The organism is uncultured Tateyamaria sp. (assembly GCF_947497045.1).
GTDB lineage: Bacteria > Pseudomonadota > Alphaproteobacteria > Rhodobacterales > Rhodobacteraceae > Tateyamaria.
The window spans coordinates 223374-449599 of sequence record NZ_CANMEU010000003.1 but is presented as its reverse complement, the minus strand read 5'-3'; the positions used below and the strand labels follow the sequence as shown (position 1 = coordinate 449599).

Below are 226226 nucleotides of genomic sequence, written 5' to 3'. Positions count from 1 at the left end.
ACGGATTCGATGGCCGAGTTCAGCACCCGCTTTAATGATGTGGGCTTTTGGGCGGTGCTGACCGCAGGCATCACCCCCTTCCCCTACAAAGTCATCACCATCATGTCGGGCTGGACAGGCATGCCGCTGGCCACCTTCATCGTGACGTCGATCATCGCGCGCGGTCTGCGGTTTTTCATCGTGGCCGCCCTGCTATGGAAATTTGGCGCACCCATTCGTGATTTCATTGAGCGTCGGTTGGGCTTGATGTTCACCCTGTTCGTCGCGATCCTGATCGCCGGATTTTTCGCAGTAGGCATGATGTGAATCGCAAGACACTGACAATTCTGGCCGCAGTTGGGTCGCTTGGGCTGTTGCTTGGGGCGTTTGCCTTTCAACATCTCGGCGGCCTTGCGCCCTGCAAGATGTGTATCTGGCAACGCTATCCGCATGTGGTCGCGATCCTTCTGGGGGCTGCGGCGCTGTTCGTGCCCCTGCCCACCCTGCTCGCTCTGGGGGCACTGGCGGCCCTGGCGACTGCCGGGATCGGCGGCTATCATGTCGGCGTCGAACAAGGCTGGTGGGAGGGGCCAAGCTCCTGCTCCTCCGGTGCCGTCGGCGGCGTGGATGCGAATGCGCTGTTTGATCAGATCATGGCCGCTCCGTTGATCCGCTGTGATGACATAGCCTGGCAGTTTGCAGGGCTCAGCATGGCGGGTTGGAATATGGTTCTTTCGCTGGTTCTTGCGGGCCTCTGGATCGCCGCCCTGCGCGCCCGCTAGGCCGATTTGCGCGTCGACAGCAGCAGCGACGTCTCGCTTGCCACCACCCCGTCAAGGGCGCGGATGCGGAACAGAACCGCATCAAAACTTTCCAGCGTATCGGTCCCGATTTCGACAATCACATCCCACCGCCCATTGGTGGAATAGACCGCGCGCAGCTCGCTCATCCCCTGAAGCTGGCGGATGATCCGCTCGGTTCCACGCCCCTCAATCCCAATCATCATCAACCCGCGCACCGGGTCGCGCAGCGTGTCCTCGCGCAACACGACGCTGAAACCGAGGATGTCCCCCCGCGCCTTCAACTTGTCGATGCGGCTGCGCACCGTGGTGCGTGACAGCCCAAGGCTGAGCGACAAATCCGACAGGCTTGCGCGCGCATCGTGGCGCAGCGCCGAGATAAGCCGTGCATCCGTTTCGTCCATTTCACCTATCCATTTTGCATGATGACTGGTCGATATGATCAATTTGATCGCTTGTCTACGTCACATTCCGCGCAGATATCCCTCTCAAAGCAACAGGAGCCTCCCATGACCCAAACCGATATCACGTTGATCGGCGTCCCGATGGACAGCGGCAAACGCCGCCGGGGATGCCTGATGGGACCGGATGCCTACCGCACGGCAGGTCTGGACACAGCCTTGCGCGATCTGGGCCATCACGTGACGGATGCAGGCAACGTGAGCCCTGCCCCGTTCGAGGCCAAACCGCACGAACGCCTGCACGCGCTTGAGGAAACGATTGCCTGGACGCAAGCCCTGTCAGAGGCCGCGCGCAACGCCTGCGCCACCGCGCTGCCGATCTTCATGGGCGGAGATCACGCGCTGGCCTTGGGCACCGTGCACGGGGTTGCCGCCCATGCAGCGGATCAGGACCGCCCGCTTTTCGTGCTGTGGCTTGATGCACATACGGACTATCACACGCCCGCGACGACCGGCTCGGGCAATCTGCATGGCACGCCCATGGGGTATCTGACCGGCCGGGATGGGTTTGAAGGCTTTCCCGAGGTTGCACATCCCATTCCGCATGATCGGATCGCCATGATCGGGTTGCGCTCGGTCGATGGGGCCGAACGTGCCGCCCTTGAGGACAGCGACGTCACCTATATCGACATGCGTCATATCGACGAACACGGCATTGCCAAACCGCTGAGCGCGTTTCTGGCACGGGTGGCGGAGGCCAACGGGCTGCTGCATGTCTCACTTGATGTGGATTTCCTCGACCCCTCCATCGCGCCTGCCGTCGGCACCACCGTACCCGGTGGGGCCACCATGCGTGAGGGTCATCTGGTGATGGAGATGATTTGCGACAGCGGCCTTCTGACCTCGCTTGATCTGGTCGAGTTGAACCCGTTTCTGGACGAACGCGGACGCACTGCACAAGTGATGGTGGACCTCACCGCCTCTGCCTTCGGTCGCCGCATTTTCGACCGCCCCACCCGCGCCTACTAAAGGATGATGCCCATGCTTTCCCCTTCCGACAAGGCCCTGGTGCCCTTCGTCTCTGTCGACAACATGATGCAACTGATCCACCACGTGGGCGTGTCTGATATGCTGCGGGGCCTCGCCGATTATATCGCGGACGACTTCAAAAGGTGGGAATTGTTTGACAAGACCCCGCGCGTGGCCAGCCACTCTGCCGAAGGGGTAATCGAGCTGATGCCGACCTCGGATGGCGAGACGTACGGGTTCAAGTACGTGAACGGGCACCCCAAGAACACGTCCGAGGGCCTTCAGACCGTCACCGCCTTTGGGCTGCTGGCAGATGTCGAGACCGGATACCCGGTGTTGCTGACCGAAATGACGATGCTGACGGCGCTGCGCACGGCGGCCACCTCGGCCCTCGTGGCCAGGACGCTGGCCCCCAGAGGGGCCACAACCATGGCGATGATCGGCAACGGAGCGCAATCCGAGTTCCAGAGCCTCGCAATGATGGCGATTGCGGGCATCACCCATGTGCGGCTCTATGACATTGATCCGGCTGCGACGGCGAAATGTGCGGCGAACCTTAATGGCACCGGTCTGCACGTGACCTCCTGCACCAGCGCCGAAGAAGCCATTGAGGGTGCACAGATCCTCACCACCTGCACCGCCGACAAGGCTTATGCCACGATCCTGACCGACAACATGGTCGGCGCGGGCGTGCACATCAACGCCATCGGCGGGGACTGCCCGGGCAAGACCGAAATCGCACCCGCCATTCTGGAACGCGGCGACATCTTTGTGGAGTACCCGCCCCAAACCCGCGTCGAGGGCGATATCCAGCAACTGGCCGAAGACCACCCGGTGACCGAAATCTGGGAAGTGCTAGCAGGTCGACGCACCGGGCGCACGTCGGACAAGCAGATCACCATTTTCGACAGCGTCGGTTTCGCCATCGAGGACTTCTCGGCCTTGCGCTTTGTGCGCGACCGGATCGCGGGGACAGCGTTCTTTCACCCGCTCGACCTGCTGGCCGACCCGGATGATCCGCGGGATTTGTTTGGAATGTTGGGCCGGGCAAAGCTCTGACGGCACTTTACGTTGAGGCATTCTGCGAGGCCAGCATTCAAGCCTTGACGGAGCGCGCCCAAAGATGGCTTTTTCGACCACGAACAGTTGGAAATTGGGGTCGCTTGACACTGTGACGGGGCCCGGATTTCCACATCAAAGAAAAAACCAGTCACAGGGGTACATCCGCAGCCATGCCAACGCTAGACGACAAAAACACCAAATCGGTGATCAAGGACATTCCCAAAAAGGGCTTCACCGCAAAGTTCTGGCAAGATCACCGCTCTGCCTTCTGCTCGGGCAGTGGCGTCGCCAAGATGATGAACAAGCTGAAAGCCTACAATATTCCACCATCGGGTGATCCATCATATGCCAGCATGATGGAGATGAAGGCCATCGTGGAAACGTATGGCAAACTCTACGAGGCGATGGGCAAGGCGGAGTCAAAGTGCACCAAGCTCCAGTCGCATACCAAGCAACTGTGCGCCGCCTACATGAAGGAAATCCGCAAGCTCGAACAGATCGCTCTCTCGCTGCTCAAGAACGCGGACAAGATGGACGCCAAAAAGGAGCAGGCGAAGAAGGAAGAGGCCAAGCAGTTTGAAAAGTTCAACAACGAACGCGACAAAACGCAGGCGCTGGTGCTGAAAGAACTGGAAAAGCTGGACACACAAGCGCGCAAAATGACCAAAGCCTGCGAGAACATTCAAAAGGATGTCAGCCTTGCCACCGTCGACCTCAAGAAACTGACGGCGGCGCTCGACGGGCAGTTGGATGGCTCCGGCAAAGTGGCTCCCGAACTTCTGTCACGGTTTGAAAAAGGTCTCGTCTCGCTTCAGAAAAAGTACAATGTGCCGATCCATGCGCAAAATCTGAAGAACAGTTTGCCGAAGATTTTCAAGGAACTGACAGGCGCGTTCCCGCAATACAGCAAGCTCGGCTACGCAAAGGAAGAGCGTATGTCGACAGCTAGCGCGCTCAAAGCAGCGCAAGAACAGTTGAGAAAAGCGGACCGTACGTTCAAGACCTACGCCGAATTCCATCAGGCGATGGCTGCGATGATGAACGGGGCGAAATAGCACCCGTTATCGCGCTGACCTTTCTGCAAACAAAAAAGGCGCATCATGGATGCGCCTTACTTTGTCGGTGACTGAACGAAGGGTGTGACTGATGGGTCTTGCCGAACCATCGTTGCCACTTATCGCGTTCACCTGCGTGACTGCGATCTAGTCGTCGCGATGCACTTTCTCGCGCCTCTCGTGACGCTCTTGCGCCTCGAGGCTCATGGTCGCGATGGGCCGGGCATCCAGACGCTTGAGCGAAATCGGCTCGCCGGTCACGTTGCAATATCCGAACTCGCCCTCATCGATGCGGCGCAGCGCGCCGTCGATCTTGGACACCAGCTTGCGCTGACGGTCCCGGGTGCGCAGTTCAAGCGCGCGATCCGTCTCTTCAGACGCGCGATCCGCGACGTCTGGAATGTTGCGCGTGCCGTCCTGCAACCCTTCGATGGTATCCTTGCTGCCAGCCAGCAACTCGGATTTCCAGTTCAACAGCTTGCGACGAAAATATTCGACTTGCCGCTCGTTCATAAACGGCTCGTCCTCGGCCGGACGGTAATCATCCGGTAAAAACACTTCCTGTTTCATTTGGTCCCCCTCAATTCGACTGATGCTTGCCATCAACGGTCCCCTAAGGTCTCGGATACACCGCCCCGACCGGTGTTCTGCCGCTGCATTTATCGGAGGGTTTGAGGATTGTCACTACACAATCCCATCTCAGGTTGGCTAAAAGCATATCCATGAACAAAGTTGTGCAACAGGGTGAACCCAAATGAAATTTCAAGGCACCGACGCCTATGTGGCCACCGATGACCTGACCATTGCGGTCAACGCGGCCGTCACTCTGGAACGCCCCCTGTTGGTCAAGGGTGAGCCGGGCACCGGCAAGACCGAACTAGCCAAGCAGGTGTCGCGCAGCCTTGGTTTGCGCCTGATCGAGTGGAACATCAAATCGACCACCCGCGCCCAACAGGGGCTGTATGAATACGACGCAGTGTCCCGGTTGCGTGACAGCCAGTTGGGCGAAGACCGCGTGCATGATGTGTCCAACTACATCAAGAAGGGCAAGCTGTGGGAGGCCTTCGAGGCGGGCGAAAAGGTCGTGCTGCTGATCGACGAGATCGACAAGGCCGATATCGAGTTTCCCAACGATCTGTTGCAGGAACTCGATAAGATGGAGTTCTTTGTCTACGAGACGGGCGCAACCATCAAAGCCCGCCACCGCCCCGTGGTCATTATCACCTCGAACAACGAAAAAGAGCTGCCCGACGCCTTCCTGCGCCGCTGCTTCTTTCACTACATCCGCTTTCCCGACATGGACACGATGAAACAGATCGTGGCCGTCCATCACCCCGGCATCAAAGAGGCGCTGCTGACCACCGCCCTCACCCGGTTTTTCGAGATCCGCGACCAGCAAGGGCTCAAGAAAAAGCCGTCGACCTCCGAAGTACTCGACTGGCTTAAACTGCTGTTGGCCGAGGACCTGAGCGCCGAGGACCTCAAAGCGGATGGCACAAGCGCATTGCCAAAGCTACACGGCGCATTGCTCAAGAACGAACAGGACGTGCACCTGTTTGAGCGGCTGGCCTTTATGGCCCGGGGCCAGCGCTGACGCTATATCTGCCCACCACCGGACCGGTTTGATCGAAAGGCGGGGCTTTTCGGTCACAGCACACCCATGCCCGCCATAGCTGTGGCGGGCTGTGGATAAAATGTCTTTATTTTGCCTGAAATGCTCCATACCCTGACCTTGATGAGAGGTGAAAACACCCGCATCCAAAATGCTAAAAGGCAGGCAGGCAGTATAAATGACCTTATCAGACGCACTTATTGTGCGCCCACTTTCGTTGGCGGACCGTCCGCAATGGAACGACCTGTGGGCGGCCTACCTCGCGTTTTACGAAACCTCGCATTCGCAAGAGGTGTTCGAGACATCCTTTGTCCGCCTGATTGGCGACAACCCGCATGACTTCAACGGGCTCGTGGCCGAGCTGGACGGCAGGCTGGTCGGGCTCGCCCATTTCCTGTTTCACCGCCACGGCTGGCGCGTCGAAAACGTCTGCTATCTGCAAGACCTCTATGCCATTCCCGAAGTGCGCGGTCTGGGGGTCGGACGCCGTCTGATCGAAGCGGTCTATGCCACGGCGGACGCCAACGCCGCGCCTTCGGTCTATTGGATGACGCAAGAGTCCAACACACAGGCCCGCCAGCTTTATGATCGCATCGGCCACCTGACACCCTTCATCAAATACGAACGCGCATCATGAACCGTATGCGCCGCTTTGTCCTGCCGATGGTGCTGTTGCTGAACGCCTGCGTTCCTGTCACGCCGGGGGATACCCCCACCCGCGCCTTGCCCCAGATCAGCGATCTGCCCCCGATGAAAACCTTCGGCGCGCCGCGCCCTGCGGTCCCGATCCGGTCCAACAATGATCTGGCACTGGATTTCATCGAGTTGAGCTTTCAACTTGAATCGGGGCGTGAGTTGCCTGTGTTCACCCGATTTGAAGGGCCGATTTCGGTCCAGGTCACGGGCGCACCACCTGCATCCCTCGGGCCTGACCTGCGCCGCCTGATGCACCGTTTGCGCACCGAGGCGGGCATTGACATTGATGCCGCCACTCCCGGCAGCACCCCCAACATCACCATCGAGGCGGTCAGCCGTGCCCAGATCCGGCGCGCCCTGCCCCATGCCGCCTGTTTCGTGGTGCCCAACATCACGACCATTTCCGAATACAAGCCCAACCGCCGCAGTGCCCGCACCAGCTGGACCAACCTGCGCACCCGCAAGCAACTGGCGATCTTCTTGCCCAATGACGCAAGCCCCCAAGAGGTGCGCGACTGCCTGCACGAGGAACTGGCCCAAGCCATCGGCCCGCTCAACGACCTTTATCGCCTGCCGGACTCCGTGTTCAACGACGACAATGTGCACACTGTCCTGACTGGCTTTGATATGATGATGCTGCGGGCCTATTATGCGCCCGAACTGCGCTCCGGCATGACACGGGGCGAGGTGGCACAGCGCCTTCCAGCCATCTTTGGGCGCATCAATCCGCGCGGCGACCAACTGCCCGCAAAATACGCGACCCGCACCCCCCGCGCCTGGAGCCAGGCCGTGCAAACAGCACTCGGCCCCGGTGCCACCCAACCTGCCCGCCGCGCCGCCGCCGACCGTGCGCTCAAGATCGCGCAGGCCATGGGCTGGAAAGATCACCGCCGCGCCTTTGCGCATTACGCCAACGGTCGCTTGTTGTTGTCCACGGATCCCAAGGCCGCCCAGACCCATTTCCGTGCTGCCGACCAGTATTACGCAGCTACCCAGGGGGCCGATTTGCACCGCGCCTATGTCGCCACCCAACTGGCCGCCTATGCGATCACGCGCGGCGACGGCGACGCAGCAATCGTACTTCTGAGCCCGCATATTGACGAGGCCGCGCTGAATGAGAACGCCGCGCTCCTGTCGACCCTGCTTTTATTGCGTGCCGAAGCGCTTGATCTGCAAGGCCGCTCGGCCGAGGCACGCACGGTCAGGCTGGACAGCCTTGGGTGGGCACGATACGGATTTGGCCCAGACTGGGCGGTCCGGGCCAAACTGCGCGAAATCTCGTCGCTGAACCCGTTGAATGGATAAACTTGCCGCCCCAAGCAGTTGAGAGGCAAGGATAAATGATCGTATTGGCCGCCGCGATCCTCGGGGCGATTATCGGTGGAATGACGGCGCGCAAGCGCGGTGGCAACCGGCTCGACATTGCGCAATATGCAACGGGCTACGCGCTGGCCTTTGTGGTCGTCGGGTTAATTATCACTGTGTCAATCGACCGCATCCTGAGCACCTGAGATGTTCCTGCCCTTCTTCGAGAGTTTGCGCAAAACCGGGGTCCCGGTGTCCTTGCGCGAATTTCTCGCCTTTCTTGAGGGCATGAAGGCGGGGCTGGTGACTTACGATGCCGAGGCGTTCTATTACCTCGCCCGCACCGCCATGGTCAAAGACGAGCGTAACATCGACAAGTTCGACCGCGCCTTTGCCGCCACCTTTGCCGGGCTTGAGCAGATCAGCATCGATCAGGTGCTCGAGGCGGTAGACATCCCGCAGGACTGGCTTGAGAAGCTGGCTGAAAAGCACCTGAGCGCAGAGGAACGCGCCGAAATCGAAGCATTAGGTGGCTTCGACAAGCTCATGGAAACGCTGAAGAAACGGCTTGAAGAGCAAAAGGGCCGCCATCAGGGGGGCAACAAGTGGGTTGGCACCGCGGGTACCTCGCCCTTTGGCGCATATGGCTACAATCCGGAAGGGGTGCGCATCGGGCAGGACAAATCCCGCCACCAGCGCGCCACCAAAGTCTGGGACAAGCGTGAATTCAAGAATCTGGACGACACAGTTGAACTGGGCACCCGCAACATAAAGGTCGCGCTGAAACGCCTGCGTCGGTGGGCGCGTGATGGGGCCGCCGAAGAGCTGGACCTGAACGGCACCATCCGCGCCACCGCCGAACACGGTTACCTCGACGTCCAGACCCGGCCCGAGCGGCGCAATGCGGTCAAGGTGCTGTTGTTCCTTGATATTGGCGGGTCGATGGACCCGCACGTCAAGATCGTCGAAGAGCTGTTTTCCGCCGCCAAGTCCGAATTCAAGCACCTCGAGCACTTCTATTTCCACAACTGCCTTTATGAGGGCGTGTGGCGCGACAACCGACGGCGGTGGGATGCACAGATCCCCACCCACGAAGTTCTGCGCACCTATGGTCCTGATTATAAATGCATTTTCGTGGGTGATGCGAGTATGTCCCCTTACGAGATCACCTATCCGGGCGGCGCAAACGAGCATTGGAATGCCGAGGCCGGACAGGTCTGGCTGGCCCGTGCGCGCGATCAATGGGCCTCACATCTATGGATCAACCCGGTGCCCGAGAAATACTGGGGCTACACCCATTCCATCGGCATGATCCAGGAGATTTTCGGCCCCGACACCATGGTCCCCATGACGCTTGAGGGGTTGAGCCGGGGCATGAAGGCGCTGACCCGCTAAGGCTGTTCAGTTCCAGAATGCGTCTCTAATCTGCGGTACATGTCCACAGCACCTGTCTTTTCAATCGACCCATCGAATTTTCACGCCGACCCCTACCCGACGCTTGCGGCGATGCGCGACACCACGCCGGTCTGTTTCGTGCCCGAACTTGGGGCGACCCTGTTCACCCGGCGCGATGATGTGTTCCGCGAAGAGAAACGCATTGACCTGTTTTCCAGCCACCAACCCGATGGCCTCCTGACCCGCGTGATGGGTCCCAACATGATGCGCAAGGATGGCGAGGCGCATATGTTTGAGCGCCGCGCGCTGTTCCCCGCGCTCAGCCCACGCACGGTGCGCGATGTGCTGGCCCCGAAATTCCACGCCATCGTGCAGGGCCATATCGACCAGCTGAAACCGCGAGGGCGCTGCGATCTGGTGCGCGATTTCGCGATGCCCGTTTCGGCAGATGCGCTGCGGGTGATGACGGGCCTCACGAACATGGCCGCGGCAGAAATGGACGCCACAAGCCAAGCCATGCTGGACGCCGCCGCCAACTACCAGCGCGACGCGGATGTAGACGCGAAAGGCCATGCGCACGCCGCCAAAGTGCTCAACCTGATCAAAGAACGCCTGCCCGCCCTGCGCGCCGCGCCTGACCTGTCAATCATCTCGGTTCTTGATCAGGCCGGGCTGGATGTGGACGCCATTGCGGGCAACATCCGCGTCATCATCGGCGGCGGCCAGAACGAGCCGCGCGATGCAATTGCCGGGGCCGCATGGGCCGTGTTGCACCACCCCGACCAGCATGCACTGATCGCGGACAATACCGCCACATGGGAGGACGTGTTTGCCGAATATGTCCGCCTTGTCGCCCCCATCGGCATGTCACCACGCCGTGTTGCTTATGATGGGCAGGCTTGCGGGGTGGATTTCGAAACAGACGAGCTGATCTTTTTCATGTTCGGCTCGGCCTGTCGGGACGCGGCACACTTCATCGACCCCGACCGCTTTGACATCACACGCGATACCGGCCCGGCGATCCCCTTCGGCGCTGGCCCGCACTTCTGCGCAGGGGCTGCCGCCTCGCGCACCCTGATCGCAGGTCACGCCCTGCCGATGCTGTTTGACCAACTGCCGGGACTGACTTTGGCCGATGATGTCCGCTTTGCCGGGTGGGCCTTTCGTGGTCCTGTGCGGGTCCCCGTTACTTGGGAAGCATAATACCGCTTGCCGCGCCCCCTGCCCGGCCCCATATCTGATCCATGATCAAGGTGCTTCCCATTCTCCTCGCACTGGCCTACGGCCTCGCGATGTATCGATTTTCGGTCTGGCGCACGAGCCGGGAGCTGGACGAGAAATCAACGGAACTTGCCGATCCGATGCTGCGCCAGATGTGTGACCAACTTGCGGGCGCACTGGAGATTGAGCGGATCAAGGTCTACATCTACGAAATCAAGCCCGTGAACGGGCTGGCCGCACCCGATGGGCGCATTTTCATCACCCGCGGGTTTTACAACAAGTTCCGCATCGGTGCCGTGTCCGCCGCAGAGATAGCCAGCGTGATCGCGCATGAGTTGGGGCACGTCGCATTGGGCCACAGCCGCCGCCGTATAATCGACTTTTCCGGGCAAAATGCGCTGCGCACAGCCCTTACGATGATCCTGTCACGTTTCATTCCGGGCCTCGGGGTGTGGATTGCAAACGGCCTGACCACGCTGCTCGCCGCCCGCCTGTCGCGCGGGGATGAATACGAGGCCGACGCCTATGCCGCCGCCCTGCTGACCAAGGCGGGGATTGGTATTGCTCCCCAGATCTCCCTGTTTGAAAAGCTGGAGGCGCTGACCCAATCCAATTCCGGCGCTGCGCCCGCATGGCTGATGAGCCACCCGAGGACAGAACAGCGGATCAAGGCATTGCGGGACCTTGAAGCCAAATGGCAAATCCCGTCCTAACCGAGCCGTTCGATAGCCTTGCCAAAACGGGGCAGACGGGCCTTTTTCATAAGCGCGCGCAGGGTCCAATCCTCGCCTGACAGGCGGCGGGCCTCGGCCAGCACCGCATGTGCCACGGGCGCAACGCGATCGGGGTTCGCCTCGGCGCAGCCTTGCAGGTAGCTGTCGGGATCAACACGCACCAGCCCCTCTTCGGTCAGGATATTGCGCGGGAAATCCTTGGCATTGACCGTCATAATCGCATCGGAGGATCCGGTAATGGCAGAGGCCAACACGTGCACGTCATTGGGATCGGGCAGCCACAGCCGGTTTTCCAACTCGAGCGGGTGACGCACCTCTGCCCCTGGCCACGCGGCATTCAGGATGGCGATTTCACTGCGCGCCTGCGCCTCGCCCTCGGGGCCAAGTTTCGCCGCAGCACGTGCCCATTCCTCAAGAATGCGGGACGACCATTGCGGCGTAAAAAGGCCCGTGCGCGCCACGCCCAACACCACCTCGCGCATGACGGTGGGATAAAGCACATTGGCGTCGATCAGGATTTTCATAGGCGGAAGAACAGCGCCTTGAGGTATCCGGTTTCGGCCAGTTGCGGCAGCAGCGGATGGTCCGGGCCAGCCGCACCGCTGTGGATCAGGGCCGCACTGCGCCCCGAACGGCCAATGCCGCGCACACATGCACTTTGGAATTTCGCAAGGTCTGCCGCGTGCGAACAACTGCACAGCACCAGAATGCCGCCCTCGGATACCAGGGGCGTGGCAAGCCGTGCCACACGCTCATAAGCGCGCAGGCCCGCATCGAGCGCGGGTTTGGCAGGTGCAAAGGCCGGAGGATCGCACACCACGATATCGAATTTTTGCTCCTCTTCGCCAAGGGCTGTCAGTATATCGAACGCATCGCCTTTGCGCGTCCCGAACCGGTCGCTTGCCTCCATCGCCCCGGCCCCATGCGCCGCCAACTCCAGCGCGGGCGCTGACCCATCCACGCACAGCGCAGACGCGGCCCCACCAGCCAGAGCCGCCAACCCAAAGCCGCCCACATGCGAAAACACATCGAGCACGCGGGCATCCTTGGACATCTGCTTGGTCAGCGCGTGGTTGGGCCGCTGGTCAAAGAACAGGCCGGTCTTCTGCCCGCTCGCGATATCAGCCATATAGGTGGCCCCGTTCATCGGCACCGGGATCGGAGCGGTTGGCATCTCGCCCGCCAGCACGACGGTCACGTCATCCAGCCCTTCAAGGCTGCGCGCGCGCCCGCCAGCGTTCTTGATCAGTGTCGTCGCCCCCGTCACCTCTTGCGCGGCCTGCGCCAGCATCTCGATCCGGGTATCGGCCCAGGCAGCATTGGGCTGGATCACCAACAGATCGCCAAAGCGGTCGATCACAACACCGGGCAGCCCATCCGCCTCGGCATGGATCAAACGGTAAAACGGGGCATCATAAAGACGGTCGCGCAAGGACAGCGCGCGGCGCAGGCGGGCCGCAAACCACGCCACATCCACAGTCGCGGTCACATCCATATCAACAACGCGCGCGATGATCTTCGAGGCGGGATTGACGGCCACCAGCGCCATGGGGCTGCGGTTTTCGTCCTCAAGCACCGCCAACGTGCCGGGCGCAAGCGCCTTGGTACGCCGGTCGGTCACCACCTCATTGGCGTAAGCCCAGGGGAAGCCATGGCGGATGCGGCGCGGGTCCATCTTTGGACGCAGGCGAATTACGGGGCGGGTGTCAGAAACAAGTGAGGGCGCTGTCATAGCGCCCTCCTCTAGTGTGTTGTGATGATCTGCGAAAGGTCAGATTTGGTTCAGGGATTGAATGAAACCCAGTTGCGGGTTCTGAAACCCCTCGGCCTGGGTCAGTTCCTGACGGATCACTTCGGCCAGATGGTCGGTGATGCGCACCTTTTGGGTCTGACCGCGGGCCTCGGCCTGGATGGCCTGATCACCACCGAACCCTTCGAGATCGGCACGCACCATGCGTGGCTCGGCCAGAAGCGTGCCGGTTTCGGCGTCGCGCAATGTCAACTTGAAGTTAATGTTGTGCACGCCGCCAAAGCTGTAGCGCGCCTTTTCGGTCAGGGCATGAAAGCGGAGCACTTCAATATCGAGCGCAACACCCCGCGCGCCATCAAGGGCTGCGGTGCCGCGCGTCATCGCCTCATAAAAGATCGCACCGACCTGTGCGTGACGGTCCCCGATGGGGTCATCGCGCCAGACGATATCGCTTTTGGGCAGGTACCGGTTCGCCTCAGAAACGGTGAGGCTGCGGGGCACGCGCACTGTCACGTCCTCAACCCGGACCGCGCCAAGCGGCAGGACCTGTTGCACCTGAGGTGTCGCGCCCAGTCGAGGCGCGTCAAAGGGCGCGTTGCGTGTTGCCACGTTGGTGTTTCCGCAAGCCGAAACAAGGCCACCCAGTGCAAGAAGCAGAACCAGTTTAATACGTGTCATGTCGTGTCTCCGATCCGCACGAGGGACTCCCCGCGCATCTGTTAACTCGCCGTTAACTTCCACGGGAATTCAGGCGGAATTGAGACAATATTGTTTCAAATGCAGGATTGTTTTGGGGCGTTTTGCGCTCAATTGGGCCTGTTGCGCCCCCGCCAGCCACCCCGCCTGCGCGGGTTGGCTGGCCCCGTTTGCCCCTCGCGCAGCACATCGGTCATGGGATGATCCGGGTGGTCGGTGCTGTAGGTTTCCAGCAATCGCGTAATGGCCTCATTGGGGGCCTGCCCCCCCGGCAGGCTCAACGCCCAGTCCAGAAAAATGGTGCGGCACTCGGGCTTGGTGATCCCGTCAATCCGGTAGGATTCAAAGATCAGGCCCTTGGGATCGTCTATGCTACCTTTGTGGATCATGGCTCTGCCTTTGTCTCGGGGTCCCCCACCGCATGTGCGATGATGGCGGCGGATTGGGCATGGGCCCGGGTCAATGCAGCCTCGGCCGCATGTTGGGTTGTGGCCCCGGTGGCACGCATCAACACGCCCAAGCCCCCGGTGCCCACATCTTCGATGCGCACCGGCCCGGTGCTGAGCAGCCGCGCGGCCATCTGAACCTGCCACAACATCGCATAGGTCGTGGCCAGAGATTGCGCGTCTGCGTCACTCAGCAGGCCCGCAGCGACGCAGGCCCGCAATCCGCCCTGCACATCCGTACATGTGTCTGCACTCAGCACTGTGCCCGCCTGCGCCAGCAGTTCGATGTCCAGCATCCGGCCCGGCCCGGTCTTGGCGTCCCACACCCCTTGGGCCGATTTGGCCTGTGCAATGCGCGTGCGCATGTCGCGCAGGTCCGCCATCACAGAAGCCCCGGTGCGGGGCTGGGACAGAATAGTCTGGCGGAAGGCGTCTATATCTGCGGCCAGATCGTCCGGCCCCGCAATCGCCCTTGCGCGCACAAGGGCCAGATGTTCCCACAACCACGCCTCGTTCATCTGATAGTTCTGGAAGGCGGCCCAACTGGTCGCCACCGGCCCCTGATTGCCCGAGGGGCGCAGCCGCATGTCCGCCTCGTAAAGCCGCCCTTGTGCGGTCTGCGCCGTGATCGCGGTGATCATGGCCTGGGTCAGACGTGCGTAATAGGTACGCGCAGGCAGCGGGCGTGGCCCGTCCGAGGCTTCGATCCCATCTGCGTCATAGATAATGATGATGTCCAGATCCGAATGGGTCGTCAGTAACCCCGCCCCCAGACTGCCCATTCCCACAATCACCGCACCGCGTCCCGGCGGCGGGCCATAGCGGCGTGCGAACTGCGCCTGCACCTCGGGCCAAAGCGCGATGAGGGCCGCGCGGGCGAGGTCCGCATATTGCACACCGGCCTCTTCGGCGGTGGTCAACTCGCGCAGGTGATGCACCCCGATGCGAAAGTGCCACTCCTTCGCCCAAGCCCGGATCGCGTCCAGCTTGGCCTCGTAATCCGTTTCGGCCTCCATCCGCGCCGCTGCCTCAAGGTGCAGCGCAAACTGGCCCGGCCATGGCGCAAAGAACGTCCCCCCTATCACCGCATCCAGCACGCCCGCATTGCGTGACAGGTATTGGGCCAGCGCGCGCGAGGTGCCGACAATATCAACCAGTAGATCGACCAGTTGCGGGTTCGCCTCGAACAGCGCAAACAACTGCACCCCCGCAGGCAGCCCCGCCAGAAAGCGATCAAAAGCCGCAAATGCCTCCTCCGGCTTGGCGGCCTGAGACAACCGTTCGACAAGCACGGGTTCGATCCGGTCAAACAGGGCCGCCCCACGCGTGCTGCGCAGCGCCGGGTAGTTGCGCCAGCGGGCCTGCATGGCCGGATCCATCGCCGGCACTGGCGCTGTAGGCTGATCGCCGGGGGCAAAGAAGCCTTCGGTCTCCTGATGCACGGCGGCAAGGCGTGTGTGCAATTCCACCTCAAGATCGGCGCGCTCCATCGCCATCATATCGGCCAGCCGGTCAAACCCCTCGTCCGAGCCGGGCAGATTGTGGGTCTGTGCATCGCGCACCATCTGCACGCGATGTTCCACCGTACGCTCAAAGCGGTAGTGATCGCTGAGTTCGGTGGCGATATGGGGCGGCACCCAGCCCTTTTCGGCCAGTCGCGCCAAGCCCTCGACCGTGCCACGCACCCGCAAGTCCCTGTCCCGCCCTCCGGCAATTAACTGCCGGGTCTGGGTGAAAAACTCGATCTCGCGAATGCCGCCGCGCCCCAGTTTCATGTTGTGATCAGGCAAGGTGATCGGCCCGCCCGTCCCTTTGTGTTCGCGGATGGCAAGGCGCATGTCATGCGCATCCTGCACGGCCGTGAAATCCAGATGACGCCGCCAGATGAACGGGCGCAATTCCTTCAAAAACCGCTCTCCGGCGGCGATATCCCCCGCGCAGGGCCGCGCCTTGATGTAAGCGGCACGCTCCCATGTGCGCCCCAACCCTTCGTAATATCGCTCCGCCATGGCAGTCGACAGAACCACTGGTGTCACGGAAGGGTCCGGGCGCAGGCGCAGATCGGTGCGAAACACATACCCTTCGCCCGTCAGATCGCTCAGGCAGGCGCACATGTCCTGTACGGCCTTCACGCAGGCCTTGCGCACCGTGGCATAGGCGTCGGGCGCGTGGCGCGTTTCATCAAAGAGGCAGACAAGGTCGATATCCGAAGAGTAGTTCAACTCGCCCGCACCCATCTTGCCCATGGCCAGGACGAACAGACCGGCATCCGGATCAGCCAGCCTGCCCCGCTGCACCTGTCGGGCAAGGGCCGCCTTGAGGGCCCTGTCACAGGCCATATCGGCCAGAGTGGTCAGCGCACCCGTGACCTGCTCGAGCGACCACGCGCCCCCCAGATCCGCCAGCGCAGCGAGCAGACCGACCCGACGCTTGGCCTGGCGCAACGCAGGCTTGAGCGCGTCCAGATCACCCTCTGGCGGTTCAAGGGCCGCGTGCAAGGCCGCCTCTACATCATCAAGCGCACCCGGCAGCCACGCCGCCTCACGCGCGATCAGACCGGCAAGGTAGGGGCTGCACCCCGCCGCCCCCCGGATCAGGTCGCGCACCGATCCCGTCATATCCGGCAGGCTCTCCACAGCCTCCGCCCCCCGTTCGGGGTTATGGGGGCGCGGCAAGCGGGTGATGGCATCGGTCAATCGCATCTGCTCACCATCAAAGCGTGCCCACGCGCCGTCAATGGGTCTTGTGGCCCACCGCGTTTCCCGCCACCTTCCCCGCATGAGCAAAAGTCTGAAACGGGTGCGCGCGGCATTGGACGCAGCAGGCATCGACACCACGGTTCTGGAAACCCCGCTTGCACGCACGGCGGCAGATGCGGCCGCGGCCATCGGCTGCGAGATCGACCAGATCGCCAAGTCCATCATCTTTCGCGGTGAAACCAGCGGCACGGCGCTGTTGTTCGTCACCGCCGGGGGTAACAAAGTCGACGCGGACAAAGCGACCGCTTTGGCGGGCGAGCCCTTGGGAAAAGCGGACGCGGCCCTGATCCGGGCCCAAACCGGATTTGCGATCGGAGGCGTATCACCCGTCGGGCATCTGTCGCCGATCCGCGCGTTTTTTGACCCCAAACTGGCGGAATTTGAGGTGATTTGGGCGGCGGCAGGCACCCCGCATCACGTTTTCAGCGCAAAACCCGCCGATTTGATCGCAATTTCGGGCAGCCAACCCGCTGATTTCACAGCTTAAACAAGTTTCATGTGAAAAAGATTTACATTAGCCCTTGCAAGATCGACCCAACATCCCAATTTTGAGTATGTGAAGCACATTCACATTAACCGACATAACAGCCATAGGGGCGAAAGAGGCCCCGCTCACGCGAAAGGTCCGAAAATGACGTCCATGTCTACAAACCCTCCCGCCCAAACACACTCGGGCAGCTGGTTCAGCAAAACCGAAGCCTGGCTTGACCACAAAGGCAAAGGGGCCTGGATCGCGGCCATGGTTCTGGGGTTCATTTTCTTCTGGCCCGTTGGCCTCGCCCTGCTGTTTTACATGATCTGGAGCAAACGCATGTTTTCGAAATCCTGCAGCACCCGGCGCATGGGCAACGCGATGAGCACCATGCGCTCGACCGGCAACTCGGCCTTTGATGCCTATAAGGCAGACACCTTGCGCCGACTCGAGGAAGAGCAGCATAACTTCGAATCCTTTCTCGAACGGTTGCGCGACGCCAAGGACAAATCAGAGTTCGATCAGTTCATGGACGAGCGTGCCAAAGCGGCCAGCGCCGAGGATTGATAGATAACCGCGCGGCCCCGCCGGGGTCGCGCATCCCCGCACGGAGACCCGAACATGCACCTCGCCGACCCCGTCACACAGCCCCAGTTCTACCGCGACGTCGCTGGCAAGCGGCTTTTGGCGTGGGTGGTGGACACGGTGGTGATTGTGATCCTGTCGCTGATTATCGTACCCTTTACCGCCTTCATCGGGCTGTTCTTTTTCTTCGGCCTCGCGGCAATTGTCAGTTTCATCTACCGGGTGATCACGCTGACCACCGGATCCGCCACATGGGGCATGCGGCTGATGGCCATCGAAATCCGCGACGCCGCAGGCGCACGGCTCAATCTAGGTCAGGCCTTTGTGCACACGTTTGGGTACACGCTCAGCTGGGCCGTGGCACCCTTGCAGCTGATCTCGGTCGTGCTGATGGCCACATCAAACCGCGGTCAGGGACTGAGTGATGTGGTGCTGGGCACAGCCGCGATGAACCGCCGTGCCCGCACGTAAGGCGCGGTTTACACACTTGCCTCGCCGCGTGGCGCTGGTATCATCCGCGCGTACCCTGTCAGGAATGATATGCGCCACACGCTCCCCCTTGCGCCTCAGTTTTATGTGACGGCCCCGCAGCCCTGCCCGTATCTGGACGGGCGGATGGAGCGTAAGCTGTTCACGGCCCTGCAAGGGGAGAATGCGGAAAAGCTGAATGACAGTCTCAGCCAGCAGGGGTTTCGCCGCTCGCAGAACGTGCTCTACCGGCCGTCCTGTGCAGAATGTTCGGCCTGCCTGTCGGCACGGATCGATGTGTCTGCCTTTGCGCCCACCAAAAGCCAGCGGCGCACGCTGAACCGCAATGCCGACATCAACCGGCGCGCCACATCGCCATGGGCCACCGAAGATCAATACGCACTCTTTCGGGCCTATCTCGACAGCCGGCACGCAGATGGCGGCATGGCGGATATGGATGTGTTCGAATTCGCTGCCATGATCGAAGAGACCCCCATTCGCAGCCGGGTCGTTGAATATACCCGCAAAGAAACCAGAGAACTGATCGGCGTCAGCCTGACGGATGTGCTGACCGATGGGCTCAGCATGGTTTACAGCTTCTATGCACCCGACATGGCCAAACGCTCGCTTGGCACGCATATGATCCTGGACCATGTGCGCATCGCCCAAGAGGCGAACCTGCCTTATGTCTACCTCGGCTATTGGGTGGCCGGCAGCCAAAAGATGGACTACAAATCAAAATTCTCCGGGCTCGAAGTCTACCTGGGCGGACGCTGGCAAAAAATGGCCGATCCCGACAACTTCCACCCCGACACGCACCCGCTCTCAAACGATCCGATCGCCGAACAGGTGGCCAATATCTCGCTGCCCGACACCCGGCCCACGCGCTGATCCCACCTTCATCTTGCAAGATAAACTCTGGGGGAGTCCGCAAGGACGGGGGCAAAGCCCCTCGCGCGCTTGCGCGCCTAACAAAACCAAGTCGCGTCAGCGCTCTATCAATAAAACAAAACAAAAGGGCGACCCGCAGGGGCCGCCCTTTTTCAATTGGATCATGTTCGGATCAGTTCGGAATCAAGTCCGGAATGATCGTGACAATACCGGGGAACGTCCACAACAGGGCCAGCCCCGCCACCTGGATCAACACGAACGGAATGATCCCACGATAGATGTGGCCGGTCGTGACTTCCTTCGGGGCCACCCCGCGCAGATAGAACAGCGCAAAGCCAAAAGGCGGCGTCAGGAATGAGGTCTGCAAGTTCACCGCAATCATAATCGTCACCCATTTGGGATCAAACGTACCGCCATAAATCACAGGGCCCACGATCGGGATCACGATGTAGATGATCTCGAGGAAATCGAGCACAAAGCCGAGGACAAACAAGACCAGCATCACGATCAGAAAGACGGTGAACTCATTGTCAAAGGACTTGAGGAATTGCTGGATATAATGCTCGCCCCCAAAGGAGATCACCACGAGGTTCAGCAGTTGCGAGCCGATCAGAATGGTAAACACCATCGAGGTCACCTTGGCCGTCTCGCGCACCACCGGGGCCAGCACCCCCGACGTCCACAGGATGTAGCAACTGAACAACAACCCGAACAACGCATAAAGATAGGCCGCATAGGCCACAAAGAAGGCAATCCAGCTTTGGACAGTCACGGTACTCTGGTTGATGCGCAGATCGAAATTCACGCCCACCAGGATACAGATGATGATCGCGAGCGTGGACCAGATGATGACCTTGGGGCTGCGATCCAGATCCGCCAGCTTGCGATAGGCTGCCAGCATGATGGCACCCCCTGCCCCAAGGGCCGCGGCCGGGGTCGGATTGGTGATCCCGCCAAGGATCGAACCCAAAACAGCGACGATCAGGATCAGCGGCGGAAAGACCACGCGGATCAGCTCGTTCCTGGCGCAGCGTTTCACCGCCTCGACCACACCGTACATGATCAGGATGAACGGGATCACCATGACGACCACGTAATACCCGGATGTATTCAGCGGCCCCACAAGGATGATATCAACCAGCAAGGCCAACACGACCCCCACCCCGCCAATGATCAGCGGGCGCGCATCATGGCTGGGTGCGATGCCACGGGCAGTCGTCAGGATCAACGCAAGCAGGATCAACAGGATCGCAGTGCCCGTGCCGATGGGTGCCGCCGCATCGACCTTGTTCTGAATGGCGCTGGCAAGGTCCTTTTCGGACAGACGTGTGGACTGGGTGACGCCTCCGGCAGCCGCAATCTCTTCCTGCTGCGCGACTGCGACGTCCCACGCCGCCTGTCCGTGCAATTCAATCATGGCGGCCTGGCATTCAGGGCCCACATTGGTGCGCAGGCTTGCAGATTGACCGATATCAGAGAAGGACGAGACGGTGGTCGACTGGCTGCCCACAATGTTCAGATTGCCCAGAAGGATCGTGCCCACAATGATCAGCACAGGCGCGCCCAGAAACCAAGTGAACGCCTCGTTGCGGGTGATCGGCTCCGCATTGGTGGTGCCCATTTCGACCGCAGGGGCTTTCTCGGGGTTCAAGAGCGCATAGCCAAAGGCATAAAGCGCATAGAGCAGCGCAAGCAGAATACCGGGCAGCAACGCCGCCTGGAACAAAGTCCCCACCGAAACAACCGCAGGTTCGCCCAGATATGTCAGTGCGTCAGTGCATCCCGCTGTTTGCGCGCGCGCCTCTTGCGCCGCAGAATAGAGATCACCCGCCAATGTGCCCAAGAGAACAATCACGATGGAAGGTGGAATGATCTGCCCCAGGGTGCCAGAGGCTGCGATGACCCCGGTCGCAATCTCGGGTGAATAGTTGTTGCGTAACATGGTTGGCAGGGCCAACAGGCCCATGGTCACAACAGTCGCACCCACGATCCCGGTCGAAGCCGCAAGGAATGCGCCCACAACCACGATGGACACGGCCAGACCGCCGGGCAGCGGGCCGAACACGCGCGCCATGGTGGTCAGCAAATCGTTCGCGATCTTGGAGCGTTCCAGCGTGATGCCCATCAGAACGAACATCAAAACAGCCAGCAGCGTCTCGATCGACTGGCCCGCAAGGACCCGCTCGTTCATGCGGTTCACAACGAAGGATACGTTGCGATCCAGCGCAGTTTCCCAACCCGAGGGAAAGACCGGCTCACCAATGCGCGGCAGGTCCGGGAAACGGAACACAGATATCGTGTCCGGCTTCACCCCGGAGTTCACAAGATCCCTGTAGGCCTGGCTCGATTGATCAATCGCCTGGTGGATCAGCAATCCCGCACTGTCGAGTGCTGCAATGATCCCGAAGGAAATGACCCCGGCCCCCGCAATGGCAAAGGCCACCGGGAACCCCGAAAGGATACCGCCAAACAGGCAGATGAAAACGATGATCAGGCCGATCTCTACGCCATCAAGTCCAAACAACATCGCTTATAGTCCTTGTAAGTATGTGGCGCGCAAGCTGCGGGCGGGCATCAGAACGGGGCGCATCAGTGGGTGCCCTCATAGGCTTCTTCGCCCTCGCCCAAGGTGTCCCGATCAAGGTATTTACCTTCGCTCTCGGGTCCTTCCTTCCACTCGAGATAAGAGCGGTAAAAGAACGAGATTGCCTGGATCAACACGAGCGCCGTGAACGCAATCAGCAGGATCTTGAACAGGAAGTAAGCGGTGAACCCGTTGGGACTGAACCCGATGGTTTCCACGTTCCAACGCAGCGCGCGCGATTTGGCGAGCAACCGGTCCAGCGTGTCCGATGCCGAGGGCTTTGGCACGATCAGGTGACGCCACAGGAAGAACCAGCCATAAAGCCAGATCAAAACGGCAGCCGGGACCATAAAGAAGAGCGCCCCGAACATGTCAATCACCCGCTTGGCCCGGTGGCCCACAGCGGCATAGACCAGATCGACGCGCACATGGCTGCCCTGCACGAATGTGTAGGTCACGCAAAGGCAGACGACCAACGCATTGTAAAGCTTCAACTCTTCAGCAAACCAGGAGATATCGAACTGCATCGGAATGCCGAAGCCGATCGAGATATCAGGCCGGGTAAAGATACGCTGCATGAACACGATGATGATCTGTTGCAGCACCATCAGCAGACCCGCCCATGCAAACAGCCGCCCCGTCCCATTGGCGAAACCTTCGCATACGCGCACGACCCCCCAGAGGAATTCGTTGCGGATCATGCCGATGACCGTGATCACCAGAACAACCGTCGCAATGGCAAAGAAGAACTCAACCGAGCCGCCATAATAGACGAACCGCATGATTGCTTCCTTGTTGGACCAGTCAAGCCAAAGCCCCGGCGAAAGAAGAGCTGCTGGAATATTGTAGAGGGCTTCGAGGAAATTGCCGCTGATGAACTGCAAAACACCGCTGGACTGAAACTGATCCAGACAGCTGATTGAATCCTCGACCGCAGGGTCGGCTCGGAAAAACCCTGTACAGGGTATCGCGTCGCTCATTGGTGTCCCTCTCCCGCATTCGGATGCGTTCCGAACGCTCTGGCTCTTGCAGGTCTGGACCGATTGCACGGTGCCTCAGCAACAGCCTTGATCTGTGTCAAAAGGGCCCCCGGTGTCAGGGGCCCCTTGTTTCTTTCGTATCTTGGGCTTAGCCGCCCAGAACGCGCACGCGCTGTTCGACATAGTAGCCGTCGGACTTGTTGATCCAGCTTGCGGACGTCGCGAGGCTTTCCTCGAAGGAGGCCCGGATTTTCGCGAACAGTTCGTCGCCCATGTTTTCGTCCATGACTTCGGCGGATGCCGTGCCAAACGCATCCCAGACATCGTCCGAGAATTGCAGGGTCTTGACGCCCTGCTGTTGCAGACGGGCAAGGGCCGCACCGTTGTTGGCCAGCGTTTCGGACAACTGCACGTGCGTTGTGGCGCGCGAGGCACCCTGCAGCAGCGCCTTGTGCTGTGGCGTGAGGTCGTTCCAGACGTCGAGGTTGACCGACGAGGCCAGCGCCGAACCCGGCTCGTGGAAACCGGCGGTGTAGTAGACTTTCGCCACTTCCTGGAAACCCGCGCGTTCGTCGGCCATTGGGCCAACCCACTCAAGGCCGTCCAGCGCGCCCGAGGACAGCGCCTGATAAAGCTCGCCGCCGGGGATGTTCTGGATCGATGCACCCAGCTTGCCCAGCACCTGACCGCCAAGGCCCGGCATACGGAATTTCAGACCGTTGAAGTCGTCCGCCGAGTTGATCTCGTTGCGGAACCAGCCACCGGACTGCGAACCGGAGTTACCCGCCAGCAGACCTTTGAGGTTGAAGATTTCGCCAAGCTCGTCGTGCAGTTCCTGACCGCCGCCGTGCTCGTACCAGTTGGTGACTTCCTGTGCGGTGCCGCCGAAGGGCACGGCCGTGAAGTAGGCATAACCGGGGTGCTGACCGATAAAATAGTAATCAGCCGAGTGGTACATGTCGGCTTGACCGGAGGACACCGCGTCAAACACTTCGAATGCGCCGACGAGTTCGCCCGGGGCTTTCTTGTCGATGGTCAGCTGACCGTCCGACATTTCGCTGACATAGGTTTCCAGATACGTGGCCGCGTCATCCAGAACCGCAAAGCCGCGGGGCCAGGATGTGACCATTGTCAGGGTCCGCTTGCCCTGTGCATAGGCCGGTGCGGCCAGAGTGGTTGCGGCGGCTGCGGTGCCACCCATTGCAGATGTCTTCAGAAATGAACGACGATCCATAGAGATACTCCTCCCAATTATAATGCCTGACCCTACCCGGTCGCGGGCGGATCAAGTCGAGTGGCGCTACCCTAGCGAAGGGTTGGCGATAGGGAATACCTAGTACTGCGTAGAAACTTGGCAAAACTGCATTTCCGGTCAATAAATTGATCCAATTCCGGGCCTCTGCTGTCAAATCACCGTCCTGTTAGCGCGACCAATTCCCGCCTGCACCCTATGATTCGCCGCTCTTTCATCGTATCGAATCGCGGGTGAACGCCTCTCTGCCAACCCTGCGCCTCAGCTATGCGCAAAAACTGTCCCTTGTGGCAGCCGTCCCGCTGATCCTTGCGGTGGCCGCCATTGCCGTGCTGGTCGCGGTCCAGTCCCGCGCCCTGGCCGAACGCGAAATCCAGACGCTCGAGGCCCAGTTGATCGAGGCCAAGAAGCGCGAATTGCGCAACTACGTCACTCAGGCCCGCAACGGGTTTTACTTTATCTACGGCTCTGCCGCACCCAACGATCAGGCCGCCAAGGATCAGGTGTCCCAGATCCTGTCGGCGATGATCTACGGGGACGAGGGGTTCTTCTTTGTCTACGACTATGACGGCACTGCCTTGGTAAACCCCCGCCAGACCGACATGATCAATCGCGATCTGACAGGGTTGAAGGACAGCCGCGGCACACCCGTGGTGTCCAGCCTGATCGAAATCGCGCGTCAGGGTGATGGCTATCTCACCCACCTTTGGCCCAAGCCATCAACCGGGCAAGAGGCTGAGATGATCACCTATGTCACCTCGTTCCCGTCATGGCGGTGGGCGGTCGGCACAGGTGTGTTCATCGACGACGTGCTGACCTCTGTGGCCGAGGCACGCGCCGATGTGGAACGCCGCGTGCAGCGCACGTTCTACTACATATCCGCAATCACCCTCGCAGCCCTTCTGTTGGTGTTCGCCTCGGGCATGGCGCTGAATTTCCGCGAACGGCGTCTGGCGGATGCCAAGTTGAAACGCCTCACCCAACGGGTGTTTGACGCGCAGGAAGAAGAACGGGGTCGTGTGGCGCGCGAATTGCATGATGGAATCAGCCAGATCCTCGTGGGCGTGCGCTACGCGCTCGACAGCGCGCGGCGTCGGGTCGATAAGGGCGCGGGCGATGCCGCAACCCCGCTCAATCAGGGGATCGAACATCTGGGCACCGCCATATCCGAGGTTCGCCGGATCAGCCGTGACCTGCGTCCCGGCGCACTCGATGACCTTGGGCTCGGCCCGGCTCTCAAGACGCTGGTCGGGGATTTTGCCAGCCGCACGGGCACCGAGATCGAATTCAACACGGTGGTGTTCCGCAATCGGCTGGACCCGGACGCCAAGATCGCACTGTATCGTATCGCCCAGGAGGCGCTGACCAATATCGAACGCCACGCCGGGGCCACGAAAGTCTCGGTCGACCTGCGTGGCCACAAACGCGGGGCCACCTTGCGGATTTCAGATGATGGTGTGGGCATTGATCGCGCCCAAAGTCGGCGCGCCGCCGGGATCGGCTTGCGCAATATGCAGGAACGGGTCGAACAGCTCGACGGCCAGTTGCGCATTCTGTCCAGCCCGAACGGCGGCCCCGGCACCGTGATCGAGGCCACCGTCCCCCTCACCCACCTGTTGCCCCCCGAAGAAAACATCCCTCCGACACAGGAGCACGCCCGCGCATGAACACCCCCCCAGTCCGCGTCCTGATCGTTGATGATCACCCGATGGTTGCCCAAGGCATCCAGTCTGTCCTCGAAGATCACGACGGCTTGCATGTGGTCGGCACCCTCGGCACGGGCCGCGCGGTGGTCGATCAGCTTGACGCATTGGATCCGGACGTGATCCTGATGGATCTGAACATGCCCGAAATGGGTGGGCTGACAGCAACCGAACTGGTGCTGGAACAGCGGCCCGGCACGCGCGTGCTGATCCTGTCGATGCATGACAGCCCCGAATATATATCCTCCGCACTCAGCCACGGCGCGATGGGCTATCTGCTCAAGGATGTGCCAACGGATGAAATCGCCGAAGCCATCAAGGCGGTGATGCGCGGCGAGCGGTATCTGTGCACCGGGGCCGAAGGAGCCATTGCACCCAAAAGCAGCGATGTGCCCGGCGCGCTGACAGGGCGCGAACAGACGATCCTGCTGCAACTGGCCCAAGGGCTGTCCAACAAGGAAGTCGCAACAGCCCTCGATATTTCGGTGCGCACGGTTGAAACGCACCGCAAGAACATCAAACGCAAGTTGGGGATTTCGTCGACTGCCGGGCTGACGCGCTATGCGTTGGAACATGGGGTTTTGCAGGGCACGGGCCACGCATTGTAAAGCGCACCCAAGCTAACGAAATATTCACGTCCCCTGCGCTAACTGGAGGGCATGAAACATGACCCGATCCTGCACCCTCACCGCGAAGGTGACGATGTGGCGCTGTTTGCGCAGCGTCGCAAGGCGATTGACCTGATCGCAACGTCACGGGCACGGGCCATCCGCTCGGCGCTGTTCGGGGCCTATCTGTTTCGCAAACACCCCACCAGAACCGAGGATGCCGACACCCGCGCCAATTGGCTGCGGATCCTGAACGAACAGGCGGACGCACTGGCCCGCGCAACCGCATTGGTGAACGGGCGCGACCCCAATCGCGACATCCCTGACGAGGTGTGTCAATGGATCGGGACACATGGCAAGAACCGCCCCAGGGACGTGGCCGCCTTCACCAGGATGCGCGATCTGACACGTGACCTGTGCGATGCCGCCGCAAGTGATGACATCAACGCACTGGAACGCGCGCTGACGGTGCATTTTACCGTGGGCCGGGGTGGGTTCTTTGAAATGGTGACGTCGTTCTGCGATGGGATGTGGGCCGATCTTGACAGCCAGCGCCATGCCGAGGTCGACAAGGCAGCCGCCACAGGCACAGCGATCACCAAGACGCTGACCCGTCTCGAACATATCGGCAAACATGTGCGGCTTGTCTCGCTCAATGCCTCGGTTGAGGCCGCGCGCGTCGGGGATGCAGGCCGTGGGCTTGGGGTGATCGCGGTTGAATTCAAAACACTGGCCGAAGAAATCCAGATGCTGGCCACAACGGCGCGCAATGATATCGCCGCAATGACCCACGCAACCCGACAAACCGCGCGCGATGTGGTGAAATCACCAACATAATTGTGTGAAATTACGCTGACCAACACTCGCGCGTAATAATATGTCGCATTTTTTCCCTCCCACGACACATTTTTCAGCCGTTTGACTGTTGACGCTCCTTTTGGGCGCGCATAGTGTCCGCTCACGCAATGAAAGGCCTTACGGCAATGACATCTCTAGTCGTCATTATTGGAAATAGACGCATGGGCCGGTAACGGACATCCAGACCTGACCCCATGCGCCTCCGAAACCCGGAGGTTTTTTTATGCGAAAACGACAAACCGCAACATCGGAGCACGCGGATATGACACGTCAAATGACCGGAGCGAAAATGGTGGTTCAAGCCCTGATTGACCAGGGCGTGGACACAGTATTCGGATATCCCGGGGGCGCTGTCCTACCGATCTATGATGAGGTGTTCCAGCAGAACTCGATCAAGCACATCCTCGTGCGCCATGAACAGGGCGCCGTGCACGCCGCCGAAGGCTATGCGCGCGCCACGGGCAAGCCCGGCGTGTGCCTTGTGACCTCGGGCCCCGGTGCCACGAATGCGGTCACGGGGCTGACCGATGCGTTGATGGACAGCATCCCGATCATCGTGCTGACAGGCCAGGTGCCGACCTTTATGATCGGTTCGGACGCCTTTCAGGAGGCCGACACCGTCGGCATCACCCGCCCCTGCACCAAACACAACTGGCTGGTGAAAGAGACCGACAAACTGTCGGACGTGATCCACGAGGCATTTCACGTGGCCACCTCGGGTCGCCCCGGTCCTGTGCTGATCGACATTCCCAAGGACGTGCAATTTGCCACCGGCAGCTACAACGCGCCCAAACCCTCGACCTCGCACTATCAGCCGCAGGTCAAGGGCGACATGGAGGCAATCACCGAGCTGGTCGCCGCCCTCGAAGTCGCGAAACGCCCTGTGTTCTACACGGGGGGCGGCGTGATCAACTCGGGGCCCGAAGCCAGCCAGTTGTTGCGCGAACTTGTGTCCTCCACCGGATTTCCAATCACCTCGACGCTGATGGGCCTTGGTTGCTATCCGGCATCAGGCAAGCATTGGCTGGGGATGCTCGGCATGCACGGCCTTTACGAGGCGAACATGGCGATGCACGACTGTGACCTGATGATCAACATCGGGGCGCGCTTTGATGACCGGATCACCGGGCGCATCGATGCCTTCAGCCCCAGGTCGAAAAAGGCGCATATCGACATCGACCCCTCCTCGATCAACAAGGTGATCAAGGCGGACATCCCGATTGTGGGCGATGTGGGCCATGTGCTTGAGGATATTCTCAAGGTCTGGAAATCACGCGGGCGCAAGACCAACTCAGCCGCCGTTGCCAAATGGTGGGGTCAGATCGAGGAATGGAAAAAGGTCGATTGCCTGAAGTTCAAGCAAGGCCCCAAGACCATCAAACCGCAGCACGCGCTGGCCCGGCTTGAGGCGCTGACCAAGGATCACGACCGCTATATCTGCACCGAAGTGGGCCAGCACCAGATGTGGGCCGCACAATACCTCAACTTTGAAGATCCCAACCGCTGGATGACATCCGGTGGTCTGGGCACGATGGGCTACGGCTTTCCGGCCTCGATCGGGGTGCAGATGGGCCACCCGGATGCGCTCGTAATCAATGTCGCGGGCGAAGCCAGCTGGCTGATGAACATGCAGGAGCTTGGCACCGCGATGCAGTTCAACCTGCCCGTCAAGCAGTTCATCCTGAACAACGAACGGCTTGGCATGGTGCGCCAGTGGCAGGAATTGCTGCATGGCGAGCGGTATTCGCATTCCTGGTCCGAAAGCCTGCCCGACTTTGTGAAACTGGCCGAGGCGTTCGGGGCCAAGGGCATTATCTGTTCCGACCCCGCCGATCTGGACGATGCGATCATGGAAATGATCAATCACGATGGCCCGGTCCTGTTCGACTGTCTGGTGGAAAAGCACGAAAACTGTTTCCCCATGATCCCGTCGGGCAAGGCCCACAACGAAATGCTGCTTGGCGAGGCGGACACCCAAGGGGTGATCGACGCCAAAGGGTCGGTGCTGGTTTAAAACCGCGCCATAAAGGATTGGAAAGGAACAGATATGTCCGCTCTAAAGCTCAAAAAAGGCTCTACCAGCCATTCCGCCTATAACCTGCGCCCCACCTTTTCGGACGTGATCGAAAAGCACACCCTTGCCGTGCTGGTCGAAAACGAACCCGGTGTGCTGGCCCGCGTGATCGGGCTGTTTGCGGGGCGTGGATACAATATCGAAAGCCTGACTGTGGCCGAGGTGGATCACCAAGGTCACCTCAGCCGCATCACCATCGTGACCACCGGCACACCGCAGGTGATCGAACAGATCAAGGCGCAACTGGGCCGCATCGTGTCCGTTCACGAAGTCCACGACCTGACCGTCGAGGGCCCCTCGGTCGAACGCGAATTGGCGATGTTCAAGGTGGCCGGTCAAGGCGACAAACGGGTCGAGGCGCTGCGGCTTGCGGATATTTTCCGCGCCAATGTGGTTGACAGCACGCTTGAGACGTTCATTTTCGAGATCACCGGCGCACCTGAAAAGATCGACGCCTTTGCGGACCTCATGCGCCCGCTTGGGCTGACAGAGGTCGCCCGGACCGGCGTTGCGGCCCTGCCCCGCGGCGACTAGGCGTCAGCCAAACGGCGCGTCCGCTTGCAGCAGGCGTTGGTGAAACGGCAGCAGATCTTCGATACCGCAATACCCGCCCGCTTTGCCCGCCTGCTTGGCGCGTCCGATATTGGTGCCAAGATGTTCGTAAACCATCCGCACAACCCGGTCGCTGCCCGGCGTTTCACGCACGGTGCGCGCCACATATCCAACCCAGTAGTTGTTTTCGAACGATGTCACCCGGTTCAGGAAATTGAACGAGGCCGTCATCGCCCCTTTGCGCGAAATCAGGGCTGCAACCCCTTCCTCCTGACGCAAGACCAGACCGCGGAACTCGCGCGCGTCGCGGGTCAGCGCCAAGCCTTGGGCAATCATGGCCGCGCGAGCCTCGTATCCACGGATAAAGGTGGCGTTGCCTTGGCGGAACACACGCACCAGCCCGCTTACAAAACGTTCGTGATCCAGAAAACTGCGGCGCGAAAAGCGGTAGAACCCGGACGGAAACAGCCCCTCTTCGACGTCATCAACCCCGGCCCCGACGAAATTCCGCAGGAAATCCCCGGTCAGCGGGCCACTGCGTTTGGTGATTGCATCCACGGGCTCAAGCAGAACGCGCGCATCGACTTCAAAGAACGTGCAAATCCGGGCCAGCACGTCAGGGCGCGGAAAGCTCTCGCCGGACAGGTATCGGTTGAATTGCGTACGATTGATGCCCAACTGCCGCGATAATTCGGAAATTGAGGGATAGGACTGAGCAAGAATCCGCAAATTTGCCCCAAACATGCTGCGCAATTCCGCCGGTGATCGTCGCGCTTCCGCCATTTATAACTCTTCTTCAATCTCATTCTCTGCGCGGAAACCGTTAACTTGATACACATAACAAGGCATTTCCACGAAGGTGACGCTAGTTCGCGTCAGTATTGATGCTGAAATGCATCTAAAGTTTACTCCCATGGACACAAAATGCAAGCGCGCGGTGCTGAGTTAACCATGTCAACACCGGGAAGAAATGCGTCTTATGGGGCTTAGTCAACTTCGGGTAGAACTATGATTGGTGTAATTCTTTGGAGCGACGCAGCCGACCAAAAGGCGGTCATCTGGTGTGAGGATCAGGGCGATCTTGCATTTTTGTCCAGCCCAGACGCGGTTCACTTGCCCGATACATTTTTTGACGTGGGCGATGTTGTCGAATTTGATGTTCAGGCCAGCCGCAACATGCGCCTGGCTCACAACGCGATCCGTTTGCGTCAGGGCACAGGCACCGAGTTGCGCGATGAGTTGCAGGCCATCTCGATGTCTGAAGGCGTTGTTGGTGCCAGCAAGACCGCTGAAATCATCCCCTTTCGCATCGCCCACGCCACACGCGCACTGCCAAATCGCGAGACGGCGCACCAGTTGCGCGGCTGAACTGCCTCCTTACTTGCGATGTCGTGAACGACAAAGTGCTGTCGAAATTCCACATGTCGCCTGTCCACGCGCGCTTATGCTGAACCCGACACAGATCGGAGGACAGCATGCATCACACAGACCTCAGCGCGGTGCGCAAACCCATCAGCTCTGCCAACGGTTTGCCCAATGCCCACTACATTGACCCTGCCGTTTATGCCGAAGAACGCAACGCGCTGTTGTTGTCTGGCTGGTCCGGTCTGGCCTCTCCCGCGGATGTTCCGAGCCCGGGGGATGCGGTTCCGCTGACCTTTATGGAAATACCGTTGCTGTTGATCCGTGATGCGGACGGCACCGTCAGGGTGTTTCAGAACATCTGCCGCCATCGCGGCATGATTCTCGTCGATGCTCCCCGCAAGATCGAAGGCGCGATCCGTTGCCCCTATCACAGCTGGTGTTATTCAACGAAAGGTCAGCTTGTCTCGACCCCGCATGTGGGGGGCCCCGGTCAAAACACCTCTGACGGGATTGACCGTGCATTGCTGGGCCTGATCGAAGTGCGCAGCCATATCTGGCTTGGCGTGGTGTGGATCAACGTCTCGGGGGATGCGCCCCCGTTCGAGGTTGCCAATGCCGACCTGCTGACCCGTTGGGCCGAGTTCGACAAGCCGCTATATCATGGGGGTGCGGACAGCTGCTTTGACCTGCGCGTCAATTGCAACTGGAAGCTGGCAGTCGAGAATTATTGCGAAAGCTACCACCTGCCGTGGATCCATCCCGGGCTGAACAGCTATTCCCGGCTTGAAGATCACTACCACATCGAAGCGGCCGAGCAGTTTTCGGGTCAGGGCACGCTGGTCTATCGCCAATTGACGGGTGCGGATGGGGCCATCTTCTCCGACTTCGAGGGCCTCAGCGACAAGTGGGACACGGCCGCCGAATACATCACCGCCTATCCCAACGTCCTGTTGGGCGTGCACCGCGATCATGCCTTTGCGATCATCCTGCTGCCCGAAGGCCCCGATGTCACAACCGAACGCGTCCATCTGTTTTACGCTGATCCGGTGACCGACGATGCCTTGCGGGCCAAGAACACCGCGCAATGGCGCGAGATATTCGAGGAAGACATCTTTGTGGTTGAGGGCATGCAGCGGGGCCGCCATGCGCCGATGTTTGACGGGGGCCGCTTTTCGCCTGCGATGGACGGGCCGACCCACATGTTCCACGACTGGGTGGCGGCGCGAATGGCGGCACATCGGGCGGTGTGATGTACGATCTGGATGCGGCTTTGCTGGCGGCCCACGCGGCAGGGGACTCGCATGCGCTTGTCACACTCTATCGCGCGGCGGCGGATCAGACGTCGGATCAAGCCGCCCGCGCCTTTTACCTGACCCACGCGCATGTCTTTGCGTTGGAGTTGGGGCACCCGGACACGGCCCACCTGCGTGCTGCCCTGATCAACATGGGCTGCGAAACCCCGCTTTAGCGCGCGCCAGCCGCGATCTGCGCATAGACGTGCCATGACGCGTGGCCCAGCCATGGCAGCACCACCAACACGCCCAACAGCCCCGGCAGCATTGCCAGAAACAACAGCACGACGATCACCGCGGCCCAGCCCAACATGGGGCCGGGATAGCGTTGGACATAGGCGATGCTCGACAGGATCGCCGTCATGTAGTCGACCTCGCGCGCCAGCAGCAGGGGCAGGCCAAGCACGCAGATCCCATAGAACAACAACGCAAACGCACCCCCGACCAGCGTGCCAAGGCCGATCATCATCAGCCCGTCCGCGCTCAGAAACACATCCAGCGACGTCGTCACATTGACCATCGGTTTCAGCCCGAGAAACAGGGCAAAGATCATGTGCCCAAGGAAAAACCAGAACAGCAGTGCCACAACCATCAGCATCGACAGCCACGGCAACTGTCGCCCCTTTTCGACCCAAAGCTGCCGGATCACAGCGCCCGCCCCGGCACCCTGCCCCGCCCCAATACGGCGCGACACCTCATAATTACCAAGCGCACACAGCGGGGCCACCAGCGGAAAGCCGAACACCGCAAGGATCAGCCAGAACGTATGGCCCGCCCAAAGCGTCAACCCAAACAGCAGCCACCCGGCGGCAAGGGCCGTCAGAGCCGTCAGCAGACCAAAGCCCGGAGCTGCGCGGAAATCACGCCACCCCGCACGCAGGGCGTGGGTGATGAAGCCGGGCGGCGGAGCCTGAAAGGGCGGCACGCCCATGGGCAGTGCGGGGTATGGATCGGCGGGCGCGGTCACACATGGTCCTCGCCAAATTCCGGCGGGCGTTGCCCGGGCCAATCAGTTGCGTGATGCCATGCCTCGGCCAGCCGCAAAAGCTGTGCATCATGGCCCCGCCGTCCGACCAATTGCAGCCCCATGGGCAGATCATCCGCACCGCCAAACCCGGCGGGCACACTCACCACAGGCAAGCCGATCAGGCTGGCTGCGATCACCACCTCCATCCAGCGATGATAGGTGTCCATCCCCAGCCCCGCGACCTCGCGCGGCCAGTCGAGCGTGACGTCAAAGGGCCACATCTGCGCCGTGGGCAACGCCAGCACATCGTAGCGGTCAAACAGGTTTGTCGCAGTCTTGAACCAGTCGGACCGGATCATGCTGGCGCGGTGCACATCCATCGCCGACAGGGACAGCCCGCGCTCGACCTCCCAAATGGCCGTATCCTTGAGGTGGTCGCGCTTGACCGGATCGTCGTAAAGCGCGCCTAATCCGCCGGCCACAGCCCAACTGCGCAGGGTGATCCATGCCTCCCACAGGGCGTCGCGATCAAACGGCGCAGCCACGGCATCGACATGAACCCCAAGCGCACCCATCTGCGCGAGCGCGGCCTCGCATGTGCCAAGCACGCCATCCTCCATGGCAAGCGCACCGTCCCAATCCGCAAGCCAGCCAATGCGCAAACCCTGCGCACCACCGTCGATCTGCGGCAGGCTTGGCGGCTGGCCAAGCCCATGGGGTTGGCGCGGATCGGGACCGGCCATCGTATCCAGAAGGGCCGCCAGATCGCGCGGGCAGCGCGCCATCGGCCCGTTGGTGGCAAGCTGATGCAGGAACGTGTCGCCCACGGACTCGGACGGGACGAGACCCCATGTGGGCCGCATCCCGTAGACATTGTTCCAGCCCGCAGGGTTGCGCAGGCTGCCCATCATGTCAGACCCGTCAGCGATGCTCAGCATCGCCGTGGCCAGCGCGACCCCCGCCCCGCCGGAGGACCCGCCTGAACTGCGCGAGGTGTCATAGGGGTTGCGGGTCGCCCCGAAGACCGGGTTGATGCTGTGCGAGCCAAGGCCGAATTCCGGCGTGTTCGTCTTGCCGATCACGATGGCCCCGGCAGCGCGCAGACGGGCGACCACGATATCATCCTGAGTGGGGACCGTCCCTGCGAACAGAGGCGAGCCCATCGAGGTGGGCAGGCCCGCCGCGTTGGCAAGGTCCTTGATCGCAATGGGAATACCGTGGAGCCAGCCGCGCACAGGGCCTGCGTCCGCGCCAGCCGCTTCTTGCAGCAACGCCTCGGGCGGGCGCAGCGACACGATGGCGTTGACGGATGCGTTGACCGCCGCGACCCTGTCCAGCGTGGCCTGCATGACCTCGACCGCAGACACCTCGCCCGCGTCCATGCGTGCCCGCAACGCCAATGCGCCATCGTTGATCATGCCAGCCCCCTCTTACCCGTTCAGGTTCGACCGAAGCGGCGAAAATTTCAAGGCTCTCGCCTAGTCGCCCTGCGCCTCGGCCCGCGACTTGCCCGACACAGCCAGCGCCAAAGTGGCCGCCATCAACCCATCAAGGTCACCGTCCAGCACGCCCTTGGTATCGGAGGTTTCAAAATTGGTCCGCAGGTCTTTGACCATCTGGTAGGGTTGCAGGACATAGGATCGGATCTGATTGCCCCACCCTGCATCACCCTTGTTCTCGTGCATTTCGTTCACGGCCGCGTTGCGACGATCAAGCTCCATCTGGTAGAGGCGCGATTTCAACGCCTTCATCGCGATATCACGGTTCTGGTGCTGGGACTTTTCCGAACTGGTCACGACGATGCCTGTGGGGGCGTGGGTGATGCGCACGGCAGAGTCGGTCGTGTTCACGTGCTGCCCACCTGCCCCGGATGAACGATAGGTGTCGATGCGGATATCGGCGGGGTTCACTTCGATCTCGATATTGTCGTCCACCACCGGGTAGACGCCGACGGAGGTGAATGAGGTGTGACGCTTGGCGGCACTGTCAAAGGGGCTGATGCGCACCAGACGATGCACGCCGCTTTCGGATTTCAGCCAGCCATAGGCGTTGGTGCCGCTGATCTTGTAGGTGGCGGACTTGATCCCCGCCTCTTCGCCCGCGCTTTCAGACTGCAATTCGACCTTGTAGCCCTTCTTTTCGGCCCACCGCACGTACATCCGGGCCAGCATCGAGGCCCAGTCACAGGACTCTGTGCCCCCCGCGCCCGAGTTGATTTCGAGGAACGTGTCGTTGCCGTCGGCCTCCCCATCCAGCAGGGCCTCCAGCTCTTTTTGGGCAGCGGTTGCGGCCAAGGCCTTCAAGGCGGCTTCGGCGTCCGAGACAACCTCGGCGTCCTCTTCCATTTCGCCCAATTCGATCAACTCGATATTGTCGGCCAGGTCCTGTTTGATCTGATCATGGGTGGTCATCGCATCGACCAGCATCTGCCGGTCGCGCATCAGTTTCTGGGCCGCTTCGGGGTCATCCCACAGGTTCGGGTCCTCGACGCGGGCATTGAATTCTTCCAGCCGGTGCGGGGCTGTTTCGACATCGAGCCGCTGCGCCAGCAAGGCCACCGATTTTTCGATGTCGTCCACAAGGTTCTGGATTTCGGCGCGCATGAGTGTTGGTCCCTTTTATCCCGCCACGAGATAGCCCATGGCCCCGGACGCCACAAGCGCCCAGAGGATCAATCACTGCGTCCGCGTCAGTACAATCCGCCCGAACTGAGCGTGCCAAAGGTCGCCTTGGGTCCCACAACCGCCTTCTTGCCCGTGGAGGTGGTGACCTGACGCCCGCCACCGCCCGCCTCTTCGAACAGTGGCAGGTCCGCGCCCATCGCAAAGCCACCATCGAACATGATGCCGAATGTGGGCTCTTCGCCGTCGCGGAAGTATTCGGCTACGACATTGTCGCCAAATGCGGAATCGCTCAGGCGCGCACCGGTGAAACGGTCGATATTGATGAAATAGCCACCCTCAGGCACTTCGAACTCGCCGCCGCCGAATTTCTTGATGGCTTCCTGCATGAAGGTCTGGAAGACCGGGCCGCACATGCCGCCCCCGGATGCGCCGCGCCCCATGGACCGGGGCTGATCATAGCCGATATAGCACCCGGCCACGATGTTGTTTGAAAAGCCGATGAACCACACGTCCTTGGCGTCGTTCGTCGTCCCGGTCTTGCCCGCGATGGGCACCGGCAGGTTCACGGTGCGCGCCGCCGTGCCGCGTTCCACAACGCCCTGCATCATCGATGTCAGCTGATAGGCGGTGATCGGGTCCATGATCTGCTGACGGTTGGATACGATACGCGGACCAAAGCCTGCATCAAGGCTCGCCAATTGCAGGCAATCCTCGCATTTGCGTTCGTCATGCCGATAAACGGTCCGCCCAAAGCGGTCCTGAACCCGGTCCACAAGGGTGGGCTGCACCCGCTCACCACCATTGGCAAACATCGCATAGGCCGACACCATCTGGTAAAGCGTCGTTTCCTCGGACCCCAGAGAATTGGCCAGGAACGGGCTCATCCGCTCATAAACCCCAAAGCGTTCGGCGTAATCCGCAACGACTTCCATCCCCACCTCTTCAGCGAGACGGATGGTCATAAGGTTCCGCGACCGTTCGATCCCGGTGCGCAGTGGCGTGGGGCCATAGAACTTGTTGGACGAGTTGCGGGGCCGCCAGAGCCCTTGGGGCGTGTTGATTTCGATCGGGGCATCCACAACGATTGTCGCGGGCGTGTAACCGCTGTCCAGCGCGGCGGCATAGACAAACGGCTTGAAGGACGAGCCCGGCTGCCGCTTGGCTTGCGTGGCGCGGTTGAACACAGAGTGCTGATAGCTAAAGCCCCCCTGCATCGCGATCACCCGGCCGGTATCAACATCCATCGCCACAAAGCCGCCCTGCACCGCAGGCACCTGACGCAAGGTCCAGCGGATAAATGCGCCGTCCTCATCCGCCGTCATGGCGCGCACGTGGACGATATCGCCCACCTCGAAATTGTCGACAAAGCTGCCCTTGATCCATTTGATATCTTCGCGCGGCACCACGGCGGCGGGTTCGGTATCCGTCCAGCCCTCAATGCCGAGGCGCATTTCCTGATCGCCGATCTCAAGCACAACGGCGGGGCGCCAGATACCGTTCAGATCGACATCACGCGCGACAGGCAGGTTGGCCAGCACGTCGGCCCAGTTCTCAAGCTGATCCGCCTCGATCTTGCGCCCTGTACCGCGCCAGACGCCTTGGCCGCGGTCATAACTCTCAAGCTGCGTGCGCATGGCTTGGGCAGCGATGGGCTGCATTTCGGCATCGATGGTCGCGCGCACCGTGTAGCCGCCAGTGAAAAACTCGCCCTCGCCAAAGTCTTCGCTGAGTTGGCGGCGGATTTCGTCCGTGAAATAGTCACGCGGTGGCAACTCGCTCTTGAAGCTTTCGAAATCGCCATTCTGGACCGAGCGCAGCGGCATCTGCACTTCGGACCCGTAGGCGGCCTCGTCAAGATAGCCGTTCTCCATCATTTCCTTGAGCACGAAGTTGCGCCGCGCCAGCAGACGGTCCTTGCGGCGCACCGGATGGAAGTCGGATGGGGCCTTGGGCAATGACGCAAGGAAGGCCGCCTCGTGTGGCTCCAACTCGCTCAGCGTTTTGTTGAAATAGGTCTGGCTGGCCGCCGCCACCCCATAGGAGTTCTGGCCCAGAAAAATCTCGTTCAGGTACAATTCAAGGATCTTTTCCTTGCTCATCGCCTCTTCGACACGGGCGGCAAGGATGATTTCCTTGATCTTGCGTTCGGCCTGCCGATCGCCCGACAGCAAAAAGTTCTTCATCACTTGCTGCGTGATGGTCGAGGCCCCGCGCACATCCCGGCCCCGGCTACGGACCGCATCATAGGCGGCCGAACCGATGCCGCGCAGATCATAGCCGTCATGGGTGTAGAAATTCTTGTCCTCGGCGCTGATGAACGCCTGTTTGATCAGCGGCGGGATCGTGTCGGCAGGTGCGAACAGGCGGCGTTCCTGCGCGAATTCGTCAATGATCTGCCCCTCGCCGGAATAGATGCGGCTGATCGTGGCGGGCTGGTATTGCGCCAGCGACTCGTGGCTGGGCAGATCGCGCCCATACATCCAGAAGATCGCACCGACCGACAGCGCAACCATCGCGATGCCCATCGTAACCGTAGTGAATATCCCGCCAAAGAAGGAAAGAATGAACCGAAACATGACCGCCCGCACCTGATTGCCAAAGGTTGCTTTGAGGCTCAGGTATACGCCACCTCGCGAGGCGGGTCAAAACACAACTCGGGCGCTATGTCGCTCACGTGATCGTCCTGCCTTTATTGGCGGATCAGCGGTTGCAGCGCCAGATCGTCGTCGCGCCATTGCAGGATGCCCGCTGCCAGCGCCTCGACCATCACCGCGCGCCAGACCGGGTCGCGCAGATTGGCCAAATCGCGTTCATCCGACAAAAAGCCCACCTCGACCAGAACCGACGGTATGTCGGCACTTTTGAGCACGGAAAATCCCGCCTCGCGCCGGGGCCGCTTGTTCATGGGTCCACCGGCTGTCGCCATTGCCTCGATCAGGGCGGCGGCAAACGTGTCGGTGCGCGGCATGGTTTCGGTGCGCGCCAGATCCATCAGGACCGTGGCCACCTCATCGTCCGTGCCGGACAGATCCACGCCTGCCAGAATGTCGGCCCGGTCATGTTGGGCCGCAAGTTGGGCCGAGGCCGCATCGCTGGCCTGATCCGACAGCGTATAGACGGTGGCACCCCGCGCGCGCCCCTGACTGAGCGCATCGGCATGGAGCGACAGGAACGCATCCGCGCCGACCTGATGGGCCAGCGCCACCCGGCCCGGCAGCGACACGAACACGTCTTGATCGCGCGTCATCACCACCTCGATATCGCCCGCACGGCGCAGCACATCGCGCAAGGCCAGCCCGATCCCCAGCATCAGGTCCTTTTCGGTGGTGGTATCACGCACGGCTCCCGGATCAACGCCCCCATGGCCCGGATCGATCACCAGCACAAAGCTGTCCTCGGCCACTTGCGGGGGGGCTGCGGCCTGTATGCCCCAATCGGGATCAATCGCGCGCGCGGTGGCGGCGGCAAAGGCTTCGGCATCCGCCTCTGTCATATCGATCCGCAAGGTCGCCCGTCCTGAACCCGTGTCCACCGGCATCTCGATCTCGTGTGGCACCATCGGAGTGGCAAGATCGGCCACCAGCCGCGACCAGCCCGGCTTGAACGTGCCAAAGCGGACGTTGTCCACCCGCTCGGTCCCGCCCAAAAGCGCATCCGCTTGCAGCCCCCGGAAATCAACCTCACGGAAATCCACGACAAGGCGCGCGGGCTCATCCAGCACAAAGACACGGAACGGCACGCCCTGGCTCAGCGACAGGGTCAGTGTCGTGGCACCAAACCACCCATCCTTGATGCCGCTTTGCGCCGCCTCCACGCGGGCCAGCCCCGACAGGTCCTGTGCCGTGGCCGCACACAACCCCGCCGCCCACATCAATATGCCAAAGAGGATCGCCCGCATCACCCTGCCCTTTTTTCGCGACCCTAGCCCAAGCGGGCGCGCTCGGGAATCCCCCTATCGCCGCGCGGCCATGAATTTGGTCAGACGCTCCAGCCCGTCGGCAATGTCGCGCGTGCTGCGCGCATAGGAAAAGCGCAAGCTGCGGTGCCCGCGCACCGGGTCGAAATCAAGGCCCGGTGTGACGGCCACCCCCGCCTGATCCAGAATTTCGGCGGCAAAGGCGCGCGCATCATCCGTAAAGGCCGACACGTCCGCATAGACATAAAACGCCCCATCGGGCGGTGCGATGTCGGTGAACCCTGCCTGCACAAGCCCGTCAAGCATCAGGGCGCGGTTGGCGCGGTAGACATCCATGTTCGCCTCCAACTCGGGGGTGGCATCCATGGCCGCAAGGGCGGCAACCTGACTGGCATGGGGGGCGCAGATGAACATGTTCTGGGCAATCCGTTCGACCACGCGCACGTGGTCCTCGGGCACGACCATCCAGCCTACCCGCCAGCCGGTCATGGAGAAATATTTGGAAAACGAGTTGATCACATAGACATCGTCGCTGATTTCAAGCGCGCTGACGGCTTTGGCTTCGTATTCGATGCCGTGGTAAATCTCGTCACTGATGAAGCTGGCACCGGTATCCTGCGTCGCCGCGATCAGGTCGGACATTGCGGCGTGATCGAGCATGGTGCCCGTGGGGTTTGCGGGCGAGGCAACCAGCAGCCCGGCCAGATCAAGACCCGCAAAATCGGCACCGACGGGCTGGAACCGGTTTTCGGGCGCGGTTGGCAGATCGACCGGGGTGAATCCCAAACCCTTGAGGATCTGGCGGTAGCTGGGATAGCCCGGCGCGCCGATCCCAACCCGGTCGCCACTGTCAAACAAGGCGTTGAACGCCAGAATAAAGCCACCCGAAGCCCCCGGCGTGATGATCACCCGGTCAGGATTGAGATCAACGTCATACCAGTCCCCATAAAGACGCGCGATCCGGGCGCGCAACTCAGGCAGCCCGAGGGCGACGGTATAGCCCAACGGGCCTGCCTCCATCGCCTGCCCAAGTGCGCGGATCGCCGCCTGCGGTGCACCTGTGCCGGGCTGGCCGACTTCCATGTGGATAATATGGCGTCCCTCCGCCTCGGCGGCGCGTGCGGCCTCCATCACGTCCATCACAATAAAAGGATCGACGTCGCTGCGTCTTGAGGTTCGCATGGGCTCTCCTATGATCGGTTCCATGACCTTTCATACTGCGACGCGCATGGCGTCAATCCTGATGCTGATCTTTGCGCTGGCACTGCCTGCACGGGCGGTGACGTTGTTGCGGGATGCGGACCTCGAATATGCGCTGGCGCAGGTGGCGACGCCTGTGCTCAAGGCGGCGGGCCTGAGTGCGTCGCGCACCAAGATTCTGGTGGTTGATGATGGCTCGCTCAACGCCTTCGTGGTGAGCAACGATGCGATCTATATCCATTCCGGGCTGATCGGGCGGATGACCAGTGCGGCGATGCTGCAAGCGGTGATCGCCCATGAGGCGGCACATATCGCCAACGGGCATATCACGCGGCGGCTGACGAACATCGGAAACGCACGCACCGTAGCCGGCCTTGGGACGGCACTGGCGATCATCGCGGCAGCCGCCGGAGCGGGCGAAGGCGCGACCGTGCTGGCGCTTGGATCACAGAGCGCCGCCCAACGCGCCTTTCTACGCCACACCCGCGCCGAAGAAAGTGCGGCAGATCAATCCGGTGCGCGCTATTTGCGCAGCGCGGGTGTACCCTTGTCGGGGATGCTTGAAGTGTTCCGCCTGTTTCGCGGGCAAGAGGCCCTGTCGCCGGGCCGTCAGGACCCCTATGTGCGCTCGCACCCGCTCAGCCGGGATCGGCTGCGCGCCATCCAGGGGTTTGCCGCCGCCTATGGCGAGGGCAGCGGTGACACCTCCACATCCGACTATTGGTTTGCGCGCGCCAAGGGCAAGTTGACCGCCTATCAGCGCAAGCCAAGCTGGACACTGAACAGATTGGGCGAGACCGGATATCGCGACGTGGCGCTGATACGCGAAGCGGTGGCACGGCACGGAAACTCGCAGACCAAACGCGCCCTGAGCGCCATCGACAAGGCCATTGCCCTGCGCCCGCAGGACCCGTTTCTCTATGATCTCAAAGGGCAGATCCTGATGGAGACCCGTCAGTTTGCCGCCGCCGCGAATACCACGGCCCGCGCCGTGCAATTGCGCCCGCGCGACGGGCTGTTGCAGGCAAGCTACGGGCGGGCCCTGCTGGCCAGCGGCAACACCACAGCGGCCCTTGGCGCGCTGGAACGTGCGCGCGAGATTGATTTTCGCGACGGGTCGATGTTGCGCGACCTGTCCGTCGCCTATGCCAAGACGGGTCAGCGCGGCATGGCGTCGTTGATCACCGCCGAACGCTATGCCCTGCGCGGCGGTCTGGAAGATGCAGGCATCCACGCAAAACGCGCCACCGGACTGCTGCCCGAAGGATCAGGCCCTTGGCAACGGGCGCATGATGTGCTCCTTGCGTCGGACCGCGCTGCCAAAAAGAAACGGAGATAACCCCCATGTTTCGCATATTTGCCCCTGCTGCCCTCATCGCGGCGCTCGCCCTGCCCGCTGCTGCCCTTGATTTGAGCAATATGAGCGATGAGGAACGCGCCAATTTCCGCGAAGAAATCCGCGCCTACCTGCTTGAGAACCCACAGATCATCATGGAGGCGGTCGCTGTTCTGGAAGAGCGGCAACAGGCCGAGCAGGCCCAAGCCGATCTGAACCTTGTGACGGACAATGCCGAGGCACTGTTCAATGACGGCTACAGCTTTGTGGGGGGCAATCCGGACGGCGATATCACGCTGGTCGAGTTCCTCGATTACCGCTGTGGATTTTGCAAACGCGCCCACACCGAGGTGGCCAAGATGCTGGAAACCGACGGAAATATCCGCCTGATCGTCAAGGAATTCCCGATCCTGGGCGAGCAATCCCTGCTGGCCTCGCGTTTTGCCGTGGCGACCAAGCAGGTTGCGGGTGATGCGGCCTATAAGGGGCTGAACGATGCGCTGATGACGATGACGGGCGATGTGACCCTGCGCACACTGCGCCGAATGGCGTCGACCTTTGGTCTGGATGCGGATGCGATCGAGGCGCGGATGGACAGTGACGAGGTGACCGAAGAGATCGCCCGGACCCGCGCGCTGGCCCAACGGTTGCAGATCACCGGCACGCCCACATTCGTGTTGCAGGACGAGCTGTTGCGGGGCTTTCTGCCCTATGACGAGATGATGGCGCTGGTGGATGAAAAGCGCGGCTGAGCGGGCGTGATTTGATTTCGCCGCGCTGACGCTGCGGCGACCGACCGGGGCGCTGCCCCGGACCCCGTCAAAACGGGGGGCCAGCCCCCCGGCCCCCCCGGAGTTTATCTGGCAAGATGAAGGGGGATCGTGGATTATTCCGCTGCGTGGGATTCTGCATTGGCAGCAGCATCGAGTTCTGCGGCCTTCTTTTCCACTTGTTCGACGATGTGATCGACCATGCTGGCATTGTCCTGTTTGTGGCTTTGTTTGCCCGCCAGATAGACCATGCCGTGCCCGGCCCCGCCGCCCGTGAAACCCACATCCGTCATCAGCGCCTCGCCGGGTCCGTTGACCACGCAGCCGATGATGCTGAGGCTCATCGGGGTTTTGATATGGGCCAGCCGTTCTTCGAGTTTTTCGACCGTCTTGATCACGTCAAAGCCTTGCCGCGCGCAGGACGGGCACGAGATGATGTTCACACCCCGGTGCCGCAGCCCGAGGGATTTGAGGATTTCATAACCGACCTTCACCTCTTCGACCGGATCGGCGGAGAGGGACACGCGGATCGTGTCACCGATCCCCATCCAGAGCAGTTGGCCAAGCCCGATGGCCGATTTGATCGTGCCCGAGGTCAGCCCCCCTGCCTCGGTGATCCCGAGGTGGATCGGCGCATCCGTCGCTTCGGCCAATTGCTGATAGGCGGCGGCGGCCATGAAGACGTCCGAGGCTTTGCAGCTGATCTTGAAGTCGTGAAAGTCGTTGTCTTGCAGGATCTTGATGTGATCCAGCCCGGATTCGACCATCGCATCGGGCGTCGGCTCACCGTATTTGTCGAGCAGGTGCTTTTCGAGGCTGCCTGCGTTTACCCCGATCCGGATGGAACAATTGTGATCGCGCGCCGCCCTGATGACCTCGCGCACGCGTTTTTCATCACCAATATTGCCGGGGTTGATCCGCAGGCAGGCCGCACCCGCCTCGGCGGCTTCGATCCCGCGTTTGTAGTGGAAATGGATGTCGGCCACCAAGGGCACCGGGCTTTCGCGCACGATCTCTTTCATCGCGATGGCGGAGTCCTGATCCGGCACCGAAACGCGCACGATATCGGCACCCGCCTCGGCAGCGGCCTGCACTTGCGCGATGGTCGCGCGCGCATCCGTGGTGAGCGTGTTGGTCATGGTCTGCACCGTGATCGGCGCGTCACCCCCGACAGGCACATTGCCCACCATGATCTGACGGCTTTTGCGCCGATAGATATTGCGCCACGGGCGGATGTGGTTCAGCGACATGTCAGCGACCTCTGAAAAGGGGGACAATTGTCAATCAGGATAGACAGTTGGCAGGATAGACAGTTGGGATCGGCCCGGCAATGGGGATGCTGCGCTTATTCGCCCGGTTCGGGGAGCGTTGCGGCCTGCGCCTCGGCATAGCGCACGAGGCCCTGATCAGTGTTCACATCGACCGGCAAATAGGTTTCCTGAAGGCCCGCGATTTCGAGCGGCAGGTTGGACGTGACCGAGCCGGTTTCGCCCACGGGGCCGTAGAACTTGTCGTTCATCGCAAAGTAGATGGCGCCACTTTCGCCAGTGCGCAAGGTCGGTGCCTCTTCGGTCAGGGGGGCCTCCCAGGTGTCGCCGGCCTGCATCGTGGCCTCGTAAATCACCGTGCCGTCCGCAGCGCGCACACGCACCCATGAGGGGCGCACAGCGACCATTGTCAGGGCGGGCGCGCTGTCTTCGACAACTTGCGGGATCGGGCCGCCGACGATGGTGTTCGCCTCGGCCAGCGCCGTCGCGATGCCCTCGGCAATGACGCGGTCGCCGCGAGGGGCGGCAAAGTTGCCCAGATCACGTGGGTCCAGCGTTGCAATCGGCCCGTCGCGGGCGACAAGCACGGGCACATCCAAAGCCTGAGGCCGATAGAGACGGTCAAGCGCGTCGGCGCGGGGTGTCTGGATGCTGGGGCCTGCCGCGATGTCGGTGCTTTCGGGGGTCAACGGGGTCGCCCCACTCAGCGGGTCCAGATCGGACAACACAACGGGGGTCTGATCGACCGGGGCCACCTGCACGCGCTGCACTTCCTGCAACACGGAATAGCCGCCAAAGCCGATGCCACCGATCAACGCCAGCAAGACCAGCGACGAGCCGATGGCACGGGGTTCGATACGCGACCAGATCGCTTCACCCGCGGGGGTGAAGGGGGTCGCGGGCGCGGCAAAGATATCCGCACTGCGGCCGCGGCCAAGCCGTTCCTCGCGGGTCGGTTTCTTGACGACAGAGGCTTCGGCCGACATGCCGTGGGCGACGGAAAATCCGCTTTCAAGGCAGAAGCCCGCAAAGGCGCGGTCAGGATCCATGTTGAGATAGCGCGCATAGGATCGCACGTAACCCGCGATAAAACCGGGGGTGTCAAAGGCGTCGGGATCGCAGGCTTCGATCGCGGCGATGTAGCTTGCCTTGATCCGCAATTCACGTTGAACATCAAGAAGGGATTTGCCGAGCGTCGCGCGCTCGCCACGCATGATGTCACCCAAACGCAACTCAAAGTCATCGAACCCTTTTTGTTCGATCCCTTCGGCTGTACTCGTGCTGACGGATTTACGCCCGATCATGCCCCATGCCCCCGTTCTCACGTGTTCACGAACCAGTCCCACTCGATTCGCTTCAGCGCTGTTGTTGATCAGACGCTAACATATCGCAACGCCAATTGCGAATTTTAGTGAGTTACCCTGCACTCTCGGCGCGATTTAGCGCACAATGAGACCACAAATTGTCCATGGCGTTGACCAGCGCGTCAATTTCGCGCGGACCGTGCACCGGCGACGGGGTAAACCGCAGCCGTTCGGTGCCACGCGGCACCGTAGGGAAGTTGATCGGCTGGACGTAAATGCCGTGATCTTCCAACAACATGTCGCTCAACGTCTTGGTGTGGACCGGATTGCCAACCATGACAGGCACGATGTGGCTGCCATGGTCGATAATGGGCAGGCCCATCCCCTTGAGCCGCAGTTTCAGCACCCTGGCTTGCGCCTGATGATCGGCGCGCAGATTTTCTGCCGTTTTCAGGAACGCAACCGAGGCTGCTGCTCCGGCGGCAACGGCCGGGGGCAGGGATGTGGTAAAGATGAAGCCCGGTGCGTAAGACCTTATGGCATCGCACATTTTGGCACTTGCGGTGATGTAGCCGCCCATCACGCCATAGGCTTTGGCCAATGTGCCGTTGATGATGTCGATGCGGTGCATCAGCCCGTCACGTTCGGCCACACCGGCCCCGCGCGGCCCATACATGCCAACCGCATGCACTTCGTCGATATAGGTCAGCGCACCAAATTCATCAGCCAGATCACAAATCTCGGCGATGGGACCAAAATCCCCATCCATGGAATAGATCGATTCAAATGCGATCAGTTTCGGCGTGTCCGGGTCATCGGCAGCCAGCAATTCGCGCAGGTGATCCACGTCGTTATGCCGGAACACGCGCTTGGCCCCGCCATTTCGGCGCACCCCTTCAATCATCGACGCATGGTTGAGCGCATCCGAATAAATAATGAGGCCAGGAAACAGCTTGGGTAACGTACTTAATGTGGCATCATTGGCGATATAGGCACTGGTGAACAGCAGCGCCGCCTCTTTGGCATGCAAATCCGCCAATTCGGCCTCCAGCCGTTTGTGATAGACCGTGGTGCCCGAAATGTTGCGCGTGCCGCCCGATCCGGCTCCTGTGGCGTCGATGGCCTCGTGCATGGCCTGCAACACAACCGGATTCTGACCCATCCCGAGGTAGTCGTTCCCGCACCACACGGTGATCGGCTTTTGTGTTCCGTCTTCACGGGTCCACATCGCATGGGGGAACTGCCCCTTCTGGCGTTCAATATCGATAAAGGTGCGGTAGCGCCCTTCGTCATGCAGGCATTGCAGGGCTGTGTCCAATTTGGCGGTATAATCCACACGCGGCTCCATCTTGGTCTTTGGCCGGGGCCTTGCAGCACACCTGACGCGATTTCTTAGAACGAATATAGACTGCACTTCGCACCTTCAATGCTAATCAAAAAGGCGTCATGTCGCAGGTCCGGTATTCCTCACCCGTCTGACAGGGCCATATCCGCGTGACATTGATGCAGATCAATCCCGCCTCTGGACACCCCGCGCGCACCGCGTACTCTCCCCCCAAACCACTCATTTGCCCGGAGCCCTCCCCATGACCCTTGACGCCGTCCTCGCCCGCATTGACGCCAATCTGCCCGACGCCACCGCGCGGCTGCTCGATCTGCTGCGCATTCCGTCGATTTCGACCGATCCGGCCTTTGCGCAACATTGTCAGACAGCGGCGGACTGGCTGGTGAAGGATCTGAAAACACTGGGGATTGACGCAGAAAAACGCGACACCCCCGGTCACCCCATGGTCATCGGCCATGTGCCGGGTGATGGCCCGCACCTGTTGTTCTACGGGCATTATGATGTCCAACCGGTTGACCCGCTTGAGCTGTGGGACAACGACCCGTTCGACCCCGAAATTCAGGACACTCCCAAGGGGCGCGTGATCCGGGGGCGCGGGTCGTCGGATGACAAGGGGCAGTTGATGACCTTTGTCGAGGCATGCCGCGCATGGAAGGCTGAACATGGCGCCCTGCCCTGCGCCATCACGTTCTTTTTCGAGGGCGAAGAGGAATCGGGCTCGCCCTCGCTTGTCCCGTTCATGCAGGAAAACGCAGAGGAGCTGAAATCCGACCTTGCCCTGATCTGCGACACCGGCATGTTCGAATCGCGGGTGCCTTCCATCGTGACAATGCTGCGCGGGCTTTTGGGCGAAGAGATCACGATCACCGCCGCCAACAAGGATCTGCATTCCGGCATGTTTGGCGGCGTGGCGATGAACCCGATCCGGGTGTTGACCAAAATCCTCGCCTCCCTGCATGACGATCAGGGGCGCATCACTGTGCCGGGGTTCTATGACGGGGTACCCGAACTGCCCGATGATATCCGCAGCCAGTGGCAGGGCCTCGCCTTTGATCATGCCACCTTCCTTGGCGATGTGGGTCTGTCCGAACCCGCAGGCGAACGGGACCGCACCCCGATCGAGATGATCTGGTCGCGCCCCACTGCGGATGTGAACGGCATCTGGGGCGGCTATACGGGCGACGGGTTCAAGACCGTGCTGCCCTCTCAGGCCCATGCCAAGGTCAGCTTTCGCCTTGTCGGGAATCAGGACCCAAACAAGATCCGCGAGAGTTTCCGCCAGATGGTGCAAGACGCCCTGCCCGCCGATTGCGAGGTCACGTTCAAAGGGCACGGCGCGGGCCACGCCTCGGTCACCGAAACCACGGACCCCGCCTTCGAGGCGGCGCGCGCAGCACTCAGCGCCGAATGGGGTATCCCGGCGGCCTATGTGGGCTGCGGCGGGTCGATCCCGATTGCAGGGCATTTTCAAAACATTCTGGGCACGACACCCATGCTCGTCGGCTTTGGCAAGGATGACGATCAAATCCACTCGCCCAACGAAAAATACGACGTCGAAAGCTTTCACAAGGGCATCCGAAGCTGGGCCCGTATCCTTGACGCGCTCAGCTGAGTGATGCCGGTCTTCACCGCCCCCGGCGACATTCAGATCGCCTATGACACGGCAGGCAGTGGCCCCCCTGTCTTGCTGCTGCACGGCTTTCCGCAAACCCGCGCGATGTGGCACGCCATTGCACCCGTGCTGGCGCAAGAGTTCACCGTCGTGACAGCTGACCTGCGCGGTTATGGGGCCAGCACGAAACCCGCGCAGATGCGCGACATGAGCTTTCGCGCCATGGCCAGCGATCAACGCGCGCTGATGGCGCATCTGGGGCATAACAGCTTTCACCTGGTCGGCCACGACCGGGGCGCGCGCACGGCCCACCGACTGGCGCTGGATGCGCCCGAGGCGGTGCGCTCGCTCACCCTGATGGACATTGTACCCACACACCTGCTGCTTGACGATCTGAGCCAACAGGTCGCGCGGGCCTATTACCACTGGTTCTTTCTGGCCCAGCCCAGCCCCTTTCCCGAAACCCTGATCGGGCATGACCCGGACGCCTATTTCCAAAGCTGCCTTGCCGGTTGGGGCGGTGATATCGGCCAGTTCGATGCGCAAGCGCGAGAGGCCTACCGCACAGCATGGCGCGACCCGGACTGCATCCGGGCGATGTGCCATGATTACCGCGCAGCTATCGATGTGGATTTCGCGCTTGATGCCAATGACTTGGGGCGCACTGTTGATGTGCCGTCACTGGTGCTGTTCGGCGCGGATGGGATCATGGGCCGTGCCTATGACGTGGGCGCAACCTGGGCGGACCGGCTGTCGGACATGCAAAGCCATGGGCTTCCGGGTGGCCATTTCTTTCCCGACACACATCCGCGCGAAACAACTCACACGCTGCTCACGTTTCTAAAGCAACAAGCCTGAGGCCTGCCCCTAGATCACCCCGGAAAACCGCTCGGGCAATTCATATTGGGTGCCATAATCGGGCCGGTCGAAATGGTAGTACCCCGTCGTGCCGCGCGGTTTGAAACTGCGGCGCATGCGGCGGCGCAGCGGGCTCATGTCAAAACCATCCACCATGCGCAAATCGGCAAACGCCTCGAACACAGCGCGGTCCTCGCCCCGGGTTTCGGCAAACCAGTGGCGGCCGATGGCGGCCTCCTTGACGGTGGCCTGCACCTCTTGGGTCACCTTGTTGCGGTGGTCCATCACACCGACATAGGCCCCGAAATCACAGAACTTGAGGTGCATGAGATAGAGGTCATCGGGCGCAAAAATCTTGTCAAACTGGGTGAAATGGCCACCACGGGCGACCTTGACGGGGGCCGAAATGATGCAGGGCTTGGAATAGTGCGGCGCGGGGCGCACATGGCGGCGCGGGCCAAGGATGTGGTCCTCGATCGGGTCAGGCTCAAGATCGATCCGGTGGATGACCTCAAAACCCAGAGGGGTCAGCACCCGCCCCTCCGGCGCATCCTCCAGATACTCCAGCAGCGTGCCTCCCGCTTCGGGGTCACGGATCACCAGCTCGTCCACATCGCCCACAATCACATGGCGATAATAACGGCGCAAACCGCCCATGATGTTGTTGAGCAGGCCCCACCGTTTGACATCGAAATTCTTGTGCGGATCACCGGGAATGCCGATGATGTTGCACCCCTCGGCCAGAGCGGCCACCTCGGCCCCGCGGCCATGATTGACGATATAGCAATTCTCGCGCCCGAACATCTCGCCGTAATGGCGCAGCCACGCCTTCAGAAAAAACGCGTCATCGCGCACCATGGTGACGGCGGCCACTGTCTGCATAACGAAAAAACCTGTTTCTTGTCCTCTGGCGCAAAGGTTACCCTCTCCCGACTGCAAAGAGAATCGAAAAGGGCAGAATATGTCACTTGATCAACCGGGTGCCGCGATGAGCCAGAGAGGCTGGCTCATGCATCGACATACCGAGACCGAGTGCGACATGTTCCAGGTGCTGGGCGAACGGGGCTGTGGCACCAATGTGGTGCGCAAAACCATCACGAAATCCGTCAGGCTACACCGCACCGAAGCACTTGGCTGGAAGCATGGGTTTCCGGCCATGGTGGCGATTCCACGCTCCATGATCGTCGTCTGCGCCTTCAGAAACGCGTTCGATTGGGCCGCCTCCCTTTATAAACGTCCATGGCATGCCGATGACGCCATGCAATCCCTGTCCTTCTCCGAATTCCTGCGCGCACCGTGGGACGGGGTTGTTGATCGCACAACAGATTTCGAGATGATCCACCCGGAATTGCAAGTCGACGCACATATGCTGCAATTTGACCGCCACCCGATCCACGGCACCCGGTTTTCGAACATATTCGAGATGAGAACGCTCAAGGCCCGCAGCCTTTTGGGGATGTTGCAGCGCGAATCCAATGTTGTGCTGGTCCGGTTCGAGGCGTTTCGCGACCAGCCCGAGGCGTTTGTGAATGATCTGGGCACAGTCTTTGATCTGGCACCCACCGAACGCGGCTATCGCCCCATCACCCGCAATATGGGCAATCGGTTTCGGCCCACAGTCAAAGGTCGTGAAAAGCCACCCGAGGTCTGGTCGGATGAGGACAGAGCCTGGGCAATGTCGCAGCTGGATCCAGACCTTGAGGCGGCTCTTGGATACCACTACGCCGATTGAGGGGCTGTGGATCGTTTGAAATCTGAGGGAAAATGGCGCGGTTGACGGGGCTCGAACCCGCGACCCCCGGCGTGACAGGCCGGTACTCTAACCAACTGAGCTACAACCGCGCATCTGTTGTCAGTTTCACGCCATGACGGGCGGTCCAGATCAAAGCCCTGACAGGCTTGACAGCAGTGGCGCGGTTGACGGGGCTCGAACCCGCGACCCCCGGCGTGACAGGCCGGTACTCTAACCAACTGAGCTACAACCGCCCGCTGCGTTTTGCGGTCATATGTGCCACGCCCTGCCCCGTCAAGCGGGGTTTTGAGGTTATTGCGCCAAATTGTGCAATCGACAAAGCAGCCACACCCGCGCCGTAGCAAGACGACAGCGCGAAGACGCTTCAGTTGGCCGGTGCCGGGATAAATTCATCCTCGTCGCCGGGCGGCAATCGGAAGCGGCCATGGGCCCAATCGCCTGCGCGCCACGCCTCTTTGGCCGCCTCGATCCGTTCCTTGGAAGAGGCCACGAAATTCCACCAGATATGGCGGGACCCTTCCAGTGTTGCGCCGCCCAGCATCATCAGGCGCGCGCCCTGTGCGCCCGCCTTCAGGCTGAGCGTATCACCGGGGCGGAACACCATCATCTTGCCCGCCCCGAACACCTCGCCGCCCACCGAAACTTCGCCCTGTACGACATAGACCCCCCGATCCTCGTGGTTGTCGGGCAGCGGAATGCTGGCCCCCGCCTCAAGGATCGCATCGGCATAGAACATCTCGGACGCTGTCTTGACCGGTGCCCGCTCGCCCCACGCATCCCCGAGGATCAGGCGGACCTCTTTGCCCTCGCCTTGCAGAAACGGCAGCGTGTCCTTGGGCGCATGTTCGAAATCGGCCGGGTCGTCCTCGGCATCCTTGGGCAAGGCGACCCATGTCTGGATGCCGAACAGATCATGCGGGCGGTCCCGAATTTCACCATCTGTACGTTCGGAATGGGTGATGCCGTGGCCCGCCACCATCCAGTTGACCGCCCCCGGCTCGATCCACTGATCGGTGCCCAGACTGTCGCGGTGATGGATTTTGCCCTTGTAAAGATACGTCACCGTCGCCAGCCCGATATGGGGGTGCGGGCGCACATCGATACCCTTGCTCGTCACGAATTCCGCCGGCCCCATCTGGTCAAAAAAGATAAACGGTCCGACCATCTGGCGCTTGGGCGCAGGCAAGGCGCGGCGCACCTCGAACCCGCCCAGATCGCGGGCACGGGGCACGATCACCGTCTCAATCGCATTCACTGCGTCGCCTTTGGGGCAATCAGGATCAAGGGTAGGATTCCAGCTCATTTCGGGCACTCCATCTGTGGGAAGGTGCCGAAAGCATACCGCACGCGCGAGAGCACACAATCCGCGAATAATGGTGGGGGCGGGTGCAACGGTGCACAGGTTATGGGATGAGGATCGTCAGAGAATAGTGATCGGCCTGAGCGTTAGGGCGGCATTGGTCACGTTCGAGATAGGGAGGTCGTGCCGGGGGCTCTCATGTCCAAAATGATTGATGCTGCAAGACGCACGAAGGTCTGCTCTTGCTTGCAGTCTTTCGATCAATCGTTGAGGAACAGGGCCGAGTCGCAAATTAGAAATTACTATACTCGTCCATCAATGCTTGCAGTTCTTCCAGGTTATCTGGGCTTTGCTGATAGCTGTATTTTGTCGGCACGATTGCCCACTGCATTTTCTCATCAGTCATTAATTCAACGAATGGCTCGAAAGATGCGGCACCGTTCAAAATTGATGTACGTAGATTAATGCGTTGATCTGAACCTCTAATCTGAGAATAGATGAAGTTCCCGCATGACTTGCAGAAGTAGTGATCCCTGCCGCTAGCGCCAAGGCCACCTTTGAAAAGCTCGCCGGTGCAAGAAAAACTGTCATTTGGAAACATGGTTGTGAGTGAAAACGCACTGGCCGTAAACTTTTGACAATCAAGGCAATGGCAAGCCAAGGTCAGAAGTGGCGAGGCGGTAATACGAACCTGCACGGATCCGCAAAGACAGGAGCCTTCAAATGGCGGTTTGGGAAGTGCCACTAACAATCACCTGTGGTTCTAACGCTTTTTGATGTTAGCAGACATTCATTGCGAGATTCCAGACGGCAGCTTCGCCCGCGAACCGGACGTCCGTCTATCGGGCCATCACCACCCCCGAACAAGCCAATACTGCCGCGAGGTGTTGGGTCGTGAGAGGCTCGAACTCCCGACCCAGAGTGACCGCAAAGCGGGCACGCGGCGGTCGGGCGCACACTGGAACGCAACACCAGAGCTTAACGAAACGGTGGCAGGTGGTGGGTCGTGAGAGGCTCGAACTCCCGACCCAGAGTGACCGCAAAGCGGGCGCGCGGCGGTCGGGCGCGCACTGGAACGCAACACCAGAGCTTAACGAAACGGTGGCAGGATGGTGGGTCGTGAGAGGCTCGAACTCCCGACATCTTCGGTGTAAACGAAGCGCTCTACCAACTGAGCTAACGACCCGATGCTGCACCCTCTAGCGCAACCCGCCCCGCAACTGCAAGCGATCAACCGTGCTTTTTTCGACGAAGGTCAGACTTTGGTGGCGCGGGCCGCATGCAGGGTCCGCGCTCAGGTATCTGCCAGCTTGTTCTGAACACCGCCGGACAGGTGATAGACGACCCCCTGTCCGCCCGGCAGATCGGCAAATGCGCCAGCATCCAAGCCCAATGCGTGACAGCGCAGCATGCGCGACGTAATGCCGTGCGTGACGATCACGCTTGGGCCGGTGCATTGCGCCAGAAACGCACCGGTGCGGGCGTAAAGTGCCTCAAGCCCCTCGCCGCCGGGCGCATGGTCGTACCATCCCAGATCGCTGCCACCTTCAAACAGGTGGGGCATCTGCGCGGCAATCTCAGTGCGCAGACAGCCTGTCCATGCTCCCATGGTGATCTCCGAAAGGCGCGGATCCGTGATGATCTCCGCAGCGCGCGCGCCATAGGCAATCCGCGCGGTCGAGACGGCACGCCCCTGCGGGCTTGCATAAAGCATCCACCCCTCGATCCCAAAGCGCGCCAGGATATTGGCCTGCGCACCGGCTTGCGCGCGACCTTGCGCGGTCAGCGGGCTGTCACGCGTGCCTTGCATACGCCCCGCACGGTTCCATTCGGTTTCGCCGTGGCGCAGGATCAACAGGTCAGGATGGGTCATGGCATGCAGGGCTAATCACATAGACGGGCGGCCACAAGGGCCAACACATCATCACAAATGGCGCGCACCGCAGGCGCATGGCGGGTGCGCGGGTGGGTCAGACACCACAAGGGGCGCGTGCGCGCAGCAAAGCCCGGGTCGGGGTCCGTCGCAAGGCACGCCGGGATCCACCCCCGACCCAGCCCCGCCCCAACAGCCGCAGTGACCGCCCCTTGATCGGACACGCGCAAACCAGTCGGGCCGTCCACTTCTGAGGTCCAGCGCGCTTGTGGCAGGTGGGCCATCTCGGGCACATAACCGATCCAATCCGGCCCCTCGCCCGCCACCACAAAGCGCACGTCGCCCAATTTGCGTACAACCACATCGCCCTGCACCTCCGGGCGGGCAAGCCGCAGGGCAATATCCGCCTCTCCATGCAGCAGGTTGAGGCTGTCATGCGCCCCGATCAGGGACAGCGTGATGTCGGGCAGTTGCGCGTGAATGCGCTGCCAGCTTGGCACCACTGCGGCCTCGACCACCCACGGCACGGCTGTCAGACGGACGGCACCGCGCGGCGCGGTGCGTCCTGACACCGCTGCACGCGCCATCATTGCGTGATCGGCCATGATGTCGACATGAGCGCAAAGCACGGCCCCCTCGGGCGTCACACCCGCCTCTGGCCCGCGCCACAGGATCTGGCCCATCTGGCGCTCAAGCCGCCGCACCGCGCGGGCGATGGTCGTTTCGTGCATCCCGAGCGCTTGGGCCGCACCCGCAAAGCTGCCCGCCTGCGCAACAGCCTGAAACACCCGCAATCCGTCCCAATCCATATCCTGCATTTTTGCAAGTCCCCCTTGCGTATCGGGCCATAGGACCTCGTGATACGCAAGGTTAGAATGCGCCCATAGTCAAGATCGGAGCGCACATGCCATACCTCATCCTGTTCGAAGACGCTGACGGCTACGACAACGTCCGCGCTGAAAAGATGCCCGAACACCTGGCTTTCTTGCAGCAGAACACCGCCGTGATCGAGGCTGCGGGGCCATTGTTTGAAGATGATCAAGGGGCTGGCGGGGCCTGGATCGTGACGACCGATACAGCCGCCGCTGCCGAGGCCCTGGTGCATGCAGACCCGTTTTGGCCGACAGGCTTGCGCAAATCGGTGCGTATCCTGCGTTGGAAGCAGGTTTTTGCGGATGGTGCGGTCGCAGGATAATGACGGACGCGGCCTCGAAAGTTTGTCGACGGATCGGAGCGACAACTCCTGGCCATTGGATCGGTGAGGACGTGCTTATAGAAAGGTCAACGCCATGATATTCAAAGGAGAATGGTGGGTGATAAGGGATTTGAACCCCTGACATCTTCGATGTGAACGAAGCGCTCTACCACTGAGCTAATCACCCTGAAGTCCGCGCGTTTTAACGGCCCACGCAAAGGCATGCAAGAGCGCGCGGATGAAATTCTACTCCGCGGCGGCGGGGGTCGTATCGGCCCCTTCGATATCCTTGGGATCCGGGTTTGCCGTTTCGGATGGCAGGTCCTTGGGCTGGCGAATCTTTGCGTGCATCACCTTGCCTTCGGGCAGCTTCTTCTCGCGGTTGATCTTGATCTTGCCCATCGGCTCAAGGTTCAACTCACGCCCGCTTTGCAGGGCCGATCCAAGGACAGCCAATGCCGCCTCAATGATGGGTTTGACGTCTTTTTTCTTCATCCCGGTCTTGGACACAACGGCATCAACCAACTCGGGCTTGCGCATCTTGGGACCGGACACCACCGGGACGGCGGCCGCCACGACCACAGGGGGGCTTGCAGGCGTGGCCTTGGCCACAGCACTTTTCGCCGCCGTTGTCATCGAAGACGATTTGGCGGGTTTCGTCGTACTGGTCTTGGTCGATTTGGCTGTGGTCTTGCGCGTCGTGCCCATGGGTGCCTCATTTCGGTGTTATTATTGTTGCTCAGGTCCGCTCATAGCGCCAAATCGTTTGGAATTCCATAAAAACAGAACAAAATAGACGATTTGATTGAGATTGGTTCGTTTCAGGCAACAATCGCGCGTGATACGAACGGGATACATTCCACGCGGAAAAGCGACACCGAAGCGTGGCACGGATTACAGCAGGTCTAAACAAAAAAAGGGCGCGCAAGCAAAGCCTTACGCGCCCTTCCTCATGTTTCATCTAAACGTCAATGCGCGGTTGCAATCGGTGGGTCATTGCGCGCCGCCGCCGCAGCCGCAGCGGCGGCCTCTTCGGCGGCTTCATCCCATTCGATGGCCTCGGGCGTAGCCGTCAGTGCGCGCTGCAAAACTTCACGCACATGGGTTACCGGCACAATCTCGAGACCCTCTTTGACGTTGTCGGGGATCTCGGCCAGATCTTTCTCGTTCTCTTCGGGGATGAGAACGGTCTTGATCCCGCCGCGCAAGGCTGCCAGCAATTTCTCCTTGAGACCGCCGATGGGCATCGCATTGCCGCGCAGTGACACCTCGCCCGTCATGGCAATATCACGGCGCACAGGAATGCCGGTCAGCACCGACACGATAGAGGTCACCATCGCCAGACCCGCGCTTGGCCCGTCTTTGGGTGTCGCGCCGTCGGGCACGTGGACGTGAATGTCGGTCCGGTCAAATTGAGGCGGCTTAACCCCAATCTCGGGACTGATCGAGCGCACATAGCTGGAGGCCGCATCGATGGACTCCTTCATCACATCACCCAGTTTGCCGGTCGTCTTCATCCGACCCTTACCGGGCAGCTTCAGCGCTTCGATATGGAGCAGATCACCCCCCACCGAAGTCCACGCCAAGCCGGTCACAACACCAACCTGATCCGCCTGTTCGGCAAGGCCATAGCGATGTTTGCGCACACCAAGAAAATCATCAAGGTTTTCGGAGGTTACAACAACTTCCTCAGCCTCTTTCTTGATGATCTTGGTCAGCGACTTGCGCGCCACCTTGGCGATCTCACGTTCAAGATTCCGCACGCCAGCCTCGCGGGTGTAGTAGCGAATGATATCGGACAAGGCGTCATCCGTCAGCTCGAACTCGGACTTTTTCAGACCGTGGTTCTTCACCTGCTTGGCGATTAGGTGCTGCTTGGCAATCTCGGATTTTTCATCCTCGGTATAGCCAGCCAGCGGGATGATCTCCATCCGGTCGAGCAGAGGCCCGGGCATATTGTAGCTGTTGGATGTGGTCAGGAACATCACGTTGGAAAGATCATATTCGACCTCCAAGTAGTGATCGACAAAAGTGCCGTTCTGTTCCGGGTCCAACACTTCGAGCATGGCCGAGGCCGGATCACCGCGGAAATCCTGCCCCATCTTGTCGATTTCATCGAGCAGGATCAGCGGGTTGGTGGTTTTGGCCTTTTTCAACGCCTGAATGATCTTGCCGGGCATCGAGCCGATGTAAGTCCGACGGTGACCGCGAATTTCGGATTCGTCGCGCACCCCACCAAGCGAGATGCGGATAAATTCGCGCCCCGTCGCCTTGGCCACAGATTTGCCAAGCGAGGTCTTACCCACACCGGGAGGGCCGACCAGACACATGATCGGGCCCTTCATCTTTTTGGAACGCTGCTGCACCGCGAGGTATTCGACAATGCGTTCCTTAACCTTTTCAAGACCATAGTGGTCGTTGTCGAGGATACGTTCGGCGCGGCCCAGATCCTTTTTGACGCGCGATTTCACGCCCCACGGGATCGACAGCATCCAGTCGAGATAGTTGCGCACCACTGTCGCCTCTGCCGACATAGGCGACATGTTCTTGAGCTTCTTCAGCTCGGCCTCGGCCTTTTCGCGCGCCTCTTTGCTGAGCTTGGTTTCGGCGATTTTCGCTTCGAGTTCGGCAACTTCGTTCTTGCCGTCTTCGCCATCGCCCAACTCGTGCTGGATCGCTTTCATCTGTTCGTTGAGGTAATACTCGCGCTGCGTCCGCTCCATCTGGGATTTGACGCGGGTCTTGATCTTTTTCTCGACCTGCAACACGGACAACTCGCCCTGCATCAGGCCATAGACCTTCTCCAGCCGCTCACTCACCGCAAGCGTTTCAAGCAGGTCCTGCTTTTGCTCCACTTCTATGCCCAGATGCCCGGCCACAAGATCGGCCAGCTTGGCAGGTTCGGTCGTTTCACCGACAGCGGCCAGCGCCTCTTCGGGTATGTTCTTTTTCACCTTGGAGTAGCGTTCAAACTCTTCGGCAACCGAGCGCAACAGCGCCTCGGTTGTGGCCATATCACCGGGCATCTCGGTCAGATACTCGGCACGGGCCTCAAAAAAGTTATCGTTTTCAAGATATTCAGTGATGCGCACACGCGCCTGCCCTTCGACCAGCACCTTGACGGTGCCATCGGGCAATTTCAGCAGTTGCAGCACATTGGCCAGCACACCGGCCTTGTAGATCCCGTCGGATTCCGGGTCGTCGATAGACGGGTCCACCTGGCTCGACAGCAGGATTTGCTTGTCGTCAGCCATCACCTCTTCGAGCGCGCGAACAGATTTGTCGCGCCCCACAAACAGCGGCACGATCATGTGGGGAAACACCACGATATCGCGCAATGGCAGCACGGGGTAAGAGGCGTTCAGGGGCTCTTGCATGCGTTGGTTCCTTATCTGGGCAAGACAGCGGGGTCCCGATTGCGGCAACCGCGTGCTGTCTCCTTCATATGGCAGGACTGTTTGATGTGTGTGCGCAGCCCTGTGGTTTCAAGCCCCATCCTGACCTGCGCGCGGCATGGGCGCAATGGGACGAACGCAACTGTTCCCATTTTTTTGACACATTCTGTCGTTGTCCGGGCTGCGCAACACACAATATGTCGGTTATGCTCGGATACGGGGCGACCTCGCACATTCACGGCCCAAAGATCAGGCGGGATGCGTCAGATCAGCATCCGCAAGGGCCGCGCATTCTCATACCAGAGTCAGGACCGCCAACAGCGAAACCATCAACCAAGACACTGAAATAACCGCAAGCTGCATGACGATCCCTCCCCAGGGTGTGTGAATGCCCTGACCCTAACGCGAAAAGGATAAACAAACGATGGAGGTATTCCTGACCTCTGCTCACAAAGGTTCGATGTCACCCTGCGCGCGGCCCGCGTGGAAATCGGCTTGCCATGCCTCGAAGGCACCGGCCGCGATTGCTTCGCGCATCCCAGCCATAAGATCCTGATAGTAATGCAGATTGTGCCAGGTCAGCAGCATGGACGAGATGATTTCCTGGCTGCGGAACACGTGATGCAGATAGGCGCGCGAATAGCCGCGACAGGCCGGGCAGCCGCAGTTTTCATCCAAGGGGCGCGGATCGTCCATGTGCCGCGCGTTTTTGATATTCAGCACACCGTGGCGGGTAAACACCTGCCCCGTGCGCCCCGACCGCGACGGCAACACGCAGTCCATCATATCGATCCCGCGCGCGACGGCACCCACGATATCGTCGGGCTTGCCCACCCCCATGAGGTAGCGGGGCTTGTCGGCGGGCAGTTGTGCGGGCGCATAGTCAAGGCAGCCAAACATCGCCTCCTGCCCCTCGCCCACAGCCAGTCCACCGACCGCATAACCCTCAAACCCAATCTCAACCAAGGCTTCGGCGCTTCGGCCGCGCAGGTCTTCCTCAAGCCCGCCCTGCTGGATGCCGAACAGGGCATGACCGGGACGATCCCCGAAGGCCGCGCGCGACCGGGCCGCCCATCGCATCGACAACTCCATGCTTTGCGCGATCCGGTCCCGATCCGCAGGCAGCGCGGGGCATTCATCAAAACACATCACGATATCCGAGCCGAGCAGGCGCTGGATTTCCATCGAGCGTTCGGGGGTGAGGTTGTGTTTGGACCCATCAATGTGGGATTTGAACGTCACCCCCTCTTCGGTGAGCTTGCGCAGACCGGCAAGGCTCATCACCTGAAAACCGCCACTGTCGGTCAGGATCGGGCGATCCCAGTTCATAAATTTGTGCAGCCCGCCCAAGGCATCAATCCGTTCCGCCGTGGGGCGCAGCATCAGGTGATAGGTATTGCCCAGCAAAATATCGGCACCCGTTTCGCGCACCGATCCGGGCAGCATCGCCTTGACCGTAGCCGCAGTGCCCACGGGCATGAAGGCAGGCGTGCGAATGTCGCCCCGCGGGGTCGAAATGGTGCCGGTGCGGGCGCGCCCATCGGTGGCGGCCAGTTCAAAGGAAAATGTGCTCATGGGCCGCCTCATGCCCATTGAGACGGCAAAAGCCAAGCCCCCACACGCGCCAAAGCCACGTTCGCGTTGAAGCTGTAGGGCGGCCTTGCTACACCTGACGTCTCATCCCAGCCGAAAGGGCACCACACATGGATATTTTGAATTTTGGCTGGGAAGAATGGATTGAACTGCCCGACCTCGGGTTGCCCGCGCTCAAGGCCAAGATCGACACCGGGGCACGCACCTCGGCGCTGCATGCCCACGATATCGAAGTGTTCGGCCCCTCCAAAGCGCCCAAGGTGCGCTTCAACGTGTTTCCGGTGGCGGGCAAGGATCACGTGTCGATCACCTGTTCGGCCCCGATCCTTGATCGCCGCGAGGTGACCTCGTCCAATGGTGAAGCGGAATTGCGCTATGTGATCGAAACCAAATTATCCGTCGCCGGGCAAAGCTGGCCGATCGAAGTCACGCTGACGGACCGGTCCTCGATGACCAGCCGGATGTTGCTGGGGCGACAAGCCTTGCAGGATCATATCACCATCACCGCCTCCGAAAAGCGGCTTCAGCCCGAGTTGAACTACGACGTCTATCACTCGGCCACCATGCGCAAGGTCGCGCCCTCGCGCTCCTTGCGTATTGCCGTGCTCAGCCGCGAGGACAATTATTCCACCCGCCGCTTGGTCGAAGTGGGCGAGGCACGCGGTCACACGGTCGAGGTGATCGATACCACGCGCTGCTATATGGCGATCAACGCGATGGCCCCCGAAGTGCACTATGACGGCAAGCGCCTGCCCCGCTATGACGCGGTGATCCCGCGCATCGGGGCCTCGGTCACGGCCTATGGCACGGCTGTGATCCGCCAGTTCGAAACCACGGGCACCTATTGCGTGAACGGATCGGCAGGGATCACGGCAAGCCGCGACAAGCTGCACGCCCATCAGATCCTCGCAGGCAAGAAGATCGGCATGCCCACGACCGCCTTTGCAGCCTCACCACGCGATACGGCCAACATCCTGGGGCTGGTCGGGTCCGCCCCTGTGATCGTGAAACTGCTGGAATCGACCCAAGGCAAAGGGGTCGTGCTGGCCGAAACGAAAAAGGCCGCCGAGTCGGTGATTGACGCCTTTCGAGGCTTGCGCGCCAACTTTCTGGTGCAGGACTTCGTCAAGGAGGCCGCGGGCGAGGACATCCGCTGCCTCGTGGTTGACGGCAAGGTGGTTGGCTCCATGAAACGGACCGGGGCAGAGGGCGATTTCCGCTCGAACCTGCACCGGGGCGGGTCGGCCACATCCGTGCGTATCAGCAAGGAAGAGCGCGACACCGCGGTGCGGGCGGCGCGGGCCTTTGGTCTGGGAAAATCCGGTGTCGACCTGCTGCGATCAGAAACCGGGCCAAAGGTGCTTGAGGTCAACTCAAGCCCCGGTTTCGAGGGGATCGAAAAGGCCACAGGCAAGGATATTGTCGGCAAGATCTACGACATGATCGAACTGCGGGTAAAACCACAACCTGCACGGCGGCGCAAATGAGGTCCGCTACGTGAACAACACACCCAAATCGCAAAACATGAAAGCCACCTGAATTGGGTTGCGCCGTGACGATCAGCCCGCATTCTGGGGCTGATACAGGCACAGCGGAGCACATGATGGGCCAAACAGAACTTATGTACGACATCCCCTCTTATCTGGTCTCCGGCGGCCTGTTCCTGCTGATGATCACGGCCATGTGGCTGGGCATCGTGACCGGCAAGCGCCTGCAACGCAACGAAAACGAGGAAAGCAAAAGCCAGGCCAATGCGGTGCAGGGCTCTCTCCTCGGTCTTTTGGCACTGCTGCTCGGTTTTACCTTTTCGCTCTCGCTCGGGCGCTATGACGAACGGGCCAGCCAAGTGGTGAACGAAGCCAACGCCATCGGCACCGCGTGGCTGCGCACGGACCTTGTGGCCGAACCGGCCCAAAGCGAGGTGAAGGACCTGTTTCGCCTTTACGCCCAGTTGCGCCTGACCGCCTCGACCGTGCCCTCAATCGAGGCCGGCACCCGTGACCGGCTGATCGCGCAGGCCGAAGGCATGTTCGACCAGATTTGGGAGATTGCGGCCCAAGAGGCGCAGCGGAACCCCTCGCCCGTGACCATGGGCTTTGCCGCCAGCCTCAACGACATGATCGACGCGCTGGCCACGCGGGATGCGGCCATCGACCGGCATGTGCCCGAACTGGTGCTGTTCCTGCTGTTTGGGACATTCATCCTGCTTGGGGCCGTGATCGGGTTCGCCTCGGCGATCTCGAATGTGCGCCCGGGCGTACCCGTCTATGCAATGATGACGCTGATCGTGATCCTTGTGTTCCTGATCATCGATCTGGACAGGCCACGGCGCGGGCTCATCGAAGTGGACCAGACCAAGCTGATCACAACCGTGCAGCAGATTCGCGAGTGATGCAGGCCACGCCCTTTACCGCCTGCGCCACTATCCCTATATAAACGCTCAGGAACGAAAGCGGGGATGACATGAACCAGCCCAATGAACAGCTTCAGGGGACGCCACTGATTGCGCCCTCATCAACGGACCACCCCCTGCACGAGGCGGTGGTCGAAGCCTGCCGTTCGGTCTATGACCCTGAAATCCCTGTGAATATCTTTGAACTCGGGTTGATCTACACCATCGACATCAATGCCGAGAACGAAGTGAACATCATCATGTCGCTGACCGCGCCAGGGTGCCCGGTCGCGGGTGAGATGCCGGGTTGGGTTGCCGATGCGGTCGAACCGATCCCCGGTGTCAAACAGGTGGATGTGGCTCTGACGTGGGAACCGCCCTGGGGGATGGAGATGATGTCGGACGAGGCACGGCTTGAACTGGGCTTTATGTAACACGCCCTGACGCGGGCAACACAGACGCGAAAAAGGGTCGCCGGTTATCCCGGCGGCCCTTTTTCGTGTCTCACAGGCGGCGCAAAACCCACATCAGAATCCGCCGACGCCGCGCCCGGCGCTTGCGGTTTTGCATGTCCTCTTTCATTTTTGCAAACTCGCTCTGCTCCTGCTGGTACAAACTGTTCATTTCCATTGATCTATAGGGGTGACGCATGGCACATCCTTTCTGTTACACCCTCAAGATGGCAGCCCATGGTCGGCATTGTCAGACCTCAGAAACCCAACTAGGCTTGCATTTATGCAAATCACCGATTGGACAGATTTCGGCCTCTTCACGGCCGTCGCCCGTGCGGGCACCCTTGCGGGCGCGGCGCGCGAAACCGGGCTCAGCCAGGCGACCCTGTCGCGGCGCATGACCGCGCTGGAACAGCGCACCGGGCGGCGCCTCTTTGTGCACGGGGCCAGCGGCTATACCCCCACCGCCGAAGGGCGCGCGCTGCTGGAACGGGCCAAGCGGATGGAAGCCGCCGCCCGCGACATCGCCCATTGGTCCGCCGCCCAGTCCGGCCCGCCCCGCGTGCGGGTGTCGGCGGGCACATGGACGTCAGAATTCCTCGCCCGTATCCTGACCGCCTATTGGACACCGGATTCGGCCTGGACCCCGGAATTCGTCAGTTGCAACCTCGACATGGATATCGAACGGCGCGAGGTCGATATCGGCGTGCGCAACCGCCGCCCCAACCACCCCTGGCTTGCCGGGCGGCGCACCGGCACGGTGCAGCACGCCGTCTATGCCACGTCGCCCGATATCACGGGGTGGATCGGGCCAAGCGATGACACCGCCAACCTGCCGTCCGAGGCGTGGACAGTGGCCAATCACGGCGATCAGATGGTCGCCGTATCCAATGATCCGCAAATCCGCATGGCGCTGGCCCGCGGCAGTATCGGGCGCGTCGTGCTGCCGACCTTTGCAGGCGACGCCGTGCCCAACCTTGTGCGCGTCAGCGACATCATCGACGCGCTCACCTGCGAGGAATGGCTGGTCTGTCATCAGGACACGCGGCACGACCCCGCCATCCGCGCGGCCCTCGACGCCATTGCAATGGGGTTGCGCATGCACACACCCTTGCACGACGCCCGCCAAAGCCCTACCTTAACAGTCGGATAATCGAGGTTCTCACCCATGTTTTCGATCCCCGGCAAACAAGCCGTCAGCATCACCCCCCGTGCCGCCGCTCAAATCGCCAAATTGATGGAGAAGGAAGGCCATTCCGGCCTGCGCATCGGCGTCAAGAAAGGGGGCTGTGCAGGCATGGAATACACCATGGAATATGTCGATCAGGCCGACCCCAACGACGAAGCAGTTGAACAGGATGGGGCCCGCGTGCTGATCGCGCCCATGGCGCAGATGTTCCTGTTCGGCACTGAAATCGACTACGAAACCGCGCTGCTCGAGTCCGGGTTTAAGTTCAACAACCCCAATGTGGCAGATGCCTGCGGTTGTGGTGAATCGATCAATTTCAAAGACTTGGACACCCTGGCCGCCGAACAAAGCGCCTCCTGACATGGCCGTCTCGGACGAAGAGATCGCTCACGCACTTGATCTTTTTGCCGACCTGGGATTGCTGAGTACCCGAAAGATGTTTGGGGGCTTGGGGATTTATCATGCGGGCAGCATCTTTGCGGTTCTGATGTCCGACGGGCGGTTGCTGCTCAAAGGTCAGGGCGAGATGCAGGGCCGTTTCGATAAGATGGGCCTCACCCGCTGGACCTACCAGCGAGAAGGCAAAGCCCCGGCGTCCATGCCCTACTGGGAATTGCCCGACAGCGCCCTTGATGATGCGGACGAGGCGGTCGCGTTGGCCCGCGCCGCAATCGCCCATCTCTAAGCTCATGTAACAGGTGAGTTAACCACAATACTCTTATGATTTTCCTTGCAAATGTACATAAGTCTCGCGGAATCGTGCGCTAAGATGGTCGCCCGCCTTGATCACCGTGCCACTGCCGGACGGGGCCACATTCGTGTCATAGGTCGGATTGAAAAACAGCGGGACTGAAATCCGCTCCTGCGTGCCACCAACCACCCGGTGCGGCGTCGCCTTGACCACCCCATCGGTCCAGAACTCGATCATCTCGCCAAAGTTGATGATGAACTCGCCGGGCGGTGCACTGAGCGGGATCCACCCCCCACCACGCTTGCGCACCTCAAGTCCGGGTGAGCCATCCGTGGCCAATAATGTGAGACATCCATAATCCGTGTGGGTTGCAATCCCGAAATCCTTGGCCCCGGCCCAATCCGGGCGGGCCGGGTAATAGTTTCCCCGCAACAGCGCCATAGGGGCCTTGAACGCCTCATCAAAATAGGTGACATCCGCCCCAATGGCCTGTGCCAACCCGCGCAACACAGTCATCGCAACTTTCAGCGCATCACTGTAATAGGCTGAAATCACGGCGTAAAACGTGGGATCATCCGGCCAGATATTAGGGGCATAAAACATGTCCCCCGCCAGCGGATGACCCTCAGGCAACGCAAATCCGACATCAAAGAACTGCTTGTAGTCAGGGTTTGCATCCGGGTCAACCTGTTCTGATCCGGCAGCCCCCCACCCCCGGTTCGATCCGGTGCGGGCCATATCCACCGCTCGTTTCTCGGCCTCGGGCAGATGAAAAAACGCAGCATAGGTCGCAATGGCCTCAGAAACCCGCGCGGGCGTCAGCGCGGTGTTATAGACGATGGCAAAACCCACGCCCGTCGCCGCCAGGCGCAGCGCCTCAAGCGCGTCCGGCGCTCCCGCCGCAAGTGCGGCTGCATCAATCCGTGGGATCATGTCACCCTCCCTCACCCGTTCGTGCAGCCCTAGCGCAGCGTCGCGCCCAATGCTAGGACCAAGGCGACCCTAACGAGAAGGCGACAGGCACATGCGGCGCAAACTGGCAGCAGGCAATTGGAAAATGAACGGCGATGCAGCGCTTTTGGCCGAGCTTGGCACATTGGCCGGAAATCAAACCACCCAAGGCCCGCAAATCATCATCTGCCCGCCCACGCCCTTGCTGAGCCGCGCCCATGACATCGCCAAAGGCAGCCCCGTCGAAATCGGCGGCCAGGACTGCCACGCGGCCACCTCAGGCGCGCATACGGGCGATGTGGCAGCGACAATGATCGCTGACACGGGGGCCACTTCTGTCATCGTGGGCCACTCCGAACGGCGCGGGGATCACGGCGAAACCAACGCAGACATACGGGCCAAAGCAAAAGCCGCATGGGCCGCCAATCTCAGCGCCATCATCTGCATCGGCGAATCCGAGGCGGAGCGGACAGGCCCCGACACACTCGACATCATCGCTGCACAGCTGGACGCGTCGGTGCCAGACGAGGCAACGGGAGAAAACACGGTCATCGCCTATGAACCCATCTGGGCCATCGGAACGGGCCGCGTGCCCACGCTCGATCAGATCATCGAAACCCACGATATGATCCGCACCAAGCTGACGAACCGCTTCGGCGATGCAGGCAACACCTTCCGCATCCTCTATGGCGGGTCGGTCAAACCCAGCAACGCGGCGGACATCTTCACCGCCGAAAACGTGGATGGCGCACTGGTCGGCGGCGCATCCCTCAAAGCCGCAGACTTCCAACCCATCATCGACGCACTCGCCGCGTCCTGATCCACCTTCATCTTGCCAAATAAACTCCGGGGGGAGGCCGCAAGGCCGGGGGGCAGAGCCCCCTTAAATCAATTGCCCCCGCCTCCGGCTGGAGGGGCAGAGCCCCCCAGGCCCGCACGGCGCAGGCGAAACCTGTGACCATCCCTAACGCACGATAATCTCCGGCCCCATCATCAGCGTCGGCAGCCAGATCGAAATCGCCGGGATATACGTGACCATAATCAGGAACACGAACAGCACAGCCAGAAACGGCAACGCGGCCTTCACGACACGCATCATCGGCATGCCCGCCACACCAGAGGTCACAAACAGGTTCAGACCAACAGGCGGCGTAATCATCCCGATCTCCATGTTCACGACCATGATGATCCCCAGATGGATCGGGTCGATCCCCAACTCAATCGCGATGGGAAAAACCAGGGGGGCGACGATGACCAACAGACCCGACGGTTCCATGAACTGACCGCCAATCAGCAGGATGACGTTCACAATAATCAGGAACACAACCGGGCCAAACCCGGCATCCAGCATCGCACCCGCAATCTGTTGTGGGATCTGCTCATCCGTCAAAACATGCTTGAGGATCAACGCGTTGGCGATGATGAACATCAGCGTGATGGTCAGCTTGCCTGCCTCAAAGAACGCGTTCTTGGTGTCGCGGTGCACAAAGGCCAGCGGCATGCGGATCAGGTCGGACCCTATTGCGACGGGGTTCAGATCAAGACCGCGTGCGACACGTTCGATCACAGCCAGGACAGCCGCCACGCCAAATCCGACCAACACCGAAAGGGTCAAATCCATCGCCCCGCCCGAGGCGAGCCAGATGACAATGCCGATGCCCAAACCGCCCATCAGCGTGATGCCGGTGAAGTTGCCCGCGCGTGGTGGCACTGTGGCAAACGGTCCCATATCGCGGTAGATGTAGCTGGCAATCAGGAACGAATAGACAGCCGCCACAGCCGCCGCCTCGGTCGGGGTAAAGATACCCCCGTAAATGCCGCCCAGAATGATGACAATCAGGAACAGACCACCCGACGCAGCCGCAGCCGAGGCACCAACCTCACCCCAGCCCAACCATTCGCCTTTGGGCAGGTTCTTGATCTTGGCCATCGCATAGATGGTGATCATCAGCATGGATCCAGCCATGAGGCCCGGAATCACGCCGGCCAGGAACATCCGGCCCACCGACACATCCGTGGCCGAGGCATAGACCACCATCACGATGGAGGGCGGGATCAGGATGCCGAGGGTGCCGGCGTTGGCAATCACGCCCGCGGCGAAATCCTTGGTATAGCCGACCTGAGTCATGCCCGCGATCACGATCGACCCGATGGCAACCACCGTCGCGGGGCTTGACCCGGACAGGGCGGCGAACATCATGCAGGCAAACACCCCCGCAATCGCGAGGCCACCGGGAAAGTGGCCCACCACAGCGATGGAAAACCGGATGATCCGCTGCGCCACACCGCCCGTGGACATGAAGGTCGACGCGAGTATGAAGAACGGTATCGCAAGCAATGTATAATGCCCCGCCATCGCCTGAAACAGCGTCTGCGCGATGGAAGCCAGCGACGTATCACTCAGCACCAGCAAAAACAGGATCGAGGACATGCCCAAGGACACCGCAATGGGCACACCGATCAACATCAAGCCGACGACAAGGCCAAAAAGAACTGCAACTTCCATGTCTTAATTGCCTTCGTTCATGTGTTTTACGGCTTCGATATCATCTTCGGCCTCATGACTGACGATCAGGCTTTGTGCGGTACCACTGGCCAACCGGACCGTGGCCTGAACAAAGCGGAACAACAGCAGGGCCATGCCAAAGGGCAGGATCGCATAGGGAATGAAGCGCGGAATTTTTTCGTAGGCTTCGCCCTCGTTCATAATCGGCTCAATCCAGCGGAGCCATTCGGGAAACGGAATGTCGATCACCTCGTACCAGCCACGGAAAGACGAGCGTTTCATCTCTTCAAACCCGGTCGGAAACCACTTGCCCGTGGTTTGTGGCAGGTTGGCGAAATTGGCCCAATAGTCCCACGCGCCCTTCAGCAACAGGAACGCATAGGCCAGGCACACGGTCGCCGCCGCCAGTGCAATGATACGGCGCACAGGGGGCGAAAACAGGTTGATCACAGCGTCCACCCCAAGATGCGCCGTAACCTTGACCGCATAGGACACCCCAAACAGCACAAGCCACGCGAACAGGAAGGTGACCGCCTCAAGCCCCCAGATCAGGCCTGTATTGTAGCCATATCGCAGGACGACATTTGCAAAGGTTATCAACGTCATGCCAGCCAGAAGCAGCGCGATCATCGTCTCTTCGATCTCGTTGACGATACGGCCGAGCGGGCTCATCGGCGGGGCGGAATGTGCCATATGGCGCCTTTCTGATGGTCGAAAGAGGCTGGACAGGCACAACAACGTCACATGCCGTGTCCAGAAATAGATGCGCGCACGGAATGGCGCGCGCATCACTTTCGTGGCGTAAAGCCTAGAGACCTGCGTTGATCGACTGGGCCGCGTCAATGTTTTCCTGGCCGACATCATCCTTGAACTGATCCCAGACCGGCTTCATCACCGTCACCCACTCTTCACGCTGCTCGGGCGTCAATTCGCGCACCACACCACCGGCGTTGATGATGGCTGCTTTCGCCTCTTCGTTCACGCGGGTGGATTCCGCATTACGGGTCGTGGTCACTTCCTCGACGATGGTGGCCAGTTGCGTCCGGGTGTCGTCCGGCAGTGAATCCCAGAAATCCGTTGATGTCACGACAAGATAATCGATGATCCCGTGGTTGGTTTCGGTCACACCGTCCTGCACCTCAAAGAATTTCTGACCCCAGATGTTGGACCATGTGTTTTCCTGACCGTCCACAACACCGGTTTGCAGCGCGCCGTACACTTCGGAAAACGCCATGGGCTGAGGCGAGCCACCGATGGCCGCCATTTGCGCCTTCAGCACGTCCGAGTTCTGCACCCGGAATTTCAGCCCGCTGGCATCCGCAGGCGAGTTCAGCGCGACATTGGCCGACATCTGTTTCATCCCGTTATGCCAGAATGCGAGGCCCAACAGGCCACGGCGCGTCATCGATTCCTTCATCGCCTGACCCGTTTCCGAGGTTTGGAAGGCATCGACCGCTTCGACATTCTTGAACATGAACGGCAGATCGAAGATCCGGAACTGTTTGGTGAACTGCTCGAATTTCGACAGGCTTGGCGCGGCCATCTGCACGTCACCTTGCAGCAGCGCTTCAAGCACCTGATCATCGTTATATAGCGAGGATTGCGGGAACACTTCCATGCAGGCCTTGCCGTTCATCTCGTCATTGACGCGCGTTTGCAGCAACGAGGCGGCGATGCCTTTGGGGTGTTTGTCCGTGTTGGTGACATGGCTGAATTTGATGACGATTTCGCCGCTGTCACAGGCGGCGGCAACAGCGCCCGCGCTGACAGTCAGGGCAAGGGCGGCAGCAGTCAGGAATTTCATGTGGGTCTCCTCCCAGAGAGTGGTCATTTTTGGTTCTGTCCCCGTGGGGACGCACTGGTATATAAAACCAGAATGCGCGGGCCGGGGTGTATCAACTTTGCCAGTCTATCGGGTAAATTCACTATATCATTATATTTCCGATAATTACGGAATTTTCCTAATGTAATTCGATGGCCGCCCGACAGGTCCCTGTGCGATAAACCGGACAACCATCCACGAAAGTGAGCGGATTTCCACACAGTGTTAGCGTCGATAATCCTCAGCCCGAATCCCGTAGCGTTTCAGCTTGTCATAGAACGTCTTGCGCGGCAGCTTGAGCGCTTCTGCCGCCGCACTTGCATGCCCATTCTGTCGTCCCAACGCCGCAATCAGCAGCGCCCGTTCCACCCGCGCCAATTGTTCGGCAAGGCCCTGATCCGCAACCTTGCCAATCTCTTCGGGCATCCCCAGCACAAAGCGCATCGCCGCACTCATCAAGGATCGCGCGTTGCCCGGCCAGTCCTGCGCCATCAAGGCCGCCATGTGATCCGGCCCAATCTCGGGCGCAGATAATCCAGCCTGTTCAGCAGCTTGGGCGACATAGTGACGAAACAGAACCGGAATATCCTCGGGCCGTTCTGACAGCGAGGGAATGCGCACAGGCATCACCTCGATCCGGTAATACAGGTCCGCATTAAGCAACCCGGCCTCCACCGCCGCACCCAGATCGCTGGTGCTGCCCGCGATCAAGCGGGCGCGCGCACCGCCCTCAAGAGCTTCAAGCAGAGCAAGTTGACTGGCGGCAGGCAACCGCGTGATTTCGTCCAGGAACAGGCTGCCCTCCGCTGCGACGTCCAGCGCCTTGGCCAGCACACGGGGTGCGAGATCGGCGGCAGCCCGTTTCACGAACGGTGCCTTGGAGCGTAAAGAGGACAGGTGGATCACCTCGGCCACCTTGGAAATCCCGGTTCCCGGCGCACCGGTCACCAACACCTCGGTCTCCAAGGGCGCAACAAGGCGGACGCGTGCGCGCAGCCCGTTGGCCTGCACGGACTCCCCAAACAACATGCGTGCTGCCGGGTCCCCGCTTTCGACCAGCGTCCGCAGACGGCGGTTTTCCAGAACCAGGGCCCGCGCCTTGAGAGCACGTTCAAGAACGGACAGTAAATCACTGGGCGCACATGGTTTTTCCAAAAAACCAAACGCGCCCTCGCGCATCGCCTGGACGGCCATCGGGATATCGCCTTCGCCCGTCAACAAGATCACCGGCAGGTCCGCATCCACCTTGCGCGTGTGGGCCAAAAGGTAAAACCCATCCCGCCCCGGCATCCGGATGTCGGACACGATGACCCCGTCAAAATCGCGGGTGATATGATCCTTGGCGACCACGAAAGACCCCGCGGTCAGGGGGCTCAGGTCCGCCAATTCCAGCGTCTGGGCCAAAGCATCCCGCACGGCCGCATCGTCATCCACCACCAGCACCTGCACCGTCATTCCGCAGCCTCGGCGCGGGCGACCCAAGGCCGCAGTTCCACCGTGAATTCAGCGCCTTGCGAGCCGTTATTGCCGGAAATGGTGCCCCCAAAACTCTGCACGATCCCATAGGAAATCGACAGTCCCAGCCCCATCCCTTCGGATGCACCCACCTCTTTGGTGGAATAGAACGGATCAAACACCCGGTCGAGCACCGCAATGCCGGGGCCTGTGTCACTGATCCGCACCTGTGGCCCTTGCACGGCAATCCGCAACACACGCATCTCGCGCCCGACCATCGCGTCCATCGCATTCGAGATCAGATTGACAAAGACCTGCCCGAGCCGGACCTCACCGCCCGACACCCAGATGGGCGTCGGTGGTGGATCATAGTCCAGCGTCACATCCAGCTGCCGCATCCGTGGTTTGGTCAATTCCACCGCACTTTCAATCACTTGGGCCAGATCAACCCGCACCGCAGGTTCGCTTTCCTGTCGCGCAAACGCCCGCAGGTTCTTGATGATCCGCCCCATCCGCCGCGCCATATCCGAAATACGGGTCAGGTTGTCGCTGGCCCGTGCGGGCTTGTCCCGCTCAAGGAAGGCCACAGCGTTGTCCGCATAGGTCTGGATCGCCATCAGCGGCTGGTTCAACTCATGGCTCAGCCCCGCGCTCATCTGCCCAAGCGCGCTGAGTTTACCCGCCTGCGCCAGATCAGCTTGCGCGCGGGCAAGGGCGGCTTGTGCCTCCTCCCGCTCGATCGCTTCGCGACGCAATTGGGCGTTGCTGTCGGACAAGGCGGCGGTGCGACTGGCCACGCGGGCCTCAAGCTGGGCGTTGGCCTCGGCCAGAGTACGCCGCCGTTCGGTTGCCAGAAACAACAGCGCGCCGAACGCGAGGCACAAGCCCGCCACCGCCGCCGCCTGCAAGGTCGCAAGCCGGCGCGCAGGGGTCACATCCACCAGCGCCTCGCCCGTCATCCCTATGACCGGCAGCGGGCGCACCAGATGCAGCGCATTTCGCGGCAGATACGGCCCCCACCCCATCTCCCACACCTCGTGCCGCCCGATCCGGTAACTGTCAAAGGGCAAGGCGCTGCCATCTGCCGGGGCCAGGCCCGGCCCGTCGGCAGGGCGTTGCCAGAATACGATCTCCGAACGGTTGGTGATGAACACCCGATCCGCCGCATCCGTGAAAAAGACCGCCGGGTTCGACCCGACCCAGTCCCACTCGATCCCGGCAAGGTCAGCCGTCACCACCACCGCCCCCCTGACCTGCGAGCGGGCATCAAAGACCGGTGCCGCATAGGCAAAGACGCGCGCACCCGACGCACTTTGCCCATTGCCCCACCCAAGTGCCCCCTGGGTGGCGCGGCGCACCAAGGGGGCGATATCCACGCCCGTCGGCTCAAGCCGCGCGCTGGCCAGAACGTGCCCCGCGGCGTCGGTCAGCCGAATATCCTCAGCCGCGGTTTTGTCTGCGATTTCAAGGAACAGCGCCTCGGCGGCACGCACGTCTTCACCCGCCAGCACCGCCCCGATTTGCGGATGATCCGCCACCAACACCGCCAGTTCGCGGTAGCGTTGCAACTGCCCCGTGAGTCGATCACTCGCCAGTGCAAGGTCGGACGCCCCCTGGCGCGACAGCTGATCAAGCGCCTGAAAATAGCCGTATCGCCACACCCCTGCCGCCGCCGCCGCGACCAGTGCCACAAACCCGACAATCACCGCGATCCGTCTGCCAAAGCCAACCTTCATGGCGCGCACTCTATCCCCGCGGATCAGGGCTTGCCAAGGCGCACCCGACCTGAGACATCATGGCTCATGTTGATCCAGTCGCCCCACGATCCCGCCTTCATCCAGAACCCTTATCCGGTCTACGACACAGCCCGTGCGGCAAGTCCCGTGCAGGTCTGGCAGGACTATGGAATGTTGGCCGCCTTTGATCACGCCACGGTCCACGCGCTGCTGCGCGACCGCCGTTTGGGCCGCGCCGTACCGGGGCGCACCGAGGCACCGGCCCATCTGGCCGCCTTTGATGCGGTTGAACGCCATTCCCTGCTTGAGCTTGAGGCCCCCGCCCACACCCGCCTGCGCCGTCTGGTCCTGCATGCGTTTACATCGCGCCGGATCGCAGGGCTGGCCCCGGACATCACCGATATCTGCGCCGATCTGCTGGCGGGTCTGCCGGACGGGCCGTTCGATCTGATCCCCGCCTATTGCCAGCACGTGCCCGTGCGCGTCATCGCCCGCCTTCTGGGCGTGCCCGAGGCGATGGCCCCGGACCTGCTGCGCTGGTCTTCGGCGATGGTGGCGATGTATCAGGCCGGGCGCACGCGCGCGATTGAGGATGCGGCCAACACCGCAGCGGACGAATTCGCCACCTTCCTGCGCGCCTATATCGACGAGCGGCGCAATGACCCGCGCAACGACCTGATCACCCAACTGATCACCGCCGAAGAGGATGGTGCCCGCCTCAGCCCCGATGAAATGATCGGCACCTGCGTGTTGCTGCTGAATGCGGGGCACGAGGCGACGGTACATTCCCTTGGCAATGCGGTGAAATGCCTGATCGAAACCGGCACCACCGGCGCGCTGACCCCCGACCGGATCGACGGCACCGTGGAGGAACTGCTGCGGTTCGACCCGCCGCTGCACATGTTCACCCGCTATGCCTATGAGCGCATCGAGGTGGGCGGGCACGTGCTGGAGCCGGGCGATGAGATCGCGCTGATGCTTGGGGCGGCGGGGCGTGATCCTGAAGTGTTTCCAGACCCCCACCGCTTTGACCCGGCCCGTCCCAAGCCTGCGCATCTCGCCTTTGGCGGGGGCGTGCATTTCTGCGTCGGCGCACCACTGGCCCGGCTTGAAATGCAAATCGCCCTGCCCGCCCTGTTCGCCCATGCGCCTAAGCTGCGGATCACCGACGCCCCACAATTTGCGGATGCCTACCATTTCCACAAGCTGGATCAACTGATGGTGCAGGCCTGAACGGTCAGGCCTCGAGCGGCAGCATGGTGGTCGACTTGATCTCTTCCATCGACAACAGCGCGGTCACGTTGTGCACTCTGACTTCTGAAATCAGCGCCTGATAGAAGGCGTCATACGCACGCGCGTTCCTGACCCGCACCTTGAGAATATAGTCGATATCGCCTGCCAGCCTGTGCGCCTCCTGCACCTCGGCGCGGTCGCGCAACGCCTTGAGGAACCGCGCCTGCCAGTCGGCCTCGTGCTCCGAGGTACGGATCAGAACAAAAAAGCACGCCTCGAACCCAAGCGCCTCTGCATCCAGAAACACGGTTTGCTGGCCGATCACGCCGCCCTCTTTCAGCTTGCGGATTCGGTTCCACACCGGGGTCTTCGAGGACCCCACAGCCTTGGCAATATCGTCCAGCGACTGGCTGGCGTCGCGCTGCAGCTCGGCCAGAATTTTGCGATCCACCTCATCAATGCGAACAGACATTCCGATCCCCTTCCAAAACCGTGACAGGCGTTCTGCACCTGCATCATTGCAGAACATATGTCCTTATCTAGCCGCGATACTGGCAACGGACCAGAACAATATCCTATATTGAGGGCAAGAAATCAGCCACCCGAGGGCCACGCCATGAACCATTTTCCCATCTTCCTGAACACCTCCGGACGCCGGATCGTTCTGTCGGGCGGCGGCGATGCGGCCATGGCCAAGCTGCGCCTGCTGATGAAGACCACGGCCAATCTCACCGTTTTTGCGCCCCACGCGGCCCCCGAAATCAAGGCATGGGCGCGTGACGCCAAGTTGACCCTGATCCCGCGCGCGATGGAACCGGGCGATGCGATGTGCGCCGCCCTCTTTTATGCCGCCGATGAGGATGCGGACGAGGATAAGCGCACCGCCGCCATCGCCCATGCCGACGGCGCATTGGTCAACATCGTGGACAACCTCATCGACAGCCAGTTCATCACACCCGCCATCGTCGACCGTGACCCCGTCACCATCGCCATCGGCACCGAAGGGGCAGCCCCCGTGCTCGCCCGCGCCATCAAGGCCGACCTTGAGGAACGCCTGCCCACGGGGCTAGGCACCCTTGCGGCAATCGGCAAAGCTTTCCGCAAAGCCGCCGACGCCCTGCCCTTTGGCCGCGCACGCCGCGATTTCTGGCGTGACTACTATTTCAACGCCGGCCCCAAGGCGTTTGCAAACGGGGTCGAAGCGGTCCAGCCCGCGCTTGACGATCTGCTCGCTGACCATCTGTTGAAAGACACGCGCAAGGGCCATGTCGCCTTTGTCGGCGCAGGTCCGGGCGATCCCGAACTGCTGACGCTCAAGGCGCGCAAGGCGCTCGATGAGGCTGACGTGGTGATCTATGACCGCCTGATTTCCCCCGAAATCCTCGAACTCGCCCGCCGCGAAGCGACCATGATCGACGTGGGCAAAGAGGCGTTCGGCCCCTCCACCCCGCAGGAAACAATCAACGATCTGATCGTGGCGCACGGGACCAAAGGCGCGCAGGTCGTGCGGTTGAAATCCGGCGATGCCACCGTCTTTGGCCGTCTGGACGAGGAAATCGACGCGGTGACCAAAGCAAGTCTTGACTGGCACATCGTGCCCGGGATCACCTCGGCCTCTGCCGCCGTCGCCTCCATCGGGCAATCGCTGACCAAGCGGGGGCGCAACACCTCCGTCCGCTTCCTGACGGGGCACGATATGAAGGGCTTTGCCGATCACGACTGGCGCGCACTGGCCAATCCCGGTGAAGTAGCCGCCATCTATATGGGCAAGAAATCCGCCCGTTTCATCCAGGGCCGCCTGCTGATGCACGGCATCGCGCCCGACACGCCTGTGACAGTCATCGAAAACGCCTCGCGCGCAGATCAGCGCGTGCTGTCCACCACCGTGGCCGAGATGGAGCCGACGATTGCGCAGGCCCGGATGGACGGCCCCGCCCTCACCTTTATCGGCCTTGCCCCACGTGCCGCGCAGGCCGCCATCCCCCATGTTCCAACCATGCCGCTGACCGCGCAGGAGGCCCGCTGATGCCCAAGATCTTCACTCCCAAAGTCGTGACCGCCAATCACCTGCTTGCAGGCGACGTGATCTATCAGACGGCGACCGGCTGGACCCGCAAACTGGCCGAGGCCGAAGTCTTGCAAGACGAGGCCGATGCAGACCTGCGCCTGATCGAGGCCAGCCAGCAGGTCGATACGGTCGTGGGTGCTTACCTTGCCGACGTGGCGCTGTCGGACGGCGTGCCCATCCCCGCCCATTTCCGCGAAACCTTTCGCGCGACCGGCCCTTCCAACTATGCCCACGGCAAACAAGTGGAGTTGTCCTGATGTACAGCTATTCCGAATTCGACAGCGCCTTTCTGGCCGAACGCAACGCCCAGTTCCGCGCGCAAGTGGAACGCCGCATCTCCGGTGCGCTGACCGAGGATGAATTCAAGCCGCTGCGTCTGATGAACGGGCTTTATCTGCAACTGCACGCCTATATGCTGCGCGTCGCGATCCCCTATGGCACGCTGAATTCCGCCAAGATGCGCAAACTGGCCGAGATCGGGGATCGGTGGGACAAGGGGTATGGCCACTTCACGACCCGTCAGAATATCCAGTACAACTGGCCCGCGCTCAAGGACGTGCCGGACATGCTGGATGCTCTGGCAGAGGTGGGGATGCACGCCATCCAGACCTCCGGCAACACAATCCGCAACGTGACGGCGGACCATTTTGCGGGCGCTGCCGCGGACGAGATCGCAGACCCACGCCCCGTCGCCGAATTACTGCGCCAATGGTCCACCGATCACCCCGAATTCCAGTTCATGCCGCGCAAGTTCAAGATCGCAATCACCGGTTCGCCCAATGACCGGGCAGTAACGAAAGCACACGATATCGGGCTGCGGATGGTCGAACGCGACGGCGCACGCGGGTTCGAAGTTATCGTCGGTGGCGGCCTTGGCCGCACACCCATGATCGGCAAGGTTATCAATGACTTCCTGCCCGAAGCTGATCTGCTGCCCTATCTCGAAGCCATCGTCTCGGTCTGGAACCAGATCGGGCGGCGCGACAACAAGTACAAGGCGCGCATCAAGATCACCGTGCACGAACATGGCATCGACGAAATCCGCCGCCTGGTCGAGGATCGTTTCGTGCAGACGCGCGCGACCTTCTCGGGCGTGGACCAGCAGATGCTGCGCGAGATCGAAGGACATTTTGCACCCCCGACATTCAAGACCGCGTCCGAGGCGACCTTCAAGGATGCCTATCACAGCGATCCCCTATTCCGGTCCTGGGCCGACACGAACCTGACTGCGCACAAGGCGGACGGGTACAAGATCGTGTCCATCTCATTGAAAAAACACGGCGAAACCCCCGGCGACGCCACGGGCGACCAGATGCGGCTGATGGCGGATCTGGCCGAACAATACGGCCATGACGAATTGCGCATCAGCCACGAACAGAACGTGATCCTGCCCCATGTGCATGTCTCGGACCTGCCCGCGCTTCACGCTGCGTTGAAAAACGCCGAACTCGCCACCGCCAATATCGGGCTGATCAGCGACATCATCGCCTGCCCCGGCATGGACTATTGCGCGCTGGCCACAGCCCGCTCGATCCCGATCGCACAAGACATCGCCACCCGCTTTGACGATCTCAAGCGCGAACACGATATCGGGCAACTCAAGATCAAGATTTCGGGCTGCATCAACGCCTGCGGGCACCATCATGTGGGGCATATCGGCATCCTCGGCCTTGATCGCGCAGGCGTCGAAAACTACCAGATCACGCTTGGCGGGGATCACACCGAAACGGCGGCCGTGGGTGACCGGGTCGGGCCCGGCTTTTCGGCGGATGACATCGTGCCCGCAGTCGAGCGGATCGTGGATACATATCTCGACCTGCGCACCAGCCAGGACGAGGCGTTCCTTGACACCTACAAACGCACCGGCATGGCCCCTTTCAAGACCGCGCTCTACCCCGAAACGAAGGTGGCCGCGGAATAGATCCCATGCTTCATCTTGCCCGAAAAACTCTCCCCGAAGGGCCGGCCAGCCCCGATGCGGACGTGATGGTCAGTGCGCTGAATGCGCAACTGAGCCATCACGGCGCAACGGATGTGCTGCGCGCAGCGTTTCAGGCGGTACCGGATATTGCGCTGGTGTCCAGTTTCGGGGCGGAATCTGTGGTCCTGCTGCACCTCACGGCCATGATCAAACGGGACGTGCCGGTGATCTTCATCGACACAGAGATGTTGTTTGCCGAAACGCTGACTTATCAGATGGACGTGGCCGAGCGGCTGCGGCTGAGCAACCTGCGCATCATTCGGGCCGATAACATCACCCCCGAGGACCCGGATGGCACCCTGCATCAGCGCGACACGGATGCGTGCTGTGCCTTGCGCAAGACACGCCCCCTGCAAAAGGCGTTGAAAGCCCACACAGGCTGGATCACCGGGCGCAAGCGGTATCAATCCGACCGCCGCGCGGCCCTCGAATTTTTCGAAGTCGAAGCGGGCAGCAACCGGATCAAGGTCAATCCGCTGGCGCGGTGGGCACCCGAGGATGTGGCCGACTACATGGCCGAAAACCGCCTGCCCCGGCATCCGCTGGTGGCCCAAGGCTACCCTTCCATCGGCTGTGCGCCCTGCACATCCCCCGTCGCGGACGGGGAAGCGGCGCGCGCAGGCCGGTGGCGCGATCAGAACAAGGACGAATGCGGCATCCATTTTGTGAACGGCAGGATGGTGCGAACAGGAGAGCAAACATGACCATTCTCGTGACCGACCAGGGCTTTGGCCCCGACACATGGGATCGCGGCTATACCCCGCTCGGCGAGGCAGCCAATGACGCGGTGGCGCTTGATGTGCCATCGGATGCCGATCCTGACACCATACCGCTGAGCGCGGATATCATCCGCGTGGATTTCCCCAGCTTTGCGGACGGGCGCGGTTTTACCATCGCACGCACGCTGCGCCTGCGCGGCTATCAGGGCCGTTTGCGCGCCCAAGGTCACGTGATCGCCGATCAATATGCCATGGCGCGCCGGTCCGGCTTTGACGAGGTCGAGATCAGTCAGGCGCTGGCCGCCCGCCAGCCCGAGGATCAGTGGCAGGCCCGCGCTGACTGGCAGGCCCATGACTATCAGGCCCGTCTGCGCGGCACGTCAAACCACTGACCCCATCCCGGTAGACCAGGACCAAAATCAAGGCGGCGCGCGGCGTTTCGCCCTCTGGCCGCTTCAAATAACCCTTTCTAAAACAAGAGGTGCAGGTGTAATCCTGCGTTGACATATCCATGACCGAGCAAAGCCCCGTGAACCAGACCACCGCCGTCAAGGCCACCCCCGCCCTGCCCGATGCCCAGACCGTGACGTCCGTGCAGCATTGGACCGATCGCCTGTTTTCGTTCCGCGTGACCCGGCCTGCGTCCTTGCGCTTCCGGTCAGGCGAGTTCGTGATGATCGGCCTGATGGGTGAACCGCACCCTGAAACCGGCAAGCAGAAACCGCTGCTGCGCGCCTATTCCATCGCCTCGCCCGCATGGGATGACGAGTTGGAGTTCTATTCGATCAAGGTGCAGGACGGCCCGCTGACATCACGGCTGCAACACATCCAGCCGGGTGATCAGATCATCCTGCGCCCCAAGCCTGTCGGTACCCTGGTGCATGACGCGCTGCTGCCCGGCAAACGGTTGTGGTTCTTTGCGACAGGCACAGGCTTTGCGCCTTTCGCCTCGCTGCTGCGCGAACCTGAAACCTACGAGAAGTTCGACGAGGTCATTGTCACCCACACCTGCCGTGACGTGGCCGAGCTCGAATACGGACGCAAGCTGATCGCCGATTTGCAGGCCGACGAGATGATGCAGGAATTGATCGGGGCCGAGAACCTCGCCAAGATCCGCTATTATCCGACCACCACCCGCGAAGAGAGCCCCAAGATGGGCCGCATCACTACGCTGCTTGAGGATGGTGCGGTGTTCAGGGACCTCGGGATTGAGGGCATCAACGTAGACACGGATCGCGCCATGATCTGCGGATCCCTGGGGCTGAACACAGACCTCAAGCGCATCCTTGAAGGGTTCGGGCTGGAAGAAGGCGCGAACTCCGACCCCAAACACTTTGTTGTGGAAAAGGCGTTTGTGGGCTGACACACGGCCCTGACGGCAAGACATGAAAAAACCGCGCCCCGAGTGATCAGGGCGCGGTTTCTTGTTTCAGTCGGCCCGAAGGGAGCCGGATCAGAGACCCATAGCCGTCTTCAGTTGATCCAACAGACCTTTGAGCACTTCGGGATTGTCACGTGCCTTGTCGATCCCGGCCTTGAGAGTCGTTTTCTGCACAACGCTCAATTGCTCCGAGTTGTCGATCATGGCGGCGACTTTATCAAAGTCGAAACCATCCACGCTCAGCAGATCCGCAATACCGCTTGTCTCTGCGGCCGTTTCGGTGCCCTCGGTCGCTGTGTCCGTTGCGGTGTCCACAGCCTCTTCGGTCACTGTTTCAGTCGTCGCTTCTGTCGCTTCGGTCGCTGTGTCAGCGGCCGCCTCGGCTGCGTCAGCCGTGGCATCCGCTGCCTCAGTTGCCGTCTCGGTTGTAGCCTCGGCCGCCTCGGTTGCTGTGTCAGCCGCAGTATCGGTCGCTTGTGCAACTGTATCTGTTGCAGCCTCTGTGGCCTCGGCAGCGGTCTCGCCCGCCGCATCTGCGGTCGCTTCGGCAGCGTCGGTTGTTGCATCAACAGCCTCGGCAGCTGTGTCGGCAGCAGCGTCACCTGCATCCGCAACGGCATCAGCCGTCTCTTCTGCGGTGCCGGTCACGGCATCCGCCACATCGCTTGCCGCATCGGACGCGGCATCAACAGCATCCTCACCGGTTTCGACCAGCGATTGCGCCGTGTCTGTCGCGGCATCCACCGCCTCGCCCACGGTGTCGCTGACGGCATCCGCTGCTGCATCCGCCGCATCCGTCACCGTATCCACAGCAGCGTCCGCAGCCTCGCTCACATCACCCGCCACATCTTGGGTCACATCAACCGCAGCATCCGCCGCTTCGTCCACATTCTCCAAAGCTTCGGGGGCATTCACCGCCTCTGCCGCCTCGTTCACCACCTCGGTCGGGGTTTGGCCGGAATAAAGCAGATATGCCCCACCCGCGATCACCGCCGCTATCACAATCCAAATCAGATTTTTCATCACCCAGTCCTCTTATTGTCCTACGCCAAACGCGCGTCACGCGGACGTGCTGACATTGCGGTGTCAAATGCGCGTCACAAAGGAAAGGTTCAAGGGGGAAAATCGCCAATTTGGGCGCAGTCCAGCCGATTCTTAGGGTTGAAGGTGCCCCGCCCAACGGCTACGTTTTGGCCTGACTTTTCGGAAATGATCAAAGGACGACCACCATCGCTCGCAGACCCCACAACGCGCCGCCCCAACGAGACACCGGCCCGCGCGTCAACGACAAGATCCGCGCCACCGAAATCCGCCTGATTGGCGCTGATGGAGAAAACGTAGGAGTTGTAAGCCCAGATCGCGCCATGGACCTCGCCGAAGAGGCCGGTCTTGATCTGGTAGAAATTTCGCCCAATGCCAGCCCCCCGGTCTGCAAGATCATGGATTTTGGCAAGTTCAAGTACGAGACCCAAAAGCGCGAGGCCGAAGCCCGCAAAAAGCAAAAGATCATTGAGATCAAAGAGGTCAAGTTCCGCCCCAACACCGACACCAACGACTATGACGTCAAGATGCGCAACGTGTTCAAGTTCCTTGAAAACGGCGACAAGGTGAAGGTGACATTGCGGTTCCGGGGCCGCGAGATGGCCCACCAGAACCTCGGCCGTGAATTGCTCGAACGGGTTGCCGAAGACACCAAGGACCATGGCCGCATCGAAAACTTCCCGAAGATGGAAGGCCGCCAGATGGTCATGCTGATCGGCCCCATGCCCGCCAAGGGCTAGGCGCGACCTGATAACATGTCAGAGACCAGGGGCGTCGCATCATGCGGCGCCCTTTTTCATCCCCCACGCACGCACCGCAGGAGCCCACATGCCCGATTTCGCCCATTATCCCAGCCTGTCCGGCACGCCCGTTCTCGTCACCGGCGGGGCCTCTGGTATCGGTCGGCTCACCGTCGAAGCCTTTGCCGCCCAGGGTGCACGCGTAGCCTTTCTGGACCGGGATGCGGACGCCTCGGCCGCCGTCAGCGCCGCCACAGGTGCCCGGCACGCCCTGTGCGACTTGCGCGACATTGATGCAACCCGTACCGCCATTGCGACGCTGGCCGATCAGGTCGCCCCTTTCCTCGTGCTGGTCAACAACGCCGCCCGCGATGATCGCCACGCCTGGCAGGATGTGACGCCCGACTATTGGGACGAACGGATGCAGACAAACTTGCGCCACATGTTCTTTGCCATTCAGGCCGTCGCACCGGGCATGATTGCGGCAGAGCGCGGCTCAATCATCAACCTCGGCTCGAACTCATGGTGGGAGGCGGGCGGCGGATTTCCGGCCTACACCACCGCCAAGGCCGCCGTGCACGGGCTGACCCGCACCATGGCCCGCGATCTGGGCGATCACCGCATTCGGGTCAACACCGTGGTGCCCGGCTGGATTATGACCGACAGACAAAAGGAACTCTGGGCCACGCCCGAAGGGCTTGAGGCGCACCGCGCGCGCCAATGCCTGCCGGACCTGATCGACCCGGTCTATGTGGCGCGGATGGTGCTGTTTCTGGCCTCGGATGATGCGGCCATGTGCACGGCCAACAATTTCATGGTCGAAGCCGGGTCGATCTAGATCCTGGCTGCAATCGCCACGATCTCGATCAGGGTTGTGCCGCCGTCACCGATATCAGCGCCCATGCACGCCCGTTGCGGCCAGTTGTCCGGCGCGCCGATCCAGTCTGTCCACACCGCATCCATCTCGGATTTTTGCCTCATGTCCTGCAAATAGATCGTCACCTGCAACAGCCCGGACTTTGCGCTGCCCGCCTCCGCCAGACGGGCCTCCAGAAAATTCAAGGCATTGGCAGTCTGCGCTGTGATCCCCGGGGCGGCGTCCGGGTCATAGGCCACAGCATAGACCAGCCCACCATGGGCCACAGTCAGGCTGCGCCCGCGCACAGGGGCTGGCCACCGTTGGATCGCATGATCTGCGGGCATAAGCATCCTTTCGAATGGAAAAAGGCCCGAGGCAATGCCCGGGCCCTGATCATGGTGGGACGGGGACCTGCGATCAGGCCGCAGCCGTCACCGCCCTTTTCGTGATCACATTGCACAAATGGGCGCGATAGGCACCGGTGCCATGCAGATCACTGATCATGTCATCGCCGCTCAGGCTCAAGCCATCCAGCGCCTCGGGTGCGAAATTGGCGGTCAGAGCGGCCTCGGCCTCGGCCCACCGAAACACACCGTCATTGGATGCACCCGTAATCGCCACACGCACCCCGTCGCTATATTTGGCGACAAAGACACCCACCAAGGCAAAGCGCGAGGCAGGCTGGACAAACTTCTGATAGTTGGCTTTTTCAGGCACGGGGAAGCGGACCTCGGTCACGATTTCGCCGTCCTCCAGCGCGGTGGTGAACATGCCCTGAAAATAGTCATCCGCCGCAATCTCGCGACTGTTGGTGACAATGGTGGCCCCGGACGCCAGTGCAGCCGCCGGATAGCAGGCAGAGGGATCATTATTGGCCAGCGATCCGCCAATAGTGCCACGATTGCGCACCGCAGGATCGCCAATATGGGCCGCCGTTTCAGCCAGGGCCGGATAATCGCCAGCTTCGGCCGCCACAGTGGCGTGGTTTGTGGCCCCACCAATGCAGATCGACCCATCATCCCCCTTGCACACACCCTGCATCTCGGCGATGCCCTTGAGGCTGACCAAAGTGGTCGGGCTGGCAAGGCGCTGTTTCAGGGTCGGGATCAGGGTCTGCCCACCACCAAGTGCCTGCGCATCCTCTGGCGCCAATGCGGCCACCGCATCCGCCACGGTTTCGGGCTTCTCGAATTCGAAGTTGTACATCTCTCAGTCCTTCCTCATGGCGCGATGATCCATCTTCATCTTGCCAAATAAACTCCGGGGTCTGGGGCAGCGCCCCAGTCCCGCACTCTCAATCCTATTGCATTGCGGCCCAGACACGATCCGGGGACAGGGGCATGTCGATATGGGTGACATCCTTGCCAGCCGATTGCAGCGCATCGACCACCGCATTCACGACCGATGGAGGCGAGCCGATCGCGCCCGCTTCGCCGCACCCCTTGACCCCAAGCGGGTTGTGGGTACACGGCGTCTGACAGGAATGATCGACGTCAAACATCGGCAGATCATCAGCCCGTGGCATCGCGTAATCCATGTAGGACGCGCTCAGCAGCTGCCCATTCTCATCATAGGAACAGTTTTCAAGCAGCGCCTGCCCGATCCCCTGCGCCAGCCCCCCATGAACCTGCCCGGTCACAATCATCGGGTTCACGATATTGCCAAAGTCATCGGCCGCAGCAAAGCGTTCGATGGTGACCTTGCCCGTTTCGGGATCTACTTCAACTTCACAGGCATAAGCCCCTGAAGGATAAGTGAAATTGGACGGATCGTAAAACGCCGTTTCTTCCAGACCCGGCTCGATATCCTCAAGCGGATAGTTGTGCGGCACATATGCGGCCAGGGTCACATCCCCCCAGGCCACGGATTTGTCCGTGCCCGCAACCGAGAAGGCACCATCCTTCAACTCGATATCCCCCTCAGAGGCTTCAAGCAGGTGGCTGGCGATCTTCTTGGCCTTGTTGATGATCTTTTCGGTGGCGCGCACCATGGCCGAGCCCCCCACCGCGAGCGAGCGCGACCCGTAGGTGCCCATGCCCATCGGCACTTTGGAGGTGTCGCCATGCACGATCTCGACCATGTTTTCGTCGATGCCGATCATCTCGGCGACCACCTGGGCAAAGGAGGTCTCGTGCCCCTGCCCGTGGCTGTGGCTGCCGGTCATCACAACCAGCCCGCCCGTAGCATTCACACGCACGGTGGCACTTTCATACAAGCCCGCACGCGCACCCAACTGGCCCACGAGGTTCGAGGGCGCGATCCCGCAGGCCTCAATATAGCAGTTCACACCCAGACCTCGCAGCTTGCCGTTCTTCTCGCTTTCAGCACGGCGCGCGGCAAAGCCATCGCGGTCGATCATCGACTCCAACTTGTCCATGGTCGCATGATAGTCGCCGGTGTCATATTCGACGGCCACAGGGGTCGCATAGGGGAACTCGGTGATAAAGTTCTGACGGCGCAGCGCGACCGGGTCGACACCCAATTCACGCGCCGCCTTGTCCACGACCCGCTCAAGCTGGAACGTCGCCTCGGGACGACCGGCACCCCGATAGGCATCCACAGGCACCGTATTGGTGAACACGGCCTTGACGTTCACATAGATTAGCGGGGTCTTGTAGTTCCCAGCCATCAGCGTGCCATGCAGCCACGTGGGTACCGAAGGCGCAAAAGTCGACAGATATGCACCCATATTGGCATAGGTTTCCGTGCGCAGCGCGGTGAAGTTGTTGTCGCCGTCCAGCGCCAGTTCGATCTTGGTCACGTGGTCGCGGCCATGGGCGTCCGACACGAACGCTTCGGAACGCGACGAGGTCCATTTGACAGGCCGATTGCAGGCCTTGGCGGCAAATGTGCAAAACGCCTCTTCCTGATAGTGGAAGATCTTGGTCCCAAAACCACCACCCACATCCGGGGCGACGACGCGCAGCTTGTGCTCGGGAATGCCAAGGACGAAGGCCCCCATCAACAGACGGATCACATGCGGGTTCTGCGACGTGGTATAAAGCGTGTGCTCATCCGTGCCGCGGGCATATTCACCCACCGCCACGCGCGGCTCCATCGGGTTGGCGACGAGACGATTGTTGACCAGCTCAAGGGTGGTGACATGGGCCGCCGCCTCAAAGGCCGCATCCGTCGCCGCCTTGTTTTCCTCGACAAACCCCCAGTCATAGCAAAGGTTGTTGTTCAGATCGTCATGGACCTTGGCGGCACCGTCCTTCAGCGCCTCTTTCATATCGACAACGGCGGGCAGTTCGGAAATATCCAGTTCGATCGCCTCGGCCGCATCACGGGCCTGTTCCAGCGTCTCGGCGACCACGGCGGCGATGGGTTCACCCACATGGCGCACCTTGCCATGGGCCAGCACCGGGTGACGGGGTTCCTGCATGACTTCACCGTGCTTGTCGGTCACCTGCCAGCCGCAGGGAATCGAGCCGACAGCCTCAAAATCCGCGCCGGTAAAGATCTGGACCACACCGGGCATGCCGGCAGCCGCTGACGTATCCACGCTGTTGATCGTCCCGTGCGCCATGTCCGAGCGCAGAAAGAACACATACGCCTGTCCGTGAATGTTGATGTCATCCGTGTAGTTGCCGACCCCTGTCAGAAACCGCACATCCTCGCGCCGCTTGCTGCTGGCACCAATTCCACCATCTTTTGGCATGATATTCCTCCCTGAATGTCACACGGGCGATGCCCGCCTTTACCTCGTCCCCTGCTTCATCTTGCCAGATAAACTCCGGGGGTCCCGGGGGCTGGCCCCCGGCGGTCTACGTCATAGAATTCACTCAGCCGCGATGGCCCCGACGTCCTGACCGGACGCGGCCATGATCGCCTTGACGATGTTATGGTAGCCCGTACAGCGGCAGATATTGCCTTCCAGATAGGCACGCACCTCGGCTTCGGACGGCTTGGGGTTGCCTTTCAACAAGGCCGCCGTGCTCATTACCATGCCCGGCGTGCAAAACCCGCATTGTAACCCGTGATGGTCCTGAAACGCCTGCTGGATCACGTTCAGCGACCCATCCGGATTGGCCTGTCCTTCAATGGTTGCCACATCCGCACCATCCGCCTCGGCGGCCAGCATGGTGCAGGATTTCACCGCCACCCCGTCCACATGCACGACGCAGGCCCCGCATTGCGACGTGTCACATCCCACATGGGTGCCGGTCAATTTCAGCTGGTCGCGCAGGAATGACGACAACAGCGTGCGCCCTTCCACGTCGCCAGACGCAGCCTTTCCGTTCACGGTCATGTTGACCTGTGTCATAGCATCCTCCCCTTTTTCTCTATTCGGTTTGGATGAGAGTTAAGCATGGTGTCTTGCAGTTGAGAACCTAAAACTTTGCAAGCCTTCCCAATTCGCAGGATTGTGCGGGCGCTCAGGCAGCGCGCGGGCGCTGCGCGCATTGCGGAAGGGACTTCAAGAACTGCGCGGGCGGGGCCGGGTCGGAATTTCCTTGAGCAAACCGCCAACCCCCATGGCCGAAATGTCGTCCTGCCCAAGCGCGATACCGCAAATCAGCCGTTCCAGCACCCAATCCGCCCCGTTGAGCGCAGGCGAGCGGGCACAGCCCGGCAGGCCGATGACGGGGCGCGACTTGATCTGTCCAAAAAACAGCAGGTTGCCCGGATCGACCGGCAGTCCAAAGGCGGTCACCTGCCCGCCCGCCATGCGCAGGGCCTCGGGGGCCACATCGCGCGTGTCTGACGTGGCCGAGGCGGTCAGCACAAAGACCACCTGCCCCGGTGCCTGCGCAATCGCGCGCGCCAGGGCGTCGGTCTCGTGGGGCACCACATGCCGATCACTCAACGTCAGTCCAAGGCGATCCAGACGGCCCGTCAGCGCATCACGTCCCTTGGTGTTTGGGGGGTCGGCCCCGACCTGTGTTTCGATCAACGTGGCCGTCTGAAATTGCGAAGGAGCCACGGAAATCGCACCGGGCGCGGCACCGCACGCGGCAATCAGAGCCGCCTCGGGCACCGCATAGGAGATGATCTTGATCGTGGCAACCATCGTGCCCGCCTCGACCCGGTGCCATGGCGGGACGGTCGCGATGGTGATCATCGGATCAACGGCATTGACGCGGTCCACAGCCTCGACCTCCAGACGGACAACCCCCGGCACAGTGGCATAAAGGTTCACGCGCCCCGCGCCTGCCGCACTGATGCGCAACCCCACGCCCTCAGGTGTTGGCGCAAAGGCGGCACCCAGACGCGCGGCGGCGGCGTTTTCCTCGACATCACCCGATTGCACCTGCGCCACGACAATCTGATCGTGCCCGGCCTCGGCCAAGGTGCGCAGGTGATCCGGGGTCAGCGTCGTTCCCTTCGGAATGCGCCCGCCCGGCACCGGCATGGAATGGGCCAGGATCGCGCCCGCTGCCGCAGCCGTCTGCACGGGGCCAAAAATCATTTGGTCATCCGCAGCGTTTCAACCATCTGGGCCAGGATCGACACTGCGATCTCGGACGGGCTGGCGGCCCCGATGTTCAAGCCCACAGGCCCCTTGATGCGCGCGATCTGACCGGGCGCGAACCCGGCCTCCTCCAGCCGCTCGACCCGCTTGGCATGGGTGCGCCGCGACCCAAGTGCGCCGATATAGAACGCGCCCGAATTCAGCGCGAGATGCAGCGCCGGATCGTCAAGCTTGGGGTCGTGGGTCAGCAGGACAAGGGCGGTGCGGGTATCAAGGCCAACCTCAGCCAGCGCCTCGTCCGGCCAGTCATTGATGACCCTTTCGCCCGGAAAGCGGGTGGCAGAACCAAAGGCCTCGCGCGGGTCGATCACCACCGGATCATAGCCCGCCACCCGCGCCATCGCCACAAGGGCCTGGGCGATATGGACCGCCCCGACCACGGCCAGACGCAAGGGCGGGTTGTGAATGGCCACAAAGGTGCGCCCGTCCTCGTCCACCCCCGTGCGGTCCGCGGCAAAGCGGCTGTCATGTCCTGACGTGTCAAGGCGGCGTGCCCACGTATCAAGGTCGACCACATAGGCGACCGGGGTGCGCGCGGCGCGGTGCGCCACCAGATCCTGCAACATCTGCTTGGGCATCGCCGCCCCGACAGGTTCAACCAGCACCTTGATGGTACCACCACAGGCCAGACCCACCGCAAAGGCATCCCCGTCACTGACCCCGTATTCCAGCACGCGGGGCGCGCCATCCTCCAGCGCCTCCATCGCCTCGACAACCACAGCCCCCTCAACGCAGCCGCCCGAGACGGACCCCATCATATCCCCGGTTGCAGACACCACCATCTGCGCCCCTGCACGACGCGGGGCACTGCCCCATGTTTCGATCACGGTGGCGATGGCGGCCCCCTGCCCTGCGTTCACCCATGCGAGGGCCTGTTCCGGTGCGGTTTCAACGGATGTCATAGTGCGTCATGTCCTGTGAGGCGCTGCGCGCGCGCAGCGCGGATCTGGTCAGGTAGAATCGTAGTCCGCCGCCCCCGCCGGACACAAGCCCATCCTGCGCACAGGCCTGTTGCACGCGCAAATGCTTGCGCCTTTGCCCCTGCCGCCCTAAATCTGCACCAAGCAGTTCCCGGAGAGACACCCCATGCCGATGCAAGCCCAAGAGATCGAAGAGCTGATCCGCGAGAGTTTTCCGCAAGCCAAGATCACGATCACCGATCTGGCGGGGGACGGGAATCACTATTCCGCCGAGGTGGTGGATGCGTCCTTTGCCAGTATGAACCGGGTACAACAGCACCGGGCCGTGACCAAGGCGCTCAAGGGCAAGATGGATGGCAGCCATGGCGAATTGCACGCACTCGCGCTGACGACCAAGGCCCCGTGACCACGTGGGTCGATCTCTTGATGCGTCCCTTTCGGCGCATGCCGCGCCAATCCCTGGCGGCGCGCCGTCCGGGACGGGCCGAGATGGACCAAATTCGCGACGTTCCCCTTGGGATGGAAGCAATGGATATGGACCTGATCGACCGGGTCACCCGCCAGAACGACGCGCTTGAGCGGGTGAACATGGTACGCAGCCGCGACGGTGAAATGGTGGGCCGCAGCAGCACATATGTGGCCCCGATGCCCGAAGATGAAACCTATGCCGCGCGCTATCACCGCGCCTACAACAAGAAAGAAGACTGACATGAGCGACACCAACGCCCGCATCACAGACACCATCAACGCCAACGACGTGGTGCTGTTTATGAAAGGCACCAAAACCATGCCCCAATGCGGCTTTTCCAGCCGGGTGGCGGGCGTGCTGAATTACATGGGCATCGACTTTGCCGATGTGAACGTGCTGGCGGATGAAGAGATCCGCTCGGGCATCAAGGAATTTTCCGACTGGCCCACCATTCCGCAACTCTATGTCAAAGGCGAGTTTGTGGGTGGCTGCGATATCATCACCGAAATGACCCTGTCGGGCGAGTTGGACACGTTGTTCGAGGAAAATGGCGTGACCTATGACAAGGACGCCGCCAACAAGATCCGCGAAGCAAACGGCTGATCCGGGCGGGCGCACGACACGTGCGCCTTACCTTGAAACAGCGAAAGGCGGGCCCTTTCCGGGGTCCGCCTTTCCTTTGGATCAGCCTGTGGGTCGTGTCAGGCGGATGCTGTCTTCTCTTCGACCTCTGCGGCCAGTGCCTCGGCGCGTGCGGCCAGTTCGGCCAGCGTTTCCGTGACAGAGGTCGGGATCACCGGCACCTCGATCCGCTCGGGCTCTGGTGCGCCCATGGTGCGCAGCCCCTCCAACTCGGCCTCGCGTTCGGCCAGCGTCGCCTCAACCTCGGAAATCCGATCCTCGACGCTTGCGGTCTTGTCGGCCAGCATGAGACCCGCCATCAGCAACATCCGCGCTTCGGGCATCCGCCCTGCCTGATCGGCCAGCACCTGCGCCTCATCATCCAGCATCTTGGCGGCAGAGTGCAGGTAGTTTTCCTCACCCTCCTGACAGGCCACCGCAAATTGGCGGCCCCCGATGGAAATGGTCACTTCGGGCATCAGGCGTCCTCCTCTTTGGCGTCCAGCAAGGGCGCAAGCGCCCCGATGATGCTTGAGGCTTCGGCCACATCTGCGGCGCGCGCCGCGCGCAGAGCTTCCAGTTCGGCCATCATCGCCTTGTTGATCAGATGCGGCTCACCCACGCCTTCCTCATTGGCCAGACGCAGGGCCGCGTTGGATTGGCGCAACTGATCGTTGGCCTTGCGCAGCCGCTGCAATTCCAGATCCAGCGTCGCGACACGCTCTTGCGCGGCAGCCGTTGCATTTGCGGCCTCTTGCGCGGCGCTGTCCTGCTTTTCGGACAGTTTGCGCACCCGCTCATTCAGTTGCGCATTGGCCAGCCGTTCATCTTCCAAAGCAGCCTCAAGCGCGCCCGTGTCCCCCGAACCCGCGCCGCCAAGCGCGCCCATCTGGGTCGCGATCCGGTCTATTGCGGCCGTTAGCCGTTGTTGCAGTGCATCAATCTCGCTCATCTCGACGCCCGTCCCCTCGTCTCTTACCCCGTGCCTTTGGCACAATTCGTCAAATTCTCGTCCAAGTCTTTTCGGCGCGCACCTGTGCGAATCGCTGCGTGATGCGGTTGAACGATAGTCTAGCCAATGCATTTGCGAAATGCGCCCCCTTTGCGATCAGGGACTTGCAAGGCGGCGTTGAAGTGCGCATTGCGCACCCGCCCCACCCAGGCCCCACATGGCCCCAGGCGCGACATCGCCTTGATCTTTGGGCCTTGGCTGATATGCAGCCTCAACTCTTCTTGCCCAAAGGATCTGACCCCGTGGACCTGACCGCCCTTCGCACCGCCCATCCTGACCACTGGTCCAAAGCGACCGCCATTCGCGCCCTCACACTGGACGCCGTGGCCGCTGCCAATTCCGGCCACTCGGGCATGCCCATGGGCATGGCGGATGTCGCCACGGTCCTGTTCGAAAAGCACCTGAAATTTGACGCCTCCGCGCCCAACTGGCCCGACCGCGATCGCTTCATCCTGTCGGCGGGCCATGGGTCGATGCTGCTTTATTCCCTGCTGCACCTGACCGGGTACGAGGACATGACCATCCAGCAGCTGCGCGATTTTCGCCAGTGGGGAGCCATCACCGCAGGCCATCCCGAATACGGCCACGCAAGCGGCATCGAGACCACCACAGGCCCGCTTGGTCAGGGCATCGCCAATTCGGTCGGCTTCGCCATGGCCGAAGAAATCCTGCGCGCCCGCTTTGGCAAGAAGGTCGTGGATCACCACACCTATGTCATCGCCGGTGACGGCTGCCTGATGGAGGGCGTGAGCCAGGAGGCCATCACCCTTGCGGGGCGCCACAAGCTGTCCAAACTCATCGTGTTCTGGGACAACAACAACATCACCATCGACGGCCCTGTCACCCTGTCGGACACCACCGACCAGCCCCAACGCTTCAAATCCGCCGGGTGGGCCGTGATCGAGGTTGACGGGCACGACCCGGACGCCATTGATGCGGCCATCACCAAGGCCAAGGGCCAGAACAAACCCACGATGATCGCCTGCAAGACCCATATCGCACTTGGGCACGCCGCGCAGGACACGTCCAAAGGCCATGGTGCGCTGACAGATGCCGACCAGATGGCCGCTGCCAAGTCCGCCTATGGCTGGACGACCGGCCCTTTCGATGTGCCCGCAGACGTAAAATCCGCATGGGAAGAGATCGGCAAGCGCGGTGCGAGCGTCCGCGCGGAATGGGAAGACCGCTTTGCCGGGATTTCGGCCAACAAGCAGGCGCTGTTCAACCGCACCCTTGCCCGCGAAGTGCCCAAGAAACTGTCGGCCACGATCAAGGCGTTCAAAAAGCAGATGTCCGAAGCAGCGCCCAAACTCGCCACCCGCGCCGCGTCCGAGAAAACGCTGGAAGTCATCAATCCGGTCATGCCCGAAACCGTGGGCGGCTCAGCCGACCTCACAGGGTCGAACAACACCAAGACCGGCGACATGGGCGTGTTCGACATTGATAACCGCTCGGGGCGCTACATCTACTGGGGCATCCGCGAACATGGCATGGCGTCGGCGATGAACGGCATGGCGCTGCACGGCGGCATCCGTCCCTATGGCGGCACGTTCATGTGCTTCACCGACTATGCACGCCCCGCGATGCGGCTGGCCGCGTTGATGAAGATCCCCACGGTGTTCGTGATGACGCATGATTCCATCGGTCTTGGCGAAGACGGGCCGACCCACCAGCCCGTCGAACACCTCGCCATCAGCCGCGCCACGCCCAACACGCATGTGTTCCGCCCTGCGGACGCAGTCGAAACGGCCGAGGCGTGGGAACTGGCACTATCGGCAACCGAAACCCCATCGGTCCTGTCACTGACCCGCCAAGGGTTGCCCACAGTGCGCACAGAACACAAGCTCAAGAACATGAGCGCGCAAGGGGCCTATGTGCTGGCCGAGGCCGAGGCCAAGCGTCAAGTGATCCTGATCGCAACCGGCTCTGAGGTGTCTATCGCACTGGCGGCCCGCGCCACGCTGGAAGAGGCCGGGATCGGCACCCGCGTCGTATCAATGCCGTGCATGGAGCTGTTCGCCGAGCAGGACGAAGCCTACCGCCGCCGCATCCTGCCTGCGGGCGCGGTGCGCATCGGGATCGAGGCCGCCGTGCGCCAGGGCTGGGACCGCTGGCTGGTGGGCGAGCGGGGCAAGTGGAACAAGGCGGATTTCGTCGGGATGGACGGTTTCGGGGCATCAGCGCCTGCGAACGTGCTGTTCGAAAAGTTCGGGATCACGGCCGAGGCTGTGGTCGAGAAGGCCAAGGCACTGCTGTAGCAGGGTTTTTGGTTTTTTGGATATGGGGGCTCCGGCGGATATGTCGGGGCCTTTTTTCATGTGTGAGGGCCTGCTTTGAGGCCGAATTGCCTGCTGATGCTGTGCGGTACACAAATGGCGGTTGTGCGGAAACGTCTTTTGTTTCGGGAGGGTAAACAATTTCAGGCTCTGGAAATGACATTTTCCGCATGCAGGCATGATCTGGCGCGCGGGGTATATCGCGGCGGGGACCACCGCCAAAAACTGTGATCCCTCAGATGGCGACAATGAATATCATCGGCGATATCAAGAAGACCTGAAACAGGAGAGATATCATGTCTGACGCAAAAGTAGCTTTGATCACCGCGGGCGGGTCCGGCATGGGCGCGGACAGTGCACGGGCCTTGGCCGCGGACGGCTTCAAGGTCGGCATCCTGTCGTCTTCCGGCAAAGGCGAAGCCTTGGCAAGGGAATTGGGCGGCGTCGGTATCACGGGAACGAACAAGTCCGGGGACGATCTGCAAAAACTGGTCGATGCAGCCATGGGCCATTGGGGCCGCGTTGACGTGCTGGTCAATTCCGCAGGCCACGGCCCACGCGCGCCCGTGCTGGAACTGACGGACGAGGACTGGCACGAAGGCATGGAGGTTTACTTCCTCAACGCCGTGCGTCCGTCCCGCCTTGTGACCCCGATCATGCAAAAACAAGGCGGTGGGGCGATCATCAACATCTCGACCTTCGCCGCGTTCGAGCCCAACCCGGTCTTTCCGACCTCTGGTGTGATGCGTGCGGGCCTTGCCGCCTTTACCAAGCTTTTCGCCGATAAATACGCCGCTGAAAACATTCGTATGAACAATGTATTGCCCGGTTTCATCGACAGCCTGCCCGAAAAGGAAGAGTTCCGTGCGATGGTCCCCATGGGGCGCTATGGGAACTCTTTGAACGAGATCGCCAGCGTGGTCGCATTCCTGGCCTCAGACGGTGGCGCCTACATCACAGGTCAGAATATTCGTGTGGATGGTGGCATCACGCGGTCCGTCTAGGGGCCACGGCCATTCGACACATGTAAACCAATCGGGATGACACCATGACCGCCTCACTTTTCTCACCGCTGCGCATCAATGGCGTGACGTTCAAGAACCGCATCGGGATGTCGCCGATGTGTCAATACAGCTCGACCGATGGCATCGCGGCTGACTGGCACATGGTGCATCTGGGGGCGCGGGCCGCAGGTGGCGTTGGGCTCATCATGGCCGAATGTACCGCCGTATCCTCCAAGGGGCGTATTTCGCAAGGCTGTGCCGGGCTTTGGAATGATGCGCAGGTCGAGGCGCTGAAACCCATCGTCGCGTTCCAGCGTCAGTTTGGCGCTGTAACCGGAACGCAGATTTCGCATTCGGGACGCAAGGGCAGTGCTGCGACGGCGCTGGAGGGTGGCAGCCATCTTGACATGGATGATCCCGACGGCTGGCAAAATGTCGGACCTACATCCGACGCCTTTGATCCCGATGGCGCGCGTCTGTGGAAAGCACCCGAGGCGTTGACCGTTGCCGAAATCCTCGACATCCAGGATCAGTTTGTCCACTCTGCCAAGCTGGCACTGGAGGTCGGATATGACCTTCTGGAAGTGCACTGCGCACACGGGTATTTGCTCCATTCCTTCCTGACGCCTTTGGTCAATACCCGAGACGACGAATATGGCGGTGATCTGCGTGGGCGCGCGCGGTTCCTGCTGGAAACAGTTGAAAAGGTCCGCGCAGTTTGGCCAACACAGAAAGTGCTGTCGGTGCGGCTGTCGGTGCACGATTTCGCCCAAGGCGGATTGGCGCTGGAGGACACGGCACAGGTCGGTTTGTGGCTAAGGGATCGTGGTGTGGATATTCTTGATTGTTCGGGGGGTGGCGCAGTCCCGGAGGCACGCGGCGCAATTGGCAACAGAACCGCTGAGCAGCCGGACATGGCAGGCATCATCCGGGACGCCACAGGCCTTGCGGTCATGGCGGTGGGCGGCATCACCGATGCAGCGCAAGCAGACGCATTGATCAGGTCCTCCAAAGCCGACATCGTCCTGTTGGGGCGCGAAATGATGCGCGATCCGCATTGGACGTTTCGGGCTGCAACAGAATTGGGCGTCGACACACGCCACGTTCTGGCCGAGCAATACGGGTTCTTTGTCGGCGCTTCTTGAATGGAAATGCCGCACCGTTGACGCGACCGTCACAACAAACGCGGCGCATTCGCACGTTGCGCCACCATGCGCTGGTTCAAAAAACGGGCCCGTAGGCCCCTTACCCAAACCGCTTGCGCATCGCCTCGTTCACCAGCGGTGTCACGAATTTGCTCACGTCACCGCCAAGGCGCGCGATTTCCTTGACCAGCTTTGACGCAATCGCCTGATGTTCGGCCTCGGCCATCAGGAACACCGTCTCGATACTATCATTCAGCTGCCGGTTCATGCCAACCATTTGAAATTCATATTCAAAATCCGCCACAGCGCGGAGGCCGCGAAAGATGATCTGCGCACCAACATCGCTGGCGCAATCAATCAGCAGGTTCTCGAACGGGTGAGCGATGATCTCGGTACCGGTCTGTTCGCTCAGCTTGGCGCATTCGGCCTCGATCATCGCGACCCGGTCCTCCAGCGAAAACAGCGGGCCTTTGTCGCGGTTGATGGCAACGCCGATAACAAGGCGGTCCACCATCGGACTGGCGCGGCGGATAATGTCGATATGGCCCAATGTGATCGGGTCGAATGTGCCAGGATACAGGCCGATGCGCATGGGACGCCTCCGTCAGTCTTGATCAGCGCACTGCACCATTAACGCTGGCGGAACGCAAGTCGGCTCAGTGGCCCATGATCATACCCTGAAGGGCGTCTTTTTCCATCGCCAACTCGGTCAGCCGCGCTTTGACCACATCGCCTAGGGTGATGAGGCCGACAAGCTGGCCTTCCTCGACCACCGGCATGTGGCGGAACCGACCTTCGGTCATTTGCTGCAATACGTCATCGGCGCTGTCATTGCGCTGGCAGGTGATCAGTTTCGACGTCATAAACTTTTCAACCGGATCGTTCAGGATCGCCCCGCCCCGCTTGGCCAGCACCCGCACGACGTCCCGCTCCGACAGGATGCCTTGGGCGTTGTGCCCGTCCGAGGACACAACGACCGTCCCGATCTTGCGCTCGGCCAGGATTTGCACCGCCTCAGAGACCTTGGTGGCGGGTTTGACGGTGACAACTGCATCGTCGGATTTCGACTTGAGAATCTGGTGGACGAGCATGTGAGGGTCCTTCAACTTGGCGTGATCATTGCCAGCGTCGTGTCCCGACCCGGTCTGTGTCAAGCCTGTCGTGGCCACGGTGCGGTCTGTTGCCGATCCGGGCCTGCCTCACCCGGCACAGCCCTGATATGGAAAAGCAACTTTAGAAATCACGCGCAACCATCTGTAATAAAATCATTTAGACACGCTCGATTGCTGCCTTTTCCAACCGCGCCACCTCTGTGCGCAACCCATGTGTCAGCAGCGTCGCAAAACGGCTCAATCGCCCCTGCCCCTGATCCGCGGCGTGCCGGATCAGGAAAAAGCTGCGTGTGATCGAAAATGCATCCAGCAGAATGCGCCGCACATCCGGAGCCGCATCAAGCGCAAAATCATGCACGACCCCGACCCCGCCACCCTGGCGCAGCAGGTTCAACTGCACCGAGACCGAATTGGAGGTCAGCGCCACACGCGGCAGGCCCGCATCCGCAAGATAGTCCAGCTCGCGGTCAAAGATCATGTCGGGGATGTAGCCGATGATCCGGTGGTCTTGCAGATCACGCAAGGTTCGGATCGGCGGCGCGCTGTCAAGATACTGCGCACCTGCCGCAAAGTGCAGCTTGTAATCCGTGATCCGCTGCACGGTCAGCCGCCCCGCCGTGGGCGCGCTGACTGCAATGGCAAGGTCCGCCTCGCGGCGCGAGAGGTTGAACACACGTGGCAGGGCCACAATCTGAATGTCCAGATCCGGGTGGCGCGCGCTGAGATCAGCACACACCTGCGGCAACAGAAAATTCGCGCAGCCATCCGGGGCACCGATACGGATTTGGCCGCTCAACGCCGCAGAGCGCGCATTCCCCGCTGCCCCGTCATGTCCCGCCACATCATCCGTCGCCGCCCGCACCGCCACCTCGGCGGCCTGGGCACGGATCATCAACCGCTCTCCCATATCGGTGAGCGCATAGCCCTGCGGTGATTTCACGAACAAGACCGTGTTCAAATCCCGCTCAAGCCGGGCCACGCGTCGCCCAAGCGTCGCGGCGTCCAAGCGCACGGCCTTGCTGGCCCCCGACAGGGTTTCGGCACGGGCCACCGCCAGAAACAGGCGCAGATCGTCCCACCGGGTTTGCAAAGTCAGCCCCTTCCGTTTGCAAAGTCAGATTTCGGTTTGCAAAGGTGACCGGATCACTTTGCAAACCTTTTCGCTTTCTCCATTCTGCAAAAATGCAAAACGGTTTTGCTCAGTTGCCTCTTTTACCCCGCATTTTGCAAGACTATCATAAACTTCAACACGGATCGCACAGATATCCGTCCTTACAGCCCACACGCGCATCCGCGCACCGCAGGAGACATCATGCAGGAACTCACTCACTATATCGGCGGCGCGCACGTCAAAGGCACATCAGGTCGGTTCGCAGACGTAATGAACCCGGCCACAGGCGAGGTGCAGGCCAAGGTCCCACTCGCGTCCGTTGACGAAGTGGCGCACGCGGTTGAGGTTGCGGCCAAGGCACAGGTCGCCTGGGCCGCCGTCAATCCACAACGCCGGGCGCGGGTGATGATGAAGTTCGTCGATCTGCTCAACCGCGACATGGACAAGCTGTCCGAGGCGCTCAGCCGTGAACATGGCAAGACACTGCCCGATGCGGCAGGTGACGTGCAGCGCGGGCTTGAGGTTGTGGAATACTGCATCGGCGCGCCCCACCTGCTGAAAGGCGAATATACTGACAGCGCCGGCCCCGGTATCGACATGTATTCGATGCGTCAGGCGCTTGGCGTCACGGCTGGCATCACGCCATTCAACTTCCCGGCCATGATCCCGATGTGGATGTTTGCGCCCGCAATTGCCTGCGGCAACGCCTTTATCCTGAAACCGTCCGAGCGCGACCCGTCCGTGCCGCTGATGCTGGCCGAACTGATGGAAGAGGCCGGGCTGCCAAAGGGCATCCTGCAAGTCGTGAACGGCGACAAGGAGGCGGTGGATGCGATCCTGCATCACGACGTGATCCAGTCGATCGGTTTTGTCGGCTCGACCCCGATTGCGGAATATATCTATGCCACGGGCTGCGCGAACGGCAAACGCGTGCAGTGCTTTGGCGGGGCCAAGAACCACATGATCATCATGCCCGACGCGGACATGGATCAGGCCGCCGACGCCCTTGTGGGCGCAGGTTACGGTGCCGCGGGCGAGCGGTGCATGGCGATTTCGGTGGCCGTGCCCGTGGGCGACGAGACTGCGGACCGCTTGATCGAAAAACTGGTGCCGCGCATCGAAAAACTGAAGGTCGGCCCCTACACCTCTGGCAATGACGTGGATTACGGTCCCGTCGTGACAGCCGCCGCCAAGGCCAACATCGAACGGCTTGTGCAATCGGGCGTCGATCAAGGGGCCAAACTGGTGGTTGATGGGCGCGATTTCAGCCTGCAAGGCTATGAAGATGGGTATTTCGTCGGCCCACACCTGTTTGATAACGTGACCAAGGACATGGATGTATACACGCAAGAGATCTTTGGCCCCGTCCTGTCGACCGTGCGCGCCCAAAGCTACGAAGAGGCGCTTGGCCTGGCGATGGACCACGAATATGGCAATGGCACCGCGATCTTTACCCGTGACGGAGATGCGGCGCGTGACTTTGCCAACCGGATCAACATCGGTATGGTGGGCATCAACGTGCCAATCCCGGTGCCGTTGGCCTACCACACCTTCGGGGGCTGGAAGAAATCCGTATTTGGGGACTTGAACCAGCACGGCCCCGACGCTTTCAAGTTCTACACCCGCACCAAAACCGTCACCGCGCGCTGGCCTTCGGGCATCAAAGAAGGTGGCGAATTTTCGATCCCTGTCATGGAGTAATATGCCCGTATCCTTCCGCATATTGCCGGAACGCGGCCTTGTCGTGGTCCGGTATGCAGGCTTTGCAACCATCGATGAAACGGTGGCGGCGTCGCACGCCTATGTGGGGGATCGTCATTATGCGGCCGGGCAAAAGCAGCTGGTCGACATGACGCATATCACCGGCTTTGAAAAGGACTATGTGCGGTTCATGGAATTGCAGGCGACCAAGGCCGAACGGCTGGCCGGGGCGGGTGTGCAATCGCTGGTCGTCTATGTCGCCCCCACCCCGGTCAGCAAAGAGATCAGCGCGATGTTCATGCGATCCTGGGCAGATGTGGACGCTGTTGTGCCGCTTGTGCAGGACAGCGAGGCAAACGCGCTCGCCCTGCTTGGTCAATCCGAAAGCACCATCGCATCCCTTTTTACCTGCGCCAGTGGCTCTGCCTTGCAATAGTCTGGCAAAGATCGAAACCTAACATGCGTTCAATTGGAAATGTCACCAACCCGGAGGCGTCATGGACTTTGCCCTGACAGAGGAACAGACCGCGATTTTCGATATGGCCCATGCCTTCGGGCAAGAGCAGATCGCGCCCTTTGCCCGCGAATGGGAGGCCGCAGGCACCATCCCCAAGACACTCTGGCCCGAGGTCGGCGCGTTGGGCTTCGCCGGGCTTTATGTGCCCGAGGCGTCAGGTGGCGCGGGTTTGGGTCGTCTGGATGCGACACTGGTCTTCGAGGCGCTCAGCATGGCCTGCCCGTCGGTCGCCGCCTTTCTGTCGATCCACAACATGTGTGCCAAGATGATCGACAGCTTTGGCAGCGACGAGATGAAGGCGCGGGTGATGCCGGATGTGCTGACGATGCAAACCGTGCTCAGTTACTGTCTGACCGAACCCGGCAGCGGGTCCGACGCCAGTGCCTTGCGCACCAAGGCCGAGCGCACGAACGAGGGCTACACCCTCAACGGCACCAAGGCGTTCATTTCGGGCGGGGGATATTCGGACGCTTACGTGTGCATGGTGCGCACGGGCGAGGATGGGCCCAAGGGCGTGTCCACAGTGCTGGTCGAGGACGGCACTGAGGGTCTGAGTTTTGGCGCGCTTGAGGACAAGATGGGCTGGCGCAGCCAACCGACTGCCCAAGTCCAGTTCGACAATTGCAACATTTCCGGTGCCAATCTGGTCGGCGAAGAAGGTCAGGGTTTCAAATATGCGATGATGGGCCTGGATGGGGGGCGTTTGAACATCGCCGCATGTTCCTTGGGGGCGGCGCAGACGGCCTTGAACAGCACATTGCTGTATATGGGCGAGCGCAAGGCCTTTGGTCAGCCCATCAACCAGTTTCAGGGGCTGCAATTCCGCCTCGCCGATATGGAGATCGAGTTGCAGGCCGCGCGCACCTTTTTGCGGCAGGCGGCGTGGAAGCTGGATCAGGGGGCGCCGGACGCGACCAAGTTCTGCGCGATGGCCAAGAAGTTTGTCACCGAGGCCGGATCGCGCGTCGTCGATCAATGCCTGCAACTCCATGGCGGCTACGGCTATCTGGCGGATTACGGCATCGAAAAACTGGTGCGCGATCTGCGCGTCCACCAGATCCTTGAAGGCACAAACGAGATCATGCGCGTCATCGTCGCCCGCGACATGTTGAAAAACCGATGAACGATATTTCGATCCGCATCGCGGGCCGCACGGGCCGCATCACCCTGCAACGCCCGCAGGCCCTGAACGCAATGACCTACGAGATGTGTCTCGCCATCGAGGCGGCGTTGGACACATGGCGCGCCGACCCCGCAGTGGACCTCATTGTGATCGACGCCGAAGGCGAGCGCGCCTTTTGCTCGGGCGGCGACATCGCCGAACTCTATGCCACGGGCACCCAAGGTGATTATGCCTACGGTCAAAAATTCTGGGCGGATGAATACCGGCTGAACCACAAGATTTTCCAATACCCCAAACCCGTCGTCAGCTTCCTGCAAGGCTTTACCATGGGCGGCGGGGTCGGCATCGGCTGTCACGGCTCGCACCGCGTGGTGGGCGACAGCAGCCAGATCGCGATGCCCGAATGCGGCATCGGGCTGATCCCGGATGTGGGGGGCAGCCTGATGCTGGCCCTCGCCCCGGATCGGCTTGGTGAGTACCTAGGCACGACAGCCGCGCGGATGAACGGGTCAGATGCGATTTTCGCCGGGTTTGCCGACCTTTACGTACCCGAAGCCGACTGGCCGGACCTGATCTCGGGGCTTGAGAAAACCGGGGACGTCTCCGCCCTCGAAGCGGCGGCGATTGCCCCTGCCCCCGGCCCGATCCAAGGTCAAATGGCTGACATCGACCGGCACTTTCATGGACGCACCCTGGGGGATGTTCTGACAACCCTGCGACAGGACGACAGTGAGTTCGCCCGCGCCACACTCACGGCGATGGGGCGCAACAGCCCGTTATCAATGGCCTGCACGATCGAAGCCCTGCACCGTCTGCGCGGCCCTTCGCTGTCGATGGAAAAGGCGCTGGACCTCGAATACCGCTTTACCGCGCGCGCGATGGAACACGGCGATTTCCTCGAAGGGATCCGGGCGGCCATCATCGACAAGGACCGCGCACCAAAGTGGCAGTTCGCGGACATGGTCGTACCCACCAGTGCAGTCAGCAAGATGTTGATGCCACTCAAGGAAATGGCCCTGCAACTCGGAGGAACGGGAATGAAGATCGGCTTTATCGGACTGGGCAATATGGGTGCGCCGATGGCCGCCAATCTTGCCAAGGCGGGGCACAGTGTCACCGGGTTTGACGTGGCGGGCACCACCGCGAAAGGCGTGGCGCAGGCCCCCGATATTGCTGGCGCGGCGCGCGGTATGGACGTGGTGATCACAATGCTGCCAAATGGCGCGATCCTGCGCGATGTGGCCGACGCGATCATCCCCCAGATGCGCGCAGGTGCAACCCTGATCGACTGTTCGACCGTCGATGTGGAAAGCGCGCGCGCCGTGGCTGAACAGGCCCATGCCGCGGGGCTGCTGGCCGTCGATGCGCCCGTCTCTGGCGGGATCGGGGGTGCTGCGGGCGGGACGCTCACCTTCATGGCCGGGGGCAGCGCGAATGGGTTTGCCGCCGCCGAACCCCTATTCGAAATCATGGGCCAGAAGGCTGTGCATTGCGGCGACGCCGGGGCAGGTCAGGCCGCGAAAATCTGCAACAACATGATCCTTGGTGCGACCATGATCGCCACCTGCGAAGCCTTTGCATTGGCTGACAAATTGGGTTTGGACCGGCAAAAGATGTTTGACGTCGCCAGCACCTCATCGGGCTATAGCTGGTCGATGAATGCCTACTGTCCCGCCCCCGGCGTTGGCCCAACCAGCCCCGCCGACAACGACTATCTACCCGGCTTTGCGGCAGAGCTGATGCTGAAAGATCTGGGCCTCAGCCAGCAAGCCGCCGAGGCGGTTGATGCCGACACGCCCATGGGTGCACGCGCGCTGGAACTCTACCGCGCCTTTGTCGAGGACGAAGACGGTCGGGGGCGCGATTTCAGCGCCATGCTGCCCCGGTTCGAGACGCGCGGACGGGGCTGAAACGCCCCTATTCCGCCGCGACCTTCTTGGGGGCCAGCATCGCCTTGAGGTAATGGCCTGTGTGGCTTTCGGCGACGTCCGCCACCGTTTCAGGCGTTCCGGTGGCGACCACTTTGCCGCCCCCATCCCCACCTTCGGGGCCAATGTCGATAATCCAGTCAGCAGTTTTTACCACGTCCAGATTGTGTTCGATCACGATCACCGAATTGCCCTGATCGACCAGCTCATGCAGCACTTCCAACAGCTTGCGCACATCCTCGAAGTGCAGGCCAGTGGTCGGTTCGTCCAGAATATAGAGCGTTCGGCCCGTGGAGCGTTTCGACAGTTCCTTGGACAGTTTCACCCGCTGCGCCTCGCCCCCTGACAGGGTCGTGGCCTGTTGACCGACCTTGATATAGCCCAGACCCACCCGCATCAGCGCATCCATCTTTTCGCGGATCGACGGCACGGCGGTAAAGAAGGTTTGTGCATCCTCGACCGTCATATCAAGTACATCGGCGATGGATTTGCCCTTGAACTTGATCTCAAGCGTTTCGCGATTGTAGCGCGCCCCTTTGCAGGTCTCGCATTCGACATAAACGTCGGGCAGAAAGTGCATTTCGATCTTGATTACACCGTCGCCCTGGCAGGCCTCACAGCGCCCGCCCTTGACGTTGAACGAGAACCGACCGGGCTTGTAGCCGCGCGCCTTGGCCTCGGGCAGCCCTGAAAACCAGTCGCGGATCGGGGTGAACGCGCCTGTGTAGGTCGCCGGGTTCGAGCGGGGTGTGCGTCCGATGGGCCGTTGGTCGATGTCGATCACCTTGTCGAGATGTTCAAGCCCCTTGATCGTCTCGCAGGGCGCAGGCGTCTGGCGCGCCCCGTTGAGGCGCATCGAGGCCGTTTTGAACAGCGTTTCGATCGTGAGCGTGGATTTACCCCCGCCCGACACACCGGTGACACAGACGAACTTGCCAAGCGGGAAATCGACGGTCACGTTTTGCAGGTTGTTGCCGGTGGCCTTCACCACTTTCAAGGTCTTCTTCTTGCCCTTGCGCCGCGTCGACGGCACGGCGATCTCGCGCACCCCTGTCAAATACTGACCCGTAATCGACTCCGCATTGGCAGCGATGGTATCAGGTGTACCATGCGCCACCACTTGCCCACCATGCACCCCTGCACCGGGGCCAATATCGAACACATAGTCGGCCTCGCGGATCGCTTCCTCATCATGTTCAACGACAATCACGGTGTTGCCCTGGTCGCGCAGGTTCTTGAGCGTCCCGAGCAGCCGGTCGTTGTCGCGCTGGTGCAGGCCAATCGACGGCTCATCAAGGACATAAAGCACACCCGTCAGACCCGATCCGATCTGGCTGGCAAGCCGAATACGCTGGCTCTCGCCGCCACTTAACGTACCACTTGAACGTGAGAGTGTAAGATATTCCAAACCCACGTTATTCAGGAACCCCAAACGCTCGCGGATCTCCTTCAAGATCGCGCGCGCGATTTCGTTTTTCTGCTGCGTCAGATGCTCGGGCACGGTGTTGCACCACTCAAACGCCTCACGGATCGACATCTCGACCACCTGGCCTGCGTGCAGCAGTTGATCAGGCGTATCAGAGGGGCCAATTTTCACGGCCAAGGCTTCGGGACGCAGGCGATAACCTTCACAGACCCCGCAGGGACGGTTGTTCTGATAGCGTTCGAACTCCTCGCGAATCCAGTTGCTGTCCGTTTCGCGGTAACGGCGCTCCATATTGGGAATGACGCCTTCGAACACACGGGTGACTTGGTAAACGCGCCCGCCTTCGTCATAGCGAAACGGCAATTCCTCGTCACCCGACCCATAGAGAAACACCTGTTTCACATGCGCGGGCAGGTCTTTCCACTTGGTCTGGGCGTCAAATTCGTAATGTTTTGCAATGGCTTCTATGGTTTGCAGGAAGTACGGCGACTTGCCCTTGCGCCACGGGGCCAGCGCGCCGTCATAGACCTTGAGGTTCTGATCGGGCACCACGAGCCGTTCATCAAAGAACAACTCGTGCCCCAGACCATCACAGGCCGGACAGGCCCCAAAGGGTGCGTTGAAGGAAAACAGCCGCGGCTCGATCTCGGGGATGGTGAAGCCACTGACGGGGCAGGCGAATTTCTCCGAGAAGGTGCTGCGTTCGGGGTCGCCCTCGGCGGGTGCGGTCTCAAGAACCGCGATACCGTCCGCCAGATCAAGGGCCGTGCGCAAGCTGTCCGCCAGCCGCGTTTCCAACCCCTCGCGCACTACGATCCGGTCCACCACAACATCGATGTCATGGCGGAATTTCTTGTCGAGCGTGGGTGGTTCGTCCAACTCGTAGAATTGCCCATCGACCTTGACGCGTTGGAAGCCTTGCTTGCGCAACTCAATGAATTCCTTGCGGTATTCACCCTTGCGGTCGCGGATGATCGGGGCAAGCAGGTAGCCGCGCGTGCTCTCTTCAAGGGCCATGATCCGGTCCACCATGTCCTGCACTTGCTGGGCCTCAATGGGCTTGCCAGTCTCGGGTGAATAGGGCGTGCCGACGCGCGCGAACAGCAGGCGCATGTAGTCATAGATCTCGGTCACGGTGCCGACGGTCGAACGGGGGTTCTTCGACGTTGTCTTTTGTTCGATGGAAATGGCAGGTGACAGGCCCGTGATGTGATCCACATCCGGTTTCTGCATCATGTCGAGGAACTGACGCGCATAGGCCGACAGCGATTCCACATAGCGGCGCTGCCCCTCGGCATAGATCGTGTCAAAGGCGAGGCTGGACTTGCCCGACCCCGAAAGCCCGGTGATTACAACCAGTTGGTCGCGCGGAATGTCCACGTCGATGGATTTGAGGTTATGCTCGCGCGCACCGCGCACTTCGATGTTCTTTTGCTCGGCCATGTCAGCCCCCCGGAATTAACCTGTCATACATAGTCCGGCAGGACGCGCCCGCCAATGGAAAAACGAGAACAAGATGTGAACATGCGTTCTGTTGCCACAACCTGTCAGGGTGCACGCCGCCGTGCCATCCACGCGTGCATTGCCAAGCCGCCGCCAAGCACCGCGATACAGGTCCAGATCAGCCCCGGAAAGCCCGCAACTCCCAGCACAACCAGCAATACCGGCGTTCCAAGCGTGTTGCCCAGATTGCCCGTCTGGGCCACGGCACCATAGGCCTGCGATTGATGTGCGGCGCTGCTGTTGAGTTGTGGGACGGCGGCGAAACTTGCCCCTTGCACCAGCCCCAATGCGCCCGCCAGGGCAAGGCAGGCCGCTGGCAGCCCCGGTGCGACCCACAGCCACAAAAGCGATGCGATACAGAGAGCAAATCCGATCTGCACAAGCGCCACCGCGCTGATCACCCGCATCGCCAGCACACCAAGCGTCATCGACACCGCAATCGACGTCAGCGGCATCGCCCCCATCACCCAGGCCCGCCATTCGGGTGCGATATAGGGCGGCAGCACGGTCAGGATCGCAAGGAAGCAGAAGGTGTAGAACAGCCAGCCCGCCCCCGGTGCCGCAATGCGCGGAGAGCGGTAGATGGTGAAGTGGTCCTGGATGATCCCCGACAGTGACAACGCGCCTTCGGGCGGTACCTCTATCGGGCGCAGGATCAGCGTCAGCAGCACGGCAAACCCAGCCATCCAGAGCGCATGGGCCAGAAACAACGCCTCGATCCCGTAGGCATCGGCCAGAGGCAGTCCGAAGGCGACCAGCAGTGTGAAGGCGACCCCGAAAAACGTGCTCCAGAGGGTCAGGGTCAGGCCGCGATCCTTGGGGGCACTCAACTGCGCAATCAGCGTGGGGGCGGCGACGACAATGGCCAGATGCGACATCCCCTCGATCACGCGGCTTGCCAGCATCCATGGCAGGCTGGGCAAAGTCGCCTGAAACAGCGACACCGTCGCCCCGACCCAAAGCGCCCACAGCATCGCACGCCGATAGCGGATACGCGCCACAACCAATCCGGCCACAACGCCAAGCAGGATGCCCACAAAGCCGACCAGCGAGACGATAAAGCCCAACGCCGCGCCCGCATCCGGGTAGGCCGTGTCAAGCCGGTCAAAGATCACGCTGATCTTGGCATATTGGCCCGCCGCGCCCAGGCCCGCGCCCCAAAGGGCGAGAACGACAGGAAAGGAGGTGCGTGCGGTCATCCCCCTGCGCTACCCCCGAACGGCCCCCACCGCAACCCGCCCGCGCAATTGCCTTATTGCCGTCCACCTGAGGTCACAAAGCCCCGTCATACATACCCCAGCCATCACGTGTGAAAGGCATGGGCCATGGAATTCCTGAACGACATCGCAAACGTGTTCAACGGCAACATGCTGATCAACGTGATCCTGGTGCCCTTCCTGATGTGCGCCATCGTGTATGCCGTCTACAAAAAGCGCGACGCCTTCGGCCGCGACGCGGTCCAGAACACCGCCGCCACACTGCTGGTGGGGTGCATGAATTTCGGTGTCGCCTGGCTGTTTTACAAAGATATCAATGCCTTTGCCCAAAGTGCTTATGACGCGCTGCGCATCCCCACCCTGCCCGAGACGCTGTGGACCAGCGCGCCTTTGTGGCTGGTCTGCATCATCGGGATCGTGGCCAAGGATTTCGTCGATTACTGGAACCATCGGTTGATGCACACCCGGTGGGCCTGGCCCACTCATGCCGCGCACCATTCGGATACCCATGTGAACGCCTTTACGGCCTACCGGATCCATTTCTTCGAGGCGGTGCTGATGTCGCTCAGCTATATCCTGCTGCTGACCTGGATGCAGATCCCCCATGCGATTCCGGTCGTGGTGATGCTGAGTTCGATCCACAACATGTATGTGCACATGGACCTCGACTATGATCACGGGCGGCTGAAATACCTGATCGCCTCGCCCGTGTTTCACCGCTGGCACCACGCCGATGTGCCCGAGGCCCATGGCAAGAACATCGCCAACGTGATGCCGCTGTGGGATGTGCTGTTCGGGACCTATTATTATCCCGGCATCTGCCGCGAAAAGATGGGCGCGCTCGAATCCGGGATCGAGGATAAGAACCCGCTGCTGATCTACATATATCCGATCCAGGAATGGACCCGGTTGGTGCGCGCAAAATTCGGCGGCGCACCGCGCGAGGTCGAACCGGCGCAAAGCGCGCCCCTTCAGAACTGAAAAAGACACGCGCGGTGTCGCACATGCCTTTGTCTTTCGCGGTATCGCGACCCTACATATGAATGACGCGGTCGTAGGCGTCGAGCACCGACTCGTGCATCATTTCCGACAGGGTCGGATGCGGGAAGACGGTGTGCATCAGGTCTTCTTCCGTGGTCTCAAGGGCCTGACCGACAACATATCCCTGGATCAGTTCAGTGACTTCGGCCCCGATCATGTGCGCGCCCAGCAATTCGCCGGTCTTGGCATCAAAGATGGTTTTGATCAGCCCCTCAGGCTCGCCCAAGGCGATGGCCTTGCCGTTGCCGATAAAGGGAAACTTGCCGACCTTGATGTCGTGGCCCGCTTCCTTTGCCTTGGCTTCGGTCAGCCCGACACTGGCGACCTGTGGATGGCAGTAGGTGCAGCCCGCAATCGAGTTCGGCTTGATCGGGTGAACGTCGTTCTTGCCCGCGATCAACTCGGCCACCATCGTACCCTCGTGGCTGGCCTTGTGGGCAAGCCATGGCGCCCCCGCGATGTCGCCAATGGCATAAAGGCCATCGACCCCGGTGCGGCAATATTCGTCCGTGACCACATGGGTGCGGTCGATTTTCACGCCCAACGCCTCAAGACCAAGGTTTTCGACATTGCCCACGATACCCACGGCGGAAATCACCGTATCGAACTCATGCTTTTCGACCTTGCCGCCCACTTCGATATGGGCCGTGACCCTGCCCTTGGCGCGGTCAAGCTGCTTGACCATCGCCTTTTGCATGATCTTCATGCCCTGCTTTTCAAAGGACTTCTTGGCGAAGGCCGAAATCTCGGCATCTTCGACGGGCAGCACCCGGTCCATGACCTCGACCACGGTCGTATCGGCACCCAGAGTGTTGTAAAAGCTCGCAAATTCGATGCCGATGGCACCTGAACCAATGACCAGCAGCTTTTTGGGCATCCGTTTGGGGGTCAGCGCTGCCCGGTAGGTCCAGACCAGGTCGCCGTCCGCCTCAAGCCCCGGCAATTCGCGGGCGCGGGCACCGGTGGCGAGGATGATGGCCTTGGCCGCAAGCTCCTCGATGCCCTTGTCGGTTTTGACGGAGACCTTGCCCTTGGACGGGATCGTGCCCTCGCCCATGATCACGGTTACCTTGTTTTTCTTGAGAAGATGGCCGACGCCACCTGACAGTTGTCCCGCCACGTTGCGTGAGCGTTTGACGACAGCGTCCAGATCATAGTCGATGCCGTCAGCCTTGAGGCCAAATTCCTTGGCACGGTGCATCAGATGAAACACTTCGGACGAGCGCAGCATTGCCTTGGTCGGGATACAGCCCCAGTTGAGACAGATGCCGCCGAGGTTCTCGCGTTCGACGACGCAGGTGCTAAGGCCCAGTTGGGCCGCACGGATCGCAGCCACATAGCCCCCGGGACCAGAGCCAACCACCACTACGTCAAAAGATCTCGCTGCCATTTCAATGTCCTCGCCATCCGCTGCATCAGAATTAGTTTACCGTTAAACTAATTCCGCCATGATCTCAACGCGAGCTTGGCGCGACAAATCGCCTGACGCAAGGGCAGTCTGCGTCTGATCAGCAGTTTTGGGCGCAGGCAGGTTGGCCTCAGGCGGCTTTGTCGGCCTGAAGGCTGCGCAGGACAGCACCGTAGCCGCCATTGTCCAGATGCGCCTGCTCGGCCCCTGTGGTCTTGCGGCCAAGGGCGGCATTGCGGTGCGGAAAGCGGCCAAACTGGCGGATCACCTCGCGGTGAGCGCGCGCATGCAACAAGAACGTCTCGTCCTCCATCCGCTCACAGATCAGGCGCACGGCCCGGTCCTGATCACAGAGGTTTTCGGAATGTTCGAGGGGCATGTAAAAGAACTGGCGTGCCGGAGGGTCAATGCGCAGGTCCCATCCTTTGGCGATGGCCGATTTGGCTGCCGCCAGCGCGGCCCGATCCATCGCAAACGCACGCGGATCATCCCGGAACATGTTGCGCGAAAACTGATCGGTCAGAATGATGTAGGCAAGTGCGCCATTAGGATAGGTCAGCCAAAGGGCGAATTTGCCCTCGGATGCGGCCCGCCATGTCGATTCGAACCTGCTGCACAGTTCGGCATCAAAGGCATCATCGCTTTGGTACCACTGGTTCGGATCACATTCATCCAACCAGAATTTCAAGATGTCGTCCGGACCCACCATGGTTTTTCTCCTGTTCCCATGCCCCGTTACGCAATCGTTACATCTGTTTTACAGGTCCACCCAATCACGAAATACAACATCCACGACATATTACGCGACCCGACTGTCATCGCCGGGCTCTTCGTAAGTGTCGATGACGTGTTCCTGCGCGATTTCCATGGCGACAGGCGTGGTCGAGGTTTGTGACATCGCCACGTAGGTGCCCTGTTCATCTACGGGCACCGAAGGTCGCTGCGTCATGCGATAGACGCTGTAGGCGACCAGTATGACAAACAGAATCCCGGTAAACAGATAAAAGCCGGAGGGGCCGATATTCTCCATCAGCGCCCCCACGACCAGCGGGCCGAACACCGCACCAAGCCCGTTGACAAAGATCAGCCCCCCCGAGGCGGCCGCCATGTCTTCGTGTTCGAGATAGTCGTTGGTGTGCGCGATCAGCAGCGAATAGAGCGGGTTCGAGACGCCCCCCACCACAAAGGCCGACAGGAGCAGGAAGGCGAAGTTGCCCCCCAGCACCATGCCCATGAACGAACCCAGCAACCCAACGATGGACGCCATCACGATCACGCGCCGCCTGTCAGCCCGGTCCGACAACCAGCCGATCGGGTATTGCAGCACCACCGCCCCGATAAAGAAGGTCGCCACAAAGGTCGAAATCTGCGCCACACTCAGCCCCACCTGCGCCCCGTAAACCGCCGACATCCCGAACTGCGCCGAAAAGACGCCGCCAAGGATCAGCATCCCGAAGACCCCCAATGGCGAGAATTTGGCAAGGTCCCGCAGGCTCATCGGTTTGGTGGTATCAAAGGCGGGTGTGGGGCTGATCGACAACAGGATCGGGGTGACCGCGATGCTCACCAGCACCGAAGGGATCACAAACAGCACAAAGCCCGACGGGTCCGCCGTCAACAGCAGTGCCTGACTCGCCACGATCCCAAGCGTCTGCACGATCATGTAGAGTGACAGCGCCTGCCCCCGGTTCGAATTGTCCGCCGCATCGTTCAGCCAGCTTTCCGCCGTGACATAGACTGCCGAAAAACAGAACCCGATGATCACCCGCCCGATGGCCCACAGCCATGGGTCCGCAAAGGTCGGATACAGAATCATCACCGCCGAAATCAGTGACGCAAGGGCCGCAAACACCCGCACATGCCCCACCCGTCGGATCATCCGGGGTGCCATGCGGCTGCCCCCCAGAAACCCCGCGAAATAGGCCGACATCACAATCGACATCTCGAAGGTCGAAAACCCTTCGATTTCGCCCCTGACCCCAAGCAGCGTGCCTTGCATCCCGTTGCCCACCATCAACAGGAACATGCCCAATAGAAGCGCCCATGCGCTTGTCAAAACCTGGATCATGGCTGTGGCCTCCTGTCCGCGAGGGTGTGGGTCAGCCGTGTCACGAGCGCCAACGGGCTGTCTAGCGAAGGATACGACGCACTTATGTCGATTTTGACCCATTTGCGGGCGGCAGCAGCAATGAGGCATCCCCATATGAAAAGAAGCGATATTTTTGCGCGATGGCGTGGGCATAGATTTCGCTTACGCGGTCCTGTCCCATAAGGGCGGACACCAGCATCATCAGCGTGGATTTGGGCAGGTGAAAATTGGTCATCAGCCCATCGCTGACCTGCATCTCGAAACCGGGATATATGAAAATATCCGTCTCGCCTTCCCAAGCGGCAATCCCGCCGTCTCGGGCCATCGTCTCGATCAGGCGCAGGGCGGTGGTGCCCACCGGAATGACCCGCCCGCCGCGCTGTTGGGTCTGCGCAATGTCATTTGCGGCATGCGCGCTGACCTGTCCCCATTCGGCGTGCATCTTATGGGTCGTCACATCCTCGACCTTCACCGGCAGAAAGGTCCCCGCACCTACATGCAGGGTCACGTGGGTCATCTCCACGCCGCGTGCCCTCAGGGCTTCCAGCAGCGCCTCATCGAAATGCAGCGAGGCGGTGGGGGCGGCGACGGCCCCGCTGTTGCGCGCCCAGACCGTTTGATAGTCGGTCTTGTCCTGCTCATCGGCGGCCCGTTTGGCCGCGATATAGGGCGGCAGCGGCATCGCGCCCGCCTGCGCCAAGGCCACGTCAAAATCCTCACCCGTCAGGTTGAAGCGCAACAGCCCCTGCCCCTCACGGGTTCCTGTCAGCGTGGCGGACAGATCGGGTGAGAACGCCACCTCTTCACCCGGTTTTACCTTCTTGAGCGGTTTGACAAGCGCGGACCACGTGCCATCCGATTGTGGCTCAAGCAGGGTGACTTCGATCCGGGCCGTTGTGTCGCCTTGGGCGCTGGTGCGCGCGCGCGTTCCGAACAGGCGGGCCGGGATGACGCGGGTGTCATTCAGCACCAGCAGATCACCGGGGCGCAGCCAGTCCACCAGATCGGTCACGACCGCATCATGGGTGTCGCTCCCATCCGCCACAAGCAAACGTGCCGAGGATCGCGGCACCGCCGGGCGGGTCGCGATCAACTCTTCGGGCAGGTGGAAATCAAAGTCGCTCAGACGCATGGCGGGTCCCCTACCCCGCGCCCTAGCGCTGATCAAGCCGTTCCTGACGCTCGCGCAGGCGGCGCTGCGCCCGTGTTTCCCCTTGCTGCGGGGGCGCGAAGGCTTCGGGCCGGGTGGGGCTGCCCGCCCCGCCGTCGACCTCGGGCAGTTCAGGGGCCGGTGCGCGGAAAATCTCGCGGAACATCCCCGGTGTCAGCGCCGAAAGCGGGTTCACCTGCACCTGCGGACTGGCGGCAGGGCCGCGCAGGCGATAGTTGAACCCGATCAGCCCCTCGCCCTTGCGGGTAAAGATGCTGCCAAGCCCGTTGAGGATGAAGATGGGCGAGATCACCCCCTGCATATCGAGGATGGACCGGGTCACATCGTAGGTTCCGTCCATCGACAGCCCCAAGGACGGGCCGACCGCACTGGCCTGGGTCAGCGCCATGGTGGAGGGGGTCAGGCGGAACGCGGCCTCGACCTCCTGAAAGTGGATGCCGTTGCCGCCCAACTGTTCCAGCAGGCCCACAATGCTGACAGCGTTAAGCAGGGCTGCAATGGCGGGCGCGTCCTGTATCCGGGTTTCAGTGATCCGCAGGCTGCCGTCAAAGCTTGCCGCGCCGACAGGCAGCAAGGTCAGCGACAGGTCCCCACCCCGCGCCTGTTTGAGGATCCCGGCAGAGCGCGCCACCCCACCCGCATCCTGTCCGGTGATGCGGATCGCGCTGCGCCCGTTCTGCGGCAACACCTGCCCCCGGATCGCGGTGCCTCCGTTGACTTGGGCGTTGAATGATCCATCAAGCCCCCGCGCCATGTTGAATTCACCACTCATGCCCGTCAGCGCAATGGTGTCGGTAATGGTCAGCCGGTCCAGCGCCAGCGACAGCGGCCCGCCCCCTTGCTGCCCGCCCGTGCCGGACCCTGCCCCGCCAAAGTCGGCGCGGCGCAGATCGAGCGTGCCACCGCGCACCGCGACCGCCGGGGCCGCATTGCGCCCGCGCCCGACCAGATCGACAGGCGCGCGCAGCCAGTCCCCGACGCGCACATCCGTAAAGCGCGCCAATTCCAACCCGCCACCCGGTGTCAGCGTGATCGACCCCGTTGCCCGCAGGCCCGGTGCATCCAGCGTCAGTTGATCCACGCGCGGTGTCGCACCAAGCGCGCCGCTCAACGTCAGCGACCCGGCAGTGCCCGCCGATTTGCTCCACCCCAGAGGGGGCGATGACAGGCGCAGCCCGCGCAGGTTTGTGGCGAGTGTGAACCGGGGCACAGCCCCGCCAAGGGGCAGATCAACGGTGATATTGCCGACCCCCTGCCCACGCACAAGGCCGGCAGGCAGCCCGATCCGAAAGGCATCGATGGTGCGCTCGGACAGCTCGATCGTGCCCTCGACCCGGCTGGGCTGGGGCGTCTGCGCCAGCGGCTGCGTCCATGTCGCATCGTAAGGCACCCCATCAAGCGTACCCTTGCCCGCCACCGTCACACCCGTATTCGAGGCAACAACACGCAGCGTGTCCGAGGCCAGCGTGCGCCCCTCGATCAGCGTCGTGCTGACCACGTTGCGCGCGGTGCCCGTGGCATCAAATTCGAGGTCCGACGTCTTGATCCCCCGTCGCAGCGGCAGCGCCAGCGTGCCCGCCAGCTGCAACCGCCCGTCCGCAAGGCCGGGGGACAAGTCGGCCTTGTTCATAATGCTGAGCGGCGGTTGGTCCAGCAAGGACAGCGCGGCGGTCACGGTGCCTGCCGCCTCGACCCGCACAACCGCCGGTGCACCCTCGCGCGCTGTGACGTCGGGAATGATAAAGGACGACCCACCCACCTCGACAATGCCGCCCTGAGGCGCGCGCACCTGCCCCGCATCCACCGACACCACAAACCGGTTGCCAAGCAGGCTGGCCGTGCCCCGCGCCCCCGTCACGGGCGGCAGGGTTTTGACATAGCGCACATGCGCCTCGTCATAGTCAAAGCTGGCATAGGCCGTGGTCGGGGCCGAGGGCGTATCACGCAGCACCAGGTCCAGATTGCTCAGACGACCCCCCTTGAGGTTTTCGACCAGCCACTTGCGCGTTGGCGGGATCACCCGTTCGGGCCACAGCGCGAGCAGCCGCTCGGGCGACAGACCATCCATCTGCGCATCCAGCCCATAGCTCCACCCCTCTCCCCCTGCCGTCAGGGTGCCACGCGCCAGCAACATCTGCCCCTGATCCTGAAACAGCGCCTGCCCCACATCCAGACGGAACGGGTCCAGAGCGAGGCGAAAGTCCATCTCGGCGGCCTCAAAGCTGACCGGCTCGGCATATATGTCATCGGGGTTGGCCGACAGGACACTGGCCTGAAACTGGCCCACCAGATCGTCCAGTTGCCCGTCCGCCCCGATCCCCAGAACGGTCTGCCCGTCAAGGCGGGCCGTGATCCACGCGCTTTCAACGGACAGCTCGTCAAAGGCCAGCACGCCCTCGACAGGGTCATAGTTGAAATAGGTGCGCGCCGACTGGAAGGGCACGGGCCGGGCCGCATCGTTGGGCTGCACCACCCCTTCGCCGATGGTCAGCGACGCATTCAGCGGTGCAAGGCCGCCCTGCGCATTGACCCCGCCCCGCATCGCCCCCGAAATCGGGGCGCGCAACACATCAAGCCACGCAAAGGCAGGCGCAAGGGTCGCGATATCGCCCGATGCGATATCGGCAACGGCAATGCCAAACTTGGCCTCGGTCGCGCCGACCTCGCTTTCGTAATTCGCCGCAAGGGTGGCCACCCCCTGCCCCCCGCTGAGCAAGGCCAGATCAGAGGTGATGCGCACCGTGTCATCATCGCGCAGCAGGCGCATCCGGCCCCCGTCGATGGTCCAGGCCCGCCCCGATTGCAGATCCTCGACCCGCAGGGTGAGCGCGCGGATATCCGCCTCGGTCAGCGCGCCAAGCCCGTCACGGGTCAGCAACTCGTCAATGCCCCCGATAAGTTGGGCAAGGGTCGCCGCCTCGCGTGTCGGAGCCGACAGATCAAGCCCCCCCGACAGGCGCACAGACCCATCCGCCTGACGCTGCAGGTTCACGAAAATGCCGCTGATGCTGATGCGCGCGGGGCGGATCTGGCCGCGCAGCAGATCAGTGAGCGACAGGCCCGCGGTCAACTCGCCAAAGGCGACGATCTCGGCCCCTGTTTCGGTGACAAGCTGCACATTGCTCATCCGCACCTGCGGCATCATCCCGTCAACAACAACCAGATCCAGCGCATCAAAACGCAATTGCCCTTCGTTGATCGCCTCGTCCGCGCGCAGTTCGATCTGGTCGTGCAGCCATGCGGGGGCCGACACGGGCCGCCCCATCAGCACATAGATCAGCGCCCCCAGCACAACCGCCGTCATCAGCGACATCACCAGACTGCCTAAGCCAAGACGCCGCCACAGGCGTTTGCGCCGCACGGGTGGCGGCGGATTTATGGGATCGGCACTGCTCATGTCTTTATTCTTGCTGCCTCTGCCCTATCATGCCAGTCACAACTTTCCGATATGTGACGAAAAGGCCAAATGATGCTGGACATTGCGACCCCTGCCCCCGATTTCACGCTGCCTGATGGCAATGGTGCCGATGTGACCCTGTCCGCGCTCAAGGGCGGGCCTGTGGTGCTGTATTTTTATCCCCGCGACGACACGCCCGGCTGCACCAAGGAATCGATTGCGTTTTCCGAACATCTGGGCGCGTTCGAGGCCGCAGGTGCCAAGGTCTTTGGCATCTCCAAGGACAGTGTGGCAAGTCATGCGAAATTTGCGACCAAACGCGATCTTTCGGTTCCCTTGCTGTCGGATGAAAACGGCACGGTCTGCGAGGACTATGGCGTGTGGAAGGAAAAGAACATGTACGGCAAGAAGTACATGGGGATTGAACGCACAACCTATCTGATCGACGCCAATGGCGATGTGGCAATGGTCTGGCCCAAGGTCAAGGTGCCCGACCACGCCGAGGCGGTCCTGGCGGCGGTGCAAGCCCTGTGATGATGCCGCTCGCGCAGATGGCCGAGGCTGTGCTGCGCACGGCCGGGGGGCGTGAAAAGACCGCCCTGTCGCGCGAATATGCGGCCCGTTGGCAGGCTGCGCGCGCCGCTGGCGAGGTGCCCGAGGTCGGCAGCGCTGACCCACCGCTGCACCCGGCCCGCCCCGCAGCACCGGAGTTGCTCAGCCCGCGCGACGTGCCCCGCCGCCGCCCCGGCAGCCCGGAGGGACGCATCGCGCTGCTGCACGCAGTGGCCCATATCGAGTTGAACGCGGTCGATCTGCACTGGGACATCATCGCGCGGTTCACGGATGTGCCCATGCCCATCGGGTTCTATGACGACTGGGTGAAGGCCGCCGACGAGGAATCCAAGCATTTCGGGTTGATGTGCGACTGCCTTGAGGCCCTGGACAGTTTCTATGGGGCCCTGCCCGCCCACGCGGGCATGTGGCGCGCCGCCGAAGACACCAAGGACGACTTCATGGGGCGGCTTGCGGTCGTACCCATGGTGCTTGAGGCCCGCGGACTGGACGTCACACCGGGCATGATCGAGGTGTTCAAAAAGGCAAAACTGGATCAGGCCGTCTCGGCTCTTGAGACGATCTATGGCGAGGAAGTGGCCCATGTGGCCTATGGATCCAAGTGGTTTCACTTCCTGTGCGGGCGGCACGAGATGGACCCGAAAACCGCCTTTCACGGGCTGGTCCAGCACTATTTTCACAGTCCGCTCAAACCCCCGTTCAACGAAGAAAAACGGGCTGACGCAGGGTTACCCCCTGATTTCTATTGGCCTTTGGCCATAGCAGACTGAGCCGTATGGATCCTATGCGCGGTTTTCCGCCACTTTGACGTAAATCCGCACCGCTTGGCAGCCCAATATTCAATCAGGCTTGCCGCGACCGCACGACGCCCTTATGCACAGGCCCCAAGGCACCGTGTTGGGGGATGCGAGCGCCGCGATTGAGATGGGACAAGGGACGGGACGCAGTGCGAACACGCCTCGGGATTAAGTGGCATGGTTTGCTGGAACACTATTTTCCAGAACGCCGTGTGTTTTTGAAGTCTGATACAGACACGCGATTCATCCGCTTGCGCTCTGGCACGCAGCTTGTCGCCTTTGCCGGCAGTTCGTTTTTGGTGGCCTGGGCCATCGTGGCCACCGCCATCCTTTTGATGGACAGCATCGGGGCCGGAAACTTTCGCGAACAAGCCAAGCGTGATCAAAAGACCTATCAGGCCCGTCTGAACGATCTATCCTCGCAGCGCGATGCCCGCGCCGAAGAGGCCCTGGCCGCCCAGGAACGCTTTAACGCCGCCCTCACCCAGATTTCGGTGATGCAGTCCGAACTGCTCGAATCAGAGACGCGCCGCCGTGAGGTAGAAACCGGGATCGACGTGATCCAGTCCACCCTGCGCGACACGATGCAGGCCCGCGAGGCGGCCCGCACCGAATTGGCGGCCTTGCAGGAAAACCTTGAAGCCGGGACCGGTGGCACGGCGCTGGCATCGGCTGGCGGCGGGGCTCCGATGGATTTCGTGGCCGAGGCCTTGGCCAAAACCGCCGCCGAACGTGATAAGGTGGTGCAGGACGCGCAGGACGCGCTGCTGGCCGCCGACGAGATGGCGACCGAAATCGCGCTGATGCGCGAACAGAACGACCAGATTTTCCGCCAGCTCGAAGAAGCCATGAGCGTCTCGGTCTCGCCTCTGGACAAGATGTTCCGGGCCGCTGGCATGCCCACGGATCGCATCATCGAACAGGTGCGCCAGGGCTATTCCGGTCAGGGCGGCCCCTTGACCCCGATTTCATTCTCGACCCGTGGCGAGGAACCAAGCCCGGATGAGCTGCGCGCCAATCGGCTGCTGAACCAGATGGACCAGTTGAACCTGTATCGGATCGCAGCCCAGAAGGCCCCCTTTGCGGCCCCCGTCAAAAATGCGTTCCGTTTCACCTCGTCCTTCGGGTTCCGCCGTGATCCTAAGACGGGTGGGCGGCGGATGCACAATGGAGTGGATTTCGCCGCCTCCCTTGGCACGCCGCTTTATGCGACGGCGGATGGGGTTGTCACCCATGCGGGCTGGCAGTCCGGCTATGGCCGTCTGGTCAAGATCCAGCACGAGTTTGGTATCGAAACCCGCTATGCCCACCTGTCGCAACTCCGCGTGAAAGTTGGCCAAAGGGTCTCGCGCGGGGATCGGATTGGTGATATGGGAGCCTCCGGACGGGTCACTGGCGTCCATCTTCACTATGAAGTGCGTGTTGGCGGCAAAGCCGTAAATCCCATGATCTATATCAAGGCAGCGAACGATGTTTTCTAAGAGCAAAATCAACGAACCGGGCCCCAATGCGGATGCAGCCAAGCCTGCGACCCCCGCAGCCCCCGCCCCGTCTTCGGCCCCCAAGTCGAGTGAATTCAAGGCCAGCGCCCCCAAGGCCAAGCCGCCCGCCTCGATCCTGTCGGCAGACCTGCACGTGACGGGCAACATGAAGACCACCGGCGACATTCAGGTCGAAGGCACTGTGGAAGGCGACATTCGCGCCCACCTGCTGACCATCGGCGAAAGCGCCACCATCAAGGGCGAAGTGGTTGCCGATGATGTGGTCATCAATGGCCGTATCGTGGGCCGTGTGCGCGGCCTCAAGGTGCGCTTGACGTCGACCGCACGGGTCGAGGGCGACATCATCCACAAGACCATCGCGATCGAAAGCGGGGCCCATTTCGAAGGCTCCGTGCAGCGTCAGGACGATCCGCTCAACTCAGGTGCGAAACAACCGGCCCCGCAAGCCGCAGCCCCCAAGTCGGACTGATCTGCGTAACCCGGAACCCGGATTTGAAGGGGTGTCGCACATCGGTGTGACGCCCTTTTTTCTATGTCCGTCACGGCTCTGTGCGGCACAAAAAAGCCCGCAGCGATTGCGCGCCGCGGGCTTTTCAACTCAAGTGTCGCACTTAGTCCGTGACGGACACGTTTGACATCACATCCGGCGCACCCGTGATCGCACCCGAACGCGGATGGCCGCGTTTGATCGCGTCCACCACGTCCATGCCCGACGTCACCTCACCCACAACGGTGTAGTCCCCGTTGAGGAATGGACCCGGTGCAAACATGATGAAGAACTGGCTGTTGGCTGAATCAGGATCGCTGCTGCGCGCCATGCCGACGACACCGCGGTCAAAATTCACCTCCGAAAACTCGGCTGCCAGGTTCCCAAGGTCCGAGCCGCCCGTGCCCGCACGTCGCGCGTCATAGCCGTCGATCTGGCCGAACTGCACGTCGCCCGTCTGGGCCATGAACCCATCAATCACCCGGTGAAAGACGACGCCATCATAAGCCCCGTTTTCGGCCAGCGTCGTGATCCGCTCGACATGGCCGGGGGCCACGTCTTCAAACAGGTTGACCGAGATCACGCCATTGGCCTCGCCCGACACCGTGATGTCGATGCCCGAGGCATAGGCCGGGGCTGCGGCCAGAACTGCCAAAGCACAAAGCGTGTTACGCAGCATCGGCAGCCACCTTGACGCTGATCATGCGGTCGGGTTCGGCAGGTGGCTCGCCGCGCGTGATCGCATCCACATGTTCCATGCCGGACGTCACTTGCCCGTAAACGGTGTATTGCCCGTTCAGGAAGTCATTGTCGGAAAAGTTGATGAAAAACTGGCTGTTGGCGCTGTTGGGATTGGCCGACCGGGCCGCCCCGATGGACCCACGCGAATGCGGGATCTTCGAGAACTCGGCAGGGACATCCGGCTTGTCCGACCCGCCCGTGCCCGCCATGCGGATGTTGAACCCGTCTTCCATGTCGCCGTGCTGGACGTCACCGGTCTGGGCCATGAACCCGTCGATGACCCGGTGAAAGGCAACGTTGTCATATTCGCCTGCGCGCACCAGCTCTTTCATCCGCTCGACATGTTTGGGGGCCACATCCGGCATCAGCTCAATCGTGACGGTGCCACCCTTGAGTTCCATCAGGATCGTGTTTTCGGGGTCTTTGATCTCGGCCATATGCGCCTCTTTCGGTTTCATGTTGCTCGACTACCTATGCCGACCAGCGCCATGGGACAAGTCGTGCATTGACCGAAGCCCCATTTGAGGTGATGCAAGGGGTACATCACGCATAAACATAAAGGAGCACGGGCGATGGGCTGGAAAACGCTGGACGACATGGATCTGGGCGGCAAACGGGTTCTGACGCGGGTCGATATCAACGTGCCCATGGAGAACGGCCAGATCACGGATGCCACCCGAATTGAACGGATCGTGCCCACCGTGACCGACATCCGTGCCAAGGGCGGCAGCCCTGTCCTGCTGGCGCATTTTGGCCGCCCCAAGGGACAGTTTGTGCCCGAGATGTCACTGGAGCCACTGGTCCCCGCCCTTGAGGCCGCGTTTGGCTGCCCGGTGACCTTCGTGCAGCGCCCGTCACGGGACTGGATCGACACACAGGCCGGCGATGCGGTCATCCTGGTCGAAAACACCCGCTTTACCTCGATGGAAGAGGCAAACGATCCGCAGATGGCGCAATTCCTCGCGACACTCGGCGATACGTTCTGCAATGACGCCTTTTCCGCCGCACACCGGGCCCATGCCTCTACCACAGGGGTGGCGCACCTGCTGCCCTCTTGCGCGGGGCGTTTGATGGCGGCGGAGTTGCAGGCCCTTGAGGCGGCCCTATCCAACCCCAAACGCCCTGTGGGCGCGGTTGTGGGCGGGGCAAAGGTCTCGACCAAGTTGGATTTGCTTCAGAACCTTGTCAAAAAGATCGACGTACTGGTGATCGGTGGTGGCATGGCCAACACGTTTCTGGCCGCGCAGGGCGCGCAGATGGGGGCGTCCCTGCAAGAGGCGGACCTGCACGACACGGCGCGTGCGATCATGGACGCGGCAAAGGACGCGGGCTGCACCGTGATCCTGCCGAGCGACGGACGTGTGGCCCGGGAGTTCAAGGCCGGTGCCGTACATGAGGTGATCGCGCTGAATAGCGATACGGTGCTGGAGAGTGATCAGATGGTGCTGGATGCGGGCGACGCCTCCACCGCCGCCATCGCAGAGGCATTCGCGGACCTCAAAACTCTGATCTGGAACGGGCCCCTCGGTGCATTCGAGATCGCGCCCTTTGATACAGCCACCGTTGCGGCGGCCAAAGCGGCAGCGGCCCTCACCACATCGGGCAACCTGATCACAGTCGCGGGGGGCGGTGACACGGTTGCGGCCCTCAACCAGGCGGGGGTCCCGGATGAGTTCACCTATATCTCGACCGCAGGCGGCGCGTTTCTGGAATGGATGGAAGGCAAGGAACTGCCCGGTGTCGCGGCCCTGATGTCATAGCTGCCCCGCACGGCTTGGTATCGCCCAAGACACCCCCATATAGAGCCTCAGGCACCACAAGGGAGCACAGGACATGGCATGGACACTGATCACAGGCGCATCCGAAGGGCTGGGTGTCGAATTTGCGCGCATAGCAGCCAAGGACGGGCGCAACCTGATCCTTGCCGCACGCTCCAGGGACAAGCTTGACAAGGTCGCGGCTGATGCCCGCACCAACGGGGTCGAGGTCGTGGTGATCCCTGCCGATCTGTCGGACATGGCCGAGGTGGACCGGCTTTGGGCCGAGGCGACGGACGGGCGCGAGGTTGATGTACTCGTGAACAATGCGGGGCTTGGCTATAACGGGCCCTTCGATGCCGGTCAGGGCTGGGAGCGTGAGTTAAGCTCGATCAACGTCAATATGCTGGCCCTCACCCGGCTGATGAAACTTGCGATCCCGCATATGCAGGGCCTGCCCAAGGGGCGCGTGCTGAATGTGGCCTCGGTCGCCGGGTTCACGCCGGGGCCGAACATGGCCGTCTATCATGCCACCAAAGCTTATGTGCTGTCGCTCTCCGAAGCGGTCGCCGAAGAGTTGCGCGGCACCAACGTGACCGTCACCGCGCTCTGCCCCGGCGCGACGGCCACGAACTTTTTTGAGGAGGCGGATATGTCCGGGGTACGGCTGCTGAAGCTCGCCAAGCCCATGAAAGCCTCCGAAGTTGCGGAACTGGGATGGCTCGAGGCGCGCATCGGCAAGCGGATCGTGGTGCCCGGTGCCATGAACAAGCTGTTCGCGTTTTTGCCCCGCGTCTCGCCGCGCGGGCTGACCACGCGACTTGCCGCACAAATCATGGGAAAACATTAGGGCCTTGTAACAAAAGGGATTCACACGGCGAATCACCTGTGCCATAGTGTCCTTAGTCGCCCGTCAGAGGCGGCACGACAGGCAGACCAGCATGACCCGCACCGCACGTCCCGCATTGGGCACCTTCATATTTTTCGCCGTGGCCTTCGCCTTGGGCACCTATTTCACCTTTGCCGCCGTGCAGGGCGATTATGGGTTGTTCCGCCGGGCCGAGATCGACGCCGAGGCGCGCGCGCTGTCGGATCAGTTGATGCGGGTGCAGGCCGATGTGGCGCGGATGGAGAACCTGACCAAACGGCTGTCGGACGATTACCTTGATCTTGATCTGCTCGATGAACAGGCCCGCAGCATCCTTGGCATGTTGCGCAGCGACGAGATCGTGATCCGCTAACCCCCCGTTTTCAGTCGGAAACCTGCCCAAGTTGCCCTTGCGGCAGATTGACACTCGCGTGGCGGAACCGAATCCTGTAAAGAATAGTTTAACGCTAAACTATCCCGCTTTCGAGGAGGACGCCCCCTATGGCCGCACGCAAAGCCGCAAAAAAACCGAACGTGTCAGCGGAGGAGTTGAAGACCTATTATCGCGACATGCTTTTGATCCGCCGTTTTGAGGAAAAAGCGGGTCAGCTTTACGGGATGGGGCTTATCGGCGGTTTTTGTCACCTCTACATCGGACAAGAGGCGGTGGTTGTCGGCCTTGAGGCGGCCGCCAAGGAAGGCGACAAGCGCATCACGTCCTACCGCGATCACGGGCATATGCTGGCCTGCGGGATGGACCCCAAGGGCGTCATGGCCGAGCTGACAGGCCGCGAGGGCGGCTATTCCAAGGGCAAGGGCGGCTCGATGCACATGTTCTCCAAAGAGAAGCATTTTTATGGCGGCCACGGCATTGTTGCCGCTCAGGTGCCGCTTGGTGCGGGTCTCGCCTTTTCGGACATGTACAAGGGCAATGACAACGTCACCTTTACCTATTTCGGGGACGGCGCGGCGAACCAGGGCCAGGTCTATGAGGCCTACAACATGGCCGAGCTGTGGATGCTGCCCTGCATTTTCGTGATCGAAAACAACCAGTACGCCATGGGCACGTCGACCAAGCGTTCGACCAAATCGCCCAGCTATTGGGAACGCGGAGCCGCCTATGGCATTCCGGGCGAGGAAGTGGACGGCATGGACGTGCTGGCCGTCAAGGCGGCCGGTCAAAAGGCGGTCGAGCACTGCCGCGCGGGCAAGGGCCCCTATATTCTTGAGATCAAGACGTACCGCTATCGCGGCCACTCCATGTCTGACCCGGCCAAGTACCGCACCCGCGAAGAGGTCCAGAAGATGCGAGATGAGCGCGACCCGATCGAGGCCGTGCGCTCGATGCTGCTGACCGGCAAGCACGCCTCCGAAGAGGACCTCAAGGCCATCGACAAGGAGATCAAGGACATCGTGAACGCGAGCGCCGAGTTCGCCAAGGAAAGCCCCGAGCCCGCGCTTGATGAGCTTTGGACCGACATCTATGCCGACATGGCACCGCAGACCGCGTAAGGGGAGAGACGACAATGGCAACTGAAATTCTTATGCCCGCCCTGTCCCCCACCATGGAGGAAGGCACGCTGGCCAAATGGCTCGTCAAGGAAGGCGACACCGTCGCATCCGGCGACATCATGGCCGAAATCGAAACCGACAAGGCGACGATGGAGTTCGAAGCCGTCGATGAAGGGATCATCGGCAAGATCCTGATCGCGGAAGGCACCGAAGGGGTCGCAGTGAACACACCCATTGCGGTGCTGATCGAAGACGGCGAAAGCGCGGATGATATCGAAGCCTCCAGCGCCCCTGCCCCCGCCACACTGAATGACGCCGAGGGCAAGGCCGCAGCGCCCGACACCGCATCCACTCCCGACACGCGGCCCACGCAGCCCCAGGTCGACACCAGCCCCGACTGGCCCGAAGGCACTGCAATGAAACAGCAGACCGTGCGCGAGGCCCTGCGCGACGGCATGGCCGAAGAAATGCGCACCGACGACACCGTGTTCCTGATGGGCGAAGAGGTGGCCGAGTATCAGGGTGCCTACAAGATTTCCCAAGGGATGCTGGACGAATTTGGCCCCAAGCGCGTGATCGACACGCCCATCACCGAACACGGCTTTGCCGGGATCGGGGTCGGTGCGGCCTTTGGCGGTCTGCGTCCCATTGTCGAGTTTATGACCTTCAACTTCGCCATGCAGGCGATTGACCATATCATCAACTCTGCGGCCAAGACGCTGTATATGTCGGGTGGTCAGATGGGTGCGCCCATGGTGTTCCGTGGCCCCAACGGTGCCGCTGCCCGCGTCGGCGCGCAGCACAGTCAGGATTACGCCGCGTGGTACATGCAGATCCCCGGCCTCAAGGTTGCGATGCCCTATGCGGCCTCCGACTATAAGGGGTTGATGAAGACGGCCATTCGCGACCCCAACCCGGTCATCTTTCTCGAAAACGAGATCCTCTATGGGCGCACCTTCGATGTGCCTGATCTGGATGACTACACGGTGCCGTTCGGCAAGGCGCGCATCTGGCGCGAGGGCGATGATGTGACCATCGTTTCCTTCGGGATCGGGATGCAATACGCCCTCGAGGCGGCCGATAAACTGGCCGAGGACGGGATCAACGCCGAGGTCATCGACCTGCGCACCCTGCGCCCGATGGACACCGGCGCAATCCTGAAATCCGTGATGAAAACCAACCGCTGCGTGACGGTAGAAGAAGGCTGGCCGCAAGGCTCCGTCGGCAACTACATCAGTTCGGTCATCATGCAGGAAGCGTTCGACTATCTGGATGCCCCTGTTATCAACTGCACGGGCAAGGATGTGCCCATGCCCTACGCCGCCAACCTTGAAAAGCACGCGCTGCTGACCACCCAAGAGGTCATCGACGCTGTCAAACAAGTCACCTACCGCTGAGGAGCCGCTGACATGCCGACAGAAATTCTCATGCCCGCGCTGTCTCCGACAATGGAGGAAGGCACGCTTGCGAAATGGCTGGTGAAAGAGGGGGATACGGTTGCGTCCGGTGACCTCTTGGCCGAGATCGAAACCGACAAGGCCACGATGGAGTTCGAGGCCGTCGACGAAGGGGTTGTGGGCAAGATCCTCGTGGCCGAAGGATCCGAAGGGGTCAAGGTGAACACGCCCATCGCTGTGCTGCTCGAAGATGGTGAAAGCGCCGATGACATCGGCGCGCCCTCTGCTCCGGCAGCCGTGCCCGAGCCAAAGGCCGAAGCGGCACCCGCAGCCGACGCCCCGGCATCAGTCCCCGCCCCTTCCGCGCCTAAGGCGAGCGATGGCAGACGGGTGTTTGCATCGCCCTTGGCCCGCCGGATCGCGTCACAAAAAGGTCTGGACCTCAGCGCAATCAAAGGCTCCGGCCCGCATGGCCGCATCATCAAGGCGGATGTTGAAAACGCCCAAAGCGCACCGGCAGAGAAGTCCACATCTGCGCCCGCGGCGGCGGTCGCTGCGGCTGGTCCCTCCCCGGACACCATCGCCAAGATGTACGAGGGGCGCGACTACGAAGAGGTCAAGCTTGACGGGATGCGCAAGACCATCGCCGCCCGCCTCACGGAGGCCAAGCAGACTGTCCCGCATTTCTATCTGCGCCGCGACATCAAGCTTGATGCACTGCTGGAATTCCGGGGCACCCTGAACGCCCAGTTGGCGGATCGCGGCGTGAAGCTGTCGGTCAATGACTTCATCATCAAGGCCTGCGCACTGGCGCTTCAGACTGTGCCGGATGCAAATGCAGTCTGGGCCGGGGACAAGGTGCTCAAGCTTACCCCATCGGACGTGGCCGTGGCCGTCGCCATCGAAGGGGGCCTGTTCACGCCCGTGCTTCAGGACGCGCACCACAAGTCCCTGTCGGCCCTGTCCGCCGAGATGAAAGACCTCGCCAGCCGTGCCCGCGACCGCAAACTCGCGCCGCACGAATATCAGGGCGGCAGCTTCGCCATCTCGAACCTTGGCATGTTCGGGATCGACAACTTTGACGCCGTGATCAACCCACCCCATGGCGCGATCCTCGCAGTGGGTGCCGGTGTGAAGAAACCCATCGTGGGCAAGGACGGGGAATTGACGGCAGCAACGGTCATGTCCGTCACGCTGTCGGTCGATCACCGCGTGATCGACGGGGCACTTGGGGCGCAATTGCTGAATGCAATTGTCGAAAACCTCGAAAATCCGTTGGCCATGCTGGCCTGAACCGTGCATCAAAACGCAAGAAAGGCCGGAGCTGATGCTCCGGCCTTTCTCGTTTTTCACTTCATTTGTCGTCGGGCTTATTGATCCTTGCCCAACATGTGATTCATGGACACCGAGGGCTGATCACAACCAGCCTCACCCACGATACGCGCCGGAATACCGGCCACGGTTTTGCAGGGCGGCACCTCTTCGAGCACCACGGAACCAGCCGCGATCCGACTGCAATCGCCGATCCGGATATTGCCGAGGATCTTGGCCCCCGCACCGATCAACACACCGTCCCCGATCTTGGGGTGGCGATCTTCTTCTTCCTTGCCGGTCCCGCCAAGCGTCACCGAATGCAGCATCGACACGTTATTGCCGACCACAGCTGTCTCACCGATGACGATGGAATGGGCGTGATCGATCATGATACCTTTGCCGATCTTGGCGGCCGGGTGAATGTCGACGCCAAAAATCTCGGACACACGCATCTGGAAGAAATAGGCCAGATCGTGATGGCCCTCGCTCCACAGAAAATGGCCCACGCGATAAGCCTGCATGGCCTGATACCCTTTGAAGTACAGGATCGGTTGCACAAGTCGGTGGCAGGCGGGGTCACGTTCATAAACCGCCACCAGATCCGCACGGGCCGCCGCAACCAAGGCAGGTGATTTCTGATATGCCTCTTCGACGATTTCACGCACCACAACCATCGACATCTCATTGGATGCCAACTTGGCCGCAATCCGGTAGGAAAGCGCCTTTTCAACGGATTTGTGGTGCAGGATACAGGCATGAACAAAACCGCCGATCAACGGCTCGTCCGACACCGCCTGACGCGCCTCCTCGGTGATTTGATCCCATATCGGGTCAATCGCTGCGATATTCGTTCTCAGATCAGCCATAACATGTCCTCTCGGGGCGGTTCTTACCCTAAATAAGGCCCATTCGCCAAACGCAAACCTGTGATCGGCATGATCGCGGTTCGCGATGGGTTCTCAACAAGTAATACCGAGACCCCAAAGAGGTGTTCATGCGACCAGATCAATTGACTGAAATGGACCTGGACCATATCGCGCCGAATTCTGCGCCACAACGATTTGATAGGCCCCGCTCAGACCATCCGACAATTGCATGGCCGCAGTATAGGTCCAGTCAGACGTGTTGACGATCTCTTCCCGAAGCGCCTGCGCGCCTTGCATGACGCGCACGGTGTAGGCTTCCCCCTCCTCGGCCAAAGGCACATCCGGCAACTCCCAATCATCGCCATCAAGCCGGGTGCGGCGTATCCACTGCACCGCAAGATCAGGACCATCCGCAAGCGCGCGCAGATGCGCCGGGCGATAGGGGCGCAACCCGTTTCCATCAAACGCGTGTACACTCTCCTCGTAGGACGGATCATCATAGGGCCTGCGGGCCGGGCCGATGCGGAAGGTCTGAGACACCCGACGCAAGTTCCGCTTGAGACTGATCTGCGACGGCAAACCATTCATCACAACCACCCATGACCCCGTCGGCCAAACATCAGCTGTCGTCGCATCCGACCCCAGTTGACCGCGCAAACGATGGCTCAGCAGGTATTGACCCGGCGCGATCAGCTCAGCGTCGCGAAACTGCATCAGCTCCCAGTTGTTCGGTGATCCATCCCCAACCGCAATCAGGTTTGCACCATTCAGCAACGCGGCATCCGACACCGAAGACAGAGTGCCATTCAGCAACGTAACCTCAAGCGCATTACCACGATCAATCACGCCCGGCTTTGCAGCGACGAGCGGCGTTTGCGTAAAGCCAACAGTTGCACGGGCAGCAACAACCGAATTCAGGGCAAACCCAGAATCCGTTGGGGATTGATAGATTGCAACGCTTCCCGGCCACGGAGTCCCGGTCACCGCGACATGGGGGGCGTGTTCAATTTCATCCCCTGTCATCAACGGCAAATCGAGAAACACAGACGTCAGCGGCACCGGCGGGATGAATTCCTTTACAGCTGCCAATTCGTCCGACAGATCAGATGGCTGATAAACCTCGCGCTCGATGCGGACCGCTTCGATCAATTGCATCGCACCCTGTTCGACCCGGTCCACACGGTACTTGCCCGGCCCTTCGGCCTGATCGGCAGCGACCTCGATGATATCCCCCACGCCTACACCAATCAATGAAGGCGGCAACGCAAGTCGCACCGACTCGCGTGAGATGCGGGATTCGGCCAGCCATCTTTCGGTGATCTGCCGACCCTCCGCGCGCGTCAGGGCCATTGGCAATTCGCTCGTTGACACGGAATGGGTCGCATCATCCGGCAACACAGCCTCCTCCGACAGAATGTCAAAGTTCCCGTCCGTTTGCACAAACCGCAACCGCACGCGGCCCGCCAATTCGGCGTTGGACTCGCGCGACTGCTCAAGCCGGCCCTCAAGATCGGAATGGATCGCCAATTGCTCCGGGGCCAAGGCGACCTCGTCTTCACCCGTCCGCGAAATGAACTTCAGCACACCATCCCGCTCAACCGCGTCAAAGGCATTTTGCAGCATCAAAGGCTGCAAGGCACTGCGCGCATCCGATACGTCGTCGATCACGTATCCACGCACATAACCGTAAAGGCGGGTGGTGTCATAATCGGACAGCCCCGCCCGATCACAGATCTCGCCAACGACAGAGGCCAGGCTGCGCGACGATGTGCGCCCATTGATCCAGTGACCCCGCGTATAGTTGCTCCCATCCGACCATTGGTCCAAAGCGTTGGGAAAGAACGGATAAGGCCGCGTATCCCACGCCCAAACGAACGCGCGTGACATGTTGACCATCGGCGCGTCATAGATTTCCGAGATCGGATTGTTGGCCACATCCCCCCAATAGCTGTGCATGGCGCGCAGATACTGCTTTTGGATCAGATCGTCGCGCGCACCGCTCGAATATTTGGGCAAGCTGCTCTCGGACGATTTCTGATCCAGAAACTTATTGGGCTGGTTCGTGCCCTTATCAATCGCGGCGCATCCCATTTCGGTGAACCAGACCGGCTTGGACCCAGGGACCCAATCGGTTGGTACATCCGCCCGCACACCGCCAACACGATTGTGGTGCGCGTTGGACCACCAATTGCGAATATCCTTAAAGCGCCAGATCCACGGCTCATCGTACGCATCATCTGCGATCGGTGTGCGGATTTGCGCGGCACTGGCCTCCTCTGAATGATAGAACCAGTCATACCCTTCACCACCCGCCACATTCGCGCGCAGATAGTCGAGGTTGTAGATATTATCCCACTCCGCATCCACATGCTCGACGCCATCACGCCAATCCGACAGCGGCATGTAATTGTCGATCCCGACGAAATCGATGTTCTCATCCGCCCAAAGGGGATCAAGATGGAAATACCGATCTCCGGTCCCGTCCTGCGGTTGAAAGCCGAAATATTCAGTCCAGTCAGCGGCATAGCTGATCTTGGTGTCAGGCCCCAACAACGCACGGGCCTGGGCTGCAAGCTGGCGCAGTCTTTCAACAGCCACGAACATATTGCCAGCACCCCGGATCTGGGTCAGGCCGCGCATTTCGGAACCGATACAGAATGAATCCACACCGCCCGCAGCCCTACACAAGGCCGCGTAGTGCAGGATAAAGCGCGACAGCGACCACTCATTGGCGGGTCCGGTGTACTGAACACTCGATCCGACGCTGAAATCCGATGCGGTCACGGTGCCAAAAAAGGCATCCACCTCGGCGTCGGCAATCGCCGTGCCATCGGGCGAACCGGCAACTCCAGGGGCTTTGGACAGCGTGATCCGGCCACGCCATGGCAGATGCGGCTGACCCGTGGCATCGCTGTAGGGGTCGGGCAGTGTATTACCTTCCATCTGGTCCATCAGAATGAAGGGGTAGAACATCACCGCCTGACCGGCGGCGCGCATGCCACGGATGGCTTCGATCACCGCACCATCTGCAGGCGTACCCCCATAGACCGGGCGACCCTCCAACAGCGCAATCCGCTCCGCAGCGGAGCGGTTGATACCGCCAGCGCGCCACGAAAACTTCTCGCCCTCAATATCCTTGCGCTCGACCTTGGGTTTGACGGTGCAGGACCCGCACCGCAAGTCGCTGCCAAACCAGGACACGATCAGGGATGCGGCCTCACAATTGGGCAACTCGTCCCGCAACGCATCCAAAGACACCGAAAAATCTGACCGACCCGCAGGCGTGTTCACATTAGCGCGACAGCACGCACAGCGCGGGTGATCTCTTCGTCGGCACCATCTTGGTCAACCTGTTCAGGCCGGATCACCTCAAAGGAAAATTGAGGAACCCGGTTGCCGTAAGCCTGAAGGGCAAGGTTCTCGATGACGACATAAGCCGTACCACGATACGCAGGGACCAGACCCTGCCCTTCGGTCGCTTCGATCAGCGGGTCGGGCAATTGATCAGCCGTGCCGGTGTAGACGCGCATGTTAAGATCATAGGGCGAGATTTCTTCACCATCTGCCCAGACGCGACCAATGCGGGTGATCTCACCTTCACACACAGCAAGGGCCAAACTGACCGAATAGTGATATTCGCGGGTGATCGGCGTCGCTGGTGTGCTCGGTGCAGGTGTACCACCCCCGCCGCCCCCTTTACCGCCACCGCCAGTATCACCACCACCTCCACCACCGCCGCCCCCGGTGACGGTCACAGTCTCAAGAAAATCCGATGCCCAAATGACATGCCCGCCCATGCGCATACGCCCATAAAGCTGGGCAATCGCTGCCCCCTCACCCGAATTGGTCAAGCGCAGCCGGTCGACCTTGCCGGTTTCGACAATCTGCGCACCCTGACCGCTGACGCGCTGGTCAGTCCCACTCTGACGTTGATCGATGACGCGGCCCAGTGTGGCACCGACCGCACGACCAATGGCAACCGAAGATAAACCAAGGACAGAGCCGCCAACAGAACCGCCAATCGCGGCCCCCGCGGCCGAAAGAACAACAGTAGCCATCAGCAGATCTCCTCAAATGGAAACTCAAAGCGGGCCACGATCCGGCGGGCCCAAGGCACACTCATCGGGCTTTCCACAACGCCGTGGCCGCTATAGGCATGAATGAACCGGGCATCCGACCCCGTGGCGGACTGAATGCCGAGATGTTTGGCAACCGCATCCGCACGCATGCGAAACAACACCACATCGCCCACAGCCGGAACATCCAAGGGCTTGGCGCGCAAATGACGCAAGGCGGCCGCCCAAAGGCGCTCTTCCCCCTGCGGCTCGGACCAGTCCATCGAATAGGCGGGCGGGCGTTCAGGCTCCGCACCAAAGACACCGCGCCACACGCCGCGCACCAGGCCCAGACAATCACACCCCGCCCCCTTGGCAGCCATCTGGTGGACATAGGGCGTTCCAACCCATGTGCGGGCCTCCGCAATGATCCGATCAGCACACACCGTCATCGCAGGCTCCCCCCACTGTTGGTCCCGCCGCTTGTGGGATAGGCCATGACCCAGTCATCACTTGGCAAATCGGGAAAGCCTTGAAAGTTCAGCAGGTTGTTGAACTTCAAACGACAGGTATCAAACCGCTTGTCGCACCCGGCCGTGAGGCGCATGGCAGACCCATCCGCGATCAGACCACGAATGGGCTCCCACAGCTCGACCTGACGTACACCATCGACAAACGTGTCGCGCTTGATCATGCCCCACAGGCCGGCAGCAGCACCATCCAGCACATCAAGACGGCCGCGCGTGAACCAGTTGGGTTCAAACCCATTCAGGGCATCCCACTCGAACACGCGCCCATCCCGCACGCGATCAACAGGGCCTTCAAATCGGTATCCCGGCGCAGACACATCAAAACCGCAGGCGCGATCGCCCAGAACAGCCGTACAGGGCTTTTGATAGATACGGCCCAAGGGGCGGTTCAACGCCTCGGTCAGACCACGTAATTCCGCATGAAACGCACCGCCAGAGCGGCGGATCTCGCCGATGGTGCCGCGAAACTGCAACCAGCGCACATCAGGATCAACCCAGTTGACCAACCACGCACGTACCTCCGCACTGTCAAAACGGCCCGCCTCGATGTCGTCCTCGCGGATCGCAGCATCCGAGAGCGCACCCAGGGCCTCGGTGTTGTCAACACTCAGGCCGGTGCTCTGGGCCAGAGCCGAGGCCGTCAGCCCGGTGTCGGCACGGAAGGTGATCCCGTCAAATTCCAGATTGCCATCATGGTCAGTGAACCCATAATCCGTGCCATCGACACGGGTGATCGCCCATGCACGGCACAAGGTCGTCAATCCAAGGGCTGCATGGTCTAGAAACTCTTTGCTTTGCCCGGCCATCAGACACGCACCTCAACCACAGGCACATTGGGCACGCTCCCCGCCTGAAAACTGGCAACGGAGGTCTGGATCTGATCCGTGTCAAAGCGGACAGGCACGTCAAACTCGAACCCGGCGGTCACGTCCACGTCCCGTTCGGGGGCATGCGCGAAGGTGATCAGGCCCGCATCGATATCCAGCGTATAATCCACACCTTCCTGCATTTCATCCGCTGCCACACCCACGCGCACGGTGCCAAGCACAGGCTTGGTGATCGGGCGGGCATAGCTGTGGGGACCGGACTGATAGGTCTTGATCAGCGAGAACGACAATGTCTCCCCATCCCCCACCGCGATGACCTGATCATCAAAGACCGGGGCGGCACTGGACACGCCGGATTTGTAATCCGACCAGTCTTTCCAGCGAAACCCGTACATCTGGCCGCGCCGGGCCTCGAAAAAGGCGATCAGCGTCTCAATGTCGTCAAGCGAGCGCATGCCAAGCCCCGCATCATAGCGGCGACGCGAATGTGCCCAGGGGGTGTTGCGCTCCTCAAAGCCATTGGCGAGCGTGACCACTTCGGTGCGCCGCTCAGGGCCGCCAACGGACCCAAAGCTCAGCGATGCCGGAAATCGAACCTCGTGAAATTGCATGTTGTTAGCTCCCCTAACGTCTTAACGATTGCGATTGGCACGCCCGAGGGCGCGATTCATTTGTGCTGCAATCTGGTTTTGCGAACGGGCAAAACCCTGCACGTCCGGCGTTGTGATGTTCATAACAACCGTGGGGGAAGCGGTGCCGCCGCCACCGCGCACGCCCAGCTTGCCATCCGGGCCACGGGCCAATGGCATGATCGCCTCCGGCCCCGCCTCGCCCATCACGCCCATGCCACCGCGCATCCCGAACGGGGTGGCCGAGCTGACGATGCCACCCGCCGCAAAGGGCATCACGCGGCCCTGACTGAACGGGGCACCATCCGCAAAGGGCAAAAGGCCACCCACAAGGCTGTTCACGCCCGAAGACAGCAAACCACCGACGTGATTAGTGACCGGCTTGATCGAGGCATTGTAGGTCGCATTGATCATCGAATTGCCAACGGTCTCGAGCGCGCTCGACAGGCTCAACCCATCAAACACCAAACCATCAAAAGCCTTGCGCAGCCCGCGCGACATGCCCTTTTCCAGGGTCGCCACGTCCTTGCCCGTCGCGGCCAGACTCTCCCGCATCCGGCGCAATTCGCTGTCAAAGCCGGTCACCATGGTCGAGGTCGCATCGAGGGTCTGGCGCAAGCCGTCTGTCTGGTCCTCCAGCTCCTCGATCTCGTCTCTGTAATCACTCATTTCAGACCCCCTTCCGGTGTCGTGTCGGTGCTGTCAGGCCAGGCGGCCATCAGCGCGTCCAAGCCATCGCTCAGCAGCGGCGCAGAGGCCGCAGGATCGCCCAGCATCACCTGCAATTCGGCAGGGGTCAGCGCCCAGAACGCATCCGGTGTGAGGCGCAAACCCTGCATTCCGGCCCGCATCAAAGCGGGCCAGTCGAGGCCGGCCCTCACGGCTCAGGCACCACAAAGGTGCGGGCGATCAATTCCGCCGCCGCGCGGGCCGCAGTCATCGGCCCACCTTCGATCTCAGCATGATCAAGGGCTTGGGCTGCGTCCTTAAACCCCGCTCCGGTCAATCCGGCCTTGAGCAGGGCAAGCACATCAGCGCTCGAAAAGCGGCTCTGCTCAAAGCGTTCCACCAGCGCAATCATGGACGGCTCAGCCAGTGCCACCTCAAGACCCGCAAGGGCCCCAAGGGTCAGGCGCATCACGCACCGCTCACCATTGACCACCAGCACAACCTCTCCCCTCCAAGGATTGACCATGCTCAGATCGCAGTGAACGCAAGCGCGCCCGCCGAAGCCATGGTGACCTCATAGGTGGCCTCGCCATTATGGCTGCCGCTATATTCAAGGGCGGACACCTGAAACGGGCCTTCCACGATGCCGAAATCAGGGATGATGACCTGAAAATTCGGGGTCTCCCCATCGAAAAAGATCTGGCGGGCCCGCTCATCCGTGCCTTCATCCTTGAACACACCCGAGCCCGAGATATTGGCCGACCGCACACCCGCACCCGACAGCAACTCGCGCCACCCGCCCTGGCTCTCAAGGCTGGTCACATCCACCGTCTCGGCGTTAAAGCTGACGCGCGTGGCCCGCAGACCCGCAATCGTCTCAAACTGTCCATCCGAGGTCATGTCGACCTTGATCAACAGGTCTTTCCCGTTCTGAGCACCCATAGGTATTCTCCGTTCAATAGTAAGGATTTAGGTTTCTTCGGTCCGCGCCCGGAACGTCAGATCGATCCGGCGACGCGCGCCATTATCGATCTTGAGGGCGCGGGCACGATCAAAGCGCAACGACACGAGGCGGCCCCGTGTCAGGGGCAGATCCACCTCGTGCAACGCATCACAAACGGCTCCTGCGGCAACCTTGGCCGCGTAGAAACCGGGCACGTCGGTGACAACGGACACGATGAAACGATTGGTCGCCCCGCGCCCGGTCTTATCGTCCTGCTCAAAGACCGTCTCGGGGCCAAGGCTGACATAGATCGACGGCAACATCCCACTGGGCAGCGCGTCATAGACGGCAGTACCAACCGAGGCGACAACCGCCGGATCAGCGCTCAGCGCGGCAAAAACAGCCGACTGAAGGGCAGCAGACATGGCATAGCTCATACAACCACCTGCTCATCCGCCGTACACACCAGATAGCGGCCCTCAGGGTCGCGCTCGGCCACGGAACGGATGTGAAACAGCCGGTTGCCATCACGAAACCGCTGGTTCGGCACCGGACGTTCAGGATGACCCACGGGCGCAGCCCGCACGATGATCGAAAACGGCACACGCGACACCGCAGCACCACCGCGAAACGTTTCGCGGCCAGTCCGGGCCGCCAGATCGGCCCACACCACGCCAAGCGCGGTCCAGACCTCGGCAAATCCCCCGGCCCCGTCCGGGGCATGGGCAGGAGCCTCAAGGGTCAGGCGCCAGTTCAGGCGCGGCACGCTCACCGCGCACCTCCCAGGCGAAACACCTTGTAACGCTCGATCAGGCTGGTCACACCAAAGGGCATGCAGCCCTCGCTCAGCGTGGTCTCGTGGCGGAATTCGTAATAGTGGGCGGCCAGCAACATGACCGCCTGCACCAGATCAACAGGCGCACCACTCAACACCGGGGCAAACCCCGCGCGAAAAGTGACATCCACGTGGCCGGCCACCGGAATCTGGGGCAAGGCCGCACCCACCGCACGCACGCGCGAACGATGGGCGTCGCGTTCAAGCCAGAACACCGCGCCATCGACGGGGGTTTCAACGCCAGCACGATCCACAAGGCTCAAGCCCGTCACGACCTGCACCGGTGCTACCGGCAAAGCTTGCGCGTCACCCGACTGCCAGTCATTCACCGACAGCTTGAAATCGCGCTCAATCAGCACCTTGTTCGTGCGCGCCTCGATTGCGGCCACCGCCGCCCGCAGAAAGCCCGTCAAAACAGCGTCTTGCACACTGTCATTGCCAAACCCGCTGCCCAGACGCAGATGCGCCTTGAATTCCTCAACCGGCAGCGCCGCATCGGGCACCGTGGTTTCTTCGATCAACATCATGGAACATCTCCACACGACTTATGGCCCCTCACCCCTTGGTCCGGGCGCGCGCCAGTCCGCATTGCTCGGACGGAGGGGAGCAGCTAGACAACACGGCGCACTTCCAGCACGCACCCGGCACCGGGGAGCAACCGCAAGGCCCCTCCCCGATGATCCGCTTCAGGCCATTAGACCGTGGCGAATTTCAGCAACTTGATGGCAGCAAAGTCGCTCACATCGCCGCCCACACGTTTGGTGGCATAGAACAGGACATGGGGCTTGGCGCTGAAGGGATCGCGCAGCACGCGCAGATCGGGGCGCTCGGCCACAGTGTAACCAGCGGCAAAGTCACCAAAGGCGATGGCATCCGCACCTGTTGTGGCATCCGGCATATCCTCGGTAATGAGGACAGGGTAGCCCATCAGAACCGCAGGCTGACCCGCCGCCAGACCGTCCGTCCACAGGAAACGACCGTCATTGTCCTTCAGCTTGCGCACCAAACCAGCCGTCTTTGAGTTCATCACAAAGGTCGCGTTGGCGCGATATTCAGCCCCAAGCGCGTAAACCACATCGATGATCGCTTCGGCCGTCACATCGCCATCGGTGCCCGTGGGCACATAACCAAGGTTGCCCCAGGTCCAGATGTCATTGTCGACGGACGTGTGGGCCAAAAAGCCCTTGGGCTTGTCGATACCGTCACCCGCCACAAAGGACGCAGCCTCAGCACGCGAGAACTTGTCGGCGATGCGACCGGCAAGCCAGCCTTCGATGTCAAATGCGGCATCATCCAGCAACCGCTGCGATGCCTTGGGCAGCGCCGACAACTCGTGCAGTGGAATGGTGATGCGGTCGATCTGGGGGGTATCTGTCTCGGTCAGGTTGGCAGTCTCCGTGGCCCAGCCCGTCCCGATATCACCATGATCGACCAGCACGTCATAAGACGTCGCCTCGACATTCACCACAGACGCGATCGAGCGGATGGAGGCAGTCGCATTCAGCGCCGACTTCACCGTGTCCGAGGTCTGCGGATCGACAAGATAGCCACCATCCGAATTGACAGCCGTGGACAGCGACTTGCCCTCCAACTCAAGGCCACGCAGGCCATCATCATCGCCCGCACGCAGATAGGCATTGAACGCCTTCTGATGAGGCGCGCCCAGGTCGACGGCACCAGCCAAAGGGGTACGCACCGCAGTCATATTTTCCCGATCCAGCATGGTCAGTCGCTCTTCCGTTTGTTGAAGTTTGGTTTGAATGTCGGCTTTGAAGCCTTTGATTTCCGTTACGAAACCTGTCATGGCCTCCGCAACATCCTGGACGGGGGACAAACCTTCCCCGGCCCGAGCCTTGATCTCGGTCTTGCTCATCAGCATGTCCTTGATTTGTGGTCGTTAACGGCCCCGCGCCTCAGCGCTGCGCCAGACTTTCGCGGGCAAGCCACAGGGCCTCCGCCATATCGCGCAGCATGGCATCGTGATCCAGGACCAGTTCATCGGTCTTGGCTGCCACGCGCGCACTGGGCAGCATTGGAAAGGTCACAAGCGACACCTCCCAAAGCTCCAGTTCGGTCAAGAGCCGCTGGCCCTTGGTGTTCTTTGCCGATTTGACGGTGCGATAGCCGATGGACAGCCCGTCTATGGCACCCGCCGCGATCAACTCGAGCGCCTCACGGCCCTTGGCGACCTCAGGCAACAAACGGCCCTTGACCCAAAGACCGCGGGTATCCTCGCGGACCTCGTCCCACACGCCAATGGGCAAGGTCGGGTCATGCTGCCACAGCATCTTGACGCGGCGACCCTCCGCCTTGATCGCACCAAGCGAGGCGGCATAAGCCCCCGCACTGACAATATCGCCACCCTGATCGCAGGCACCAAACAGACTGGCATAGCCCTCAATCACGTGATCGTCCTGCACTTTGATCCCCTCACCAAAGCGCGCGAATTTTGTTTCAAGACCGGTCTCTGCCTGCATCTCTATTCTCCTCGGAATTAGTGTGGAATGGCCGCCATGATGGATTGAAGCCCCGTGCTCAGAACGGCCGCAACCACCCCGTAAACGGTGAGCCAAAGACGCCTCTCCAGCCGCTCCATCAGCTCTTCAATGCGGTCCAGACGCTTGCATAGATTATCCAGATGCACCGCGCTCAACCGCTCATGCGCCTCAAGGCGCAACCCGGGTGCACAGGCAAATCGCTCGAATGTGGTCTCATCCATCCACACCCTCCTCCGCCAGCGCGGGCAAGCCCAGCATCCGGCGCTTTTCTGCAGCACTCAGAAAATCCGCACTCGATACGCGGGCCCATTGGGCGTCGCGCTCGGCGGACAAGGCCGACACCTGATCAAGATCGGGGGTCAGGATGACATCCTCGCCCGTATGAGCCCCCAACCACTCCGCAAGTGTTGCGGCGACACGGGTCGCCAAGGGCAACACGGTCAATCGGTAAAATGCGCGGTTGGCCTCCTGATAATTGGCGTAAGTCGCATCACCTTGTATGCCCAGCAGCATGGGCGGCACCCCAAAGGCCAGGGCAATCTCGCGCGCGGCGGCTTCCTTGGTCTTCTGAAACTCCATGTCCGACGGGGAAAAGCCCATCGGCTTCCAATCCAGCCCACCTTCCAGCAACATCGGTCGACCCGCATTGCGCGCACCCGAATGGTTGGTCTCGATTTCCGACACCAACCGATCATATTGGTCCGTCGACAGCTGCGACTGCCCCTCCTGACCGCGATAGACAATGGCACCTGACGGGCGCGCCGCATTGTCCAGCAACGACTTCGACCAACGCGAGGCGGCAGTATGGACATCCAGCGCCATCGCTGCGGCCTGCATCGGGGAAAACCCGTAATGATCATCCTGCGGGTGAAAGGACTTGATATGACAAATCGGACTCAAGGGGCCCGAGGCGTCAAAGCGGTGGGTCTTGCCCCCCACCGAATAGTCATAGGCAACCGGCCAGCCATCCGACCCCGGCACCACCGACATCCGGTCCGAGCGCAACACATGCAGTTCCAGCGGTGCACCACTCTCGCCCGCAACAGCCTCCACATAGGCATTGCCCGACAGCAAAAGCTGGGCAAACAGCGCCTCCAGCAACTCCGCACGGCCCTGCCCCGGATTGGGGCGCTTGATGAGGGCCAGCAAGGGATGGGCTTCAAACCGCTGCTCCGCATCCTGCAACACCAAAGGCAACGCAGCAGCAGCTTCGGCAATCAGCTTGACCGAGCGAAAGCCCACCGGATTGCCGGAAAAGCCCGACCGGGTCAGCGACACCGCATCGCGCGGGCTCCAGGCGACACGGCCCCCCGTCTGCCACGCCACAACCTTGCCCGTGGCACTTGCCTTCTGCTCTGGTACATCCGCCACAGCGCGGTTCCGAAAGAAATCAAACACCATGTTTCAGGTCTCCTTCACGTGTTCCGATCCGGGCACTCGCCCGCCGTTCAACTCAATTTCAGGCAACAAAAAAGGGCGCGCGCTGTCCCCAACGCCGCCCTCGCTTCATCTTGCCAAATAAACTCCCCCCGGAGGGTCGCTCACAACCCGCGCACCCCCGGACGACGGTATTCCCGCGCCGGCTCGATCATCAACTCATGCAGCGCCCAGACCAACGCATCCACCCGGTCCGGCGAGCCTGTGCCGACAAAACCACGCCTGGTCATCGCCACCATCTGATCCTCAAGGGCGGACAGGTCCGGGGCATGGGTGACACGGCCCTGCTCATATAATGCGGCCACAGGCTCGGCGCGGGCGATCTTGCCGCGCGTGGCATGGACCGCGCGATACGGGACCAACGGATCGATCTGGCGGACCACCTCACCCACCATCTGCCCGCCCTGATTGACCTCAGCCACCAGCCGGTCGGCCTGCCAGCGGTCCACCGCCGCCACCGCCGCGCGGGCCCATTCCGACGGGCGAGCCCCCTGCACGGATACATCGGCGATCACGTGGGCGGTCCAGTCCTGCGGCGGACCCTGCATATGGGCGCCCACCACAACAATACCGCACTCATCTGCCGAGGACCCGCTGGTCACCGCCGGGTCAAGGCCCACAACAATCCGATCAAAACCAGTCACCTCCTTGCGATGGCAGGCTTCCAGCATCTCGGTGGTCCAGAGCGCACCTTCCGCATCGCTCAACAACACGCCATCCAGCTCCTGACGGCCCAACCGCGTACCGTGATAGCGTGCGCGGACCTCCTCCAGAAAGGACGCCGCCAGATTGGCCGCATTGGCCTCGGTGGCGGCATGGGTCGTGACGGTCGACGGCATCTCCAGTAAATCCTTCAGCACACCCACATTGCGCGGCGTGGTGGTCACACAAACCCGCGGATCCTGCCCCAAACGCAATGCAAACTGCAACATATCCCAGGTCGCGCGTGCCTTTTTCCACTTGGCCAGCTCATCAACCCAGGCCGCATCAAATTGCGGCCCCCGCAGACCCTCGGGGTCAAAGGCGGTGTGCACCGTGGCAACAGCCCCGTTGGGCCACTCAAGACGCTTGCGACCCGCAACCCATACAGGGCGACGGTCAGGGGGCGAGCAGGCCAGAATACCGCTTTCGCCAAAAATCATCACTTCGCGGACCTGATCGATGGTCTCGCCGACCAACGCCACGCGGCGGGCCTTGCCGGGGTCAAACGGGGCCGCACCCTCGACCATCGAACGGACCCACTCGGCCCCGGCGCGGGTCTTGCCCGCACCCCGCCCGCCCATGATGACCCATGTGCGCCAATCGCCTTCAGGGGGCAATTGATGTTCCATCGCCCAGAACTCGAACAGAAAAGGGAGGGCGCCCAGGGCGCCCTCGTCCAACTCATTCAGAAACTGCTCCCGCACCGCAACAGGGGCGGATGCGAGCAAGCGCGCAGCGTATGTCAGCGCGGGCTTTGTCGAGATCAAGGGCATAGCCCCCTTGTGCGATCCGGCTTTGCTTTTGTCGGATATCAGCAAGCGATACCTCCAGCTTCTGGCAATTGATCATGACAGAATTCATGTCCGATATCTTGGACTTGATCTCTGCGACTTTGACGTCCTCCCCCTGTGCGACCCTTTCTCTGAGGGCTTCGAATTCGTGCCGCAAACCGCGTACCGAATCCTGCACCGAAGAGAACAACTCCTCGATACGAGCTTCTTCAAGCTCCGGGGTGATTAGTGTCATGTGTGCATAACCTCTCATGCGTTGGAGTGTGTCCCCGCACGAGCAAAATGAAAAAGCGACCCCGGATTGCTCCGACGGTCGCTGACCCACTTTTCCTAGCTTGTCACAAGTTATACGTGCAACCGTTCGCTGAGTCAAGCATCTTGATAGATCGCACCACCTGCTAAGCGTACGGTATACTTAACAAAATCCTACTTTTCTGGTTAAATAACGGTTAACGCGCAGGCTAAACCCATGATGTCACTGCACAACCCTAACGTGCGTGCGCGCCGCTGACCGTAGGGTGGGCAATCCTGCCCACCTCACGCCTCACCCATCATCGCTCTGGTTTGCACGCTCCGCCTCGATCTCACGCCAGCGCGCCACATTGCGGTTGTGCTCGTCCAGCGTCTCGGCAAACGCATGACCGCCCGTGCCATCCGCGACAAAGAACACATAGGTCGTATCCGCAGGCTGCCCCGCCGCCATCAGGCTGGCACGGCCCGGGTTTGCAATCGGGGTCGGCGGCAACCCTTCGATGACATAGGTGTTCCAAGGCGTCGCCTCACGCAGTTCGGACCGGCGCAAACCACGGCCCAACACGCCCTGCCCCTTGGTCACACCATAAATGACCGTCGGATCGGTTTGCAGGCGCATCCCCCGGTTCAAACGATTGATAAAGACGCTGGCCACCGTCTCGCGTTCTTCGGCAACCCCGGTTTCCTTCTCGATAATCGAGGCGAGGGTCAACAAATCCTCAGGGGTCTCCAGCGGCAGATCAGGATCGCGCGAGGTCCAGGCTTCGGACACAATCGCCTCCTGACGCTCCGCCATCTGCGCGAGTAACTCAGCGCGCACATCACCGGGGCGCACCTCATAGCTGTCAGGGGCCAACGCACCCTCGGGCGGGATCTCTGCGACGTCACCCTCCAGCACCTCCATGTTGCGCAAGGCGTCAACGACCTGCCAGCTCGTCACCCCCTCAGCCAACGCCACACGATAGCGGGTGTCCTGCTCGGCGCGCTTTTCGGTGTAAAGCTCCGGGGTCTCTTCGACGCCGGGCTGGAAAGCGACCCGCTCTACAAACCGATTGTCGGCGGGATCCAACTCGCGGACCTGCGCGCTCAGCCGGTTCACACCGATGCGGTACACGATTTCGGTGCCACAGGTGCTTGCGCCCCCACGGGTAACGACATCAACGATCTGCTCCATCGAGGCACCCGGCTCCACCAGATAGCTGCCCGCCTTCAACTGATCGGTCTTGCCCTGATAATCCGCGCCCACCCGAAAGATCGACGCGCTGCTCACAGCGCCTTGGCTCTCAAGGTTGCGGCTCACCCGGCGAAAGCTCGTGCCGCGCTCGACCTGCAAACAGATCGCGTCCGCCAGCGGCCCCGGCCCCTCATACTGTCCACGGCCCCACAAAATGACGCCCCCCGCCAGAAACAGGCCAACAATCAGAAACGTCAGAGCATTAGAGGCAACACCGCGCCACATCAGCCGACCTTCCCAAAGATCACACTGGCATTGGTGCCGCCAAAGCCGAAACTGTTGGACAAGGCCACATCAACCTTCCGCTCCCGTTTGGCATTGGGGGCCAGATCAACAGGCGTCTCCACGGCGGGATTGTCCAGGTTGATGGTCGGCGGACAGACCTGATCGCGGATCGCGAGGATCGAGAAGATCGCCTCAATCGCGCCCGCAGCCCCCAGCAGATGCCCGGTCGCGGATTTGGTCGAGGACATGGTGACACTGCCCGCATGTGCACCCAGCATCCGCTCCACCGCACCCAGCTCGATCGTGTCGGCCATGGTCGAAGTGCCATGCGCGTTGATATAGTCGATGTCCTTGGGCTCAAGCCCGGCATTGCGCAACGCCGCACGCATGGAGCGCTCACCGCCCTCACCGTCCTCGGACGGTGCCGTGATGTGATAGGCGTCACCCGACAGACCATACCCTAGCACCTCGGCATAGATCTTGGCACCACGCGCGACCGCATGTTCGTATTCTTCCAGCACGACGATGCCCGCGCCCTCACCCATAACGAACCCATCCCGGTCCGCATCATAAGGGCGGCTCGCGGCCTTGGGATCATCCGCACGTTTGGTCGACAGCGCCTTGCAGGCGTTAAAGCCCGCGATGCCGATCTTGCAGATCGCAGCCTCCGCGCCGCCGGCCACCATCACATCTGCATCGCCCAGCATAATCAGACGAGCCGCATCGCCAATCGCGTGGGCCCCGGTCGAGCAGGCCGTCACAACCGAATGGTTCGGACCCTTGAACTGATATTTGATGCTGACCTGACCCGAGATCAGGTTGATCAGCGCACCCGGCACAAAGAACGGGCTGACGCGACGCGGGCCCTTCTCTTCCATCATCACGGCCGTGTTGGCGATGGAGTTCAATCCCCCGATGCCCGAGCCGATCAGAACGCCCGTGCGCTCGCGATCTTCCTTGCCTTCAGGCATCCAACCGGAATCCTCAACCGCCTGCTGTGCTGCGGCCAGGCCGAACATGATAAAGGTATCGACCTTGCGCTGTTCCTTGGGGGCCATGTAGGTGTCGGCATTGAAGGTCCCATCCGAGCCGTCACCCAAAGGCACTTCGCAGGCATAGGTGGTGGCAAGGCCTTCGGTGTCAAAGCCCGTGATCGGACCAGCCCCCGACTGACCATCAAGGATGCGCGACCAGCTCTCTTCGACCCCATCAGCCAACGGCGTCACAAGACCCAATCCCGTCACAACGACTCTACGCATCATTCCTGCCCCTTCACATTCTCGTTGGCGGGTCATACCGCGCCCGCCACCCGCTGTTCAAGCCCCGCGGTAGGATAGGCGGGGTTGGGCATAGAAGGGTGAGGAGGAGTGTGGCCGAGATAACCGCATAGCAGCGATGGTTGCGTTTGAGCCCACTCTGGGAATTCGATTTTCTCGCTGCGTACGCAAGCAGTGGACAAATCTCTACACCGTCCTCACTTGGCGTTCTGTCAGGTGTTGAAAAACCAGTCATTCATATGACATCTGGCATGCCTTTACAGTTCAATTCACCGAGAGCTATGGCGAAAATAAAACCAGCCGCTTCTTTGTCTTTTATCAGTGATTGTCCCAATTTCGTCAAATTTCGCCGATATACAATTCACCAATTGGCGTAAACTCACACGAGGTTTAACATGTTCGATTGGCTCGAAGACCCCAGATACTATTCTGTTACACTTTGGGGCGCGACATTTTTTTTGGGCCTTGTACCTTTTGTGACAGGAGCCGTCTTGCCAATCGCCCTCTGGCCTGTCTGTTTTTTGGCTGTGAAGATTGTTCTGTCCATTTGGAGTGGTGACATCCTTGATGTACCACAACTGGGGCGCCTTACCCTACCAACAGATAAAAATAGTTCTACCAGAGGAAACCAACGTCCTAGGGGACGAAAAGTGATTTGGGTTCGGCTTCGGCTCGCCGCCTTCGCCGCTTTTGGCGCAAGCGCCTTTGCACCTGTTGTGCCACTGCTGTTGGGAATTGACCTTGGTACAATTGGCTTGATGCGTTTCATCGCGCTTTGGTTCATTATCTTTCTGCCTCTTTCCATTTTCAGTAAATGGTGGTTGCTGACTTGTCTGACACCAGTGCGCATAATGCTCGCACTGCTCCAAGATGCCTATGTCGTTTGGACCGGGCTTACCAAGACAGACAACGCTCGCGACGAAGCGTTGCAACGCCTCTACGACGTTAAAAACCGTCTTTATGTTTCCGTTGCAGGCTATGCTAGCCCGTACGATTTCAACAGCAACCCTAAGTCGCTTGCGAAGGACATTCCCGATTTTGACGAATAGTGGTGCCTGCAAGAGGTTGAATTGTCGGCGCGTCGACCATTCCAGCGCCGTGCCGTGCCGTGAATGTGCGCGTAATATTTCAATTGAAAAAGTTAATTGGAATGGCCGCATCGGCAACGTGAGTTACAGCATTTGCGGAAGACATGCCGCGAGCGCAAAGCGATGCCGCGTCAGCGAAGCGCCAGAAACCAACGACAGCAAAGTCCCGCCAAGCAAACCACCACGGGGTGGAGTGCCGCGCTGCGCCGCCGCAAGTCCGGTCAAAGCCCTGACCGCTGAAACCATCCCGCATATCTGTAGCTGTGCAATCAACCGCGGCCCAAGCCCGAAGATGCCCTCACAGGACCCTGTGCTTGACAACCGGGAGCAATCCTTGATGGCCGGGCGCAGCTCACAGTCTGTCTTGCAGGCTTGCCCCCAGCAAGTTTCGGCCAAAGTCCCGGCCTTTCATGGGCTGTCCTTCGCTGACCCAACCGTTTCGGGTTTCATTGGCACCCCCCCTTTTGCTTAGATCAAGCGACCCTGACCCTTTTAAGGCAGCCTGCATATGATCACTCTCGCATTTTCAGACGAGGTCTCCACCTCCCGTCGCGAGGTATTTGAACGCGCAGCCACGCGATGGGACGGGTTGATAAACACGGGTTTCGATCCCATCCGCTTTGAGGGATCGGTCCTTACAGGCGTGCGGATCGATGTCTCAATCACCGAGATTGATGGCGCGGACGGCGTTCTCGGGCAGGCGGGACCGACGGTCTTGCGGCCCGGACCAGAACTTCCCCTGATCGGGATCATGGAGTTCGACAGTGCGGATGTGGTCAGCCTCGAAAGCCGGGGCAGTTTCGCGGACGTGATCCTCCATGAAATGGCACATGTGCTTGGGTTCGGCACGCTTTGGACCCGCAAGAACCTGATCACCGGCACAGGTACGATGGACCCGCGTTTCATTGGGTCCGCCGCATCGAGGGAATTCGCCGCACTCGACCCGGATGGAGGCCGGGCCGTTCCTTTGGCCAACACAGGCGGCGCGGGCACGCGGGAAGGCCATTGGCGCGAACTGATCTTCGGTAATGAGTTGTTGACGGGCTTTCTGTCAGGGGCTGACCGCCCCTTGAGCCGCTTGTCCGTCGCCTCGTTCGAGGACATCGGTTATGAGGTCGACTACAGCGGCGCGGATGCTTTCAGCCTGCCAAGCTTCCGCGAGCTTGCCTTGACGGGCATTACCGAAGCAGTGCGCAACTGCGACTTGTGCCGGATGGGACGAACCGAACCAATTGTCTTGCAGGAGTAGCGCGATGTGTCAGGTTCTTCTTCATCATGGACCTGTATGCGTGTCACACGCTGCGCAAACGGGACTTTGCCAGATCGAATTCGATTTGGATTCCTTTTGAGCTGACGCATTCTGTCGCCTCTTCAATGGCACCGCTCAACACAAAACGGACATCGCCACGGATGGGAAACGCGTCAAATCCGCGTGAAAACCCTGCATCTTTCTGAAACCGGGTATGGTGGAACCTCAGGCAAACATCACCCAATATCAAAGCATGGGCGGGCAGGCGATCATTGCCAATGGAACACATCAAGAAACCAAGAGATGCCAAGAAGCAGAGCAGTTCCATGACGTTCTCAATTGGAGCGGAGGTGTGGCCGATATCATCCGAGATCGGCTTCCACTCACCTGTGCGTTTGTCCACAGCAGCAAAGGCCGCCAACCGCACGGCTCCCCATCAAGGCAGCGACGCCCCTACCCCTGTGGCGGCGACTTTCTCAGCATCAACCGTACGGCACCGTCGCCGTGCGCGGCATCCCGCATCGTGACATATCCCAACCGGTCCGCAATCCGCAGCGACGCATCGTGGGCAGGGTCGATCATGCACACCAGCGGGCCGGTCACCACGCGGTCGAACCAGTCATGGGCAGCCTGCACCGCCTCAAGGCCGAGGCCAATGCCCTGGGCTTCGGGGGCCAGCACCCAGCCCGCTTCGGGGACGGCATCGAAATCCTCGCCCATGCCGCGCGCGCCATAGAAAAAGCCCGCTTGCCCGACAAGGGATTTCGACCGGTGCTGTTCGATCCCCCATTGCCCGAACCCGGTGACCTGCCAGTGCCCGGCGATGGCGATGAACGCCTTCCAGGAGGCATCGCGGCTGCGCGGCGTGCCGCCAATATGGCGCGCGACCTCGGGCATCGCCCAGATCTCGGCAAAGCGGTCAAATTCACCGGGGCGCATCGCACGCAAGGTGGTGCGCGCCGTGTTGATTGTCGGCACATGTCTGCTCATGGTGGTGTCCTGCCCGATCACCTGATTTTTTTACGAACTTGCACATCCAAGGGCGCGAAAGGCAAGCACCCGCGCGCGACGCAACAAAAAACGGCGCCCTTCCGCAAGGAAGAGCGCCGTCTGATCAGGCACAGGCCTGAAAAAATTACGATGCTTTGGAAATAAAGCCCACAGCGTCGCCGAATGTCTGAATGGTCTCGGCGGCGTCATCGGGGATTTCGATGCCGAACTCTTCCTCGAAAGCCATGACCAACTCGACTGTATCAAGGCTGTCAGCGCCCAGATCGTCGATGAACGAGGCATTCTCGGTCACTTTGTCCTCTTCAACACCAAGGTGTTCCACAACGATCTTCTTCACGCGGTCCGCGATGTCGCTCATATGACTGTCCTCATTCTACCGGGGCAATAGTGTGCGCCCCCAAGTGGTGTCCCCAGACGTGGCGGGGCTCTGGTCTTTGCCCCTTGGGGCGGTGATGCGTCTGCACCCCGTAAGGTCCAAACGCTGAAATCTGCGCCCCCTTTAGCATATCCCAAAAAGATGGCAAGGGTTGTGGCGCGCGCGCCTATAACATGGCCATGCCGCCATTCACGTGCAAGGTGGTGCCCGTCACATAAGCCGCCTCGGGGCTGGACAGATACAACACGGCGGATGCAATTTCATGCGCTTCACCCATCCGACCGGCGGGAATTTGCCCCATGATTCCAGTCTTTTGCTCGTCCGTCAGCTTGTCTGTCATGGCGGTTGCGATGAAACCCGGCGCCACTGCATTCACCGTGATCCCACGGCTTGCCACCTCGTAGGCCAGGCTTTTTGACATGCCCACCATCCCCGCTTTGGAGGCTGCATAATTCGCCTGACCGGGATTGCCGGTGGCCCCCACAACGGAAGAGATGTTGATGATCCGCCCCCACCGTGCCTTCATCATGCCCCGCATCACGTTCTTGCACAGTTTGAAGGTCGAGGTGAGGTTCACATTCAGCACCGACTGCCATTCCTCATCCGACATCCGCATGAACAGGTTGTCGCGGGTGATGCCCGCATTGTTGACCAGAATATCGACCGAACCCATGGCCGCCGTCGCCTCTTTGATCAGCCCATCGACAGCCTCGAAATCGCTGAGGTTGCAGGGCAGCACATGCGCACGCTCCCCCAGATCATCCGCCAATGCCTGCAACGGATCCACTCGCGTCCCGCTGAGGCCAACGGTCGCCCCTGCACCATGCAAGGTGCGCGCGATATCGGCCCCAATGCCACCCGAAGCACCCGTCACCAGCGCTGTTTTTCCTGTGAGATCAAACATATCCGTCCCTTACCTTAAGTCTCATTTGTCATATCAATATAGACATCCACCACGTTCAGGGCCGCTATGCGCGCCACCTGTCGATATATCTCGCGCGCCCACGTGCCCCGCGTGCGGCCCAGATTGGCAATCTCGGCGTTCAGGTCCTGATAGACTTGCGCAAGCCCGTCAAAGCCACCCCGGTGACGCTGCATCAGGGCCTCCGCTGTCGGGGCCTCGAACATCTCGAATCCCGGCAACGGCGCATCAAGCGGCACACCGACGCGCACCTCCATCAGATCCCCTTCAATCCGGTAAAGCGCCGTTTGCGGCCCCACATAGAAGAATCCCGCCTGCCCGATGGCTGCATCCAGCCGACCAAACAGGTCGGGGATCAGCCGCAGCCGATCCGCAAAGGGCACCGTTTCAACCACCCCGCCAAGCGTGACCGCATCCAGCGAGACCAGTTCAGCCATCAAGCACAGCCTTGACCTCGTCCGGGGTGCCCACCGCACGGCTTGCGATGCTGCGATCGATGCGGCGGATCATGCCGGACAGGGCTTTGCCCGCGCCGATCTCCCACATTTCGGTTACACCTTGCCCCCCCATCCACGCCACGCTTTCGCGCCAGCGCACTGATCCTGTCACCTGTCGCACCAGCATTTCGCGCAACTGATCCGGGTCGCTCACCGCTTCGGCCTGCACATTCGTGACCACAGGCACGGCGGGTGCGTTGAAGGTTACCGTGCTGAGGGCCTCCGCCATCACCGCAGCCGCAGGCTCCATCAGCGCACAATGGAACGGGGCGGAGACAGGCAGCAACACCGCCCGCTTGGCCCCCTTGGCCTTGGCCAACTCAATGGCACGCTCCACCGCCGCCTTGTGACCCGACACAACCACCTGGCCGGGGTCATTGTCATTGGCGGCCTGACAGACCTCGCCCCCGGCGGCCTCTGCCGCAACCTGCGCCACCGCATCAAAGTCCAACCCCAAAAGGGCCGCCATCGCGCCCACGCCCACAGGCACCGCCTCTTGCATGGCGCGGCCACGGGTGCGCAACAGACGCGCCGTGTCGGCAATGCTGAGCGCACCTGCTGCACAGAGTGCTGAATATTCGCCCAAGGAATGCCCGGCCACGAACGCGGCCCGCTCAATGCCGACGCCCTCAGCCTCAAGCGCGCGCATCGCTGCCATCGAGGTCGCCATCAATGCAGGCTGCGCATTCCGGGTCAGCGTCAGCGTGTCGGCATCACCCTCCCAGATCAACGCGCTCAGGCTTTCGCCAAGGGCGTCGTCCACCTCGTCAAACACGGCCTGCGCCGCCGGATAGGCCTGCGCCAGATCGCGCCCCATCCCGATGGTCTGCGCGCCCTGCCCCGGAAATACGAATGCTACACTCATCTTGCTGCCCTGTTCGTTTCTTGCTGTCCTTTCGGGTGTAGTCGCGCAGATGCGCCCCGACAAGACCCCGACACCGGCGGCAAGGACAGGCCTGCACGGCACATGTGCAGGAATTGGCGGTTGTGTTGGCCCCGCATCGCATAACATTATCGCATAAAATCAAGGGGCCGCGTGTTACCCCATCAGTCCAACAGTGCCGGAGTAGACCCATGCCCCTCACCAACACCCCATCGCACTTTGGCAGCGTGGCCAAGACCTTGCACTGGCTGACAGCCCTGCTGATCCTGACGCTGATGCCGCTCGGGCTTTACGCCAACGAACTGGCGGACGAGTTGCGCACCGCGAGCGCACCGTCGGATGCGCTGGTGGCACGCACCGCCTGGCTGTTCTCGTTGCACAAGACGCTTGGGGTCACTGTCTTTTTCGTGGCGCTGATACGCATCCTCTGGGCAATCAGCCAACCAAAGCCGGGTCTGTTGCACCCCGACCGCCCCGTCGAATCCTTTGCCGCCGAAACCGTGCACTGGCTGCTTTACGGCTCGCTCGTGCTGGTGCCGCTGTCCGGGTGGGTCCACCACGCTGCCGCCTCCGGCTTTGCACCGATCTGGTGGCCCTTTGGGCAGACCCTGCCGCTGGTGCCCAAATCCGAAGCCGTGGCGGCGACCTTTGCGGGCGCGCATTGGGTGCTGACCAAGGTGCTGGGGCTGGCACTGCTGCTGCATATTGCAGGGGCGCTCAAACATCACTTGGTGGACAAGGACGCGACGCTGCGGCGGATGTGGTTCGGCAAGACCGAGGTGCCGCCCGTCTCTGCCCATCACGGGCACGCCCGCGCCATCATCGCAGCGCTGGCCCTTTGGATCGTGGCACTGACGGCTGGCAGCGCGCTTGGGGTCTACGCACCTCACGGCGAAACAACCGATGCGGCTGCACTCGAGGATGTGCAATCGGACTGGGCGGTCGAGTCGGGCACATTGGCCATCACGGTGACACAACTGGGCAGCGAGGTCGCAGGCCAGTTCGCGGACTGGACGGCAGCCATCAGCTTTGACGAAACCGTGGACACCGGGGTTGCAGGCACCGCAGATGTGACCGTGTCCATCGGGTCGCTGACGCTCGGGTCGGTTACCGGACAGGCGATGGGTGCCGACTATTTCAACGCCGCCGACTTCCCAACGGCGCAGTTCGTGGCCGATATCGTCAACACGGCGGGCGGGTATGAAGCCCAGGGCACGCTTACACTCAAAGGGCAATCCGTGCCGGTCACCCTGCCCTTCACGCTGGATGTGGCTGATAACACCGCAACGATACAAGGCAGGCTGACGCTGGACAGGCGCAGCTTCGGGATCGGGAACAACACGGCGGATGAAAGCTCGCTCAAGTTCGACGTCGGGGTGAACGTCGAGCTGACAGCCACCCGCGCACCATAGCGCAAGGGGCCGACCTTGCTCTGTTGAGGAATGATCGCCGTCTGTGGTCAAATATCAGAGCCGTCTGAAAAGGCGGTTCTGAATAAAATCGTGTCGCGCGGCTGCGCGTCCGTTCAACACCAGCCCAAAGAAAAGGCCGCGCAAGGGACTGCGCGGCCTGTCGTCATCGGGTGATCCGGGGCTTATTCCGCCTTTTCAGCCTCGATCGAAATCTGCACCTGCACTTCATCGCTCACCGCCGGGGCAAAGGCACCCAGGCCAAAATCCGAGCGCAACAGGGTTGTTGTGGCGTTAAAGCCAGCCCATTCCTTGTTGGACAGCGGGTTCGTGCCTGCCTGGTTCAATGTGGCATCCAGCACAACGGATTTGGTGACATCATTCATGGTCAGATCGCCGGTGATGTTGGCGGTGCCGTCGCCGGTTACTTCAATGCCAGTCGACGTGAAGGTGATCAGATCACCGTCTTCGGCTGCAAAGAAATCACCGGACATGAAATGCCCATCGCGCTGCTCCCAACCGGTGAACATGGATTTTGTGGGCATCGACACGGTGACGGTCGAGCTGTCAGGGTTTTCCTGATCAAACATGATCTCGCCTTCAAATCCCGAAAACATCCCCCAAGTCGTGGAGAACCCGAGGTGGTTGTAGGAAAACAGGATCTGGCTGTGGCTGGAATCCAGCGTATAGCGCTCTGCCGCGGCTGCGAACGAGGCGGTGGTCGACAAGGCTGCGGCAAGAAGAAGGGTTCTCATGTGTACATGCTCCACGTTGGTTGACGTGGGGCATGACATGGCAGTGCAGCCCGCAATTACAACTGCGCAGCGATCAACACAACGTGCGCGTCGCTGAACATGGGCGCAGTATTGCTCAGTATCAGGTGAACCGCAGCGGGCCTGATACGTTCCACTGACCCCGAAACGGGATTACAGTTTGCCTTCGTCGCGCAGCGCGTCAATCAGACCTTTGCGCAAGGCGGGGTCGCTCAGCGCGACTTCGGCCACCAAGGCTCCGTCATGCGCCCACAGGCGCACCATCGCGCCGCACCATTCAGCCGGGCCCAGATCGCGGATCCGGGTGCGCGACACCAATGTGCGGGCCCGCCCGCTGCCGCGCACAAGGCGCACTTCGCGGCGCACCGTGTCGATTTCGACCTCGACACCGACAACCGCACGGGCCGATTGCAAACAGATCAGCCCGGCAAATCCGATGGCCAGGGACAGCGCAAACTTGAACAAGGCAAGGTCTGCGTCCCAGATCGCGCCCGGTTCGATCCACAACCCGAATGCGGCCAGAACCAAGGCCACGCCCACAAGGCGCTGTGCGCCGCGGATCAACATGCGCTGCCCGTCCACTGTGCGGGCGGGGTCTGCGGGGGCGATGTCGGGGAGTGTGTCGGTAAAGGCGGTCATGGCGTACATCCTGAGATCAAACTGTTGAAATGATTAAAGCCGCCCAAATCAGGCCAAAATGCGGCCCCCGTATGGAAACCCGGTGCCCGGCAAATTTGCTCGGCACTACACTGCCCACCCATCGGTCATTTGCCCTTGTCATGCACGCGCGCCCTGCCTATACGACCCCATCCCTGCAAACCCGTTTTTGCCGCGCAGTCTCTCGTGACCGTCCAGCAGGGATTTACGGACCGGTCTATGAAATGCGCCTTGATAGAAGTGGAGCACGACCATGCCTCTTTATGAGCATGTGATGATTGCCCGTCAGGACCTGTCCAACACACAGGCCGAAGGGCTTATCGAACATTTTGGCGGCGTCCTGTCGGACAATGGTGGCACCCTCGTGGAAAACGAGTACTGGGGCGTCAAGACCATGGCCTACAAGATCAACAAGAACCGCAAGGGCCACTACGCCTTTCTGCGCACCGATGCCCCTGCGGCGGCCGTGCAGGAAATGGAGCGACTGATGCGCCTGCATGATGACGTCATGCGCGTTCTGACGATCAAGGTCGACGAACACGCCACGGGCCCCTCGGTCCAGATGCAAAAGCGCGATGAGCGCGAAGGCCGCGGCGAACGCCGCGAGCGTCGCTGAGCGAAAGGGAGCTAAACCATGGCTGCAAAACCATTTTTCCGCCGTCGCAAGGTCTGCCCCTTCTCGGGCGACAACGCACCTGCGATCGATTACAAAGACACGCGCCTGCTGCAACGCTACATCTCTGAGCGTGGCAAGATCGTGCCAAGCCGCATCACCGCCGTTTCGGCCAAGAAGCAACGCGAACTGGCCCGTGCCATCAAGCGCGCCCGCTTCCTCGCCCTGCTGCCTTACGCCGTGAAATAAGGAGACCTGATCATGCAAGTTATCCTTCTCGAACGTGTGGCCAAGCTGGGCCAGATGGGCGACGTCGTGGACGTCAAGTCCGGCTATGCCCGCAACTATCTGCTGCCCCAGAAGAAAGCACTGACCGCCTCCAAGGCCAACATTGCCGATTTTGAAACGCAGAAAGTGCAGCTCGAAGCGCGCAACATGGAAACCCGCAAAGAGGCCGAGGCCCTTGGTGACAAGCTGAACGGTCAGCAGTTCATCGTGATTCGCCAGGCCTCCGATGGCGGCAACCTCTATGGCTCCGTCACCACCCGTGATGCCGCCGAAGTTGCCACTGCCGAAGGGTTCTCGGTGGACCGCAAGCAGGTTGTCATCCCCGTTCCGATCAAGGAGCTGGGCCTGCACGACGTCCATGTCGTTCTGCATCCCGAAGTCGAGGCCGTCATTCAGCTGAACGTCGCGCGTTCGACCGAAGAGGCCGAGCTGCAAGCGTCGGGCAAATCAATTCAGGAACTGGCCGCCGAAGAGGAAGCCGCTGCCGAGTTCGAAATTCAGGAACTGTTCGACGATATCGGTGCCGCCGCGTCCGATGACGAAGAACTGGCCGAGTCCGCAGGCATCGCCACCGATGAGGCCCCTGCCGAAGGTGACGACGAGACGCCCGCAACCTGAACCACGCCCGTGGTGTGATAGAATAGACCGCGTCCCCTTTTATCGAGGGGGCGCGGTTTTTTCATGCGGCGCAGAGGGGGCCAGCCCCCATCGCCGCTGCACGCCCCCCCCCGCGGTATTTTTGGTCAAAAGAAACCACGATGTTGTTTGACCATTGCGCGGCCCCGCGTCACTCTGCCCGGATGAGATTTGCGATTTTCCCGATAGTGATGCTGGCCTTGGGTGCCTGTGCGCCAGACGATCTGGGTACGGTGCAGATGGCCCCGCGCGCCTTGCCCCAAAGTCAGGCCGAGGTTGCCTTTGTCAGCCGTCTGTTCAACGATATCCAGCCCCGCTCCATCGCTGAAGACCGCGAATATTGCGGGTTGATCGGCCTGGACCCCGCTGGGGCGCTAGTCGCAACCGAGCCGCGCCGGGGTCGCGTGTCATCCTGTTTGCCCCCCGATCCGCGCTTTGTCGGATTTACGGTGGTGGCTTCCTATCACACTCATGGTTCCTACAGTCCTGAATTCCTGACCGAGGTGCCCTCCTTTGACGATATGCGCACCGATATCGAGGATGACACCGATGGCTATATCGCAACCCCGGGGGGGCGGTTGTGGTATGTGGATGCGCGTGCCCGCGTGGCCCGCCAAGTCTGCGGGGTGAGTTGTCTGATACCCGATCCCAACTATCGCGAGGACCCGGACTTTCCGGTGCGCCAGACCTATACGCTGAACCAGTTGCGCGCGTACTGACCCCCTACCCTGAAACGAAAAAGCCGCGCCCCTTTTGAAAGAGGCGCGGCTTTGTCCTGTATCGGATCGTTTGGATCAGTCGTCGACTTCCAGTGCTTCCACGGCCTTTTGCAGATCGTCCTTGGACACTTCCTTGTCCGTGACGGACGCGTTTTCGACGATGTGGTCCACGACCTTGTCTTCGAACAGGGGCGCGCGCATCTGTTGCTGCATCTGCTGGTTCTGCTGCACGAATTCAAAGAACTGGCGTTCCTGACCGGGATACTGACGCGCTTGCTGCATGATTGCCTGGCTCATTTCGGCGTCGGTCACCTCCACCTCGGCCTTTTGACCCAGCTCGGCCAGCAACAGGCCAAGACGCACGCGACGCTCTGCAAGTTCCTTATGCTCGGCTGTCGGCTCCATCTCACCGTGGTCATGCCCGGTGTCTTCGGGGTTTTCCTCGTGGTAAAGCTGGTGCGCGATCTGCTTGGCTTCGGCCTCGACAAGGCTTGGGGGCAGATCAAAGCTGACGGCTGTGTCCAACTGGTCGAGCAAGGCACGCTTCATTACCGCACGGGCAGCACCCGCGTACTCGCCCTCAAGCTGCTCGGCGATGCGGGTCTTGAGGCCCGCCAGATCGTCGGCCCCGTATTTGGTCGCCAGTTCGTCATTGATCTCGGCGGGCACCGGCTCTTTGACTTCCTTGATCGAACAGTCGAACACGGCCTCTTTGCCGGCCAGATGTTCGGCCTGATAGTCCTCGGGGAACGAGACGGTGACCGCCTTGTCCTCATCCGCTTTCACGCCGACAAGCTGTTCTTCGAAACCGGGGATAAACTGACCCGAACCCAACACCAGTGCGTGCCCTTCGGCAGAGCCACCTTCGAACACTTCGCCATCGACCTTGCCGACGAAGTCGAACACGACCTGATCGCCGTCCTTGGCCTTGGAGCCTTTCTTGCGCGCTTTGAAGTCCTGCGCGTTTTCGGCAAGCGAGGTCAGTGTTTCGTCCACAGCCGCATCGTCGGCCTTGACCACGAGACGTTCGAGCTTGAGCTTGCCCAGATCGACCTCGGGGATTTCGGGCAGCGCCTCATAGGACATGTCGACCTGAACGTCGTCGCCTTCTTTCCAGTCTTCGTTCGTCATCTTGACTTCGGGCTGCATCGCGGGGCGATCCCCGGAGGCCTCAAAGTGCTCGGACATGGCACCATCAATGCTTTCCTGCATCGCTTCGCCCATCAGCCGTTGGCCAAACTGCTTTTTCAGCAGCGCCATCGGCACTTTGCCTTTGCGAAAACCCTTCATTTCGACGTCGGGCTGGGCCTCTGTCAGCTTTTCGTTGACCTTGGCGTCCAGTTCGGCAGCTGTCACCGTGATGGCGTAGCCGCGTTTCAGACCGTCGTTCAGCGTCTCGGTGACCTGCATGTGTGCTCCCATAGCGTAAGGACCCCCGTGTGGGGGCTGATCGGAATTTCGCGCCCTTCTATGCATGGGTTTGCGCGGGCGCAAGGGCATAGGCGGTCGGGGCCGCAAATGAGCCTGTCTTGAGCGGTTTGAAGGCGGTGATCGACCCTTCGAGGGTCCGTGTTAAGCTGAAATTAAGGCTGGTGTTGCAACGGTGCTTGGGCCATTGAATTATCAACCACAGAGGGAAGACCCAGCAGTGACCAGACTTTTGTTCGCCGTCCTCATCGCGTTTCACGCCATTTTTACCCCGTTGAAGGCGCAGACCCTCAGTGTGGTCGCGGATGAGTGGCCGCCCTTTTCCGGCGAGGCGTTGCCAAATGGCGGCCTGTCATTGGATGTGATTTCGGCTGTGTTGCGCCGTGCAGGATATGATGTTGATACACAGGTTGTCCCCTGGGCCCGCGTGATCGATGGCGCGCGGACCGGCGAGTTCGACATTGTGGGCAGTCTGTTTGAGGATGCCGAGTTACAGACCTTCCTCGGCTACAGCGAGCCGTTCTTTTCCACCGATGTGCGGCTGGTGCAGCGCAAGGGGGGCGATCACAGCTTTACCTCTGTGGATGCGTTGCGCCCCTTTTCGATCGCTGTGGGGGATGGGTTTGTCTATGAGGCCGATTTTGACCGGGCCGATTATCTGAACAAGGTGGTGGTGACAACGGCGCTGCAAGGTGTGCAGATGGTCGCCCATGGCCGGGTGGATCTGACGCTGGACAGTGTGGATGTGATCCGCCACGCCATCACGCAAGATGACCCCACCCTTGCGGATCGTATCGAGTTCGCGCCCGGTGTGCTGGTGTCGCAGACCCTGCATATGGGTGTCCGCAAGGATCTTGAGGGCAGTGCCCAGATCGTTGCCGATTTCAACCGCGTGTTGGGTGAGATGCGCGACGACGGCAGTCTGGACGCGCTTCTCGCTGTACATGCGAACAGTCTGACACCCGAATGATCAGACGCTATTTCAGGGATCAACTGGGATTTCGGCTGGTCCTTGCATCGCTGCTGATCGGTTCTTTGTTGTCGATCTTTTCCACGGGAATCCAGTTGGTCGCCAGCTATGAAAGCCAGAAAACCGATACCACCGGGGTGTTGGATCAGATCAAAAGCACGATGTCCGAGACGCTGGAACTGGCGCTTTGGACCTTTGATTTCGATCAGGTCGACATCATTCTGGATGGTATCGCGTCGAACGCGGCTGTGACCCATCTGGAGCTCAGCAGTGTCACCGGCCATCGCTGGACACGTGGCACGGCCAGTGAAACGCCGCTGCAACGGATTTACGATCTGAACCACACCTCGAACAATGGCGTGGTCCAGCCTTTGGGCACTTTGCGTGCCGAGTTGTCATTGGAGGCGGTCATTGACCGGGTGTGGGCGCAATTCTGGGTGACGCTGCTGACCAATCTGGTCAAGGCCTATGTCGCCGCCATTGCCCTGCTTTACATCGTGCACCGCATGATCAGTCGCCACATGCACACCATTGCCGAACATGTGGACAGCTCCAGCGTCGCCATCCCATCGACCGAATTGCACCTTGATCGCGCCGCCCGCGCCAAGACCGATGACCTGGACCGTATCGTCCGCGCCGTCACCGCCTATGAAGGTCGGGTGCGCAACACCATGACCACCCTCCAGGCCGAGATCGCCGAGCGGGTCAAAAGCGAACAGGACGCCCGCGAGGCGTTGTCTGTCCGCTCGACCTTTATCGGGACGATGAGCCATGAGGTGCGCACGCCGCTCAATTCGATCCTCGGTTTCCTGCACCTGATCGAAACCGGCAAAGAGGTGCCCGACCGGCAACGCCACTATGCCAATGTCGCCAGCCGCGCCGCACGCCAGTTGCACAATCAGTTGTCCAATGTGCTGGACATGTCGCGGCTGGATTCCAACGCGGTCACCATCTCGACCCGCCCTACCAATATTCGCCGTCTGGCCGCACAATGGCAGGAAACCACCGCCGCCGCCGTGCACTTCCACCAAAAGAAGATCAACGTCACCCTTGATCTCGATCCGCACCTTGATACCGAGTACGAGCTGGACGGCGCCCGGTTGACCCAGATCATCACCAACCTCACCGACAATGCGGCCAAGTTCACAACCACGGGCGAAATCCGCATCGGTGTGGGCCACGCCCCCAAACAGCCCGACAATGGAATCGGAACGTGCCTTGAAGTGTCCATTGCCGACACCGGCCCCGGCATCTCGCAAAAAGATGCGGCACGCGTCTTTGACCGGTTTTCTCAGATTGACGAGGGCATGAGCCGCAGTCATGGCGGCACGGGCCTTGGATTGGCGATCAGTCTTGAGATGGCACAGCTGATGGGCGCCCAGCTCAGACTGGCTTCTGACGAAAGAGATGGTTTCGCCTGCAAATTTTTGCTAACCCTTCATTGCAACGTGAGGTTGGATTCTGATCATGCCACATCGTAAGAAAGTACTTTTGGTCGAAGATGATGAATTTACCCGCTTTATGATGAAGGAAATCATTGCCACATTGGGGGTCGAGGTCGAAATTGCGAAGAACGGAAGCGAAGGGTGCAGCGCACTTTATGGTGATCCGACGGCATTCGGGTTGGTGCTGATGGATCTGCACATGCCCGAGATGTCCGGCATTGACGCCGCCCGCCACATTCGCGGCGGCCAGGACGCCCCGCCCCGCGACGTGCCGATCATCGCGGTGACGGCCGATGTGAACTATCACGATGATGCGCGCATGGAACAATTGGGCATGAACGGCTTTGCCAGCAAACCCGTCTCGCCCGGTCACCTGCTGACCCTGATAGATCGCTACTGCACCGCCGCCTAGCCTTGCGCCTGCGCCACGCCCCTCATCCTTAACAGTGCGAGACCTGCATGACGTCAGATACGTTGGATACCAGCCCCGATGACGCATCCGCCGCCGCCCCCCGGCCCGCCCGCCCCCGGGTTGTCGGTATCGCGGCCTCTGCCGGTGGGCTAGAGGCGGTGTCGCTGTTGGCTCAGAACCTGCCTCAGAACGCCGGTGCGATCTATGTGATCGCCCAGCACATGTCCCCGACCCACAAGAGCGTGTTGTCGACCCTGATCGCCCGCGAGACCCGCCTGCCCGTTCACGAGCTGGAGGCTGAAACCAAGCCGGAACTGGACGCGATCTATGTCACGCCGCCCAACACGGATGTGATTTACGAAAACGGGGTGCTGCGCCTGCGCCAGCCCTCGGGGCACGCGGCCTCGCCCAAACCCTCGGCGGATCGCCTGTTCAAAAGTCTTGCCGAGGAATGTGGCGAAGCATGTATGGGCATTGTGCTGTCGGGCACGGGATCGGATGGCAGCTACGGCGTGCAGGCCGTACGCGAGGCCGGTGGCATCACCATCGCGCAGGAACCCTCCACCGCGAAATATGACGGTATGCCGATTTCGGCGATTGAAACCGGCTGCATTGACCTGACCCTGTCCCCCGAACAAATCGGCACGCATCTGGAAAAGATCCTCGCCCGGCCCCGCAATTTCGACGGGCTGCGCACGTTGCAGGATCACCCCAACCCGTTGGGCGAGTTGTTCGGCATCCTGCTGGCCCGCACCCATGTGGATTTTGCGGACTACAAGGAAAATACGCTCAACCGCCGGATCGCGCGGCGCATGACCGCACTCGATATCGACGACTATGATGACTATGTCGATTTTTGCCGGTCCAATGTCAGCGAAGTGGATGCGCTGCACCGCTATCTTCTGATCTCTGTCACCCGTTTTTTCCGCGACCCCGATCAGTTTGAAAAGCTTGAGCGCGAGTTGAAACGCAGCATGCAAAAGCGCAGTTCCGGCCCCATCCGGGTGTGGGTTGTGGGCTGTGCGACCGGCGAAGAAGCGTTTTCGATTGCCATCACCATCGCCGAGATCCTTGGCGGCATTGGCGAGCTGTCCAAGAACAACGTGCAGGTATTCGCCACTGATATTGACCAGAATGCCATCGAAGTCGCCCGGCGGGGCATCTATCCCGTGGCCGCCGCGCAGGACATTCCCCCGAGCCTGCTCAACCAGTATTTCACCGTCACCGACACCGAGATCAAGGTCCGCCCGGAATTGCGCGCCGCGACCTTGTTTTCGCACCACAACGTCTTTCAGGATCCGCCCTTCATCAACGTGGATCTGGTCAGCATCCGCAATCTGCTGATCTACTTCAACCTCGCCTTGCAGGAACGCGTTCTCAGCCGGTTGCACTATGCCATGGCTGCGGGGGCGTTGCTGTTCGTGGGAACGTCCGAAACCGTGGGTGAAATGGGCGTGTTTTTTGAGGGGCGTCAGGGCGCGGACAAGATCTTTGCCAAGCGCCGCGGCGTGTCTGGCGAATTGGCCAACCAGACCGGTGCGCGCAGCTATCAACGCCATACCGTTGCTGGCAGCGCCGCCAGCGCCAAACCGAGTGCTGCCGAAACGAATGAAGCCCCGGAAATGCCGCTGGCCCGCGTGGTGGCACCCAACGGCATGATTTGCACCCGCAACGGCAACATCATCGAGGTCCTTGGTGATCTCAGCCCGTTCATGGAAATTCGTGCGGGCGCGTCCTCGGCCTTGAACATCAAGATGCTCATTGACCCCTTGCGCGGTGAAATCGGCAGCCTGATTGCTGTCGCCTTGCGCAGCAAAACCCGCCGCGATGGGCGTTGGCACACCGTGTCCCTGTCGGTGGGCAACCGTGCACAGCTTCAGGTGTTTCCCTTTTCTGCCCACAAGGGCGGCGAGATGCAGTGCCTCATCGCCATCAACACCAAGTTCGAAAAGGAAAACGATGCGCCACCGGGTGATATCTCGGACAAGGAACAACGCGCCTATATCGAGCGGATGGAAATGGAAATCCGCGCCACCCAGGAGGCCCTGCAGCAAACCATCGAAGAGTTGCAGACCGCCAATGAGGAAATGCAGGCCGCCAACGAGGAATTGCAATCCACCAACGAAGAGTTTCAGGCCACCAACGAAGAGCTTGAGACCTCCAATGAGGAACTCCAGTCCAGCAATGAAGAGCTGATGACCGTCAATGAGGAATTGCAGATCAGTTCGGCCGAACGTCAGGCCCTTGCCTCTGAACTTGAGGCGACAATGACCTCGGCCCCCTATTCTGTTGCCCTGGCCGATCAGGCCCTGATGGTGCGTCGCCTGTCGCACGAGGCCATGAACCTGTTTGGCCTGAGTGAGGTGCCCCCCACCGGCGTTCACCTCAGCCAGTGCAGCCTGCCCGACGGCTTCCCCGCCCTTGCGCCGATGGCCAACACTGTGCTGCGTGTCCAGGAAACCCGTCGCACCCCGATCCTGTCGCGCGGCAAATATTTTACCATGATCATGTCACCTGTGCATGATCTGCACCGCAAATTGATCGGTTTGTCGATCACCATCACCCAATATGACAGCGAACCCCTGTCGCGTGTTGTCCAGATGATGAGCGATATCAGCCATGTAGCGCACTGGTCCTATAATCTTGAAACAAAAGAGCTTTTCTGGTCACCCGAGATGTTTGCCATCCATGGCCGTCCCGATTCCGGGCAAATGCCAAGCTGGGCGGATGCCCTCAAGCTGATCCACCCCGAAGATCGCACCCAAGCCGAACACAAGCTGGACAGCCTCAGCGAAAATGGCGGCAGCATCCAATATGAGCACCGCGTGTTCGGTCCCGCTGGCCATCTCGTGCCCGTCAGTGGCAAGACGACCCTCATCCGCAACGCCGACGGTGAGCCTGTGCAGATGATCGGTGTGATGTGGAACACTGCGGACGAAATTGATCGTGACGTTCGCCTTGCTGGTGTCGAGGCCATGCAGGAGGATCTTGGGATCGGATTTTTCTGGTTTGATGTTGAAAACAACGCCCCGCGCTGGAACAAGACCTTGTTTGATCTGTTGGGCTTTGATGACATCACCCATACCCCCTCTGTCGAAAGCCTGCTGAGCGTGGTGCGCCCCGATATCCGCGAGCAGGTCGCAAAGCGGTTTCAAGCCGCGCTTGAGCAGGGGGAAGCGTTTTCGACCAGCTTTCATGTGATGCACAAGGACGGGACCGCGATCAACTGCGAATGCGTCGGGCGTGCCCGGATCAAGGGTGAAGGCAAAGTGACCCATGTCTTTGGCAGCCTGCGCCGTATCGATCAGAGCGCAAAGCCCGCACAGGTTGCCCAAGCCGTTCACTGACGTACCTTTAACCACTGGTTTACCGTAAGCGCGCTATACGACGCTATGTCTTATTACGCACCAATGTCCTCAATATGACTCTGACTGACAGGGCCCTCCCCACAGCGATCGTTGCCGGCCTCAACCGCGATGTGGCGCAGGCCCTTGCGCTGCTGCCCGACCATACGCCTGTGGATGCCAATGTGCTGGGTGCCGCTTTCGTCTGCTCCCCCTTTGCATCCGTGATCCTGGATGCGGAGGGTCGCGTTCTGGTCTGCAATCGCCGGGCGGAGCGGTCGTTCTGCCCTCCGGACATCAGCGATACGGATCAGATGCGCGGCATGGCTTTTGCCAGGATGGCCCGTGGGGAACCTGACACGATCATGGCGACGTTGCGTGCTGGCGTCATTCAGGGCAAAGCCACGTTTTTCATGCGCGCCATCGGTAAGCGGCAGCCCAGCACAGGCACCGCATTCTATGTCTCGCTGCTGCGGGGATCGGACGGGCGCTCGCCCCTTTATCTGCTCACTCAAAACCAGCTTGAGGCCACCGCCGAGGCGTTGAGCACGATGAACCTCAAACGTATCGCCGCGCGCGACGAGCTGGCTCGGGTGCAGACCGAATATTACGACATGCACCAAAAGATGATCGCGATGGAGGCGTTTGCCAACACCGCCTCCCATGATCTGCGCACCCCACTGAATACGATGTCGGGCCTGTTGCACATGATGACCACCAAGTTCAGCGATGAGTTGCCTGAAAAGGTCATGCAATATGTCGACTTCATGGTGAAAGCCGTGGCGCAGATGGACGAGATGACCTCCGATTTTCTGGAACATGCCCGCAGCGCCTCGGCAAATCTTGAGACGGAACGGGTTGCATTGTGGCCATTTCTGCAAGATCTGGTGGCTGATCTGGAACCCTATATCGGTGCCGTCGATGGCGAGGTCACGATTGATGGCGAGGATATCAGCATTGATGCTTCGCCCGACCTGCTGCGCATGCTTGTGATGAATGTGCTCACAAATGCGTTGAAATACCGCCACCCGGACCGTGCGCCGGTGTTGTCGATCCGTCTGGCCGGCACGGGTGAGCGCGACATTCTGTCGATCCGCGACAATGGGCGCGGCTTTGATCCAGGCGAGGCGCGGTCAATCTTTCTGCCGTTTCGCCGTCTTGACCCTACTGTGGACGGCAGTGGCATCGGCCTTGCCACCTGCATGGAAGTCTGTCGCCGCCATGGCTGGACCATGACAGCGCATTCAGATGGAAAAAATGGCGCGGTTTTCAGCGTGTCCGTTCCGCACGCAGAAGAAGAGCCGACATCACCCGACACCACTTTATGATGCAAAGTTTACACATTGGACCGCCCCTTTAAGACTTTTTTCAGTCCCTTGACATAGACAGTCAGCATATTTGTGTGCGGGGATATAATGACTGTTGTTTTGTTGCTTGAAGACGATCCTGGCCTCCAGTTTGCCTTCAAGGAAGCGCTTGAGGATGCGGGCTACGACGTTCACACAGCCTCCAACAACGAAGACGCGATGTCGCAGCTGCGCCGCTGCACACCTGACATCCTGCTTTTGGATCTCATGATCGACGGCGCGATGTCGACGGACGTTGCCAATTACGCAGGTTACGCCGCGCCCGATGCCGAGGTTATTTTTATGACCGGCAGCGGGCTGTTTCCAAAAGGGGAGTTGTTCGGTATTTCCCAAAATGCACGGCTTGTGTTGCGCAAGCCTGTGGATCTGCACGAACTCACGACGATGGTTGCGCATGTCGTGACCGGCGATGATGAGGACGCGGCATATGTGGCCCGCGCTTGACGGTCTCAAGCCGGATGCCTTGCGCCCCGACGATATTGCCAAAGCGTTCATGTACGTGATCCACCAGCCCGACCATGTGATGATCCCGCATCTGCCAATCTATCCCAAGCCGAAAAAGCCGCATTACGACCCGCATCACTGATGCAGCGCAAAAGGCCCGCCGGTGATGGCGGGCCTTTCTTTGTCATGTGGGTCGAACCGGGCCTTAGCGGCTGAGTGCGCCCACCCCGGAGAAGCGGAACGCTTCCTGTTCCAGGGCGTCGATTTCCTCGGCGCTCATCTCGTCATGGGCCACGGTGATGCGCCCAAGGAAGACCAGTGGCAACTCGTCCGCGCGCCCCTCAAGATCGGCCCTGATCGCTTCGGCGGTGGCCGCGCCGACGTCGTCGCCCATACGCATCGGTGTGGCATCAAGCTCCCCGCGCCGGATCGCGTCCAGCTCAAGGCCGGTGCCGCCCCACCCGGTCGAAAACACCTCTTTTTCCTTGCCGACGGCCACCTGTGCCTCGACCGATCCCATCGCCATTGCGGTGTTGGCGTTGTGGATGATCGTGGCCTCAGGATAGGCTTGCAGGATCAGCGATGTCCCCTCGAACCCGCCTTCGCGCTGGTACTCACCGTAGTGTTCATAGACGGTCGTCCAGTTGCCCTTTTCCTCCACACAGGCTTTGAAATCGCCCGAGCGTTGGTTGTCGGTGATGCCCGGAATACCGCGGTTCATCGCCATGGTGATGTCATTGCCCAGACGGCCAAGCATGTAGTCGCACATGGTCAGCGCGCCCGCAGCCGATGAAAAGTCGAACCACGCATCAGGCTGGTTTTCGAGGTCTTTCAGCGGGGTGTGAAAGGCCCAGACATAGGTGCTGAAATCGTCATTGGCCGCCATCTTGTCGATGTTGTCAGCCTGAATGGCCAATTCGGACGGCCCGAAGATCACGTAGTCATAAAGGTCCGCATCCTGCACAACCTGATTGGCATAGGTCGATTGCAAGGAATGTTCGATCTGGCGCGAGGCGAACTCGGTTGTCTCGTAAGCAATGCCCAACTGTTCCAGACGCTTGGTCAGCGCCAGATAATTGCGCGCCCAGAAGTCGGACGTATCGGCTGAGGGGTAGATCAGGGCGATCTGGATCGGATCGTCAAGCGTGCCGGAAAAGGCGACCGCATCCGCCCCGACCACCGCCTGAAGCGCCTCCAGTTTGCCTTCGGCGTTCACTTCGCCTGGCACCCAGTAATCGCGATCCGCGATGCCCGGCAATTCCGTCAGGGGCAGGGTCGCATGCCCGTCCGCAAATGCCGATCCCGCCAGCGCGGTTGCCACGAGGGCTGTGGTTGCTAAAAGTCTCATCTTGGTTCCTCCCTTTGCAATGAGAGCGGGGCCATCGGTCGGTGTCGGGGCTGCACCCCCGACCCGACCATCCCCGCACGTGACCGGCTATCCGCTTGGATTTACGTCACCGGCAAAGATCCCTCCGATGGCCAAGAGGCCAATCAGGAGACCGATCAGCAGCGCCGAAAAGCGCAGCATCTTCTGACCGTCCGGGGTTTGCAGGCCCGCCAGAAGCCCCCCTGCCCCGTCCCGGTCTTTCTTTTGCATCCAGGTGTAAAGCGCGACCGAACTGACAATCACGACGCCCGATGCAACCGATTGCCAAAAGAACTCGATCCGCAGAGTTACCAGCGCGTTGATCATCATCGACAACAGTAACACCCCCGCAAACGATCCCAGCATTGAAGCCCGCCCGCCGAACAGCGACGTGCCCCCCACGACCACGGCGGCGATCACATGCAGGTTGAAATAGGGGGCCGAGGTCGCCTGAATCGCGTTCAGTTTGCCCGTCAACAGGATCCCCCCGATCGCCGCGCAGGCCCCGCACAACACATAGGCATAGACCTTGTGCCGTTTCACCCCGATGCCCGTCAGGTCCGCCGCCTCCGGGTTGGAGCCGATGGCGATGGTGTAGCGCCCGAAATACGTGCGCCTCAGCAACACATAGCCCGCGATCATCGTGGCAATCCCGATCAGGACGGGGACCGGCACAAAGCCGGGGATTTGGCCACGCCCGATCTCGGTGAGGAAATCGGGAAAACGCGCCAGCACCAGCCCCTTGGCGATCACCAGCGCAAAGCCGCGATAGACGAGGTCCATCGCCAGCGTTCCGATCAGGTCGGGCACGTTCAGTCGCGTGATGATCAGCCCGTTGATCAGCCCCATAAGCGCCCCCAGCATGACCGCGATAGGCACCGCGATATAGACCGAAAACCCGTATTGCTTGATCAGAAAGGCCATCAGGATCGCAGACAGCGCCGCAATCGACCCGATGGACAGATCAATTCCCCTTTGGGTGATCACAAAGGTCATCGCCATGGCCATGGGCATGTAAAGCGCTGCATCGAGCAGGATCAGGTTCAGGTTGGTCAGCCGGAAATAGCGGGCCGGTTCGACGACCCCCATGAACAGCAGGATCGCAAGGATCATCACCATCGGGCCGATGATCGCAATGTAAGGTTCGATCCGCTCGTTGAACGGTTTTGCCGGGGCGGTGCTCATGCTGCTTCCTCCGCACCGACGATCATGCCCAGCACCTCTTGGGTGCTGCTGTGGGCCGTCTTGACCACGCCCACGCATTGGCCGCGCCGTTGCACATGCACCCGGTCGGACACTTCGAACACATCATCCAGAGAATGACTGATCAGGATCACGGCAAGGCCCTGCGCCTTGACCGTCTGGATCAGCTTGAGGGTTCGGGCCGTTTCCTGCGGGCCGAGGGCGGCGGTGGGTTCATCCATCACCAGCACCCGCAACCCCTCGCTATAGACGGCGCGCGCGATGGCAACCGCCTGCCGTTGTCCGCCCGACAGGCTTTCGGTGGGCGCATCGAGTGATTTCAGCTTCACCCCAAGACGTTCCATCAACACCCGCTCGGTTTCGGACCGCATCCTTTTGTTGTCGAGCATGGGGATGCCCAAAACAGATTTGGTCAGTTCATTGCCCAAAAACATATTGGCCGGCGGGTCAAGGTGGTCGGCCAGCGCCAGCGTCTGATACACCGCATCAATCCCGGCCTCGATGGCCTCGGCATGGCTGGCGAATGCGATCTCTTGTCCATCAAGGAACATCCGCCCCTCGGTTGGCTGATAGACGCCCGTAAGCACCTTGATCAGCGTCGATTTGCCTGCGCCGTTGTCGCCGACGATGGCCAGCACTTCGCCCGCATAGGCGGTCAGATCGACATTTTGCAGGGCGGTTACGCCCCCAAAGCGTTTGGTGATGCCTGTCATCTGGACAAGCGGTGTCTGTGCCATGACGTTATCCTCCGCAAAAATCGGATATGTGACGCAAAGGGCCGCGCCGGGTCGGTATTTCGATAGGCGCGAGGCCCCGATCCGCTCGACCGGGACCCCGCAGGGAGGAGGCTTACTTGCCCCAGATCGTCGCGTAGGCGTCGCGATATGGAATGTCGGGATCAAAGGCGTTGCTGTCGCCCAGCTTGGCCAACCCTTCGGGTGTGACCAGTGCGGGTGACGTGACATAGCCCGAGCAGGCCTCGCCCTGAATGGCGCGGTTCAGTTCGTCCACCAACTGCCAGCCTTGCAGGTTCAGCGGCTCGGCCACGGTGATGGCCTGATACCCGCTGGAGCGGATGCGTTGAAAGGCCGCCTCGGACCCGTCACCCGCAGACCCTGCTTGAGGTCCGGCCTCGGGGGCCAGCCCGGCAGCGGCCAGCGATGGCCCCATGAAATCAAAGTACAGATCGTTGATCGCCAGCGCGTGAGTCCAGCTGTCACCATACTTTTGCAACAGCGATGTGGTCAGCGGCCCCATGCGCGTGGAGGTGTCCGCAATCGGCGTGTCCACATATTCAAGGACGGTGCCGCCCGCCGCCTCGACCGTTTCTTTCAGCCGGTCGGCCTTGTCTATGGCGATCTGGTAGGTGCTGTCGGTAAAGATCACGACGCCAATATCGGTGCCCCCGTCCTCAATCGCCCATTGTGCGGCCACTTCGGACACGGTCATCGCATCGGTCGAGACATTGGCAAAGATGCCCCCCGGCGCGTCGCAGCCGATGACAGGCCCCGAATGCCAGGCAACCATTGGCACGTCGGCGGCCACCACGCCTTCAAGCGCGGCTTGCTGTTCGACCGCGTCAAAGCCGTTGATGATGATCCCGTCCGCCTTGAGCGCGAGGGCTTGACCAATTGCCGCCGTGCGCCCCTGGATCGAACCTGCGCCATCCAGAACGCGCACCTCCCAGCCGATCTTTGCAGCGGCTTCCTCGACACCTGTGGTGACCCCCAGAATGCCGCCGTTTTTGAGATCCCCCGCGACCACAACGATGGATTTGTCATCCGCTGCCGTCGGGCCACTTGTGGGGCCGTCCCAGTCAGCGGCCAGCACAGGCACTGCGACCATCATGGTCGTGGCCATCAATCCGGCCATGAATGTACGTTTTTGCATGGTATCCTCCCTTTGCAATTGATGCGTCAGCGCTTGTCTGCACCTTTTTTGCGCTGCGCGTAGCCTGCGATGCCGATGGCAACCAGCAGGGTAACTCCGTTGAAAAGCGGCTCGACCCAGAAGGAGCCGCCAAATTGTTGAATGCCCGAAATGCCCACCGCCAGAATAACGACACCGACGACGGTGCCCCACACATTCACCCGGCCGGGTTTGATCGTGGTGGAGCCCAGAAAGGCCCCGACAAGTGCGGGCAGCAGAAACTCAAGCCCCACTGATGCCTGCCCGATCCGCAACTTTGCGGCCAGCAGCACACCGGCCAGCGCCGTCATTGAACCCGAGGCGACAAAGGCCCCGATCACGTATTTGCGGGTGGGAATGCCGTTGAGTTGCGCGGCGCGCTGGTTGGCCCCAATCGCATAGAGATACCGGCCCACGGGCGTGTATTCGAGCACGATCCACATCACCACCGTGATCACCAGCAGGTAGTAGGCCGTGATCGGCAACCCAAAGACAAAGGTGGTGTTGAGCGCATAAAACCCGTCCGGCAGCAGCCCGACCATCTGCCGCCCACCCGTGTGCCACAGCGCCAGCGCATAAAGCACAGTGCCCGTGCCAAGTGTCGCGATAAAGCTGTCGATCTTGGCGACCTCAACCAGCAACCCGTTCAGGAACCCCGTCACCGCCCCCAACAGCAGCACAATCGCCACCGCTATGGGCCATGGCAGCCCCAGCATCGTCTGCAAACTGATTGCCAGAATGTGCCACAACACGATCCCGTAACCCACGGTCAGGTCGATCCGCCCGGCGGCCATCGGGATCATCGCCCCAAGCGACAGCAGCGCAATGATCGCCTTGTCCGAAATGATCGAGCGCAGGTTCAGCATGGTGGGGAACGTGTTGGGCAACAGCACCGAAAACAGCCCGATCAGAAAGACCGTCAGGATCACCAGCCCATAGACCGGCAGGAACCGCAGGATGCGTTTGCCTGTGCTCAGCCCTTTCAGTTCGGCCTTTGTCGGTTCCAACGCGCCGGATTCAAGCGATTGCATCGACAGCCCCCCTTTGTGTTTTGATATTCCCGGCCGAGGCGGACTGAATGAGGTTTTCCGTGGTCAGCCGGGTGCCGCTGAGTTCATCCACGATGGCCCCTTGGCTAAAGACGATGGCGCGGTGGCAAATGGTGGCGATCTCTTCGAAATCAGTGGACATAATCAGGATTGCCACGCCATTGCCAAGGGCGCGGTTCAGCAGCGCATAGATTTCGGATTTGGCCCCCACATCGACGCCCGCGGTCGGGTCCTCGCAAATCAGAAGCTTGCGCTTGGTCGCAAGCCAGCGGCCAATGACCACCTTTTGCTGATTGCCCCCCGACAGCGCCTCGATGGCCAGCGTGGGGTCATTGGGCGACAGGCCAAGCGCGACACCAATCACCGCCGCCTGCTCTGCTTCGGTCCGGGGCGACAGCAGGTTAAGCAGCCTGCGCCCGATCCCTTCGGGATTGAGAAATGTGTTTTCGCGGATCGACAGGCTCATCGCGACGGATTCTTCGGTGCGGTCCTTGGCCACAAGACCAACACCGGCATGCAGTGCCTTTTGGGGTGACGACAGATCGGGCTGCACCCCATCAAGGCTGACCGCGCCTTCGTAGGGCATCAAGCCGAATAGCGCGCGTGAGATGGCTTCGTGCCCTGCCCCGCGCAAGCCGACAAGGCCCAGCACTTCGTTACGTTGCAGGTCGAAATCCAGCTTTTGCATGCCCGCGACATCAAAGTCGCGTAACGACAGGACGGGTGCGCCAATCGCCTCGCTGGCCTTGACCGTTTCGCGGGTTTTGCGCCCGACGATTTTCTGCACCAGTTCTTCGGGCGTGGTGTGGGCAATGCTGCGCATCCCAACCATCGCGCCGTCCCGCAGAACGGCGACGCGGTCGGCGATCTGGAAAATCTCATCCAGCCTATGACTGACATAGATCATGCCCACACCGCGTTCACGCAAGGGGCGCAGAGCTGCAAACAACCGCTCCACCTCGTCGGCGGGCAGCGAGGCCGTCGGCTCGTCCAGCACCAGAAATTCGCTGTCCACCGCCAGCGCACGGGCAATCGCGACCAAGGATTTTTCGGTGCGCGTCAAATCCTCGACGCGGGTGGTGGGGTCGAAATCGCAATCCACTTTTTCGAGTGCAAGGGCGGCGAAGCGTTCGACATCCTGCCAGCGGATCAACCCGTTCTTGCGGGAAAAGCCCAGGGCAAGGCTGATGTTTTCAGCCACCGTCATCCACTCAATCAGGCCAAGATCCTGGTGAATGAACGCCACCTTCTGACGTTCGCCGAACCCCGCCGGGCTGTGCTGATAGGGCACCCCGTCAATCAGCACACGGCCCGCATCCGGCGTATGGATGCCGCCCAGCACCTTGATCAGTGTGGACTTGCCCGCACCGTTCTCGCCCAAAAGCGCCACGATCTCACCCCGGCCCACCGTCAAGGACACATCTTTCAGCGCGTAAGTGCCGCCGAAATGCTTGTCGATGCTGTCAAAGAACAAACCTGCTTGCAGGTCCGGCATAACGTTTCCTCCAGGGCCGTGGCACCCAACCTCCCCGTTGAGTTACCCGTAACGTTACGATAGCATCGGGCCAGAGCGCCCAGAGTGTCAAGGCTTAAGTTACCCGTAACGTAAAATGACAAAATATATGGAAAAACAAAGTAAAAACAATAAAGTAAGCCTATCCGAGGTGGCGCGCGCAGCGGGTGTGTCAAAGATGACGGCCAGCCGGGTTTTGCGCGGCGAAGGGGGCTATTCGGAAAATACCCGGGTCAAGGTGATGGCGCAGGTCGATGCCCTTGGATATCTGCCGAATCGACTGGCCACGGTTTTTGCAGGCGACCAAAGCTCGACATTTATCGGGGTGTCCATTCCAGACCTCGGAAACGAGGTCTTTGCGCAGGTGCTTGAGGGCATTGATCGCAAGTTGGGCACATTCGGATACCAGTCCGTCTTGGGCCTCACCCAGCACACCCAGGAAGAGGAAGAGAACTGGATCAGGACCGTGTTGTCCTGGCAGCCTGCCGGTCTCATTCTGACGGGGCGCTATCATTCTCCGCGCGCCACCGAAATGTTGCGCAATGCGGGCATTCCAGTGGTCGAAATCTGGGATCTGAACTCCTCCCCTCTGGATATGAGCGTCGGCATCAACCACTTCGACAGCGGCTTTGACATGGGTCGATATCTGACCGCGCTTGGCTATCGTGACATCGGCTATGTGGGCACCTCCCACGACACGGCAAATGCCGCGACCGCGCGCCTGAACGGCTTTTGTAAGGCGGTTGAGGGGGCTGGCGGCGCGGTCGTCAAACAGCTGTGCCTGCACGATACGGCGACGTATTATCCCGGCTTTTACGGGACCGAGCAGCTCTTGGCTGCGGCGCGCAATATCGAGTGCATCTTTTATCAGAATGACGCGATGGCCTTTGGCGGACTGCAATATTGCGCGGCCAAGGGGCTGAACATCCCCGACGATATCGGCATCGCGGGTTGGGGCGATCTGCCCATCGCCTCGGTGATGAACCGCAGGCTCACATCCTGCCACGTGCCCCATCTGAGGCTGGGTCAGAAGGCAGCAGAACTGATGATGGGGCGATTGACGGACGAGCCTGTGCCAAGCTGCACCGATATCGGCTTTCGCCTGATCCCGGGGTCGACCGTGCGCAATAGTGGCGTTTGAGGGGAGACCGTCCGACATCAGCATCGCTGGTCGGGTCGTGTTTGTTCGGTGAGGGTCGGGTTTGAGCCCAGACCTACCGGAGAAGTTTGCGCTTGATCTCAAGTATGCTTGAGGTTGTAGAAGTGCGCCATGATTCAAAATGGTGGTGACAAACATGACAATTCCAAAGCTGCGCGTTGCACGGCCCACAGACGATTTGTCCGCGCTGAAGTCATTTTATGTCGATGGATTGGGATTGAAAATTCTTTATGAGTTCTCAGACCATGATGGCTTTGACGGCATGATGGTCGGTGACCCCAGATCACTCTATCATTTTGAATTTACAAAAAATTCGGAACATATTGCAGGTCGAGCGCCAACCAAGGACAATTTGATTGTCCTATACTTGCCAGACCAACGCGAGTGGAACGATGCTGTTGAGCGAATGCAAGACGCAGGATTCTCAGCAGTCGAAGCCTTTAACCCATATTGGGATCGTTTGGGGCGCACTTTTGAAGACCCTGATGGATACCGACTCGTCTTGCAGAATGCAGCTTGGGGTTAAAACTAAATATCTTTGAACGGCAGCAAGGTTCCACACACCGACCTTGCCGGCTGCCTCTAACTCGTCTCCCCCACCACCAACTCGGATCCCACATCAACCCGCATCGCGGTATCAACCTCTCCGTCGAAGATCCCTTGCAGCAGGGTCACGACCTGACGCCCGATATCTTCGGCTTGTACGTTCACCGTCGTGATCCGCGGGTGCGAGACCTTGGCGACCTCGAAATGGCCAAAACCGGTGATCGCCAGATCACCCGGCACGCGCAGCCCCATCCGCTGCACCGCGCTCAGGCAACCAAAGGCGACCGGGTCGGATACGCACACCAGAGCGTCATAGCGCGCAACATCCCGCCCCACGGCCTCGATCGCCGCCGCGCCGTGGCGCATGGACACTGGTGCCGGGCCTGCATCAATCATCGCCACCTCGGGCAAGCCACGCGCGCGCGCCGCTGCAACGACCCCGGCCCGACGCGCCGCGCCGCGCATGTCCGCCCCTTCGGAGGCACCCACAAAAGCCAGCTTGCGCCGCCCGGTCCGCGCCAGATGATCGACGATCGGGGCCATGGCATCGCCGTTGGAAAAGCCGACCACGTGGCCGAGCGGATCAGCGGGCAAATCCCACATCTCGATCACCGGAAGGCCCCGGCCCTGTATCAGCGACCGCGTGGCGTCGGTGTGATGCCCGCCTGTCAGGATCAGCGCCTCGGGATTACGGGTCAGCAATTGGCGCACCAGTTCTTCTTCGCGCGCGACCCGGTAATTGGTGCTGCCAAGCAGCAGTTGCAGCGACATCTCCCCCAACCCGTTCGTCAATGCGCGAAAGGTTTCGGCAAAATTCGCATTGTTGATCGAGGGCAAAGTGACGGCCACGAATCCGCTTTTCTGGGTACGAAAGGCCTGCGCCGTGCTGTCATAGACATAGCCAAGCTCATCCGCGATCTGCCGCACCCGCGCGCGCGTCTTGGCACTCACCGTGCGGTCCTCGCGCAAGGCGCGACTGACGGTCATGGGGGACATGCCCACCGCCTCGGCCACATCCCGCATGGTGACGCGCGTGCTCATGCCCTAGCCGACAAATTCATTCAGTTGGGTGACGTGGTGGTGGATACGCCCGTCAAAATGCGCGGCCACGATCTCGGCTGTGACGTCGCGGGACTGGGCGCGAAACGGACTGCTGAGCGCGCCTGTCATCGCCGACTCATCCGGATAGGTGATCGCAAGGATCAGCGGAAATTCCGGGGCCCCTTCGTCGCGGTCATCGCTGAACATCACGCGCACATCCGAGTTACCGGGAAACTGCCGCCACAAGGGCACAAGCCGATCCAGCACGGCCGCGCGAAAGGCGTCGGTCTGGCCCGGTTTCACCGATCCTTCGAACAGGGCAAATCGTGTAATCATGGGGTAATCTCCTCTTTGGCACCGTTGAAAAATTCCATGACGGCAGCCTGATCTTCGCCGCCCAGACCCGCGGCCGTCAGCATGCGGTGGATTTCGGCACACAGCGCCGTCATGGGCATGGATGTGCCGGTCTGGCGGGCCAGATCGTTCACCGCGTTCAGATCCTTGACCATGTTGTCGATCCGCCCGGTGCGCCGGTAATCCTTGGTGGCAAAGCGCGGTAGGTATTCCTGCAACAACGCGGAATCCGCCCGCCCACCTTTCAGAGCCTGCGGGATCTTTGCGGCATCGACCCCGGCATCCAGCGCCAGTTGCGTCGCCTCTGCCACGGCCAGAAAGCCCAGCCCACACAGCACCTGATTGATCAGCTTGGTGGTCTGCCCCGCCCCGGACGGACCCATATGGGTGTAGTTGGAGGCCACATGTTTCAGCGCCACATGCGCGCGCTCCACATCCGCCGCCTCGCCGCCTGCCATCAGGGTCAACTCCCCGATCAGCGCCTTGGGCGCACCGCCCGACAGGGGGCTGTCGACCCATGCAAGGCCCCGCTCGGCGGCCATCTTGGCAAACTTGCGGGTCGCATCCGGTTCAATCGACGACATGTCGATGATCACGGTTCCCGGACGGGCCCCATCTGCAATCCCGTCCTTGCCAAACGCGGCAAGGCCCACGATACGCGACGCATTGAGACTGGTGATCACGAAATCCACCTCCCTCGCCGCCTCTGCCGCTGAGGTCGCCGCAACAGCCCCCCTGTCCACCAGTGCAGCCACGCGGTTCGCGTCCAGGTCAAAGACATGCAACCTATTTCCGGTATCCAGCAATCGGGTCCCGATGGCACCGCCCATGGCACCCGCGCCGATCAGGGCAATCTTTTCACTCATATCATCGTCTCCCGGACATATCCCTCGGATTGGGCCAGCACCTGATCAAAAGGGCGGGTGATATCGATCTGTCCGCCCCATTCATCGCGGTGCAACCGCTCAAGTGTGGCAAACTGGCTTTCAAGCAGCGACGCTGGCATGAAATGCCCGGGCCGATGGGCCACGCGCTGCTCCAGCACATGGCGCGGCGCATCAAGGTGCAGGAAATGCACCGGCTCGCGCACCTCATTCCGGATCCAGTCGCGATAGATCTTTTTCAAGGCTGAACAGCCCACCGCAATCGCCCCCTCGTGACGTGCCAGTGCCCGGCCCACATCCGCCAGCCAGGGCGCACGGTCATCGTCGTCCAAAGGGATGCCACGCGCCATCTTGGCGATATTACGTTTGGGGTGCAGGTCATCGCCGTCCATGAAGTCCAGGTTGCACGCCGCCTGAAGGGCCGTGCCCACAGACGACTTACCACACCCCGATACCCCCATGAGCACATAGCAGCGCATCACAGCGACGCCGTGATGCCGCCATCCACATACAGCGTGTGGCCATTCACGAAACTTGAGGCCGGCGAGGACAGGAATATCGCAGCCCCCACCAATTCATCTACCTGCCCCCACCGCCCGGCGGGCGTGCGTTTTTCCAGCCACGCGGAAAATTCGGGATCCGCCACGAGGGCCGCGTTCAGGGGCGTATCAAAATAGCCCGGCGCGATTGCATTGCATTGAAGCCCATGTTTGGCCCAGTCCGTCGCCATGCCCTTGGTCAGATTGCCAACCGCCCCCTTGGTCGCCGTGTAGGGCGCGATACCGGGCCGGGCCAGCGCGGTCTGGACCGAGGCGATGTTGATGATCTTGCCAGCCTTGCGCCCGATCATATGGCGCGCCACGGCCTGCCCGACATGAAACACGCTGGCGATATTGGTTTGCAACAGCCGCTCAAAGGCATCAGCCGGAAAGTTCTCCAACTCGGTCCGGTGCTGCATCCCTGCATTGTTGATCAGGATATCGATGGCACCGCTTTGCGCCTCGAACCCGTCAACGGCCGTGCGCACCGCGTCGTGGTCGGTTGCATCAAAGGCCAGTTCGTGCACGCGCGCCCCCTTGGCCTTGAGCGCCGTTGCCGCCGCCCCCAGCTTGGCGGCGTCCCGTCCGTTCAGCACGATCTCCGCCCCGGCCTCTGCAAGTCCTGCTGCGAGGGCAAACCCGATGCCCTGAGACGAACCGGTGATCAGGGCACGATGGCCCTCAAGTGAGAAAAGACTGGACATGGAGGTCTCCGAAATTGTCGATGCGGGATTGACGGGTCGCAATTGATACCGGTAACATGATACCGATACCATTCTGTGTCAACCGCCGAATGGCATGCCGACACGGGCGCAATGCAAGGTGGTCCCTGGCTGGCTTGATATGCGCCCTTGCGACCCGATATGCATGCAGGCAACGCCCTGCCCCACCCGTTCACCGAGAGGTCCATTATGAAAGTCATTGTCGCCCACGCGGCCAAGGATTTGCGCATCGAAGAGCGCGACATGCCGACCCCCGGCCCCGGTCAGGTTCTGATCAAGATGGCCGCTGGCGGGATTTGCGGGTCGGATCTGCACTATTACAACCACGGCGGTTTCGGTACGATCCGCCTGCGCGAACCGATGATCCTGGGCCATGAGGTGTCGGGCCATGTCGCCCGTCTGGGCGCGGGGGTGGACGATCTGTCCGTTGGTGATCTGGTGGCGGTCTCGCCCTCGCGCCCTTGCGCGTCATGCATCTATTGCGCCGAGGGGCGTCAAAATCACTGCCTGAACATGCGCTTTTATGGCTCTGCTATGCCGTTCCCCCACATTCAGGGTGCGTTTCGCGAATATGTCGTGGCCGATACGACCCAATGCGCACCCGCCGGTGATCTGAGCGCAGGCGAGGCCGCCATGGCCGAACCGTTGGCCGTTGTTCTGCATGCCGCGCGACAAGCCGGTGATCTGATGGGCAAGCGTGTGTTGGTCACCGGCTGCGGGCCGATTGGCCTCCTGGCCGTTCTTGTGGCGCGCGCCGCAGGTGCGGTCGAGGTTGCGGCCACCGACATCTCCGACTTTACGCTGTCAAAGGCGCGCGAGATCGGCGCGGATCACACCGTCAATGTGATGCAGTCCTCCGACGGGCTAGAGCGGTTTCACGCCCAAAAAGGCCATTTTGATACGTTGTTTGAATGTTCGGGCGTGGCCTCGGCGCTGGCATCGGCTGTGCCTGCCCTGCGCCCGGGTGCGACGGTGGTGCAGCTTGGCCTTGGTGGCGACATGACCCTACCGATGCAGGCCATGACCGCCAAGGAGCTGCAATTGAAAGGCTCGTTCCGGTTTCACGCCGAGTTTTTTACTGCCGTCGAGATGATGCGTGCCCGCCGTCTGGATGTGCGCCCGTTGATCACCCATGCGGTGGGGATCGAGGACGCTGTGCGCGCCTTTGAATGTGCTGGCGATCGGACGCAGGCGATTAAGGTGAATATCACGTTCTGATGGTTTTGCATCGGGCTTGGGGTGTCAGGGACCGGCGAAGGTGCGCGGCGCAGTGATGTCACGCAGGTGGTGCGGGTGAGAAGCGCCAAACCCAACCTCAAGTCGCACCCCGCGCGGCAGGACATAATGTGGAACACCGCGCATCTTTGACTCGATGCAACGGGTTTCCTGAATTCTGCAAAGGGATCGCGCCACGCCGTATCGGGCCAATCGTCAAACGATTCCGTGCCAAACCGGATCGTGATGCCAAGCGCATGATGGTCGGGTGTGTGTGACAAAGCCGCCTTGTGCACGTGTGGCTTTCATTGGCGCAGAAAACCCTCACTGCCGCAGTGTATGATTTTCCATATTGCAGCAGGCTTCACCAAATCGGTCATTCCAAGCAAGCAACTTCGACGCGACCCGAGGCACCCGACCTTGCACCAGATCTGATGCTCCAGACGCGGACAAAAGTACCGCCTGCGCACCCACTGAGCGTATAGACTGTTGCCCGAGCCCCACTTCTGGTTGATGCAGAGATATCGGATCAGTCCTCTTCAAGACTCTCTGGTAGTACTTTCGACAAAACGCCAATTAAAAAGGCCGTGCTGATCCCGAATGTCAGCAGACCGGTGATCGCACAGAAGGTTGCGACGATGCGCGCACCTTCTCCCAGGACGATGTCTCCGTAGCCGAGCGTGGTGTAGGTGACGGTCGCGAAGTAGAAGCTGGTTGGCAAATCCGGCAGGTCCGAGATCCGAAGGAAGACCGCTGCCCAAGTCCATATTTGCACCGTGTGCGCAGCGACAAGCACACCGATTGCCAGCATCAGGAACAAGATGATCCGGCTGAGTCGGCGTCCACCCTTCGGAAAAAGGCTCGCAAAAACTCTGAAGACCGGCAGACTCAAGGCGATGGCCAGGACATGGATGACCGCGCTGGAGGCCAATAGGCCCGAGCCCAGTAGGATTTGCTGAAGGCTGCTCAATGTTCAACTTCCGAGTATTCAAACGTTTTCGGAATGCTACAGTGAACCAGGTCACTTTGGGGAGCGGAATTTATGAATTGGTATTGCATCACTGCGCTGGCAGCAGGTGTCAGCGTGATTTCGGCCACATGGAGTGGCGCGCAAGACCAACCCATTCGTCCTGCAAAAGTGGCTGAGGTCACTGCAACTGATGCAACGATTTCAAGGCGCTACCCGGCCTCGGTGCTCCCCTCGCGCGAGATCGAACTATCGTTCAAAGTGTCCGGGCAGGTGATTGATCTGCCGGTGCGCGCCGCCAGCGATATAGCGGCAGGGGATATCATCGCGCAGATCGACAAACGCGATGATGAAAACCAGCTTTCGGTTTTGCAAAGCCAGCGTGATCAGGCCGTCGCACAGCTGGACGCCCTGAAAGCCGGTGCGCGCGCAGAAGAGATCGTGGCCCTTGAGGCGGCTGTTGAATCTGCCCAAGCACAGGTCGACCAAACCCGCGAGGCTTTGGACCGCGCCGAAGAACTTTTGAACCGCGGCGTGTCAACCCGTGCGCAAGTTGAAGCCGCACAGGCCGAGTCTCGGGTGGCAGAAGCCAATTTGCGCGCTCAGCAAGAGCAGCTGCGCATTGGTCAGGTGGGCGGACGCCCCGAGGACATTGCAGCCTCGCAAGCCGCCATTCGCGGTATCGATGCGCAGATCAAGGTGGCGCGGGATGCCCTGTCGGACACCACGCTGATTGCGCCCTTTGACGGGATTGTCGCGCGCCGGGATATCGAGAACTTTTCGAACGTGCAGGCGGGGCAAAGCATCGTTCTGTTGCAGGGGCTGGATGTCGTGCATCTGGCCTTTGATATTCCAGGCCCGGATGTGATCGAGCTGACCCGCAACGGGCCCGATCAGATTTCGAATACCGTCTTTTTCGACGCGCTTCCCGGTCAGGAGTTTCAGGCCGAAGTCGTTGAGTTTTCGGTTCAGGCCGACAGTGCCAGTCAAACCTATCGCGGGCGTGTGGCGGTTGACGTCCCCGAAGGGGCGGTCATCTTGCCCGGTATGGTGGCCAACGTGGTCGCATCAACCGAAGGTTCTGGCGTCAGGGTCGTTGCCCCGCTCTCGGCCATTGCGGCCACACCAAACGGCGATCCCTTTGTCTGGCTGGTCGATGGTCAGGGGGTAGTGTCGCAGCAAGCCGTGGTCTTGGGAGACGCCAACGGAGCGCATGTCATCATCTCGGACGGCGTGTCGGAAGGCGACATGGTCGTTGCGGCGGGTGTCAGCGAGATACTTGATGGCATGACCATCCGCCCAATCCGTCAAGTCGGGAACTGAGCCGATGGATCTCGCCCGCTTTGCGCTGGAAAAGCGCCTGATCTCTTATGTTGCGACTTTGCTTATCCTCTACGCCGGGTATTTCGCCTACACTGTTCTGCCCCGCTTTGAAGACCCGGAATTCGTCATCCGCCAAGCACAGGTCTTTACGCCATATCCGGGCGCATCGGCCGAAGAAGTGGCCGAAGAAGTCACCGAAGTCGTTGAAAACGCATTGCAACAGCTTCAAGGCGTGGACGAAGTGCGCTCTGTCTCCTCTCCGGGGCTCAGCACCGTCACGGTCGAGTTCACCATCGCTTCGACGCCGGACTATCCCGAGTTGAACCAGAAGTTCTCGCAAATGCGCTCCAAGATTCTGGATGCGCAGTCCGAACTGCCGCCCAATGCACTGGCCAGTCAGGTCTATGACGATTTCGGCGATGTCTATGCGCAATATTACGCCATTGTCGGCGAAGGGTTCGCGATTTCAGAGCTTTATGAATACGCCAAGGACCTTCAGCGCGAGCTGGTCACCGTCGATGGCGTGTCCAAAGTGGTTCTGAACGGGGTTCAGGAAGAGGTCATCTACGTCGAATACTCTCCCGCCCGGCTGACCGAACTGGGCCTTGCGCCGTCCCAAATCCAGCAGCTTTTGGAAGGACAGAACCTCGTCACCCCTGCGGGGTCCATTCAGGCAGGATCATCGCGGCTTCTGGTGCGCCCCGAAAGCGCGATTGGCTCGACCGAGGCCATAGAGGCGCTTTTGATCACCGATCCGCAGACGGGGACGTCCTTTCGGTTGGGCGATATCGCTGAGGTTCATCGAGGCCTGAAAGAACCGGCGTCGTCATTGCTGTATCGAAACGGTCAGCAAGCGATCGGGATTGGTGTGTCGAATATGCTGGGCGGCAATGTGGTGAACATGGCCCAGGCGGTGAACGAACGGATTGCCGAGCTTGAAAGTGATCGGCCCATCGGCATCCACGTCCTGCCAATGTCGGATCAAGGCAAAACCGTCAAAGCGTCCGTTGACAATTTCGTCGTCAATGTGGCTGTGGCCCTTGCGATTGTTGTCGGCACATTGCTGATTTTCATGGGGCTGCGTTCTGGCGTGCTGATGGGGGGCATTTTGCTGGTCACCGTCGCGGGCACGCTTTTTGGGATGTATCTTTACGGCCTCGATATGCAGCGTATTTCGCTTGGCGCGCTGATCATTGCGCTTGGCATGCTGGTCGATAATGCCATCGTGGTGGTCGAAGGTACGCTTGTGCGGGTGCAGCGGGGCGAGGATGCCTCAGAGGCATCGCGCGCCGTTGTGAAGCAGACGATGTGGCCCCTTCTGGGCGGCACGGTTGTGGGCATTCTGGCCTTTTCCCCAATCGGATTTTCCCCGGACAATACCGGCGAATATGCAGGCAGCCTGTTCTGGACCATTGCAATCGCGCTTCTGTTCTCATGGCTCGTCGCGATCTGGTTGACGCCATATTATTGCACCTTGCTGCTCAAGGCGGGTCGTGCGGACGCCGAGGAACAGGAAAACACGATCCTTGGTGGCTATCGTCGCCTGCTCGCCCTTGCGATCCGGGTGCGCTGGATCACGGTTGGACTTGTCGTGGCCCTTTTCGCCTCGGCTGTTGTGATGTTCAGCGCGGTGCCTGCCGGGTTTTTCCCGTCCTCCACGCGGGCACAATTCGTGATTGACTACTTCCTGCCGCAGGGCACGGATATCTCACGCACCGAAAGCGATATCCTCGAGATTGCCGCATTCGCGCGTGGCCTTGATGGGGTCACGGGCACCAACACCGCCGTCGGAGGCGGACACTTGCGCTTTATGCTGATCTACGAATCCGAGAACAGCAACGCGGCCTACGGCCAGATCCTCGTGGATGTCGAGGACTTCGCGGTCATCGACGATTTGCGCATGACGTTGCAGGCCCGCATTGACGAAACATACCCCGAATCCAACGCCAAGGTCTGGAAGTTCGTCCTTGGCCCCGGCGGCGGCTCCAAGGTTGAAGCGCGGTTCTTTGGTTCTGATCCGGCGGTGCTGCGAGAGCTCTCCGCGAAAGCCAAGGCAATCATGTCAGAGGCCGGAGCCGTCGCCGTCAAAGACGGTTGGCGCGAGCAGATTCCGGTGGTGCGCCCGGTGATCAACATCGACAATGCACGCAGGGTCGGACTGACGCAGGGCGAGATTTCCAATGCGATCTACAGCCACCTGACCGGCACGGCCCTGGGCGTCTACCGGGAAGGTGACGAGTTGCGCGACGTGGTCATGCGCCCCGTCGAGGCGGCGCGCAACGACATTGCCGAAATGCGCAACATTCAGGTCTTCAGCGCGGCCATCGGGGGATACATCCCCGTCAGCCAGGTTGTTGATCGGTTCGACATCGTGTTCGAGGCCGGAAACCTGCGGCGCATCGACCGGCAATTGACCATAACCGCGCAATCAGACAACGCGCCCGGCGTTCTGTCAGGGGACCTCTTTGAGGCGGTGAAAGGGCCGATTGAGACCATCCCGTTGCCGCCCGGCTACAGCCTCGAATGGAAAGGCGAATTCGGCAACAGCGCCGAGGCCAATGCCGGTCTCGCCGCCACCATGCCCATCGGCTTTGGGGCCATGTTCCTCGTCGTTCTGTTCCTGTTCAACGCATGGCGTCAGACCATCATCATCTGGCTGGTCGTCCCCCTGGCGCTGATCGGTGTGATCTATGGGCTTGCCGGGACGCAGACGCCGCTGGAATTCATGGCCATTCTAGGGGTCCTGTCGCTCACGGGCATGTTGATCAAGAATGCAATCGTCCTGATCGACGAGACGGACAGTCAGATAGAGGACGGCAAAGCACGGATGGCTGCCGTGGTCGATGCGGCTGTCAGCCGGGTGCGCCCCGTCTCTCTTGGCGTGTTGACCACTGTACTTGGCGTTGTACCGCTGCTTTGGGATCCGTTCTTCAAATCCCTTGCTGTCGTCATCATCTGCGGCCTCAGCTTTGCGACAATCCTGACGCTGATCATCGTGCCGACGCTCTACTCGATCTTCTTTAACGTGAAGCAAGGCGAGACTGATACGTCTGCCTGATCTCAGTTGAGGTGCTGTTTGCAGGCAATCCATGACGGGGGTCGTCGTTCCTGCGCTCATCTCGGTGACGTTTGGTTTTGTGGTCTTCTTTGTGGGTGCATTTCTGACACGCAAAGTATCTTTCTTAGGCGGCGACAACACCCCAAGCCAGTGTCCGGCGGCCACGTGGTCGCCTTTCTGATTTGGGTGTTATCTGCGTTGACCGCTGCACAGATCGCCTTTCATCTGGAGATGCGCGACTGCCTTTTTGTGGCATTCTTCGCGACCCTCGGCTTGAACGCCCAAACCGCAGCCCTGTTTCACGGAGGCACTGCTTCCGGTGCGGACATTGGGCCTCACCCCGACACCAGCACAGCGCCGACGCGGCAGGTGTACAAGCCGCATGAAACACCGGTGTCGTCGACCCACTCGCCGCCCATCTTTTGCAGATGATGCAGCAGCGTCGCTGACGGTCGGTTATGCGGCCGTAGACCAGCTGGTACCTATGCTGACGGAGGTGATAGATCGCGCCGCAGCGCAAGGACTGCGCGTGATAGAAGCGAAAACTTGAAGCAATGCCCGGTATGCGGACATAGCCCTCTTTCGCTGCGGATGCGCCAATGGCTGCTTTCTTGAAGAAGAGTTCAAAGTTTCAATATCAGCTCAAACTGACCCATCGTCCGTTCGGCCTTCATGGCCTCTAGAAAAGCTGCCAAACTGGCGTCACTGCTGTCCACATTCAGCATCCTTAGGACATCGCTTGATGTCACATCTGCTGCGGCCTTGAGAAGTGCGGTTGCTATGCCTTGGCGGCGATACCCATGCCGGACAGCAATCTGCGCGATCTGTTTCACTTCTGGAATGACTACGATGTAGCCAAAAAGCGTCTGTTTTTCCTGTATCGCAAAGCAACGAGTGTTCGCACCGATACCTTGAAGAGAGGCGTCGCTGTTCTGCCATGACAAATTCCAATCCCGCGGGCCTGCCGCCAATGGCGCCATCTTACTCCAGTGTGTTTCTTCGATTGGCATAGTCTGTGACTTTGCGGGCAATCCGTTGGTTTTGAGGTTGTAGCAAGACAACTCACGTGATTGCCGCATTCCGATCTTGTGATACAAGGAGGCGGCGGTTGCATTCTCCGTCAGAACTTCAGTTTGAAATTTTCGTACACCCACCCGTTTCAAACCATCAATACAATCTTCAGAGAGCAACTTTGCTAGACCTTGCGACCTGAACTCGGGGACGGTGCCACTCGAAATGAGGTAGGCCGCAGCACCCCGTACCGAGACAAGCCAAATTGCAGCGATCGTTCCATCCTTTTGGGCAACCCGCGATGCACTGCGATCAAGCCCGCGTTGCTGCATCATGAAATCGAACCCAGTTTGCCGTAGTTATCCATTGGGACATGGGCCGCATAGGCTGCGAGATCCGTTAAAGCCTGCTTCTGATCAACTGGGTTACTGCGAGAGAGGTTTACGATGATTGTCATAGACAGCTTTCTTCATCTCTTGTGCGTGTGAATTGAACCATCGCCACCAGTCCGATCACAGCTAAAGGTAGACCAGATGTGAATACGGCTGTCGCGGCCTGTTCTAAAGCACCGTCTTCAAGCCCTGAGATATTTGCAACGAGACCCATCATTGCTGCTCCAAAGGCATAGCCTATGCGTTGCGTGGTAGGGATTGCGCCCGATGCCAACGCGCTTTCTCTGTTTGAAAGGCCCCGCGTTGCGTGTCGCGGGATGAACGACCAAGCAAGGCCAAAGCCAATCCCCTGCAAAATCGCGGAAACCCCGATCAACCAGATTGGCCCTGATGCGATTGACGATATGAGACCGACGATGCTGATTGTCACTGCGCAAAGGCCAAAGACGATCAAGCGCCTGTCATGGCACTGTGGCATCCCGGAAATCAGCGCTGCCGTGCCCGCCCATGCGACAGCCTCCATGGCAACCAGGTAACCTGCCTGCAACGGTGTGAACCCATGTAATGACACCAAGAAAAAGGGAGCATACGCGCCGATCGCAATGGTGGCTGCGGCGAAACTGGCAACCATTACCATCATGGCGGATGGCGCGTCTCGCAACAGTGGATCAAATTTCGGCATAAGCCGGTGCTGACCCAGCCTGCCATCTATCCAAAGAAACGCCGTAAGAAATGACAGCCCAATGCCTATGAAGCACACCACTTTTAGCGCGCTCGGCTCATGCCCTGCAAATGCGACTGCGAGAATACCTGCCAGAACCAACAGCAGTCTGCCGAGCGGTAGGACGGTCTGTGTTTCTTGCGTATCGGTTTTTCCGGGGGCGAGCTTGAAAAGGACAAGGCCAAGCAACGTTGAAGCGAGGGTGAGCGTCCAAAATGCCGCCTGCCATGTTGCGTATTCGACAAATAGGCCACCAAACAGAGGCCCCAGAAATGCAGAACAGGCCCAGATCGCGGATATTAGCCCCATGGCGCGTGCCTGAAGCCTCGGCGTAAAAAGAAGCGTGACCGCAACGAATGACATGGCCATCATCCCACCGCCGCCAAGACCCTGCAACAGGCGTCCAATCAGCATCATTGGCATTGACGCAGCTAAAGCATTCACAGCGCAACCGGCAGAGAAGGTGAAAGCTGCAATGGAGAGTGGTATCCGGCAGCCATGACGTATAACGAGCGCGCCGCTCAACACTCCGATGAGAATTGTTCCAATCTCATACAGCATCACGATCCATGAAATATAGGATACGCCGCCAATCTCGGCCACGATCACAGGCAGCATGGTCGCAACAAGCAACCCATCGGCAGCATGGAGAAACACAGCGACGCAAATGGCAAACAAGGGTGGCGCATTGTCCGCTGTCAGCAGCTCGCTCCAACGGACTGTTTCACTCGCATGAGGTTCGGAGTTGTTTAGCGTCGTCAATTGTTTACTCCGTCAGATGGCTCAAGAATGCCATCCATAATCGGCAACCGCTAGACGCAAGATACTTATGCCTGTATGTATATCTGCATAGGCGTTGCTTTTGGAATGCGTAGATGAATTGGGACGATTTAAGGATTTTTGACGCTGCGGTCTCTATGCGTGGCATTGCGGCAGCGGCTCGAACCTTGGGTTTGAGCCAGCCGCAAGTCAGCCGAAGGCTTCGCAATTTTGAAGATCAGATGGGAGCAAGGCTCTTTGATCGGACACCCAACGGATTGATGTTGACACCCGCGGGTGAACAGCTCGCACCAATTGCAAGGAACATGAGGAATGTTGCCGGAAGTCTTGAGCGGGCGAGGCCGGAAATCGCGAAGGCAGCACGGCGCCCGATCCGCATTGCTTTGGACGAAGTGAGGGAGCGCTACATTCTTGAAAACATCGATTGGCTGCGAAGCCAACTGCCTGATGCCGAGTTCGAGTTCTTTTCATCTCATGATCACCTCGATCATGATGGTCGCGAGACCGATATTCAGATCAGGGGATGTCTTCCTGAGTCTGACACTCTGGTTGCGCGAAAGATGCGAGACCTTACTTTCTGGGTCTATGCGTCTGAAGACTTTTTGGAGGGGCGAAAGTCCCACCCATTTGATGATCCAAACTGGGTTACATTCAGCAGGGAACGGTGCTGGTTTCCAGTTCTTGCGCAGTGGTACAAGCAGCATGTCGGAGACGCGTCGGTTTTAAAGGTAAACACCCAGAACGGAATGCTGTATGCCCTCGAACAAGGGCTCGGCTATGGTGTGCTGCCGGACTTCATGGGAGACGCGGCTAAGCGGCTCCGGCGACAAGCGGATTTGGATCCGGTTGATATTTCCACCGAGTACATCATCGTTCATCGGGATTTGCTACGAGACCGGCGGATCAGAATGGCCGTTGAAAAACTAACACAGCTCTTCAAATCGCGCTTAGCGTAGGATTCCGCAGGCTCCCGCAATGGACCTTACTTAGGGCTCAAATCGGACGTGCGACATTGCTGCAAGCCTGAAACTTGCTCAGATAGCGGCTCCGCGAGATGGCGCTGACTTTGATTGTGTCTCGTCGAACGGCCACTTTGCGTAAATTTGCCAATTTCTTTTGGTTTAGATTATCAATCAAGCTTTCAGCTGACCGACATGAAGGACAAAATGAATATGGCGCTTGGTGACTTTAACCCGCTCACACATAGCCCGGAAGCCCGTCAGGCTCTATTTGACGAGGTCCTTTTTGCACACAAACAAAACGGTACGTTAAAACAGCATGACTGGTGGGCTATCGCTGAGAATGCGTTGCATTTCAGGCCTGTCCATAACGAAAACACAGTTCAATACATCATAGATGCAGATCTGGACACACGTCACGTTTCAATCCTGTGCGCGCCTAACTCTCATTTCGATCCTTATGAAATCATGCAGATTCTTCGGGCGGCACCGGTCGACGGGTCTACCATCCTCGCCGCATATATTTACGCCGTAAGCAACATACTGGAACAACATTACTCCACGGCTTGCAGACTCCAGAACTTTCATCCGTTCGTCAAAGATAACAACGCTGGTTGGGGATCATATATCGATGGAGACGGGACCAATGCGTATATGTCGCTGCTGGCCAAACTCTGGCGAGAAACAGGACAAGAGTTTGTTTTTGATGCGGGACGAAAACAGGTTCTATACGCCGCGCTCGAGGCCGATCTGGAAGAAAATAACATGAAGCCAGATTGGTTTATTCCTGCGACTGCCTTTTTGCCATTTGCAGGCAGAGAGCCAAAAACAAACCTAATTGTACGAGACTTGGAGGTCTATGAGCTTCCCGAAAGCGCACTTGAATTGTGGGTGCAGGCACCCAGGACATCGGGATTTTTGAGCGGTTTAGCCAAGAGGTTCAGCCGCCACTAGTATTTCGATCCGGACACTCATGCACATCGCAGCATTCGGTACTCTGGGCTCTCCCGCGGCCTTCGCCGCGAGATCCATGAACGACCGTTCCGGGATGGAGCGCCTTTCGCGGCGCAACGCACGAACTGGCAAGACGCGGGACGAAGTTGTCATTGCCTTTAATTGGCTGAATGTCCGCTCAGGATCACCCGTTCTGTAACATGTCGTATGTAACGAGAAGCCTACCATTATTGATTTTGGTTGGCGCATGACGTTCGGCTGCCGCCAGCACAATGTGCAAAATGTCGGAAATGGCTTTGCTGTATTGGTCATCAGTCGAGAAATTGCCTCTGTGGTGATCGTCAACTGCGTCAAGGTCGATCACGCAAACAAACTCCTCGCCAGCGTAACGCATTTTGATGGCTGCGCTGTTTTCAAAACGATTGATCCGCACGTTCCCTACGTACTCTAGCTTTCGTTCGCGGAAGCGGACTCCTACACCCTTGGTGCCTTCTTCAGGCAAAAATTCGATGCCAGCTGCGAACATACTGTCAGCGATGGATCGCATGTTGTTCTGCATTGGTCTCCTAGTATTGGTCTCAAAGTCAGCAACTGTGGCACGTGACACTGCAGCGTTCGTTGCAAGCTGATCTTGGCTCCAATTCAACATGCTACGTCCCGCTCGGCACTGGTCAGACGTGATCTGCATCTCGCCTCTCTTCTAGTAAGTCAAAATGCTATATGTCACTTATTTTGAATGACGTCAAGCATTTTGAATGACATTTCGACCGAGTGTGGTAATTGACTTGCATACATTCGTCCAACGCGCAGCATCCGTCGCTTTGGGCTCTTATGTCACAGGGCGTTGAAGGCCTGCGAGGAAGTCATTGACCGCATTCACGGTCTCGGTCTCGGTCTCGGTCTCTAAAGGCTCAAGCGCCAGAACTCCGAAATTGTCCATAGCCTGTTCCGGCGTGCGACAACCGGGCAGCGGGATTGTTCGATCGGACTGGGCGAGGCACCACCCTAGGGCGCCTTGGGCGACTGTTCTTCCGTCATCAGTCAGCAGCGCCCTGACCTTCTCGACTGCCTCGACCAAGTCTTTTGTCGGTGCACCATCTTTGTCGAAATACCGCATCCAGTCCAAACCGCTGCTGCGCATATCACCTGCCTGGATGCTCAGACTTTTCCCGTGATATTTACCCGACAGCAGACCCATCGCCAGTGGCTGCCGATTGAATGACCACAGGCCGCGTTCCTCAATTGCGCGCAACAGATGATCCGCTGTCGAGAAGAGGTTGAGGTCATGCTGAACCGCTTCGAAGCCTTCGAGATCGGCAAAGGCCATCGCACCTTGCAGATCATCGTTGCTCCAGCCGAATGCCGCGATCTTTCCAGCCGCATACGCCTCTGACAGCGCCTCAAACACCTCTTCAGAGCGATCAACGGGATATCGATTGACGTGAAACTTCACCAGATCAAGATAGTCGGTGCGGAGACGATGCAGTGAGGCATCGATCGCATCCAAAATGTCCCTCTTGCGGTCGGTTGGTCCCATGATGTCGCCGCTCTCTGGATCGCAAAGTGTCCCTGCTTTGGTGCAGATCACGACATCATCGCTGTCGAGGCTGCTCTCACGGATCGCGCGCGCAATGACGTCTTCGGCGTGACCAGCACCGTAGCTGACAGATGTGTCGATGATCCGAACGCCCATATCAAAGGCCGTGTGCAGCGTCCGGACAGATGTATTGTCATCCACCTCACCCCAACCGATTGGCTTGCCGCCTGAATATTGCATACCCCCCATGACCCAGGTTCCAATGCCGATCCGGGGCACCTGTTTGTCGTTCCAGAGGGTTATTTCTTCAGTCGCTACCGACACTTGATCGTGCTTCTTCATCATGCTGCCACTGCCTGCTTTGCGAACTCTGAAATGTGTTTGAGAGCACTCTGAAAATCAACCTCGTTGATGTCGAGGTGCGTGACCCATCGCTGCTGTGCGAGCGAGCCAGAGATGGCAATTCCGCGATCTTGCAGGAAGGCTGCGAACGTATCCTGGATACCAGGATCGACTTTGCAGAAAACCATATTCGTTTGCGGAGTATCTGGTCTAACTCCCGGCACTGAAACCAGTGCAGTGGCGAGGCGTTTTGCTCGGTCGTGATCCTCTGATAGTCGGGCCACATGATTGTTGAGCGCATGAAGCCCGGCTGCAGCCAGAACACCGGCCTGTCGCATCCCACCGCCAAGCATTTGGCGATGCCGCCGTCCCCTTTCGATCAGTTCTGTGGACCCGACGAGAAGGGAGCCGACCGGCGCACCGAGACCTTTTGACAGACAGAAACTCACAGAATCGAAATACTGCGCAATCTCGGCCACTTCTACGCCAAGCGCACATGCGGCGTTGAAAACGCGTGCGCCGTCCAGGTGCATCGCCAGTCCCCGTTCTCTGGCCAGAGTCGAAACCTTTGCAATGTAGTCCAGCGAAAGCACCTGACCGTTGAAGGTATTTTCGTGCGCGATCATGCGCACGGGCGCGAATAGGATCGATGCCGGAAAGAGCGCGCCCTCTATGTCAGCGACGGCAAGGGTCCCGTCAGATTGGTTGCGCACCACCTGAGGTTGGACGGAAGCCAGGACGGCAGCACCTCCGAGTTCTCTCAGAAAGCTGTGCGACTGGTCTCCAACGATATACGCGTCACCTTGCCCGCATTGGCTCATCACCGCGATAAGGTTGGATTGTGTACCGGATGGCGTGAGAAGCGCCGCTTCCTTGCCGAAAAGCTCGGCCGTAGTTTCTTCCAGGGCATGAACTGTTGGGTCGTCGCGATAGTAGTCATCGCCCACTTCGGCCGCCGCCATCGCAGCACGCATGTCGGTGGTGGGGCGTGTAACGGTATCGCTGCGGAAGTCTATTTTGATATCGGTTGAGCTTTGCATGGGATCGTTCTCGCTTCGTTTAGTTGGAAAGACCCTGCCTCAAGCTTGTAGAAATAGGTGATTGAAGTTTGCGCAATTTTGCAATTGAATTGCATTATCAGGCAATTTCGGAATTATCATGGATCGCATCGACCAGAAAATCCTAGCGCTTCTTCAGGAGGATGCTTCCATCGCAAACAACGATCTGGCTGATCTCGTCGGGCTCGCGCCATCGAGTTGTCTGCGACGCGTGCGCCGCCTTAAGGCGGACGGGATCATAACCAGGACAATTGCGCTCACTGATCCAAAAAAGATGGGGCGCGCCCTCAAAGCAATCGTTACGGTCAGGCTCGCTGATCATGGAAAGACGGCTCGTCGAGACTGGCTTGCGCAATTGGATAGGGAGAAGGCGGTTTCGCAGGTTTATTCCGTATCTGGGGAGACCGACGTGGTCGTCATGCTCAACCTGACGGATATGGAAGAATTTCAGCAGCTCGGCGAGCGTATGTTCTCAGACAACCAGAATGTCATTCAGTTCACCACAATGTTTGTCTTGGAACAGCACAAGTTTAACATGGCGCTTGAGCCTTAGGCCGAAACCAGACATTGGTGCAGTCGCAGCGAATTGGCGCTTTGTTGGCAACACGCTCCGGTGTTCGGACTGACCCTGTTGATTGATGTGATCTTTCCGCTGCTGGTTTGGTTCTATGCTTTCTCGACCTACAAGACGTTTGTTCCGCCCAAACCAAAGCGCCATCGTCAGCAAACTGACGCGGATGCCGTGGCGGGCACGCAGGCCATTGATGTGCACCAGGTACAACGCGATGCGCGGCATAAGCCACAAAACACAGGCCCTGGCGACGTAGATCGCGCCTAGCGGCAAATACGGGCGCGGGGCGTAACCCCCGCCCTCGCCCAACCCAAGCGTCGTGTATCACGGCGGATAAATATCCCATCACAGTCGAACCTATTAGCTTGGAGACGCCCATGTCCCTTGATGCATCCACTTTGCCCATCAATCCTTTTTTGCTGATCACAACTGCCGCTTATGCAGGCGCGTCCGCCCTGATCACTGGACCGGAAATTATCCACCGCGAGTTAGCGAATTCTGGCTGGCAGCAGACGTGTCAGTCTGAGTTGATTGCCAGATCGCGCCAAGGCGTGCCGCACGTTCCAGATGTCGGTGGTCTGGTCTGCGGTCTGTTCCCCGATCTCGGCGATTTGTGCGAGATGATCCCAGATCCAAACGCGATGATGCGCTCAAATGCAGATCAAGCATCGCAGATGGCATCGGACAGTGTCTCGGCCTGCGCCTGCGCTCAGGATGTGCTTGTGCAAGACAAGCGCATCAGTGTCGCAATCTACGCCGCGAGTGGCCGTTTGGTCGCCACGCCAGCCCTGCGCAACAGAGAAACCGGGCTTGTTCGCGCACTGCACTCGCCAGCTTGCAAACGGGAGGGTTGAGACATGGTCTTTGGAAAACTTGAGCTTAGTGAAGGCGCGATAACCACCCATAATGACAGCTATGTCCTCCACGGCATCAGCGCCATCTCAACCCGCCGTCCTTTTTTGTCATCTGGCCTTGCGATGGCGGGGCTGATCGCACTGTTTGTGCCTGGCACCTTCGACATTCTCCATACTGACGAGCTTTTGCTGCTTATGACATCGGCAGGCCTTTCCCTCGCGCTTGAGGTGGGTGAGATAATCAAAATGCTCGAGCCCACGACACAGCTCATCGCGCTCGCCAAAGCCATGTTCCGCCACGCGTGGGACCAGCGTATCGCCCAGGCACAAGACGCGCTGCGCAGCGGTCAGCGCCAAATCAAAGACATCGACAAGCAAATCGAGGCTGTTTTGGACCGAATTCTGAGCTCCTCCAATGCCACGGTGATTCAAACCTATGAGGCGAAGATCGCTGAACTCGAGAAATTCAAGGCGATTGCTGCCCAACAATTGGAAAATCAAGACATCCCAGCGGGAAGTTACGAGGAAAAACTAGAACCCGTCCTCACATTCCTCGCAAACCCTTGGAAACTCTGGGAAACAGGTCACATCAACCTGCGCCGCATGGTGCTCAAACCGGCCTTCGCAGGCCGCATCACATATGACCGAAATGAGGGGGCTAGAACGCCCCAAATAGCCTTGCCGTTCAAAGCGTTAGCAGGGTTCGACAAGGGGAGAGTCTGTTTTGGTGCGGGTGAAGGGACTCGAACCCCCACGCCAAAGGCGCCAGAACCTAAATCTGGTGCGTCTACCAATTCCGCCACACCCGCAACATCGCGACCCTTAGCAAAGCAGATGCGGGGATGCGAGAGGTATTCGCCCAAGCCCGGCGCAGAAATTGCGCGACAGCAGGCCCGACATCGGCTATAGTTTGCGCAACCTAGAGGCAGGTTACAGAAAAGAGACGCCATGAAACCGAAAACGGTCGGGCGCGAATTGAGTGGGCAGACGCCCCCATTGCGCACAGAGATTGCACATGTCGGACTTGTGTCCGGCACCATTGTTTTGACATCAGACGGCGAGATACCGGTGGAATATCTGTCCCCCGGTGATCGCATCATCACCCGGAATGCGGGCTTCGTGACCCTGCAAGCGGTCGAGATGGAGCGCGTGACAGGTGAGGCGGTCAAGATTGCCGCCGGATCGCTTGGCGACACCAAGCCCACCCATCACGTCATGTTGCCCGCCGCCCAGATGGTGCTGGTGCGCGACTGGCGTGCTCAGGCCTTGCGCGGCGCATCACAGGCGGTGATGCCTGCGGGCTGTCTGATCGATGATGAGTTCATCACTTCGCTTGGCATGCGCGAGATGACGCTGTTGCGCCTGGGTTTTGATGCACCTTACGTGATCTATGCCGATGGGCTCGAATTGTCGGTGCCTGCGATGGTGCAGACCGCATCGGTGGCCGCCTAGGCCCCCAGTTCGCGCAGCACTTGCGGCAGGATTTCGGGCAGGTCTTCGGCGATCAGGCCGGGACCAAAGGCGCGCGCGCATTCCACATGCAGCCATGCGGCCACTTCGACCATACTGAAAATGTCGGATGACAGGGCGGAGGCCGCGAGACCCGCGATCAGCCCGGCCAGCACATCCCCTGCCCCCGCAGTGGCCAGCCACGGCACCGCACGGTCGTAGTCTGCGCTGTGCAGCGCGGCACCCCCATCCGGTGCGGCGATCACCGTATCGCTGCCTTTGAGCAATACAATGCACCCCGCCCGCGCGGCAGCGGTGCGGACAGCCTCCGCCTTTGACATGGCCCCGCGTTCGGACATCGCGAGATCGGGGAACAGCCGCGCGAATTCGCCCTCATGCGGGGTCAGCACGGTGCGCGGATGCAGCGCGGCAAACAGCGTGTCGGTGTGACCCTCGAAACTGGTCAGCGCATCGGCGTCCAACACCACCGCCGGGTCGCGCCAGTCGCGCTCGGTTTTGCGCCGCGCCAGCACCTCGAGGACCCGCGCGCGCGTGGCGGCCCCGACGCCCATGCCCGGGCCGAGGCAGAATGCACTGACCCGATCATCGGCGACAGTATCGAGCGCGTCATCCGCGCCAAGACCGCGCAACATGATCGCGTTGAGGTGCATCGTGTTTTCAAAAACGGCAGCCTTTGGACACACCACCGTCACCAGCCCCGCCCCCACACGCAGCGCGGCGCGGGCCGCCATGCGCGCCGCCCCGCCCTTGCCGACCCCACCAGCAAAGACGACCACATGGCCGAAATCGTATTTGTGTTCTCCAGTGCCAGCACGACGTCTGCCCATCTGATTGGCGGGCCAGTGTTGGGTCGGCAAATCGTTCGGACCTTGCACCCCCAAAAACCGAGGTTCGACCAATCGGACGCGCTCGGGTTTGGGCGGCAGACCGATAACCTGTTGCTCCATCGCATTGCCCCGCAATCCGATATCGACCACGGTCAGTCTTTTACAAACACTCGGCCCCAAGCCCAGATAATGCCCCAGCTTGGGCGTGTGGAATGTCACGGTCAGATCGGACGACCAGACATCACTGACCGCCTGCCACTCCCCCGTGTCCGCATCCAGCCCCGAGGGGCAGTCGATCGCGACCCGGCGCACGGCATACGACTTTTTCCAGCCGCCGTGACAGGCTTTGGCAAGACATTCGGACAGATCATCCGGCACCGGGCGGTTCAGGCCGATGCCGAACACAGCATCGACCAGCAGATCGGGTCGGGCCTGCGCCATGAGGGCCTCAAGGGTCAACGCGGTGACGTCCCCGACCGCGCACCACCGGTCGTAATTGGTGCGCGCATCAGGGGGCAACGTGTCTGCATCACCGTATAGAAAAACGTCAACCGACCACCCGGCCTCCGCCAGCAAACGCGCCACCACGAACCCGTCGCCGCCGTTGTTGCCGGGGCCGCACAGCATAATTGCGCGGTGCGTGCCCTCCCCCAGTTCCGACCATTCCTCAAACACAGCCGCGACCACGCCTGCGCCTGCACGCTCCATCAATTCAGCGCCCGTGATGCTGCCCGACGCGATGGCCTCGGCCTCGAGCGCGCGCATCTGGGCGGCGGTCAGCAGTTCGGTCATCAGGCAATCTCCACGCGATTCACTTTTGCTGTATTTTTAGGCGACGCGCACATTCCATAGGCATCGTTAAAAAATCCAGTCGCCATCCCCCGAAACTCCACCCGGCCCCATGGACGGCCCAAACAACAGATGATCCACCCATCAAACAAGATTAGGCGTAGGGAGGCCACACCCCATGAAAAAGATCGAAGCCATCATCAAGCCCTTCAAGCTGGATGAAGTCAAAGAGGCCCTGCAAGAGGTCGGCGTGCAAGGGTTGTCCGTGATCGAAGTCAAAGGGTTCGGGCGCCAGAAAGGTCACACCGAACTCTATCGCGGTGCCGAATATGTCGTCGACTTCCTGCCCAAGGTCAAAGTCGAAGTCGTGCTGGACGATGATCAGGTCGACGCGGCCATTGCAGCCATCGTCGATGCTGCCAAGACCGAGAAAATCGGCGACGGCAAGATCTTTGTCACACCAATCGAACAAACCATTCGCATCCGTACCGGTGAGACCGGCTCGGACGCGCTCTAATTATCTATACCACAAGACAGGAAGGATTTTCCGAACATGGCAAACCCAGTTCTCGACATGATCAAGAATGAAGACGCTGAATATGTCGACATCCGCTTCACCGACCCGCGCGGCAAGCTGCAACACGTGACCGTCATGGCCGATCAGGTCGATGAGGATTTCCTTGAGGAAGGGTTCATGTTCGACGGCTCCTCCATCGAAGGGTGGAAGTCCATCGAAGCCTCAGACATGAAGCTGATGCCCGATCAGGACAGCGCCTATATCGACCCGTTCTATGCGGAAAAGACGATCTGCGTGCATTGTTCCGTGGTCGAGCCCGACACTGGCGAAGCCTATGACCGCGACCCGCGCGGCACGGCGCAAAAGGCCGAGGCGTTCCTCAAATCCTCCGGTATCGGCGATGTCGCCTATATGGGTCCCGAGGCCGAGTTCTTCCTGTTTGACGATGTGCGGTATTCCGTTGGCATCAACAAGGTCGCCTACGAGGTCGATGCAACCGATGCGTCCTGGAACACCGACACCGAATACGAGATGGGCAACATGGGCCACCGTCCCGGCGTGAAGGGCGGTTATTTCCCGGTCAACCCCACGGATGAGTCCCACGATCTGCGCTCTGAAATGCTGTCGACCATGAAACGTCTCGGCATGAAAGTGGACAAGCACCACCACGAGGTGGCCTCCTGTCAGCACGAGTTGGGTCTGATTTTTGACAGCCTGACAACGCAAGCCGACGAGTTGCAGAAATACAAATACGTGATCCACAACGTGGCCCACGCCTATGGCAAGTCCGCCACTTTCATGCCCAAGCCCATCGCGGGTGACAACGGCACTGGCATGCACGTTAACATGTCAATCTGGAAAGACGGCAAGCCCTTGTTTGCAGGCGATAAATACGCGGATCTATCGCAAGAGGCACTGTATTACATTGGCGGCATCCTGAAGCATGCCAAGGCGCTCAACGCTTTCACCAACCCCGGCACCAACAGCTACAAGCGCCTGATCCCCGGTTTCGAGGCCCCTGTGCTGCGCGCTTATTCCGCCCGTAACCGGTCGGGCTGCGTGCGGATCCCATGGACCGAGTCGCCCAAAGCCAAGCGCGTCGAGGCCCGTTTCCCCGACCCAAGCGCAAACCCCTACCTGTGCTTTGCGGCCCTGTTGATGGCTGGCCTTGACGGCATCATCAACAAGATCGATCCCGGCGAAGCCATGGACAAGAACCTCTATGATCTGCCCGCCGAAGAGCTGGCTGGCATCCCGACCGTCTGTGGCTCCTTGCGCGAAGCGATCGAAGAGTTGCAGGCCGATATGGACTTCCTGCTCGCGGGCGACGTGTTCACCAAGGACCAGATCCAGGGCTATATCGACCTCAAGATGGAAGAGATCGAACGCTACGAGCACACGCCGCACCCGGTTGAGTTTGCGATGTATTACAGCTGCTAACCGCACGGTTCAGTATCTGACACGGGAAAGGGCACCTCCTCCGGGGTGCCTTTTTTCTATGGTGCCTCCCCTTGATCCTCCCGTTTCGCGAGAATTTCACACACACGCCCCATTGCAGCCCAGATCAGATGTGATCCCGGTCCCAAGGCCGCAGCACTGCGCACGGAAAGGGCTCACATGTCTGACGAACAAAACAGCTTTCAGGATCGCATCGCCCGTATCGAGGCGCAAAAGCAGACCAAAGGCGGTGCCCCCGGCCCCGACCTGACCGCCCCACCCATGGGTGATCTGACATCGCTGCGCCGCAATGCCTCTGGCCTGTCGGTCGGGGACCTGACGGAGGGTCTGTTTGACATTCCAACGATCCGCTATGGGCTGCCCATTCTGATTGCGGCGGTCGGTTTTGGGCTGCTGACCCAACTGGCACCTGCGGGCCTTGGCAAGATGATTGCCGTGGATATGGAGGCCGTGGAAGGCGAGCAAGATCTGCGCCGCAACCCATTCAACGGCGCCGCCATCGCCCATCAAAACATGACCAAATTTGGCGCTTTTTCCGCGCCATCCGCCGAGGGCGCTGTCAGCCACCCCATTGCGGTGCGCCCCTAAGCGGCCAAACATCCATCTTTTCTAACGCTGCGCGGCGCGCTAGCCTGCCCTTCAGACACGACAGTGATACGAGGGACAACCATGCCATACGCGCGTTTGATATCCACTCTGGCCAGCGCCGGGTGCGCCATTGCGCTGGCCGGCACCGCAGCACTTGCCCAATGCGGCAACACCGCGGCCGGGTTCGAGGCATGGAAATCAGGCTTTGCGCGCGAGGCGCAGCAGGCGGGCGTCAAGGCGCGCGGGCTTGAGGCGCTAGCCGGGGCGCAATACGCCACCCGCACCATCGCCGCCGACCGCAACCAGAAGTCCTTTCGCTATACCCTGTCGAAGTTCATGGCTGTGCGCGGGGCCGACACGATTGTGGCCCAGGGGCGCAAACGCAAGGCGCGCAGCCCCGACTTCTATGCGGCACTTGAACGGCAATATGGCGTGCCCGCAGGCGTGATCATCGCGATCCACGGGATGGAAACCGCGTTCGGCGGGTTCATGGGCGACAGCAGCGTGGTCTCGGCCATCGTGACGCTGACCTATGACTGCCGCCGCTCCGATTTCTTTGCGCCCCACGCCATCGGGGCACTGAAACTGGTGGATCAGGGGGCCATCACCCCCGCCACCAAAGGGGCCAAACACGGTGAGTTGGGCCACACGCAGTTCCTGCCGGGCAACGCGCTGCAATACGGGGTCGATGCCAATGGCGACGGTCGGGTCGACTTTTACAACCAGACGGATGCCTTGGCCTCGACGGCCAATTTCCTGCGCCAGAAGGGTTGGCAGCCGGGGCAAGGCTATCAGGAAGGCCAGCCCAATTTCGCGGTGATCAAACAATGGAACGCGGCGACCGTTTACCAGCAATCCATAGCGATCATGGGCGCGCGCATCGACGGTTAAACGCCAGTTCCAAGGCATTGCAAACGAACCATAGACGGGGCAGCCCGTAAGGCGGGCGTGTCGCCCGCCCTGCCCTCAGTGCAGTGCAGGCACATCTGCGCGCGCAAGGACATAGGTGTGGATGATGAACACCACCGCACCCGTCTCCGGCAGGCGAAGAACTGTCTGACGCTCGGTGCGATAGAACGGCCCGTCGTGCAATCCCGCCCCCACCCGGCGCGGCTCGGCGGCCGAGCGTGGCTGGAACAACTCGGCGTCATCATACCATAGCTGATTGAAGCGCCACAGCGGGCGGCCTACCTGCACTCCGTCAAACAACCGCTGCACCCGCGCCGCCACATCAGCGGTATAATCGGGCACCGGCACGTGGATGTCCGTCAGGGGCCGTCCCGCTTTTTCGCTCAGCCGCCACGAGGCCGGGAAACACAGCACGGCCCCGGTCAGGACATGCTCAGCTTCGCGCTTTTGCATGATGACAAAATCGCACTGCACAAGCCGACCCAACAGCGCCAAAGGGTTGGTATGCCCCGCCAAGGCCACCTTGCGCCCGTCCGGGCAAACGATCTGATCGGCATGCACCCTGAACCCCAATCCGGGCAGCATATCCAACACCATCGCTTGCAATTCGTCCGCCGCAGGCTGCGCGCCCGGCTCAAGGTACAATACGTCCGCCGATGGCTGATCCAGCAGCGCCATCCGTCGGCGCATCTGCCCCGCATAGGCATCATCAACCCGCAGCCACGCGCCGCGTTCAGGCTGCACACCGGGCAAGGCCCGCGCGGCGCGCATATCGTCGGGCAAATGGCGCTGCAAAACAGGTGTGCTCATACCGAACATGTGGCATGGGCCGATGCCGGTTTCCAGCACTTCTCACCTTGGCCTCTGCATGAAAAACGACACCACAAAGAGTCGCAAAATGACAACTCCACCCCGCAAAACAAGACCACGCTGACGGCAACGGAGGCTTACCCATGAACCAGCATTACCGCGAAACCCGCAAGATCGACCCCAATCGCGGCGCGACCCTGGGCGATGGCAGCCCCAACGATGCCGACCGGATCGAAATCGGCCCACCTCAACTGGCCTTTGACGAATGGGCCGCCGCGGGCTTCGACCTGCCCAATCTGGACGCGATGCGCGCCTATCGGCTCAACCGGCTGACGCGGCACATTGTGGATCGCGACTATGGCGGGTTGCTGATGTTTGACCCGCTCAACATCCGCTACGCCACCGACAGCACCAACATGCAGCTTTGGAACACCCATAATCCATTCCGCGCCGTCCTGGTCTGCCCGGATGGGTATATGGTGATCTGGGATTACAAGAATGCCCCCTTCCTCAGCAGGTTCAACCCGCTGGTGCGCGAGCAGCGCTCGGGGGTGTCGATGTTCTATTTCTCGGCCGGGGACAAGATCGACCCGGTCGCGGATGTGTTCTCGAACGAGGTGCGCGAATTGGTCGCCGAACACGGGGGCGGCAATATGCGGCTCGCCGTGGACAAGATCATGCTGCACGGCGCGCGCGCCCTTGAGGCACAGGGGTTTGAGTTGAAAGATGGCGAGGAAGTCACCGAACACGCCCGCTCCATCAAGGGCCCCGATGAAATCCGTGCGATGCGCTGCGCCAATCATGCCTGCGAAACGGCCGTCAAGGCGATGGAGGATTTCGCCCGTGCCAATGTGGGCGATGGCAAGACCTGCGAGGATGACGTCTGGGCCATTCTGCATGCCGAGAACATCCGTCGCGGCGGAGAATGGATCGAAACCCGCCTGCTCGCCTCGGGCCCACGCACCAACCCGTGGTTTCAGGAATGCGGCGGGCGCGTGTGCCAGCAAAACGAGATCATCAGCTTTGACACCGACCTGATCGGATCCTACGGCATCTGCATCGACATCTCGCGCAGCTGGTGGATTGGCGATCAGAAGCCACGCCCCGACATGGTCTATGCGATGCGCCACGCGGTCGAGCACATCCAGACCAACATGGCGATGATCAAGCCCGGTGTGATGATCCCCGAATTGACCGCCAACACCCACGTGCTCGACGACAAGTATCAGGCCCAGAAATACGGCTGTCTGATGCACGGCGTGGGCCTGTGCGATGAATGGCCCCTTGTGGCCTATCCCGACAAGGCGGTGCCGGGCGCATTCGACTACCCGCTTGAGCCGGGCATGGTCCTGTGTGTCGAAGCGGCGGTGGGCGAGGTTGGTGGCGATTTCACGATCAAGCTTGAGGATCAGGTGCTGGTCACCGAAGACGGGTTCGAGAACCTGACGACCTACCCCTTTGATTCCACGCTGATGGGGAACTGAGGGCCGCCGCCTCAGGCAGCCCCGCAGGTTGGGCCAACTGCCCTTCATATCCGCGCACACAGCGCCGGGCGCGCGCAAAGGGTGCGGGCGCGTTCGGGTCCGAAAGTTCTGGATAAAGCGCAACCAGACGCGCCCGCGCAATCGGGTCGAGGCTGGCCCGCGCGACCTTGCCCGGAAAATAGCTTTCGCAGGCCATCCCGTTGGCCCAAATCACGGCATGCCGTGACAGCATGATGTGATGGTATTCAACCGCCATGGCTGTGGTGTCGCGGGTGATATTCGTACCGTCCACACTGTCTTGTGCGGTGATAAACACCTGCGCCGTGTCAAAGAGCAGCCGAAACCGGGACGAGACATGCAGCAGACAATGGCGCGGTGACACTTGGGTCCGTGCATAGGGTTTGTCCGGCCCAAAACTGTGTGGCGCGATGGTGATGGGCCTGTCCACCTGGCCCGGGAACAGCACTGCGCGATGCGACGTAAAGATGATCGGCTGCGCCCCCTCATCCATCGTAATGACCCGGTCTCCCGGTTGCAGGGTTTCAACCGGAACATCGCCGCCCGGCGTTCGGATCAGGGTTCCGCGCACAAAGCACACCAACTGCCCATAAGGCGTCCCGCCCCCATCGTTGGCGAACGAAATGTTGTAGGTCGCGCCGGGCACAAGGGGCGCAGTGGACACCACAAGCGTCAGGTCGCCCTGATTCTCTCCCGGCCCTGCGGCCACGAACAGCAGATCGATGGGCGGACCACCCCCCACCGGAACGGCCGTCAATGTGAACTCGATCTCAAGCACCGCACCGGCCCCCACCGTGACCGGATCACCCGCGGCATTCGTGGTGTCGATATCGTCGCGCAAGGTCTGGTTCAGCGGCGTGCCACCCGGATCGTCCTGAAACCCGTCATCAAATTCGGGATCATCGTCATCCACATTGATGTCGATGGTCTGCGCCCCGAACGCCAGCGTCGCCTGCGCATTGCCGGGCAGCGAAAACGGACCGTTCTGGCCCGGGTTCAATTGATTGTTGTCATTTACGAACGTGAAGTCCGAAAACAGAAACCCCGTGATTGAGCCACCGTTCGGCATGGGACGCGCACTCCTGAGATGTGAGGCCCGCCAAATCGGGCCAGACCGGATTATGACACAACTTTCCGATTCCCGCATCAGTTGCATTGCGCGTGTTCAGGAAACAGAGTGTTTCGGCTGATCTCCGGCACGCCTGGCATCGTCCAGATCCCGTGCCCCATAGGGACGGTTCTTTGGGCGATCTGCCACTCACAGGTTGTGGGCTTTACAAGCCCCTCGGCTTATTAAGGCGCAACCAGACAATCCTATGTGGAGGATCAGTGCATCCACATCCTGTCCGTCTTGTCCCCGGCTGCACCCCTGACGGACGCCTGCGCGCCAACACATCCACGTGCACCATATTACACCCCCTTCCCTTAGCGTGCCCGCACCCCCATTCTTGTTCCCAGCAAAGGACCATATCTATGCCCACCGATCGCATCACATTCCAGGGCCATGCCGGCCAGCTTGACGCCCGCCTCGACCTGCCCGAAGGGCCGCATCTGGCCACCGCCGTCTTTGCCCATTGTTTTACCTGCGGCAAGGACATCCCCGCCGCCCGTCGCGTCGCCGCGCGCCTGACAACGATGGGGATTGCGGTGCTGCGCTTTGACTTTACAGGGTTGGGTCACAGTGACGGCGAATTTGCCAACACTTCGTTCACCTCCAACGTGCAAGACCTTGAAAAAGCGGTTGAATACCTGAATGAGCGCAACATGCCGCCCACATTGCTGATCGGGCATTCGCTTGGCGGGGCTGCCGTGCTCAAGGCGGCAGCCAAGCTGGATCAGATCAAGGCGGTGGCAACCCTTGGTGCCCCTTTTGACCCTGAACATGTCACCCACAACTTTTCCGATGCCCTGCCCCGGATCATGTCCGAGGGCGTGGCCGAGGTATCCTTGGGCGGGCGTCCCTTCAAGATCGGCAAGGACTTTATCGAGGATGTGGCCCAAGGGGCCCTCACACCTGCGATTTCAACACTGAATGCGGCGCTGATGGTCCTGCACGCCCCCCGGGACAGCGTGGTCAGCATCGACAATGCCAGCGAAATCTTTCTGGCCGCCAAGCATCCCAAAAGCTTTGTGACGCTGGATGATGCCGATCACCTGATCACCAAGCTAGAACATGCCGAATATGCCGCGGACATCATCGCCACATGGGCCAAGAAGTATCTCGCGCTCAAACCGCCTGCCCCGCCAATCGGCGCGCCCGAAGGCATCGTGCGGTCATCCGAGGCGGACCCCAAGGGCTTTTTGCAGGACATCACCCACGGCACCCGCCATCACATTCTGGCAGATGAGCCACGCGCATATGGCGGCACCAATCAGGGCCTATCCCCCTACGGCCTGTTGTCGGCCGGGCTGGCCGCCTGCACCTCGATGACAATCCGCATGTATGCCCGGCGCAAGGAATGGCCATTGGATCATGTGAGCGTCGATGTCAGCCACAACAAGGTCCACGCACAGGACGCAGGCACCACATCAGGGGACAAGATCGACGAGTGGAAGCGCCGCATTGCCCTTAGCGGCCCCCTTGATGACACGCAGCGCGCCCGCCTGCTTGAGATTGCGGACAGATGCCCTGTACACCGCACGTTGGAACGCAGCTCAAAGGTGATCACCGAACTTGTGTCCCGTGATGAGGCACTGGCGGAGGCCTGAGCCGTCCCTGAACACGAAAAAAGGCGCGAAACCCTTGCGGATCCGCGCCTTTCTTGTCTGGTCTCTCGGAACGGATCAGCCGCGTGCGCGACCCACCAGTTTCCAGGCTGCGGGCAGGATCAGCGCCGCCAGCGCCAGTTTGATCGCATCCCCGGCCAAGAACGGCGTCAGTCCCCAAGCCAGGATCGGCTTGTCCCAGCCATAAACCTGACCCAGCCACGCAAGTCCGGGAAGGTAAATCAGCACGTTGCCGATCAACATTGCCAGCGCCATCCACACGACCGAGCGATCCCAGCCCCGCTGCGCCAGTGCGCCGAGTGCGAGCGTTGCCAGCACATAGCCCACCAGATAGCCGCCCGTGCCGCCCATCATGTAGATCAGCCCAAAGGCTTCGGCAGAGGAACTTGCGAAGACGTCAAACCCAAACGCGCCGATGATCATGTAGCCAAGGATCGTGACCAGCCCGAGCCGCGCACCATAAGCCGCACCGATGGTCAGCACCGCAAAGGTGCCCATGGTGATCGGCACTGGCCCTACGGCCACTTTGATCTTTGCTGCAACTGCCAAAAGAGCGATGCCCGCCACCACCAGCACCGCTTGCTTGATGCGCAGGGCTACGCCCTCATTTGCACCAAGAACGTCGCTCAGCACCTTGTTATTCCACGTCGTTTCCATAAGGCCTCACCTGTTGAGATTGCACGATTTGGGCAAGTTGTGCCAACTCGCCCCTGTTTCTGCAAGTGCAAAGGCAGGCATGGACACAGGTTAGCGCTGACAGGTGAACCGGTTAGCCATCACATAGGCTTTGCGCGGGCCCTTGACGGTCCATGTCGCGGTGAAGGCCCGAGTCTCGGGTCCGCCCCACCCGGCGAAGTCATAGTCGACCACATAGGTATCGGGATCGCAGAAATGAGCGGCACGTCCGCCCCGGGCAGGCACGCTGTGAAAGTACCGCCCGTCATCAAAATAGACAGACAGATCCGCCCCCCAATGATAACGCCGCTCGGCTGTCATCGGTGCGGCAGCGGGCAAGTACAACACACCCGTTTCGTGATAGGCCAACCCGCCGTCCGCAGCCCGCCACTCCGCCGTCCCTTCAAACGTGGCAGACGCGCCCGCGCCTTGGGTGATCTTGCGCGACAGGGTCCAGATCCCTTCAAAATCGGCCAGCACCCGTTCAATCGACATAGGTCGCTTCGGTGATGTCATCGCGCTCACCGACAAAGCGCAGAACGTCGCCTTGGCGGTCCATCGCATAACACGCCCATAGGTCCGAGGGCGGCCATTGGCTGCAATATTGATCATCCTCGATCCGCCAGTTGCCCCAACTGTCGCGCCCGTTGGTCACATAGAGCGTCTTGCCCGACGCCCGGAAATCCTGGCGCGCGTTCTTGTACTCCAAGGTGCGCCCGGTGAGGGCGGTGCGAATCTCTTCTCCGCTCAGCACTGTCCAGTCAGCCGCTGCCGGAAAAGGCAGGGCAATCAGCGCGATCAGGGCAAAGCGTCTCATATCAGGGCCTTCATCTTGTTGTTGCTCGGGCCACAGTCTAAGAGCGCGAGGCAAGTTCTGACAGTCACAAAAAGGTGCCCGCCCCATGATCCCACGCTATTCCCGCCCCGATATGGTCGCCATCTGGGAACCCGCCACCAAGTTCCGCATCTGGTTCGAGATCGAAGCCCATGCCTGTGACGCGATGGCTGATCTGGGGGTGATCCCGCGCGAGAATGCGCAAGCCGTGTGGAAGGCCAAGGACGTGGAATTCGACGTGGCCCGCATTGACGAGATCGAGGCGGTGACCAAGCATGACGTGATCGCCTTTCTCACCCATCTGGCCGAACATGTGGGCAGCGACGAAGCGCGTTTCGTGCATCAGGGCATGACGTCGTCAGATGTGCTCGACACTTGCTTCAACGTGCAACTGACCCGCGCCGCCGATCTGCTGATTGCAGATATCGAGGCCCTGCTTGGTGCCCTCAAACGCCGGGCTATCGAACATAAAGACACGGTGCGCATCGGACGCAGCCATGGCATCCACGCCGAGCCGACGACGATGGGCCTGACATTCGCCCGCTTCTATGCGGAGATGGACCGCAACCTGTCGCGCATGCGTGATGCGCGCGCCGAGGTTGCGACCGGCGCGATCAGCGGAGCGGTCGGCACCTTCGCCAATATTGACCCGGCGGTCGAGGAACATGTGTGCGACAAGCTCGGCCTCGTCCCTGAACCGATCAGCACGCAAGTCATCCCCCGCGACCGGCACGCAGCGTTCTTTGCGACCCTTGGTGTCGTCGCCAGCAGCATCGAAAATATTGCCACGGAAATTCGCCACATGCAGCGCACCGAGGTGCTGGAAGGGGCAGAGTTTTTTTCGATGGGTCAAAAGGGCTCCTCCGCAATGCCCCACAAGAAAAACCCCGTGCTGACCGAAAACCTGACGGGGCTGGCCCGCATGGTGCGTTCGGCTGTGATCCCGGCGATGGAGAATGTCGCCCTGTGGCACGAGCGTGACATCAGCCATTCCTCGGTTGAGCGGATGATCGGACCGGATGCCACGATCACCCTCGATTTCGCGCTGGCCCGCCTGGCCGGTGTTATCGACAAGATGCTGATCTTTCCCGACAACATGATGGACAACATGAACAAGTTCCCGGGGCTGGTGATGAGCCAACGGGTGCTTCTGGCCCTCACCCAAGCCGGGGTGAGCCGCGAGGATGCCTATAGCTACGTGCAGCGCAACGCACTCAAGGTCTGGGAACATCGCACTGATTTCAAAGAGGAATTGCTGGCGGATCCGGACGTTCTGGCGGCGCTGAGCGCAGAAGAGATCGAGGCGAAATTCGACCTTGGATATCACACCAAACATGTCGACACGATCTTTGCGCGGGTCTTTGGCAAGGACTGAAACGGCCTCGGGCGGATGACGCATCCGCCTTACGGCGCCGCCCGGCCTTTTGTGCAGTAAGGCGCATCCTGATGCGCCCGGGTTCAAAATCGGTTTGATGCAAGGCCCAAATGTCCTACCCTTACGTCATCCAAAGACACAAAGGAGACGACAGATGACGACCAAGACCCTCGCCGTGGCGCTGGCCCTCACCCTCGCCCCCACGCTCAGCCTTGCAATGGGCTGCAACCATGGCAAAGAACAACAGGCGATGTCCTGCGCGGCTGGCACCACTTATGACGCAGACACAAACACCTGCGTGACCACCACCGGTTAAGCTCTGTCCGCGCGGTGTCATCGAAGTGCTGCGCGGCCTCGAAATTTAAATCTGAATAAAGCGGCACGGTGCCGGGTTACCTCGGTGTCACATGCAAACGTAAACGACAACCGGAGACTTTAACCATGCTGCGCACCTTGACCCTGACCGCCGCCATTGCCCTACCTCTTGCCCTGCCCGGCACGGGCTTTGCTGCGGGTGGCGATGACAACGCCAAGCCGAAAAAGACCGAAACCACCCAGAATTGTTTTCAGGCCCGCCAGTGGGACCCCGAAGTCAAGAAATTCGTGCGCTTTTCGCAACCGGTGAATGGGGTTTGGGATGCTAACCTCAAGAAATGTGTACGCCCAGACAAAACATCGCATCTGGACAGCGACACGCTTTACAAGGCAATCCGCGAGCTGGCCTATGCAGGCCGCTACGACGAGGCGATCACCGTTCTGGATCAGATGCCCGATCAACTGGACGACAAGGTGCTGACCTATCGCGGCTTTACCGCCCGCAAACTGGGTGATCTGGCGCTGGCGGATATTTATTACGAGCAGGCCATTGCGACGAACCCCGACAACATCCTCGCCCGTTCCTATATGGGACAGGGCAAGGTTGCGGCAGGCGACAAGGTCGCCGCGTTGACCCAGTTGCGTGAAATTCAGGCTCGGGGCGGTGCAGGCACATGGGCAGAAACCTCGCTGCGCACGTCCATCGAAACCGGCACCACCTACAACTACTGATGCAGAAAACGATTATGGGTTGAGGGTTTCTCAACCATTGCCTGCCAAAGCTGCATGAAACAGTTTCGAGGCAGGACATGACCGACCTGGTACCAATGTCCGCCGCCCCTGCGCCGATGCAGATGGGCGGCGGCGCTTCTTTGACGGGTGTGCCCCTTAGTCGGCGGGCCAAGGCCGCCATCGTCGTGCGCCTGCTGCTCAACGAGGGGGCCGATATCCCGCTTGAGGATCTGCCCGAAGAATTGCAGGCCCACCTCACCAAGGCGATGGGCAACATGCGCGTGGTGGATCGCGATACGCTTAACGCGGTGGTGGGCGAATTTGCCCACGAGGTCGAGCGGATCGGCCTCAGATTCCCCGGTGGCATTGCTGGTGCGCTCAGCGCGCTTGACGGCAAGATCAGCGCCCAGACCGCCGCCCGCCTGCGCAAGGAGGCCGGCGTGCGCGAGGGCGGCGATCCGTGGAAACGGATCAAGGATGCGGGGCCGGACCTGCTCTTGCCGGTCCTTGAACATGAAAGTATCGAAATCGCAGCCGTCATGCTGTCCAAACTGGACGTGTCCAAAGCGGCTCAATTGCTTGGCAAACTGCCCGGCCCCCGGGCACGCCAGATCACCTATGCGGTGTCCATGACTGGTGCTGTGACCCCGGACGCGGTGGAACGGATCGGCATATCGCTGGCAAGCCAGCTTGCCACCCGACCTGTAAGCGCGTTCGAGGATGGCCCGGTCGAGCGTGTGGGCGCAATCCTCAATTCAAGCACCACCCTGACCCGCGACGACATGCTGGCGGGACTGGACGAATCCGACGAAGGGTTTGCCAAGGCCGTGCGCAAGGCGATCTTTACCTTCGCCAACATCCCGGCGCGTATCGCGCCCCGCGACGTGCCCCGCATCCTGCGCGATGTGGATCCCGACATGCTGCGCACCGCCCTTGCGGGTGCGCCGGCCATGGGTATGGAAGAAAGCGTGGAGTTCATCCTTGGCAACATGTCCGGGCGCCTTGCCGATCAGCTGCGCGAGGAATTGAGCGAACTTGCCCCCCCCAAAACGGCCGAAACGGACGAGGCCATGGCCGCAGTGATCGCCAGGATCCGCGAAATGGAAGCCTCGGGCGATCTGATGCTGCTCAGCAAGGAGCCCGAAGAGGACGCTGACACCTAGATCAGCCGCATTCGCCTCGACATGGGCATCCGCCCCGCCTAAGCCCGCAACCATGTCGGATGCCAATACCAGCCCTGCCCGCGCGATCCTTTTGATGTTGGGCGCGATATTCTGTTTTGGGTTGATGGATGTGGCGGTCAAGGCCGCAAGCCCGTCGACGGGCGTGATGACCGCCCTTTGGGCCCGTTATGGCGGGCAGTTTCTGATCGTGCTGATCATTGTGGCCCCCCGCCTCAGACAGGTTGCGACAACCGCCCACCCAAAGCTGCAAATCGCACGGTCGGTTCTGTTGATCCTCGCCACCCTCTTTTTCTTTCTGGCCCTTGGCCGGATCGGATTGGCACAAGCCACAGCCGTCATGGCCCTGAACCCTGTGCTGATCACCCTCGGAGGGGCACTTTTTCTGAACGAGGCGTTGGGGGTGCGCCGGATCGGAGCCATCGTCACAGCCTTGATCGGGGCATTGATCATCATCCGTCCAGGGGCGGATGTGTTTCAATCAGCCGCTTTGCTGCCACTTGTGGCGGCGACATGTTTTGCCGGGCATGCGCTTGTCACCCGCCAGCTTGGCCAGGCCGAGGGTGTGTGGACATCAATGTTTTACACGGGGCTGATCGGGGCAGCCGTCCTTAGTACGATTGCGCCCTTCAGTCTCGTGCCACTTGCCCCCACGGCTATCGTGCTGCTGATCGCGATTGGCGTTCTTGGCACGATAGGCCAGCTGCTGCTGGTGCGTGCACTGTCGCTGGCCGAGGCGGGGTTGCTCGCACCTTTCAACTATAGTGGCCTGATCTTTGCGATCATCTGGGGGCTGGTGCTGTTTGGCGAGCGCCCGGACGGTGCCACACTGTTCGGCGCGCTTGTGATCGCGGGTGCAGGGATTTATGTCTGGCACCGAGAGACGCAAACGCGATAACGCGCCCCGTAACCACAGGCCTGCCCCGTACCCATGCGCCACGATCCCGAAGACCTGCCCGCCATGACGCGAGCCACCTATTTTATGACCAATGTGGTGGCGCGGGCTTGTATCGGGGCCGCATTGGCGCTGCCCTACCGCGCGCGTGTGCCGTTCATGGGCTTTATCATGAGCCGGTTCATTGGCCCCACGGCGGGGTTCATGCGCCGCGCGCAGGATCATGTCGCCTTTGTGCTGCCCCATCTGGCTCACGCCGAACATGAGCGTATCGCACGCGCTTGCCTCGACAATGCCGGGCGCACCCTGATCGAAAACTATTCAACCAAGGCGATGTTGAGCCGCCAAAAAGACGCACAGATCGAAGGTCCGGGCCTTGCGGCGATGGAAGAGGCCGCCAAAAGCGGCCAGCCCGTCATTCTGGTCACTGGCCATTTCGGGAATTACGAGGCGTTGCGCGCAGCCCTTGTGGGGCGGGGCCACGATGTGGGAGGGCTTTATCGCGACATGTCCAACCCCTATTTCAACGCCCATTATGTGCGCACCATGCAGGCTTTCGGGGGACCGGTCTTTGCTCAGGGGCGCAAGGGCACAGCCGGCTTCGTCCGCCATCTCAAGGGAGGTGGGCAATTGGTGCTGCTGTTTGATCAACACGTCTACAAAGCGCCCGTGTTCGACTTTTTGGGCCATCCTGCCCGCACGGCGACGTCGGCGGCGGATCTGGCCTTGCGCTATGGCGCGCTGCTGATCCCGTTTTATGCGATACGCCAACCGAACGGGATTTCATTTGAGTGCGTGATGGAGGCCCCGATTCCGGCCTCCGATGTTGAGACCATGACCCAGGCCATGAATGACAGCATCAGCGCCCGCATCCGCGCCCATCCTGAACAGTGGTTGTGGGTGGCGCGGCGCTGGCGTGCCGATTAGGGCCTAGCGCAGTTGGGCCGCTGCCAGAATGGCACCATGACGCCCCTTCTGGATCATCACCACGACAGGCATATCCGCATCCGCCGTTGCGTTCATCGACAGGTCCGTCACTCCATCCCACTCTGTCAGGATTTTCCAGCCTTCGGTCACGTTCGCATAGGAGATCGTGTGGCCCGCATTTTCGCCACGCGTGATATTGGCGGACCGCTCGGCTTGATAGTGAACCATGTGCACAAGGAACGGCCCATCGCCACCCTCAGCCGTGGCTGAAATCGACACTTGCGTCCCATCGCGCGCCACGTCCAGCGCCACCGGAGAGGCGTTGGACGCATGCTGCGCAATTGCTTCGGACAATTGCAGCGGACGCGCGCCCACGATGTCCGTCGTCCCGTTGATGATCATTTGCGGCGTGTAGATGGACCGCCGCCCGCCCTCGACCGCATAGCCCCGCTGTCGGTTGGCATAAGACGGGTCCGCAAATTCGTCCTTCCAGCCGATATAGTCCCAATAGTCCACATGCAGCGCCAAAGCGATCACATCGTCCCGCTTGGCCAACTCATGCAACAACCGATCCGCTGGCGGGCAAGAAGAACACCCTTGCGACGTGAACAACTCAACCACAACAGGCGATTGTGCGGCGACAGGGGCCGTCAAAGAGGCGAATGCGGCAAAAGCCAAGGGAATCAGATGCTTCATGTGTGCTCGATCGGTTCTGAGAGTGGGAGTTTTACAAAATCGTGCTATCTTGACCGCAGACATATGTAAAAGAGTGTCAGAGTGCCAATCAAGGTTTGTTGAGATATTGTGTCAACGCTTTCACGCCGCGTGCGCGCAACCTAGTGTTGCCTCCATGAGATGCCCTTTGTATGCAACGGCATACATATTGTTGCATACCTGGTGTTAATACCCTCGACGCTGTTGATCCGTCAGCATCGTTAAGGCATGACATAATCAGAACCGCTGCGCGCCGCCGCCTACCGAAAGGATATTTCCATGCCCATCACAGTTGGCCACGACACTGCCAAGACCCGCAAAACGCTGAGCGTTGGCGACCAGTCCATTGCGTATTATTCGATCCCCGCCGCCACCGAGGCCGGCTTGGGCGATTTTTCCAAACTGCCCGCCGCGTTGAAAGTGGTGTTGGAAAACATGCTGCGCTTTGAGGACGACAAGACCGTCACCGTCGATGACATCAAAGCCTTTGCCGAATGGGGTGCCAAGGGCGGCAAGAACCCCCGCGAGATTGCCTATCGCCCTGCCCGCGTGCTGATGCAGGATTTCACCGGCGTACCTGCGGTTGTCGATCTGGCGGCGATGCGCGACGGCCTTGTGGCCCTTGGTGGCGATCCTGAAAAGATCAACCCGCTCAACCCTGTCGATCTGGTTATCGACCACTCCGTGATGATTGATGAGTTCGGCAACCCCCGCGCCTTCCAGATGAACGTGGACCGCGAATACGAGCGCAACATGGAGCGCTATACCTTCCTCAAATGGGGTCAGAGCGCCTTTAACAACTTCCGCGTCGTGCCCCCCGGCACAGGCATCTGCCACCAGGTGAACCTTGAATATCTGGCCCAGACGGTCTGGACCGATGCGGATCAGAACGGCGAACAGGTTGCCTATCCCGACACTCTCGTGGGCACCGACAGCCACACCACCATGGTCAACGGCGCTGCCGTTCTGGGCTGGGGTGTCGGCGGGATCGAGGCGGAGGCTGCGATGCTTGGCCAGCCGATCTCGATGCTGATCCCCGAGGTGGTCGGTTTTGAGCTGACGGGCTCGATGATGGAGGGCACCACGGGCACTGACCTTGTTCTGAAAGTTGTCGAGATGCTGCGTGAAAAGGGCGTGGTCAGCAAATTTGTCGAGTTCTACGGCGAAGGTCTGAACCGTCTGCCGTTGGCCGACCGCGCCACGATTGCGAACATGGCCCCTGAATATGGGGCCACCTGTGGCTTCTTCCCCATCGACAACGAAACCCTGCGCTATCTGCGCAACACGGGCCGGGACGAGAACCGCATCGCGCTGGTCGAAGCCTATGCCAAGGAAAACGGGTTCTGGCGCGGCGACGATTACGCCCCGATCTATACCGACACCCTGCATCTGGACATGGGCACCATCGTGCCTGCGATCTCTGGCCCCAAGCGCCCTCAGGACTATGTCGCACTGACAGACGGCCAATCCGCCTTCCGCAAAGAGATGGAAGAGACCTTCAAGCGCCCCATGGGCAAAGAAGTCGCAGTCGAGGGCGAAGAGTATGCGATGGAATCCGGCAAGGTGGTGATCGCCTCGATCACATCCTGCACGAACACATCCAATCCTTACGTGATGATCGGCGCGGGCCTCGTGGCCCGCAAGGCGCGTGCCCTGGGTCTGAACCGCAAGCCGTGGGTGAAGACGTCGCTCGCACCCGGCAGTCAGGTTGTCAGCGCCTATCTTGAGGCGGCCAATCTGCAAGATGATCTGGACTCCATTGGCTTCAACCTCGTTGGCTATGGCTGCACCACCTGCATCGGCAACTCCGGCCCCCTCCAGCCCGAAATCAGCAAAGCCATCGCGGATGGCGATCTGGTGGCCACATCGGTCCTATCGGGCAACCGCAACTTTGAAGGGCGGATTTCGCCGGACGTGCGCGCCAACTACCTCGCCTCGCCCCCCCTTGTGGTGGCCTACGCGCTGGCGGGCACGCTTGATATCAACCTTGCCGAGGACGCAATCGGCACCGACAAGGATGGCAAAGACGTCTACCTCAAGGATATCTGGCCCTCCTCGCAAGAGGTCGCCGAACTGGTAGAAGCCACCGTGACCCGCGAGGCGTTCCTGACCAAATACGCCGACGTCTTCAAAGGCGACGAAAAATGGCAGGGCGTCGAAACCACGGACGAGAAGACCTACGATTGGCCGCCCACGTCCACTTACGTCCAGAACCCACCCTACTTTCAGGGCATGTCACCCGAACCGGGCGTGATCACGAATATCGAAAACGCCAAGGTGCTGGCGATTTTGGGGGACATGATCACGACCGACCACATCTCACCCGCCGGATCATTCAAGGAAAGCACGCCTGCGGGCCGCTATCTGACCGAACGGCAGGTCCAACCGCGCGAGTTCAACTCCTATGGATCACGCCGGGGCAACCACGAGATTATGATGCGCGGCACCTTCGCCAACATCCGCATCAAAAACGAGATGCTGGACGGGGTCGAGGGCGGCTATACCAGGGGGCCCGATGGCGCGCAGATCTCGATCTTTGATGCGGCCATGGCCCATCAAGAGGCCGGCACGCCGCTGGTGATCTTCGGGGGCGAGCAATACGGTGCCGGATCGTCGCGGGACTGGGCGGCCAAGGGCACGGCCCTTCTGGGTGTCAAGGCTGTCATCGCCGAAAGCTTTGAGCGTATCCACCGCTCGAACCTTGTGGGCATGGGCGTGATCCCGTTTGAATTCACCAATGGTGACACCCGCAAGAAACTGGGCCTGACCGGGCAAGAGCAGGTGTCAATTTCCGGTCTGGACACCATCCAGCCCCTGCAAGAGGTTCCCTGCACGATCACAATGGCAGACGGGTCGGTGAAAGAGATCATGCTCAGGTGCCGGATCGATACCGGGATCGAGATTGAATATATCGAACATGGCGGCGTGCTGCATTACGTGCTGCGCAACCTCGCCTCGGCCGCCTGACCGCTACGCACAAGAAGACAAAAAAGGCCCCGCCGTCACCGCGCGGGGCCTTTTTTCGTTTCATTGTTCTGCAAACACTCGAACATGACCGATGCATCATGCCTCGGATTTGCATATTTTTGGAACAATGAAGCGCAAGACCAGTCAGAATGAAATGCGCCGTCAGGCGCTCAATTTGAGAGCGCTTCGGTCAAGGCGGGCATAAACCGGTTTTCGAAATCCGACCCGACCAGCGGGCCGACATAGCGAAACAGCACCGTGCCGTCGCCATCCAGAATGAATGTCTCGGGTGGCGCGGTCACACCCCAGTCGATGGCCGAGCGCCCTTGCGGATCGAACGCCACTGCCACAAACGGATTGCCGTCCTCTTGCAGATATCCGGTGGCGGGGCCTTCGGTGTCGCGGAAATTGACGCCCACGATGGGCAGCCCCTCGGCCGCCATTTCCAGCAGTTTGGGGTGCTCGGCCCGGCATGGCGGACACCATGAGGCCCAGAAGTTCACCAGCGTCACTTCACCGCGCGCCAGATCGCCGGGGGCGACGGGTGGGAAATCCCCCAGGGCCGCTTCGGTCAGGGCCGGTGCGGGGCCACCCAGACGGGTCGAGGGCAACTCGTTTGGGTTGTCGCGAAACATGCCGATGCCTGCGAAGACGACAAAACCCGCAAATATTCCGATCGGGGCCAGCATGAGCGGTGACAGTCTAGCCATCGCGCCGGGTCCGTTCCTCGACCGCGCGCATATCGGCCCGCACCCGCGCGCCGCGCCACAGGCTTAACCCCACGATGGCGACCAGCAACACGATGGACACCGCGTAAGCCGACAGGACCGCGTCAGCGTATTTTCCGAGATCAGGCAAGTTTCCCCTCCCGTGCGATGAGCGCGCGCGTGCGGCGCACCCGAATTTCGGTGCCCGTGCGGTAAAGCACAAGCGCAAAGAACAACAACACGAACCCCGCGATGCACAGCAGAAGCGGTTGATAAAACACGTCCGCGACATTCTCTTCCTTGTCCAGAGACAGGGACGCGCCCTGATGCAGCCCCTGGTTCCAGAAGTTGACCGCATAGCGGCTGAGCACCGCAAAGACAGTGCCCACAAGGCACAGGATCGAGGTCAGATCCGCAGCCGTATCCGGGTCCTCAATCGCTTCCCAGAGGGCGATGTAGCCGAGGTAGAACAGGAACAGGATCAGGAACGAGGTCAGCCGCGGATCCCATGCCCACCATGTGCCCCACATCGGCTGTCCCCAGATGGCTCCGGTAAACAGTGCAATCAACGTCATCACCACACCCACCGGGGCTGCGGCGCGTGCGGCCAGCGCCGAGACGTGATGCCGCCGCACGATCCAGATCAGTGAGGCGACCAGCATCATAAACCACGCGTTGATCGCCATCAGTGCGGACGGCACATGCAGGTATATGATCTTGACGGTCGAGCCCTGGCGGAAGTCATCCGGGGTAAAGAAAAACCCCCAGACCAGCCCGACAACAAGGCAAACCGCCGACAGCCCCCAGAGCCACGGCAAGACCCGCTCGCTCAGGCGCAGAAACTTAACCGGATTGGCGTATTCCCAGAGTGACATAGCGTCTCTTTATCCCGTGCCCACAGGCATCTCAATCAACATCGGCGTTATCGCAGATTGACCCGCAACACAGCCCCTGCGGCAAACGGCATCAAAGCCAGAACCACCCCCGTAATTCCCGCCAGCATCAGCAGCGGCGTTGTCGGGTCCAGCCCTTCGGCCCCCCGCCGCGCCGCTTCGGCCCCAAAGATCAGGATGGGCACGTAAAGAGGCAAGACCAGCAGCGACAGCAACAGCCCGCCCCGCTTGATCCCAACGGTCAGCGCCGCACCGAACGCCCCGATCATCGACAGCGCAGGCGTTCCGAGCAGCAGGCTCAGCACCAGCACGCCGTAACCCGGCGACGCAAGGTTGAGCAACACGCCAAATACCGGTGCCGCCACAACCAACGGCAAGCCCGTGGTGATCCAATGTGCAACGGCCTTGATCGCCAGCACCCCTTCAAGGGGCAGGGGCGAGGTCGCCAGCAAATCCAGCGCCCCATCTTCCCAATCCACAGCCAGCAGGCGATCCAATGACAACAGGCATGCCAGCAACGCGCCCAGCCACAACACACCCGGTGCAATGCGGCCCAGCAATTCCGCGGCCGGCCCCACGCTGAAGGGCACCAGGACGATCACGATCAGAAAAAACGCCAACCCAAGGCCAAAGCCGCCACCCGCCCGCAGCGCAAGCCGCAAATCTCGGAGCAAAAGCGCCCTCACAAGAACGCCTCATCCGACGAGCGCACCGCATCCACGCGCGCCCGAAACGGCGCAACATCCAGCACCCCGGCGTCAAGGCCAAGATCAATGTGCGTGGCGATCAACGCGGCCCCACCCGCCGCCAGATGCGCGCGCACCGCATCCGCAAACAGCGCCACGGATGCCGCATCCAACGATACGGTCGGTTCATCCAGAACCCAAACAGGGCGGTCCGTGACCACCAGCCGCGCCAATCCAAGCCGCCGCTTTTGCCCGGCTGACAATTGGCCCGCGCGCCGGTCTTGCAGATCGTGCAGATCAAAGGCGGTCATGGCCTGATCTATCCCCGACTGGCCGAACACAGCCGCCCAAAAGGCGAGGTTTTCAGCCACTGTGAGCGCGGATTTCAACCCATCGGCATGGGCGGCATAGGCGATACGATCCTCGGCCCCCGCGATCTGCCCCGCCATCGGCTCCTGCAAGCCCGCGATGCAGCGCAACAGGGTCGTCTTGCCCGCCCCATTCGGGCCGCGCAGCACAAGCACCTCGCCAGCGGCCAGCGCAAATGACACCCCCGCCAAGACCGGCACTCCGCCGCGGCCCACCGCCAGATCAGTGACTGTCAACTCCATGTGACACCCCTAACCCATTGTGCACAGGCGCAAAAGCCTTGGCTTCGTTGTTGCGGTAGAATGAGGTACCAGACCCACAGATGAGACCCCACGGGCATTGACGCGCTCAGGTCGGCAGCATCGCAAGCGCGATGCGGCGTCCTTCGCTCAGCAACACGTTGTAGGTGCGCGCCGCAGAGGGGGAGGACATGACCTCGACCCCCATCCCGGCCTCATCAAGCGTGTTGCGCAAGGCCGCTGGCAAATGGGCAATATCTGCACCTGTGCCCAAAAACAAAACATCGATGTGGCCCGCCAACGCGACAAGCGTGTCCGTGTCCTCATACCCGGCCCACGCATAGGTGCCCAATGGCCCGGTGATCACCGGGCCTTCGATCACCTCGCCCCCGATGCGGAAAAAGCCGGGGCCGTATCCTTCGACGGGCTTGGCATCCGTATAGGTGATTTCATTCAGGCGCATCGCTTCACTCCCACACAGGCAGGCCCAGCACAGCCGAGGCCGCAATCACGATATAGGCCACAGCACGAAAAAGTCGCTCGGCCTGAGGGTCAAACAGCCGTGCACCCAGCATATTCGCCCCCATGTAAAGCGGCACGCAAAGCAGGCCCACCGTGATCGCCAGCGGATCAAGCAGGCCAAAGGCCAGAAACACCGCGATCATCATCAGGTCAATGCCCAGAAGATACAGCAGGAAATTGGCCCGGATCACGGCAATCGGCAGCGCGCTTGCCATATAAAGCATGATAACAGGCGGCCCCGGCACACCCGCGATACCGCCCAATAGCCCACCAAGCCCCCCCACACCCGAAATCATCGACCGGCTGAGTGTGCCGCCGTAACGCCAGCCCGACATCACGAGCACCAGCAACACCAGAACGATTACCGACACCGACCAGCCAAACACCGCAGGGTCCAGCATCGACAAGGCCCACAAACCCAGAGGCAACCCAATCGCGGCCCCCGCCAGCAGGCGCGCAGCCTCTGCCGGTACGCCTTCGCGCCACGCCGCGCGCAGGTTCGGCAGCGGTCCCCAGAATTCAACCACCGTCAGAAAGGCAAGTGCAGCAAACGGATCCAGCACCGAACTCGCGGCAGGCATGATGATCATGGCCGAGCCAAAGCCCGTGAACCCACGCACCAGCCCTGCCGCTGTGATCGCACAAACCAGCCACCACAGCCCCGGCAGTGCAAGGGCGGTGGTGACCAGATCAGGCATCTATGTTCGCGTATTGGTTGCCCACGGTCGGGTCCTGCTTGTCCCAGTTGCGCTTGACCCCCAGCCACAAAAGGATGGTCGAGGCCACAAAGACCGAGGAATACGTCCCCACGATCACACCCCAGATCATCGCAAACACAAAGCCTCGGATCACATCCCCGCCCAGCACATAAAGCGAAATCAGCGCCAGCAGCGTGGTCACAGATGTCATCACCGTCCTGCTGAGTGTTTCGTTGATCGAGATGTTCAAGACCTCGCTCAGGGGTCGTTTCTTGTATTTGCGCAGGTTTTCCCGCACCCGGTCGAAGACGACCACGGTATCGTTCAGCGAATAGCCCACGATTGTGAGAAGGGCCGCGATAATGGCGAGGTCAAACTTGATCTGAAGTTCCGAAAACACGCCGATGGTCAGGATCACATCGTGGACGAGGGCCGCTACAGCCCCAAGCGCGAACTGCCATTCAAACCGCAGCCAGATATAGACCAGCACCGCCCCGATGGCCAAGACGACCGCAATGGCCGCCGTCTGGATCAACTCGCCCGAGACTTTGGGACCAACAGATTCGACGGACACGAACTTGATATCCGGCACCGCTTCGGCCAATGCAGCCTGGACCGCGCGGATGGTGTCGGGCGTCACCGCCTCTTGGCCTTCCTGCGCCTGAATGCGGATCATGGCGACGTTCTGGTCCGCCTCAAATGTCGGATCAAACACCTCGGTTATGGAAACATCGCCCAGGTCCAGCACAGCCATTGCATCGCGGTAGATGGCAGTATCGACAGGCTGCGTGCTTTCGGTCCGCACCGTGGTGCCGCCCCGGAAATCAATCCCGAAATTCAGCCCCTGAATGGCAAAGGATGCAAACCCCACAACCATCATCAGCGCCGAAATCCCAAGCCACAGCTTCCAGCGTGAAAAGAAATCGAACGAGGTATCTTGGCGGACAAGTTTCAGTCGCATCATTACACCTCAATCGTTTTGGGTCGGCGGCGTTCAAACCAGATCACGATCAGCAATCGGGTGACAAAGATCGCGGTGAAGACCGATGTGAGGATGCCAAGGCCAAGCGTGATCGCAAAGCCCCGCACTGGCCCCGAGCCCATAGCGAACAGGATCACCGCGGTGATGAACGTGGTGATGTTGGCATCCAGAATGGCCGACAGCGCCTTTTCATAGCCCAGTTCGATGGCGCGGGCCGGGCCCCGGGCGGACTTCAGTTCCTCGCGGATCCGTTCGAAAATCAGCACGTTGGCGTCCACCGCCATACCGACCGTCAGCACGATGCCCGCAATGCCCGGCAAGGTCAGCGTCGCTCCGATCAGCGACAGCAGCCCAAAGATTAGCCCGATATTCACGATCAGCGCGATATTGGCGAACAGCCCGAACAAACCGTAACTCAGGAACATGAACACAAGCACGGCGGCAAAGGCGACGGCCGTGGCCACCTTGCCCGCATCAATGCTGTCCTGTCCCAGTTCGGGGCCGATGGTGCGTTCCTCAAGAAACTCCAGTTCGGCAGGCAGGGCCCCTGCCCGCAGCAAGACAGAAAGGTTCGTGCTTTCCTCGACATTGAAGTTGCCGGTGATGATGCCGGATCCGCCCGGAATATGGCTTTGGATCACGGGGGCGCTCACGACTTCATCGTCCAGAACAATTGCAAAGGGCGAACCGATATTGTCTGCCGTATAATCCCCAAAGCGGCGCGCGCCCGACGTGTTGAAGCGGAAGCTGACCGCGGGGTTGCCGTTCTGATCAAAGCTCGGTTGGGCGTCGACAAGGTCTTCACCCGTCACAACAGGCGCGCTTTCAATGACATAAAACAGGCCCGGTTCATCCAGCGATGGCACCAGCTTGTTGCCCACGCCCGGGGGCTGTGCGCCGTCCGAGGTGCGGCTGACCACGGGGTTAAACGTCAGCTGAGCCGTGGTGCCAATGATCTCTTTCAACTCGGCGGCAGAGCCAATGCCCGGCACCTGAATGAGGATACGCTGCGCGCCCTGACGCTGAATGGTCGGCTCGCGGGTGCCGACCTCGTCGATCCGGCGGCGCACGATTTCCAGCGATTGCTGCACGGTGCGTTCGTCACTGGCGAGGCGTTCGGCATCGGACAGCGTGACGACGATGGTGTCGGTCCCTTCGGCACGCACGTCGATATCATTGGCCCCCACCCCGGTCAGGGTTTGAACGGGTGCAGCCAGCGTGCGCACCAGTTGCAGCGCACGTTGCAGGCCTGCGGGTTCCGAGATGCGGACGCGCAGTTCATCCTCGGCACTGGGTTGCAAACGGATGGTGCCCACCGTCGCCCGCTCGGGGCGCAGCACATCGCGTACGGCAGGCCATGTGGCTTCCATACGGCTGGCATAGACCTGTTCGACCTTCACCTCGGCCAGCAAATGCGCACCACCGCGCAGATCAAGGCCCAGGTTCACAAGGCTTGACGGCATCCATTCGGGCCATTGTGCACGCAGGGCCTTTTGCTCGGGCGTGTCCTCGCCCAACTCGATCGCCTGCACGGCGTCATTGTGGCCCTCAACGCGGGTATAAAACCCGTTTGGCAGCGCCAAAATCAGACCAAGGGCACAGACCGCCCAGATCAGAACCCGTTTCCACCCCGGAATTTGCAGCATTATTTGGCCGGTTCAGTCTTGTTGAGGACTTGCGCGATGGTGGACTGCACAACGCGCACTTTGACGCCTTCGGCCAGTTCCACCTCAATCTCATTGTCGTCCTTGACCTTGGAGACCTTGCCGATCAGCCCGCCTTGGGTCACCACCTGATCGCCCCGGCGCAACGCACTGACCATGGCCGCATGTTCCTTGACCTTTTTTTGCTGCGGACGAATGAGCAGAAAATACATGATCGCAAAGATCAGAATCAGCGGGATAAACTGGCCAAAAGCTTCCATCGACGTGTCCTTGTATCAGGGGGCGTCCCGGCCCCGCGCAGAGTTTGGCAGAACCTATGGGCGGGGACGGTTGGGTGCAAGGTGGAAAGGGTGAAATTGGGTGTGGGAGTGGACGTCGCGCTTTGGAAGAGCGCCAGTGCCGGGGGTGAGGTGAGAGGGCGTGGGATGGGTGTTATTTGGATCGGGTCGGGTTTGCGGGACTTTGCTGCGGTTTGATCTACGAAGGCAGTTGTCAGCTAACTTCAAATCTTATCGTTCTTGAGCGCAGCAGGTTTTCCGACCATCCACTTAACGATGATTGCGATGACCGCTCCAGTTGCGATGAAGAGTAGTGTGTTCTGAGCCAATATCTGCCAGCCATATGGCATTAGAATTCCATCGATTGATCTGACATAGCCATCGCCACCAATACGTGAGTTAAAGTTGGGGTTGTTCGATTGCCGCCAACCGGAATAGCGACCTATCGCGATACTCAGTGTTGCCAAAACCGCAGCTATTGCAGCTCCCCAACAAGCTGCTGAAATCCAACTGATTTCCTTTTGCATGACCCGTTTGAGGATTGGCGCTCCTACTACCCAGCAACACAACAAGGCAAACGGAACACCCAGAATTGCTCCACCAATAATGCCGCCGGGATTTGCGCTGAGTACAGAGGGCACCCCAACCACCGCTATATAACCCAGCAAAGCGGACAAATTAACAGCTTTGATCCATTGCTTGCGGGAATACACAGTCCAGTCACTCATGGTCCGACCCTATCGAAATCAGCGGAGATTTCTAGACCGGTTTCCCGCAAGCCGACGTTCGCTGCATCGTGTCAGCTTGGTAGGTAAGGGCTCAAAGCCGACATCGACCGTCCTCGTACTTCCCTCACCAACAGCTCAACACTACCAACCCCTCTTCCCCCCCGCTCAAAGGTCGGGCATACCCGCCCCACCTGAATCCATGATCAACAAGGACCAGATCCATGCACGACATTCGCGCCATCCGCGCCAATCCCGCCGCCTTTGACGCCGCTCTTGCGCGCCGAGGGGACGCGGGTGTGTCGTCTGAGGTGCTGGCCCTGGACGAAGCCCGTCGGGCCAAGATTAAAGCCGCCGAAACTGCGCAGGCCGAACAGAACAAGGCCTCCAAGGAAGTGGGCGCCGCCAAAGGGCGCGGCGATGAGGGCGAATTTGAACGCCTGCGCGCGTTGGTGGCCAACAAAAAGGCCGAAATCGCAGCGATGCAGGACGAGGCCAAGGCGCTTGATGCGCAATTGACGGATGCGCTGGCCCGCATTGCCAACCTGCCCGCCGAGGATGTGCCGGACGGGGCGGATGAGGACGACAATGTCGAAGTCGCCAAATGGGGTACGCCTCGAACCCGTAATTTCGCGCCGAAAGAGCATTACGAGATCGCCGCCGTCGCCTCTCATATGGATTTCGAGACCGCCGCCAAGACCTCTGGCAGCCGCTTTGTCATGCTCAAAGGGGCCGTGGCCCGCATTCACCGCGCCCTCGCGCAGTTTATGATCGACACCCATGTGGATCAGAACGGATTGCTTGAGGTGAACAGCCCCGTTCTGGTGCGTGATGAGGCGATGTATGGCACCGACAAGCTGCCCAAATTCGGCGAGGACAGCTATCAGACACGTGAGGGGATGTGGCTGGTGCCAACCTCTGAAGTACCACTGACCTATTCGGTGGCGGGCGACGTACTGGACGCGGCCCAATTGCCGATCCGGCTGACGGCGCACACCCTGTGCTTTCGCTCCGAAGCGGGCAGCGCGGGGCGGGACACGTCCGGCATGTTGCGCCAGCACCAGTTCGAGAAGGTTGAAATGGTGTCGGTGACGCATCCCGATGAAAGCGACGCGGAACAGAAACGAATGCTGCGCTGCGCCGAAAGACTGCTTGAAGC

At 60.7% G+C, this 226226-nt stretch carries 229 protein-coding genes, 5 tRNA genes and 2 pseudogenes (2 of these 236 cut by a window edge); 108 read left to right on the top strand and 128 right to left on the bottom strand.

Annotated elements, in window-relative coordinates:
• Both Q0859_RS09015 and Q0859_RS09010 read left to right on the top strand, forming a co-directional pair.
• Positions 1-306: the 3' portion of a YqaA family protein gene (locus Q0859_RS09015; RefSeq protein ID WP_299149972.1), read on the top strand. 273 nt of this gene lie to the left of the window's left edge; 306 of the gene's 579 nt are visible here — the last part of the coding sequence; its start codon lies beyond the left edge, outside the window; its stop codon occupies positions 304-306.
• Complete coding sequence (locus Q0859_RS09010) at positions 303-761, top strand: disulfide bond formation protein B (RefSeq protein ID WP_299149970.1); 459 nt, start codon at positions 303-305, stop codon at positions 759-761. The genes Q0859_RS09015 and Q0859_RS09010 overlap by 4 nt, the downstream gene beginning before the upstream one ends.
• Here Q0859_RS09010 and Q0859_RS09005 read toward each other — a convergent pair.
• The gene (locus Q0859_RS09005; RefSeq protein WP_299149968.1) at positions 758-1183 is read right to left on the bottom strand and encodes an Lrp/AsnC family transcriptional regulator; all 426 of its coding nucleotides are present in this window, start codon (positions 1181-1183) and stop codon (positions 758-760) included. The two genes, Q0859_RS09010 and Q0859_RS09005, sit on opposite strands and share 4 nt — an antisense overlap.
• A gap of 105 nt (positions 1184-1288) precedes the next feature.
• On the opposite strand from Q0859_RS09005, the gene rocF reads away from it, so the two are divergent.
• The 3 genes from rocF to Q0859_RS08990 all read left to right on the top strand — a co-directional run bounded on the left by rocF (position 1289) and on the right by Q0859_RS08990 (position 4326).
• Complete coding sequence (gene rocF / locus Q0859_RS09000) at positions 1289-2209, top strand: arginase (protein WP_299149966.1); 921 nt, start codon at positions 1289-1291, stop codon at positions 2207-2209.
• A 12-nt stretch (positions 2210-2221) separates the two neighbouring features.
• Entirely contained in the window at positions 2222-3268 is a 1047-nt protein-coding gene (locus Q0859_RS08995) for an ornithine cyclodeaminase (protein WP_299149963.1), read from the top strand.
• A 206-nt stretch (positions 3269-3474) separates the two neighbouring features.
• Positions 3475-4326 (top strand): hypothetical protein, encoded by an 852-nt coding sequence (locus Q0859_RS08990; protein ID WP_299149961.1) that lies wholly within the window; start codon positions 3475-3477, stop codon positions 4324-4326.
• A gap of 147 nt (positions 4327-4473) precedes the next feature.
• Here the strand turns inward: Q0859_RS08990 and dksA are convergent, their stop codons facing one another.
• Positions 4474-4896 (bottom strand): RNA polymerase-binding protein DksA, encoded by a 423-nt coding sequence (gene dksA, locus Q0859_RS08985; RefSeq protein WP_299149960.1) that lies wholly within the window; start codon positions 4894-4896, stop codon positions 4474-4476.
• 184 nt (positions 4897-5080) lie between these two features.
• Here dksA and Q0859_RS08980 point away from each other — a divergent pair, with 184 nt between their 5' ends.
• The 7 genes from Q0859_RS08980 (at position 5081) to Q0859_RS08950 (ending at position 11268) form a co-directional block, all read left to right on the top strand.
• Positions 5081-5920: a MoxR family ATPase gene (locus tag Q0859_RS08980; RefSeq protein WP_299149958.1), complete on the top strand. Its 840-nt coding sequence runs from the start codon at positions 5081-5083 to the stop codon at positions 5918-5920.
• A gap of 196 nt (positions 5921-6116) precedes the next feature.
• Complete coding sequence (locus Q0859_RS08975; RefSeq protein ID WP_299149955.1) at positions 6117-6575, top strand: GNAT family N-acetyltransferase; 459 nt, start codon at positions 6117-6119, stop codon at positions 6573-6575.
• A gap of 5 nt (positions 6576-6580) precedes the next feature.
• Positions 6581-7939, top strand: a complete 1359-nt coding sequence (locus Q0859_RS08970; RefSeq protein ID WP_299150210.1) for a DUF2927 domain-containing protein — start codon at positions 6581-6583, stop codon at positions 7937-7939.
• 35 nt (positions 7940-7974) lie between these two features.
• Positions 7975-8145 (top strand): apolipoprotein acyltransferase, encoded by a 171-nt coding sequence (locus tag Q0859_RS08965; RefSeq protein ID WP_299149953.1) that lies wholly within the window; start codon positions 7975-7977, stop codon positions 8143-8145.
• A gap of 1 nt (position 8146) precedes the next feature.
• The gene (locus tag Q0859_RS08960) at positions 8147-9334 is read left to right on the top strand and encodes a VWA domain-containing protein (RefSeq protein ID WP_299149951.1); all 1188 of its coding nucleotides are present in this window, start codon (positions 8147-8149) and stop codon (positions 9332-9334) included.
• A gap of 39 nt (positions 9335-9373) precedes the next feature.
• Positions 9374-10537, top strand: a complete 1164-nt coding sequence (locus Q0859_RS08955; protein WP_299149949.1) for a cytochrome P450 — start codon at positions 9374-9376, stop codon at positions 10535-10537.
• A 41-nt stretch (positions 10538-10578) separates the two neighbouring features.
• Positions 10579-11268: a M48 family metalloprotease gene (locus tag Q0859_RS08950; protein WP_299149947.1), complete on the top strand. Its 690-nt coding sequence runs from the start codon at positions 10579-10581 to the stop codon at positions 11266-11268.
• On the opposite strand, the gene Q0859_RS08945 is transcribed toward Q0859_RS08950, so the two are convergent.
• The 5 genes from Q0859_RS08945 to Q0859_RS08925 all read right to left on the bottom strand — a co-directional run bounded on the left by Q0859_RS08945 (position 11265) and on the right by Q0859_RS08925 (position 16883).
• Positions 11265-11813 carry an RSP_2648 family PIN domain-containing protein gene (locus Q0859_RS08945; RefSeq protein ID WP_299149945.1) on the bottom strand — a complete coding sequence of 183 codons (549 nt, stop codon included), beginning with the start codon at positions 11811-11813 and terminating at the stop codon, positions 11265-11267. The two genes, Q0859_RS08950 and Q0859_RS08945, sit on opposite strands and share 4 nt — an antisense overlap.
• The gene (locus Q0859_RS08940) at positions 11810-13021 is read right to left on the bottom strand and encodes an RSP_2647 family RNA methyltransferase (RefSeq protein ID WP_299149943.1); all 1212 of its coding nucleotides are present in this window, start codon (positions 13019-13021) and stop codon (positions 11810-11812) included. Before Q0859_RS08940 ends, Q0859_RS08945 begins: the two co-directional genes overlap by 4 nt.
• Before the next feature lie 39 nt (positions 13022-13060).
• Positions 13061-13717 (bottom strand): DUF6778 family protein, encoded by a 657-nt coding sequence (locus Q0859_RS08935; RefSeq protein WP_299149941.1) that lies wholly within the window; start codon positions 13715-13717, stop codon positions 13061-13063.
• Between the two features lie 128 nt (positions 13718-13845).
• Positions 13846-14124: a hypothetical protein gene (locus tag Q0859_RS08930; RefSeq protein WP_299149940.1), complete on the bottom strand. Its 279-nt coding sequence runs from the start codon at positions 14122-14124 to the stop codon at positions 13846-13848.
• Complete coding sequence (locus tag Q0859_RS08925) at positions 14121-16883, bottom strand: glutamine-synthetase adenylyltransferase (RefSeq protein WP_299149938.1); 2763 nt, start codon at positions 16881-16883, stop codon at positions 14121-14123. The genes Q0859_RS08930 and Q0859_RS08925 overlap by 4 nt, the downstream gene beginning before the upstream one ends.
• A gap of 76 nt (positions 16884-16959) precedes the next feature.
• On the opposite strand from Q0859_RS08925, the gene Q0859_RS08920 reads away from it, so the two are divergent.
• From Q0859_RS08920 to Q0859_RS08905, 4 genes are all read left to right on the top strand, one after another.
• A complete protein-coding gene (locus tag Q0859_RS08920) occupies positions 16960-17427 on the top strand; it encodes a YbaK/EbsC family protein (RefSeq protein WP_299149937.1) in 468 nt (155 codons plus the stop codon).
• A gap of 144 nt (positions 17428-17571) precedes the next feature.
• Positions 17572-17979 (top strand): DUF2852 domain-containing protein, encoded by a 408-nt coding sequence (locus tag Q0859_RS08915; RefSeq protein ID WP_299149934.1) that lies wholly within the window; start codon positions 17572-17574, stop codon positions 17977-17979.
• Positions 17980-18033: 54 nt separating this feature from the next.
• Positions 18034-18468, top strand: a complete 435-nt coding sequence (locus Q0859_RS08910) for an RDD family protein (RefSeq protein ID WP_299149931.1) — start codon at positions 18034-18036, stop codon at positions 18466-18468.
• A 69-nt stretch (positions 18469-18537) separates the two neighbouring features.
• Positions 18538-19356 (top strand): arginyltransferase, encoded by an 819-nt coding sequence (locus Q0859_RS08905; protein ID WP_299149929.1) that lies wholly within the window; start codon positions 18538-18540, stop codon positions 19354-19356.
• A 172-nt stretch (positions 19357-19528) separates the two neighbouring features.
• Here Q0859_RS08905 and Q0859_RS08900 read toward each other — a convergent pair whose 3' ends face one another.
• The 3 genes from Q0859_RS08900 to Q0859_RS08890 form a co-directional block, all read right to left on the bottom strand.
• A complete protein-coding gene (locus Q0859_RS08900) occupies positions 19529-21883 on the bottom strand; it encodes a TRAP transporter large permease subunit (protein ID WP_299149926.1) in 2355 nt (784 codons plus the stop codon).
• A 62-nt stretch (positions 21884-21945) separates the two neighbouring features.
• Positions 21946-22920: a TRAP transporter small permease subunit gene (locus Q0859_RS08895; RefSeq protein ID WP_299149924.1), complete on the bottom strand. Its 975-nt coding sequence runs from the start codon at positions 22918-22920 to the stop codon at positions 21946-21948.
• 148 nt (positions 22921-23068) lie between these two features.
• Positions 23069-24154 carry a TRAP transporter substrate-binding protein gene (locus Q0859_RS08890; protein WP_299149922.1) on the bottom strand — a complete coding sequence of 362 codons (1086 nt, stop codon included), beginning with the start codon at positions 24152-24154 and terminating at the stop codon, positions 23069-23071.
• 251 nt (positions 24155-24405) lie between these two features.
• Here Q0859_RS08890 and Q0859_RS08885 point away from each other — a divergent pair, with 251 nt between their 5' ends.
• From Q0859_RS08885 to ilvN, 5 genes are all read left to right on the top strand, one after another.
• Positions 24406-25839 carry a cache domain-containing protein gene (locus Q0859_RS08885; RefSeq protein ID WP_299149919.1) on the top strand — a complete coding sequence of 478 codons (1434 nt, stop codon included), beginning with the start codon at positions 24406-24408 and terminating at the stop codon, positions 25837-25839.
• Positions 25836-26483 carry a response regulator transcription factor gene (locus Q0859_RS08880; protein ID WP_299149916.1) on the top strand — a complete coding sequence of 216 codons (648 nt, stop codon included), beginning with the start codon at positions 25836-25838 and terminating at the stop codon, positions 26481-26483. The genes Q0859_RS08885 and Q0859_RS08880 overlap by 4 nt, the downstream gene beginning before the upstream one ends.
• A 51-nt stretch (positions 26484-26534) precedes the next feature.
• The gene (locus Q0859_RS08875) at positions 26535-27320 is read left to right on the top strand and encodes a methyl-accepting chemotaxis protein (protein WP_299149914.1); all 786 of its coding nucleotides are present in this window, start codon (positions 26535-26537) and stop codon (positions 27318-27320) included.
• Positions 27321-27603: 283 nt separating this feature from the next.
• Positions 27604-29355: an acetolactate synthase 3 large subunit gene (locus Q0859_RS08870; RefSeq protein ID WP_299149910.1), complete on the top strand. Its 1752-nt coding sequence runs from the start codon at positions 27604-27606 to the stop codon at positions 29353-29355.
• 33 nt (positions 29356-29388) lie between these two features.
• Positions 29389-29949, top strand: a complete 561-nt coding sequence (gene ilvN, locus Q0859_RS08865) for an acetolactate synthase small subunit (RefSeq protein ID WP_299149907.1) — start codon at positions 29389-29391, stop codon at positions 29947-29949.
• 3 nt (positions 29950-29952) lie between these two features.
• Here the strand turns inward: ilvN and Q0859_RS08860 are convergent, their stop codons facing one another.
• The gene (locus Q0859_RS08860) at positions 29953-30750 is read right to left on the bottom strand and encodes a helix-turn-helix transcriptional regulator (RefSeq protein WP_299149906.1); all 798 of its coding nucleotides are present in this window, start codon (positions 30748-30750) and stop codon (positions 29953-29955) included.
• Positions 30751-31080: 330 nt separating this feature from the next.
• Between Q0859_RS08860 and Q0859_RS08855 the strand changes: the two genes are divergently transcribed.
• The 3 genes from Q0859_RS08855 (at position 31081) to Q0859_RS08845 (ending at position 32800) form a co-directional block, all read left to right on the top strand.
• Positions 31081-31335: a hypothetical protein gene (locus Q0859_RS08855; protein ID WP_299149904.1), complete on the top strand. Its 255-nt coding sequence runs from the start codon at positions 31081-31083 to the stop codon at positions 31333-31335.
• A 107-nt stretch (positions 31336-31442) separates the two neighbouring features.
• A complete protein-coding gene (locus Q0859_RS08850) occupies positions 31443-32582 on the top strand; it encodes an aromatic ring-hydroxylating dioxygenase subunit alpha (RefSeq protein WP_299149902.1) in 1140 nt (379 codons plus the stop codon).
• Positions 32582-32800 (top strand): hypothetical protein, encoded by a 219-nt coding sequence (locus Q0859_RS08845; protein ID WP_299149900.1) that lies wholly within the window; start codon positions 32582-32584, stop codon positions 32798-32800. The genes Q0859_RS08850 and Q0859_RS08845 overlap by 1 nt, the downstream gene beginning before the upstream one ends.
• On the opposite strand, the gene Q0859_RS08840 is transcribed toward Q0859_RS08845, so the two are convergent.
• The 6 genes from Q0859_RS08840 to Q0859_RS08815 all read right to left on the bottom strand — a co-directional run bounded on the left by Q0859_RS08840 (position 32797) and on the right by Q0859_RS08815 (position 41313).
• A complete protein-coding gene (locus Q0859_RS08840; protein WP_299149897.1) occupies positions 32797-33591 on the bottom strand; it encodes a DUF2189 domain-containing protein in 795 nt (264 codons plus the stop codon). The two genes, Q0859_RS08845 and Q0859_RS08840, sit on opposite strands and share 4 nt — an antisense overlap.
• Positions 33588-35009, bottom strand: coding sequence for an amidase (locus Q0859_RS08835; RefSeq protein ID WP_299149895.1), 1422 nt, complete (start codon positions 35007-35009; stop codon positions 33588-33590). The genes Q0859_RS08840 and Q0859_RS08835 overlap by 4 nt, the downstream gene beginning before the upstream one ends.
• Before the next feature lie 60 nt (positions 35010-35069).
• Complete coding sequence (gene prfB / locus Q0859_RS08830; RefSeq protein ID WP_299149893.1) at positions 35070-36194, bottom strand: peptide chain release factor 2; 1125 nt, start codon at positions 36192-36194, stop codon at positions 35070-35072.
• An 86-nt stretch (positions 36195-36280) separates the two neighbouring features.
• Positions 36281-38791: a PBP1A family penicillin-binding protein gene (locus Q0859_RS08825; RefSeq protein ID WP_299149891.1), complete on the bottom strand. Its 2511-nt coding sequence runs from the start codon at positions 38789-38791 to the stop codon at positions 36281-36283.
• 113 nt (positions 38792-38904) lie between these two features.
• Complete coding sequence (locus tag Q0859_RS08820; protein WP_299149890.1) at positions 38905-40113, bottom strand: N-acetylmuramoyl-L-alanine amidase; 1209 nt, start codon at positions 40111-40113, stop codon at positions 38905-38907.
• 54 nt (positions 40114-40167) lie between these two features.
• The gene (locus Q0859_RS08815) at positions 40168-41313 is read right to left on the bottom strand and encodes an aminotransferase class I/II-fold pyridoxal phosphate-dependent enzyme (protein ID WP_299149888.1); all 1146 of its coding nucleotides are present in this window, start codon (positions 41311-41313) and stop codon (positions 40168-40170) included.
• 22 nt (positions 41314-41335) lie between these two features.
• On the opposite strand from Q0859_RS08815, the gene Q0859_RS08810 reads away from it, so the two are divergent.
• Both Q0859_RS08810 and Q0859_RS08805 read left to right on the top strand, forming a co-directional pair.
• On the top strand, positions 41336-42670 hold the full coding sequence (locus Q0859_RS08810) for a M48 family metalloprotease (RefSeq protein ID WP_299149886.1): 1335 nt from the start codon (positions 41336-41338) through the stop codon (positions 42668-42670).
• Between the two features lie 5 nt (positions 42671-42675).
• Positions 42676-43419: a DsbA family protein gene (locus Q0859_RS08805; RefSeq protein ID WP_299149884.1), complete on the top strand. Its 744-nt coding sequence runs from the start codon at positions 42676-42678 to the stop codon at positions 43417-43419.
• A gap of 134 nt (positions 43420-43553) precedes the next feature.
• Here the strand turns inward: Q0859_RS08805 and ispG are convergent, their stop codons facing one another.
• The 3 genes from ispG to hemA all read right to left on the bottom strand — a co-directional run bounded on the left by ispG (position 43554) and on the right by hemA (position 47345).
• On the bottom strand, positions 43554-44687 hold the full coding sequence (gene ispG / locus Q0859_RS08800) for a flavodoxin-dependent (E)-4-hydroxy-3-methylbut-2-enyl-diphosphate synthase (RefSeq protein WP_299149881.1): 1134 nt from the start codon (positions 44685-44687) through the stop codon (positions 43554-43556).
• 95 nt (positions 44688-44782) lie between these two features.
• Entirely contained in the window at positions 44783-46009 is a 1227-nt protein-coding gene (locus tag Q0859_RS08795; RefSeq protein ID WP_299149879.1) for a helix-turn-helix domain-containing protein, read from the bottom strand.
• A 112-nt stretch (positions 46010-46121) separates the two neighbouring features.
• Positions 46122-47345, bottom strand: a complete 1224-nt coding sequence (hemA, locus tag Q0859_RS08790; RefSeq protein ID WP_299149877.1) for a 5-aminolevulinate synthase — start codon at positions 47343-47345, stop codon at positions 46122-46124.
• 250 nt (positions 47346-47595) lie between these two features.
• Between hemA and Q0859_RS08785 the strand changes: the two genes are divergently transcribed.
• Together Q0859_RS08785 and Q0859_RS08780 are read left to right on the top strand one after the other, a co-directional pair.
• On the top strand, positions 47596-48966 hold the full coding sequence (locus Q0859_RS08785; protein WP_299149874.1) for a M20/M25/M40 family metallo-hydrolase: 1371 nt from the start codon (positions 47596-47598) through the stop codon (positions 48964-48966).
• A gap of 3 nt (positions 48967-48969) precedes the next feature.
• A complete protein-coding gene (locus Q0859_RS08780) occupies positions 48970-49824 on the top strand; it encodes an alpha/beta hydrolase (RefSeq protein ID WP_299149871.1) in 855 nt (284 codons plus the stop codon).
• Positions 49825-49833: 9 nt separating this feature from the next.
• On the opposite strand, the gene Q0859_RS08775 is transcribed toward Q0859_RS08780, so the two are convergent.
• Positions 49834-50706: a glycosyltransferase family 2 protein gene (locus tag Q0859_RS08775; protein ID WP_299149869.1), complete on the bottom strand. Its 873-nt coding sequence runs from the start codon at positions 50704-50706 to the stop codon at positions 49834-49836.
• Between the two features lie 79 nt (positions 50707-50785).
• Here Q0859_RS08775 and Q0859_RS08770 point away from each other — a divergent pair, with 79 nt between their 5' ends.
• Positions 50786-51556, top strand: a complete 771-nt coding sequence (locus Q0859_RS08770; RefSeq protein WP_299149865.1) for a hypothetical protein — start codon at positions 50786-50788, stop codon at positions 51554-51556.
• Between the two features lie 33 nt (positions 51557-51589).
• Here Q0859_RS08770 and Q0859_RS08765 read toward each other — a convergent pair.
• From Q0859_RS08765 to Q0859_RS08735, 7 genes are all read right to left on the bottom strand, one after another.
• A tRNA-Asp gene (locus tag Q0859_RS08765) sits at positions 51590-51666 on the bottom strand.
• Between the two features lie 67 nt (positions 51667-51733).
• Positions 51734-51810 (bottom strand) — tRNA-Asp (locus Q0859_RS08760).
• Between the two features lie 131 nt (positions 51811-51941).
• Positions 51942-52880 (bottom strand): pirin family protein, encoded by a 939-nt coding sequence (locus tag Q0859_RS08755; protein WP_299149860.1) that lies wholly within the window; start codon positions 52878-52880, stop codon positions 51942-51944.
• Between the two features lie 289 nt (positions 52881-53169).
• Positions 53170-53622, bottom strand: a complete 453-nt coding sequence (locus tag Q0859_RS08750; protein WP_299149857.1) for a GFA family protein — start codon at positions 53620-53622, stop codon at positions 53170-53172.
• A gap of 365 nt (positions 53623-53987) precedes the next feature.
• A tRNA-Val gene (locus Q0859_RS08745) sits at positions 53988-54063 on the bottom strand.
• 108 nt (positions 54064-54171) lie between these two features.
• Entirely contained in the window at positions 54172-54750 is a 579-nt protein-coding gene (locus tag Q0859_RS08740; protein WP_299149854.1) for a histidine phosphatase family protein, read from the bottom strand.
• A gap of 11 nt (positions 54751-54761) precedes the next feature.
• The gene (locus Q0859_RS08735) at positions 54762-55568 is read right to left on the bottom strand and encodes a LysR family transcriptional regulator (protein WP_299149852.1); all 807 of its coding nucleotides are present in this window, start codon (positions 55566-55568) and stop codon (positions 54762-54764) included.
• 86 nt (positions 55569-55654) lie between these two features.
• Between Q0859_RS08735 and Q0859_RS08730 the strand changes: the two genes are divergently transcribed.
• Positions 55655-55945, top strand: coding sequence for a YciI family protein (locus tag Q0859_RS08730; RefSeq protein WP_299149850.1), 291 nt, complete (start codon positions 55655-55657; stop codon positions 55943-55945).
• Positions 55946-56057: 112 nt separating this feature from the next.
• On the opposite strand, the gene Q0859_RS08725 is transcribed toward Q0859_RS08730, so the two are convergent.
• The 4 genes from Q0859_RS08725 to tgt all read right to left on the bottom strand — a co-directional run bounded on the left by Q0859_RS08725 (position 56058) and on the right by tgt (position 60915).
• Positions 56058-56132: transfer RNA gene (locus Q0859_RS08725), tRNA-Val, on the bottom strand.
• Between the two features lie 59 nt (positions 56133-56191).
• A complete protein-coding gene (locus tag Q0859_RS08720) occupies positions 56192-56653 on the bottom strand; it encodes an HU family DNA-binding protein (RefSeq protein ID WP_299149848.1) in 462 nt (153 codons plus the stop codon).
• 260 nt (positions 56654-56913) lie between these two features.
• Positions 56914-59322, bottom strand: a complete 2409-nt coding sequence (gene lon, locus Q0859_RS08715; protein ID WP_299149845.1) for an endopeptidase La — start codon at positions 59320-59322, stop codon at positions 56914-56916.
• A 465-nt stretch (positions 59323-59787) separates the two neighbouring features.
• Positions 59788-60915, bottom strand: a complete 1128-nt coding sequence (gene tgt / locus Q0859_RS08710) for a tRNA guanosine(34) transglycosylase Tgt (protein WP_299149842.1) — start codon at positions 60913-60915, stop codon at positions 59788-59790.
• Between the two features lie 128 nt (positions 60916-61043).
• Here tgt and rimK point away from each other — a divergent pair, with 128 nt between their 5' ends.
• From rimK to Q0859_RS08695, 3 genes are all read left to right on the top strand, one after another.
• Positions 61044-62420 carry a 30S ribosomal protein S6--L-glutamate ligase gene (rimK, locus tag Q0859_RS08705; protein WP_299149838.1) on the top strand — a complete coding sequence of 459 codons (1377 nt, stop codon included), beginning with the start codon at positions 61044-61046 and terminating at the stop codon, positions 62418-62420.
• A gap of 116 nt (positions 62421-62536) precedes the next feature.
• Entirely contained in the window at positions 62537-63325 is a 789-nt protein-coding gene (locus tag Q0859_RS08700) for a hypothetical protein (RefSeq protein WP_299149834.1), read from the top strand.
• Between the two features lie 71 nt (positions 63326-63396).
• Positions 63397-63759, top strand: coding sequence for an SUF system Fe-S cluster assembly protein (locus Q0859_RS08695; protein WP_299149832.1), 363 nt, complete (start codon positions 63397-63399; stop codon positions 63757-63759).
• Positions 63760-63829: 70 nt separating this feature from the next.
• On the opposite strand, the gene Q0859_RS08690 is transcribed toward Q0859_RS08695, so the two are convergent.
• Entirely contained in the window at positions 63830-63976 is a 147-nt protein-coding gene (locus Q0859_RS08690; RefSeq protein WP_299149830.1) for a hypothetical protein, read from the bottom strand.
• 84 nt (positions 63977-64060) lie between these two features.
• Here Q0859_RS08690 and Q0859_RS08685 point away from each other — a divergent pair, with 84 nt between their 5' ends.
• From Q0859_RS08685 to Q0859_RS08675, 3 genes are read left to right on the top strand one after another with little or no spacing between them, the layout of a single operon-like run.
• Positions 64061-64930 (top strand): LysR family transcriptional regulator, encoded by an 870-nt coding sequence (locus Q0859_RS08685; protein ID WP_299149828.1) that lies wholly within the window; start codon positions 64061-64063, stop codon positions 64928-64930.
• Positions 64931-64945: 15 nt separating this feature from the next.
• Positions 64946-65326 (top strand): iron-sulfur cluster assembly accessory protein, encoded by a 381-nt coding sequence (locus tag Q0859_RS08680; protein ID WP_299149825.1) that lies wholly within the window; start codon positions 64946-64948, stop codon positions 65324-65326.
• A gap of 1 nt (position 65327) precedes the next feature.
• Positions 65328-65651 carry a TfoX/Sxy family protein gene (locus Q0859_RS08675; RefSeq protein ID WP_299149822.1) on the top strand — a complete coding sequence of 108 codons (324 nt, stop codon included), beginning with the start codon at positions 65328-65330 and terminating at the stop codon, positions 65649-65651.
• Positions 65652-65684: 33 nt separating this feature from the next.
• Here Q0859_RS08675 and Q0859_RS08670 read toward each other — a convergent pair whose 3' ends face one another.
• A complete protein-coding gene (locus tag Q0859_RS08670; RefSeq protein WP_299149820.1) occupies positions 65685-66590 on the bottom strand; it encodes a 2-oxoglutarate and iron-dependent oxygenase domain-containing protein in 906 nt (301 codons plus the stop codon).
• Positions 66591-66681: 91 nt separating this feature from the next.
• On the opposite strand from Q0859_RS08670, the gene tpiA reads away from it, so the two are divergent.
• The gene (gene tpiA / locus Q0859_RS08665) at positions 66682-67428 is read left to right on the top strand and encodes a triose-phosphate isomerase (protein ID WP_299149816.1); all 747 of its coding nucleotides are present in this window, start codon (positions 66682-66684) and stop codon (positions 67426-67428) included.
• 144 nt (positions 67429-67572) lie between these two features.
• Here the strand turns inward: tpiA and Q0859_RS08660 are convergent, their stop codons facing one another.
• The 5 genes from Q0859_RS08660 to Q0859_RS08640 all read right to left on the bottom strand — a co-directional run bounded on the left by Q0859_RS08660 (position 67573) and on the right by Q0859_RS08640 (position 74127).
• Positions 67573-69114, bottom strand: a complete 1542-nt coding sequence (locus Q0859_RS08660) for a TRAP transporter large permease (RefSeq protein WP_299149813.1) — start codon at positions 69112-69114, stop codon at positions 67573-67575.
• Between the two features lie 3 nt (positions 69115-69117).
• Positions 69118-69786, bottom strand: a complete 669-nt coding sequence (locus Q0859_RS08655; protein WP_299149809.1) for a TRAP transporter small permease — start codon at positions 69784-69786, stop codon at positions 69118-69120.
• 136 nt (positions 69787-69922) lie between these two features.
• A complete protein-coding gene (locus tag Q0859_RS08650; RefSeq protein ID WP_299149806.1) occupies positions 69923-70918 on the bottom strand; it encodes a DctP family TRAP transporter solute-binding subunit in 996 nt (331 codons plus the stop codon).
• 243 nt (positions 70919-71161) lie between these two features.
• The gene (locus Q0859_RS08645; RefSeq protein WP_299149803.1) at positions 71162-72391 is read right to left on the bottom strand and encodes a sigma-54 dependent transcriptional regulator; all 1230 of its coding nucleotides are present in this window, start codon (positions 72389-72391) and stop codon (positions 71162-71164) included.
• Entirely contained in the window at positions 72388-74127 is a 1740-nt protein-coding gene (locus Q0859_RS08640) for an ATP-binding protein (protein ID WP_299149801.1), read from the bottom strand. Before Q0859_RS08640 ends, Q0859_RS08645 begins: the two co-directional genes overlap by 4 nt.
• A 66-nt stretch (positions 74128-74193) precedes the next feature.
• Between Q0859_RS08640 and Q0859_RS08635 the strand changes: the two genes are divergently transcribed.
• The gene (locus tag Q0859_RS08635) at positions 74194-75360 is read left to right on the top strand and encodes a cytochrome P450 (RefSeq protein WP_299149799.1); all 1167 of its coding nucleotides are present in this window, start codon (positions 74194-74196) and stop codon (positions 75358-75360) included.
• A 4-nt stretch (positions 75361-75364) separates the two neighbouring features.
• On the opposite strand, the gene Q0859_RS08630 is transcribed toward Q0859_RS08635, so the two are convergent.
• On the bottom strand, positions 75365-75832 hold the full coding sequence (locus tag Q0859_RS08630) for an Lrp/AsnC family transcriptional regulator (protein WP_299149797.1): 468 nt from the start codon (positions 75830-75832) through the stop codon (positions 75365-75367).
• A 144-nt stretch (positions 75833-75976) separates the two neighbouring features.
• Between Q0859_RS08630 and cysG the strand changes: the two genes are divergently transcribed.
• The 6 genes from cysG to Q0859_RS08600 all read left to right on the top strand — a co-directional run bounded on the left by cysG (position 75977) and on the right by Q0859_RS08600 (position 81491).
• Complete coding sequence (gene cysG / locus Q0859_RS08625) at positions 75977-77386, top strand: siroheme synthase CysG (RefSeq protein WP_299149795.1); 1410 nt, start codon at positions 75977-75979, stop codon at positions 77384-77386.
• On the top strand, positions 77386-77685 hold the full coding sequence (locus Q0859_RS08620; protein WP_299149793.1) for a DUF2849 domain-containing protein: 300 nt from the start codon (positions 77386-77388) through the stop codon (positions 77683-77685). The genes cysG and Q0859_RS08620 overlap by 1 nt, the downstream gene beginning before the upstream one ends.
• Positions 77685-79349 carry a nitrite/sulfite reductase gene (locus Q0859_RS08615; RefSeq protein WP_299149791.1) on the top strand — a complete coding sequence of 555 codons (1665 nt, stop codon included), beginning with the start codon at positions 77685-77687 and terminating at the stop codon, positions 79347-79349. The genes Q0859_RS08620 and Q0859_RS08615 overlap by 1 nt, the downstream gene beginning before the upstream one ends.
• 65 nt (positions 79350-79414) lie before the next feature.
• Positions 79415-80113 (top strand): phosphoadenylyl-sulfate reductase, encoded by a 699-nt coding sequence (locus tag Q0859_RS08610; RefSeq protein ID WP_299150207.1) that lies wholly within the window; start codon positions 79415-79417, stop codon positions 80111-80113.
• Positions 80110-80520 carry a DUF934 domain-containing protein gene (locus Q0859_RS08605; RefSeq protein ID WP_299149788.1) on the top strand — a complete coding sequence of 137 codons (411 nt, stop codon included), beginning with the start codon at positions 80110-80112 and terminating at the stop codon, positions 80518-80520. Before Q0859_RS08610 ends, Q0859_RS08605 begins: the two co-directional genes overlap by 4 nt.
• Before the next feature lie 119 nt (positions 80521-80639).
• Positions 80640-81491: a ferredoxin--NADP reductase gene (locus Q0859_RS08600; RefSeq protein WP_299149785.1), complete on the top strand. Its 852-nt coding sequence runs from the start codon at positions 80640-80642 to the stop codon at positions 81489-81491.
• 90 nt (positions 81492-81581) lie between these two features.
• Here the strand turns inward: Q0859_RS08600 and Q0859_RS08595 are convergent, their stop codons facing one another.
• Positions 81582-82532 carry a hypothetical protein gene (locus tag Q0859_RS08595; RefSeq protein ID WP_299149783.1) on the bottom strand — a complete coding sequence of 317 codons (951 nt, stop codon included), beginning with the start codon at positions 82530-82532 and terminating at the stop codon, positions 81582-81584.
• A 206-nt stretch (positions 82533-82738) separates the two neighbouring features.
• Between Q0859_RS08595 and infC the strand changes: the two genes are divergently transcribed.
• Together infC and Q0859_RS08585 are read left to right on the top strand one after the other, a co-directional pair.
• Positions 82739-83290 (top strand): translation initiation factor IF-3, encoded by a 552-nt coding sequence (infC, locus tag Q0859_RS08590; protein WP_299150205.1) that lies wholly within the window; start codon positions 82739-82741, stop codon positions 83288-83290.
• Between the two features lie 88 nt (positions 83291-83378).
• A complete protein-coding gene (locus tag Q0859_RS08585; RefSeq protein ID WP_299149781.1) occupies positions 83379-84128 on the top strand; it encodes an SDR family oxidoreductase in 750 nt (249 codons plus the stop codon).
• Here Q0859_RS08585 and Q0859_RS08580 read toward each other — a convergent pair.
• The 6 genes from Q0859_RS08580 to Q0859_RS08555 all read right to left on the bottom strand — a co-directional run bounded on the left by Q0859_RS08580 (position 84125) and on the right by Q0859_RS08555 (position 90527).
• Positions 84125-84493 (bottom strand): Rid family hydrolase, encoded by a 369-nt coding sequence (locus tag Q0859_RS08580; RefSeq protein ID WP_299149779.1) that lies wholly within the window; start codon positions 84491-84493, stop codon positions 84125-84127. The two genes, Q0859_RS08585 and Q0859_RS08580, sit on opposite strands and share 4 nt — an antisense overlap.
• A gap of 73 nt (positions 84494-84566) precedes the next feature.
• Positions 84567-85355 (bottom strand): xanthine dehydrogenase family protein subunit M, encoded by a 789-nt coding sequence (locus Q0859_RS08575; RefSeq protein ID WP_299149776.1) that lies wholly within the window; start codon positions 85353-85355, stop codon positions 84567-84569.
• Between the two features lie 94 nt (positions 85356-85449).
• A complete protein-coding gene (locus Q0859_RS08570; RefSeq protein WP_299149774.1) occupies positions 85450-87810 on the bottom strand; it encodes a xanthine dehydrogenase family protein molybdopterin-binding subunit in 2361 nt (786 codons plus the stop codon).
• 120 nt (positions 87811-87930) lie between these two features.
• The gene (locus Q0859_RS08565) at positions 87931-88416 is read right to left on the bottom strand and encodes a (2Fe-2S)-binding protein (protein ID WP_299149773.1); all 486 of its coding nucleotides are present in this window, start codon (positions 88414-88416) and stop codon (positions 87931-87933) included.
• A gap of 153 nt (positions 88417-88569) precedes the next feature.
• Positions 88570-89562: a molybdopterin-binding protein gene (locus Q0859_RS08560; protein ID WP_299149771.1), complete on the bottom strand. Its 993-nt coding sequence runs from the start codon at positions 89560-89562 to the stop codon at positions 88570-88572.
• Positions 89559-90527 (bottom strand): XdhC family protein, encoded by a 969-nt coding sequence (locus Q0859_RS08555; protein ID WP_299149769.1) that lies wholly within the window; start codon positions 90525-90527, stop codon positions 89559-89561. Before Q0859_RS08555 ends, Q0859_RS08560 begins: the two co-directional genes overlap by 4 nt.
• Before the next feature lie 184 nt (positions 90528-90711).
• Here Q0859_RS08555 and Q0859_RS08550 point away from each other — a divergent pair, with 184 nt between their 5' ends.
• Genes Q0859_RS08550 through grxD form a run of 3 tightly spaced genes read left to right on the top strand, consistent with a single transcriptional unit; the run spans position 90712 to position 91617 of the window.
• Positions 90712-90951 (top strand): BolA/IbaG family iron-sulfur metabolism protein, encoded by a 240-nt coding sequence (locus Q0859_RS08550; RefSeq protein ID WP_299149767.1) that lies wholly within the window; start codon positions 90712-90714, stop codon positions 90949-90951.
• Positions 90948-91253 (top strand): hypothetical protein, encoded by a 306-nt coding sequence (locus Q0859_RS08545; RefSeq protein WP_299149765.1) that lies wholly within the window; start codon positions 90948-90950, stop codon positions 91251-91253. Before Q0859_RS08550 ends, Q0859_RS08545 begins: the two co-directional genes overlap by 4 nt.
• Position 91254: 1 nt before the next feature.
• Positions 91255-91617: a Grx4 family monothiol glutaredoxin gene (gene grxD / locus Q0859_RS08540; protein ID WP_299149763.1), complete on the top strand. Its 363-nt coding sequence runs from the start codon at positions 91255-91257 to the stop codon at positions 91615-91617.
• A gap of 98 nt (positions 91618-91715) precedes the next feature.
• On the opposite strand, the gene Q0859_RS08535 is transcribed toward grxD, so the two are convergent.
• Positions 91716-92114, bottom strand: coding sequence for a cell division protein ZapA (locus Q0859_RS08535; RefSeq protein WP_299149761.1), 399 nt, complete (start codon positions 92112-92114; stop codon positions 91716-91718).
• Entirely contained in the window at positions 92114-92587 is a 474-nt protein-coding gene (locus tag Q0859_RS08530) for a hypothetical protein (RefSeq protein WP_299149759.1), read from the bottom strand. Before Q0859_RS08530 ends, Q0859_RS08535 begins: the two co-directional genes overlap by 1 nt.
• A 302-nt stretch (positions 92588-92889) precedes the next feature.
• Here Q0859_RS08530 and tkt point away from each other — a divergent pair, with 302 nt between their 5' ends.
• From tkt to Q0859_RS08515, 3 genes are all read left to right on the top strand, one after another.
• A complete protein-coding gene (gene tkt / locus Q0859_RS08525) occupies positions 92890-94905 on the top strand; it encodes a transketolase (protein WP_299149757.1) in 2016 nt (671 codons plus the stop codon).
• A gap of 314 nt (positions 94906-95219) precedes the next feature.
• Complete coding sequence (locus Q0859_RS08520) at positions 95220-95927, top strand: SDR family oxidoreductase (RefSeq protein ID WP_299149755.1); 708 nt, start codon at positions 95220-95222, stop codon at positions 95925-95927.
• 44 nt (positions 95928-95971) lie between these two features.
• Positions 95972-97072: an NADH:flavin oxidoreductase/NADH oxidase gene (locus tag Q0859_RS08515; RefSeq protein ID WP_299149753.1), complete on the top strand. Its 1101-nt coding sequence runs from the start codon at positions 95972-95974 to the stop codon at positions 97070-97072.
• A 100-nt stretch (positions 97073-97172) separates the two neighbouring features.
• Here the strand turns inward: Q0859_RS08515 and coaD are convergent, their stop codons facing one another.
• From coaD to Q0859_RS08495, 4 genes are all read right to left on the bottom strand, one after another.
• Entirely contained in the window at positions 97173-97664 is a 492-nt protein-coding gene (coaD, locus tag Q0859_RS08510) for a pantetheine-phosphate adenylyltransferase (RefSeq protein WP_299149751.1), read from the bottom strand.
• 64 nt (positions 97665-97728) lie between these two features.
• Positions 97729-98163: a CBS domain-containing protein gene (locus Q0859_RS08505; RefSeq protein WP_299149749.1), complete on the bottom strand. Its 435-nt coding sequence runs from the start codon at positions 98161-98163 to the stop codon at positions 97729-97731.
• Positions 98164-98341: 178 nt separating this feature from the next.
• Positions 98342-99274 carry a LysR family transcriptional regulator gene (locus tag Q0859_RS08500; RefSeq protein WP_299149747.1) on the bottom strand — a complete coding sequence of 311 codons (933 nt, stop codon included), beginning with the start codon at positions 99272-99274 and terminating at the stop codon, positions 98342-98344.
• Between the two features lie 24 nt (positions 99275-99298).
• On the bottom strand, positions 99299-99514 hold the full coding sequence (locus tag Q0859_RS08495) for a hypothetical protein (protein ID WP_299149745.1): 216 nt from the start codon (positions 99512-99514) through the stop codon (positions 99299-99301).
• Between Q0859_RS08495 and Q0859_RS08490 the strand changes: the two genes are divergently transcribed.
• The 5 genes and pseudogenes from Q0859_RS08490 to mmsB all read left to right on the top strand — a co-directional run bounded on the left by Q0859_RS08490 (position 99497) and on the right by mmsB (position 104546).
• Positions 99497-100996 (top strand): CoA-acylating methylmalonate-semialdehyde dehydrogenase, encoded by a 1500-nt coding sequence (locus Q0859_RS08490; RefSeq protein ID WP_299149742.1) that lies wholly within the window; start codon positions 99497-99499, stop codon positions 100994-100996. The genes Q0859_RS08495 and Q0859_RS08490 overlap by 18 nt on opposite strands.
• 1 nt (position 100997) lies before the next feature.
• A complete protein-coding gene (locus Q0859_RS08485; RefSeq protein WP_299149739.1) occupies positions 100998-101432 on the top strand; it encodes a hypothetical protein in 435 nt (144 codons plus the stop codon).
• A gap of 61 nt (positions 101433-101493) precedes the next feature.
• A complete protein-coding gene (locus tag Q0859_RS08480; protein WP_299149737.1) occupies positions 101494-102636 on the top strand; it encodes an acyl-CoA dehydrogenase family protein in 1143 nt (380 codons plus the stop codon).
• Positions 102633-103586: pseudogene (locus Q0859_RS21515) on the top strand (enoyl-CoA hydratase/isomerase family protein); the annotation flags it as partial. The gene Q0859_RS08480 and the pseudogene Q0859_RS21515, both read left to right, overlap by 4 nt.
• An 87-nt stretch (positions 103587-103673) precedes the next feature.
• Entirely contained in the window at positions 103674-104546 is an 873-nt protein-coding gene (gene mmsB / locus Q0859_RS21510; RefSeq protein WP_366523194.1) for a 3-hydroxyisobutyrate dehydrogenase, read from the top strand.
• Between the two features lie 7 nt (positions 104547-104553).
• Here the strand turns inward: mmsB and uvrA are convergent, their stop codons facing one another.
• Both uvrA and Q0859_RS08465 read right to left on the bottom strand, forming a co-directional pair.
• On the bottom strand, positions 104554-107433 hold the full coding sequence (gene uvrA / locus Q0859_RS08470) for an excinuclease ABC subunit UvrA (RefSeq protein WP_299149733.1): 2880 nt from the start codon (positions 107431-107433) through the stop codon (positions 104554-104556).
• Positions 107434-107537: 104 nt separating this feature from the next.
• On the bottom strand, positions 107538-108692 hold the full coding sequence (locus Q0859_RS08465) for an MFS transporter (protein WP_299149730.1): 1155 nt from the start codon (positions 108690-108692) through the stop codon (positions 107538-107540).
• A gap of 126 nt (positions 108693-108818) precedes the next feature.
• On the opposite strand from Q0859_RS08465, the gene Q0859_RS08460 reads away from it, so the two are divergent.
• A complete protein-coding gene (locus Q0859_RS08460) occupies positions 108819-109691 on the top strand; it encodes a sterol desaturase family protein (protein WP_299149727.1) in 873 nt (290 codons plus the stop codon).
• A 52-nt stretch (positions 109692-109743) separates the two neighbouring features.
• Here Q0859_RS08460 and lpdA read toward each other — a convergent pair whose 3' ends face one another.
• The 5 genes from lpdA to Q0859_RS08435 all read right to left on the bottom strand — a co-directional run bounded on the left by lpdA (position 109744) and on the right by Q0859_RS08435 (position 117816).
• Positions 109744-111141, bottom strand: a complete 1398-nt coding sequence (gene lpdA, locus Q0859_RS08455) for a dihydrolipoyl dehydrogenase (protein ID WP_299149726.1) — start codon at positions 111139-111141, stop codon at positions 109744-109746.
• A 148-nt stretch (positions 111142-111289) separates the two neighbouring features.
• Complete coding sequence (locus Q0859_RS08450) at positions 111290-111868, bottom strand: DUF924 family protein (protein WP_299149724.1); 579 nt, start codon at positions 111866-111868, stop codon at positions 111290-111292.
• 90 nt (positions 111869-111958) lie between these two features.
• Positions 111959-113227 (bottom strand): MFS transporter, encoded by a 1269-nt coding sequence (locus Q0859_RS08445; RefSeq protein WP_299149722.1) that lies wholly within the window; start codon positions 113225-113227, stop codon positions 111959-111961.
• Between the two features lie 82 nt (positions 113228-113309).
• Complete coding sequence (gene queA / locus Q0859_RS08440; RefSeq protein WP_299149720.1) at positions 113310-114380, bottom strand: tRNA preQ1(34) S-adenosylmethionine ribosyltransferase-isomerase QueA; 1071 nt, start codon at positions 114378-114380, stop codon at positions 113310-113312.
• 22 nt (positions 114381-114402) lie between these two features.
• Positions 114403-117816, bottom strand: coding sequence for a DUF3971 domain-containing protein (locus Q0859_RS08435; protein ID WP_299149717.1), 3414 nt, complete (start codon positions 117814-117816; stop codon positions 114403-114405).
• Positions 117817-117888: 72 nt separating this feature from the next.
• Between Q0859_RS08435 and bcp the strand changes: the two genes are divergently transcribed.
• From bcp to Q0859_RS08415, 4 genes are all read left to right on the top strand, one after another.
• Positions 117889-118350: a thioredoxin-dependent thiol peroxidase gene (bcp, locus tag Q0859_RS08430; protein ID WP_299149714.1), complete on the top strand. Its 462-nt coding sequence runs from the start codon at positions 117889-117891 to the stop codon at positions 118348-118350.
• A complete protein-coding gene (locus Q0859_RS08425) occupies positions 118350-119159 on the top strand; it encodes a ferritin-like domain-containing protein (RefSeq protein ID WP_299149713.1) in 810 nt (269 codons plus the stop codon). The genes bcp and Q0859_RS08425 overlap by 1 nt, the downstream gene beginning before the upstream one ends.
• Positions 119160-119335: 176 nt before the next feature.
• Complete coding sequence (locus Q0859_RS08420) at positions 119336-120667, top strand: M23 family metallopeptidase (RefSeq protein WP_299149712.1); 1332 nt, start codon at positions 119336-119338, stop codon at positions 120665-120667.
• Positions 120657-121157 (top strand): polymer-forming cytoskeletal protein, encoded by a 501-nt coding sequence (locus Q0859_RS08415; RefSeq protein WP_299149711.1) that lies wholly within the window; start codon positions 120657-120659, stop codon positions 121155-121157. Before Q0859_RS08420 ends, Q0859_RS08415 begins: the two co-directional genes overlap by 11 nt.
• 142 nt (positions 121158-121299) lie before the next feature.
• On the opposite strand, the gene Q0859_RS08410 is transcribed toward Q0859_RS08415, so the two are convergent.
• Both Q0859_RS08410 and Q0859_RS08405 read right to left on the bottom strand, forming a co-directional pair.
• A complete protein-coding gene (locus Q0859_RS08410; RefSeq protein WP_299149710.1) occupies positions 121300-121854 on the bottom strand; it encodes a peptidylprolyl isomerase in 555 nt (184 codons plus the stop codon).
• Positions 121844-122353 carry a peptidylprolyl isomerase gene (locus tag Q0859_RS08405; protein ID WP_299150203.1) on the bottom strand — a complete coding sequence of 170 codons (510 nt, stop codon included), beginning with the start codon at positions 122351-122353 and terminating at the stop codon, positions 121844-121846. Before Q0859_RS08405 ends, Q0859_RS08410 begins: the two co-directional genes overlap by 11 nt.
• Before the next feature lie 135 nt (positions 122354-122488).
• Here Q0859_RS08405 and Q0859_RS08400 point away from each other — a divergent pair, with 135 nt between their 5' ends.
• The 6 genes from Q0859_RS08400 (at position 122489) to Q0859_RS08375 (ending at position 128743) form a co-directional block, all read left to right on the top strand.
• Positions 122489-123676, top strand: coding sequence for a phosphoglycerate kinase (locus tag Q0859_RS08400; RefSeq protein ID WP_299149709.1), 1188 nt, complete (start codon positions 122489-122491; stop codon positions 123674-123676).
• Positions 123677-123749: 73 nt separating this feature from the next.
• Positions 123750-124523: an SDR family oxidoreductase gene (locus Q0859_RS08395; protein WP_299149707.1), complete on the top strand. Its 774-nt coding sequence runs from the start codon at positions 123750-123752 to the stop codon at positions 124521-124523.
• Positions 124524-124614: 91 nt separating this feature from the next.
• Positions 124615-124914, top strand: a complete 300-nt coding sequence (locus Q0859_RS08390) for a septum formation initiator family protein (protein WP_299149705.1) — start codon at positions 124615-124617, stop codon at positions 124912-124914.
• A 128-nt stretch (positions 124915-125042) separates the two neighbouring features.
• Positions 125043-126053, top strand: a complete 1011-nt coding sequence (pdhA, locus tag Q0859_RS08385; RefSeq protein ID WP_299149703.1) for a pyruvate dehydrogenase (acetyl-transferring) E1 component subunit alpha — start codon at positions 125043-125045, stop codon at positions 126051-126053.
• Positions 126054-126067: 14 nt separating this feature from the next.
• The gene (locus Q0859_RS08380; protein WP_299149700.1) at positions 126068-127450 is read left to right on the top strand and encodes a pyruvate dehydrogenase complex E1 component subunit beta; all 1383 of its coding nucleotides are present in this window, start codon (positions 126068-126070) and stop codon (positions 127448-127450) included.
• Between the two features lie 12 nt (positions 127451-127462).
• Positions 127463-128743, top strand: coding sequence for a pyruvate dehydrogenase complex dihydrolipoamide acetyltransferase (locus tag Q0859_RS08375; protein WP_299149698.1), 1281 nt, complete (start codon positions 127463-127465; stop codon positions 128741-128743).
• A 77-nt stretch (positions 128744-128820) separates the two neighbouring features.
• On the opposite strand, the gene cysE is transcribed toward Q0859_RS08375, so the two are convergent.
• The 20 genes and pseudogenes from cysE to fabF all read right to left on the bottom strand — a co-directional run bounded on the left by cysE (position 128821) and on the right by fabF (position 146516).
• Positions 128821-129630 (bottom strand): serine O-acetyltransferase, encoded by an 810-nt coding sequence (cysE, locus tag Q0859_RS08370; protein WP_299149697.1) that lies wholly within the window; start codon positions 129628-129630, stop codon positions 128821-128823.
• 126 nt (positions 129631-129756) lie between these two features.
• Positions 129757-133688, bottom strand: a pseudogene (locus Q0859_RS08365) (glycoside hydrolase/phage tail family protein).
• Positions 133688-134137 carry an NlpC/P60 family protein gene (locus tag Q0859_RS08360; RefSeq protein ID WP_299149696.1) on the bottom strand — a complete coding sequence of 150 codons (450 nt, stop codon included), beginning with the start codon at positions 134135-134137 and terminating at the stop codon, positions 133688-133690. The pseudogene Q0859_RS08365 and the gene Q0859_RS08360 overlap by 1 nt, the downstream one beginning before the upstream one ends.
• Complete coding sequence (locus Q0859_RS08355; protein ID WP_299149694.1) at positions 134134-135021, bottom strand: DUF2163 domain-containing protein; 888 nt, start codon at positions 135019-135021, stop codon at positions 134134-134136. Before Q0859_RS08355 ends, Q0859_RS08360 begins: the two co-directional genes overlap by 4 nt.
• Entirely contained in the window at positions 135021-135653 is a 633-nt protein-coding gene (locus Q0859_RS08350; RefSeq protein WP_299149691.1) for a DUF2460 domain-containing protein, read from the bottom strand. Before Q0859_RS08350 ends, Q0859_RS08355 begins: the two co-directional genes overlap by 1 nt.
• Positions 135654-135674: 21 nt before the next feature.
• Positions 135675-136340, bottom strand: a complete 666-nt coding sequence (locus Q0859_RS08345; RefSeq protein ID WP_299149689.1) for a phage tail tape measure protein — start codon at positions 136338-136340, stop codon at positions 135675-135677.
• On the bottom strand, positions 136337-136552 hold the full coding sequence (locus tag Q0859_RS08340) for a rcc01693 family protein (protein WP_299149687.1): 216 nt from the start codon (positions 136550-136552) through the stop codon (positions 136337-136339). Before Q0859_RS08340 ends, Q0859_RS08345 begins: the two co-directional genes overlap by 4 nt.
• Entirely contained in the window at positions 136549-136866 is a 318-nt protein-coding gene (locus Q0859_RS08335; protein ID WP_299149685.1) for a gene transfer agent family protein, read from the bottom strand. Before Q0859_RS08335 ends, Q0859_RS08340 begins: the two co-directional genes overlap by 4 nt.
• A 2-nt stretch (positions 136867-136868) precedes the next feature.
• Positions 136869-137282 (bottom strand): phage major tail protein, TP901-1 family, encoded by a 414-nt coding sequence (locus Q0859_RS08330; protein WP_299149684.1) that lies wholly within the window; start codon positions 137280-137282, stop codon positions 136869-136871.
• Positions 137283-137309: 27 nt separating this feature from the next.
• Positions 137310-137708, bottom strand: a complete 399-nt coding sequence (locus Q0859_RS08325; protein ID WP_366523191.1) for a DUF3168 domain-containing protein — start codon at positions 137706-137708, stop codon at positions 137310-137312.
• A gap of 8 nt (positions 137709-137716) precedes the next feature.
• Positions 137717-138055 (bottom strand): head-tail adaptor protein, encoded by a 339-nt coding sequence (locus Q0859_RS08320; protein WP_299149681.1) that lies wholly within the window; start codon positions 138053-138055, stop codon positions 137717-137719.
• The gene (locus Q0859_RS08315) at positions 138052-138645 is read right to left on the bottom strand and encodes a hypothetical protein (RefSeq protein ID WP_299149679.1); all 594 of its coding nucleotides are present in this window, start codon (positions 138643-138645) and stop codon (positions 138052-138054) included. The genes Q0859_RS08320 and Q0859_RS08315 overlap by 4 nt, the downstream gene beginning before the upstream one ends.
• A 167-nt stretch (positions 138646-138812) precedes the next feature.
• Entirely contained in the window at positions 138813-139991 is a 1179-nt protein-coding gene (locus Q0859_RS08310; protein WP_299149677.1) for a phage major capsid protein, read from the bottom strand.
• 40 nt (positions 139992-140031) lie between these two features.
• Positions 140032-140595 (bottom strand): HK97 family phage prohead protease, encoded by a 564-nt coding sequence (locus Q0859_RS08305; RefSeq protein WP_299149675.1) that lies wholly within the window; start codon positions 140593-140595, stop codon positions 140032-140034.
• Between the two features lie 17 nt (positions 140596-140612).
• Complete coding sequence (locus Q0859_RS08300; protein ID WP_299149672.1) at positions 140613-140837, bottom strand: hypothetical protein; 225 nt, start codon at positions 140835-140837, stop codon at positions 140613-140615.
• On the bottom strand, positions 140830-142017 hold the full coding sequence (locus Q0859_RS08295) for a phage portal protein (RefSeq protein WP_299149669.1): 1188 nt from the start codon (positions 142015-142017) through the stop codon (positions 140830-140832). The genes Q0859_RS08300 and Q0859_RS08295 overlap by 8 nt, the downstream gene beginning before the upstream one ends.
• Before the next feature lie 140 nt (positions 142018-142157).
• On the bottom strand, positions 142158-143384 hold the full coding sequence (locus Q0859_RS08290; protein WP_299150201.1) for a terminase family protein: 1227 nt from the start codon (positions 143382-143384) through the stop codon (positions 142158-142160).
• A 52-nt stretch (positions 143385-143436) separates the two neighbouring features.
• Positions 143437-143781: a hypothetical protein gene (locus tag Q0859_RS08285; protein ID WP_299149667.1), complete on the bottom strand. Its 345-nt coding sequence runs from the start codon at positions 143779-143781 to the stop codon at positions 143437-143439.
• 309 nt (positions 143782-144090) lie between these two features.
• On the bottom strand, positions 144091-145257 hold the full coding sequence (gene mltG, locus Q0859_RS08280) for an endolytic transglycosylase MltG (RefSeq protein ID WP_299149665.1): 1167 nt from the start codon (positions 145255-145257) through the stop codon (positions 144091-144093).
• Positions 145257-146516 carry a beta-ketoacyl-ACP synthase II gene (gene fabF / locus Q0859_RS08275; RefSeq protein WP_299150199.1) on the bottom strand — a complete coding sequence of 420 codons (1260 nt, stop codon included), beginning with the start codon at positions 146514-146516 and terminating at the stop codon, positions 145257-145259. The genes mltG and fabF overlap by 1 nt, the downstream gene beginning before the upstream one ends.
• A 413-nt stretch (positions 146517-146929) precedes the next feature.
• Here fabF and Q0859_RS08270 point away from each other — a divergent pair, with 413 nt between their 5' ends.
• Positions 146930-147583, top strand: a complete 654-nt coding sequence (locus tag Q0859_RS08270; RefSeq protein ID WP_299149661.1) for a hypothetical protein — start codon at positions 146930-146932, stop codon at positions 147581-147583.
• A gap of 547 nt (positions 147584-148130) precedes the next feature.
• Positions 148131-148871, top strand: coding sequence for a leishmanolysin-related zinc metalloendopeptidase (locus Q0859_RS08265; RefSeq protein ID WP_299149657.1), 741 nt, complete (start codon positions 148131-148133; stop codon positions 148869-148871).
• Between the two features lie 43 nt (positions 148872-148914).
• On the opposite strand, the gene Q0859_RS08260 is transcribed toward Q0859_RS08265, so the two are convergent.
• From Q0859_RS08260 to fabD, 6 genes are all read right to left on the bottom strand, one after another.
• Complete coding sequence (locus Q0859_RS08260) at positions 148915-149292, bottom strand: hypothetical protein (RefSeq protein WP_299149654.1); 378 nt, start codon at positions 149290-149292, stop codon at positions 148915-148917.
• A 32-nt stretch (positions 149293-149324) separates the two neighbouring features.
• Positions 149325-149861 (bottom strand): GNAT family N-acetyltransferase, encoded by a 537-nt coding sequence (locus tag Q0859_RS08255; protein ID WP_299149649.1) that lies wholly within the window; start codon positions 149859-149861, stop codon positions 149325-149327.
• Positions 149862-150006: 145 nt separating this feature from the next.
• On the bottom strand, positions 150007-150240 hold the full coding sequence (locus tag Q0859_RS08250) for an acyl carrier protein (protein ID WP_299149646.1): 234 nt from the start codon (positions 150238-150240) through the stop codon (positions 150007-150009).
• Between the two features lie 184 nt (positions 150241-150424).
• Positions 150425-151162, bottom strand: coding sequence for a 3-oxoacyl-ACP reductase FabG (gene fabG / locus Q0859_RS08245; protein WP_299149644.1), 738 nt, complete (start codon positions 151160-151162; stop codon positions 150425-150427).
• 14 nt (positions 151163-151176) lie between these two features.
• Positions 151177-151617 (bottom strand): hypothetical protein, encoded by a 441-nt coding sequence (locus tag Q0859_RS08240; RefSeq protein ID WP_299149641.1) that lies wholly within the window; start codon positions 151615-151617, stop codon positions 151177-151179.
• Complete coding sequence (gene fabD / locus Q0859_RS08235; RefSeq protein ID WP_299149638.1) at positions 151610-152542, bottom strand: ACP S-malonyltransferase; 933 nt, start codon at positions 152540-152542, stop codon at positions 151610-151612. Before fabD ends, Q0859_RS08240 begins: the two co-directional genes overlap by 8 nt.
• A 209-nt stretch (positions 152543-152751) precedes the next feature.
• On the opposite strand from fabD, the gene Q0859_RS08230 reads away from it, so the two are divergent.
• Positions 152752-153972, top strand: a complete 1221-nt coding sequence (locus Q0859_RS08230) for a cytochrome b/b6 domain-containing protein (protein ID WP_299149635.1) — start codon at positions 152752-152754, stop codon at positions 153970-153972.
• A 182-nt stretch (positions 153973-154154) separates the two neighbouring features.
• Here Q0859_RS08230 and Q0859_RS08225 read toward each other — a convergent pair whose 3' ends face one another.
• Positions 154155-154724: a YceI family protein gene (locus Q0859_RS08225; protein WP_299149632.1), complete on the bottom strand. Its 570-nt coding sequence runs from the start codon at positions 154722-154724 to the stop codon at positions 154155-154157.
• A gap of 171 nt (positions 154725-154895) precedes the next feature.
• Positions 154896-155381, bottom strand: coding sequence for a hypothetical protein (locus Q0859_RS08220; protein ID WP_299149629.1), 486 nt, complete (start codon positions 155379-155381; stop codon positions 154896-154898).
• Positions 155382-155652: 271 nt separating this feature from the next.
• On the opposite strand from Q0859_RS08220, the gene rpsF reads away from it, so the two are divergent.
• The 4 genes from rpsF (at position 155653) to Q0859_RS08200 (ending at position 157655) form a co-directional block, all read left to right on the top strand.
• Entirely contained in the window at positions 155653-156015 is a 363-nt protein-coding gene (gene rpsF, locus Q0859_RS08215) for a 30S ribosomal protein S6 (protein ID WP_299149627.1), read from the top strand.
• Positions 156016-156033: 18 nt separating this feature from the next.
• A complete protein-coding gene (gene rpsR, locus Q0859_RS08210; protein WP_005852865.1) occupies positions 156034-156261 on the top strand; it encodes a 30S ribosomal protein S18 in 228 nt (75 codons plus the stop codon).
• A 12-nt stretch (positions 156262-156273) separates the two neighbouring features.
• Positions 156274-156918 (top strand): 50S ribosomal protein L9, encoded by a 645-nt coding sequence (gene rplI / locus Q0859_RS08205; protein ID WP_299149623.1) that lies wholly within the window; start codon positions 156274-156276, stop codon positions 156916-156918.
• Positions 156919-157100: 182 nt separating this feature from the next.
• Complete coding sequence (locus Q0859_RS08200) at positions 157101-157655, top strand: DUF4329 domain-containing protein (RefSeq protein ID WP_299149620.1); 555 nt, start codon at positions 157101-157103, stop codon at positions 157653-157655.
• 75 nt (positions 157656-157730) lie between these two features.
• Here the strand turns inward: Q0859_RS08200 and tig are convergent, their stop codons facing one another.
• Positions 157731-159065: a trigger factor gene (gene tig, locus Q0859_RS08195; protein WP_299149617.1), complete on the bottom strand. Its 1335-nt coding sequence runs from the start codon at positions 159063-159065 to the stop codon at positions 157731-157733.
• A 238-nt stretch (positions 159066-159303) separates the two neighbouring features.
• Between tig and Q0859_RS08190 the strand changes: the two genes are divergently transcribed.
• The 7 genes from Q0859_RS08190 (at position 159304) to Q0859_RS08160 (ending at position 167207) form a co-directional block, all read left to right on the top strand.
• Positions 159304-160053, top strand: a complete 750-nt coding sequence (locus Q0859_RS08190) for a transporter substrate-binding domain-containing protein (protein ID WP_299149614.1) — start codon at positions 159304-159306, stop codon at positions 160051-160053.
• Positions 160050-161534: an ATP-binding protein gene (locus Q0859_RS08185; protein ID WP_299149612.1), complete on the top strand. Its 1485-nt coding sequence runs from the start codon at positions 160050-160052 to the stop codon at positions 161532-161534. The genes Q0859_RS08190 and Q0859_RS08185 overlap by 4 nt, the downstream gene beginning before the upstream one ends.
• A complete protein-coding gene (locus tag Q0859_RS08180; RefSeq protein ID WP_299149609.1) occupies positions 161521-161910 on the top strand; it encodes a response regulator in 390 nt (129 codons plus the stop codon). Before Q0859_RS08185 ends, Q0859_RS08180 begins: the two co-directional genes overlap by 14 nt.
• Before the next feature lie 47 nt (positions 161911-161957).
• The gene (locus tag Q0859_RS08175) at positions 161958-165257 is read left to right on the top strand and encodes a chemotaxis protein CheB (protein ID WP_299149607.1); all 3300 of its coding nucleotides are present in this window, start codon (positions 161958-161960) and stop codon (positions 165255-165257) included.
• A gap of 74 nt (positions 165258-165331) precedes the next feature.
• The gene (locus tag Q0859_RS08170) at positions 165332-166582 is read left to right on the top strand and encodes a PAS domain-containing sensor histidine kinase (protein WP_299149603.1); all 1251 of its coding nucleotides are present in this window, start codon (positions 165332-165334) and stop codon (positions 166580-166582) included.
• Between the two features lie 87 nt (positions 166583-166669).
• Positions 166670-167065: a response regulator gene (locus tag Q0859_RS08165; protein ID WP_299149601.1), complete on the top strand. Its 396-nt coding sequence runs from the start codon at positions 166670-166672 to the stop codon at positions 167063-167065.
• Positions 167049-167207 carry a hypothetical protein gene (locus Q0859_RS08160; protein WP_299149599.1) on the top strand — a complete coding sequence of 53 codons (159 nt, stop codon included), beginning with the start codon at positions 167049-167051 and terminating at the stop codon, positions 167205-167207. Before Q0859_RS08165 ends, Q0859_RS08160 begins: the two co-directional genes overlap by 17 nt.
• 63 nt (positions 167208-167270) lie before the next feature.
• Here the strand turns inward: Q0859_RS08160 and Q0859_RS08155 are convergent, their stop codons facing one another.
• The 6 genes from Q0859_RS08155 to Q0859_RS08130 all read right to left on the bottom strand — a co-directional run bounded on the left by Q0859_RS08155 (position 167271) and on the right by Q0859_RS08130 (position 174086).
• On the bottom strand, positions 167271-168413 hold the full coding sequence (locus tag Q0859_RS08155) for a substrate-binding domain-containing protein (RefSeq protein ID WP_299149596.1): 1143 nt from the start codon (positions 168411-168413) through the stop codon (positions 167271-167273).
• An 87-nt stretch (positions 168414-168500) separates the two neighbouring features.
• Entirely contained in the window at positions 168501-169616 is a 1116-nt protein-coding gene (locus Q0859_RS08150; RefSeq protein WP_299149593.1) for an ABC transporter permease, read from the bottom strand.
• The gene (locus tag Q0859_RS08145; RefSeq protein ID WP_299149592.1) at positions 169613-170371 is read right to left on the bottom strand and encodes an ATP-binding cassette domain-containing protein; all 759 of its coding nucleotides are present in this window, start codon (positions 170369-170371) and stop codon (positions 169613-169615) included. The genes Q0859_RS08150 and Q0859_RS08145 overlap by 4 nt, the downstream gene beginning before the upstream one ends.
• Positions 170372-170483: 112 nt before the next feature.
• A complete protein-coding gene (locus Q0859_RS08140) occupies positions 170484-171524 on the bottom strand; it encodes a substrate-binding domain-containing protein (RefSeq protein ID WP_299149591.1) in 1041 nt (346 codons plus the stop codon).
• 26 nt (positions 171525-171550) lie between these two features.
• Complete coding sequence (locus tag Q0859_RS08135) at positions 171551-172573, bottom strand: ABC transporter permease (protein ID WP_299149588.1); 1023 nt, start codon at positions 172571-172573, stop codon at positions 171551-171553.
• Positions 172560-174086 carry a sugar ABC transporter ATP-binding protein gene (locus Q0859_RS08130; RefSeq protein WP_299149585.1) on the bottom strand — a complete coding sequence of 509 codons (1527 nt, stop codon included), beginning with the start codon at positions 174084-174086 and terminating at the stop codon, positions 172560-172562. The genes Q0859_RS08135 and Q0859_RS08130 overlap by 14 nt, the downstream gene beginning before the upstream one ends.
• Before the next feature lie 127 nt (positions 174087-174213).
• Here Q0859_RS08130 and Q0859_RS08125 point away from each other — a divergent pair, with 127 nt between their 5' ends.
• Together Q0859_RS08125 and Q0859_RS08120 are read left to right on the top strand one after the other, a co-directional pair.
• A complete protein-coding gene (locus tag Q0859_RS08125; RefSeq protein WP_299149582.1) occupies positions 174214-175245 on the top strand; it encodes a LacI family DNA-binding transcriptional regulator in 1032 nt (343 codons plus the stop codon).
• Between the two features lie 154 nt (positions 175246-175399).
• Positions 175400-175789, top strand: a complete 390-nt coding sequence (locus Q0859_RS08120) for a VOC family protein (RefSeq protein ID WP_299149579.1) — start codon at positions 175400-175402, stop codon at positions 175787-175789.
• Between the two features lie 56 nt (positions 175790-175845).
• Here the strand turns inward: Q0859_RS08120 and Q0859_RS08115 are convergent, their stop codons facing one another.
• Genes Q0859_RS08115 through Q0859_RS08095 form a run of 5 tightly spaced genes read right to left on the bottom strand, consistent with a single transcriptional unit; the run spans position 175846 to position 179331 of the window.
• Positions 175846-176850: a LacI family DNA-binding transcriptional regulator gene (locus Q0859_RS08115; RefSeq protein WP_299149577.1), complete on the bottom strand. Its 1005-nt coding sequence runs from the start codon at positions 176848-176850 to the stop codon at positions 175846-175848.
• 3 nt (positions 176851-176853) lie between these two features.
• Positions 176854-177186, bottom strand: a complete 333-nt coding sequence (locus Q0859_RS08110; protein ID WP_299149576.1) for a hypothetical protein — start codon at positions 177184-177186, stop codon at positions 176854-176856.
• Positions 177183-178070, bottom strand: a complete 888-nt coding sequence (locus Q0859_RS08105) for an NAD(P)-dependent oxidoreductase (protein ID WP_299149575.1) — start codon at positions 178068-178070, stop codon at positions 177183-177185. The genes Q0859_RS08110 and Q0859_RS08105 overlap by 4 nt, the downstream gene beginning before the upstream one ends.
• The gene (locus Q0859_RS08100) at positions 178067-178567 is read right to left on the bottom strand and encodes a gluconokinase (RefSeq protein WP_299149572.1); all 501 of its coding nucleotides are present in this window, start codon (positions 178565-178567) and stop codon (positions 178067-178069) included. Before Q0859_RS08100 ends, Q0859_RS08105 begins: the two co-directional genes overlap by 4 nt.
• Positions 178567-179331 carry an SDR family oxidoreductase gene (locus Q0859_RS08095; protein WP_299149570.1) on the bottom strand — a complete coding sequence of 255 codons (765 nt, stop codon included), beginning with the start codon at positions 179329-179331 and terminating at the stop codon, positions 178567-178569. Before Q0859_RS08095 ends, Q0859_RS08100 begins: the two co-directional genes overlap by 1 nt.
• A 207-nt stretch (positions 179332-179538) precedes the next feature.
• Between Q0859_RS08095 and Q0859_RS08090 the strand changes: the two genes are divergently transcribed.
• Entirely contained in the window at positions 179539-180567 is a 1029-nt protein-coding gene (locus Q0859_RS08090; protein WP_299150197.1) for an L-idonate 5-dehydrogenase, read from the top strand.
• Between the two features lie 526 nt (positions 180568-181093).
• On the opposite strand, the gene Q0859_RS08085 is transcribed toward Q0859_RS08090, so the two are convergent.
• Positions 181094-181534, bottom strand: a complete 441-nt coding sequence (locus Q0859_RS08085) for a potassium channel family protein (RefSeq protein WP_299149568.1) — start codon at positions 181532-181534, stop codon at positions 181094-181096.
• A gap of 72 nt (positions 181535-181606) precedes the next feature.
• Between Q0859_RS08085 and Q0859_RS08080 the strand changes: the two genes are divergently transcribed.
• Genes Q0859_RS08080 through Q0859_RS21505 form a run of 3 tightly spaced genes read left to right on the top strand, consistent with a single transcriptional unit; the run spans position 181607 to position 186344 of the window.
• Entirely contained in the window at positions 181607-182854 is a 1248-nt protein-coding gene (locus tag Q0859_RS08080; RefSeq protein ID WP_299149566.1) for an efflux RND transporter periplasmic adaptor subunit, read from the top strand.
• Between the two features lie 4 nt (positions 182855-182858).
• Positions 182859-185912, top strand: coding sequence for an efflux RND transporter permease subunit (locus tag Q0859_RS08075; RefSeq protein WP_299149564.1), 3054 nt, complete (start codon positions 182859-182861; stop codon positions 185910-185912).
• A gap of 6 nt (positions 185913-185918) precedes the next feature.
• The gene (locus Q0859_RS21505) at positions 185919-186344 is read left to right on the top strand and encodes a sodium/glutamate symporter (RefSeq protein WP_366523189.1); all 426 of its coding nucleotides are present in this window, start codon (positions 185919-185921) and stop codon (positions 186342-186344) included.
• A 191-nt stretch (positions 186345-186535) separates the two neighbouring features.
• Here Q0859_RS21505 and Q0859_RS08070 read toward each other — a convergent pair whose 3' ends face one another.
• Both Q0859_RS08070 and Q0859_RS08065 read right to left on the bottom strand, forming a co-directional pair.
• On the bottom strand, positions 186536-187258 hold the full coding sequence (locus Q0859_RS08070) for a GNAT family N-acetyltransferase (RefSeq protein WP_299149562.1): 723 nt from the start codon (positions 187256-187258) through the stop codon (positions 186536-186538).
• Positions 187259-187376: 118 nt separating this feature from the next.
• Positions 187377-188798, bottom strand: a complete 1422-nt coding sequence (locus Q0859_RS08065; protein ID WP_299149560.1) for an MFS transporter — start codon at positions 188796-188798, stop codon at positions 187377-187379.
• Between the two features lie 113 nt (positions 188799-188911).
• Here Q0859_RS08065 and Q0859_RS08060 point away from each other — a divergent pair, with 113 nt between their 5' ends.
• Together Q0859_RS08060 and Q0859_RS08055 are read left to right on the top strand one after the other, a co-directional pair.
• Positions 188912-189772: a LysR family transcriptional regulator gene (locus Q0859_RS08060; protein WP_299149559.1), complete on the top strand. Its 861-nt coding sequence runs from the start codon at positions 188912-188914 to the stop codon at positions 189770-189772.
• 198 nt (positions 189773-189970) lie between these two features.
• A complete protein-coding gene (locus Q0859_RS08055) occupies positions 189971-190729 on the top strand; it encodes a hypothetical protein (protein ID WP_299149557.1) in 759 nt (252 codons plus the stop codon).
• A gap of 184 nt (positions 190730-190913) precedes the next feature.
• Here Q0859_RS08055 and Q0859_RS08050 read toward each other — a convergent pair whose 3' ends face one another.
• The 3 genes from Q0859_RS08050 to ltaE all read right to left on the bottom strand — a co-directional run bounded on the left by Q0859_RS08050 (position 190914) and on the right by ltaE (position 193648).
• A complete protein-coding gene (locus Q0859_RS08050; RefSeq protein WP_366523188.1) occupies positions 190914-191378 on the bottom strand; it encodes a helix-turn-helix transcriptional regulator in 465 nt (154 codons plus the stop codon).
• A 180-nt stretch (positions 191379-191558) separates the two neighbouring features.
• Entirely contained in the window at positions 191559-192608 is a 1050-nt protein-coding gene (locus tag Q0859_RS08045; RefSeq protein WP_299149552.1) for an aldo/keto reductase, read from the bottom strand.
• The gene (gene ltaE, locus Q0859_RS08040) at positions 192608-193648 is read right to left on the bottom strand and encodes a low-specificity L-threonine aldolase (protein ID WP_299149550.1); all 1041 of its coding nucleotides are present in this window, start codon (positions 193646-193648) and stop codon (positions 192608-192610) included. Before ltaE ends, Q0859_RS08045 begins: the two co-directional genes overlap by 1 nt.
• A gap of 118 nt (positions 193649-193766) precedes the next feature.
• Here ltaE and Q0859_RS08035 point away from each other — a divergent pair, with 118 nt between their 5' ends.
• The 3 genes from Q0859_RS08035 to Q0859_RS08025 all read left to right on the top strand — a co-directional run bounded on the left by Q0859_RS08035 (position 193767) and on the right by Q0859_RS08025 (position 195091).
• On the top strand, positions 193767-194219 hold the full coding sequence (locus Q0859_RS08035) for an Lrp/AsnC family transcriptional regulator (RefSeq protein ID WP_299149548.1): 453 nt from the start codon (positions 193767-193769) through the stop codon (positions 194217-194219).
• A 60-nt stretch (positions 194220-194279) separates the two neighbouring features.
• A complete protein-coding gene (locus tag Q0859_RS08030) occupies positions 194280-194504 on the top strand; it encodes a hypothetical protein (RefSeq protein WP_299149545.1) in 225 nt (74 codons plus the stop codon).
• A gap of 110 nt (positions 194505-194614) precedes the next feature.
• Positions 194615-195091 (top strand): hypothetical protein, encoded by a 477-nt coding sequence (locus tag Q0859_RS08025; RefSeq protein WP_299149543.1) that lies wholly within the window; start codon positions 194615-194617, stop codon positions 195089-195091.
• A 108-nt stretch (positions 195092-195199) separates the two neighbouring features.
• Here Q0859_RS08025 and Q0859_RS08020 read toward each other — a convergent pair whose 3' ends face one another.
• Together Q0859_RS08020 and Q0859_RS08015 are read right to left on the bottom strand one after the other, a co-directional pair.
• Positions 195200-195577 carry a hypothetical protein gene (locus Q0859_RS08020; protein ID WP_299149541.1) on the bottom strand — a complete coding sequence of 126 codons (378 nt, stop codon included), beginning with the start codon at positions 195575-195577 and terminating at the stop codon, positions 195200-195202.
• A gap of 239 nt (positions 195578-195816) precedes the next feature.
• Positions 195817-195900, bottom strand: a tRNA-Leu gene (locus Q0859_RS08015).
• 139 nt (positions 195901-196039) lie between these two features.
• Between Q0859_RS08015 and Q0859_RS08010 the strand changes: the two genes are divergently transcribed.
• Positions 196040-196543: a Hint domain-containing protein gene (locus Q0859_RS08010; protein ID WP_299149539.1), complete on the top strand. Its 504-nt coding sequence runs from the start codon at positions 196040-196042 to the stop codon at positions 196541-196543.
• Here Q0859_RS08010 and Q0859_RS08005 read toward each other — a convergent pair.
• Positions 196540-198180 (bottom strand): NAD(P)H-hydrate dehydratase, encoded by a 1641-nt coding sequence (locus Q0859_RS08005; protein ID WP_299149536.1) that lies wholly within the window; start codon positions 198178-198180, stop codon positions 196540-196542. The genes Q0859_RS08010 and Q0859_RS08005 overlap by 4 nt on opposite strands.
• Before the next feature lie 175 nt (positions 198181-198355).
• Between Q0859_RS08005 and Q0859_RS08000 the strand changes: the two genes are divergently transcribed.
• The 4 genes from Q0859_RS08000 (at position 198356) to Q0859_RS07985 (ending at position 201631) form a co-directional block, all read left to right on the top strand.
• Positions 198356-198694, top strand: coding sequence for a P-II family nitrogen regulator (locus Q0859_RS08000; protein WP_039683188.1), 339 nt, complete (start codon positions 198356-198358; stop codon positions 198692-198694).
• A gap of 36 nt (positions 198695-198730) precedes the next feature.
• Positions 198731-200134, top strand: coding sequence for a type I glutamate--ammonia ligase (glnA, locus tag Q0859_RS07995; RefSeq protein WP_299149533.1), 1404 nt, complete (start codon positions 198731-198733; stop codon positions 200132-200134).
• 177 nt (positions 200135-200311) lie between these two features.
• Complete coding sequence (locus tag Q0859_RS07990) at positions 200312-200740, top strand: hypothetical protein (RefSeq protein WP_299149531.1); 429 nt, start codon at positions 200312-200314, stop codon at positions 200738-200740.
• 81 nt (positions 200741-200821) lie between these two features.
• Entirely contained in the window at positions 200822-201631 is an 810-nt protein-coding gene (locus Q0859_RS07985; RefSeq protein ID WP_299149529.1) for a lytic transglycosylase domain-containing protein, read from the top strand.
• A 75-nt stretch (positions 201632-201706) separates the two neighbouring features.
• On the opposite strand, the gene Q0859_RS07980 is transcribed toward Q0859_RS07985, so the two are convergent.
• Complete coding sequence (locus Q0859_RS07980; RefSeq protein ID WP_299149527.1) at positions 201707-202459, bottom strand: DUF3445 domain-containing protein; 753 nt, start codon at positions 202457-202459, stop codon at positions 201707-201709.
• 143 nt (positions 202460-202602) lie between these two features.
• On the opposite strand from Q0859_RS07980, the gene dddP reads away from it, so the two are divergent.
• Positions 202603-203943 carry a dimethylsulfonioproprionate lyase DddP gene (gene dddP, locus Q0859_RS07975; protein ID WP_299149525.1) on the top strand — a complete coding sequence of 447 codons (1341 nt, stop codon included), beginning with the start codon at positions 202603-202605 and terminating at the stop codon, positions 203941-203943.
• Here dddP and Q0859_RS07970 read toward each other — a convergent pair.
• Positions 203879-205030 (bottom strand): Hint domain-containing protein, encoded by a 1152-nt coding sequence (locus tag Q0859_RS07970; RefSeq protein WP_299149523.1) that lies wholly within the window; start codon positions 205028-205030, stop codon positions 203879-203881. The two genes, dddP and Q0859_RS07970, sit on opposite strands and share 65 nt — an antisense overlap.
• A 404-nt stretch (positions 205031-205434) precedes the next feature.
• On the opposite strand from Q0859_RS07970, the gene Q0859_RS07965 reads away from it, so the two are divergent.
• A complete protein-coding gene (locus tag Q0859_RS07965; RefSeq protein ID WP_299149521.1) occupies positions 205435-206670 on the top strand; it encodes a bifunctional alpha/beta hydrolase/OsmC family protein in 1236 nt (411 codons plus the stop codon).
• A gap of 75 nt (positions 206671-206745) precedes the next feature.
• On the opposite strand, the gene Q0859_RS07960 is transcribed toward Q0859_RS07965, so the two are convergent.
• The 3 genes from Q0859_RS07960 to Q0859_RS07950 form a co-directional block, all read right to left on the bottom strand.
• Entirely contained in the window at positions 206746-207345 is a 600-nt protein-coding gene (locus tag Q0859_RS07960; protein ID WP_299149519.1) for a biotin transporter BioY, read from the bottom strand.
• Positions 207346-207435: 90 nt separating this feature from the next.
• Positions 207436-207858, bottom strand: a complete 423-nt coding sequence (locus Q0859_RS07955; RefSeq protein ID WP_299149516.1) for a DUF6314 family protein — start codon at positions 207856-207858, stop codon at positions 207436-207438.
• Positions 207848-208180 (bottom strand): hypothetical protein, encoded by a 333-nt coding sequence (locus Q0859_RS07950; protein WP_299149513.1) that lies wholly within the window; start codon positions 208178-208180, stop codon positions 207848-207850. Before Q0859_RS07950 ends, Q0859_RS07955 begins: the two co-directional genes overlap by 11 nt.
• 85 nt (positions 208181-208265) lie before the next feature.
• Here Q0859_RS07950 and purB point away from each other — a divergent pair, with 85 nt between their 5' ends.
• From purB to Q0859_RS07920, 6 genes are all read left to right on the top strand, one after another.
• Positions 208266-209573 (top strand): adenylosuccinate lyase, encoded by a 1308-nt coding sequence (gene purB, locus Q0859_RS07945; RefSeq protein WP_299149511.1) that lies wholly within the window; start codon positions 208266-208268, stop codon positions 209571-209573.
• Between the two features lie 154 nt (positions 209574-209727).
• Entirely contained in the window at positions 209728-209889 is a 162-nt protein-coding gene (locus Q0859_RS07940; RefSeq protein ID WP_299149509.1) for an adenylosuccinate lyase, read from the top strand.
• A gap of 125 nt (positions 209890-210014) precedes the next feature.
• Positions 210015-210620 (top strand): hypothetical protein, encoded by a 606-nt coding sequence (locus Q0859_RS07935; protein ID WP_299149507.1) that lies wholly within the window; start codon positions 210015-210017, stop codon positions 210618-210620.
• Positions 210621-210697: 77 nt separating this feature from the next.
• Positions 210698-211783, top strand: a complete 1086-nt coding sequence (locus Q0859_RS07930; protein WP_299149498.1) for a FliG C-terminal domain-containing protein — start codon at positions 210698-210700, stop codon at positions 211781-211783.
• A 52-nt stretch (positions 211784-211835) separates the two neighbouring features.
• Positions 211836-212699, top strand: coding sequence for a DMT family transporter (locus Q0859_RS07925; RefSeq protein ID WP_299149496.1), 864 nt, complete (start codon positions 211836-211838; stop codon positions 212697-212699).
• Positions 212700-212732: 33 nt separating this feature from the next.
• Entirely contained in the window at positions 212733-213623 is an 891-nt protein-coding gene (locus tag Q0859_RS07920) for a lysophospholipid acyltransferase family protein (RefSeq protein WP_299149494.1), read from the top strand.
• A 3-nt stretch (positions 213624-213626) separates the two neighbouring features.
• On the opposite strand, the gene Q0859_RS07915 is transcribed toward Q0859_RS07920, so the two are convergent.
• Positions 213627-214319, bottom strand: coding sequence for a thioredoxin family protein (locus tag Q0859_RS07915; protein ID WP_299149492.1), 693 nt, complete (start codon positions 214317-214319; stop codon positions 213627-213629).
• Between the two features lie 297 nt (positions 214320-214616).
• Here Q0859_RS07915 and acnA point away from each other — a divergent pair, with 297 nt between their 5' ends.
• Positions 214617-217304, top strand: a complete 2688-nt coding sequence (acnA, locus tag Q0859_RS07910; RefSeq protein ID WP_299149490.1) for an aconitate hydratase AcnA — start codon at positions 214617-214619, stop codon at positions 217302-217304.
• 170 nt (positions 217305-217474) lie between these two features.
• Here the strand turns inward: acnA and Q0859_RS07905 are convergent, their stop codons facing one another.
• The 11 genes from Q0859_RS07905 to Q0859_RS07855 all read right to left on the bottom strand — a co-directional run bounded on the left by Q0859_RS07905 (position 217475) and on the right by Q0859_RS07855 (position 225070).
• Entirely contained in the window at positions 217475-218014 is a 540-nt protein-coding gene (locus Q0859_RS07905) for a DsbE family thiol:disulfide interchange protein (protein ID WP_299149488.1), read from the bottom strand.
• Positions 218007-218162 carry a heme exporter protein CcmD gene (gene ccmD, locus Q0859_RS07900; protein WP_299149486.1) on the bottom strand — a complete coding sequence of 52 codons (156 nt, stop codon included), beginning with the start codon at positions 218160-218162 and terminating at the stop codon, positions 218007-218009. The genes Q0859_RS07905 and ccmD overlap by 8 nt, the downstream gene beginning before the upstream one ends.
• Entirely contained in the window at positions 218155-218886 is a 732-nt protein-coding gene (locus Q0859_RS07895) for a heme ABC transporter permease (RefSeq protein WP_299149484.1), read from the bottom strand. Before Q0859_RS07895 ends, ccmD begins: the two co-directional genes overlap by 8 nt.
• Positions 218887-218933: 47 nt before the next feature.
• Positions 218934-219590, bottom strand: coding sequence for a heme exporter protein CcmB (gene ccmB / locus Q0859_RS07890; RefSeq protein ID WP_299149482.1), 657 nt, complete (start codon positions 219588-219590; stop codon positions 218934-218936).
• Positions 219587-220201, bottom strand: a complete 615-nt coding sequence (gene ccmA / locus Q0859_RS07885) for a heme ABC exporter ATP-binding protein CcmA (protein ID WP_299149475.1) — start codon at positions 220199-220201, stop codon at positions 219587-219589. Before ccmA ends, ccmB begins: the two co-directional genes overlap by 4 nt.
• A 106-nt stretch (positions 220202-220307) precedes the next feature.
• Positions 220308-220661 carry an Mth938-like domain-containing protein gene (locus Q0859_RS07880; RefSeq protein WP_299149473.1) on the bottom strand — a complete coding sequence of 118 codons (354 nt, stop codon included), beginning with the start codon at positions 220659-220661 and terminating at the stop codon, positions 220308-220310.
• A 4-nt stretch (positions 220662-220665) separates the two neighbouring features.
• Positions 220666-221418: a sulfite exporter TauE/SafE family protein gene (locus Q0859_RS07875; RefSeq protein ID WP_299149470.1), complete on the bottom strand. Its 753-nt coding sequence runs from the start codon at positions 221416-221418 to the stop codon at positions 220666-220668.
• Positions 221411-222379: a protein translocase subunit SecF gene (gene secF, locus Q0859_RS07870; protein WP_299149467.1), complete on the bottom strand. Its 969-nt coding sequence runs from the start codon at positions 222377-222379 to the stop codon at positions 221411-221413. Before secF ends, Q0859_RS07875 begins: the two co-directional genes overlap by 8 nt.
• A 2-nt stretch (positions 222380-222381) precedes the next feature.
• Entirely contained in the window at positions 222382-224046 is a 1665-nt protein-coding gene (gene secD, locus Q0859_RS07865) for a protein translocase subunit SecD (protein ID WP_299149464.1), read from the bottom strand.
• Positions 224046-224324, bottom strand: coding sequence for a preprotein translocase subunit YajC (yajC, locus tag Q0859_RS07860; protein WP_299149461.1), 279 nt, complete (start codon positions 224322-224324; stop codon positions 224046-224048). The genes secD and yajC overlap by 1 nt, the downstream gene beginning before the upstream one ends.
• 242 nt (positions 224325-224566) lie before the next feature.
• Positions 224567-225070, bottom strand: a complete 504-nt coding sequence (locus Q0859_RS07855) for a hypothetical protein (RefSeq protein ID WP_299149459.1) — start codon at positions 225068-225070, stop codon at positions 224567-224569.
• A 221-nt stretch (positions 225071-225291) separates the two neighbouring features.
• Between Q0859_RS07855 and serS the strand changes: the two genes are divergently transcribed.
• A protein-coding gene (gene serS / locus Q0859_RS07850) for a serine--tRNA ligase (RefSeq protein ID WP_299149458.1) crosses the window boundary here: on the top strand, positions 225292-226226 show its 5' portion. It continues 358 nt past the right edge of the window; 935 of the gene's 1293 nt are visible here — the first part of the coding sequence; its start codon is at positions 225292-225294; the stop codon falls past the right edge of the window.

Coding starts and splice junctions, on each gene's coding strand:
- Q0859_RS09005 (WP_299149968.1), bottom strand. CDS start 1,183: ATGGACGAAACGGATGCACGGCTTATCTCGGCGCTGCGCCACGATGCG.
- rocF (WP_299149966.1), top strand. CDS start 1,289: ATGACCCAAACCGATATCACGTTGATCGGCGTCCCGATGGACAGCGGC.
- Q0859_RS08995 (WP_299149963.1), top strand. CDS start 2,222: ATGCTTTCCCCTTCCGACAAGGCCCTGGTGCCCTTCGTCTCTGTCGAC.
- dksA (WP_299149960.1), bottom strand. CDS start 4,896: ATGAAACAGGAAGTGTTTTTACCGGATGATTACCGTCCGGCCGAGGAC.
- Q0859_RS08980 (WP_299149958.1), top strand. CDS start 5,081: ATGAAATTTCAAGGCACCGACGCCTATGTGGCCACCGATGACCTGACC.
- Q0859_RS08975 (WP_299149955.1), top strand. CDS start 6,117: ATGACCTTATCAGACGCACTTATTGTGCGCCCACTTTCGTTGGCGGAC.
- Q0859_RS08970 (WP_299150210.1), top strand. CDS start 6,581: ATGCGCCGCTTTGTCCTGCCGATGGTGCTGTTGCTGAACGCCTGCGTT.
- Q0859_RS08965 (WP_299149953.1), top strand. CDS start 7,975: ATGATCGTATTGGCCGCCGCGATCCTCGGGGCGATTATCGGTGGAATG.
- Q0859_RS08960 (WP_299149951.1), top strand. CDS start 8,147: ATGTTCCTGCCCTTCTTCGAGAGTTTGCGCAAAACCGGGGTCCCGGTG.
- Q0859_RS08955 (WP_299149949.1), top strand. CDS start 9,374: ATGTCCACAGCACCTGTCTTTTCAATCGACCCATCGAATTTTCACGCC.
- Q0859_RS08950 (WP_299149947.1), top strand. CDS start 10,579: ATGATCAAGGTGCTTCCCATTCTCCTCGCACTGGCCTACGGCCTCGCG.
- Q0859_RS08945 (WP_299149945.1), bottom strand. CDS start 11,813: ATGAAAATCCTGATCGACGCCAATGTGCTTTATCCCACCGTCATGCGC.
- Q0859_RS08940 (WP_299149943.1), bottom strand. CDS start 13,021: ATGACAGCGCCCTCACTTGTTTCTGACACCCGCCCCGTAATTCGCCTG.
- Q0859_RS08935 (WP_299149941.1), bottom strand. CDS start 13,717: ATGACACGTATTAAACTGGTTCTGCTTCTTGCACTGGGTGGCCTTGTT.
- Q0859_RS08930 (WP_299149940.1), bottom strand. CDS start 14,124: ATGATCCACAAAGGTAGCATAGACGATCCCAAGGGCCTGATCTTTGAA.
- Q0859_RS08925 (WP_299149938.1), bottom strand. CDS start 16,883: ATGCGATTGACCGATGCCATCACCCGCTTGCCGCGCCCCCATAACCCC.
- Q0859_RS08920 (WP_299149937.1), top strand. CDS start 16,960: ATGAGCAAAAGTCTGAAACGGGTGCGCGCGGCATTGGACGCAGCAGGC.
- Q0859_RS08915 (WP_299149934.1), top strand. CDS start 17,572: ATGACGTCCATGTCTACAAACCCTCCCGCCCAAACACACTCGGGCAGC.
- Q0859_RS08910 (WP_299149931.1), top strand. CDS start 18,034: ATGCACCTCGCCGACCCCGTCACACAGCCCCAGTTCTACCGCGACGTC.
- Q0859_RS08905 (WP_299149929.1), top strand. CDS start 18,538: ATGCGCCACACGCTCCCCCTTGCGCCTCAGTTTTATGTGACGGCCCCG.
- Q0859_RS08900 (WP_299149926.1), bottom strand. CDS start 21,883: ATGTTGTTTGGACTTGATGGCGTAGAGATCGGCCTGATCATCGTTTTC.
- Q0859_RS08895 (WP_299149924.1), bottom strand. CDS start 22,920: ATGAGCGACGCGATACCCTGTACAGGGTTTTTCCGAGCCGACCCTGCG.
- Q0859_RS08890 (WP_299149922.1), bottom strand. CDS start 24,154: ATGGATCGTCGTTCATTTCTGAAGACATCTGCAATGGGTGGCACCGCA.
- Q0859_RS08880 (WP_299149916.1), top strand. CDS start 25,836: ATGAACACCCCCCCAGTCCGCGTCCTGATCGTTGATGATCACCCGATG.
- Q0859_RS08875 (WP_299149914.1), top strand. CDS start 26,535: ATGAAACATGACCCGATCCTGCACCCTCACCGCGAAGGTGACGATGTG.
- Q0859_RS08870 (WP_299149910.1), top strand. CDS start 27,604: ATGACACGTCAAATGACCGGAGCGAAAATGGTGGTTCAAGCCCTGATT.
- ilvN (WP_299149907.1), top strand. CDS start 29,389: ATGTCCGCTCTAAAGCTCAAAAAAGGCTCTACCAGCCATTCCGCCTAT.
- Q0859_RS08860 (WP_299149906.1), bottom strand. CDS start 30,750: ATGGCGGAAGCGCGACGATCACCGGCGGAATTGCGCAGCATGTTTGGG.
- Q0859_RS08850 (WP_299149902.1), top strand. CDS start 31,443: ATGCATCACACAGACCTCAGCGCGGTGCGCAAACCCATCAGCTCTGCC.
- Q0859_RS08845 (WP_299149900.1), top strand. CDS start 32,582: ATGTACGATCTGGATGCGGCTTTGCTGGCGGCCCACGCGGCAGGGGAC.
- Q0859_RS08835 (WP_299149895.1), bottom strand. CDS start 35,009: ATGATCAACGATGGCGCATTGGCGTTGCGGGCACGCATGGACGCGGGC.
- prfB (WP_299149893.1), bottom strand. CDS start 36,194: ATGCGCGCCGAAATCCAGAACCTTGTGGACGACATCGAAAAATCGGTG.
- Q0859_RS08825 (WP_299149891.1), bottom strand. CDS start 38,791: ATGTTTCGGTTCATTCTTTCCTTCTTTGGCGGGATATTCACTACGGTT.
- Q0859_RS08820 (WP_299149890.1), bottom strand. CDS start 40,113: ATGCGGGCGATCCTCTTTGGCATATTGATGTGGGCGGCGGGGTTGTGT.
- Q0859_RS08815 (WP_299149888.1), bottom strand. CDS start 41,313: ATGCGAACCTCAAGACGCAGCGACGTCGATCCTTTTATTGTGATGGAC.
- Q0859_RS08810 (WP_299149886.1), top strand. CDS start 41,336: ATGACCTTTCATACTGCGACGCGCATGGCGTCAATCCTGATGCTGATC.
- Q0859_RS08805 (WP_299149884.1), top strand. CDS start 42,676: ATGTTTCGCATATTTGCCCCTGCTGCCCTCATCGCGGCGCTCGCCCTG.
- ispG (WP_299149881.1), bottom strand. CDS start 44,687: ATGTCGCTGAACCACATCCGCCCGTGGCGCAATATCTATCGGCGCAAA.
- Q0859_RS08795 (WP_299149879.1), bottom strand. CDS start 46,009: ATGATCGGGCGTAAATCCGTCAGCACGAGTACAGCCGAAGGGATCGAA.
- Q0859_RS08785 (WP_299149874.1), top strand. CDS start 47,596: ATGACCCTTGACGCCGTCCTCGCCCGCATTGACGCCAATCTGCCCGAC.
- Q0859_RS08780 (WP_299149871.1), top strand. CDS start 48,970: ATGCCGGTCTTCACCGCCCCCGGCGACATTCAGATCGCCTATGACACG.
- Q0859_RS08775 (WP_299149869.1), bottom strand. CDS start 50,706: ATGCAGACAGTGGCCGCCGTCACCATGGTGCGCGATGACGCGTTTTTT.
- Q0859_RS08770 (WP_299149865.1), top strand. CDS start 50,786: ATGTCACTTGATCAACCGGGTGCCGCGATGAGCCAGAGAGGCTGGCTC.
- Q0859_RS08755 (WP_299149860.1), bottom strand. CDS start 52,880: ATGAGCTGGAATCCTACCCTTGATCCTGATTGCCCCAAAGGCGACGCA.
- Q0859_RS08740 (WP_299149854.1), bottom strand. CDS start 54,750: ATGACCCATCCTGACCTGTTGATCCTGCGCCACGGCGAAACCGAATGG.
- Q0859_RS08735 (WP_299149852.1), bottom strand. CDS start 55,568: ATGCAGGATATGGATTGGGACGGATTGCGGGTGTTTCAGGCTGTTGCG.
- Q0859_RS08730 (WP_299149850.1), top strand. CDS start 55,655: ATGCCATACCTCATCCTGTTCGAAGACGCTGACGGCTACGACAACGTC.
- Q0859_RS08720 (WP_299149848.1), bottom strand. CDS start 56,653: ATGGGCACGACGCGCAAGACCACAGCCAAATCGACCAAGACCAGTACG.
- lon (WP_299149845.1), bottom strand. CDS start 59,322: ATGCAAGAGCCCCTGAACGCCTCTTACCCCGTGCTGCCATTGCGCGAT.
- tgt (WP_299149842.1), bottom strand. CDS start 60,915: ATGAGCACATTTTCCTTTGAACTGGCCGCCACCGATGGGCGCGCCCGC.
- rimK (WP_299149838.1), top strand. CDS start 61,044: ATGGATATTTTGAATTTTGGCTGGGAAGAATGGATTGAACTGCCCGAC.
- Q0859_RS08700 (WP_299149834.1), top strand. CDS start 62,537: ATGGGCCAAACAGAACTTATGTACGACATCCCCTCTTATCTGGTCTCC.
- Q0859_RS08695 (WP_299149832.1), top strand. CDS start 63,397: ATGAACCAGCCCAATGAACAGCTTCAGGGGACGCCACTGATTGCGCCC.
- Q0859_RS08690 (WP_299149830.1), bottom strand. CDS start 63,976: ATGCGTCACCCCTATAGATCAATGGAAATGAACAGTTTGTACCAGCAG.
- Q0859_RS08685 (WP_299149828.1), top strand. CDS start 64,061: ATGCAAATCACCGATTGGACAGATTTCGGCCTCTTCACGGCCGTCGCC.
- Q0859_RS08680 (WP_299149825.1), top strand. CDS start 64,946: ATGTTTTCGATCCCCGGCAAACAAGCCGTCAGCATCACCCCCCGTGCC.
- Q0859_RS08675 (WP_299149822.1), top strand. CDS start 65,328: ATGGCCGTCTCGGACGAAGAGATCGCTCACGCACTTGATCTTTTTGCC.
- Q0859_RS08670 (WP_299149820.1), bottom strand. CDS start 66,590: ATGATCCCACGGATTGATGCAGCCGCACTTGCGGCGGGAGCGCCGGAC.
- tpiA (WP_299149816.1), top strand. CDS start 66,682: ATGCGGCGCAAACTGGCAGCAGGCAATTGGAAAATGAACGGCGATGCA.
- Q0859_RS08660 (WP_299149813.1), bottom strand. CDS start 69,114: ATGGAAGTTGCAGTTCTTTTTGGCCTTGTCGTCGGCTTGATGTTGATC.
- Q0859_RS08655 (WP_299149809.1), bottom strand. CDS start 69,786: ATGAGCCCGCTCGGCCGTATCGTCAACGAGATCGAAGAGACGATGATC.
- Q0859_RS08650 (WP_299149806.1), bottom strand. CDS start 70,918: ATGAAATTCCTGACTGCTGCCGCCCTTGCCCTGACTGTCAGCGCGGGC.
- Q0859_RS08645 (WP_299149803.1), bottom strand. CDS start 72,391: ATGACGGTGCAGGTGCTGGTGGTGGATGACGATGCGGCCGTGCGGGAT.
- Q0859_RS08640 (WP_299149801.1), bottom strand. CDS start 74,127: ATGAAGGTTGGCTTTGGCAGACGGATCGCGGTGATTGTCGGGTTTGTG.
- Q0859_RS08635 (WP_299149799.1), top strand. CDS start 74,194: ATGTTGATCCAGTCGCCCCACGATCCCGCCTTCATCCAGAACCCTTAT.
- Q0859_RS08630 (WP_299149797.1), bottom strand. CDS start 75,832: ATGTCTGTTCGCATTGATGAGGTGGATCGCAAAATTCTGGCCGAGCTG.
- cysG (WP_299149795.1), top strand. CDS start 75,977: ATGAACCATTTTCCCATCTTCCTGAACACCTCCGGACGCCGGATCGTT.
- Q0859_RS08620 (WP_299149793.1), top strand. CDS start 77,386: ATGCCCAAGATCTTCACTCCCAAAGTCGTGACCGCCAATCACCTGCTT.
- Q0859_RS08615 (WP_299149791.1), top strand. CDS start 77,685: ATGTACAGCTATTCCGAATTCGACAGCGCCTTTCTGGCCGAACGCAAC.
- Q0859_RS08610 (WP_299150207.1), top strand. CDS start 79,415: ATGGTCAGTGCGCTGAATGCGCAACTGAGCCATCACGGCGCAACGGAT.
- Q0859_RS08605 (WP_299149788.1), top strand. CDS start 80,110: ATGACCATTCTCGTGACCGACCAGGGCTTTGGCCCCGACACATGGGAT.
- Q0859_RS08600 (WP_299149785.1), top strand. CDS start 80,640: ATGACCGAGCAAAGCCCCGTGAACCAGACCACCGCCGTCAAGGCCACC.
- Q0859_RS08595 (WP_299149783.1), bottom strand. CDS start 82,532: ATGAAAAATCTGATTTGGATTGTGATAGCGGCGGTGATCGCGGGTGGG.
- Q0859_RS08585 (WP_299149781.1), top strand. CDS start 83,379: ATGCCCGATTTCGCCCATTATCCCAGCCTGTCCGGCACGCCCGTTCTC.
- Q0859_RS08580 (WP_299149779.1), bottom strand. CDS start 84,493: ATGCCCGCAGATCATGCGATCCAACGGTGGCCAGCCCCTGTGCGCGGG.
- Q0859_RS08575 (WP_299149776.1), bottom strand. CDS start 85,355: ATGTACAACTTCGAATTCGAGAAGCCCGAAACCGTGGCGGATGCGGTG.
- Q0859_RS08570 (WP_299149774.1), bottom strand. CDS start 87,810: ATGCCAAAAGATGGTGGAATTGGTGCCAGCAGCAAGCGGCGCGAGGAT.
- Q0859_RS08565 (WP_299149773.1), bottom strand. CDS start 88,416: ATGACACAGGTCAACATGACCGTGAACGGAAAGGCTGCGTCTGGCGAC.
- Q0859_RS08560 (WP_299149771.1), bottom strand. CDS start 89,562: ATGATTTTTGGCCCCGTGCAGACGGCTGCGGCAGCGGGCGCGATCCTG.
- Q0859_RS08555 (WP_299149769.1), bottom strand. CDS start 90,527: ATGACATCCGTTGAAACCGCACCGGAACAGGCCCTCGCATGGGTGAAC.
- Q0859_RS08550 (WP_299149767.1), top strand. CDS start 90,712: ATGCCGATGCAAGCCCAAGAGATCGAAGAGCTGATCCGCGAGAGTTTT.
- grxD (WP_299149763.1), top strand. CDS start 91,255: ATGAGCGACACCAACGCCCGCATCACAGACACCATCAACGCCAACGAC.
- Q0859_RS08535 (WP_299149761.1), bottom strand. CDS start 92,114: ATGCCCGAAGTGACCATTTCCATCGGGGGCCGCCAATTTGCGGTGGCC.
- Q0859_RS08530 (WP_299149759.1), bottom strand. CDS start 92,587: ATGAGCGAGATTGATGCACTGCAACAACGGCTAACGGCCGCAATAGAC.
- Q0859_RS08520 (WP_299149755.1), top strand. CDS start 95,220: ATGTCTGACGCAAAAGTAGCTTTGATCACCGCGGGCGGGTCCGGCATG.
- Q0859_RS08515 (WP_299149753.1), top strand. CDS start 95,972: ATGACCGCCTCACTTTTCTCACCGCTGCGCATCAATGGCGTGACGTTC.
- coaD (WP_299149751.1), bottom strand. CDS start 97,664: ATGCGCATCGGCCTGTATCCTGGCACATTCGACCCGATCACATTGGGC.
- Q0859_RS08505 (WP_299149749.1), bottom strand. CDS start 98,163: ATGCTCGTCCACCAGATTCTCAAGTCGAAATCCGACGATGCAGTTGTC.
- Q0859_RS08490 (WP_299149742.1), top strand. CDS start 99,497: ATGCAGGAACTCACTCACTATATCGGCGGCGCGCACGTCAAAGGCACA.
- Q0859_RS08485 (WP_299149739.1), top strand. CDS start 100,998: ATGCCCGTATCCTTCCGCATATTGCCGGAACGCGGCCTTGTCGTGGTC.
- Q0859_RS08480 (WP_299149737.1), top strand. CDS start 101,494: ATGGACTTTGCCCTGACAGAGGAACAGACCGCGATTTTCGATATGGCC.
- mmsB (WP_366523194.1), top strand. CDS start 103,674: ATGAAGATCGGCTTTATCGGACTGGGCAATATGGGTGCGCCGATGGCC.
- uvrA (WP_299149733.1), bottom strand. CDS start 107,433: ATGGCCGAGCAAAAGAACATCGAAGTGCGCGGTGCGCGCGAGCATAAC.
- Q0859_RS08465 (WP_299149730.1), bottom strand. CDS start 108,692: ATGACCGCACGCACCTCCTTTCCTGTCGTTCTCGCCCTTTGGGGCGCG.
- Q0859_RS08460 (WP_299149727.1), top strand. CDS start 108,819: ATGGAATTCCTGAACGACATCGCAAACGTGTTCAACGGCAACATGCTG.
- lpdA (WP_299149726.1), bottom strand. CDS start 111,141: ATGGCAGCGAGATCTTTTGACGTAGTGGTGGTTGGCTCTGGTCCCGGG.
- Q0859_RS08450 (WP_299149724.1), bottom strand. CDS start 111,868: ATGGTGGGTCCGGACGACATCTTGAAATTCTGGTTGGATGAATGTGAT.
- Q0859_RS08445 (WP_299149722.1), bottom strand. CDS start 113,227: ATGATCCAGGTTTTGACAAGCGCATGGGCGCTTCTATTGGGCATGTTC.
- queA (WP_299149720.1), bottom strand. CDS start 114,380: ATGCGTCTGAGCGACTTTGATTTCCACCTGCCCGAAGAGTTGATCGCG.
- Q0859_RS08435 (WP_299149717.1), bottom strand. CDS start 117,816: ATGAGCAGTGCCGATCCCATAAATCCGCCGCCACCCGTGCGGCGCAAA.
- bcp (WP_299149714.1), top strand. CDS start 117,889: ATGCTGGACATTGCGACCCCTGCCCCCGATTTCACGCTGCCTGATGGC.
- Q0859_RS08425 (WP_299149713.1), top strand. CDS start 118,350: ATGATGCCGCTCGCGCAGATGGCCGAGGCTGTGCTGCGCACGGCCGGG.
- Q0859_RS08415 (WP_299149711.1), top strand. CDS start 120,657: ATGTTTTCTAAGAGCAAAATCAACGAACCGGGCCCCAATGCGGATGCA.
- Q0859_RS08410 (WP_299149710.1), bottom strand. CDS start 121,854: ATGCTGCGTAACACGCTTTGTGCTTTGGCAGTTCTGGCCGCAGCCCCG.
- Q0859_RS08405 (WP_299150203.1), bottom strand. CDS start 122,353: ATGGCCGAGATCAAAGACCCCGAAAACACGATCCTGATGGAACTCAAG.
- Q0859_RS08400 (WP_299149709.1), top strand. CDS start 122,489: ATGGGCTGGAAAACGCTGGACGACATGGATCTGGGCGGCAAACGGGTT.
- Q0859_RS08395 (WP_299149707.1), top strand. CDS start 123,750: ATGGCATGGACACTGATCACAGGCGCATCCGAAGGGCTGGGTGTCGAA.
- Q0859_RS08390 (WP_299149705.1), top strand. CDS start 124,615: ATGACCCGCACCGCACGTCCCGCATTGGGCACCTTCATATTTTTCGCC.
- pdhA (WP_299149703.1), top strand. CDS start 125,043: ATGGCCGCACGCAAAGCCGCAAAAAAACCGAACGTGTCAGCGGAGGAG.
- Q0859_RS08380 (WP_299149700.1), top strand. CDS start 126,068: ATGGCAACTGAAATTCTTATGCCCGCCCTGTCCCCCACCATGGAGGAA.
- Q0859_RS08375 (WP_299149698.1), top strand. CDS start 127,463: ATGCCGACAGAAATTCTCATGCCCGCGCTGTCTCCGACAATGGAGGAA.
- cysE (WP_299149697.1), bottom strand. CDS start 129,630: ATGGCTGATCTGAGAACGAATATCGCAGCGATTGACCCGATATGGGAT.
- Q0859_RS08360 (WP_299149696.1), bottom strand. CDS start 134,137: ATGACGGTGTGTGCTGATCGGATCATTGCGGAGGCCCGCACATGGGTT.
- Q0859_RS08355 (WP_299149694.1), bottom strand. CDS start 135,021: ATGGCCGGGCAAAGCAAAGAGTTTCTAGACCATGCAGCCCTTGGATTG.
- Q0859_RS08350 (WP_299149691.1), bottom strand. CDS start 135,653: ATGCAATTTCACGAGGTTCGATTTCCGGCATCGCTGAGCTTTGGGTCC.
- Q0859_RS08345 (WP_299149689.1), bottom strand. CDS start 136,340: ATGAGTGATTACAGAGACGAGATCGAGGAGCTGGAGGACCAGACAGAC.
- Q0859_RS08335 (WP_299149685.1), bottom strand. CDS start 136,866: ATGGTCAATCCTTGGAGGGGAGAGGTTGTGCTGGTGGTCAATGGTGAG.
- Q0859_RS08330 (WP_299149684.1), bottom strand. CDS start 137,282: ATGGGTGCTCAGAACGGGAAAGACCTGTTGATCAAGGTCGACATGACC.
- Q0859_RS08325 (WP_366523191.1), bottom strand. CDS start 137,708: ATGTCTGCTGCCCTTCAGTCGGCTGTTTTTGCCGCGCTGAGCGCTGAT.
- Q0859_RS08315 (WP_299149679.1), bottom strand. CDS start 138,645: ATGATGTTGATCGAAGAAACCACGGTGCCCGATGCGGCGCTGCCGGTT.
- Q0859_RS08310 (WP_299149677.1), bottom strand. CDS start 139,991: ATGAGCAAGACCGAGATCAAGGCTCGGGCCGGGGAAGGTTTGTCCCCC.
- Q0859_RS08305 (WP_299149675.1), bottom strand. CDS start 140,595: ATGCAGGCAGAGACCGGTCTTGAAACAAAATTCGCGCGCTTTGGTGAG.
- Q0859_RS08300 (WP_299149672.1), bottom strand. CDS start 140,837: ATGGATGAGACCACATTCGAGCGATTTGCCTGTGCACCCGGGTTGCGC.
- Q0859_RS08295 (WP_299149669.1), bottom strand. CDS start 142,017: ATGGTGTTTGATTTCTTTCGGAACCGCGCTGTGGCGGATGTACCAGAG.
- Q0859_RS08290 (WP_299150201.1), bottom strand. CDS start 143,384: ATGGAACATCAATTGCCCCCTGAAGGCGATTGGCGCACATGGGTCATC.
- Q0859_RS08285 (WP_299149667.1), bottom strand. CDS start 143,781: ATGACACTAATCACCCCGGAGCTTGAAGAAGCTCGTATCGAGGAGTTG.
- mltG (WP_299149665.1), bottom strand. CDS start 145,257: ATGTGGCGCGGTGTTGCCTCTAATGCTCTGACGTTTCTGATTGTTGGC.
- fabF (WP_299150199.1), bottom strand. CDS start 146,516: ATGCGTAGAGTCGTTGTGACGGGATTGGGTCTTGTGACGCCGTTGGCT.
- Q0859_RS08270 (WP_299149661.1), top strand. CDS start 146,930: ATGTTCGATTGGCTCGAAGACCCCAGATACTATTCTGTTACACTTTGG.
- Q0859_RS08265 (WP_299149657.1), top strand. CDS start 148,131: ATGATCACTCTCGCATTTTCAGACGAGGTCTCCACCTCCCGTCGCGAG.
- Q0859_RS08255 (WP_299149649.1), bottom strand. CDS start 149,861: ATGAGCAGACATGTGCCGACAATCAACACGGCGCGCACCACCTTGCGT.
- Q0859_RS08250 (WP_299149646.1), bottom strand. CDS start 150,240: ATGAGCGACATCGCGGACCGCGTGAAGAAGATCGTTGTGGAACACCTT.
- fabG (WP_299149644.1), bottom strand. CDS start 151,162: ATGTTTGATCTCACAGGAAAAACAGCGCTGGTGACGGGTGCTTCGGGT.
- Q0859_RS08240 (WP_299149641.1), bottom strand. CDS start 151,617: ATGGCTGAACTGGTCTCGCTGGATGCGGTCACGCTTGGCGGGGTGGTT.
- fabD (WP_299149638.1), bottom strand. CDS start 152,542: ATGAGTGTAGCATTCGTATTTCCGGGGCAGGGCGCGCAGACCATCGGG.
- Q0859_RS08230 (WP_299149635.1), top strand. CDS start 152,752: ATGCCCCTCACCAACACCCCATCGCACTTTGGCAGCGTGGCCAAGACC.
- Q0859_RS08225 (WP_299149632.1), bottom strand. CDS start 154,724: ATGAGAACCCTTCTTCTTGCCGCAGCCTTGTCGACCACCGCCTCGTTC.
- Q0859_RS08220 (WP_299149629.1), bottom strand. CDS start 155,381: ATGACCGCCTTTACCGACACACTCCCCGACATCGCCCCCGCAGACCCC.
- rpsF (WP_299149627.1), top strand. CDS start 155,653: ATGCCTCTTTATGAGCATGTGATGATTGCCCGTCAGGACCTGTCCAAC.
- rpsR (WP_005852865.1), top strand. CDS start 156,034: ATGGCTGCAAAACCATTTTTCCGCCGTCGCAAGGTCTGCCCCTTCTCG.
- rplI (WP_299149623.1), top strand. CDS start 156,274: ATGCAAGTTATCCTTCTCGAACGTGTGGCCAAGCTGGGCCAGATGGGC.
- Q0859_RS08200 (WP_299149620.1), top strand. CDS start 157,101: ATGAGATTTGCGATTTTCCCGATAGTGATGCTGGCCTTGGGTGCCTGT.
- tig (WP_299149617.1), bottom strand. CDS start 159,065: ATGCAGGTCACCGAGACGCTGAACGACGGTCTGAAACGCGGCTACGCC.
- Q0859_RS08185 (WP_299149612.1), top strand. CDS start 160,050: ATGATCAGACGCTATTTCAGGGATCAACTGGGATTTCGGCTGGTCCTT.
- Q0859_RS08180 (WP_299149609.1), top strand. CDS start 161,521: ATGCCACATCGTAAGAAAGTACTTTTGGTCGAAGATGATGAATTTACC.
- Q0859_RS08175 (WP_299149607.1), top strand. CDS start 161,958: ATGACGTCAGATACGTTGGATACCAGCCCCGATGACGCATCCGCCGCC.
- Q0859_RS08170 (WP_299149603.1), top strand. CDS start 165,332: ATGACTCTGACTGACAGGGCCCTCCCCACAGCGATCGTTGCCGGCCTC.
- Q0859_RS08165 (WP_299149601.1), top strand. CDS start 166,670: ATGACTGTTGTTTTGTTGCTTGAAGACGATCCTGGCCTCCAGTTTGCC.
- Q0859_RS08160 (WP_299149599.1), top strand. CDS start 167,049: ATGTGGCCCGCGCTTGACGGTCTCAAGCCGGATGCCTTGCGCCCCGAC.
- Q0859_RS08155 (WP_299149596.1), bottom strand. CDS start 168,413: ATGAGACTTTTAGCAACCACAGCCCTCGTGGCAACCGCGCTGGCGGGA.
- Q0859_RS08150 (WP_299149593.1), bottom strand. CDS start 169,616: ATGAGCACCGCCCCGGCAAAACCGTTCAACGAGCGGATCGAACCTTAC.
- Q0859_RS08145 (WP_299149592.1), bottom strand. CDS start 170,371: ATGGCACAGACACCGCTTGTCCAGATGACAGGCATCACCAAACGCTTT.
- Q0859_RS08140 (WP_299149591.1), bottom strand. CDS start 171,524: ATGCAAAAACGTACATTCATGGCCGGATTGATGGCCACGACCATGATG.
- Q0859_RS08135 (WP_299149588.1), bottom strand. CDS start 172,573: ATGCAATCGCTTGAATCCGGCGCGTTGGAACCGACAAAGGCCGAACTG.
- Q0859_RS08130 (WP_299149585.1), bottom strand. CDS start 174,086: ATGCCGGACCTGCAAGCAGGTTTGTTCTTTGACAGCATCGACAAGCAT.
- Q0859_RS08125 (WP_299149582.1), top strand. CDS start 174,214: ATGGAAAAACAAAGTAAAAACAATAAAGTAAGCCTATCCGAGGTGGCG.
- Q0859_RS08120 (WP_299149579.1), top strand. CDS start 175,400: ATGACAATTCCAAAGCTGCGCGTTGCACGGCCCACAGACGATTTGTCC.
- Q0859_RS08115 (WP_299149577.1), bottom strand. CDS start 176,850: ATGAGCACGCGCGTCACCATGCGGGATGTGGCCGAGGCGGTGGGCATG.
- Q0859_RS08110 (WP_299149576.1), bottom strand. CDS start 177,186: ATGATTACACGATTTGCCCTGTTCGAAGGATCGGTGAAACCGGGCCAG.
- Q0859_RS08105 (WP_299149575.1), bottom strand. CDS start 178,070: ATGAGTGAAAAGATTGCCCTGATCGGCGCGGGTGCCATGGGCGGTGCC.
- Q0859_RS08100 (WP_299149572.1), bottom strand. CDS start 178,567: ATGCGCTGCTATGTGCTCATGGGGGTATCGGGGTGTGGTAAGTCGTCT.
- Q0859_RS08095 (WP_299149570.1), bottom strand. CDS start 179,331: ATGTCCAGTCTTTTCTCACTTGAGGGCCATCGTGCCCTGATCACCGGT.
- Q0859_RS08090 (WP_299150197.1), top strand. CDS start 179,539: ATGAAAGTCATTGTCGCCCACGCGGCCAAGGATTTGCGCATCGAAGAG.
- Q0859_RS08080 (WP_299149566.1), top strand. CDS start 181,607: ATGAATTGGTATTGCATCACTGCGCTGGCAGCAGGTGTCAGCGTGATT.
- Q0859_RS08075 (WP_299149564.1), top strand. CDS start 182,859: ATGGATCTCGCCCGCTTTGCGCTGGAAAAGCGCCTGATCTCTTATGTT.
- Q0859_RS08070 (WP_299149562.1), bottom strand. CDS start 187,258: ATGATGCAGCAACGCGGGCTTGATCGCAGTGCATCGCGGGTTGCCCAA.
- Q0859_RS08060 (WP_299149559.1), top strand. CDS start 188,912: ATGAATTGGGACGATTTAAGGATTTTTGACGCTGCGGTCTCTATGCGT.
- Q0859_RS08055 (WP_299149557.1), top strand. CDS start 189,971: ATGAAGGACAAAATGAATATGGCGCTTGGTGACTTTAACCCGCTCACA.
- Q0859_RS08050 (WP_366523188.1), bottom strand. CDS start 191,378: ATGTTGAATTGGAGCCAAGATCAGCTTGCAACGAACGCTGCAGTGTCA.
- Q0859_RS08045 (WP_299149552.1), bottom strand. CDS start 192,608: ATGAAGAAGCACGATCAAGTGTCGGTAGCGACTGAAGAAATAACCCTC.
- ltaE (WP_299149550.1), bottom strand. CDS start 193,648: ATGCAAAGCTCAACCGATATCAAAATAGACTTCCGCAGCGATACCGTT.
- Q0859_RS08035 (WP_299149548.1), top strand. CDS start 193,767: ATGGATCGCATCGACCAGAAAATCCTAGCGCTTCTTCAGGAGGATGCT.
- Q0859_RS08025 (WP_299149543.1), top strand. CDS start 194,615: ATGTCCCTTGATGCATCCACTTTGCCCATCAATCCTTTTTTGCTGATC.
- Q0859_RS08010 (WP_299149539.1), top strand. CDS start 196,040: ATGAAACCGAAAACGGTCGGGCGCGAATTGAGTGGGCAGACGCCCCCA.
- Q0859_RS08005 (WP_299149536.1), bottom strand. CDS start 198,180: ATGACCGAACTGCTGACCGCCGCCCAGATGCGCGCGCTCGAGGCCGAG.
- Q0859_RS08000 (WP_039683188.1), top strand. CDS start 198,356: ATGAAAAAGATCGAAGCCATCATCAAGCCCTTCAAGCTGGATGAAGTC.
- glnA (WP_299149533.1), top strand. CDS start 198,731: ATGGCAAACCCAGTTCTCGACATGATCAAGAATGAAGACGCTGAATAT.
- Q0859_RS07990 (WP_299149531.1), top strand. CDS start 200,312: ATGTCTGACGAACAAAACAGCTTTCAGGATCGCATCGCCCGTATCGAG.
- Q0859_RS07985 (WP_299149529.1), top strand. CDS start 200,822: ATGCCATACGCGCGTTTGATATCCACTCTGGCCAGCGCCGGGTGCGCC.
- Q0859_RS07980 (WP_299149527.1), bottom strand. CDS start 202,459: ATGAGCACACCTGTTTTGCAGCGCCATTTGCCCGACGATATGCGCGCC.
- dddP (WP_299149525.1), top strand. CDS start 202,603: ATGAACCAGCATTACCGCGAAACCCGCAAGATCGACCCCAATCGCGGC.
- Q0859_RS07970 (WP_299149523.1), bottom strand. CDS start 205,030: ATGCCGAACGGTGGCTCAATCACGGGGTTTCTGTTTTCGGACTTCACG.
- Q0859_RS07965 (WP_299149521.1), top strand. CDS start 205,435: ATGCCCACCGATCGCATCACATTCCAGGGCCATGCCGGCCAGCTTGAC.
- Q0859_RS07960 (WP_299149519.1), bottom strand. CDS start 207,345: ATGGAAACGACGTGGAATAACAAGGTGCTGAGCGACGTTCTTGGTGCA.
- Q0859_RS07955 (WP_299149516.1), bottom strand. CDS start 207,858: ATGTCGATTGAACGGGTGCTGGCCGATTTTGAAGGGATCTGGACCCTG.
- Q0859_RS07950 (WP_299149513.1), bottom strand. CDS start 208,180: ATGAGACGCTTTGCCCTGATCGCGCTGATTGCCCTGCCTTTTCCGGCA.
- purB (WP_299149511.1), top strand. CDS start 208,266: ATGATCCCACGCTATTCCCGCCCCGATATGGTCGCCATCTGGGAACCC.
- Q0859_RS07940 (WP_299149509.1), top strand. CDS start 209,728: ATGACGACCAAGACCCTCGCCGTGGCGCTGGCCCTCACCCTCGCCCCC.
- Q0859_RS07935 (WP_299149507.1), top strand. CDS start 210,015: ATGCTGCGCACCTTGACCCTGACCGCCGCCATTGCCCTACCTCTTGCC.
- Q0859_RS07930 (WP_299149498.1), top strand. CDS start 210,698: ATGACCGACCTGGTACCAATGTCCGCCGCCCCTGCGCCGATGCAGATG.
- Q0859_RS07925 (WP_299149496.1), top strand. CDS start 211,836: ATGTCGGATGCCAATACCAGCCCTGCCCGCGCGATCCTTTTGATGTTG.
- Q0859_RS07920 (WP_299149494.1), top strand. CDS start 212,733: ATGCGCCACGATCCCGAAGACCTGCCCGCCATGACGCGAGCCACCTAT.
- Q0859_RS07915 (WP_299149492.1), bottom strand. CDS start 214,319: ATGAAGCATCTGATTCCCTTGGCTTTTGCCGCATTCGCCTCTTTGACG.
- acnA (WP_299149490.1), top strand. CDS start 214,617: ATGCCCATCACAGTTGGCCACGACACTGCCAAGACCCGCAAAACGCTG.
- Q0859_RS07905 (WP_299149488.1), bottom strand. CDS start 218,014: ATGGCTAGACTGTCACCGCTCATGCTGGCCCCGATCGGAATATTTGCG.
- Q0859_RS07895 (WP_299149484.1), bottom strand. CDS start 218,886: ATGTCACTCTGGGAATACGCCAATCCGGTTAAGTTTCTGCGCCTGAGC.
- ccmA (WP_299149475.1), bottom strand. CDS start 220,201: ATGGAGTTGACAGTCACTGATCTGGCGGTGGGCCGCGGCGGAGTGCCG.
- Q0859_RS07880 (WP_299149473.1), bottom strand. CDS start 220,661: ATGCGCCTGAATGAAATCACCTATACGGATGCCAAGCCCGTCGAAGGA.
- Q0859_RS07875 (WP_299149470.1), bottom strand. CDS start 221,418: ATGCCTGATCTGGTCACCACCGCCCTTGCACTGCCGGGGCTGTGGTGG.
- secF (WP_299149467.1), bottom strand. CDS start 222,379: ATGCGACTGAAACTTGTCCGCCAAGATACCTCGTTCGATTTCTTTTCA.
- secD (WP_299149464.1), bottom strand. CDS start 224,046: ATGCTGCAAATTCCGGGGTGGAAACGGGTTCTGATCTGGGCGGTCTGT.
- yajC (WP_299149461.1), bottom strand. CDS start 224,324: ATGGAAGCTTTTGGCCAGTTTATCCCGCTGATTCTGATCTTTGCGATC.
- Q0859_RS07855 (WP_299149459.1), bottom strand. CDS start 225,070: ATGAGTGACTGGACTGTGTATTCCCGCAAGCAATGGATCAAAGCTGTT.